The sequence below is a fragment of the Natrinema gelatinilyticum genome (genome assembly GCF_024266705.1).
In the GTDB taxonomy this organism is placed as follows: domain Archaea; phylum Halobacteriota; class Halobacteria; order Halobacteriales; family Natrialbaceae; genus Natrinema; species Natrinema gelatinilyticum.
In genome coordinates this window covers 1268533-1497465 of sequence record NZ_CP100757.1, presented here as the reverse complement: position 1 = coordinate 1497465, position 228933 = coordinate 1268533, and the positions used below count along the sequence as shown (strand labels likewise).

Sequence of the window (228933 nt, the reverse complement as noted above, 5' to 3'; positions counted from 1 at the left end):
GCGTGGTACGACTCCTATACGAAGGCGACCTGCGACAACTTCGAGGCGCTCGCCGAGCGCAAAGACAGCGACCACTACCTGCTGATGGGACCGTGGACTCACGGCTGGAACACCTATCCCCTCCCATCGTGGAACAAGCCCTACTCCGGCGAACTCGAGTTCGGCGAACAGGCGCTGCGCGACTATCAGGAGACACGGCTGCGCTTCTTCGACCACTACCTGAAGGGCGCGGACACCTGGGCGGATCAGCCGACGGTGGAGTACTTCCAGATGGGGACCGGCGACGGCTCCCAAACCCGCGACGAGCGGCTGTTCCACGGCGGCGAGTGGCGCTCCGGCGACGAGTGGCCGCTGCCAGAGACCGAGTTCGAGACCTACTACGCCCACGGCGACGGCCGACTGTCGACGAACGAGCCCACCGTCGAGGACGCCGCGACGAGCTACGAGTTCGATCCGCACGATCCCGTGCCGACCCTCGGCGGTAACTGCTCGTCGTACATCACCTACGAGCCCAGAGACGAGAACCTGATCGAGTACCCCCTCTCCGAGCGCAACCTGCAGGACATCACCGGCCGCGGCGGGTTCGACCAGCGCACCCGACCCGACACCTTCGGTGCCGAGGCGCCCTACGGCCCGCTCGAGGAGCGCAACGACGTCCTCGTCTACCGGACGGAGCCCCTCGAAGAGGATCTCGAGATCGTGGGCCCAATCCGCGTGCGCGTCTACGGCTCGACCGACGCACCCGACACCGACTTCACGGCGAAGGTGATCGACGAGTACCCGCCCAGCGAGGAGCATCCGAACGGCTTCGCGGTAAACCTCGCTGACTCGATCTGTCGCGGGCGATATCGCGGCTACCGCGACGAACCTGACCTGCTCGAACCCGGCGAAGTATACGAGTTCTACATGAAACCGTACCCGACGGCGAACGTTTTCAATGCGGGCCACCGCATCCGGCTCGACATCTCCTCGTCGAATTACCCGCGGTTCGATGTGAACTACAACACCGGTGGCCCGCTCTACGGCGACCGCGAGTACGAGGTCGCGACCAACGCCGTGCACCACGACGCGGAGTACTCGACGCACGTCGAACTGCCCGTCAAGCCGCGGTAACGAATCGAACTGAAGGGGTCCTGTTTTATCGACCGATCGTCAGCGCCCAGAGGAGCCAGACCGCCGCGACGGTCAACCCCATCGCCGCGAACCCCGCAGCGTAGCTCTCCGTTGCGGCCAACAGCCAGCCCACGAGCCACGGGTACGCCAGCGCGCCACCGTTTCCCACGAGCAGCATTCCGGACAGCGTCACCCGGGATCGTCGGCCAGCTCCGAGAACGCGAGACTGAACAGGGGGCCGAACGGAATCCCGGAGCCTTCATGGCTACGGTAGTGTGTACGGACCGGTAATAGCGCTCCCCTCGCGGCAGTCGTTCCCGAATCGTGGGAGATCGGGGAACTACTACGTCGCTTGCCGCCCAACTATCGGCTATGCCCGAACGGATCCTGGTACCCGTCGACGGTTCGAACAGATCGGTGGAAGCACTCGAGTACGCGATCGAAACGTTCCCGGACGCCTCGATCACGGCCATTCACGTCCTCGAGGTCGGACGCGGCGACATCGGGACGCTCTCCGGGATGACCGGCGACATTCCCGACGAGCGGCCCGAACGCGAACGATCCGAGGAGATCCTCGAGTCGGCCCGCGAGCTCGCGGCGGACCGTGGCACCGAGATCGAGACCGAACGCGGCCGAGGGCGACCGGACCGACTGATCGTCAAGCGTGCCGAGGACGACGACTACGACATGATCGTCATCGGCAGCCACGGTCGAGACGGCGTCACTCGCGTCCTCCTCGGGAGCGTCGCGGAAAAAGTCATGCGGCGGTCGTCGATGCCCGTCCTCGTCGTTCGATAGGTCGTCTCGAGAAATCGACGCCGAAATCAACCCACGTTTTCGCGGCGGTCAGACTCGGTCGGCGTCCTCGTGAACCCGGTGAGCCGGAAGCAGACCGGTTTCCTCGAGGGCGTAGTAGCCGACGACGTGAACGACCACAGCGGTGATCATCCCGTTGAGAGCGGCCATTCCCGGAATCAGAGCCGGTGCCGTGACGCCCGGCAGCACCGATCCGGCGGTCAGGATCGCGACGAGACAGCCGGCGGCGTAGGCGAATACGCCAACCCACCGGACGCCTGTGAACTGAACGCCGTCCATGCGGGGAACCGATCCCCGCCAACAGAGTAGGAAGTCGGCGATAATGACCGCACCGAGGGGCGGAATGTACTGCCCGAGGAGTTCGAGCCACGGCAGGAGAAGTTCGTCGGCGCCGGCCAGCGCGAGGAGGATCCCGATCGCACACCCAGCGATGACGAACGGCCGCTTTCGATCGAACTCGAAGGCCTCGGCTCCGGCGACGCTGAACGCGTAGGCCGCATTGTCGTTGGTCGTCCAGATGTTCAAGATCAGCGCAATCAGGCCGACGGACGCGAGCCCCTGTGCGACCAGCACCTCGTAGAGGTCGCCCGAAGGAGTCACGTCGTAGACGGTCCCGCCGACCGCACCGCTGAGAAAGAGGAAGCTGTTGCCTACGAGGAACGCGATCAACCCGGCCCAAAAGGCGATGCGCGAGTTGATCGCGAACCGCGCCCAGTTCGGGGCCTGCGTACCCGCGCTGATGAACGTCCCGACGACGATCGTTACCGCGAGACCGAACGACATCTCGCCGCCGCCGGTCTGCGACATGAGGCCGTCGATCCCGCCGGCGTCGCCGGCTGCGAGAGCGATCGAAAGCAGCCCTACAATCACGAGAAAGGGTACTGCGACGTACGAGAGCTTCTCCATGCCGTCGTATCCGAAGTACGCGGTCGACATGTGTAACAGGCCCCAGATAAGAATTACCGCGCCGACCATCGTCGCGCTCTCGAGGCCCAGATACGTTGCCGTCGGAATAGCAACCATCGGGATCGTTACGCCGAACCAGCCGACCTGCGTGCCGCCCAACAGGAGATCTGCCCACTTGGCACCGATCCGGCCGAACGAGTAGCGAGCGAGCAGGACGGTCGTGAGCCCCGCGTTCGCGGAGATTGCACAGAGGAGGGCGACGTACGCCCCGAGAATGATGTGGCCCACGACCATCGCGGTCAGCATCTCCTGAAAGCCCATCGCCGCGCTGACTTCCGCGCCCGCCCACATCGTCCCCGCGAAGAAGACGAGTCCGAGTAGGACGGCCGAGAGGCTGATCAATCCCTTCCGCTCGTCCTTCGGGACGTGATCGAGTGGGTAGTCGGGATCCGATAGGTCGTCGTCGCCGAACACAATGCGATACCAGTCGAATCTATCGTCAGATGTTGCCATATAGCGTGACATTCTATCCCACAATAATCAATCTTTCTGATAGAAGTGGAATAGATCCGCCAACTTTCGGCTATTCGTCCACCGGTTGTTCGATCTACTGCCTGTTCACAACGGCACCCTCGGTACTATTATTATCGTGGACTGGAATCCATGCATATGACCTCGTGGATCGTCACCGACGCCACCGCCGTCGACGGATCGTCGATCGACATCGCGATCGAAGACGGACGTATTTCGCGCCTCGAGTCGACCGGATCGATCGATCCGACGGCCGTCCCGGAGTCCCGGCGGTACGACGCCGCCGGCCGGTTCGTGACGCCGACGCTGACCGAACCGCACATCCATCTGGACGCGACGCTCACCGCCGGCAACCCGACGTGGAACGAGTCGGGCACGCTCGCCGAGGGAATCCGGATCTGGGGGGATCGGAAGGACGCTCTCGAGGCCGACGACGTGAAATCGCGGGCCGAACGGACGGTCGAGTGGCTCGCGGCCCATGGCGTCACCCGCGTCCGGACCCACGCCGATACGACGGAGATGTCGCTGACCGGCGTCGAGGCCCTGCTCGAGCTCCGGGAAGAAGTCGCGGACCTGGTCGACCTACAGGTCGTCGCGTTTCCGCAGGACGGGATCTTCACCGACCCGACTCACGAGGATCTGCTCCGGGAGGCCCTCGAGATGGGGGCGGACGTCGTGGGCGCGATTCCGCACAACGAACACACTCGCGAGGACGGCGTCGCGTCGGTCGAACTCGCGATGGACCTCGCGGAGGCGTACGATCGACCCGCTGACCTCCACATCGACGAGACGGACGATCCGGGGTCGCGATTCACCGAAGTGCTCGCCAGCGAGGCGAGCAAGCGCGGGATCGGCGACCGCGTGACGGCGAGCCACGCGACGGCGATGCACTCGTATCCCAACAGTTACGCGGCGAAGGTAATTTCGCTGCTCGCCGAGAGCGGCGTCGACGTGATAACCAACCCGCCGGACAACTCGGTGTTGCAGGGGCGACACGACGACTACCCCCGCCGCCGTGGTCACACTAGAATCGACGAACTGCGGGCGGCCGGGGTCACCGTCGGGCTCGGTCACGACTCCGTGATGGACCCGTGGTATCACTACGGCCGCGGCGATCCGCTCGACGCCGCGTTCGTGCTGCTCCACTACGCGCATATGAGCGGTCGCGGTGACGTCGAACCGATCTGGGAGATGCTCACAACGGTGAACGCGAGCGCCTTCGGCGTCGACGAGTACGGGCTCTCCGTCGGGGCGGAGGGATCGCTCGTCGTCTACGACGCTCCGGACCCGTTCAACACGCTCCGGACGCGAGCACCGCGAACGCTGGTCCTCAAGGAGGGACGCGAAATCGCGCGGACGGAGCCCGCGAGCACCCGGGTCGTCCGCGAAGAAGAAGGCGATCGGCCAATCGACTTCCAGCGCTAGCATCGTCTGAACGACTGTCCCGTTAGTACCGGACGGTCGATGCTACGTCGTTTTCGGCCCCAATTTTCCCCTCGGATACGAGGAGAATCGCGGTACATATCTCACGACTTCGAATCCGAAGCAAAAACTGTCGAGTCCGTTACTCGAACGCGACGACGCGGGAGACGCTGGATTCGCCGCCGCGGAACCGCCACGGGAAGGTTCCGATCTGAACGCGCTCGTTGAGCAGTTCCGCGGGGACCTGAGCGTTCTCGACGTGGATGATCCCCTCTGGGAAGAGCTCGGTGTGCATGATCTGATACCCCTCGGGCGGGAAGATCTCGTCGAGGTCGTCGACGCCGAGGTGGTCGGCGGCTTCCTCGGCGAGTTCCGGGCGGACGTCACGGATGACCGTGTTCATCGGGTGGTCCGCGCTGCCGCAGTCGAGGATGAGGTAGTTCAGGTTCATCTCCTTGCACCACTCGGCGAACTCGGCGTTCGGACCGGGGTGTTTGCAGAAGTACCGGTGCGGGTCCGCCTCCTCGGTGTGCCACGCGTGGTCCTGGTATCCCGTGTGGATGAACAGGATGTCGCCCTCCCGGACGTCGCAGACGTCCTCGATCATCTCGCTGGTGTAGACGTCGTAGTCGCCGACCTTGTTGGAGATGTCGGCGACCACCGCGTCGCCGACCAGTTCGTCGAGGCCGACCTCCTCGATGTCCCGCCCGCTCGCGACGAAGTGTTTCTCGCCGTCGAGGTGCGTTCCGGTGTGATTCATGAATTCGATCTTCTGTCCGTTCACCTTCTCCGTGTCCAGGCTCTTCTCGTACCAGACCTTGGGATTGTCGTACGTCGGCCAGGCCGGCGTGTCCTGTGACCACGGCTGCGTCAGGTCGTACATCTCGTAACCGTCGAGCATGGATCTATCCTTTCGTTGCGTCTCACTTAAACGTACGTGAACAGGCCAGTCGGACGCTACGCCGAACGTCCGCTATCTCTTGGTGACCCGTAACAACATTTATTAGTCCGGTCGATCAAATCGTATGATACCGCGTGACAGCCCAATGATCACACATACCAGCCACGAGTATCGGTACGGTTCCGACCGTCGACGGGCAGCCGTTGGCCCGACGCTCGCTCGCCTCGAGGGAGTATGAAGCCGGCACCGTTCACCCATCACCGACCGGGGACGGTCGAGGAAGCGCTCGAGCTCCTCGACGAACTCGAGGAGGCCGAACTCCTCGCGGGGAACCAGTCGCTCGGCATCGTGATGGCGAACCGACTGGCAACTCCCGATCACCTCGTCGACCTCAACGGCGTCGACGAACTCGAGTTCATCGACGTCGACGACGACGCGGTCCGAATCGGTGCGATGGCGCGCCACCGGACGATCGAGCGCTCGGACCGACTCGCCGAGCGCCTCTCCATGCTCCCCGAGGCCGCCGAGCAGATCGCCGGCCCGTCGGTGCGCAATCAGGGGACGATGGGCGGGAGCATCGGCGAAGCCGATCCGGCGGGGAACTACCCCGCGGCGCTGGTCGCGCTCGAGGGAACGCTCCATCTCCGGTCGACCGAGGGGAGTCGGGACGTCCCCGTCGACGACTACTTCATCGCCTACATGTTCACGGACCTCCGCGAGGAGGAACTCATCGAGTCCGTTTCCATACCGACGGGCCCGTTCCCTCCCGAGCGGACCGGCATGGCATTCGTCGAACTGAAGCGGGCGGCTCAGACCTTCCCGACGGTCAGCGCGGCTACCGCGATCCGGGTCGACGATCCGACTGCGGACGACCCCGTCATCGAAGACGCCCGGATCGCACTGGCCAACGCGGCGGACGTCCCGCTTCGCGTCGAGGAGGCCGAGGCCCACGTCGAGGGGACTCCCCTCTCGGTGGAGGGACTGGAGGCAGTCGTCGAGACCGTCTCCGGGGCGGTCACGCCCGAGTCGGAGATGCACGCCGATCGAGACTACAAGGAGGAAGTGGCCGGCGAGTACGCCAAGCGCTCGCTCGAAACGTCGTACGAACGCGCGGTAGCAACGGAGACACAATGTTAGAATTCACCGGCGAAAACGAGATGGGACAGTCGAAAGAAGAACTATGGCCGCACTTCACGGACACCGATATCCTCGCCGAGTGCGCGCCCGGATGCAAGGAGATGAACCTCGTCTCCCCCCACGAAATCGAGGCGGTCATGGCCGTCGGCGTCGGGAGCGTCAAGCCCGAGTTTGACGTCGACGTCGTGGTCACCCGCACTGACCGTCCCGACGTGCTTGAGATGAAGGCGACCGGTCACGCGCCGCGAAACGAGTTCGAGACGGTCGCGGAGATGGAACTCCGGGAAAACGACGGCGGAACGACGGTCGTCTGGTCCGCGTCCGCCGACGTCTCAGGGACGATCGCCAGCCTCGGCGGCCGCGCGCTCAAGAGCGTCACCAACCGTTTGGTCGAGAAGTTCTTCTCACAGATGCAGGAGAAAGCCAACGAGGGCGTCCCGGCCGAATCGGAACTCGAGGCCGCGCCCGAAGAGGACGCCGCGCTCGAGTCGGACAACTGAACTCGAACTCGCATCCTTTTTTGTCCGTCGAAGACGGTTCGCTCGAGCGACGGCGATCCTCGAGGGATTCGGTCGATTCGAACGGAGAACGGACAAATACGGAACGGCGCGTCGTTACTTGTCGCGCTCCCGCAGCTTCTTCCGGAGGTGGTCCGGTGCGACCGGGATCCGGTCGGCGGGTTCGTCGGCCGAGAGCGGCTCGAGAGCCGCGTTGATCGACGTGGCGATGCTCGCGGGGGCGTCGATCATCCCACCCTCGCCGACGCCCTTCGCGCCCGTCTCGGTGAACGGCGACGGCGTCTCGGTGTGTTCCATCTCGATCACCGGCATCTCCTCGATCGACGGCAACAGGTAATCGAACAGTGTGATCGCCTGAGGCTGGCCGTCGTCCTCGTAGCCGAACTCCTCGAGCAGCGCAGCACCTATCCCTTGGGCGATCCCGCCGTGGGCCTGTCCCTCGACGATCATCGGGTTGAGCATCGTCCCGCAGTCGCGGACGGTGTAGAACTTGAGGATCTCGACTTCGCCGGTCTCCGCGTCGACCTCGACGATGGGGGCGTTCGCGCCGAACGCGGCGGTCGGGTAGACCGGATACTTCCGCGTCAGCGCCTCGTCGAACTCCTCGAGGTTCGTCGCGGGGTGGTCGTAGTTGTATCTTACGCGGGTCCGCCGGTCGCCGGCGTCATTCACCGCCGCGTCGAGTTCGGCGAGCTCGGCCAGCGAGAGCGAGTCGTTGGTGCCGAGCCGATCGACTGTGCCGTCCTGATAAGAGACGTCGTCGGTCGAGACGTCCCAGTGATCGGCCGCGAGCGCCTCGAGGTTGGCGACGAGCCGCTCTGTGACGCCGACGGTCGCCCCCGACAGCATCACGGCCATGCGAGAGGCCGCGCTCCCGTACTCGGTTGGCGCGTCGACGCTGTCGAGGTAGTCGACCTCGATGTCGCTGGGCAGGACGCCGAGTTCGTCCGCGAGCAGCTGGGAGACCAGCGTCTGGTGGCCCTGTCCGGAGGAGTCGGTCGCGAGGTACGCGCGAACCGACCCGTCCTCGCGGATTTCGGCGCGAAGGTGTTCGGGCAGTTCGTCGACCTCGTCGCGCGAGCGCTCCTCGAGGTCGTCCTTGTCGGTCCGCTGGCGGTCGGTCCAGTCGGAGCCGCTCGCCCCGGGTTCGATGATGACGCTTGGCTGGACGCCGCGGTACTTCCCCTCCTCGCGCTTCTCGGCGACGACTTCGGGGTCCAGCATGCCGCCGTCGCGCTCGTCGTCGATGATCTCCTCGATTCGGTCGAGCGTCGCAGGGTAGTCGCCCGAGTCGTAGAGGTTGTGTGACGGGAGCCGGTAGGGCATCTGGTTGGGCGTGATCAGGTTTCGACGCCGGAATTCGCTCGGATCCATGTCGAGTTCGCGGGCGGCCTTGTCGACGATCATCTCGAGGGCGTAGATGTGGGGGTCGACGCCGAACCCGCGGTAGGCGGTCTGGGACGTCTTGTTCGTTAGCACGAGGTCGTACTCGTAACTGACGTCGGCGATTTCGTAGGAGTTCGTCAGCACCGACAGCGGCTTGAGCACCTGATTGATCGGGTACCGCGGGTACGCGCCGAAGTCGTCGACGAACCAGACGTCGAGGCCTCGCATTGTGCCGTCGTCGTCGACGGCCATCCGGACCTCGTACGTGCGGTCCGAGGAGTGCATGTCGCCGCCCTGGAGGTTCTCGATTCGGTCCTCCTCGAACTTCACCGGCCGCTCGAGTTGCTGGCTCGCCATCGCGGTCAGACAGCAGTAGCGGTGAATCCCGATTTTCGTCCCATAGCTGCCGCCGACGTCGGCGGGGACGTTCACCCGTACATCGTCGGCCGCGTAGCCGAGCGTCTCGTAGATCATGTCGTCGACGAGGGTGTGCAACTGGATGTTGCAGTCGATGTCGAACGAGTCGGTTTCGTCGTCGTAGCGGGCGACGGCGCCGGCCGTCTCGAGCGGGACCCCAGAAATGCGCCCCCACGTGTACTCCCCTTCGACGACGCGGTCGGCGTCCGCGAAGGCCGCATCGGGATCGCCGAACTCGAGGTGTTCGTTGTCGACGACGTTCGTCCCTACGGACTCGTGGACGACGACGTCGTCGTCGCGGGCATCCATCCCGTCGGCGACCGCGTCCATGGTCTCGTACTCGACGTCGATCAAGTCGGCGACGTCCTCCGCGACGTACCTGTCGGTGGCGACGACGGCGGCGACCGGTTCGCCGACGAACCGGGCCTTCTCGTCGGCCAGCGACCACTCGGGCAGTTCGACGGGATCGCCGCCCTCTCCCGTCGCGACGCGTCCGACCCCCGTCGGCATCGGATTGTACTCGGCTTTGATGTCGTCGGCGGTGAGCACGAGTTCGCAGTCGGGGTGGGCCTCCGCCTCCGCGGTGTCGATGGCGGCGATCTCCGCGTGTGCGTGCATGCTGCGGACCAGTGCCATGTGCAGGCAGTTCTCCGGCGTGATATCGTGGATGTACTCGGCCTCGCCCGTCAGAATGCGATGGTCCTCGACTCGCGGGAGGCCCTGTCCGGTGAACGACTCGCCGCCGGACTCCGGTTCGGCGTCGGTCTCTGCCTCGGTGGGGTGTGACGTCGACATGATCATTCCTCCACGGCGTCAGCGGCCCGTTCGACCGCCTCGTAGATGTTCTGGTAACCTGTGCAGCGACAGATGTTGTCCGCCAGCCCCTCCTCGATCTCCTCGCGCGTCGGATCAGGATTCTCTTTGAGCAGTTCCTTCGTGGCCATGACGAACCCGCTGGTGCAGAAGCCACACTGGAGGGCGTGGCTCTCGTGGAACGCCTCCTGAATGGGGTGTAACGACTCCGTCTCGTCGTCGGCCAGTCCCTCAACGGTCTCGATTTCCGCGCCGTCGGCCTGGACTGCATAGGCGAGACAGCTCTTCGTCGTCCAACCGTCCTGCTGGACGGTACACGCGCCGCAGACGCCGTGTTCACAGCCGACGCGGACACCGCGCAGTCCGCACTCGTTCCGGAGGAAGTCTGAGAGTTTCAGTCGCGGTTCGACCTCCGCCGTCACCGGTTCGCCGTTGACGATCACGGTGATCTCCTCGGTCGGCCGTTTGGTAGTGTCACCGGTGGTATCTGTACTCATGATATTTGGTATACTGTCGACCGCCGCATAAACGTTGTGCTGCGCCACGGTCCCTCGACCATTCGAACAATTACACTCAAGTACGTTGGGGTGAGTGGACATTGTATGGTCGAATCGACCGTAGACCTCCGAGTGACCAACGCGCGAGTCGTCACTCCGGACGGGACGATCAATGGCGGAGTGGCAGCGAACGACGGCGTCATCGTCGGCGTCGGTACCGAATCGAACCTCCCCGAGGCCGACCGAGAGATCGACGCCGCGGGCAACTACCTGATTCCTGGGTTCATCGACCCCCACGTTCACTGGGGGCTCTCCCGGTACGAGTACGAGTACCACGAAGGACTCGAGCACGACTTCGAGACCGAGACGCGGGGCGCGATTCACGGCGGCGTCACGACGGTCGTCAACTTCCTCCTCCAGAAGGAACCGTACCTGCCCGACATGAAGTTCTTCAAACGCACGGGCGAGGAGAACTCCTATATCGACTTCGCCTACCACGCGATCGTCCATCAGGACCACCACGTCCAGGAGATCGAAGAGCTCGCCGAGGAGGGGATCCGCTCGTACAAGATCTTCTTCAACTGGTACAAGAACGCCTCGCCCGAGCTCGGGATCGACCACTCCGACGCTGGTGGCGTCTACAAGGTACTCGACAAGGTGTCGGAGATCCCCAACGGCGTCGTGATGTTCCACGCCGAGAACGAGGACCTCGCGATCGAGCGGCGGAAGGAACTTCAGGAAGAGGGTCGCAACGACCTTAAGGCCTGGAGCGAGTCGGCGCCCAACATCTGCGAATCGATGCAGATCGAACAGATCGGCCAGCTTACCGAGTACACCGATTCCCGGGCCTACATCGTTCACATGAGCACGGCCGAGGGCGTCGACATCTGTAAGCGCTACCAGGAGCAGGGCGTCAACCTCCACGCGGAGACGCTGCCGGCGTTCCTTTCCCACACCTACGAGCAGGACGACCTCGGCGTCTGGGGCAAGATCTCGCCGCCGCTTCGCGGCCAGGAGAGCAAGAAGCGCCTCTGGGAGGGAATCCGAAACGGCGTCGTCGACTACGTCGGTACGGACCACTGCCCACATAAACTCGAGTTCAAGGAGAAAGAGGAGGGCAAACACGGCGACATCTGGGAGGCAATTCCCGGCGACAACAACGGCATCGAGTACTTCCTCCCCGTGATGATGAGCGAGGGCGTCAACAAGAACCGCATCAGCATGGAGCGACTCGTCGAGGTCTGTTCGACGAACAATGCCAAGCGCTGGGGATTGTACCCACGCAAGGGGGCGATCGCCGAGGGCTCCGACGCCGACATGGTCATGGTTGACCTCGAGAAGAGCGCCGTCGTAGACGACGACTTCTATCACACGATGGAACCGCGCTACTCCACCTTCCACGGCGAGGAACTGACCGGTCTCCCGACCCACACGATCGTCGACGGCGAGGTCGTCGTCGAGAACGGCGAACTGCTCGCCGAGCCCGGAGGCCGAAACTACCTGCCACGCGGCCCCGAAGGCGTCTCGCTCGAGTGAGCCATGAGCAGCATCGTGGGCGTCCTGCTGGCCGCCGGTACCGGCTTGCGGTTCGACGACGGAAACAAGCTGCTGGCCCGATTCGAGGGCGAGCCGATTGTCCGCCACGCCGCGTATACGCTCACGAAGTCACCGCTCGACCGCGCGATCGGGATCGTCGGCTACGAGGCCGACCGCGTCCGTCCCGTCGTCGCGGACCTGCTCGACGAAACGATCACTAACGACAAGTACGACAGCGGGCAGAGCTGGTCGGATCGAATCGCCGTCCGTCCGATGCGATAATTGTACGGACACCGACCGGGAGCGACGCCGTCTCGTCGATCGCCGTGACGTGCGTAATCGGGTCCCCGCGCCGATACGCGTCGACGACCGCCCACGTTCGATCGTATCGAATACCCCGGCCGAGACGCTCGATGATCTCGAGGGAGGAGCTTCCCTACGGATATACGTTCCCGTTTTCCATATTCGGATACAGTTCCTCGAGCAGTTAATGTATTATCTAATGATACTACTGTCCAGTGATGTGGGACGGTCCTTCGAAACGAGACCAACGGGTACGGGCGCTTATGTGAGCGGTAGCCTTCAAAAATGTCTCTGCTACGACCGATTCCGAAGGGATAACCTGATGACAGGGTCGAGATCAGACGAACTGTCGTCATACGAGAGCTGCGTCCTACGATACGGAACAACTATGTGGACGGATGGCAATTATTGCGGCATGGCAGAGAATCGCACGGGCGGAATACAAGCGACCACTCGAACGTTCAGAATCGTCGAAGCGGTGAGCGAACTCGAAGAAGTGGGCGTCACAGAGCTGGCCGCACACGTCGAACTACCGAAGAGTACCGTGCACCACCACCTGATGACGTTAGAGCGAGCGGGATACGTAGTCGGCGAGGACGGCGAATATCGTCCGGGATTGAAGTTCCTCCAGATCGGCGAACGCGCGAGGGGACAGCACGCGCTGTACCAGGTCGCTCGCCCCGAAGTCAAGAAACTGGCCGAAAAGACCGACGAGCTCGCCGGACTGATGGTCGAAGAACACGGCGAGGGCGTGTTTATTTTTCGAGACGGCGGATCGGAAGCCGCCCACATCGATACCGGTATCGGTGACCGCGTCCCGCTCCACTGTACGGCGCTCGGCAAGGTCATTCTGGCGTATCTCCCTGATGACCGTCGCGACGAAATCATCGATCAGCACGGGCTGCACGCAATCACCGAGAACACGATCACGGATCGGGAGGTCCTCCGTGACCAGCTCGCAGAGATCTGCGACCGACAGATCGCGTTCGACGACGAGGAACGATTAAACGGGCTCAGGAGCGTGGCAGCGCCGGTATTCGACGGGACGGATCGAGTCATCGGCTCGATCAGCGTGGCCGGACCCATGCACCGCATGCAAGGAACATACTTCCGCGAGGAACTCCCAGAGCAGATTCTCGGCGTCGCCAACGTGATCGAACTCAACATTCAGTATCTGTGATTTGTCCGACGATATAGAACACCATCCGTTGGGCTTCGGACGGTTAACTCTCGATTCAGTTTCGAATTACCCCTCGTTCTGTCGGCCTCGGAATAGTGGTCGTATAATGGGCACGTACCTAATACGTTTACAACCATACGGAAGTAAACGTTGAGAGAAACGCATCTCTTGAAAATTTACAATAATCCGGTAATAAATGGCCAAGAGCGGATCTGCAAACGAGTTGGGATGCGGACCGCCAGTCATACTCTTATCTGTATACATCCATACGATCGTAAATACGTTCCTCTCCGACGAAAGCGAGCTGATCCATCATCGGCGACAGCGGCTAAAGCGCAGGCCCTTTGACGACGGCGAGAGCAGCCTTGAGCCGCCGGCTATCCGACAAGTCGAAAGATCGCTCGAGTTGCTCGTGAACGAGAGCGGTAGCGACACATGCTAACGCAGCCGGCATCCGGACGGACTTTAGCACTGATCGGCGATTTCAAGCGGGACTACGTATGACACAATTGGCTTTCGACTAATCCACGCCGACCGCTCACGCGGCTAGCCCGGCGGTACGGGGGGATCGTGTGAAGCGCAGGCCGCCACGTGAGTCGGGAGTCGAAACCCGACACCGCCATTTCACCAATATTTTATATTATACTATTTTAGATAGTACGGTACCGAACGGCCGAGATCCTGAGCTTAAATCGGATTCGGAACGTCGACTTATAGTTAACAGACGAGGTCGATCGAATCACATTTCGCTTACTCGAACGATGGCTACCAGATTTTGTATATCAGGTATTAGCAGAGGAATCGATGGTGAAAATCGAATCTCCCGGCTACTTTCGAAGAATACCGGACAGAAGGGATCACGCGTTGGTCGTCGAATCAGCGCGGCCGCTCAGCGCTCTACACCGCGAACACGGATTCCGGTCCCGGTAGCAAGCGCACAGGGATCGAGCCGCAGTAAAAAATCTACTTTGGAATATAGTACTGGATTACTATCAGATATAAGACTGTTTAAAAGGATCGATTCGACGATCACCGAGAGACGGACTCAGAGCTACTCGCCACCCAAATCACGAATGCGGAGGCAATAACGAACCGGACGGACCACCGGTTCGAACGGCGATCGGAACCGAACGGGCTGGTTCGGTCCGTGTTCCGAGCGCGTGGCCCCGGTCGTGGACTAGATGAGGAGCTGGACGTCGGACTTGGCCATGTGTCAGAGCGCCGTCGCGGCGTCAGCGCCCGTCTTCACATCGTCGTGTAAGTCGTCCTCGTCGTAGTCCAATAGTTCGATTGTCATCTGACAGGCCTGCAGGTTCACACCGCTTTCCAGCGAGGGGTCTATCAGTTCCTCAATAGTGGCAGTCCCGCCCTCGTCGATCACCGAATTCGCTCGTCCGTCGCGAGGTCGCCTACCTGAAATACGTTCTCTATTTCAGAACATTTCAGTGAGAAAACTCCAGACCGATGCAAGACATACAGGAAAGTTCGTTAAGAGTTACAAACGTATGATTGTAAAAACTCGACCAATATATGATCTGTTACCTGCCATCATACCAGTCACCGCTTATTGACCGACGATTTGTTCAGTTTTAGAGAACGACGGTGCCAGGGTGTCGGACACGACTCGGTGTCGATCAGTACTTCACGTTCAGCTCAATGACGTTCGCGGCGCTACAGACCAGGTCCGGAATCTCGTCTTCGAACCGTTGGGCGTTCATGCGCGTCGTCGGGCCTGACACGCTGATCGCCCCGAGAACGGCCCCTGACTCATCGCGGATGGGAGCGGCGATACATCGAAGCCCCTCGAGCCGTTCCTCGTTGTCCAGGGCGAAGCCGCGCTCGTGCACTACCTCGAGTTCCTCATCGAGTTCCGACCGGGACGTGATGCTGTGGTCCGTCTCGGCAGGCAGTCCGTGGGTGTCGACAATCTCGTCGACTCTGGATGCGGGCAGGTACGCCAGGATGGCCTTCCCTAGCGCCGTATTGTGCAGGTAACAGCGGCGTCCGACGTACGTATCGAGGTCGACAGCGAGGTCGCCTTTGGCGCGGTAGAGGTAGACGCCCTGGCCGAACTCTTCGGTCATGAGATTGGCGAGTTCGCCCGTCTGTTCCGCCAGTGCGTCGGTTTCGGGCTTCGCCACTTGATACAGCTCCATCTGCTTTCGCAGGTAGCCGCCGACGTCGAGGAATCGGAGACTCAGCCGGTACTCGCCGTCGTGTTTTTTGACATAGCCGGCCTCGACGAGCGTGCTGAGGTGGTTGTGAATCGCGCTCTTGCTCATCTCGAACTCCGTCGTCAACTCCGACAGGCGAGCGCTGTCGTTGCTCTTCAGGTAATCGACGATCTCGAACGCCTTCCGGACGGTTTTGACCGGGTGTTTGGCATCCTCTGGCATTGGACGATACCGACGAAGGTATGCTATTTAATATTGTTCCCTATATCAGAATTTCACCGCCGATTCAATCTGGAATTAGCAGTGCACTCACCCGTCGAATTGGAGTCTACACCGTTGTTTGCCGCGTTTTCTATCTGTGAACGGGCGACGAGGGGTGATCGTTCCGGCCGGCAGAGCGTAGCCGCGCGTCAAGGGAGTGTCGTCGGCGACTTGGCCGAGGACACCGAAACTCACACGGTCGTGACCGGGTTCCTGAGCGTGCCGATCGATTCAATCTCGATCGAAACCACGTCACCCTCCTGGAGAGTAAACTCATCCTCGGGAACCAGTGAGGTCCCGGTCAGCAAGACGCCCATACGCGGCGTCGCGTCGTGTCGCGTGTGATAGGAGACGAGTTCGTCGACGGTGCGGACGAGTTTGCTGGTCGACGTCTCCTCGTCATAACAGACCTCCCCGTCGCGTTCGATGGTCATGGCGAGTCTCAGATCGTGCGGGTCCGCGACCGTCCCTGGCGAACTGATACATGGGCCGAGCGCACAACAGCGGTCGTACACCTTCGCCTGCGGCAGGTACAGGGGATTCTTTCCCTCGATATCTCGGCTGCTCATGTCATTCCCGACAGTGTAACCGACGACCTCGTCGTCGTACAGGACGATACCGAGTTCGGGTTCGGGAACGTCCCAGGTCGAGTCGCCGCGGATCCCGACCGCTTCGTTGGGTCCGACGGTCCGACTCGGCGTCGCTTTGAAGAAGAGTTCGGGGCGCTCGTCTTGGTACACCTGCTGGTAGACCTCAGGCAGCGTGCTCTCGGATTCGCGGGCCTCCTCGCTGATCTCGTAGGTGACGCCGGCGGCCCACACACCTTCGGCGACGACTGGCACTGCCGCCCGCTCGCCGAGGTCGTCCGAGTCGATCGGTGTCGCATCCTCGAGATAGCCTGCGGCGACGTCGTCGATCGACCTCATCGAGATCGCCGCGCCTTTCGCGAGATCGTCGAACGATCGGAGGGCTTCGCTGGCCGCGGTCAGATCGTACGCGTCGGAGCCGTCGACGGCGACGAGGTGTGGTTGTGTGGGACCGTGCTCCCTCTCTGACGTGAAGTAGCGGTAATATTTCATCGGTTTGTGGGTGGATTACCGGCGGCTCGAGCGGAGTTGCCCCGCGGGGACGATTCCGGGGCGAGCGACGTCGAGTCTGTCGCCAATCTTCCCGCAGTCTATCGTTCGCGGGTACTCGTACGACGCCGCGTGTTCGTGGAGCACTTTCGGGTCGGTGCCGACGCCGCGCCACATATCCCAGTGGGAGGGAAAGAGGCGCGTCAACTGCAGCGCGTTCGCGGCCTCGATCACCTGGTTCTCGTTCATGTACCACTCCGTCAGGCGCATTTCGTCGTCGTCAGGATCGTAGATGTTCCCCACCGACCCTAGCGCGAGCACGCCGAGGTCGATGTCGAACGAGTCGCCGATCTCGGCGAACGACTCGGCCGGGCGACTGTCCCCGCCATGAAAGAACGTGCCGGCATCGTGTTCGACGACGAACGTCACCGGCTCGATCGCGTCGGGGTCGTTCGCCCCTCGGACGTGGACGGTGAGGTCGCCGACGGTGAACGTCTCGCCGTCGGTTATCGTTCGAGCCGAATCCTTCGGGACATCGACCGGACCGTCGTAATCCGGCTGTTCGTACGCCGCCCGGGGCGCGTATACGTCGGCGCCGAGGTCGGTTACTAGGGGTTCGAACGATGGCGGGTGCATGTGATCGATATGCTCGTGCGTGACCAGGACAGCGTCGCACTCGCGTGCGTCCACGGGATCCATCGGAACTGGAATCATCCGCACGATGTTCGGCGGGTCGCCATCGGCGAAGTACGGGTCGATGTAGACGGTCGTTTCAGCCGTCCGCAGCACGAACCCGTTGCAGCCGAGATACCAGATCGAGAAACCGTCGACCGTCGCGGCCTCCACTTCGTCCTGGACAAACCACGTACCCCAGGTGGAATGAACCATGCGTATTGAATGATTGGCGAACGTGTTATTAATAAATTTGGTTGGCGGGAGTCGGTGGACAAAACCGCCCTCGAGCGCGGCAACGCGTCGCGCTCAGAGGCGTTCAAACGTCTCGACGAGCACCGACCGGAACCGCTCGGTGTCCGCGGCGACGGCGACGTCCGCGTTCGGTTCGTTGCCGGTGACCGCCCACCGATCGCAGACGACTGCGCCGCGAGATGGTCCCATCGTCGTGTCCACGTCGAGGTGGTAGGGTTCGAACTCAAGGACCGAGTCGTCGATAAGGTGGGCGACGACGGCCGCGTCGTGGACCGCCGGCTCCTCACCGCCACCGAATTTCCGAACCTCCTCGGGATACTCAAGCCACGCGCCGACCGTCTTCAAGGGTTGCGTCGCGCGCTTGTATTCGTCGATGCGTGAGAGCGGAACCGTCGCGTCGTGGGTCGCATCGAGACCGACCATCTTCGGTCGCGTCCCCCGGACGACGCGGCGGGCAGCCACGGCGTCGTTCCGGAAGTTGGCCTCGGCCATCGGCGTCACGTTACCGGTCGTCATCGCCGCCCCGCCCATGAGGTAGATGTTGGCGACCATGTCGGGGAGCGACGGCTCGAGAGCGAGCGCCGTCGCGAGGTTGGTCATCGGCCCGACCGCGACGATGGAGAGCTCGTCGCCGTACTCGCGCGCCTGGTCGACGATGAACTCGGCGCCATGGCGATTGATTGGCCCGGTTGAGGGGTCGGGGAGATCGCCCCGGATGCCGTTTGGCCCGTGAACCCACTCCGCCGTCTCGAACGATCCGACCATCGGCTCGCCGCAGCCGCGGGCGACGGGCACGTCGGTCCGATCGAACAACTCGAGAATCCGACACGCGTTGCGAGTCGTGTTCTCTATCGTGGAGTTACCGGCGACCGTACTTATCCCAGTCATCTCGATAGCCGGTAAGGCGAGAGCCAATGCGATCATGACTGCGTCATCACTTCCCGGATCGACGTCGAGGTGTAAGGCCTGCGTCATTTCTCTAGTGTAGAGATAATATGTATAAAACTGTTCGTCCTCGCAGCGGCAGGTGGCCGGAGGTGAGTCGATCGCCGGCCGGCGCGTGCCGGATCAGTAGTTCTTGTAGACGGTTTTGGTGGTGGTAAAGAACTCCAAACCGGCCTCGCCCTGCTCGCGGTAGGTGTTACTCGAGGACTGCTTGACGCCGCCGAAGGGGACGTGGAGTTCGAGTCCGGTCGTCTTCTGGTTGACCTTCGCGACGCCCGCCTCGATCTCGTCGACGAACCGGTTGGCCTCGGCGAGGTCGTCAGTGACGATACTCGCAGACAGCCCGTACTCGACGCCGTTTGCGACCGTCATCGCCTCCTCGAAGCTCTCGACGGAGATGACGCTCACAACAGGTCCGAACACCTCCTCCTGAGCGATCCGCATCTCCGGGTCGACGTCCGTAAACACCGTCGGCTCGACGTAGTGGCCGTTTTCGAACCGCCCGCCCATGAGCTGTTCGCCGCCCGCGGCGAGGGTCGCCCCCTCCTCCTGGGCGACGTCGATGTACTCGAGGGTGCTCTCGAGTTCGTCCTCGCTGACCTGCGGACCCATGTCGTACCCCTCGGCGCCGGGGCCGACCTCCGTCGACTCCGCATAGTCAACGAGACCCTCGACGACCTCGTCCAAGACCGATTCGTGGACAATCGCCCGCGAACAGGCCGTACACGCCTGGCCCGTGACCCCGAACCCGCCGGCGCCGATGATCTCGACCGCCTGGTCGACGTCCGCGCTCTCCGAGACAATCGTTGGGTTCTTGCCGCCCATTTCCGTCTGGGTGCGCTTCTGGTTCTCGGCGGCGGTCTCGTAGACGTGCCGGCCGACGGCAGTGCTGCCGGTGAACGAGACGGCGTCGACGTCCTCGTGAGTGGTGAACGTTTCGCCGACCTCACTGCCCGGACCGGTCACGAGGTTGACAACGCCGTCCGGGAGACTGGCTTCCGAGAGACACTCGACGATGTTCACGGCCATCGCCGGCGCGAGGGAGGCGGGTTTCAAGACGACCGCGTTCCCCGTCGCGAGGGCGGGCGCGAGCTTCCAGGCGGGGATGGCGATCGGGTAGTTCCACGGCGTGATGAGGGCGGCGACGCCGAGCGGCTCTTTTCGCGTCGAGAGGTTCATGTCCGGGCTGCTCGGCTGTTTGACGGTCCCGCCGAAGTCTTTGGCCTTCTGGCCGTAGTAGTAGAAGATGTCGATCGCCCGACCGACCTCCGGTTCGGCCTCGGCGTGAGTCTTCCCCTCCTCTCGGGTGAGCGTTTCAACGAGTTCGTCGCGTCGATCCTCGAGGCGCCTGGCGGCGCCGGTGAGGATCGCGCCGCGCTCCGGGCCCGGTGTGGCCGCCCACTCGTCGCTGGCCGCTGCGGCCGCGTCGACAGCGTCGGCGGCCTCTTTGGCGGACGACTGCGGGTACTCCCCGACGACTTCGTCGGTGTTTGCCGGGTTGTACACCTCGAACGTCTCGCCGGTGGTCGACTCTATCCAGTCGCCGTCGATGAAGTTACTCGCCATACGTCCGGTTATATCGTTCAGCCGCTATTTTCTTTTGGTTCCCGGAGTCCGTCGGCCGGGAGGCACATCGGCTGCGCGAACCCGCCTCGCGCTCACGCTCCCGGTCAACTTCGCGACCGACGGACGGGCGACCGACCGCCTCGCGACGATGGCGATGGGATTCGGGTACATGATCGCGGCGGTCGGTCTGTTCCTCATCGGCGGGCTACGCGACGTCACCGGCGAATACGCGCCCGCGTTCGCCGCGCTGTGTGCGGTCTCCCTGCTGCTGGTCGCGACGGCCACCTCGCTCGCACCGGCGCGTGCCGCGACGATCGAGTGAGGGCCGGCCACGTAACGTGGCATCAGTACAGTTATTACCGCCATCGAACACATGATAGCCATGGACGTCGGTTACTTCGCTGCGCACGAACAGTACAGTCCGACGGAACTGCTGGCGCACGTCGAGCGGGCCGAAGCGTCCGGCTTCGACACCGTCTGGACGAGCGATCACGTCCACCCGTGGTGGGACACGGACGCCCACTGCGGCGCCGCGTGGCCGTGGATGGGGGCGGCGCTGGACCGAACCGAGTCGGTCCGGATTGGCACCGGTGTCACCCCGCCGATCGGCCGTAACCACCCCGGAATGATCGCACAGGCGTTCGCTACGCTCGGCGCGATGTACCCGGGTCGCGTCCACCTCGCGCTCGGCACCGGCGAGGCGATGAACGAGGTCCCGCTCGACTTCGAGTGGCCGCCGTACCCGGAGCGGCGCAAGCGGTTGATTGACGCCTGCGAGATCATCGACCGCCTCTGGGACGGCGGGTTCACCGACTACGACGGCCACTACTGGAGCGTCAACGAGGTGAAACATTACACGCTGCCGGAGGAGCGCGTCCCGCTGTTCATCGCCGGCAACGGCCCCAAGACGACGACGGTCGCCGGTCGGTACGCTGACGGATTCCTCACCCTCCGGGACGCCGACTTCTATCAGCGCGTTCTCGAGCCGGCCCTCGAGGACGGGGCCACAGAGGCCGACCGCGATCCGGACGAGATCACCCTAACCAGACAGCTGTTGATCTCCTATGATCCTGACTACGACCGCGCGCTCGAGAGCACCGGATTCTGGCGGGGCCCACCCGCGATCGGATTCGACGAGGAGATCCACGATCCGCGAGAAATCGAAGCGGCCGGCCGCGAGATATCGATCGAGGAGATGACCGACGAGTTCTTCGTCACCGACGACCCCGCCGACATCCGGGAGAAGCTCGCCACCCTCGAGGAGGCCGGCTTCGACGAGGTCGAACTCCTCTCCTCGAGTCCGGATCAGGAGACGTTCATCGAGACGATGGAAACGGAGGTTCTCGGCCAGTTCTGAGCGCGTCTGTTCGACCGACAGACGGGGCCACTGTCCGGCCTCGAGGCGCCAGTCCTGCACGTCTAGTCGGGGACGTCACTTACGGGACCCTCTCACCCGAGAACGACGTCGACGAACGACATCGACGCGACGTCGACCAGCCCGTTGTTCGTGAGTCGGAGTTCGGGGACGACCTCGAGCGAGAGGTTATCGAGTTCCATGATTCCTCCCTGGAGCGTCGTTCCAATTGTACGGGCCGCCGCCTGCACTTCCTCGAAGCGCTCGGCGACCGTCTCGAGCGGCCGATCCGACAGGAGGCCGGCAATCGGCAACGGGAGCGCGGTGATCCCGTCTGCCGGATCGTAGACCGCGAGCCCACCACCGACGTCTCGGAGATGGTTCGCGGCCATCGCCATCGCTTCATGACATCCTCCCCGGCGTGAACGCCGGGGTTTCCTCGCGCTGGGAGTCTCGGCTACGCCGAGTCCACGGAGGCAACTTGCGGGTTCGTGTGCTCCTCGTTGGGACGGAGAGAGCGTGGTGACTCCAGCCAGTCGTGACTGTCCCACTTAAGGCACACGGGCCGTGCCATCGGCCGTGCTACTGTTTCGTGCCGTCTCAGGAACGTCGCGCTCGCGACCAGATCCGCGTGACCCTCGAAGCCGCACGAGCACGTCAGCGTGTCTTGGTGCCGGGTCGTGTCCTCGGTTGAACCGCAGTTCGGACACGTCTGCGAGGTCCACGCTTCCGTTCGTACTTCGACAGTGATGCCGTACTCCTCGGCGGTATCGGCGAACCGTCCGACGAACCGCCGGAACGCCCAGAAATTGTGCAGCTTGGTGTTTGTCCGAACTGACCAGTGCGTCTCGAGTACGTCCGTGAGGTCGCCGACGTACACCGTTGAAACGCCCTCGTCGTGCAGTCGTTCGATCAAGTCCCGACAGAGCGCGTCCATCGCGTGGTTGCGCCGTCGCGTCCGTCGTCGGTACAGCGAGTCGATTCGCTTCGAGCTGTACCGACCGTCCTCGAGTTTGGACTGGAGTTCGGCGATTCGTTGCGTGGTGTCGCGGAACCGTTCGAACAGGTCGCGGCCTTCGTACAGGTACTGCTCGCCGGTCGTGGTCGTACAGGCGACGATATTGTTTGCGCCGATGTCCAGAGCGGCAGTTTCGTCCGCCAGTGGGTGTGCCAGTCGAGAATTGTCGATTGTGACTGGCTGAAAGGCCCTGAACGTCTCGCTCACATCGTCGTAATGCAGTTCCAACCGGCCCTGTTTGTCGTACTCTTTCCAGTTCGGATCGCCCCGAACTTCGAGACGGAGTCGTTCTTGGTCTCCAAGACCGTACTCCTCTTTCAGGTCTTGACCGACAAGAATCTCGAGGCGTGAGTATTCGCCCCACTCGACCGAGTACGACGTGTTTCGGATGTACGTCCGAAGGTCTCGACCCTCGTCTTGGTTGCCCCAGAATCCGGGTTTACCGTTGGCTTCGCCCTTCTCTCGGAGCGCGAAGAACGAACCCCACGCTTCGCGGTTCTTACGTTCGATCTGCTGAACGGTCGAAGCGCCGAGCGTACCGCCGTACCGGCCGCGGTACTCGTCGATCTCCCAGACGTCGCCGTCCGGGTCGTCGAAGTTGGTTCGACGCTGGTAATTTATTTCGTTCCAGAGTGCGGCTGAAGCGTCCAACAGACGTCGAAGCAACTCCTCGTCCTCGTCGGACTGGGGGATTACTTCGAACTCGTTGGTGCGCTTCATCGCTACTTCTGTATACGAGCGGAACTAACATAGACCTACGGATTCTCGTAGATGGTGTGTCGAACCACGTTAACATCGAAGTTCCTGACGACGAACAGTACGAGCGCATCAAACGTGTGAAGAACGAACACGGCCTGACGTGGCGTGGGATGTTGATCCACGCCGCCGACGACCTTGAGACTCCGACCGGAGAGTAACCGGTGGTTCGCGTCGTCGAGTGACGCGATTGACGCCCGGCGTAAACGGCGGGACTCTCTCGCTGTTTTAGGTAGTCGGTGCCGACGACGACGAGGTTGTGTGCGTCGTGGGCGACCGTGCTCGCCATCGCCCCGCGGTCGATCCCGAATCCGTGGACGAAACCGGTTCCGATGGAGTCGTCCTCGCTGTGGCGTTCGATTACGGCTAGCGGCAGGACGTCCGCCTCGGTCGCCTCGCGTGGAAGCCCGTCGCAGACCGCGAGCCGCTCGATCCGCTCGGTCGTCACCTCGCCGGTGTGGTCGATTACCCGGAGCGTCCGCTCGCCATCAGCGAGGTCGGGGTGGACGAAGTCGACCGCCGACAGCGGCGGACACGACACCGTGTTGTGATCAAGTTCGAACGCCGGCGGCTCGTCGACGGCCACGAGGGGGTCGACGACGCCGTCGACGACGACGCGATCGACGGCCCACGTCTCGAGGTCGTCCAGGAGCACGAGGTCGGCCGGTGCCCCCGGCTGGATCGCACCGACGTCCAGCCCGTAGGTTTCCGCGACGTTGATCGTTGCCAGCTGGACAGCCTCAACTGGGTCCGTGCCGGCGGCGATCACGCGCCGGAGCGCGTCATCGATTCCGGCGTGCTCGACCAGGTCGTCGATGTAGAAGTTGTCCGTACAGAGCATCAGCCGCCGGCTGTCGACGGCGTCGATCAGCGCCATGAGTTCGCCGAGGTTCTTGCTCGAGGAGCCCTCGCGGAGATGGATGCGCATCCCGCACTCGGCTTTCTCCCGCGCCTCGGACAGCACGCGGCTCTCGTGAGCCGTATCGAGGTAACGACAGAGCTCCTGTAACTCGGCACCGAAGCGCCGCGGGAGGTGGCCGTCGACGGTCAGCCCGCGACACCGGGTTGCCGCGATCTTTGCGTGGACCTCCTCGTCGCCGGCGAGCACGCCGTCGACGTCCATCACCTCCGCGAGGCCGACGACGTGCTCTTCGTCGAGCAACGCCGCCGTGTCCGCGGCGTCGATCGTCGCGCCGGCGTCCTGTAAGTCCGAGGCGGGGACGCTCGAGGGAACGGTGAAGCGCGCCCGCAGCGGCGTTCGCTCGGCCTGCGCTAACAGCGCGTGGATGCCAGCGACGCCCAGGACGTTCCCGATCTCGTGTGGGTCCGCGACGATGCCGGTGACGCCATGGGGAAGCACTCCCTCGGCGTACCGGGGTAACGACAGCATCGTCGACTCGACGTGCATGTGGGAGTTGATCAGCCCCGGCGCAACGTACGCGGCCTCGTACTCCGCGTTCGCTGGCCGGTCCCCGAAGCCGACGATTTCACCGTCGTCGACGGCGATCGCTCGCTCTTCGAGATTTCCAGTGAAGACGTTGACCATCGTCCCTCGAACCAGCAGGTCGACGGCAGCGGTCATCCGTCAGGGACGTCCGAGCGCTCATCGGCGTCCGGCTGGGGAGCGGGTCGGCTCAAGTCGCCGAATCTGGTGACGGCCGGTGACGGTGCGTCCATCATAGGTTTTCGAGCGTCTCCGCCAGCGTCGTCCGGAACGCCTCCAGATCGACGTCGACGGCGACGTCGACGGTCTGTTCCTCGCCGGTCGTCCCTCGAGTGTCACAGATCGTCGCGCCGCGGGACGGGCCGTGTCCCGTGTTGACCTCGACGGGATAGGTCTCGTACTCAAAGATGTCCTCGACGATGTCGATGACGACGGCAGCGTCGTGGACCGACGGCGGGTCTTCGATGCCCCGCTCGCGGACCGCGTCGGCGTCCTCGTAGCCGAACCAGGCGGCGATCGTATCGAATGGCGCGTCTCGGTCGGCGTAGTCCTCGATCAGTTCGGCCGCCACCGTACTCCGGTTCGTGACGTCGAGACCACCCATCTTCGGTCGGGCGTGCTGGACGACGTGACTCGCAGCCTCGGGGTCGACGTACACGTTGAACTCGGCTTCAGGCGTGACATTCCCGCCGGTCATCGCCGCCCCGCCCATGAGGTAGATGTTGGCGACCATGTCGGGCAGAGCCGGCTCGAGGAGCATCGCCGTCGCGAGGTTAGTCCAGGGGCCGACCGCGGCGATGGTGAGATCGTCGCCGTACTCGCGCGCCTGGTCGACGATGAACGCGGCGCCGTGGGCGTCGATCGGCTCGGCCGTCGGTTCCGGAAGGTCGCCCCGGATACCGCCCGGTCCGTGGACATCCTCCGCGCTGACGAGTTCGCGGGAGATCGGCCGATCACATCCCCGGGCGACTGGGAAGTTCGTCCGATCCAGGAGCTCCAGGATCGCGTGGGCGTTTCGTGTCGTGTTCTCGAGCGTCGTGTTGCCAGCGACCGTACTCAGCCCGACGACCTCTAGGTCGGGGTGTGCCAGCGCAGCGGCGATCGCGACGGCGTCGTCACAGCCGGGATCGGTGTCAATGAGTAGCTTCGTCGTCATTGTCGTATATTCCGTATCATTGAATGGTAATCGTTATCAGTCTTGGTGGTGGGCGTCCGGCTGGGGACGGTCGCGTCGCGAGAGTTACTGTGAGGACGTCAGATGTGTGCCCACTGGCGCGTCAGTAATCGGAGAGCGCGTCCACGAGTAACTCGACGAACCGCTCTCGATCGATGTCGACGCCGACCTCGGCGTTCGGCGCCTCGTCAAGGACACCGCGCCTGTCACAGATCGTCTGGCCGTCGGCGTGATCGCTCGCCGTTTCGACGGCGACGTGCATGGCCTCGCTCTCGACGATGCCCGGGTTAATAACCTCCGCCACGGCGCACGCGTCGTGGATCGGAACGCCGTCCCAACCGAACTGATCGCGATGGAATTCGAGGAAGAACTCGAGCCACCCTGCGACGACGGTTCCCACCTCCGAGCCGAGATCTCGAAACCGGTCGAACTCATCGACCGCGACGCGCGCCGACCGGGTGACCTCGAGGCCGACCATCGTGACCGGAATCTCCGAACTGAAGACGATGTCGGCGGCCTCCGGATCGACGAAGATGTTGAACTCGGCCGCGGGCGTGATGTTTCCCTCGTAGATCCCGCCACCCATGAGCACGATCCGGTCGATAGACGCTTCGGTCTCCGGATACCGCTTGAGTAACATCCCGATGTTGGTGAGCGGACCGACCGGGACGAGCGTCAGCCCGTCGCTCTCGCTTGCCGTCCGCGCGATGAAGTCGACGGCGTCCTCGTCGACCGGCGAGCTCCCAGGGTCGGGGAGCCCGGGGCCGTCGAGTCCCGACTCGCCGTGGACGTGGTCTGCGATCGTGAGCTCTCTGACCATTGGTTCGGCCATGCCGCTCGCGACCGGTACGTCTTTTCTGTCCGCCAGCGTCAGCGTCCGCAGGACGTTTCGGGTCGTTTTCGGCAACGTGTGATTGCCCGCAACGGTCGTGACACCTCGCACCTCGAGTTCGTCGGATTGGAGCGCCAGCAACAACGCGATTGCATCGTCGTGACCGGGATCGCAGTCGATAATGACCTCTGTTGACATCCTGATATCGAACCTCCGTTGAGAGCGGTGTGTATTAAACCCCCAGTTCGGTGTGGCGTCCGGCCAGCAGGTTGCCGTTATAGAGATGCGAGGAGAATACCCGCGCGTTTAGGCACGGGATGAATCCGATACGACAACTCGGACGGAATTCACGCTTCGATGACCAGTCCGAGATTTCTTTTCCATACATTGAAGTGGGAAGCAACCCTCTGAGAGCGGAGGAATCAGGCAGGGAATAGAGTGATTCCCGCCAGTCCGACGATGGCGGCCTGGCCGCCCCACGCAATCAGACACTAATCGGAACCAGTCGATGACCGCCCACCCCTCACAGGGGTGACGCGGAGTCGACTGCTGGAAGCACCACGGAACGTAACTCCGAGTCTGTCGAAGCCTACCCGACCTTCGCCGGGCACAACCAACCACGAGGGTCGACCACGGTCGAGGATAGGAGTCCAGTACCGGGGGCTTGGCACTCCCAGCAGTCCCACCCGCCACAGTCCGTGACCCCCGCACGGATTCGCACCGTGTCGAGGGTCGGTGGAACTGCACACCTGAAATCTCCACCGCTCAGGATTCCTCCGCGTGAACGCGGAGGAGGATGTCAAACCGACGCTTATTTGCGTTTCTTCGAGTAGTTCGTGTATGACCATACTCGTCACCGGGGCAATGGGCGGGATCGGAAGTTGGACAATCGATAAGCTCGCCGACGCGGGGCACGACGTCATCGGCGTGGACGTGGAACGACCCCCAGGAACGCGGGCAAACGCCCAGTTTTACGCGGCGGAGTTGACCGACCAGGGACAGACCTGGGAAGTCGTCCAGACGGCACAGCCGGACACAGTGGTCCACTGCGCCTCGATTCCGCGTATGGGCGTCAAACCCGGAACCGAGACGTTCCGGAACAACGTGATGTGCACGTACAATACACTGGTGGCGGCCGGAACGGTCGAGGCCGACGTGGTCTGGACCTCGAGCGAAAGCATCTACGGGACGGCGTTCGCTCGGGAGGTGTGGCTCCCCGACTACTTCCCGATCGATGAGTCGCACCCGTACCGGCCCGAAGACGCCTACGGACTGTCGAAGCTCGTCGGCGAGCAGATCGCCCGGATGGCCGTTCGACGGTACGGAATTTCGGTCGTCTCCGTGCGTCCGTCCTGGGTGAACTACCCCGGTCGGTACGACACGACGGCGATCCGCGAGTCGTTCGATCCAACGATGGCAGACCGGTCGGGGAACTTCTGGTCGTACGTCGACATCCGGGACCTCGTTTCGCTCATCCGAACGGCGATCGACGCGAACGTTGACGGCCACGAACCGTATCTCGCGGTCGCCGAGGACAACTACCTCGGCCGACCGACTGCCGAAACCATCGAGACGGTGTTCGGTGACTTGCCGTCGGAGTGTGCAGTCTCCGGCGAGGAATCCGTGTATACGACGGAGAAAGCGCGTGTCGAACTCGGCTGGCAGCCCGAACACACCTGGCGTACGGCCGACGACGACGAAGTTCCAGGACCGAGTTTCTTCTGAGTCGGGGCCTCCTGACCCGTTCGCGGTCCGATTATCGGACAGCTCGAGGAACGTCGCCCTCTGCTGTACCCGTTGTCAGTCCCAAGGCCATACACCGGCCAGTCGCATCCCGTCGGCGTGACCCTCGTCAATTGCGCTCTGTCGAATCGCTTCGGGGGAGCGCCGGTCGACCTCCCTGTCCGTCTCGGCCAGTTTGCAGACCGCTGCCGCGACCGGAACCACGAGTTCCCGGAGGTCGCGTCGATCGACCTTGTCGAGGGTATCGGCGTGGGTGTGTCCCCACCCCCTGAGGGCGTCGGCCTCGTTTTTCGAAAACACCATCGCGCCCGGCATACCGCGGTAGACGAACGGCCACTGATCGCCCCATGGAACCAGACCCTCATCGCACTCGATCGGTACCCCCAGCTCGTCGCTCACCTCCCGGAACGTGGCTTCGATGGCGTCGATGCCGTGAGTCGAGACGACCGGATCGCGCGACGAGCCGATCCCGTCGAGGTTGATCACCGCCGTTACCGTCTCTGGATCGGTGTCCGCGGCCCACGCCTCACTTCCGAGGAGGTGGAGTTCCTCCGCGCCGAACGTGACGAACCGAACCCGCGTCTCGAGGTCTCCCTCCACGGTCGCCAGCAACCGCGCTACCTCGGCGACGACCGCACAGCCGGCGGCGTTGTCGGTCGCTCCTTCGGAGATGTCGTGTGCATCGTGATGGGCCGTCACGAGCACCTCACGCTCTGTATCGGGGCCGAGGGTCGCCGTGACCGACTGCGAGGTCATGCGTTCGTTCTCACAGTCGACGTCGAGGGTAGCGGTCGTCCGCTCACACCCGCAGGCGCGAACGAGTCGAGCGCCAAGTTCGCTGGAGACGCCAACGGCGGGAATCGCGCCGGGACCGTCCCCGGAGCCGACGTTTCCGGTTGCGGGCAGACACCCCGACTGGTCGTTGTAGAAGACGAACCCGACCGCCCCCGCGTCGATCGCACGGTAGTACTTCTCCGTCCGATGGATCCACTGATCGTGGTCTTTCGGGGTCAGACTCGAAACGAGGACGATCGTCTCCTGCAGATCGTTCCCCTCGAAGTCAGCAGGTGTGCCGTCCCCGATATCGACCAGCGGCGCCGTCACCGTCCCGGCCGGCGACCGGGGGAGGGTGAGAACCTCGTGGGCGTTTTCGTACCGCTGGTCGGCCGGCCCGTGGAGCGTGAGTGCGGACCGTCCGCGCGTCCAGCCGGGTATCGAAAACGTTCGCGTAGACGCGTCCGCACAGCCACATCGGTCGAACACGGTCTCGAGGATCTCCGCAGCCCGGGCCTCACCGGCGCTTCCAGCGGATCGGTCTTCCACGGCCGTTAGCTGCTTGAGGACGTTCCAGACGTGCGACCCCGAGTACGCGTTTCCGATCAATTCTGCTGGGAGTGACATTGGCCACTCCATCACGAGAGGAACGCAAAAACCCATCGACCGCGAGGAGCCGAGGGAATTCGCTCTGACCAGCCCGCGTCGTCGGCGGAATCGGACCCTTCCTCAACACTTATACTGCCGCTCCGAAGTGTGTGGGATATGCCGCCATCGATCACGATGATCGAATCGATTGAGTTCTCGTACCCGCTCGAGGATGTGGGGACCGACGCCAACGGGTTCAATCTGATCTACGACCCCGGCTCGACGCTCGAGACAAGCCAGCTCGTGCTCAGGGTCCACACTCGATCGAGTTGATAGAAGAGCTGATCGCCTGAGACGGGGGGTCTCGAGTCGCTACCCGGAGGCTTCGGGCGCCTCTTCGAGCTGTGCGAACAGTTCGTCGACCGTCAGCACCGTCTCCTCGAGCCCGAGTTGCTGTCCGATTCGCGTGACGATTGGCGGCGAGACGTCGGTTCGCTCGAGCACGTCCGGCTGTCCGAACACCGTCCGCGGCGAGCCGTCGAGGAGCACCTCGCCGTTATAAAGCGCGATCAACCGGTCGGCGTACCGGCTGGCGAAGCCGACGTCGTGGGTGATCACGACGACGAGCACTCCGTCCGCGACGAGTGATTCGACGAGATCGCCGAGCAGTTCGTTCCCCGCGGCGTCCTGTCCGCCGGTCGGCTCGTCCAGGACGACGATCGGGGTGTCCATCGCGAGCACCGACGCGACCGCCACGCGCTTGCGCCTGGGCTGGCCCATGTCGTACGGGTTCTTCTCCCGGACGTCCTCGAGTTCCAAGCGCTCGACCGCGTCCTCGACGAGTTCGTCGATGCGGTCGTCGTCGTACTCGAGATTCTCCGGGCCGTACCGGATCTCCTCGTCGACCGTGTCGTGAAAGAGCTGGTCGTTCGGGTTCTGGAAGCTTAGCCCGACCTCTCGTGCGATCCTGGCGACGCGGTGCTCGCGCGTGTCCAGATCGGCGACAGTCACCTGTCCCTCGGTGGGTTCGAGTAGCCCGTTGAGATGCTTCGCGAATGTCGTCTTCCCGGCACCGTTCTGCCCGATGAGACAAACGCACCCCGCCTCCAACTCGAGCGAGATGCCGCTGAGCGCTTCGACCGCCTCGTCGTACCGGAAGACGATGCTGTCCATCTGAATCCCGACGTCGTTGGTCACGGAACGCTCAGCGCTGGCGCCGCCGCCATCCGTTATGCCACCGGCCGATCCGTCAGTCGGTCGTGTTGTCGGGGCGTGGGGCTGAAGTTCCTCGACGATGTCGTCCACCGACACGGGAACCGGGATCGTTTCGTCGACGTAGCCGTGCGAGCGAAGCCGCTGTCCGATCGTTACGGGATCGGGGACGGGGACGGCCTGGTCTTCGATCGTTGGATCCGTGAGAACATCGGCCGGCGCGCCGTCGTGGGTGATCTGCCCGTCGTCGATCACGATTAAGCGATCCAGGTGCGGCGCCAGACGCGTGAGGTCCTGGCTGATTAGCACGATGGTGTACTCCTCGCGGTCGAGGTTCGACACGACGTGGAACACCTCCTCGGAGCCCTGTGGGTCGAGCTGTGAGGTCGGCTCGTCGAGAACGAGGATCTCTGGTTGCATCGCCAGGATCGACGCGAGCGCCACCCGCTGGGACTGCCCGCCCGACAGCCGCTGGGGGTTTCGCATGACGAGCTCTTCGATACCCGTGAGTTCCAGGCTCCACTTCGTCCGGTCGATGATTTCGTCGACGGGAAGGCCCAGGTTCTCGAGTCCGTAACCGACCTCTTCAAGGACGGTCGTACTGGCGCCCGTGAGCTGGTCGAACGGGTTCTCGAACAGCATCCCCGCTTTCATCGACTGCTCGCCGATCGTTGTCTCGCGCATGTCGACACCGTCGACGGTAACGGTTCCGGACAGGTCACCGTCGAAGAAGTTCGGGATGTAGCTGGGTATCAGCCGGCCGAACGTCGACTTTCCGGCGTCGCTGGGACCGGTGACGCCAACGAACGAGCCCTGTTCGATCGAACAGGTGACGTTCTCGAGTGCGCGTTCGTCGTCCGGTTGTGTCCGATACGTGAACGTAACATCGTCGATATCGATCAGACTCATAGTATCACCCGCCACACCGCAACCGCGATCACACAGGCGACCATCGCCCACCGAAGCACTCGATCGAGCGGCGTGTCGGGCACGCCAAATAGGTACGTCCGCTCCCCTTCACGAGCGAACCCACGAGACTCGAGTGCGAGTGCGCGGGTCTCAGTCGAGATCAGCATGCTAATCAACAGCGGCGCGAGAAGGGCGACCAGCGACATCGCGCGACGCCTGAGATTTGCGCTCGTGTCGAGTCCGCGTGCCTGCTGCGCGTCCAGGATCGCGTTCGCTCGCTGGCGCATCTGCGGGATGAACTGTAGTGCGGCGAGGAAAACGTACGCGAGTTTGCTCGGCATCCGTTTTTCCATCAGGGCGATCGTCAGCCGCTTAGGGTGGGTCGTGACGATCGTTCCGAGCAGCGCGAGCATCAACACCAGAATCCGAAAGAGGATCAGCAGTGCGAACAGCAACCCTTCCTCGTAAACGATGATCTGCTCGAAGATCGGTACATCATTGAGTCGGTACCATGGCGTTTGGTTCTCCGGATAGAACAGCCCCTGAATGACGATCAGCGCCACCGCGAGGGGGGTACCGATAACGGCGAGTACCTTTGCGATCGGTCGGTACACTCCTGTGCCGACCACGACCATCGCGAGCAGTACGGTCAGGACGAGACCTGCCCGGAAGTCGGGAATGAGAAAGGCGATTGTGATCAGGCCCAAGCTGATGACGAGTTTCGTGACGGGATTGAGCCGGTGCAGAAACGTATTTCCTGGCTGGTAGTCGATGACGTTACCTGGTTGTTCGGCCTCTTCGAGGACGTCGTTCAGATTGGTACCGTGTATTGTATGTTTTTCACTCATATTGCAGTAACTCCGGAATTAGTAACGAGTTCATCGGATAGTCCGGTGCCCCTATGAGATGGACTTCTGACCGAACGATGGGCGGTACCGCTCGGGTACGGACTTCGCGATGAAGTACGCGATGAACACGCTCGCGGTCTTGTCGACCGGTTCAATGAGGAACTGAGTCGCAAGGACGCTGGTGATAAGCTCCTGGCCGGTCGCCAGGAATACGCCGGTTACGACGCTCGTCGGTCCGCCGGTAACGCCACCGAAGACGAGAACGACGATTGGCGCACTCACGACGACCGCGATCAGTGTGATGACTAACGCAACGCCAACGAGTTTGAGATAGCCTTTCTCCTCCTGAATGCGGAACCAGCCCCGTACTGCGAGAAAGCCGACGGCGAGCGCAACGGCCGCCTGAACGAGTCCGAACGGAAGTAACGTCGGCGACGCTGTGAACGATAGGACGACGTTCGTCAGTAGGCCGCCAACGACGGCGACGTACGGGCCCGCGAGTAAAGCGAGCAGAATCGTTCCGATCATGTCGAGATACAACGGGATGCGTAATACGTTAGTCAATGTCCCACCGATGACGTTAATGCCGACAGCGACCGGTATTAACACCCATGCTACTGTCGTGAAATCAGACTGTGCGCGTTGAACGAACGATGACTGCTTTCGGTCTGCAAATCCTTTATCTTTAGTTGTCATGATCTCTCTTTGGACAGTGTTGATCCCTGTCGTGTGTTATATAGATTCACTGTTGGAATATAACTATCGTATTATTTCTGTCTTCGGCTATATAAATATACGGTCCAGTAGTTTCGCTAGACGCGACGGCTACGACTGTGTTATCTCGGTAGAAAGCGCAGAGATAGATTGGGCTATAGCAGCAGTTAGAAATAGTTGCTCATTTTGGGAATAGAGAGTTGATCAAGAGCGGTATCGATCGCTGTTGTTAGTTCAGAAAGTGAGTCGAAGAATCGGTTGCTAAGAGCTGATTGAAGCTGTCTCCAGCACTCTTCGACTGGATTGAGTTCCGGTGAATACGCTGGTAACGTGACGAAGGTGAGGTCGTCACGGGCCGCCAGGTCCGTGACGGCCGACGCCTAGAAATACGGCGCTCCATCCAACACGACGATCAAGTTATCTTCGAACTCTTTGCATAACGCAAGAATGAAATGTTTCGCATGTTCGGCGGTCACGTACTCTTCGAATCGAGAGAAAAAGCGATCTCCGAGGACGGTGATCGCGCCCAAGAGACACGTCCAGTCGTGTTACTCGAACAATTCGACGGTCGGCCGCGTGCTGCGCGGAAACCACCCGGCACGCGGCTCGATTTGCACGGATTTCTTGGTTTGATCGATACAGACTCCTGTGGCGTCCATCTCCCGCCGCTTTTTTTTGAGTTCTTCGTGGAACGTTTCTTGTTCGTCAGCCTCATCTTCAGCGGCTGTGCGGCGTGATTTTTGATAGCTCAATCCCGCCTCTTTGAGCAACCGCCGGCAACTCGGGATTGAGTAATCAACATCGTAGGTTTCGTCGAGATACTGCTGGACGAGCGCCGGCGTCTAATGATCAAGATAACTTTTGCAAATATGGACTGAGGAATTGATCGATCCAGGACTTGGCAAATCCGAGTCGGTCGGTAAGGGTGTCGAAGAGACGGCGAGCGAGAGTTCGGAACGCGCTCTCGCTCGCCACCACGATTGGCGAGGCAGTGCGTTTGAGGACTTTCCAGACCTGTTCAATCGGGTTGAGGTGCGGTGAGCCGACCGGAAGAAAGACGAGATCAATACCGAGTTGATGTGCGCGCTTGCGCGTGTGTTCACAGATGTGAGACGAGAAGTTATCCAAGACGAGCAGAATCCGCGTTCCCGGATTCTGCTCGCGGACTTGCTCCAATAGCGCACAGATGTTCTCTTTCGATTGATCTTCAGGGAACGTCAGGACACTTTCGCCGTTGAGCGTATAGCATCCGACCGCTGGTTCGTCAAGCTTCACCAGCGGTCGTTCCAGTGTCGGATCATCAACGTACCACAGTCGATGCGAATTGTCGTATGGTTGTGGATGCGAAGCATCACAAAAACCGACGACAGTTCCCCCATCCGTGCAAATATCGTCGTCGAGGACCCATCCTTCGTCCTCATCATCAGGACGCTTGTTATGTGCCGTCTCTGTCTCCTCGTCGAACGCGTCTGCGACGCGTTCTTCGAGGATTTCATCTGCGTTTTCTGGCCGAGAGGGGCGCTTTGGACGTGGTTTAGCGTAGGACAGTCCGAGATTCCGGAGGAATCGACCGAGATAATCCGGATGGTACTCTACACCGAACTCTTCGTCCAAGAGCTGATGAACTTCCTGTGCTTTCCAGGGTTGCCCCTCCCGGAGAAGTTCTAACAGACGCTCTTGTTCCTCGTCACCGAGCTTCGGGGGCGGAAGGCCCCCGAAGTTCGGTGTCAACTGACCAAGTCCGCCATCGTTCCATCGACGCGCCCAGCGACTTCCAGTCGACGCAGATTTGCCAACGTCGTCGGCTGCTTCCTCGTACGTTGCTCCCTTGTAGAGACGTTTGACAAAGGTGAGTCGCTTGATGATCTTTGGATCGTCTGCTTCGTCCAGCAGCCGATCCAACTCCTGCTCACTTAGATGACGAACAAGATCGCCTCGCCGGTCTCCTCCCATTACTCGCCCGTCTCAGTCTATGCCCATAACTTCCGTCACTCATTACACGCCGGCGCGTCAACCCCGACTTCTTCGGGTGAGTCGTGGACAGCCTCTTCGAATTTTTGTTGCTCTTTTTCTGAGAGCTTTCGCTTTCTTCCAGATCGGTGATCATTAGTTACAGCGGCACTGTCTAGATGAGAGTATAAGGAACGAGCAGGTGGTGGCGAGAAGTGCTCATGCAACTCGCCGACCTGCTCAGAGAGAGCTTAGACGTGGATTGTGATGAGGTTTGGGAGAACGAGCGCACCCCGACACCCGCAGGGTGTTCGGGGTGCGTCTCCATTCGATGGGATTGTCGGTTCGGGAAGTCGTCGCAGTGCTCGAATTACTCGGCGTTGACCGGTCTCACGGCGCGATTTGGAACTGGACGCATATACTGTCGGAGGCACAGAGCGAGCCGCCGACGGCGACGCCGTCGCGGGTCGCGGTCGATGAGAAACAGATCGTGGTAGACGGCGAGAAAAAGTGGCTATACGCCGCAATCGACACAGAATCAAAGCTGCTGCTGGAGATCGACGTCTTCAGCCGCCGCGGGACTGACCCCGCGGCGGCGTTTCTCCACCGATTACAGGAGAAACACGAACTTGACGAGACAGAGTTTCTCGTCGATGCTGGCGGCTATCTGACTGCCCTTGCTCGTCGCAAATTGAGCGGTCAGCTCGACTACAGCGAGCGAAACTACATCGAAAAATGGTTTCAGACAGTCTCAATGCGGATTGACCGCTTTCACTCGTTCTGGCGGGGCAGTCCAGCCAGCGCTCGCCGCTGGCTGAGTCGGTTCAGACATCATTATAACCACGATCGGCCGAATCAAGCGCTAAACGGTCGAACGCCCGTTGGTGAGGTGCGGAACTAGACAGTGCCACTGCACTAACAGTGAGTGATTACTTCTGGTCGTCACTGTCTTCAAATCGTGGTCAGGATACTCAAGAAGTATTGAACTTCGGTACGACCAAGAGAACTCGCGAAGATTTTCTACCGTCGGAAGCATGTTAACTATACATCTTAGATATGATTCTTAGCCAAGTGACTTAGATAAGGATTTAATACTGGTCACACAGGTGCAATAGTCACAACTTATGGACAGTCAACGCTTGAGAGCTAAGAGGTAGATCTTAGGTTATTTTTGCTCTGTAGGATCGCTAGACGGCGTCGCCCCAATCCCGTTATCTTCGTAGAAAGCGAAGAGACGGATTACTTTGGTATCCGAATTCCGTCTCCTCACCCGAGAAATCGTCGCGAAAGCTAAAAACGTTGTCGAGAATCCGGACGAACCCGCCACCCCCTGCGGGGTCGGCGGGTTCGCCGAGTGGGCGATGCTCACGTTACAAGCACTGCGGATCGAGCTCGGGAAATCCTACCGCCAGACGATCGATCTGTTGAGCGAAATGCCCGGCATTCTCGACGAAATCGGCCTCACGCGGCTTCCGCATTTTACCGTCCTGCGTGACTGGTTTGAAACCATCTCGGTGGAGACCTATCGTGCGTTTCTCGGCGAATCAGCCGAGAAACGCACTGGCCATGCCGCGATCGACTCGACTGGTTTCGACCGCGACCAGCCCTCGCGGTACTACGCGACGCGAAAACACTACCGCGTCCGCTCGCTCAAAGTCACCGCCCTCGTGGACGTGAAAACGCTGTACGTCTACGACGTTCACTGCACGACCACGAAAAAACACGACGTGAAGATTGGTCCGCAGGTCGCTCGGCGAAACGCCGAGGACCTGCGGTCACTGGCCGCTGACCGTGGTTACGATGGAAAGCCGTTCCGAGACGATCTTCATCTTGATCGCATCCGACCGTTGATCAAACACCGGATCTACTCCTCGCTCGACCGGGCGCACAACGCCCGGATGAGCAGCCGCTGGTACAACCGCCGCTGGATGGTTGAGACTGTCTTTTCGTCGATCAAGCGCACGCTCGGCTCCGCCGTGCGTGCGCGAAGCTGGCACCTCGAATTCCGCGAGATGGTGCTCAAATGTGCCGTCTACAATCTTCGTCGAATGGTTAGATATCAGTAGAATCAACCGCGGTGTATCGGTTTTCGACCAGCGGTGGCGTTAGTGAAAACGCCGAAATCAAGCCTCGTCTAGCGATCCTACGAAGCAAATGGATCAGTACCTCGGAGTCGCGTCGTAACCCGCTGTGGCCACCTCCGCTTGTACCCTGCTGCAACCATCTCCTTTTTTGGGCTAACCTACCAAGTACCAGTATGGACGCAGTGTCTATCGATCACGTGAATATCAGAATCCCCTCGAGCCGAGTCGACGAGGCGATCGAGTTCTATCGGGACGGGTTGGGATTCGAGCCAGAGAACCTCGACGCGTACCGGGACGGCGACCGAACCATCTTCTCGTTTCGTCTCAGCGACCGCTGTCTCGTCCACGTACGTCCCGTCGAATCGTTCACCCCGCCGGACGGCAACGGGTTCGACCACTTCGCGATCGTCGTCGATGAACCGATCGACGAGGTTGAGCAGCGGCTCAGCGACGCTAATATCGAGATCGAACGGGTCGGAAATCCGCTCGGGGCGACTGGCCGGGCCCCTGCCGTATACGTCCGGGATCCGTTCGGATACCTGATCGAAATCAAAACGACCGTCTCGTAACTGTCTCCCGTCTGCCACCGGTGGGCCGTCCTCCGTCGGCGGGCCGTACCCTATGGCGGCTACAGATTAGTTCGAGGAGATCGAGCGTTCGGTCATCATCGATTCGGCCTTTCCAGCCCAGTCACCCCAGAGGAAGCCGGCCAGTACGACGCCTGCCCACCAGACGTACGTGAGAATCATTCCGGCATACACGCCGACGAGTCCGTATCCGAGCACGATGCTGGTGACGTACGAGAACGCGAGCATGAAACAAAACGTGCCAGTCAGTCGCGCGTAAAACGGCGTTTTCGTGTCGCTCGCCCCACGCAGCGCGCCAGCTGCCGGGAAGAAAACCCCAACGAAAAACAGCATGATCCCGTAGACGCGGGTGAAAGCCGCCGCGTGACGAGTTGCCTCTGGATCGTTGGAGAAAATCGAGGTGAGCGGTTCCACGATTCCGAACAATACGATCCCGGCGGTCCCGAGCGTCATAACCCCGAAGGCAGTAATCGCGAGCCCCGAGAACCGCGCTCGGTCGGCGTCACCCTCGCCCAGGGTTTGCCCGACGATAATACTCGCAGCGACGCTATACGACCGATATAGCGGTCCAGTGGTCTGGTGATATATCCGTCGTGCAATGTGGTAGCCGGCGATCACTTCGGTACCGAACACGAGCAACAACGCGTTGAACGGGTAGCTCGCGACGGAGGTCGTCATCCCCTCGGCGACGTTCGGAACGGCGACGGTCACGAGTTGGTACATGACCGTCGGATCGGCCGATCGAACGAACGACAGATCCGAGCGGTCGCTGAGGATGGCGAGCACGAACGCGACCGCCTCACCGGTTCGGCTGATCGCCGTCGCGAGTCCGACACCGAGGATGCCGAGCGTCGGGGCCATCCCGATCCCGAGTCCCAGGACGACCGAGAGGACGATGTTAGCCGCGTTCGAACCGGCGTTAATGTACATCGGAGTCACCGTGTCGCCAGTTCCCTGGAACGCCCGTGAACTGGTGAGTCCCACGATACGCATCGGCGCAGCAGCAAAGATGACCATCAGGTACAGGCCGCCGAGTCGTACTACCTCCGACTCGGCCCCGAGAATGGCCATTGCCGAATCAGCGAGGAAATAGCCGACGACGATGAGCGGAAGTCCGACGAGAAAGCCGATACCGATCGCCTGCGTGATCGCTCGATCTCGCGTTACCTCCGCATCGCGCCCAGTGTCTTGACTCGAGAGCGCGATTGCGCCCGCGCCCAGTCCGGATCCGATCCGCATCGGAATCTGTGCATACAGGTCGGCGATTCCGACGGCCGCGACCGCCGCAGGCGAAAATAAGCCGGTAACAATGATGTCGACAGTCCGCATCAGCGTACTCAGCGTCTCCTGAACTGCAACCGGCCAGGAGAGCGAAAGCGTTTCTCGCCAGACAGCAAACACACGACGACGAAGGCCGGTCATTGACGCGATTTACGTCAAGTCGACGTTTCAGGGTAACGATGTCAGTGTGATCCTGTCAAATCGAATCAGGTCCTCGGCGACGATTTCACTCGGCCCGTAGACGGGACAACGCAAAGGAGAACCGCTTAGGAGAATTTCGATCCGCGATATTCTCGCATCTCCCTTGTTTCGCGGAAATACTATTCTCTCCAACCTACTCGGTGGCGATGGCAGCGTGTCTGACCCGGCCAGGTTTCGCCGACTACGCCAGACGCGGTAAGTTTCAGTACACCACTCTATCGAAATGTTGTAACGTAGTGGATTAATTTGCGGGTTGTCGGCTTCATCAACGGGATCGAGCCTCCGGCCTTCGGCCTGGACCGCCTGAAAGTATTTGCTGCCAGTCAGTATCGCCGACGGCCCGTCACTGCGACGCAAGCAGCCGCTGGTGCTCGGGTTTCATACACCGATCTTGGACAACTCGTACGCCAGCGTCCTCTGCTCGCGCAACCGCATCGTCGTCGTGAATGCCGAGTTGAAGCCAGATGACGTCGACGTCGTCACGGTCGAGTACCTCGTCGACGATCCCGCTCACTTCGTCACTTGGCCGGAATACGTCCACAACATCGATGTCCTCGTCGACGTCGGAGAGCGAATCGAAGGTCGGCCGCCCGAGGACCTCGTCTGCATAGGGGTTGACAGGGAGAATCTCGTAGTCCTGCGACTGGAGATACTTCGGTATCTCGTGGGCGTCTTTGCCTGGTGTCGACGAACAGCCGACGACGGCGACCGTTTTCTGTCGGAGTATCTCTCGTACTTCGGAATCCGTCTCGACGGGCATACGTCGTGTACGAATCGGGACGGCAAAACAGCATCGTCGAGACAACAGCATACGTCCGTTCCGGTCCGGCAATCGATTCGAAGCGACGATCGATCCGTCCGGATCACAGTGGCATTACTGGTGCAACCACAAGGCGGTCGCGGTCACGTCGGAATTGACATCCAGCGGTTCGTATCGGCTGCTCGTACTGTTCGCCCCTCCCCATCAATGAAGTGGCCAATATCTGGGAATTATGAATTGTTCGTTGCCATAGCAGCAGAACAGTCGGCTGTCACGGAAAGTACTGTCTATGCCGTGTAGAATAGGAGAAAACAATCCCTCATTTTATATTTGGTTTGTAATATAAATTATACAAATCGCCAAAACAACTGGAGGGCAGCCGCATTCGGCACGTCCTCGAACGTACGCTAAGCCGAGAATATATTGCTCTCCTTTTATTTGAGGGAAATATTAATGTAAGAGGCAAGAAGTTGGTCTGGGTATGCGTACACGTACCAATCGGCGGGTGTATCTCAAGAGAGCAGCGGTAACAGGGGCGCTAGTCAGTGTCGCAGGTTGTACGAATCCACTCAGTGGAACGTCGTACAAGGCTGCGATCGGGCTCCCAACGCCGCAGTCGGGGCCGCTCGCACCGTCCGGGACGGCTGGATTGCGCGGGGCTGAAGTCGCGATCGAGGAGGTCAACGCGGAACGCGACGACCCTATCGAACTTGTCGACCAGGACGGTCAAGCCTCGCCCGAAGAGGCCCGGAGCGTCGTGCAGACGATGATCGACGACGACATCCCAGTCATCACCGGCACGTTCTCGAGTGACGTCTCGAACGCGGTGAGCGAACTCGCTGAACAGGAGCAGGTTCCGTTTATGACGGCCATCTCGGTAGATCCAGGTATCACGTCGGACCAGGACGACTATACGTTTCGGTTGACCGGGGATACCAATCAGAAGTTAACGGGCGTCGCACAATTCCTCCAGTCACAGGACGTCGGTAGTATCGGGATCATCGGCGCCGATTACTCGATGGGGCGGTCCGCAGTCGAATTCATGAACGGGAACGCGTCGGAGTATGGGTTCAGTGTTGAGCACGAAGCACTCGTGCCGATATCGACGAACAACTTCGTCCCGGAGTTCCGGAACGTCGACACAGAAGCCACCGATGCGATGTTCTTCCCGTTCCCCGGGGGGAACGGACCGACGCTGATCGAGCAGGCGCGAAGTCAGGGGGTTTTCGACCAGGTGGACTTGGTCATCGGCCACGACTCGTACGGGACGGAAATGTACAAGAGTGCACTTGGCGAGGACATCAGCGGTATACACAACTGGGGTGTCGACCTCTCGAACGACCGAGCGACCAGTGCGACCGAGACGATGCAAGAGAAGTTCGACGTGCCGATGGACGCTCTCAGTCTCCCGAACTACGACGCGGTACATATGATCGCTGAAGCCATGGAGAGCGCCGACTCACTCGAACCGCAGGCAATCCGGGACGAACTCGCCGGTATGAGCTATTCCGCCGCGTCGGGGTGGGACGTTTCATTCAGCGAGGCTGGTGACAACAAAGAGTACCGGATGTTAGTAAACGAGTGGGTCCAGCAAGGTGATTCCATCCGGAACGAGGTTCAATTCACGAGCGACGTCATTTCCCCATAAGTAGAGCCATGAATCCACTTCTTCGCTGTAAAGACATTACCAAACGGTTCGGGGGGATCGTCGCACTTGACGGATTCGGGATGACGGTACAGGCCGATGCGATCACCGGACTCATCGGGCCCAATGGTGCTGGCAAGACCACGCTGTTCAACGTAGTGTCGGGTGTACTCTCGCCTGATTCGGGCAGCGTCATCTTCGACGGTGACGACCTCATGGGGCGCGCGACACACGAACTCTGCCACGCCGGCATCGCCCGGACGTTCCAGACGCCACATCCCATCAAGTCGTTGACGGTAGAGGAGAACCTCCGCGTCGCCGAGGCGTTCGGCTCACTGGAGACCGATGGGACGGACTCGCGCCTGGAACGGACGTTAGATGTGCTTGACCTGACGGAGAAGCGGTCGACGGTTGCCGAGAACCTCCAGATGACCGAACGGAAGCACGTTGACCTCGGTCGAGCGTTGTTGACCGATCCCGATCTTGTTCTGCTGGACGAGCTACTGGCCGGCCTGAATCCCACGGACAAGGCAACCCTCATCGAACACATCCAGCAACTCCACCGGGAGTTCGACGTCGATTTTCTAGTCGTCGAACACGACCTGAGCGCTATTCGCGAGATGTGCGACGACGTCGTCGTGATGAACGAGGGTACGTTTATGACCGCTGGATCGCCGTCCGACGTACTGAACGACGAACGAGTGCAGGAGGCGTACATTGGTACCTGATATGCAGGAAACACAACAGCGACCGGTGCTAAACGTCGACGGTCTCGACGCCGGATACGGCGAAGTACAGGTTCTTAGAGATGTATCGTTCGAACTATACGAAGGCGAACTCCTGTCGATCATCGGTCCGAACGGCGCCGGGAAAACGACGCTCATGCGGGCGCTGATGGGCATTATCATACCTGATTCGGGATCGATACGCCTCGGTGAAACGGACCTGACGACGGTCGAACCGAACGAGCGGGTGGCACAGGGCGTGTCACTGATCTCCGAGAAGCGAAACCTCTTTCGCGACATGACTGTCGCAGAGAATCTCAAACTCGGAACATATCTGTCCCGGGACGACGTCGAATCGTCGTTCGAGCGGATCTACGATCTATTTCCACGACTAGATGAGCGACGGGACCAGAAAGCAGGTACGCTGAGCGGTGGCGAAGCACAGATGCTCGCGCTCGGACGAGGCCTGATGAAACGACCACGGGTTCTCCTGTTGGACGAACCCTCGCTGGGGCTGGCGCCGCTTCTCATCCCCGAACTGTTCGACAAGATAACAACGATAAACGAAAACGGCGTCTCGGTCGTACTCGTCGAACAGCGTGCCAGGAAAGCCCTCGAAATCGCGGACAGAGGGTGCCTCTTGGAGAACGGGGAGATTACGTACCGAGACGACGCTGTAGCGATGCTCGACAAACAGTCGGTGGTAGAACAGTACCTCGGGGGTGCCTGATGGCAGTCATCGAGACCGCGGTGTTCATCGTCGTCAACGGCATCATCTTCGGCAGTCTCCTCGCACTGACGGCAGTCGGTCTGTCGCTGATCTTTGGCGTTCTCGGCGTCCCGAACTTCGCACAGGGGGAGTTCGCCGCTGTCGCCGGTTTCACCGTCGTCGGGCTACTGGGCCACGGGTTCGGACTACTGACCGCCGTACTGGCCGGACTCGTGGTGACGTTCGTCCTCGGTGTCGCGAGTGAGCGTCTCGTCATCGCGAAGCTCTACGGCCGCGACAACTTCCTGCTCCTCTCGTTTTTCGCCACCTTCGGATTGACGCTCATCTCGGAGAGCGCACTCCGGATCTTGTTCGGTGGGTTCTCGAGGATCGAGGGACCGAGCCTGGGTTCGATCACCGTCCTCGGGTTCGAGTTGAGTCTCCTCCGGGTTACAGCGGGCGTGACAGCCGTCTGCCTCCTCGTCGCGCTCTATCTCTTCACACGGTACACGTACATGGGATTAGCGATGCGGGCGGTAGCAAACGACCGTCACGGCGCCGAGATGATCGGCATCGACTTCGACCGTATCTCGACGGTGACGTTCGGAACGGGAGCGTTGCTCTCGGGGGTAAGCGGTGTGCTCTACGGCATGCTCTTTACCATTTATCCGACGCTCGGTGTCTCACTGACCGCGTTCGCGTTCACCATCGTCGTCGTCGGTACGACCGGGAGTTTCATCGGTGTAATCGTCGCCAGCCTCATCATCGGCATTGTGGATAGCTTCACCGCTACCGTAGTCGGCAGTGAGTACCGAATCTTCGCCGTGTTTCTCGTTCTCTTCGTCGTCTTGACGCTCAAACCGGGCGGTCTCTGGGGTGATCACAGTGTCAACCATTGATTCCGCTCTGGGTCGCGTCGGGTCGATACTGACGACTCACCGCAAAGGGCTTCTCGTTGTCGTCGGACTCCTGCTTCTCGTGTGGCCCTACATGCTGGAATCGTCACTGCTGTTCGACCTGACGCTGGTATTCCTGTACGCTGTCCTCGCATTTGCGGCGATCGTCCCCATCGGGTACGCCGGCCAACTCATCCTCTCCCAGGGGGCGTTTTTCGGCATCGGGGCCTACTCGTTTATCAAACTGACCACGGCTGGCATTCCCGCCGTCGTTGCTATTCCGCTGTCCGTCGGTATCACTGCCGGCGCAGCGTACGTTCTCGGCTGGCCAGCGACTCGTGCGAGTGGCATCTACCTCGGTATCATAACCCTGGCGTTCAACGAACTGTTCGTCATCGCCCTGAACCTGTTTTCCGAATTCACGGGCGGAAGCACCGGTCTAGAGAGCCCCTCGTTATTCCCGACCGCACTAACCCGGGTCGTTCCCGCGGACCACCTCTATTACTACCTTGTCGTCACTGTATTCGTCCTCTCGTATCTCTCGTTCAGGCACGTTCTGGGCTCGAAATTCGGCTGGGCGTTCCGGTCGATCAAGGAAGACATTACGGTGGCTGAGTCGGTCGGGATCGATTCCCACCGGTATCGCCTGCTCTCGTTTACCGTCGCCGGAGCGACCTGTGGCCTTGCCGGCAGTCTGTATGCTCCGCTCACCGGCTACATCTCCCCGACCATGTTCAATCTACACACGAGTATCAACATCATCCTCGCCGGCATGATTGGTGGACTGAATCTTCCGCTCGGGAGCATCTTCGGCAGTCCCGTTGTCGTGCTCGTTCCCAACGCTCTTCGGTTCAGCTCGGACGGACGGCTAATCATCTACGGAACGCTACTCATCGTCGTCCTCATCTACCTGCCGCAAGGAATTGGCGGGTGGATCACCGATCGGCTACGGTGAACGAGCGGTCGTCTCTACTCCCCCGCTACGACTCGTCTTCGCGCTCCCAGTACGGCGGTACGAAGACGTCCTCGTCGATCATCTTCTCGATCTGTGCCTCCGTGACTTCCTCAGCGTACTCGTCGTGTTTCACGGGCTGTCGATCGAGCCAGAGGTTCTTCGGATAAATCTCCTGGTCGTAAATCGGGCGAATAATCTCGGTCCGCAGATCCTTGATCCAGTTCATCAGCGGCGACTGCGTACGGAACTCGCGTAACCCCTCGACGTCGATCACACCCGCACAGTAGGAGCTCCCGGCGCCATAGTCGTGCTCGGAGATCATCTTCCCCTTGTGATTGACGATCATCGATCCGCCGCCGAACGTGTCGACCGGCGTTTCAGCATCCGGCGTCAGGTAGTACGTCCCGAGGTTCGGCGCGACGACGTAGCAACTGTTGTCCAGCGCTCGCGCTCGATTCTGTATCTTCCAGCCTTCGTTGGCCACCAGCGGTTCCGGACAGGCGATCCGACAGACCACCTCTGCACCGTTCATCGCGAGTCCTCGGAAGTACTCCGGGTAAGCGCCCTCGATCGCCAGTGAGACGCCGATCCGCCCGATATCGGTGTCGACGACGGGATAGATGTCATCCAGATCGTCACCGTAGTTGTCGACCCAGTCGTCCCACACGTCGTGGGGAGAGACGGAGCGCTCGACCGGCAGGAGCGGTGTCAGTTTTCGGTGTTTCAGAACGATCTCGCCGTCGGGGTCGATGACAAACGCCGTATTGTAGAACTTCTCGTCGTAGTCCGGCGCCTTCTCCTTGGCCGACGCGACGATGTAGATGCCGAACTCCTTGGCGTACTCTCCGAGCGTTTCGGTCTCTTTGCCCGGAATATCGATCGCGATCTCCTCGCGATACGTCGCGTGGTCCATATCTGTTACCTCGTCAGTGAACCCCTGTAGGCCGCCTTCGGGGATGACCGCCAGCTTGACCGGCAAGTCGACGCTACTCAGCCACGTTGCGGCCGAGAGGTTCTCGTGAATGTGGTCGAGGTTCTTCTCGATGTCACTGCGCTTTTCCGCGCCCCACACCGTCGGCGACAGTCCGACTGCCATGTACTTATCTATGCGTGCCATGTTAGATTATGACATGACTTGGTACACACAACATCGCCTAATACCTTACCCCGCTGTCGGACGCCAATGGTCCTCGTGCAGGTGTCAGATCATCGGGCGAAAACGATTTCCGTGTCCTTGACCCGACGCGTGTCTCGGAGCTCACCACTAGTCGATAGCGAACGAGGACGAATCAGCGATCTGTTCCGGTCTGCGGTACCGTTTACCGGTGCAATCGTAGGGCGGTTGCGGTTGCACTGGAATTGACATTCAGCAGTTCATATGAAGGACCGACTTCCGGTAGTGCATATAGTACTCTCCCAAGCGTCGACTGCTGGGTCGAATCACACCCCATAGCGGCTTCGACCCAGCAGTGCAAGCCTGTGAATCCACTAGTCGGCGGTGATCGTTGTGGGACCTTCCTCCGGGAAGGCCACGACTCGGCGAACGGTATCCGCGATCCGTTCGATTCCGGGCAGATAGTAGTCCTCGTGCTGGTACAGTGGGAACGGGACGTCGAAACCCGTTACACGCTCAATCGGTGCCTCGAGTTTCAGCAGCGCATCTTCCTGCAGCGTCGAGACGATTTCTGCACCGAGGCCCGCCATCCGCGGGGCTTCGTGAACGACGACTCCCCGCCCCGTCTTCTCGAGGGACCCGACTGCGGTGTCGGTGTCGAGCGGGCTCAGTGTCTGGAAATCGACGACCTCGCACTCGATCCCTTCGGCGGCCAGCGCCTCGGCGGTATCCATCGTCTCGTGGACCATCGCACCCCACGTGAACAGGGAGACGTCGGATCCTTCTCGCCGGACCGTCGCCGAACCGAGCGGGACGGTGTGTTCGCCGGTGGGCACCGGCTCGCTCAGTGATCGGTAAATCCGCGCCGGTTCGAGAAACATCACCGGATCGGGATCGCGGATAGCGCTCGTGAGGAGTCCCTTAGTGTTTGCGGGCGTGCTCGGGACGACGACCTTGATGCCGGGATAGTGGGCGAAGAACGCCTCCGTCGACTCGGAGTGGTGCTCCGGCGCCCTGATCCCGCCACCGTAGGGCGTTCGGATCGTCAGCGGACAGTTGCACTTTCCGAGACTCCGTGAGCGCATCCGTGCAGCGTGGTTGATGATCTGTTCGAACGCTGGGTAGCCAAAGCCGAGGAATTGCAATTCGGGTACCGGCCGCAGGCTGTTCAAGGAGAGACCGATCGCCGTCCCGACGATGCCGCATTCACTCAGCGGGGTGTCGATGACTCGGTCATCGCCGAACTCCTCGTATAGGCCGTCGGTGGCTCGGAATACACCACCGTTTTTCCCGATATCTTCGCCGAGGAGGACGACGTCGTCGTCTCGCTCCATCTCGGATTCGAGTCCAGCGCGTACCGCTTCGACGAGCTTGAGGGTCTCTGTTTCGTCGGTACTTGCCATGGTTAGTCCTCCACGAGAGCGTCGTCGCCGTGTCGTTCCCGGAGCGATTCGAGGACAGCAGCCTGGTCTTGCAGGTGGTCTGGCGTATTCGCGTAGACGTGCTCGAACATTTGCGATGGATCGGCAGCCTCGAACGACTCGGCCGCGTCGATCGCCTCGTCGATTTGAGCATCGACTTCGGTTTCGAGCGCGTCCTGTCGCTCGTCGTCGAGGCGGCCGGTGTCCCGGAGGAATTGCTCGAACCGGACGAGCGGGTCACGCTCTCTCCACTTTTCGACCTCGTCCTCGGGGCGGTACTTGGACGGATCGTCGGCCGTGCTGTGGGCACCGAGTCGATAGAGGACGGCCTCGATAAGCATTGGACGGGACTGGTCTGGATCCGGATCTTTTGCTCGCCGGACAGCCTCGCGAGTGATCCGGTATACTGCGAGCGGGTCCATTCCGTCGACCTGAACTCCGTCGAAGCCGAAGGCGTGTGCCTTCTGTGCGATGGTTTCGGCTGCCGTCTGCCGATCGCGAGGGACCGAGATGGCCCAGCCGTTGTTCTGACAGAAGAACACGTTCGGCGTATCGAACACGCCGGCGAAATTCCAGGCCTCCTGAGCGAATCCCTGACTCGTCGCACCGTCGCCGAAGTAACAGCAGTACACTGAATCGACGTCGTCCCGCAAGACGTCGGCCCAGGCCATGCCCGTCGCGTGCAGGAGTTGCGAACCGACCGAACCGTTGATCGGTAGCGCATTAACGTCGTCCGGAACAGCGTTCCCGGCCTCGTATCCCATGTAGTACAGAAGGATATTTCGCAACGGGAACCCCTGAGCCATCAGTGCCCCGTGGTCGCGGTAACTGGGGATGACCCAGTCTTCGTCGGCGAGCGCGTGGGCGCTTGCGATCTGTGCGGCCTCGTGCCCGTACATCGGCGGGAAAGAGCCGATCCGTCCCTGCCGATTCAGTGAGACGACGCGTCTGTCGAATCGTCGTGCGAGGAGCATGTCGGTGTACATATCGACGATGGCATCGTCGGACAGTGCTAGCTCTTCGGCGTCGTCACGCAACCCGCCGTCATCGTCCAGTATCTGAAGTTGTGCCGGTAGTTCTTGCTTGGTTGTTCCCATACTTGTCTTCGTGAGACAACCATAACTCTCAGTCCGAAATAACTAATTGAGCACGATTATCTGAGAACGGCCTGATTCATACAAAGACCCCCAGAACTGGGGGAATATATGTATTGTTTGTGATTGTGTACCATATGTGTGGGAAGGTGGTGAAAAACGATCATATCAATTATATTTATTATGTAGGGTATCACAGATAGTGGCATGGCGGATCAAAGCCAGCAGCACGAGTTCGAACAGTACGGTGGTCGCTACGTCCCGGAGGAACTTGAGGAGGTCCTCGAACAGTTGTCCGAGGCCTACGAGCAGGTCAAAGAGGACGAGCAGTTCCAGGCAGAACTCGACGAACTACGACGGAACTTCGCTGGGCGTCCGACACCGTTGTTCCACGCGGAGAACCTCTCGGAGGAATACGGCGTAAAGATCTATCTCAAGCGCGAGGACCTTGTCCATGGCGGAGCACACAAGCTGAACAACGCGCTCGGACAGGCACTGATGGCGAAACACGCCGGCAAAGAGCGTCTGATCGCCGAAACAGGCGCCGGTCAGCACGGCACTGCGACCTCGATCGTCGGCGCCCTCACTGGACTCGACACCGTGATCTACCAGGGTAAGAAAGATATCGAGCGCCAGCAGATGAACGTCTTCCGAATGGAGTTGATGGGGGCCGACGTGGAGGCCGTAACCCGCGGTGGTGCCGGTCTCGCGGATGCCGTCGACGCCGCGCTGGAAGACTTCATCGAGAACGTCGACAACACACACTACCTCATCGGGTCTGTTGTCGGTCCGTCGCCGTTCCCCGAGATGGTTCGTAACTTCCAGTCAGTAATCGGTGACGAGGCGCGCGAACAGATCAAGGACCAGGAAGGGCGCCTGCCGGACGCAGCAGTCGCGTGCGTCGGTGGCGGTTCGAACGCGATGGGCCTGTTTCACGCCTTCCGCGACGACGACATCGAATTCTACGGCGCCGAAGGGGGCGGCAAAGGGACCGACTCCGACCGACACTCCGCGACGCTGGCAACCGGTGACGACGCCGTGTTTCATGGGATGCGGACCCAGAAAATCGACGACGACGTCAGCGTACACTCTATCGCCGCCGGACTGGACTATCCCGCAGTCGGTCCCGAACACGCGATGTTCAAAGAGATCGGGCGGTGTACCTACGAGGGTATCGCTGACGACGAGGCCCTCGAAGCGTTCCAGGATCTCTGCCGACTCGAGGGTATCGTCCCCGCTCTGGAGTCGAGCCACGCGGTGGCCATGGCGAAGAAACTCGCCGCCGACCGACACCGCGACGACGTGATAGTCGTCAATCTCAGCGGCCGTGGAGACAAGGACGTTGACAAGATAGCCAACGAGTACTTGAGCGACGCGTGAGCATACGATGAGTTCGACAGGACCTCACACTACAGCGTCGGAGTCGAACGCCAGGAACGAGGCGCCGCGCGTCCTGGTGACCGACCCTATCGACCAGGCCGGCTTACGGCGGCTCGAGACGGCCGGCTGCGACGTCGACGTTCACACCGACCTCTCGAACGACGCCCTCCGCGAGACGGTCTCCGAGTACGACGCTCTCGTCGTTCGATCCGGAACGACCCTCTCCGCGGACGTCATCGAGGCCAGCGACCGCCTGTCGGTTATCGGACGTGCTGGCGTCGGCGTGGACAACATCGATATCGACGCAGTGACCCGGCAGGGCGTACTCGTCACCAACGCACCCACCGGGAACACCACCGCAGTCGCCGAGCACACGCTCGCACTCCTCCTCTCGCTCGCACGCGATATCCCGACGGCGAATGAAGCACTTTCGGCCGGCGACTGGGAGAAGTCGTCGTTCATCGGAACCGAACTGTCGGGACGAACGCTAGGTGTCCTCGGATTCGGTCGTATCGGTCGAGAAGTCGCCAGCCGGGCCGAGGATCTCGGGATGGAGGTGATCACCCACGATCCGTACGTCGGAGAGGAGACGGCGTCGGCGTTCGGTGCGACGCTGGTCGACTTCGACGACCTGCTCGAACGTGCAAACGTTATTTCCGTTCACGTCCCACTGACCGACGAAACCTACCACCTCCTCGGCGCGGACGAGTTCGAGCGGCTGGACTCGGACGCCTATCTCGTTCATCCGGCACGCGGGGGCGTTGTCGACGAAGCTGCACTGGCGACGGCAGTCGAGGAGGGTGAAATCGCCGGTGCGGCTGTCGACGTGTTCGAGAACGAACCGCCAGCACCCGACAATCCGCTTCTCGAATCCGACGACGTGATCGTGACGCCGCATATCGCGGCCAAGACCGACAACGCGATGAGTCGCGTCGCCACGACGATCGCCGACAACGTCCTGACAGCCCTCGACGGCGACGTCCCCGAGAGCGCGCTGAACGCACCGCATACCGACTCGATCGGACAAACACCGGTCGAACTCGCCCGGACGCTCGGACGGTTGACCGGTGAACTCGCCGACGGCGCTGTAACAGCCGTCGACGTCGAGTACCAGGGAGACATCGCCGACAGCGATACCGAACCGCTGACGGCGACCGCTTGCGTTGGGCTACTCGACCCCGTGCTGGAAGAACGAGTCAATCGCGTCTCCATCTCTCGAGTGCTAGAAGACCGTGATATCACAGTGACCGAAAGTACCACGAACCAGTCGTCGAACTTCAGGTCGATGGTGTCACTGACGGTGGAGACGGACGACGGTTCGATGCGTATCGCGGGTACCGTCACGCAGAACGATGAACCGTACATCGTCCGCATCGACGGGTACAAGGTCAAAGTTCGGGCTCCGGACAACGTCATCGTCTTCTACGGACGTGACGAACCGGGAGTCATCGGCGATATCGGGAACCGGCTGGCCAACCACGACATCAACATCGCCGGGATGTACAACTCCCGAAACGTCGTCGGGGGCGAGACGATCATGGTCATCGCCGTCGACTCGCCAATCTCCTCCGAACTCGAGCGCGAACTGCACGCCGTCGAGAACGTTACCGACGTCTCCGCCGCAAACCTCACGTGAAGAGTGATCCATCGATGACCGAGATCTTTCCGCTGGTCGGTGCGTTCGAGAGGTACCGTTATATCAATCGAGTGGAGGTCGTACTGTGACACGCATTCAGTTCGAACTCCCGGACGTCGGCGAGGGCGTCGCCGAGGGTCAACTCCTCGAATGGCACGTCGAGCTCGGCGATTCCGTCACGGAGTCCCAGATCATTGCCGAGGTTGAGACGGACAAAGCCGTCGTCGACGTCCCGGCTCCGGTCGACGGAACAGTCGTCGACCGTCGTGCCGAGGCAGGCGACATCGTCCCCGTCGGCGATGTCCTCGTCGTCTTCGAGGTCGGCAGCGATGGCGAAGAGAAATTAGGCGAACAACCTGAATCGGGCGCCGAGCCCGAAATAGACGATGGCACCGCAAGTCCCGACGCGACGGAGACCGACGACACCACAGGTTCCGTCGATGGCGATATCGATGGCGGTAATTCGGCGAATCGCGTGTTCGCGGCGCCCTCAGTTCGGCGGCTCGCGCGCGAACTCGATGTCGATATCACCGCCGTCGACAGCTCGGGGCCCGGCCGACGCGTGACGGAGCACGACGTTCGTCGTGTCGCGGGAACGACGGAGGCGGAACCGTCGTCGGACGGTGCGACGGCCACTGCTTGGACCAGCGCAGACCATGGCGACGCTTCCGGATCGGAAATCACCGCGGTCGCAGTTGACGGGACGGACGCCCGCGTGCGCGCCGCACAGGAGCAACTCGAGACGACGGCAGTCACTTCGGCTGACCGCGACGAGACATTGGCGCTGCCCGGCACTCGTGCCCTTGCGCACGAACTAGGTGTCGACATCAACGAGGTGCCCACCTCGGAGACGTACGACGGGGAACCGCTCGTCACCGACGCCGACGTCAGGACGTTCGCCGACGCTACGACGGAGCATCCGGCGACGACCGCGGCCAACGGACAGACGGCTGAGGCCGCCACTGAGGAGACGACCGCCGGCGAGCGCGTCCCCTACCGCGGGATACGGCGGACGATCGGCGAACAGATGAAACGCGCCAGGTTCACGGCGCCCCACGCCACTCATCACGAGTCAGTCGACGTCTCAGAACTGGTCGCAGTGCGAGACGAACTCGGCGATGTCGCCGAGGCGAAGGGAATGCGACTCACCTTCACCCCCTTCTTCCTGAAAGCCGTCGTCGCCGGCTTGCGGGAGTACCCGTTGTTGAATAGCCGGCTTGACGAAGAGGCCGAGGAGATCATCTGCTACGACCACTACCATGTCGGCGTCGCCGTCGACACCGAACACGGGCTGATGGTCCCGGTGGTCGAAAACGTTGACGAGAAGTCCATCGCCACCCTCGCCAACGACCTCGCTCGGCTGGTCGAACGTGCACAAGACCGTTCGCTTACGGCCGGGGAGATGCAGGGAAGTACCTTCACCGTTTCCAACGGCGGGAGTCTCGGCGGTGAGTACGCGACGCCGATCATCAACTATCCGGAGGCTGCTGTCCTCGGATTCGGGGCAATCCGTTCCCGGCCGTGGGTCGTCGACGGCGAGGTCGTCGCCAGACCGGTGTTGCCGCTCTCGCTATCGTTTGACCACCGGGTCGTCGACGGGGGGACGGCTGCGCGGTTCGTCGGCGACGTGATGGACTACCTGCGCGATCCACGGCGACTGCTACTGGAGTGACCTCTAGTACCGCCTCGGGCGACCGGTGCGTCATTCCGACGCGTCGATGGCGTTTTCCGCCACAATCCGCTCAGAGCCCTCGAGCGACCGACGCTGACCGAGCTACCGGTCAGCCTCTCCGCAGTCTGGTTCTCGAGCCCGACGACCCAGTTCTCCCTGTTCTTTGCGGAGCCTTCACGGAGCATCCGTAACAGACCGTTCTCAATATCGACCTACGGCGTTCGCGCTCGCTCAACCTCAATTGGGCATAATGTGGCGTCGAGACTCGTCCACAAGAGCGTCGGGATCTTCCAGTTGTTCGCGCGTTCCCAATCCTCGTCCATAAGCTCCGATTTCGGCTTCTCCCAGCGCTGCGCGAGATACGTTTTCGACCGCTCGCACTCCTCACCGGAGACGCTGTCGTAGCTCGGAACACTCCTGTCGTCCTTATGCTTACTGGTGATAATGAGGAAACAGCGCAGACGATTGCGTCTGAACTCGGGATTGATGACGTCTGTGCGGATCTGAAGCCGGAAAAGCAGATGATAGCATATTGAACCAATGAGTCTTGTTTAAATTATTAGTTTCAAGAAGCGTGATGCCTGTGAAGCTAATATCGACTTGCTAGTAGTTCCGGGAAAATATCAAATACACTATGAAGTGAAGCGTGACGAATTGGGTATGCAAATCAAGATCGCCTGTTTCACACAAGCTGTCGCTCGCTTAAAAAGCCGTCGTTGGCGATCCTAAACCGGCCCATCGACCGGGAAAGAACGGCTATGCTGACTGGGTGATTCTCGCCATTCAAGCGCTGAAAGAGTATCTCAGACTTCTCCACCGGAAGCTGCTAGATGTGCTCAAAGAGATGCCGTGAGTAACGAAATCGGTCAGATTGACGGCTGAGGTGTTGATGCACTTCTCTGCGGTTTGTACGAGAAAACAAGACATACCGATGAAATGGTGGCGAGCGATCCTCGATTATTCCGTTGAACTGTATAATCTCAGTGTCGTTCAAGCGATTGATGCAACGGGTGTCGATCGCGTCCAAGCTAGCCAGCATTACGCCAGGTGGACGGATTCCACGTTTGAAGCGGTGAAAACTTCGTTGCTAATCGATTGTGAAACCAGTACAATTCTAGACATATACTGTTCGATGAAACAACCGCACGATACACAGATTGGCTGGCAAATGCTTGTGAGGAATCTCGACGAGTTGAGACATCATTCATAAAGAATGTTCAGCAATTTCTGTCATGGATAGTTTTCGAGAGCGTTGTCTATGAACGGAGAGAACAGATAGTAATAGCGATCTCTACTACTGGACTCGACGAACGGTTCAGCCACGGAAATTTATTCGGGGTATGGTATACAATTCACGAACTCGATCCAAGAATGAATGTAGTAAATGAATACTACTGATGAGCTCCGTGAGTGCCACCAGTAGTTACATTAGTCAAGTGACTACATGGTGCCGTACCACCCTCTCACGGACTCGCGAATCGTGCTCGGCGAATGCGTCGCCAGCGTCCTGAGTCATCTCCTTCGCTTCGATGTGTGAGTAAGACTGCTGGACGACGGCTTCGCTGTTATCGAGGAGTCGAGCCACTGCGATGAAACCGCGCTGTCGAACCATCACCTCGCCGGCACCGCGGCGGCCGCCGTGCGGGACGAGATATTCGTATTTATCGTCGAGTTCGATACCCGCCTCATCACACAAACGGCGCATGATTCGCCGTCTGCCGTCAGTGTTGATCGAGGATGGTGACAGGTCGTACTCTCAGAGTACATCAATGGCCTCGATCGCGCCGGTGAGTTCGTCGACGACGATCGCGAAGGGTCGATACCGTCCGGCGGGGTGAACGACTCGACGGGGCGTACGTGGTCGAGACAGCGGTCTCTGAGACGAAACGAGAAGATGGTTCGGTCGCCGTCCCGGTACGCGTCGAGGTTCTCTGGCTCGAATCCCAACCCGTCCCGATAGAACTCGACCGCCTCGTCGACTCGGCTCGAAGGGATTCTGATATTCAGGTGATTGCAGCAGGGTACGAGCGGAGGTGGCCACGGCGAACTACGACGTGACTCCGAGGTATTGATCCATGACCTCCTGATTTTCGTTTAGCTCGTCAGAGGTTCCTTCGTAGACGATCTCACCCTGATTGATCACATAGTGTGTATCGGCGACCTCGAGGGCGACCTGGACGTTCTGTTCGACGAGCAGAACTGTGATCCCCTCGTCGTTCAGCCGTTTGATCGTGTCCTCGACGGCACGGACGATGAACGGTGCCAGACCTTCCGTTGGCTCATCGAGCATCAGGAGATCGGCACCGCTGATGAGTGCTCGCGCGATTGAGAGCATCTGCTGTTCGCCGCCGCTCATCTCGGAACCGAGACTGTGCTCGTTCTTCTGGAGGTTGTCGAACATGTCGATGACCTCGTCGATGTCTCGCGTGTTTGCGTCGTCGCCGCCGACCTGTGCAACCTCCAGGTTTTCTCGCACGGTCAGGCCCGGGAAAACGCGGCGTTCTTCTGGGACGTACGCAATTCCCTGACTGATCGTTTCGTCGTTCGTGAGGGAGGTAACGTCCGTTCCCTTGTAACTGATCTCACCGCTGACCTCTGGTACGTTCCCGAGGACGCTCTCGATCGTTGTCGTTTTTCCCGCGCCGTTCCGTCCCACCAACGAGACAACTTCGCCACGGTTAATCTCGAGATCGATGTCCCGAAGGACGTTACCGAGCCCGTATCCGGCGACGAGGTTTTGGATCGAGAGTAGCGTCTCACCCGTATCACCGTCGGCAGTACGCTCACTCATCGTTGTACCCTCCGAGATACGCGTCCTGAACGTGCTGATTGTCCTCGATTTCCTCCGGCGGTCCTTCGGCGAGGATCGATCCCTGATGGAGGACCGTAATGTTGTCCGAAAGTTGCATCACGAGTTCGACATCGTGTTCGACGAGGATGACTGTCGCGTCGGCCAGCACGTCGTTAATCAGATCGATCGTTTTCTGTTTCTTGTCGATGCTCATCCCGGCAGTCGGTTCGTCCAGCAACACGAGTTCTGGATCGGTCGCGAGAACGATCCCGATCTCGAGCTTCCGTCGGTCGCCGTACGACAGGTTTTGCGCGAGGAGGTCGGCTTCTTCCTCGAGGTCAATCCGCTGGAGGATGGTTCGTGCCGTCTGCTCGAACGAGTCGTGGGAGTCCGTCGGATAGACGAGCGTTTCGGCCTTCGAAAGATCTCTGTAGCCGCTCGCTTGCACAGCTAGGCGGACATTTTCGTATACTGTGAGTCCGTCTAGCAGGCTAGTGATCTGGAACGACCGTGCGATCCCCTTGTGGACGAGTTCGTCCGACGGGAGATCGGTTATGTCCTCGCCGTTGAAGTATATCGATCCTAATGTCGGCGTCCGGCCGCCGGTGATCAGATCGAGAAGCGTCGTTTTCCCGGCTCCATTGGGGCCGATAACGCTGTGGAAGTCGCCCTCGTTCACGGTGAAGTCAACGTGATCGACGGCGATGAATTCGCCGTATAGCTTCGCGAGGTTTTCGGTCTGGAGTATCGTTGATTTCCCCGTCCCGTCCTCGTTCGATGCAGTCCGTTCATTGCTGGAGTGACTTGTCGTTGCCATTAGTCTTCACCTTCGGTTGTGAGACTGGTACGAGCGGATCCGTCATCAGACCCTTGATGCTCGGACTGGATGTTCTCCCAGTAGGCTTTGAGGGTCGCTGGAAGCGACACGAGGCCACTCGGAACGAAGATGACGAACAGGATGAACAGCGCGCCGATAATCATTCGCCACGCATTGAAGTACGCCGAGAGCCAGTCAGAGAATCCGACGAACACGCCAGCTCCGAGCATCGGTCCGTAGAGGGTACCGGCGCCGCCGAGTACGACCATCAGGATCAATTCACCCGAGACCAGCCAGTGAAACAGTGCCGGAGAAGCGTACCCTTGTACGATCGCGTAAAGCGAACCTGCCAGACCGGCGAGTGCTCCACTGATCGTGAACGCTCGCAGTTTGTAACCACGAACGTTGTATCCCATGAACTCGGTCCGTTTCTCGCTCTCTTTGACGGACCGAAGAACGCTCCCGAACGGAGAGCGCATCAACGTCCGCGCGAGGAGGTACGAGAAGACGACGAGCGCCAGGACAAAGTAGAAGTAGAGATCGTTGCCGGATAGGAGGAGCGGATCAAATCCGACGACGATATCGTTTGGATCAAACCCGATCCCTGCAATACTGAACTCCCTCTGGGAACCGAACAACCCGTTGCTTCCGCCGGTAAAGTCGAACTTGTAGACGCCTTCGTAGAACAGTTCGGCGAACCCGAGCGTGATCAGGATGAAGTACGGTCCAGTCACTCGGATCGAGAGGTGGCCAACGATAGCTGCCACGAGCGTACAGATGGCGATAGCGACGACGAGCCCCACGAATATCGATGGCGTGACGTGGATGAACACCAACATCGTCGTATAGGCCCCGAGCCCGTAGAACATCGCGTGCCCGAGCGAGATGAGTCCAGTGTATCCCATCACGAGGTCGAGACTCAACGCGAGCAGAGCCCAGATCAGGAGCTCCTGCGTTAGCGAGACGTAATACTCCGAATACAAGATTCCCGAACCGAGTGGAACTAATGCGACGATCGCGATGGCCGCGATGCCGAGATACTTCCGCGTCTGTGGGGTAAGTATGCCACCACGCATTCCTGCTAGGAAGTCGGTATCCCCGCTCGGAACCTCCCAGTGTGGGTTCCCGAATAGCCCCTGTGGTCTGACCAGCAAGACGAGAATCATGATCAGGAAAATCTCGACACCAGAAAGGGACGGAACATACGTCGCTGCTGCGCTCTGGAGGATTCCCACGGCTACTCCGCCGATCACAGCGCCCTTGAAGCTGCCGAGACCGCCGATGACGACGATCACGAATGCCGGGATCAGGACGGAGTGACCCATGCCAATGTCCACGCTTTGGTAAGCACCGAGGATGACGCCGCCGACACCGGCTAGGGCCATCCCGAAGCCGAACAACAGCGTGTAGTACCGGTTGATGTCGATACCGAGATCGCCGACCATCTTGCGGTCTTGCGATCCTGCTCGGATAACGAGCCCGAATTTCGTGTAATTCAGCAGTATCCACGTTGCGACGACCAGTACCGTGCCGAAGACAATCACGAAGTAGTTGTAAAGCGAATAGCTGAAGCCCATAATCTCGACTGCTCCAGAGAGAACCGATGGCGGCGAGACGAACTTGCTATCGGTGCCCCAGATGAGCCGCCGAGCGTCGTAGAGGATGAGCAGAACGCCGAATGTAACTAACGCCTGATCGAGATGGCCCCGTCCGTAGAGTGGACGAAGCGTGTATCGCTCTATGGCTACCCCGAGAATGGCGATACCTAACGGAGCGACGATCAGCGCGATCCAGAATCCGAGTCCGGTCCCGAGCGCGACGATGATCGAAAACGCCAGATAGGCGCCGAACGCGAACAATTCCCCGTGGCTGATATTGAGAATGTCCATTACGCCGAAGATGATGGATAGTCCGGCAGCCGCCAAGACGTATATCATCCCAATGACGAGGCCGTTTAATACCAGTTCGAAGAGCAATGCAGTTGATACCATCGTGTTATCCTCCTCCGATCATGTGTGAATTGATATGCTCAGTGAATTCATTGTACTCGGACGATTTTCATGGTCGATGTCGCTCACATCTCACAGTTACCTGAACACTCGGGAGTCGTATTTTCTGGAGCGATTTCACTGAGGGTGTTGAGTTCCGTCATTTTAGCGTCGCCGTCCGGCAGGACGATTTCGGAGGGCCAGACCGGATTCTTCGACTGGTGATCACACTCACGGAAGCTGGTCGTCCCGAGGACCGTTTCGATCTCCAGCCCAGCAAGCGCGTCCTTGACTTTGTCGGGGTTGGTCGTTTCTGCCTCCTGGATGCCGTGGGCGGTCATCCGAACCGCCTCGTATCCGACGCGTGAGAAGGAATCGGGGAGTTCGCCGTGCATGTTCTCGTAGCGTTCGACGAACTCCTGGTTATTGCCCGTCTCGAGCCCCGCGTCGTATAGCGCTGCACTGTAGGTCCCGGCGGCAGCCGGACCGACCGCACCACGGACGACTCGAGCGAAGTTCGCTGTCCCGATGATCTTGATGCCGTCTTTGAGTCCTGCGCTGTCGGCCTGGGTCAGAAAGTCGATCAGGTCACCACCCGTCAGCGGGATTGCCAGTACCTCCGCGTCCGAATCAGAAATCTGGCTGATATACGGACCGAAGTCGTCCGTATCGAGTGCGGGTGTCGTCTGACCGACGATCTCGACGTCTTCACCCTCGAGGCTGCGCTCGATTTCCTCGATCGCCGAGTTTCCGTAGGCGTAGTCCGCCGTGTGTATCCAGACGCGTTCGTACCCTTCCCCGATGATCCACTCCGAGATGCCACTCGCCTGCTGTGCGGTGTTCGTCTCGTTTCGGAACGTGTACTCGTTACAGTCCTTTTCAGTGAGGTCCATCGAGGCACCGCCTGACGTGTAGATGACGCCCTGACTGGCCGCATATTCGGAAATAGCGAGCCCGACGGACGAGTTGACGGCACCGGCGATGAAGTTCGCGCCGTTGTTTTCAACAACGCGCTGGGCCCGCCGTCGCCCGGTTGATGGGTCCGTTTCAGTATCTTCATATACGGCATCAATTTCGAAGTCGAACTCGTCGGACTCGTTAACGTGTTTGACTGCTGTCTCGGCACCCTGGCGTTGGGGGGTGCCCTGTGGGCTGAATGCACCGCTAATGGGCGAGAGGATCCCAAATGTAGCAGTATCGAACCCGTATTCCCCGCTCTCGCCGCTTTCAGAGATACACCCAGCGAACCCAATCGCGCCAGCGCCGCCTGCTACCTGAAGCAGACGGCGTCTGTTTATCGATTCTGAGGACTGATCACATCCCCCGCTCTGTGTGTCACGCAAGGACATATCTCACCCCGATGTATTCCACCCTAATAAAATTCAGGGTCAGTATCGCCGAAGATCGCCGGGTAGATCGCTTCTTCGAGCGCTATCTCGCTCGACTTTCAGAACAGAAAATAACGGACTTAGTCCGTTATTAGTCAATCTAATAACAGAGTATGAAAAGCAGTCATTTTGTATATAGGCCAAATCTAGAATTCGTTTTGGGAAAGCAATAGTCGGTACTGTTCGGACGGTATCAGTCGACGTTCGGCCGTTGAACCGCTGATCTGGCTGGTATTAGTAGCAACTGTAGACTGGATTCCGAAGACGAGGGCGAGGATGGGGCTAACCAAGTCGCAATCCACTCGGGACGATCGCTCTAGACGGGACACGACTGTGACTGGGTTCTGGATACGAACGAAGTACTCTCGAAACAGAGAACTACTCTCGATCGTGATAATCCGGACCAGGATCTGCGTGCTGGCATTGCTCAGAGGGAGACGATGTCGTCCGGCGAAAATGTGAACGGAGAACGGTCGATGCTATTCGGTTTCCACAGCGGGCGGTGAGAGCCGTTGTTCGGCTATCATCTGGCGGAGCTGGCGGAAGCTACCGAGCACCAGGAGACACATGCCGAGGCCGTTCCACAGCAGCTCGGGGTGGACCAGGAGTATCGCCGCCCCGGTCAACATCCCGCGTTCGACCCTTGAGAGGTCGGTATATACGAAGCCCGTGATCGCGGCCGCGAGGGCACTGAACGCAACGACGGCAGTGACGACCGAAACGGCGATCGTTCCAGTCGAGCCGATGAGTAACAGGCCCGGATCGAACACGAACGCGAACGGGAGCAGGAACGCTGCGAGCGATAGTTTCCACGCCCAGAACCCGCTTTTGATCGGATCGCTCTCCGCGATCGTCGATGCGGCGTATGCTGCGATACAGACTGGCGGCGTGACCATCGCCATGAGTCCGAAGTAGAAGATGAACAGATGTGCCGTCAACTGGTTGACCCCGATATTCTCCAGCCCAGGGGCGACGAGGATCGCGAGGAGAATGTAGACGGTAACCGTGTCGACTGCCATCCCGAACAGGATACTCAACACCATCGTGACTATCAGGGCGAGTAACAGATGTGTTCCTGCCAGGTCCATGACCAGCGCCGAAATCGCAAGCGCAACGCCGGTCATGCCGATGACGCCGAGAACGATCCCGATGCACGTCGCTGCGACGACGATTGGTGCCGCTCGTTTGGCCGTCAGTTCGATGCCGTTGACGAATGGGTTCGAGGTCAACTTGTGGCTCTCCCGGCGGGGATCGTACAGTCGCGACTCGCTAAATATCGTCGTTACGACGAGCATGATGGCCGTCGCGTAGATGATGGACCGACGGACGCTCAACCCGTCGTACAGCAAGTAGACCAGGACGCCGACTGGAATCAGGTAGTAGAGCCGTCTGATCACGGTTTCCCTGCCTGGGATGACCTCGTCAGGCAACCCGGTCAGTCCGGATTTGAGGCTCTGAAAGTGCACGACCATGTACACACAGAAGAACAACAACAGACCCGGGATCAACGCCCGGGTGATAATCGTCACGTACTCGATCCCGGTGATATCCATCATGATGAAAATCGCTGCACCCATCACCGGCGGCAGGAGCTGTCCTCCCGTGCTCGCTGCACTTTCCACCCCGGCCGCGAAGTTCCGGTCATACCCCTGGTCTTTCATCGTCGGAATGGTGAATGCGCCAGTCGTGAGGGCATTCGCGACAGCACTTCCCGAAATCATTCCCATCGATCCACTCGCGAAGACGGTGAGTTTCGCCGGTCCCCCCGTCACCTTCCCAAACAGGAGTTTCGCGAGGTCGAGAAACATTTTTCCGCCACCGGAAACCTCCAATAATGCTCCGAAGAGCACGAACAGGAAGACGTAGTCAAACATCACTGACAGGGGAAACGAGAAGAGCCCGCGAGTTGTAACGTACATCTGAATCAGTAACTGCTCGGTTGAGTAGCCCGGATGTGCGAACACGCCTGGGAATATCGGACCAACATAGACGTAGGCCAACGCAGCGACAGTGAACAGGGGGATCGTCCAGCCGATCGTTCGGCGCGTCCCCTCGATTACCACGAACATTGCAATGACACCAAGTGGCATCTCGATCGATTGAATGCTCCCGGCTCGTTCGATGATCTGGCTCGAAAAGATGATCAGGTACCCGTAGGAGACGACCGTCGCCACTATCAACGCCGCATCGAAGCCATTACAGATTCGCCTCCCCCTGGATCCCAACTCCCGATCGATGGATTCTCGCATCGGAAACCGGAGGAACAGGTACACGAGCGTCAACATCAGGAACGTCCCGAGTCGTTGGTACGTATCGAACCGGAGCGTGACCGCGACGTACACCGTGAATCCGGCGATAACTAGCGCCAGGAGTTTTTCCGGCAGGGTAACGTCGTCGTCGATCGGGAGTAGGTCTTCTTGCCCAGCGTCGACTGCCGTATCACTCATGACTGGCTAGAGTACTCCTTCGTCCTCGAAATATTCGACTGCACCATCGTGGTACGGGATGCCGAAGTCGTAGTGTGCGAACTCCAGCCCAAAGTTCTCGGAGTTAACGTTGGCCTCTCTAATCGGCTCCGGGTTTTGTGTGACTGTCCGGCACAGTTCATAGATCACGTCGTTGTCCTTTTCCGGTGCCGTCATCCAGAATCCGTTAGTGCCCATCGCACGGATGGTGTTGTCGTAGTTCTCGAGCATCTCGGGTGTGACCTTCGCTTCCGTGGTCCACGGGAATACCTCCTGGAGTTGGTCGAACTCCTCGTCGCTGAACTCGAGCAGCCGGAGCTTGTCACCGTCGGTCGCGAACGCGTTCATCACGTCCGCGCCGTGGAAAATGAACCACGCGTCGACGTCTCCGTCTCGAAGCGCACGCCCACCTTCACCGTAGGTAAGGTACGTGTTGTCGGTTTCGAGACCGTACGTATCCATCAGCTCTTGGTGCTGGCCAGTTGTCCCACCGCCTTCGGGGCCGGGAGATACCGATTTCCCATCTAGGTCCTGTATCGATTCGATGTCGGAGTCTGCCCGGACCACGTAGTACTGTGCGACGACCTCCCCACGCATGATACACCGCATCTCGACCTCCTCGCCCTCGAACGGCCCGAGACCATTGTACGCGAGGTGAGCCACCTGATCGACGCTCGTCCCGATGTCAGTATCGCCGTTTCCGAGCATCCGCATGTTCGCGACCGACCCGTCCGACGAACTCACTGTCGCCGAGAGCTTCGGATCCTCGGAGTGTTCCTGGAGTAGTTTCACCCACGGGGCGGACATGTTGTAATGTGACGCCCCTTCCGCGGCCGTGTGGACCTGCAGGTTGACCGTGTCTCCACCTCCGAGACATCCGGCAATCGTACCGACCCCGATTACGCTACCACTCGTTATATATCCGCGTCTGGTTATCCGCGACATATTGTCAACCAGTCACTCACCCTATATCTTAAACCCTCCTATTGTCGTCAATCCACTCACATTTGGTAATTTATGTAAACGGCGTTTAGAATAGTATGTAGCACTATTATAGAATTTAAGATATGATCGAAGTCGAGCATGTCGTGCTACGGACTGCTGTACGTCAGTTCTGGTGCAATCGTGACCGCCTTGCGGCTGCACCGATACATCGGTGCAGCAGACCGTATGAGGCTGCCGTGTCCCTCCCCGGCCGATTACGGGCGCCGGTCGATGTACAACATCACTTCGACTCGACGATGGTCACCGGTTGGGAACTGTTGAGCACGACGTTCTGTGTGACGCTTCCGAACACCACTTTCCCGACGGGGCTTCGTTTTCGCCCGCCCATGACGATGTTGTCGACGTCCGCGTCAGCGGCGATCTCTACGATAGTCTGTGCTGGGTCGCCATGCTCCCGACGCACCGAGACGTCGACCCCTCGTTTCTCGAGTAACTCGGCAGTTGCCGTGAGACTCGTCGGCGGGTCGGTACGTTCGAACAGGTCCTCGGATTCGACGCGCCCACCGTCGAGGTCCTGTATTTCCCGTTTGGTGAAGACGCTCAACATGATCACTTCGACGTTGGTATCGGCGTAAGGTAACGATGTGACTGCTTCTGCAGCTGCAATCGCGCGGTCGGTATCCGGGTCGACGGGTATGAGAACTCGGTACATACAATACTAGAATATCATATCTGATGTTGCCTTAATCAACCGGCCGAAAAACGTTATATCCTGCCCATCCGAACTCGTGATCGATGACAGCTAACACCGCTACGACAGACGTCGCTATCGTCGGCGCTGGTATGGCAGGGCTCGTAGCAGGCGTGTATGCCACTGAACTCGGTGCAGACGTGATTGTCCTCGAAAAAGGGTCCCGACCAGGTGGATCGATGTATCTCTCTGCCGGGCTCGTCTGGTCCTACGAAACCCTCGCGGAAGCGAGGGAGAACGTCCCCGGCGGCGATCCGACCCTCCAGCGCGTGATCGTCGACGGACTCGACCCGGCGTACGACTGGCTCGAGTCACTTGGAGTAACCGTCCGCGAACCGCCGGTCGAACTACCGACTGGGGACACCGTTACGGCACCGACACCGGGCGCGAACTGCGGTAAGATCGAGCCCGAGGAGTTCACGCGGTTGGCGCGGGAGCAGATCGAAGAGGGCGGCAACGAGATTTTCGTCGATACGCCGATGACCGAACTCCGGACAGACGACGGGGCCGTCTCAGGTGTCGTCGCCTGGAACGAGACCGGTCGCCTCGAGATCGACGCTGACGCCGTGATCCTCGCAACCGGCGGTTTCCAAGGGAACGAGCGCCTACTCCAGGAGTACGTTACGCTGGCAATTGACGATCTCTGGCTCCGTGCGAACCCTTGGAGTACCGGCGACGGTCTCTTGGTCGCTCGCGATGTCGGTGCGAGGACGACTGGCGGGATGCATACGTTTTATGGCCACAACCTCGCCGCGCCCCCGGCCGAGGTGACGCCGGACGAGTTTTTGGAGTTGACACAGTACTACGGCCCGTTCACCGTGGCGCTCGACGAACACGGCGAGCGGTTCACCGACGAATCCGAATCGGACCTCGAGCACACGTTGGCACAGGATACGGCGCGCGAAGCCGACGGCCGAGCGTACTACGTATTCGACGCCGACCTCTACGACGACGAGGTGTTCAGCATGGGACACATCGGAACGATCGTCGAGCGGTCAGCCGAGGCGGGTGCGAACGTAATTCGTGCGGAATCCCTCACGGAATTTGAGGAGGAGCTATACGAGGCCAGCGTCGACGGAACGACCGCCGTCGAGACGCTAAAACGGTTCAACGAGGCCGTCCGTGACGGGCGTGCCGACCGGCTCGATCCGCCGCGGACCGACCACCAGCGCACTGTTGACACGCCGCCGTTCTACGCTGTCCCTGTCCAGCCCGGCATCACGTTCACGATGGGTGGCATCGCGGTCGACGAGAACGCGCGCGTAATACACGAGCGTCGAAGTCCATCCACGGTGTTCGGATACGACAACCACGACGAACCGCTCGAGCAAGTGGTGATCCCTGGACTGTACGCTGCCGGTGTGGACGTCGGGAACGTGAACAACCGTCACTACATGGGTGGCCTGGCGAACGCACTCGTTCTGGGCCGGGTCGCCGCCGAAAACGCCGTCGCCGAGGCGACGGACTAATACACGTTCAGAGGTTTAGAGGTCGGTTCCGCCTGCTGGCTCGTCGGCACCGCGGATCGATAGGCCGCTGTCGGCCTCGATGATGGTGCCGGTCGAGGCCCGCGAGTTCCGCTCGTCAGCGAGCAGGACGTAGTAGCCCGCGTACTCCTCGGGCATCGAGATGGTGAGTGGGTAGCGCTTGTCGATTTCTTCGGGGACTGCGGAACTTGACTCCTGACCGAGTGCGTCGATGCCAGAGAGGTTCGTCGGGCTGTACCCGACGCCGACGCCGTTGACGCGGATTTTGGGCGCGAGTTCGTACGCCAGTTGGCGGATGATTCCTGCCACGGCGTGCTTCGAGGACGTGTAGAGGAACCCGCCGGTCGCCGGGTAGAAACTGGAGTAGGAGGCGGTAAAGACCATACTGCCCTCCGTCTCCAGCAGTTCGGGCAGGGCGGCTTTCGCGCCGAGCATATACCCGAGGACGTTCACGCGGAACAGTTCGTCGAAGCCGGCCTCTATCTCATCGGGAGTGAGGTCGGACATGTGGATGGCGTCGTCGAAGATTCCGGCGTTGCCGACGAACACATCCAGTTGGCCGAACTCTTCGACCGTCTCCGCGACAGCGCGTTCGTTGTCTGCCCACTCGCTCACGTCGCCCTGAATCGCATGCACGTCCTCGAACTCGTCGTTCAGTTCGTCAACGCGCTCCTCGACGAGTTCGAGAACGCCGACCTGTGCACCTTCCTCGACGTACCGGTCGACTACTGCACGGCCGATACCGGCGCCGCCGCCAGTGACGAGCGCGGTTTTACCTTCGAGCCAGCCCATCTACGACCCCTCTTCGAGGAACTCCTTCGTAGGAACGACGCCGCCCCAGGTGGAAACCGTGTTCGATTCCTTATCGATCTCGCGGACGCCGGTTTCCGCGTCCGGATCGACGGTCGCCATCTCGGCCGTCAGCTCGATCCGGTTACCGCCGGGCGCCCAGAAGTACGCGAAGAGGTTCGACCCGGCGTTGTGGCGGCTCGGTCCGAGTTCGAGTCGGTAGCCCTTGCTTGCCAGCCGATCGCAGAAGGACTTCATGTGATCGAGCGAGTCCATCTGGAACGCGAGGTGATGGAGCGAGTAGACCACGTCGTTCGCGTTCGAGAGACCGACGTCGTGGTGGAACCGACCGTGGCGCAACCACGCCTGAACGGTGAACCCGGTCTCGCCGACGATCTTGTCCGAGACGGCGAAGTCGAGGTGCTCCTCGAGGAACGCCATGTCCTCGTCGACGTTGTGTGACATCAGGTTGATGTGATCGAGATCCCTGGGGGTGGCGGCGGTGCGGTCGGCCGCCGGTTTCACTGGATGGTGATACGCCGAATCCGCGACCGTCACGAGTTCCATATCGGTCCCGCTAGGCAGAGCAAACCTGATGCCATCGCGCTGTCCCGGTTCGTCGCTGCGCCGTTCCGTGTCGACGCCTGCGTCCTCGAGTCGAGTGGCGTACTCTTCGAGTTCCGTCTCCGTAACCCGGAGTGCGAAGTGCTCGACGCCGGTTTCACCCTCGATCAGTCCGAGGTCGTAGTTCTCGTCGAGGCCACAGCCGAGGTACACCACGTCGTCCTGCCGATCGAGTTCGACGAGCCCGACGACATCGGTGTGAAATTCCACAGCTTCTTCGATATCTGTCACTTCCAGCACCGCGTGCTCTATCTTTTTTACTCCTGACATGATTGTTGAGTTTCGTTCGTGTTTCCTTGGGTTCTCACACGATCGCGTTCGAACGGCGATCGCATTGGTTCATCACTGAGCCGGAACGAGGGCCACTCGCAACCGCTATTGACCGGGGCGAACGTGTGCTAGTGATGGTCGTGGTCCTCCGGTCCGAACGGCTGCTCGAGAAATGTCGTAAACGTCTCGTGGTCTTGGACTGTGAGCCACTCCAGTTCGTCGACGTCGAGCGTGATCTCGTGGCCGAGCTTCGGTGCCCGGAGATGGACCGCGTCGTCATCGACGCGTTCGAGTTGGACCTGTCCGTACTCGTTCGCGATCATCAGTTCGTCGACTTCGCTCGGAGCGCGTTCCACCGTCGTCGTTGTTCTCTCGACGGTCGCAGCGCGGTCAGCCATCTCCGAGGACTCCTGCCACGTGACACTCTCGAGCGCGACTGCATCAAGGCGGATCGACTCGTCGGTTGCTGACGCGTCGAACTGGAGCCGTTCGCCGCGCGGGGTGTGCACTTTCTGGATCGTCACCTGGCGGTTGCCGTCGGCTACCACTCGGAGTGGTTTACCGCTTGGCTGTATCTGTGGCATGATTAGAAGAACACCGAGATGTTCTTGATCGGAAGCACGGTGTGATCGAGGTGAATGTCTCGCTCGGCCAACTTCAACGTTCCGTCGACGCGGCGCAACACGTCGTGTCGTTCGGCCGAGAGGATCGTTCCATCCGCCTCCTCACCTTGTGCCTGGTACAACAGCAGGTTGTTCTTCACGGTTAGTTCGTCGCCGTCCACGTCCGTAACCCTGACGTTCGTGACGAAGTGACGGGTCCGAGACGGCGGATCCTCCGACCAGGCGAACTCCGACTGGAACCGGTCGACTCGGGCTTCGAGCGTCGATCGGTCCTCGCGGTAGTTGAATCCATGATCGCTGAACTCCGACCGATCGGTGCTACGATCGCGGGTCACTCTGATCGGCATGTCGTAGCGAACGTCCTCGGTCAACAACTCCAGCCACGCCTCGAGTTTCTTGGCGTCGAGCAGTTCGGCCTCGCGGTTGTAAAACTGTACGCACTCGTAATGTCGCTCGTAATCGGCCTGCTGTGTCACGTTTTCGTTCATGGTTCAGATGTGATCCTCCGGGTACTGCATGCCGATCTCCTCGCCATTCATCGCCTTCTGCCAGTTGCCGTGGAACGTTCGACAGGTCCCCTCCTCGAGGTTGTCGTCCCAGGCGGTGCCGGGGCCGTCCCAGTCTTCGTCGATCTCGGCCTGGCCGATGCCCGGCATTCCCATCTGGTAGTTCATCTGGACATCCTGTTTCTCGGCGAACACCGTTCCGGCAGCCTCCGCGATACCGTCCCAAACGGCGAAGTCGTCCTGTTCGAAGTTGCCCGACGGGCTGAACGTACCGAGGGCGACGTCGTAGGCCCGCTTTTTGTACTCCTCTGACGCTTCGGCAGGGACGAGGACCCAGCTCCAGGCTTCCATCTCGCCGGGGCCGACCGGCTGCCACTGGCGGAGACTGAAGAAGCCGTCGAGAGGCTTGTCCGGATCATTCGTCGCGGCGAGGTGGATGAACGACAGGTTCGGGAAGATCGTGCCGGTCGCGGCTCCACAGGCAGCTGCGAGTTCGTACTGGCGGTCGCTCAACTTCTCGTCGGTGACGTACTCGTCCGGATATCCAAAGAAGATATCCTCGTCAGGTTCAAGCAATCGGAGGCTGGTCGAACCGGAGTCGGCGTGGGTGACGTGGCGCTGGGTCTCCTGGCCGGCGGTGCCTGAGATATCCTCGTCACCGAACCCGACCTCGAACACGGAGCGGTGAGCGACGCCGGTGTGGTAGCTGTCGGCCGAGAAGTTGTCGGCGCCAGACTTCCAGTCGCTGTCTGCTCGCCAACGGTGTGGTTCGCCGATGACCTCCATCCCGCCTTTCGCGATGTCGAGGTGGACGTCCAGATACCACTTGAAATCACCAAGGTATTCCTCGAGCGACCGGCCTTCCGATGCAATCGAGGCGAAGACGAGGCCCTTGTAGTTCTCGACGCGCGGTGCTTCGTGAAGTCCCCACTCGTCGGGATCGAGTCCTTCGAACGCCTGGTTGCGAAGGGGGATGCCTGCGAGATCGCCCGTGTTCTTGAACGTCCAGCCGTGGTACGGACACCGGAAGTGGGAGCTGTTGCCCTGCTCCGCCTTGCAGAGTTGACTGCCGTGATGCGTGCAGGTGTCGAACAGGACGCGGATCTCGTCGTCCTCGCCGCGGACGAAGATGAACGGATCCTTGCCGATGTAGCGTTTGGCGTAGTCGCCCGGTTCCGGGATCTCCGTCTCGTGGCCGACGAACACCCAGGCCCGGCCGAAGATCCGACGCAGTTCCGTCTCGAAGATCTCCTCGTTATTGTACACCGTCATCGGCAGCCTTCCATTCTCGAGCGCCCCTCGGTGGGTTTCGAGCAATTGCTCGACACGAGGTGAATTCGGCTCCTCGCCGGTCGTTACCGGTGACTCGCCCACGTCGCCGTGTGGACAGCCATCTTCTTCAGTTGCCATACGTTCACGTATGTTATTCGACCGTCTTAGTTATTTACCTTCCTACGTATGATATATCGTGACCGCGCCACCGCGACCGCGCCACTGGAAACCGACCGGGCACTCCGGAAGGCGCGATACGGCGTCCAAGTCCTCATGATCGCCGTATTCGACCGGTTACACGGCTGCTCCCAAAGTTTCACTTGCCGCGGGCCGAAGGCACGGGTGTATGACCAGCGATGATCTGACAGCGAATCGAGAACGGATCTCCAACGATCCGCTCTGTCGAACCCTCGGCATCGAATTCGAACGAATTGAACCGAACTACGCAGAAACGACGCTGGACGTGACAGCGGATCTCACGAACTTCAACGGTAAGCTCCACGGGGCAGTTATTTTCGCACTCGCGGACGCGGCCGCCGGTGCCGCAGATCAAGCGAACGGAACGACGACCGTCGGCATCGAAACGAGTACGTCATTTCTCACGGCCGTCGAACCCGGCGAAACGCTGACTGCTACGGCGGAGGTCGTTCATGAGAGTGCCAAATTCAGCACGACGCAAGCGTCCGTCGAGACGACCGATGGGACGGAGGTGGCGACGTTCAACGCCCGTGGCTACCGGATCGACTAGGAAGGATTCTCGTAGCCATCCAGCCGGTTCGAGAGCCAAAGATTCTCGTCTGGAACCGACGAGCGTCTCCGATAATCTCACTGTTGCTCTCGGGTCGTGATCGGTGTCGCGCATTGGAGCAGTCTTCTCATACGGTCTACTGTACCGATGTACCGGTACAACCGCGACCGCCCTGCAGTTGCACTGGAACTGACGTACAGCAGACCACATCAGTCACTCGTCGTCTCTACGTGCTCGAGTTCCCGAAGTTCGTCCTTGATGACGCTCCCGCCGCTCGGGTTACGCGGGATCTCTGGGACGGTTGCGACAGCCCGCGGGCGCTTGTAATCGGCGAGCGAACTCTCGCGACAGTACTCGACGAGGTCATCCTCGTCGATCGATCGCCCGTTAGTAGGGACGACGTATGCCTTCGGTGCCTGTCCCCACTCGTCGTGATCGACACTGACGACGGCGACATCCTCGAGATCGTCGTGCTGGAGGAGGACGTTCTCGATCTCCGTCGGGTAGATGTTTTCACCGCCGCTTATGATCATGTCGTCCTTGCGGCCCTCGACGTAGATATAGCCGTCCTCATCCTTGTATGCGAGATCACCGGTGAAGTACCAGCCGTCGACGATCGATTCGGTGGTCCGCTCGGGACGGTTCAGGTAACCGTTCATCACGGATGCGCCCTTACAGATGATCTCGCCGGTGGTTCCTGGGGGTACCGTCGCGGACGGATCTGGTTCGCCGTCGGGGTCGACGATTTCGATCTGCTGGTAGGAGAACCCCGTTCCACACGACCGGGGCGATACATCGGATTGCTCCGGCGGCAGGACCGAGATCGGGGGCCCGACCTCGGTCGCGCCGTACACCACGGAGTGGCGGTCACAAAGGTGGGTCCGGCACCGGTCGATCAGTTCGTCGGTCATCGGTGCCCCGGAGAACCACCAGAAGCGCAACGAACTGAGGTCGTACTCCTCGATACTGTCGACTTTCGTTATTCGATCATACTGTGCGGGGACACCGCCGAGGACTGTCGCATCCCATTCTTCGACCGCTTCGAGCGTCGCCTCCGGGTCGAACTGCTCGAAGATGACCGTTGGCACGCCGAACTGGATGAACGGGACGAACCCCGTATACAGCGGCCCGCTGTGAAACAGCGGGAGCGGCAGTACGTTCACGTCCGTATGACGAAGGCCAAATTCGGCGATCATGTTCATACAGACCAGCACCCGATCCGAGTGCGTGTGAACCACGCCTTTGGGCTTGCCGGTGCTGCCAGACGTGTAGAAGTAGCCGTCTATCGTCTCCCCGCTGACCGGGAGCCCCGGTTGCTTGGTCGAGCCGTTTACCAGTTCCTCGTAAGAGAGGTAGTTCGAATCGCCGTACGTGTACAGCGGCGACTCATAGGATGCCAGCACCTGCTCGACGGATTCGTGGTCTTCGACGAGATTTGAGTCCGCGATCAGGCAGGTGGGATCGGCGTCCTCGAGGACGTATTCGACGTCAGAAGCGTCCAGACGAACGTTGATGGGCATGACGATCGCGCCGACCTTCTGGGTCGCGAAGAACGTCTCGACGAACTCGATCGAGTTGTGAGCGTAGATCGCGACGACGTCGCCCGTCCCGATACCGATCTCCAGGAGACCGTTGGCGATCTGATTGCTCTCGGCCTCGAGTTCCTCGAACGTCCGAGTCCGGGTTTCATTTACTGACTGACATGCAACGGCGAGTCGGTTGCCGAAACGGTCGGCTGACTCGCTGATCATCCTACCGATATCCATAGTAGACTCGTGAAGGAGCTACGAAATAAATATATCGGTGGTTTAACCGATGTTTCCGAGAACAATCTGCCCAAGTGTACAGTCGCTGATGGTAATTGTTGGCGTGACAAACCTAAAGTCACGGGAGTCGAGTCAGTGGGTATGCGTCTCGACGGCATCACCGTTCTCGATCTCACGCAGCTCCTTCCAGGTGCGTACGCGACACAGCTACTCGCCGACATGGGCGCGGAAGTCGTCAAAGTGGAACCGCCCGATGGCGATTCACTTCGGGAGGTGTCCGTATTGACTCCCGAGAGTGGCGTATTCGAGGGACTCAACCGCGGCAAACGGAGCGTCGTGCTCGATCTGAAACGCGAGGCGGGGCAATGGGCAATTCAGGAACTGGCGGCCGATGCGGACGCCGTGATAACGGGGTACCGATCGGGGGTCATGGAGCGCCTCGGTGCCGACTATGACACGCTCCGGCAGGAAAACGAGACTCTGGTCTACTGCTCTCTGTCAGGCTACGGGGAGAGCAGCCCATACCGCGACCGGCCCGGCCACGACCTTACATTCACGGGGATCGCGGGGCTTCTCGACCTTTCGCGGCAGTCACGGGCAGAGCGGCCGACGCTCCCGCCGTTTAGTGTCGCCGACATGGCGGGCGGGCTGTTCGCCGCCTTCGCCGTCTCGTCGTCACTGCTAGCCCGCGAACGGGACGGGGACGGGACGTACCTCGATATCAGCATACTCGACGTCCTCCTTACGTTCGGGCAGTCTCGAGCGCCAGCTACGCTCGCCGGTGACGACCCGGGGCCCCCAGGCCCGTTTACCGGGCGATTTCCGTGTTACAACATCTATGAGACCGCTGACGGACGGTACGTGACGCTGGCGGCCCTGGAGCCTAAATTCTGGCATCAGTTCTGCGAGGTCGTCGACCGACCGGACCTTCGTGAGCGACACCGGTCCGACGACCCTGCAGTACGCGACGTGCTCCGCGAGGAACTCGTCGATCTCTTCGCGACGAAGACGTGCGAGGAATGGCTCGAGACGTGTGCCGGCGAGGGGACGACGCTCGCTCCGGTCAATACGCTCGCCGAAGCACTCGCCGACCGTCACGTCGCTGACCGATCGATGGTCGTCGACGGGCGACTCGGGCTTCCCGCTCGAGCCGAGCCGCCGGTCGACCCGGCGACCGAGAGACCGCCGGAACTGGGGGAACACACGCGGGCGGTCCTCGAAGCGGCAGGGGTCGCGGCCGACGAAATCGATGAGATTGTCGAGGAGACCTGAGGCCGACTCGACCGCTTACCGGAGCGACTCGTTTTTCGTCTCGACCCCGAATACGAGGACAACAAGCCCACTATAGCGATCATGCTGACGGCGAACGGGGTCAGCGCGACAAAGTACCCCTCGACGAGTATGACGGCGAGGATCGGCCCGCTTATCGACACGATTTTGCCGATGGCGCTTACGACCCTGAATCCAATCCCGCAGACCTCCGTCGGGAACAGCTCTGGGGTATAAACGAACATCGGGCCCCACGCGCCGATCAGGAAAACACTCGCGAGAAAGAGACTCGACAGGGGGCGAACAGCGAATAACACAGCACAGACCACTGGAACCCGAAGACGCGGCCGAAGCGGTCCGCGTACCAGCCCTCGAATCCGCTGCCGAACACGATTCCGACGAGGGCGGCGCTGCCGAGCAGTTCGGCCCCAAGTCCGGACAGTCTCCACGGGTCGATAATTGCGGGAAGGACGAACGAAATCGGGAGTATTTCGATGGCTGTAAAACACAGCACGGAGCCGGTGGCGACCAACAACCGCCAGTGGAACGGACCGACCGCGAGGTCGTCGACGGCGTCACTGGCGGTCGTTTGGTCTGCCATCGGTTGGTCAGAACGCCGGGATCACTTCGTCAACGAACTTTTCCATCTGTTCGAACTGATCTTCTCCGCCAAAGCGGATAATAAACTCGTCACAGCCACTCTCGTGGAATTCCTCGATCCACTGGATGAGGTCGTCGGCGTCGCCGCTTGGCCCCCATTCTGCAGGGTCTTTGCCCTGGTAGAGATGTGGATAGTACGTCTGGATATACTCGTCCATCTTCTCGTCGGCGGCGTCCGCGTCGTCGTCGATCGTCATCGTCACCTGGAATGTCGTGTGGATGTCGTCCGGATCGTACCCGTTCTCTTCGGCGTAATCGACGATGCTGTTCCATTGTCGCTCGTACTCGTCGGGCGCGTCAGAGAGCCCAGCCGCCATCCAGCCGTCACCGAGTTCCACGATCCGCCAGGCTGCGCGGTTGATGACGTCGTCGGTACCGGAATCGTGGTGGGCCGGATTGCTCACGACGAGTACCGGTGGCTCTTCCTGGACCGGTTCGAGGTCGCGCACCTCCGGACCGCGCCGGAAGTCGACGTCATTGAACTCGTAGATGTCGCCATCGTAATTGAGTTCGCCCTCGCGCCAGAACTGCTTGAAGATCTCCAGTTGTTCTTCGAGCATCTTTGCGCGCTTGCGGTAGTCAAGACCGAGAACGTCGTACTGTTCTTTACATCCCGGCGTCGGCGGTCCCATGCACGCGCCCAGTTCCATGCGCCCGTCCGAGATCATTTCGAGACTGTTCCAGGCCTGTAGAAACTGCACTGGATGGCGCATCGGGGTGATCATGCAGCCGGTTCCGAGCGTGACCTCGTCGGTGCGCGCCGCGAGATTGCCGAGTAGACTGATTGGTTCAAGCCGAGGTCTGTCGAGGAGACTGTCGCCGACCCAGACAGAGTCGAATCCGTAGTCCTCTGCAGCTTCGCCGAGATCAAGCATTTTTTCGACCGGATAGCTCTCTACGAGAAGCGGTTCACGATTGTTGATGTTAATACCGAACTCTACCATCGTCATTTCGACGATTCGGACAAGAGTAGATTAATAGTTTTTATTAAATTCTGACATCCTCCGAGTATCGTCGTCCTCGACGAAGGACGATCGATGACGGTTCGGCAGTGGTTCGGCAACGATTGAATGACGAATCGACGGTGGTTCGACGATGATCGATGACGGTTCGCCGACGATTCACTGCGAGGTATTGTCGTTGTCTGCCGCCATCAAGCCCTGAGATGGCTGTAAAGTCTGCCCCGAACGGCCGAGTTCGCGTGGTCGTGCCGGCGTAAGACCGAACAATTTACTTCATCGGACTCCAGCCAACGGACAATGACACTCTACGAAACTGTCCGGCCGGCGTTGTTTGCACTCCCGGCCGAGACGGCACACAACCTTGGCAAGCAAACCATGGGAATCGCGCAGTCTTCGGAGACGATCAGACGGGCGATTCGGTACGGCTACAAGTTTCGTCACCCGATGCTCGAGGTCGAACGCTTCGGGCTCACGTTCCCCACACCGATTGGCGTGGCGGCGGGGTTCGACAAGAACGGGGAGGTCATGCATTGTCTGTCCGATCTTGGATTCGGGTTCGCCGAGGTCGGAACCGTGACGCCGTATCCGCAACCGGGTAACGAGCGGCCGCGGCTGTTCCGACTGCCCGAGGATGAGGCGATGATCAACCGGCTCGCGTTCAACAGTCAGGGGACAGACCGAGTGCGCCAGCGGATGGCGACCAACGGAACGCCGCCGGTGCCGGTCGCGGTCAACGTTGGCAAGATGAATACTTCCAACGAGAGCGAGGCGATCGAGGACTATCGCCGGGTGGTCGATCGACTCTCCGAGTACGCGGACTATTTCGTTCTAAACGTCTCCTGTCCAAACACACCCGAGGAATACGACGAGCAGAGCCCAGAGCACCTCCGGGAGATCTTCACCACGCTCGAGGCGGAGAACGACGAGGGGAAGCCGCTGCTGGTGAAGGTCGGGCCGGACTCACAACGTGGGGACCTCGACGATCTGGTCGATATCGTCGAGGAGTTCGCCGTGGACGGCATCGTCGCGACCAACACCACCACCGACCACGACGACCTGACGGGGAAACACCGCGATGAGTGGGGTGGCGTCAGTGGCACCCCGCTCGAGTCCGCGGCGACGGCGACTGTCGCGACGCTCGCGGAACTGACCGATCTCCCGATTATCGGCGTCGGTGGCGTCGACGATGCCGAGAGTGCCTACCGGAAGATACGGGCCGGTGCGTGTCTCGTTCAGGCATACACTGGCTTCGTCTACAGGGGTCCCTCGCTCGCCCGCGAGATCAACGAAGGCCTCGTCCGGTTGCTCCGCGAGGACGGGTTCGACACGATCGACGATGCAATCGGGGCCGATCTGGACTGATATGGACCGCTGAAAGATGGTTCCGATGCGACCGCGAGCCGTCCTGTGGTCACGTCAGTAAATCGGGACAGCGGACTGTATCACCGACGCGCACGAACGAGGACTTTCAGGTTCGAAAAGGAAACGAGGTTCCCGTCCTCGTGTGTAATCTCAAAGAGCGACTCTGCGCCGTCCGGCGGATCAGCGAACAGTTCGCGTAACCGCTCGCGGGCCTGCTCGGGCGTATCGAGTTGGCTCACCCAGTCTTCGTAATTAATTTCCTTTTTGATCAGTCGGCGGTGCTCGATATCGAACCCGGCGTCGGTGACCCACTCTACCCACTCGGCTTCGGTGGCCGATCGAACGTGGGTCGGATCTCGAAGCCGTTCGACTTCGTTAAGGAACTCGTCCAGTTCGGTGGCTGGGGGCGCGACGTTGTCCTCGAGCGCGAAAACGCCGCCGTCTGCGGTGATGCGGGCGACTTCCTCGACGAGCGCCGAAGGGTTCGGGAAATGGTGGGCCGCGATCCGGCAGGACACGGCGTCGAACACGTCGGCGTCGAACGGCAGGCGTTCGGCGTCGGCAACGACGCCCGCGACGTCGAATTCGGTCGTTGCTGTCTCGATCATCCCGGGAGCGGCGTCAGTCGCAACCACTTCGTCGACGCCATGATCCGCGATTGCACCAGCCGTGTGACCCGCCCCTGTTGCGACGTCGAGTGCGCGGGTGGCCCCATCACACCAGGACGCAAGTCGTTCGAGGTCGTCACCGGCCCGGTGGACGTCGCTGTTAAGATACGCCGATGCGCTCTCGTCGAACGACGACGCGGCTTCGCGCTTCTGTGTGGTATGTTCGTCTACCATTGGCGAGAGCATATTGGCGTGAACGAATAGGTGTTTTCCCTCGATCGCTCCCGACCGTCGCTGTTATTACATCTCGTGACACACTTTGGCACGACGATGGCACAACAGCGTATCTCTGCGAGCCTGTTTCGTGGCGGAACGAGCAAGGGCGTCTACTTCAGACGGAAGGACCTGCCGGCGGACCGGGACCGGTGGGATCAACTCCTGCTGGAGACGTTCGGTAGTCCGGACCCGATGCAAATCGACGGCATCGGAGGATCCTACTCGACGGCGAGCAAGACGATGATCGTCAGCCCCGGCGAGGGCGAGGTCAACGTCGAGTACCTGTTCGGCCAGGTCGGCATCGAAAAACCCGTCGTCGACTGGGGCGGCAACTGCGGAAATCTCTCGTTCGCGATCGGTCCGTTCGCGCTCGAACGTGGGATCGCGACCGCAGGCGTGACCGACGGGCGCGCGTCGCTCGTCCTCGAGAACGAGAACACCGGTACCGTCGTCGAGCAGTCGATCCCCGTCGACGCAGACGGTGAGCCGCGATACCGTGGCGATTTCTCAGTCAACGGTGTCCCTGGGACCGGGGCCCGAATCAGATCTCGATTCCTCAACCCGGGCGGCTCAGTTACCGGCGACGTGTTCCCGACGGGCAATCGGACCGACGTCCTCGAGGTTCCCGGTGTCGGCGAACTCGAAGTGTCGCTGGTCGACGTCTCGAACCCGTGCGTGTTCGCCCGTGCGTCGGACCTTTCGCTCACGGCCGCCGAACGGCCCGAGACGATCGACGGCAACGATGCTGTCCTCAAACGCCTCGAGCGTGTCCGGAGTGTCGCCTGTGAACGGTACGGCTTCGTCGACGATGCCGACGATGCGACCGCGGAGAGTCCGGGCATCCCAAAGATGGCGATCGTCGGCGAGCCCCAGCCCTACGAGACTGTCGGCGAGGACACCGTCGAGCCCGAAGAGTACGACTTGCTCGCACGCATCATGTCGATGCAGAAGGCCCACCACGCATACGCTGTCACCGGCGCGATGTGTACCGCCGCTGCAGCCGCAATTCCGGGGACGATCCCGCACGAGTTCCGCCGCGAGCGGGACGCCGACGGGATTACGATCGCCCATCCAAAGGGAACGATATGGGTCGGTGTCGACGTCGACGGCGAGGAAGTCAGGGCTACCGCCGTCGATCGAACCGCCAGGGAGATCATGCACGGTGATCTATACTACCTCAGATGAGTATCGACCCGACGCGGCTCGAGGGCGAGACGTTCGAAGGCAGGTCGTTCACGCTCGAACCCTGGATGGCATACCTCTGGATGGAGGCGACGGCCGGTACTGACCCCGACGGGGACGAGCTGGGCGTGCCGCCGACGGCCGCCGTCCTCGTTGCGCGCGAGGCGGCGTCGCTCTCGACGATTGAGAATCGGCTCCGTGGCGGTGAGTGGGACGAGCCGTCTGTGTTTCTGGGCGGCCATCGGTTCTCGTTCTCACAGCCACTCAGCGCCGGGACGACCTACCGTGCGAGCGCCGAAATCCCGTCGGTCGAACGTAAGTTCGGGTCGTCGGGCGCGTTCCACGTGGTGACGGTCACGTACGACGTTACCACTGACGACGGGGTCTCGGCCTACGAGATGGAGACCAAACTCGTCGTTCGGGGGCCCGAAGAATGACGAGGGTCCTCGAGGTCGGGGAGACGGTCGTCGAGCGGACGTTCGAGGTCGATCCGGCGGGGATGCAACTGCTGACGGCGATCCTTCGGGACCCCAACCCGATCCACTACGACCGAGAGTACGCGACACAGCGTGGCTACCCCGGTCGCGTAAACCAGGGGCCGATCAACGCCGAGTACGTCGCGCAGGCTGCACTCGAGGTCGCCGAGTCGCCGGCCGGTCTCCGGTCGCTTGACGTCCAGTATGAGGACTTCGTGTTCGAATCGGAGACGGTCACCGCGATCGGGACCGTCGCGGATATGGATCGTTCGGACGCGACGGTCGAACTCGTCCTCGAGTTGCGCGCGGACGACGGGACGGTCGCGGTGACTGGGCAGGCGGTCGTCGACGTGGACCAGGACTGGCTCCCGGTCGCCTCTGGAAATTAAGCCCTGCACTCGTCGACAGTTTGTATGCGCGGACTCGATAGAAGGACAGTACTGGTAACGGGAGCCGGACGCGGGATCAGACGGGCGACCGCGGTTCGGCTGGTCGAGGAAGGGACGACAGTCGCGGTGAACGACCGAACGGCGGAACGAACAGCCGACACCGTCTCCACTAGGCCGAATGACGACGCCAGCAAACATCGCTAGAACGATCGCGTTACTGGCCAGCGAGGACGCGGCGTTTCTCACCGGACAGGCGATTAGCGTCTTGGATGGACCGACGATGAACGACTACTGACAGATCGATCCCAATCCTTTTACACTCAGTTTGAGCATTCATTCGTATGGTCGAACAACGACTCCTGTACGAGGACGTAGAGGGTATCTTCGCGATCATGCCGACGCCCGCGACCGAAGACGCGAGTGATCCGGCGGCGGAATATACACTGGATACGGACGAAGCGGAGCGAGGGGCCCGGAAACTCGCTGACGACGGCGTCGACGCGATCATGATCAACGGGACCTTTGGCGAAGCTGCGACGCTCACCGAAGAGGAGTGGCGCGACTTTACCCGCATCGTCGTCGACGCCGTCGACGGCGACGTGCCCGTGATTGCAGGACCGACGACGCTGAACACCCGGGACACAATCCGCCGAATGAAGTACGCTCGCGACGTCGGTGCCGACGGCGCGTTGCTCGGGCGACCGATGTGGCTCGAACTCTCGCCAGAGGCGACAGTCGAGTTCCACCGGCAGGTCGCGGAGGCGGTTCCCGAACTCGGGATCATCGTCTACCACAATCCGCCCGCGTTCAAGAACCGACTCACGCCCGAGTTGTGGCGCGAACTCGCGGAGATCCCGCAGGTCGTCGGTGCGAAGTACGGCGCCGTCGACGTCGGCTGGCGGGACGCGGTCGAGCAGGTGGGCGACAAGGTGCAGTTGATGCCGATCGAACGCAAGTGGTACCTGGCGAACAGGCTCGCACCTGAACGCGCGAACGCGGCGTGGTCCGGCAGCGCCTCCTGTGATCCACTGCCGGCGCTGCGACTCCGGGATGCGATCTTTTCGGACGACGACGAGCGGGCCAGCGAGTTGAACCACCTGATCGGCGAGACTAACCGCAAGTTCTACCCGCAGGTCGGTCCTGAGGCGGTCTACTCCGAGGCGATGAACGTTCGCCACGACGACCTCTACGGGCTCTACACGATCGCGCTCCAGAAGGGACGAATCGAGGGCGCGGGATACATCGATCCGGGCCCGGTGCGACCGCCGTACCACGTCGCGCCGGAAGAACTCGTCGAGATGGCCCGGTCGTCGGGGCGCGACTGGCGCGACCTCGCGAACGACCTTCGAGTCACCTGACTCCGACCGGGCCGATCTTTCGATTCCCCGTTCTTCGGTACTCGTTTTGTGGCAACCCTTCACTATCGGGTTTCGAACCCGTTTCACTTTCCTAACAACCGATGGGAATATATAGTATGTCGAAATGTCCGTTCACATGGCAAGAGTCAACAGACGAGCCATGATCAAGGCCGGCGCTGGTGCCCTCGCTTCCGTCGCTGCGTCGACGAAAACGCTCGCGTACGAACCGTCCGGCGGCAATCGAAGCGTCGAGGTAACGATCAGGCGTGACGAGTACGGCGTTCCCCACGTCTATTCGCGGGGAGGAGATGGGGCCGAGGCCGTTCTCTACGGGTACGGATACGCGATCGCGGAGGATCGCTTGTTTCAACTCGAGATGTACCGCCGGTTCTACCGCGGAACAGTCTCTGCGGTGCTCGGCTCCGACTGGATCGAATTCGACAGGGAGGCTCGGATCGACCACCACCCGAAGGTCCCGCTCGAAGAACAGATCAAAACGCAACTCGACGACGAACACCGGATGGCCCTCGAAGCGTACGCCGAGGGCATCAACCGCCACATCGATGCGATCGAAGCGGGCGAGGCAGAACTCCATCGGGGGTTCGTAGTGCACGACTTCAAGCCTGAATCTTGGACACGCGAGGATGTCGCTGGAGTCTTCGCTGCTGCGATGATTTTCTTCTCCGGGGCCACCCTGGAGACGCTGAACGCAGCCATCCTCTCGGGATTGCGCGAACGCCACGACGGGGAGACGGCGATGGCGCTGTTCGACGACTTTCAGTGGGGAGACGACCCCGACGCGCCGACGTCGGCCGATCGTCCGAACCCCGGATACGTTCCGCCCTACACACCTGCGGGAGATGGTAGCGGTGGGACGGCTGACGAAATCGACGGAACTCGATCGCGCCAACGAGTCTCATCGGGCGAGATTGGTGGCCGGAGCAACCAACTCACGGGCGGCGACTCGCGACTTCCCGCGTCGCCGGTCCGCTCGTTCGAACGCGAACGAGAGCGGCGACGAACGATCGCTGGAGGGCTCGACGACCTCGGTCTCACGACGAAACTCGGAAGCAAGGCGCTGGTCGTCCACGGCGACATCACCGAGAGCGGCGATGCACTGATGATGGGCGGTCCGCAGATGTCGTTTTCCACGCCGTCGGTTATGTACGAGGTCGGCCTCCACGGCCCCAACTTTGACGTCGCTGGCGTGACGGTTGCTGGCTTCCCGTTCGTCATGTTCGGCCACAACCGCTACGGCGCGATCGGGACTACTGCCGGTATCGACAAGAGCGTCCAGTCGTTCGTTGAGTCCGTCGTCCCGCGTGAGGACGGTCCCGACCAATACGAGTTCCGAGGGGAAACGCACGACATCGAGACGGAAATCCAGACAATCCCAGTCGCAGGCGCCGAGGACGAAAGAGTCGCGATACGCCGGACGCACCACGGCATCGTCACCGAGTACAATCCAGACGCCGGTGAGGCGATTGCCCAAACGCGCGGATTCGACGGCCGGGACATGAACTCGTTTCGCGCCTTCTACGACGCTCAGTTCGCGACCAGTGTCGACGAATTTCACAACGCCGCCCGCCACTGCGACTACGCCGTAAACTTCCTCTGGGCTGGGACTGACGGTAATATCGGGTTCTTCCACCTTGGTCGGTACCCTGACGCCGAGGCGGTTCCGTGGGACACGCGTCTTCCCGCGGACGGAACGACGCACGAACTCTCCGAGGACGACATCCTGCGAGCGGCCGACGGGGACGTTCCGTACGTGATCAATCCTGACGCTGGCTACGCCGCGAACTGGAACAATAAGCCGGCACCCGACTGGGATAACGGCGACAAGAGCTTCGCCTGGAGCGTCGACCACCGAGTTCAGCGTATCATCAATCTCGTCGAACACCGCCTCGCCGAACGCGGTGCCGTCGACTACGAATTCCTCAAACACGTCGTCTACGACACCTCGTTCGTGGACCTACGTGCGATCCGATACAAACAGCCGCTGCTCGATTCGCTAGCGGATGCTGACCTCGACGATATTGAAGCGGATGCGGCCGATGCGTTGCGGGCGTGGGACGACTATCGCCAAGGATCGGGCGAGGATTACCTCGGGCCATACTCACCGGGGCTAGTGGTGTTCGATGCTTTCTTCGATCGGCTGCTCAAGCGAACGTTCGAGCCCGTCTACGGCCCTCTGTTCGACGTCGCCACGATCGTTTTGGACTACCGGTACGGTCGGGGAACGCTAATGCGCGCACTCAATCCAGAAAAGACGGCTCTAAACACGGCCGTCGACTATTTCGATGGAGATCCCGACGGAACGCTACGAGGGGCGTTCCGAGACGTCGTCGCCGAACTCCGAGCAGAGTACGGTGAGAACGTTGCGGAGTGGGAATCCTCGCCGGCCATCGATCCGCTCTCGAACCAGACGCTCTTTGGCGTGCCAGTGGGCATCGGCGACGCGGGCGAGATGCCCCGAATGAATCGTGGGACGGAAAACCACTTTGTGCGCTTAGGCGAAGAGATCGTCGCCGAAAACGTCCTCCCTCCCGGCAACTCGGGTCACGTTGGACCCGACGGTTCACAGTCTACTCACTACGACGACCAGTTAAACATGTTCACCGACTTTCAGTATAAGGATCTGCTGTTCGAACCCGGTGAGGTCGCCGCCCGGAGCGAGGTTAGTTCTATTTTCGTCCTGTCCGGTCGGTCCGACGTCGGGAAGATGAGATCGGGCTCGAACGCGGACGAAACGAGCAGTTCGAAGAACGGTAACGGAGGCAAGTGAACTAGAAAACGATGAAACGCAATTGAGGCGATCGGTGTGTTTGCACCGTCGGCGATAGAAGCTGGCGATTTCGGCGGTTTATACGGCAGGAGGATTAACTCCTCCTCACCGAAGGGGTGCGAGTTCTCGCTCCCCCTCGTACGCTTCCTCGGTGTAGTGTTCGAGCCACGCCTCGCCGGTGAGGAACCGATCCGGGACGTCGGCTTCGGTGGCGTCGGCGGTGATGTTGAGCCAGCCGTTTCCTTCCTCGGTGCGCCAGGCGTGACACGGCTTGCCGAGCGCGATGTATATTTCGCTGGTTTCAGGGGCCTCGCCGTCAAGGTCGAAGATCGCCGCCGAGAGCGACGTTTCGTCGGTGTAGTGGTCTTCTTCGTGACGACAGACCGACTCGAGACCGGGGCCGTTCTCGTGGTCGGTCGAGAGGTCCCGCATCGTCTCGACGGTGACGTCGCCGTCGTTCTCTTCGAGGACCTCCATGACGCGCTCGTACCGGCTGTAACTCGAGGGGATCTCCTCACGGGAACGCGCGAGATGGTCGAGGGCCTGGAACTTGTTGGCACGCCCGATGACGTCATCTTCGACCCACTCACTCGCGAGGTGGGTAAATTCGCCCTCAAGGATAATCGCTTTCTCGGCGTCCGCGATGGGGATGTTCCCCGGCGAGGACATCGGGTCCGAGAACAGCATCGGCGTAATGTGTTTTGCGACTTCCTCGGCGGTGTCACCGTGGAGCAGCCCCTGACGCATGTACTCCCCGCGAGAGGCGGCGGCCCAGTCTTTCGAATCCGTGCCTTCCTCATCGAAGGTGACCGTCCGGGAGATGTTACTACCGATAGCGACGCCCTCGTCGTTCATTCCCATCTTGACGGCCGTGGAACCGGCGGCAGTGACGCCGATGATCTTGTTCTTGTCGGCCGGGTTCTCGATGCTGACGACGTTGATCTGCTGGTGCTGGTGGTAGTTCTCGCCTTCGAACTCGTCGGCACCCTTCTTGTCGCTCTGTTTGAAGAAGATCGTCTCACCGTCTGCTGCGGCGTCGCCGGCGGCGATAGCCGTCGTACAGCCGTCGGTGACGAGCGTCTCTTCGAATAGGTTGAACGCGAGCAGGTCGCGGTACGGGACAGCGGCGGCGTCCGCCATCCCCCGGATACGAGACCGGGTGTCCTCGGTCAGCCGGTCGCGGTGATCGGTCGCTACAGTTCGTACCGTGTTGCGATCGATGTCACGGTCGGCGACGGCGCGCCAGAACCCATCGAGGTTGTGTTCGATGGCCGCCTGCAGTCGCCGCCCAGTCTCCCGACCGCGGTCGTATATGTCCGTGTTCATGCGTAATCGTTGTCGATTTCGTCAACCTCCACCTGCGTGCCATGTCCGGAGTCGCCGACGACGGCACCGTCATCGTAGACGACGTCGCCACGGACGATCGTCTTCGTGACCTTCCCCTGGAAGGTCTCACCCTCGAACGGCGTGACGGTGTTTTTCGAGTGCAGCGAGTTGCGGTCCTCGAGGGTCCACTCCTCGTCGAGGTCGAAGATGGTAAAGTCGGCGTCAGTGCCGACCTGGAGCGACCCCTTCTGGGGGTACATTCCCCAGATCTTCGCGGGCTGGGTCGAGTGCATGTCGATCCATTGCTCGAGGCTCATCTTGCCGTCGTTGACGAACGTCAGCATGGCGGGAACTTCGGTCTCGAGGCCGACGAATCCGGAGATGACCTCCCAAGTGTTCTTGAATGGGTCATCCATGCCTTTCTCCTCGTCGGTATGCGGGGAGTGATCCGTAGCGATGCAGTCGATGCCGTCGCCGTGGACCTCTTCCCAGAGGATGTCCTGTTCTTCCTGGTCGCGAATCGGGGGCTGGATACGCGCGACGTTGCCCTTTTCGCGCATCACGTCCTCGGTGAACCAGAGGTAGTGCGGCATGGTTTCGGCGGTGACGTCGACGCCTTTCTCTTTGCCTTCGGCGACGAGCTGTGCACCCGTTCCACAGGAGAGGTGGAACATATGAATCTTCGCGCCCGTTTCGTCGGCGAACAGGATCGTCCGGTTGATCGCCTCTCGTTCCGTGATCGGTGGGCGCGACCAGGTGTGATAGATCGGATCGTTTTTTTCTTCCTCCTGAAACTTCTCGGCGAGATGTGTGAGGATCTGGTCGTTCTCCTCGTGGAAGCCCAGGCGCTTGTTGGTCTCGGCGACCTGTTCCATCGCCTCGAGGAGTTCGCCGTCGTTCGGCGGGGGGATTGCACCGATAGTGGTCCCGAGGAAAACCTTGTAGCCGACGACGCCTGCTTCGTCGAGGTCATGAACCTGGTCGTAGTTATTAGACGTAATCACCGCATAGAACTGAAAGTCGACGAGCGCGTTCTCCTCGCCGAGCTCGGCCTTCGTCTGAATGTGTTCCGGCTGGTCGATGACTGGATCGGTGTTGGGCATTCCCATGACGGTCGTCACGCCGCCGGCAGCGGCGGCACGCGTCGCCGTCTCCCAGTCTTCCTTGTACTCTAAACCGGGAGTTCGGTTGTGGATGTGACAGTCGATTACACCCGGTGTAAGATACTGTCCGTCGGCGTCGATGACTTCGTCAGCCTCCGGGAGGCTGTCATCCGCTCCGACGGCGACGATTTCACCGTCATCAACCGCGACCCCTGCGTTCGGGCCGATCTGGCCCTCCGGCGTCACGAGTGTACAATTGTTGACCACGAGGTCTACTGACATACAACTCCTCATTTCCGGACCATCGATAATATAGCTTACGTCTGCACCTACAGATCATAATCGTCGTCCCCTGGTTACTGGATCAATCGGCCGCTCGTTAAAACCGATTATCGCATCGCACCCATCTGACACTGATTCGTACCCGTCGATTAACGTACTGAGTATATTATTCACAGTTTTAGATACACAATATAAAATATTGGGACTTTGGTTTGCATGTCTCGGTCCGAATTTTCCGCTAATATTACGATAGTCGTTCACATTCTTGTTACGTGTTCACATTCTCGAGCCCAGTCGGATTTTGCCGGATGATGCGAGCGGGTGATTTGTGAAATACAAATCTGGATAGCTATTTCACTACCTCAATAACGCACTTAGTGCATTATTCGTGAAATCATCTCTGTGATATGAATATACGGGTTCTGTGGGACCAGTCGACACGGGAGAAATACTTCTTCGAACGACAGATGACACAAATCCAGCACCAGGTTTTTGGCAGTTGATACGAAGTAGGGGGTATGACAGAGGCGACGTTAGCCTTCAGTACGACCCCGTTTTACAACACTCGACAGTTCTATTACGCGCTCGAAAATGGCCGGGTAACACTGGAGTACGGGACGATTCGACTAGAGCACAATCACTCGCCACAGAAGGATCAATTACTCCTCTCCGGTGAACTCGATGCCACGACGATGTCGATGGGTAAGTACGTCACTGCGAAACAGGTGAGTCACACGGATGTGGTCCCGACGGACCCATTAGCGGTCGCGGCCGGACTCACCTACCAGCGGGGCAATGGAATGTTTGTCCGTGAAAGTGACGGTATCTCCGATCCACAGGACCTCGAAGGAATGCGGGTCGGCATTCACGACCGGTCGCTGGCGATGACCTATCACAAAGCGATCATCGAGGACCGATTCGACTGTGACCCCGATGCTGTCGACTGGGTCGTCGACACGCACCAGCGATTAGCCGATCGGATGCAGGCCGGCGAACTCGACGCCGTCGAACGGATCAACGACTGGTACTGGGGGCTGCGAGAGAATCCCGAATACCGGCTTCTCTACGATATGGGGGAGGAGTGGACTACTCTCACCGGATATCGGCCGCTCGTCCACCTGATCTGTGTCGACAGTGAGCTGTACGAAACGGATCCCGTTCGCGTACGTGCGTTTGTCGATGCACTCCAGCGGTCGCGAGCGTACCGTTACGAGAACCGAGATCAGGTCCTCGCCGCGTTCCTGGAGGAGGATGACTCTGGGGAGTGGTCGGGCGAACGGTCCGTCGAGGCGCTTCGGCGTGTCACCGACGGTGTCGACTGTCCTTTCGTTCTCGAGACCGACCAGCGGCGGAACGTCCGGGACTGGATGGAGTACGCTAGCCGGTACGGTGTCTTCGAGACGGTTCCAATCGCCGACGAACGCCTGTTCCCGAACTGACGTGACCTCGACACGAACCCGAGCCGCGGGAGCGGTGACGTGATAGACACAACTGCTATATAATAGCAGGAAACACGTCATAGCATGTTCGAACATGAACTAGAGACGTTGTCGAGGAAGCGTGTCTCCCTGCAGATCGAGGACCGAATGTATATCGACGGTGAGTTCGTTTCGAGTGAGGAGACGTTCGAGAACGAGTGTCCCTCGACGGGCGAAATTCTGACAGAGGTACCGATCGCGACCGAATCGCAAGTGGACGAGGCCGTCCAGGCGGCGGAGCGGGCGAGCCAGGAGTGGCGTCAGATCGACGTGTTCGAACGGCGCGAACGGGTCGAGGCGTTCGCTGACCTGCTGCTCGACCACCAGAGGGAGTTGACGAACCTCGACGTCGCGGACAACGGCAGCAGCATCTCCCGGATGAAGTTCGATACGGAGAAAGGAGCTCGAAACCTCCAGTACTATGCCGGGCTCGCGACCGAACTCAAGGGCGAAACGATCCCGACGGGCGCGGAAAACCACAACTTCACGCAGCGGGAGCCCTACGGCGTTGTCGCCGGCATCATCCCGTTCAACCACCCGACGATGTTCGTCGCCGAGAAGATCGCGCCGGCGATCGTCGCCGGTAACGGGATCGTCGTCAAACCGTCCGAATACACCCCACTGTCGGCGCTGTACATCGGCCACCTCGTCCACGAGTGCGGACTGTTCCCGGAGGGGCTGATCAACGTCGTCACCGGGTTCGGCGAGACCGGCGCGAACCTCGTCGAACACCCTGACGTGCGGCTCATCTCGATGGTCGGCAGCCCCGCGACCGGCAAGAAGATCATGAAGGGTGCCGCCGAGAACCTCTCACCCGTTCTGCTCGAACTGGGCGGCAAAAACCCCTTCATCGTCTACCCCGATGCAGACATGAATCGCGTCCTCGACGGGCTCCAAGGGGCGATGGCGCTACCCTGGCAGGGACAGTCCTGTGGCAGCGGGACTCGTCTACTCGTCCACGAGGACGCCTACGACGATGTCGTCCCGCCACTGATCGACCGCCTCGAGGAGGTCACGATCGGGGATCCGTTCGATGAGTCGAACACGATGGGGGCCGTCGTCTCGGAACCACAGTACGAGAAGGTGTGTACGTACTTCGATATCGCGAAAGACGAGGGCGCCGAGGTCCTGTTCGGCGGCGAGGCCGTCGACGAATACGACGGGGGCTACTTCCTCGAGCCGACCGTCTTCGACGTCGAACCGGGGATGACGATCGTCAAGGAGGAGACGTTCGGCCCGGTGCTGTCGGTACTGACCTGGAGCGACTACGACGAGATGATCGAAATCGCGAACGACATCGAGTACGGGCTGACGGCGAGCGTCTGGACGAACGACCTGAACGATGCACACCGAACCGCGAACGACGTCGAGTCCGGATACATCTGGATCAACCAGCATGGCCGTCACTACATCGGTGCGCCGTTTGGTGGTTACAAACAGAGCGGGATTGGGAACAAGGAGGACCTCTCGGAACTGCTGGACCACACGCGAGTGAAAAACATCAACGTCGAGTTCGGCGAGGACGACCCCACGCTCGCAGGCGGTAACTGACGGCACGCTCGCACTCGCGGAGAGCACCGATCGCGTTCGGTGAGGACGATCCGATGTTGTGTCCCGATACGTGGGCCGTCGTTCAAACGGTGAGCCGTGACGGGTTGACAGGATCGTACTCGAGGTCGGTGTCGGCGAGCGTAGCCTCGTTTTCCGGAAGCAACGCGGTGATCAGCAGTGGCGCTTCGTCGGCGAAGTACTCGAGCAGGCTGCTCGCACGATTGGCGTCGAACGCCCCGAGAGTATCGACGAGCAAGACGGGAACTGCGTCGGCGACGTCGTATGCAAGGTAGCCTGCGAGAGCGAGCACCAGTCCGACCATCTCGCGTTCGCTCTCAGATAGGTTTTGGACCGTGTCCTGCCGGGTAACGCCGTCTTCCTCTCGGGCGACGACCAGGTCGTAGTTACCGTCGAGCCACACACGGTCGATCGTCTCGTAGCCGAGTAACTCGATCAGTTCGTCCATCGCTTCGTTGAACCCGTCCCTGAGACGCTGCTCGAGGTTCTCGATACGCTCCGTCAGTTCCCGGATATCTGTCCGGAGCGACTCGATCTCCTCACTCTTCCGTTCGCGTTCCCGACGATCCTCCTCGAGTTCGTCGATCGCGTCCTCGAGTCGATCGATCTCGTTTTGGACTGCGTGAAGATCGACGCGGGTCGACTCGAGTTCCTCGGTCACGTGGCTCGACTCGCTCTCCTGTTGGGACTCCCTGGACGCGATTTCGTCCTCGATTTCGTCGAGATCGATCTCGACGTCCTCGAGTTGCTGACGGTGGGTTTCGAGAGAGTCCCGACGGCTCTCGAGTTGCTGTTCGAGCGATTGCTTCTTGGACTCGAGTTCCGTAATCAGTCGATTCGCCCCATTTGCCGCTTCGATCTGGTCGTCGATCTCCTCGAGGCGAGGCTGGTACTCCGTGCGTCGTTCCTTGTCGGACTCGATGAGCTCGGTGAGTCTGCCGATTGTCTCCTCGAAGTCCTCTTCCGCTGCTTCGTTTCCACACGCCCAGCAGGTAACCCTGTCGCCAGTCAGGCTGTATTGGCGTCCCAGAGCACTGGTATACGACGAGGAGTGCATTTCACGATTTGCGGTCAGCACCGACTGCAGTACATCGATCCGGTCGGTAATTTCGTGGAGTTCCTCCTGAATCGACTCGCGCTCGGCACGGAGCGAGTTGACGTCGTACTCGGTAACCTGCTCACGAGCGGCCTCGAGGTCGGCCTCGAGTTCCGAAATCTCTCCCTCCAGTCGGTCGATCGCGTTCTCGTAGTCGCTGATCTGTTCGCGGTACTCCTGACGTTGCGTCACGAGCCGAGAGCGCTCGGCCTGGAGCCCCTCGAGTTCCTCGTCGTCGGTGAGATCCCGCTGTTCCTCTCGGAGGTCCTCGAGTTCCGACTCCAGCTCCGCAGCCGTCTTGCGTTTTTCGTCGAGTTTGCGCTTGCGCTCTTCGAGTCGGTCCTCGACGTTCTCGAGGGAGTCGACTTCCTTTTTGAGTTCATTCTTCTCGACGATCTTTCGTTCACGTTCGGCCTCGAGGGCATCGATGTTCATCGGTCCCTTCAGGACCTCGGCGAAGTTCTCGTCGTTGCGAACGGCCGCCCGGACGTCGCTGAACTCGAACAGGCATGCGAACTGATCGAACAGTTCCACGTCATCGCTCGAATTGAGCCAGCCCTCGCCCTCGATCCGGATCCCGTGATCCGTCTCGTAGGCCTCACGGACGACCGTTCGATCGTTGAGTGTGAGTTCGACGCGTGCGGTCTCTGCGTCGTTTTTGATCGAGATATCGGACCGGCCGAGACCGAACGCGATGGCCTCGAGCAACGAGGTCTTGTTCGAGGAGTTGGGACCGGTGATGATCCCCAGATCGTCGGTAAACGTACACGTCATGCTGTCGATCCCGCCGACGTTCTCGACGTCGACCGTCAACTCGGTCATTGTTTCACCTCAACGGGTTCGCAGTTACAGACCTCGCCACGGCGAAGTGCCCGGTGGAGCGGGACGCGGGTCTGACACTTTTCACACTCGATCTCGACGTCGACGTGGACGGCGACGTCATCGCTAGCGTCGAGGTCTCCTTTCCGCTCGAGGGATTGGACTGCGGACATGATCTTCTCCTCGGCATGGTCGCGCGCGATGCTGATCGCATCGGTTTCCCAGTCGGTCGCGGTCGGGCGTTCATACTTGGCGCCGAGACAGTCGATGAGATGGGTTCGGACGACACCATAGGAGACGAAATCGGACTGGAGCGACTCGATGTCGATTCCCTCGCGCTCGAGCATCGATGCGACTTCGGTAGCGGTTGCCCCCTCGTCCTGAAGCCGATCATACTTCGATTCGGCCTCGTCCCCCAGCGTTGAGAGGCCGACTTTGTCCATCTCCCGGCGTAATAGGGTGACGTTTAGCCACCGCGCGAGCTGTCTGTACCCCTTGCGCTGACCGTTGCTCCCTCGCCATTCATCCAGTAATCGCTCGTCGTAATGTTCGAGCCCATGATCGGAGAGGACACGACAAACCTTGCATCCGTAATCTTCGTCCATATCAAACTCCTGGGTCTGCTTCAACAAAAACTTGGCCGTTTTACCTGCCAAATAAAGGGGATGACTACCTCCAGAAAAGCTGTTTAGTAAGTTGTTTGGTAAGTTGTGAGGGAGTATGAGCGCTGGGACGACGAATGACAGCTGCCGATCGTCGGACTCCACTGCCGACCGAAACGGCGTCCAAACCGATCATACAGCCGTCGTACGATCGGGTGTCTACTGACAATCAGTAACTATTAGGCAGATAGGAGCGGGACGCTCCGAATCAACGTCCTCAGGATCGCAGAGTGATTCTGATGGCCTGCGAAAATCGCGCCGTGATTTTCCAACGCTCGAACGCCTGTGGTGACTGCGCTTCCTCCAGGAACCACGTCAGCTCCTGTAAAGCGCGTTTGTCGAGGGATCCTCGTCAGGCTGTCAGACTAAGGCTGACAACGTCCTCGAAGCAGGGAGCCCCACCCTCGAGCGCGAGCCAAAAGGCGATCAGTTGGGTGGGGTAGTTCACAAACGCGGACTGGGTAGAAAACGCGACGTGTGCATCGATGACGGAACCGCGATCAGAGCGTGACCGGCCAAATGATAGTGGGAGCGTGATCAGAGTGCGAGGTAGTTGTCGATGGTGGTCGCTCGGTCCGTTTCAATCATATACTCGACATTTTCGACGCCGTCTAAGCTTCGAACCCTGTCGATCAGTTCGTCGACTTCACTGTTCGATTGGGCGGTCGCAACGCCATAGAGGTCGACCGACCCGATACCGCGACAGTTCATCCAGAAGCCCATCATGGAGAGTCGTTCGAACGATTCCTGTTTGGCACCCTCTTCGTCGGTCACCGAAACGAACAGGCGGACGACCTCCCAGCCGTGTTCTTTTGGGGCCGTCAGCAGGAGAATCGACGTCGTCTCGAACAGTTTCGAGACCCGGTATCGGATCCCCTCGCTACTCATCTCGTAACCTTCCTCCTCGAGTTGTTCGGAGATATCCGAGTACGGTGTCCGGGGGTTCTGGGCCAGAATCCTGAGAATAGTGCGATCGATTTCGTCCAGCCCTTCGATTTTTTGATTCATACATGTAAAGTCTCACTGGAGACGCAATAAATCTGCCCGTCTGCATGAACCGCATCGGGCGATGACTACGCCCAGTTCGGCCCAATTGAACCGTGGGAATTTATTACATATGACGCGGCATAATCAGCTAATGGCCAAGCGTATCGGCTTCGACGTCGGTGGTACCTTCACCGACTTCGTACTGGTAGACGAGCAGACCAGCGAACTCGACGTATACAAGTATCCGACAACCGTTGACAACCCCTCTGAGGGCGTGTTGACCGGGCTCAGCGAGTTCTTCGACGAAACCGGTGTGGAAATCGACAACGTCGGTCAGCTGATCCATGCGACGACGCTCGCGACAAACACCGTCCTCGAGCGCGATGGGGCCGACACGGCACTGCTCACGACCGATGGGTTCAGGGACGTCCCGATCCTCGGGCGGCAAAAGCGATACGACCTCTACGACCTGTTCATCGAGAAGCCGGATCCGCTCATCGACCGCGAGGACATCTACGAAGTCGACGAGCGGATCCACCCGAGTGAGGGTGTGGTCACGCCGCTGGACGATGATGCTTTTGCAGAGCAGATCGAGCAACTCCGGGCCGACTACGAGTCGGTCGCGATCAGTTTCCTTCACTCCTACGAGGACGACAGACACGAACGGGCTGCCCAGGAGATCATCGAGGAGACCGCGCCCGAACTCTATACCACGCGGGCGTCGGAGATATCCAAACAGTACCGTGAGTACGAGCGGACGAATACGGCGGCGGTCGACGCCTACGTTAAGCCCCGCGTCCAGCAGTATCTCGGGAAGATCGAGGACGACCTCGATGGGCAGGGGTACGACGGCTCGTTCTTCATGATGAAATCTAGCGGCGGCGTCGCGACTCCGTCGATGATTCAGCAGTCGCCCGTCCAGATCATCGAGTCCGGGCCGGTCGCCGGCGCGCTCAACGCGGCCCACCTCGGCGAACATGTCGGCTTCGAGAACGTCTTCTCGTTCGACATGGGCGGGACGACCGCGAAGATCTGTTTCATCGTCGACGGCCAGCCGAAGCGAACGGACGTCTTCGAGGTCGACGAAGCAGAGATGAAAGAGGGAAGCGGCCTCCCAATCAACCTGACCGTGATCGACATGATCGAGATCAGCGCTGGCGGTGGCAGCATCGCCGGCGCGAGCGATACAGGACGGATCGAGGTCGGGCCCGAAAGCGCTGGTGCAGAGCCCGGACCGATCTGTTACGGGCGGGGCGGCACCCGGCCGACAGTCACCGACGCCGACCTCGCGCTGGGCTATCTCAACCCGGACTACTTCCTCGGCGGTCGGATGGACATCGACGTCGACGACGCACTCGACGGGATCGACCGCGGCATCGCCGAACCGCTCGAGATGGGGACCTACGACGCCGCCTGGGGCATTAAGGAGATCGTCGACAACGCGATGACGCGGGCGAGCCAGATCCACGCCTCGGAACGCGGGATCGACCCGCGAGAATTCGGCATGATCGCGTTCGGCGGTGCGGGCCCATCACACGCGTCGTTCATCGCCCACGAGCTCAACGTTCCCAAAGTGTTCGTACCCCAGGGAGCGGGCGTGGCGAGCGCCGGCGGACTGCTCGTCGCCGACGTGGAGTTCCACCTCGACCAGACATACATCACGGAACTTGACGCCGAGGCCTTAGAGCAGGTACACGAGATCTACGAGGACCTCGAGCAACAGGGTCGCGAACTCGTCCGGGAGGCCGGCGGCGCGGACGCCGAGATCGAGATCGAACGCGAAGCCGACATGAAGTACGTCGGCCAGGCTCACGAACTCGGCGTCGATATGCCGACCGGTCGGCTCGGACCAGAGGACCTCGAGACGATCGAGCAGAACTTCCACGATACCTACGAGCGGACCTACGGTTATAGCGATCCGGACGAAGTCATCGAGGGCATCACCTGGAAGGTGACGGTCCGCAGCCCGACAGAGTCGGCCTCCCTCGAGCGCATCGATGGGGATTCGGGCCGTGCCAGCGACGCCCGGAAGGGCACTCGGGAGGCGTACTTCAAGCGGGCCGGCGGCTTCACCGAGACGGCGATCTACGACCGCAATGAACTCGCTCCCGGCGCGGAATTGACCGGCCCCGCCGTCGTCGAAGAGGTCAACTCGACGACGGTCGTCCCGCCGGGCGATACCCTGAGCGTCGACGAGTATGGAAATCTCGTTATCGAGATCAACGAGGTGAATAACAATGAGTGATACCGACGCAGACGCCGACGTACGCATCGACGCAGAAGAACTGGACCCGATTACGTTCACGGTGCTGTGGGACCGGCTCGTTGCGATGTGCAACGAGATGGGGAAGGTCCTCCAACGGACCGGCAAGAGTGAGGCTGTCTCGCTCGGTCAGGACTTCTCGACCGGGCTGTTCGATCGGGACGGACGAGTGGTCGCGCAGGGTAACTTCAGTCCGGGCCACCTCGGATCGATGCCCTACGCGGTCCAGCACGTCCGCGAGCGTTACGATTACGACGATCTGAAACCCGGCGACGGCATCCTGCTCAACGATTCCTACATGGGGTCGGGGCACCTGCCGGACATGTTCCTGATCACGCCGGTGTTCGTCGACGACCGCATCGAGGGGTTCTCGGTCACGATCGCCCACCACATCGACGTCGGTGGTCGAGCACCCGGCTCACAGGCAGTCGACGCGACCGAGATCTATCAAGAGGGACTCCGACTGTTCCCGACGAAGGTGATCTCGGAAGGAGAACTTGAGCCGTGGTTCGAGGACCTCATCGAAGCCAACGTCCGGCTCCCGGAAAAGGTGATCGGCGACCTGAAAGCCCAGCAAAACGCCAATCACCACGGAACGGAGCTGTTCCGCGAGGTGTTCGACGAGTACGGCCGGGACACGGTCTACACCTGCATCGACGAGATCATCGACCAGTCCGAGCAGCGCGTGCGGGCGGATCTACGCGAAATGCCCGACGGCAAGTACTCCTTCAGCGACGTGATGGACAACGTCGGGGTCGACAGCGGCCCGGTCGAACTTGAGGTGACGATCGAGATCGACGACGATGAACTGATCTTCGACTACTCGGGCACCGATCCCCAGACCCAAAGCGCAATAAACAGTTACATCAACTACACCCGGGCGTACTCGGCGTTCGTCCTCAAGGCGATCACCGAGAAGTATCTCCCACAGAACGAGGGGATCATGCGGCCGATGACCGTTCGGGCGCCCGAGGGATCGTTCCTCAATCCAGAGCCACCGGCGGCTGCGAACGCACGGCCGATCATCAACCAGCGCATCGTCGAACTCAACCTCGGTGCGGTGGCGAAGGCGGTGCCGAAGAAGGTTGTCGCCGCGAGTAGTCACTTCGGTAACCCGAACTTCGGCGGTACCGACCCCGAGACTGGCGAGCGGTTCATCCTCTATGACTTCATGATCGGGGGCGTCGGCGCCTCGGACCGCAAGGACGGCGAGGAAGGGATCTGTTCGTCGTTCAACGTGACGAATATCCCCGTCGAACTCCACGAAACCCGGTATCCGGTTGTGATCGATCGGCTCGAGCTCATCCCCGACTCCGGCGGTGCCGGCCGCCACCGCGGTGGGCTCGGTCTCCGGAAGGACTTCACGTTACTCGCGGAGGACGTCAGCTTCACGAACCTGCTCGAGCGGACCGACTCCCAACCGTGGGGACTGAACGACGGCGAACCGGGCGACCGTGGACGGACGGTCTTGAACCCGGCCGACGAGGGCGACGAACTTCACCCGAAGGGGGAGTACGACCTCTCGTACGGCGACACGGTCAGCTTCCAGCTGTCGGGCGCCGGCGGCTATGGTGATCCACTCGAGCGCAAACCCGAGGCTGTTCTGGAAGACGTCCGCAAGGAATACATCACTCGCGAGCACGCCCGCGTAGTCTACGGCGTCGTGTTCGACGAGGACAGCGGGTCACTGCAGATCGACTACGACGCAACCGAAACGAAACGAGAGGAGTTAGCCGCCTGAGTCGCACGACCTGCTGGAAGTCAGGTCCGGTAAACCACAGGGCGGTCGCGGTTGCACCGGGACATCGTTCAGCAGACCGTATCAGTAGTGTCGTTTCATAGTGTAGCGTCGTCTCACAGAAAGGGAGAATAAATTACTCGAGGCTCAGTCCGGAGTCGACGGGGAGGACGGCACCGGTCGTCGTCGCGGCTCGATCCGAACAGAGGAAGAGACAGGCGTTCGCGATGTCCTGTGGCGTCGTCAATTGCTTGTAGGGTTGCTGGTCGAGGAGGTCCTGTCGTGCATCCGCCGAGAGCGTGTCGGGATCCCGGATGAATCCGGGCGAAACGACGTTCGCCCGGACGCCGTCCGGGCCGAGTTCGCGCGCGGCTTCCTGGACGAGCGCGATCAACCCCTGTTTGCTCGCGTCGTATGCGGCCAGGTTCGGGCTTCGCATGATCCCGTCACACGCCGAGACCGCGACGATCGATCCGTCGCCCTGGGCCGTAAATTCCGGCGCTGCCGCCTTGATAACGTTGAACGCGCCGGTGACGTTTGCATCGAGGTGACGTTGCCACTCCGCGGGTTTGGTGTCCTCGATGGAGCTGCGTGCGATCACGCCGACGGTGAAGACGAGACCGTCGACGTGACCGAGGGTGTCGAACGCCTCCGAGACGACCGACGCGGTCTCGTCGGGGACAGTGACGTCACACTGCCAGGCCTCGTGGTCGTCGCCATCGAGGTCTGCGAGCAGTTCTTCGGCTGCGTCGGTCGCACTGTTATACGTGAACCCGACGGTACCGCCGGCGTCAGCGACAGTGCGGGCGAGTGCGCTGCCTGAATCGGACGTCCCGGACACGATCAACAGCGTCTGATCTGCGCCTGTCATACGAGATGCCATGGCACGGACGCATGTCAAAGTGTGGAAACCGGTGTGATCGGCCTCGACCAGCACACAGCTTCCGATCGCACGTGTTGTGTGTGTGTGTTCTTACCCATCGTTTTACGTATGTGGACTTCCGACATAGGACTATCCATGGAAGCTGTAGCGGTGATCGGTGGAAGTAACGGCGGGTACGCCGCCGCCGCCGACTTCGCCAACCAGGGCTGTTCGGTACAGTGGTACGTACGATCCCCGGACAATCACACGGCTGTTCTCAAGTCGCAGTCGCTCACCCTCGCCGTATCCAATCGGTACGAGGGGCCGCGGCGCACGGCCGGCGAGCGAACGACCGTCTCGCTCGAGGACGTGACGACTGATCTCTCGCAGGCAGTATCAGGGGCAGAGGTGGTCGTCGTCCCGCTCCCGGCGACCGCACAGCGGGGGCTGTTTGAGGACCTCGCACCGATCCTCGAGGACGATCAGATCGTGTTGCTCTGTCCGGGTAATTTCGGTTCGTTTCTCCTCCGTGAGACGATCGATGGCCTCGCGGAGCGGCCGACGGGCGTCACCGTCGCGGAGACGCCGACGCTTCCCTACGTGACGCGCCGGTCCGGGGACGCAGAGGTGACGATCAATCTCGACGCTGTCACGCTCCCGATCGGTGCTTATCCGGGCGCCGAGACCGAGCGTGCTTTCGAGGCGGCCCGGCAGTTCTACGACGCGTCGATCCCTGCAGAGAACGCGTTCGATTGCGCGCTCAACGATAGTAACCCGTGTGTGAACGCCACGCCGACGGTGCTCAACGCAGGCGTCATCGAATGCGACGAGATCGGCCCGTTCAACATCCACCGTCATGGGATCGGCGACGGTGTCTACAACGCACTGATGGCGGTCGACGAGGAACGGGTCCGTATCCGCGAGGAACTCGGGTACGGCGCGCCGCACTTCACTCAGGACGAGTACTACCGTTCCGAGGAAGCTCCGGGCGGACACTTCTACGGCAGGAACGCCCGTGAGGCGCTGATGAGCGCCGACACGTTCAGCGAGGATCCGCCGTCGCTCGACGATCGGTATATCCACGAGGACGTCAGTATCGCCACGGTATTGCTCGCGTCCGTCGGCGACTTCCTCGAAGTGGAGACGCCGACGATCGACAGCATCGTCACCATCGCGGAACAGCTCATGGACGAGCCGTACCGTGAAACGGGACGGTCGCTCGAGCGACTCGGGCTTGCATCGCTCACTCGCGGCGAGTTCGAAGAGGTGCTCGAAGAGGGGGTATCAGCGTGAGCGCCGCGAACGATCCCGATGGCGGGCCGATCGCCGTCGTCGGGCCAGGCCGAATGGGAATCGGCATCGCGCAAGTGTTCGCCACGAACGGACGCCCGGTTCAGCTCCTCGATGTGAAAGAGCGCACGCAGTCGGAGTTCGAAGCCAAGGTTACGGACGTTCGCGAGACGATTCGGTCTAACCTCAAGTTCCTCGCGGCCTGTGACCATTTTCACGGGGAGATCGACGACGTCGTCAATCGAATCAGGGTAACGCGTGAGACGGCCGTCCTCGAGAACACCAAGTGGGTGTTCGAGGCGCTCCCGGAGGACCCCAAGGTCAAACGTGACTTCTTCGAATCCGCGGCCGGCGAACTCGAGGGATCGATCGTCGCGACGACGACGTCGTCAATCAGCATCGACGAACTGGCCGACGTAGTCCCGGCCTCGGATCGGTTGCTCATCACCCACTGGCTCAACCCGGCGTTTATCGTCCCGCTGGTGGAGGTCGCTCGGGCCGACCGCACCGACGACGACGCGGTTGAGGCCACCGTCGAGTTGCTCGAAGCGGTCGGCAAGGAGCCGGTGACGTGTCTGGATAGCCCTGGCTTCCTCGGCTCGCGGATACAGGCCGCCGCGATGAACGAGGCCGTACGGGCCCACGAGGACGGCGTCGCCACGCCCGAGGAGATCGACCGGGCGCTCCGGACTGGCGTCGGCTTTCGTATGGCCGCGATCGGTCTCATCGAGTTCATCGATCTGGGCGGGGTCGACATCCTCTACTACGTCAACGAGTACCTCTCGGAGGAACTCGGCGACCGCTTCGAGAACCCCGAGAGCGTCGTCGAAAAGATGGAGGCGAACGATCTCGGCCCAAAAACCGGTGCAGGCTACTACGACTACGGCGAGGATGTCGACGCCGACGAGTTGAAACGGGAGACCTACAGCCGCATGCTCGCCCTGCAGGAGGTACTCGAGAATGAGTGACCCCGAAGTTCTGATACTCGACATCGATCGCGTGCTCGTGGCGACTGACGACCTCGAGGAGAGCGCGAGCAGCTTCGAAAATCTCCTGGGCCTTTCGTTTGGCGCGACGGTCGACCCGCCAGGGGAGCCGGTCGCGAACAGGACCAGTCAGGTCGGCCTCGAGTTCGTCTCGGGCGAGAACGGCTCAGCCATCGAGTCGTTCCTCGGGACCAACGGCCCCGGCCTGTACGCGCTCTCGCTTGAGGTTGCCGACGCCGATGCGGCGCGTGAAGCCCTGGCCAAGCGAGGCGTCGAACCGATCGACGAGATGGCATTCGAGGGGTTCCGAGAGTTGTTTTACCACCCGTCGTCGTTCGAGGGCGTGCTCCTCGTACTCACGGAGTACGATCGTCCACATCCGGCTGAATCGGCGGCCGAGGCGGCAGGGTGGACCCAGGGCGAAGACGAGTAAGCGGTGTGAGTGCGGGACGAGGACCCGCGAGTAGGGTAGACGGGGGATGAAGACGAGTTGGCGGGTCGGAGATCGACTCCCAGAAACGAAAGACGAGAAGAGCGATCGTCGAACGAAGCGATCGGTGAGAAATCGATTTTCGCGTCCGAACGTGGCTCGCGGGTACCGCGTCGGTTGCGGCGAATCTCACAGAGAGATTCCTGCGTCGACGACCGACACGCCGTCCTCGTAACAGAAGACGGGGTTGAGGTCCAGTTCGGTGATTTCCTGGTTCTCGGCGACCAGCCGGGAGACGGCCACGAGCAGGTTGACGAGTGCGTCGACGTCGACGTCGAGGCGATCCCGGGCCCCTTCGAGCAGTTCCTTTCCGTCGATCTGCTCGATCATGCGACGTGCGTCGCGTTCGGTCAGCGGGACGGCCCCGAATGTGACGTCCTCGAGCACCTCGACGAAGATGCCTCCGAGCCCGAACATCACGACCGGGCCGACCTCCTCGTCCTGGGTCGCCCCGATTATTACTTCGACGCCCTCCTCGAGCATCGGCGAAACCAGGACGCCGTCGATAGTCGCCCCGGGATCGTACGCCTCGGCGTTTGCGAGGAGTTCTTCGTAGGTCGCCCGTACGTCTTCCACGCCGGAAACACCCAACGAGACACCGCCAGCCTCGGTCTTGTGCTGGATCTGTGGCGAGACGATCTTCATCGCCACGTCACCGTCGAACTCGCTCGCGGCCCGGACGGCGTCCTCGGCGGAGGTGACTAGCCGGTAGGAAGCGACGGGAATGTCGTAGTCCTCGAGCACCCCCTTTGCCTCGTCTTCGGTGAGGACCACGCCCTCGCTTGCCTCCTGGATCGCCTCGTGACCGCCGTCGTCCGAGTCGGTGGCGAAGTCGGATCGTTCGTCGGCTGTTTCGAGGAACTCGCTGTAATCTGCGAGTGCCTGGAACGCGAGCGACGCGTCCCTGAACGAGTCGTAGACCGGAACGCCGGCGTCGCGACAGATCGCGAGTGCCTCGGACTCCTCGGGCGTGAACGCGCTATTGACGATGACCGGCTTGTCGTACTCCGCGGGGAGTCGTGCGATGCGACGCGCCGACTCGATCTGTGCCTTCGCGGACGCCTCGTCCGTGGGGAGTTCGATCCCCGTGCCGCCGACGCCGTAGCCGCCGTAGGATCCACAGATCAACAGGCCGTCGATGTTCGGGTCAGAGAGGAGGATCTCGGCCGCGTCGTCGTGTACCGACGCCGTCTCTCCGGACACCATCGTGTCGATTGGGTTCTCGAGGTTCGGGGAGTACGGGAACAGTTCGGCGAGTTTGTCCTGCGTCTCCTCGGTCAGCTCGGGGACGGTCAACCCGTGCTCGACGAGGGAGTCGGCGGAGGTTGTCGCCACCCCGCCTGCTTCGGTCATGACTGCAATGTTGCGCCCGGAGAGGGCCGGCTGGCCCGTCAGCGCCTGTCCGACCGGGACGATGTCGTCGAAACTGTCGACGGTAACGATCCCGGCCTGGGAGTAGACGTCCTCGAGGACGGTCGCGTCTCCGGCCAGCGATGCCGTGTGGGACGCTGCGGATGATTTTCCAGCGCCGGTCCGGCCACCTTTCAGCACGATGAGCGGTTTTTCCTGGGAAAACCGCGCTGCTTCCTTCAGGAACGCTCGTCCCTCGGACATCCCCTCGACGTACAACACGAGCACGTCGGTCTCGTCGTCGGACGCGAAATAGGGCAGCAGTTCGTGGAACTTCAGGTCGGCCTCGTTGCCGATCGAGACGAAGTGGCTGAGGCCGGTGTTTCGTTCCGCGTTCGCCACGACGCCCAGGTACATCCCAAGGTTCCCGCTCTGAGAGACCATCGACAGCCCGCCCGGGGAGTAGCTCGCGTCGATGCCCAGGTAAACGTCCTCCGGGACGTTCACCATGCCCATGACGTTCGGGCCGAAGAACCGGATCCCGTGTTCCTCGGCGATCCGGACGAGTTCGTCTTCGGTCTCCTCGTTACCGACTTCGCTGAAGCCGGCCGAGAAGATCACTGCGCCCGCGGCGTCGGCACCGCCAGCGTCCTCGAGAATCTCGGGTACCGCGCCGGCGGGGGTGACGACGTACACCAGGTCGACCCGGTCGGGGATCGCCGACACCGAGGGGTAGACCTCTTTCCCGAGGATCTCGCCTTCGTAGGACGGGTTCACCGGGTAGACGTCCCCGTCGTAGTCGGATTCCTCCAGACGTTTGGTTGCGATGTATCCTCGCTTAGATTCGTCGGCGGATGCGCCGGCGATGGCGATCGATTGCGGGTCGAGAATACGTCCTATCCGGTCGGACGACTGATCGCGGCTTGCCATACGCCCTCAATTGCACCAATCCGTTAATATAGGTTGTGAATAGAACATCACACGATTCTTACATTACACTGTCCCGGAATCAGTTCGAGGACGGGACCGCTCCTGTTCGTTAGAAACCGGAAATCTTTATCCCCAGGTATCGAAACATACTCGCAATTGGGAACCAGACCCATGGGAGATAGAAGCGAACAGTTCGGATCGATATCGATAGATTGGGAATCGGAGCCAGTTCCCAATCTCGGACAGTACGACAGTTACGAACAAGCACAGGAGGAATTCGAGTGGGAGGTCCCGGAGACGTTCAACATCGCGACGGACGTCGTGACGCGACACGCGGACAAGCGCGGTCGAGTGGCGCTGTTTCAGCGCATCGAAGACGAGACGGAACACACGTACACGTTCTGGGAACTCGAGCGAGAGTCCAACCGGATCGCCAACGCGCTCAAGGAACGGGGGATCGAACGGGGCGACCGGGTTGCGATCATGAGCTCCCGGAGCGACCGAGTCATGCTCTCGCATCTGGCGGCGTGGAAGACAGGTGGGATTAGCGTCCCGCTTTCGGTACTGTACGGCGCCGACGCGCTGGAATTTCGCCTTGGCGACTGCGACCCCCGGGTCGTTTTCATCGACGGCGGGCTGACGGAGACGCTCGCGGAGGCACTCGCGGACGTCGAGAGCGTCGACTGCGTCGTGGGGATGGACGGCGAACCGGCCTCGATCGACGGGGTCGAGACGGTCGCGTTCTCGGATCTCGATGGCGAGCCCGACTACGACGCCGTCGAGACGGCCGCAGACGATCCCGCGTTCATCCTCTATACGAGCGGGACGACGGGGCGACCGAAGGGCGTCCTGCAGGACCACCAGTCACTGCTCGGCTGGTTGCCGAGCTTCCAGATGTGTTTCGAGTTGCCTTGGCACGATACGGATCCGTTTCTGTATGCGACGCCGGACCTGGCGTGGATCGGCGGTATCAATCTCGTTCTTGGATCGTGGCACTACGGGTTCCCCACGTTCTGCCACGACACTGCATCCGGATTCGACCCCGAGACTGTCTTCGAGAACATCGAACGGTACGGTCCGACACGCGCGGTTCTGGTACCTGGGATGCTCAAGCCGATGGCCGAACTCGACGCGTCGCAGTACGATCTCCGTTCGCTGGAGGTCGTTATGTCCGGCTCCGAGCCGGTCTCGAAACGGCTCCACGAATACGTCAATGAGACGCTTGGTGCCAATCTGAACGAAATGTACGGTCAGACCGAAGCGATGCACCTCGTGACGTCGTGTTCACAATGGATGGAGGCCGAGCCTGGCAGTCTCGGTTATCCGGCCCCCGGACACGACGTCCGGATCATCGACGAGGACGGAACGGAGTGTGACGTCGACGAGACCGGTATCGTGGGGCTCAGAAAGCCCGACCCTACCATGTTCGTCGAACTCTGGAACGACGAGGAAGCGACTAACCGGAAGTACATCGCCGATGGCAAGTGGATGAACACCGACGATCTCGGCTATCGCGACGAGAACGGCCAGCTCTGGTTCAAGTCACGCGCAGACGACCTCATCATCACCAATGGCTACCGCGTCGGGCCGGCCGAGGTCGAGGACTCGATCCGCGAACTCGACCTGGTCGCCGAGGTCGGCGTTATTGGCGTCGACGACGATCGCCGCGGCGAGATCGTCAAGGCATACGTCGAACTCACCGATGGTGTCGATGCTGTCGAGGGATTCGCCGACATGATCAGAACCCACGTCAGGGAGAACCTGGCGAAATACGAGTATCCTCGCGAGATCACGTTCGTCGACGAAGTTCCGACGACCGTGACCGGGAAGATCAAGCGATCGGAACTCGAGGAACTCGACGTCGAAGCCTCGTCGTGAGCAGTGGGTCGCCCAAATCGTGAAGTAGTCACGTTACGAACATGGATGACGATGGAAATTACGGCAATAGACACGCACGTACTGCGGAGTGGTGTTGGATCGACATCGATTCCGTCGATCGGCTCGGTCGAGGTTGGATCGGTGCTCGTGGAGATCCATACGGACGAGGGTATCACGGGAATCGGAGAATCATTTCACAGACAACGAGTCGAAGACAATATTGCGCTCACTCATGCTATCGAATCGCTCGAACAGTATCTCGTCGGGGAGGATCCGCTCGCGATTAACGAACACTGGTCCAACCTGTACGTTCACGTGAAGCGGTCGGGTGCATACAAGGCGCTCTCGGCCATCGACGAGGCGCTCTGGGATATATCGGGGAAACACGCTGGCGTTCCTCTCTACCAGTTGCTGGGTGGTGCTCACGGCGACCTGCATGCCTATGCCACCTTTCCGATCCAGAAGGAATCAGAAGCATTACTCGAGGACGCCCACTGGCTCGCCGAGAAAGGGTTCGACTGTCTCAAGATTACTGCGGGACTGGGCGTCGACCAGGACCGCGAACGGATCGAAGCGATTGCGCCGGAGTTGCCCACGGGGTTCGGGTTGGCGATCGACGCGAACACATCCTACGACTTCACCGACGCAGTCCGGCTCGCATCCTCGACCGAGGAGCACGAACTCGTCTGGTTCGAGGAACCGATCGCGCACACCGACATCGATGGCTACGCAGAATTTCGCCGTCGAACATCCGTTCCGGTCGCCGGGTTCCAGACGCACACGCCGCACTACTCGGCCGTCGATCTGCTCCGTGCGGGTTCGCTCGACATTTACCAGCCGTCGCTCGACCACTGTGGCGGTGTCACGAGCGCCCACCGGGTCGCAGTTCTCGCCGAGGCGTTCAACAAACAGATTGTGCCCCACGCCTTCGGGCCGGCGGTCAACTACGCGGCGAGCCTGCACGTGGCTGCCGCGAGCTCTGCCTGCTCGCTGATCGAGTTTTGTGTGCTGGACGACGAACTCGAGGATCCAGGTGAGTTCGTTGCGAGTCCGTACGCGGCCAATCAGGACGAACTTTCCGTCGCCGACGGTGGTCGAATCTCGCCGCCCGATCGACCCGGGATCGGCATCGAACTCGACAGGGACGCACTCGCGGAGTACCGCGTTGAATACTGACGCCGAATACTTGAATGCGTTTTTATCCGTGCGATCGATCCCGCAATACCTGACTGCACGGTCCATGGCATACGTGTATACATTCTGGAAAAAGTTTTATTGCATACTATGCATATATTCGGGACGAGCCATGCGAAATGTTAACAACAACGACTGTTGTGGCCAGGGGAACCGCATCGGACCGATTAGCCGCCGACGCGCACTGGCGGTAGGTGGAAGTACGCTGGTCGCGAGTATGGCCGGCTGCCTGGGTGGGGTCGATTCCGGTGGCGGCGAGTTCCCCAGCGAGACGATCCGGACGGTCATCGCGTTCGGGGAAGGCGGTGGGACCGACATCTACGCCCGGAAAATCTGGGGAAAGGTATCCGAACAGCGCGACGTAACAGTCGAGTTCGATAACGTCCCGGGCGCCGGTGGAATGACGGGTGCGAGCGAATTCGTGACGTCGGAACCGAACGGACACACGATTGCTCCGTTCAACGCTCCGGGAGACATCATTCCCTCGCTGATTCAGGACGTCAATTTCAGCTTCGAAAACTTCCGGGGCATCGCCGGTCACGCTGTGGAACCGTTTGTGATCGTCTCAAATCCCGACGAGGAAGTCGAAGACTTCGAAGACATGGCCTCCCGCTATCGGAACGGCGAGTTCAAGTCGTTCGCCGGCATGCAACCGGGGACGCAGTTCAATGTCGTGGCGACGATTCTCAAGGAAAATACCGAGTTCGATATCCCCTGGGAGAGCTACATTCCCTACGACGGCTCGGGGGGGATCGGCCAGGCCGTCGCCGGCGGCGAAGTTCCCGTCGGGATCATTACGGTTACAACGGCCGAAGAGATGTCCGATAGACTCGACATCGTCGTCGGTCTCGTCGACGAGGAAATCGCGGCATTCCCCGACGTGGACACCGTCGGCGACTTCGGATACCCAAGTCTCGATTACATCGGGAAGATTACCAGAGTGACGTACGCCCCACCGGAGACACCGGACGAACACGTCGAATGGCTTGATTCCGCCGCCGAGGAGGCGATCACGAGCGACGAACTCCAGAGCTGGGCCGACGAAGGCGGACTCCACCTCGAGTACATGGGTGGTCCGGACTACGTCGACCAGCTAACGAAAGATGCAATGGAAAATATCCGTAATGAGATCGACCTAGAACAGTTCCGAGACTGATGAGTACCGACAAATCCACCGACGCCGGAGTTGGTGTGACGTCCGAGCACGTGATGCTCGTCGTCATACTCGTGATCGCCTCGTACATGCTTGTCGAGTCGTTCCAGTTCGCCCAGAGCGCTGCGTTTTTCCCGCAATTCGCCGGTTCAGTCACCATCGTAGGGACAGTCCTGTTGTTGATTCGCGAGTATCTCCCGAGCCCACTGTACGAATACGTCGCCGAGTCGACGGACGTACTCAGTAGTTACAGCGACGAGACAGATTGGCTCGACGAGGACGCCACGGCAGCCGATACGGACAAGACCCGTGGCAGACCGATCACGGCTGCATCGTTTACCGTGGCCGCACTCGTGGCGTACGTGATCGGTGCGTACATCGTCGGGTTGCTCTGGGTAACCCCGATCTTCGTCCTCGGGTACACGTCGTGGTTTCGGCTCGAGTGGATCGCACGGATCGGCCTGTCGATCACTGGTTTCGTGATTACGTACGGATTCATGGTACTCTTGAACGTTGACCTTCACAAGGGGTTCCTGCTCGTCGTCGTCTGAACAATGCTCGATCAACTCGCTCACGCTGGAAGCATCGTTCTCTCGTGGCCGACGATACTGTGGCTCGTGGTCGGACTCCTCTTCGGGATCGTCGTCGGGGCGTTACCCGGGATCGGTCCGAACCTCGGGATGGCAGTCGTTCTGCCATTGACCGTGCCGCTTGATGGCATCACCGCAATTATCCTCCTGATAAGCATCTACAGTGGGGCGATGTATGGTGGGAGTATCGCGGCGATCCTCATCAACACGCCCGGCAACGCCGCGGCAGCGGCGACGACGTTCGACGGCTATCCGATGACCCGTCTCGGGAAAGCACGTAAGGCACTCGCCGTCTCTGCGACTGCCTCAGCGGTCGGTGGAACGCTGTCGATACTCACCGTCATTTTGCTCTCGCCCATACTGATCGAGCTGGTGCTGTTGTTCGGATCACCCGAGTACTTTCTCATCGCGATGTTCGGGCTTGTATTGATCACGGTCGTCACCCGCGGGTCGATGGTCAAAGGGATCACGGCCGGCGCGTTCGGGCTCTTGCTCACGACCGTCGGAATTCCCGTGATGACGTTCGAACAACGGTACACGTTCGGCCTTCTCGAGCTGCAGGACGGAATTTCCTTCGTCGTCGCTCTCATCGGTGTGTTCGCGATCGGGGAGATGATGCGTCTGGCTGCCGAACCGGGTAGCATCGCGGACGATGACGTTGAACTCACTGGCAGCATCGAATCGGGGTTCTGGGAAGTGCTCAAAAACCCCCTGACGACGATTCGATCGTCGTTCATCGGTCTCGGGATCGGAGCCGTCCCAGGATCGGGCGCTTCGGTCTCGAATTTTATCTCCTACGGTGAAGCCGTCAGAAGCGACGACGACGATAGTTACGGGAGCGGCAATCCCAAAGGAGTCATCGCGTCAGAAGCAGCCAACAACGGCACCGTCGCCGGATCGCTCATCCCAACGCTCTCGTTTGGCATTCCCGGTAGCGGATCGACCGCGATCCTGCTCGGCGGCCTTCTGATGCACGGAATCCGGCCGAGTCCCGAACTGTTCGGCGCGGAGCTGTATATCACCTATGCCACGTTTCTCGCGTTGATCGTCGGAAATGTCATCATCTTCGTGCTCGGGATGGTGTTCGTCACCCGAACCGGCCACTGGTTCACTCACATCAATACAGACTACATCATCCCGCTCGTGATCTGTTTCGCAGTTACCGGCTCCTTCGCCATCCGTAGCAACTGGCTCGATCTTGCGTTCGTGGTTGCGTTCGGCGTCCTCGGATACTACATGGTACAGCACAACTACTCAATCATCGCGTTTGTCCTCGGGATCGTCCTCGGACCGATCGTCGAGGAGAACCTCTACCGGACGATGGAACTAGGCGGCACCTCGGTCCTGCTCGACCGACCGCTATCGATTGTTCTCGTCGTCCTCATCGCGGCGGTTCTGTTCGGTCCGCTCGTTAAGAAACAGCTCAACCACAGTCGTACCGAACCTGTATAGGACACATGGAATCCAGAAAGCCACTCGACAACGTTACTGTCATCGATGTCTCAACCTACGTCAGCGCATCGTTCGGCACGTTGATTCTCGCGAACCTCGGTGCCGAGGTCATAAAAGTCGAACGTCCGGGAGACGGCGATCCGGCGCGATCAGCCGGTCCGCCGTTCATCGACGGCGAATCGCCGTACTTCATGACGGTAAACTACGGCAAGCGAAGCATCGAACTCGACTTGAAAAGTGACGAGGGACTGGCGATACTTGAAAATCTCGTTGCGGACGCTGACGTCTTCGTCGAGAACTTCCGTCCCGGGACCGCAGAACGGCTCAGGATCGACTACGAATCGCTCGCCGACATTAACGAGAAATTGCTGTACTGTTCGGTCTCGGCCTTCGGCGAAGACGGACCGTGGACGGACCGGTCGGGATACGACCTGCTTATGCAGGGACTGACTGGCGTCATGTCGGTCACCGGCGAACCCGACCGGCCACCGGTTAAAGCCGGTATCCCAATCTCGGATCTCATTACCGGGAACTGGGTCGCTCACGGCGTCCTCGCCGGACTCTACGAACGCGAGTACTCAGGCGAGGGAGACCGTATCGAACTCGCCATGTACGATGCCATGTTGCCGTATCTCACGAAACACGCCGGCGCAGTGTTCGCCGGGAACACGCCACAACGAATGGGAACGCGGGATCCCGTCATCGCGCCCTACCAGACGTTCGAGGCCGCCGACGGCTACCTCGCCGTCGCCATCGGTAGCCAGAAGCTCTGGGTCGAGTTCTGCGAGGCGATCGATCGTGAAGATCTCGCGACCGACCAGCGGTTCAAGACGAACCCGGATCGGGTCGAGCACATGGGCGAACTCGTCGCCGAACTCGAGGCGACGTTTCGAACCCGTCCCGTCGACGAGTGGGTGACGCTGTTGGCCGACGAACACGGCCTCCCTGTTGGCCCGATCAACGACGTCTCGGAGGCCCTCGTGAACGAGCACACCCGCGCCCGGAACCTGGTGACCGATCACGACCACCCCACTGCGAACGGGGTCCCAGTCGTCGAACACCCGTTACGCTTCGAGCAGGCCGAGAGCGGGTTCGAGAGCCATGCGCCGACGCTCGGCGAAGACACTATCGAATTACTCTGTGACCTCGGGTACGACGCCGAGGAGATCGAATCCTTCGCTGCAGCCGGCGTGATCGGCTTGGTCGAGTCGGCCGATCGAGGGGGTAAAGACCAATGATCGATCACGGCCCCTATCGACATCTGCAGGTTGAGGTCGACGACGGCGTCGCAACGGTGACCATCGATCGACCGGACGTCCTGAACGCCATGAACGTCGCGACTGTCCTCGACCTCGAACGGGCCTTCGCCGAACTGAATCTGCGCTCGGACGTCGAACTCGTCCTCGTCACCGGTGCCGGCGACCGGGCGTTCTCGAGCGGTGCGGACACGTCCGAGTACAGCAGTGACGATCGCCACTTCCACGAAACCCGCGCTCGGCATACCTACGAGATGGCGACGAGTGCCCGCACTATCCGGCCTCCGACGATTGCACAGATCGATGGCTACTGTCTCGGCGGTGGGCTAATACTCGCGATGTACTGTGACCTTCGAATCGCCGCCGAAACTGCCGAGTTCGGCGTTCCGACGACTCAGATTGGCCAGATTCCTGGCGGCGGCGCCACGTACCGGTTAGTCGAACTCGTGGGCGAGGCCGCCGCCAAGGAGCTCGTGCTGTCGGGCGAACGGATTGGCGCCGAGTGCGCGCGTTCGATCGGACTCGTCAACCGCGTCGCCATGCAGGAATCGATAGACGACGCCGTCGCTGATCTCGTTGCCTCGCTCCGGGACGGCGGCGCCAACGCTCTTGCGAAGGCAAAAGAAAGCATCAACGCGGCGGCCGACGAGATCGACCGCTCGACGTCGTTCGCCAACGAAACCGAGCGCTGGTGGGCACAGTACGACTCCGACGAACGCCGTCGACTCAGCGCCGAACGGGACGAGAAGTAATCGGAGCCACCGCCTGTCGGCAGTGGATTCGACGCAACCCAGGTTTAATATTCTCGAGTACTCACTCGTGGTATGACCGATCCGATCGACGTGACGGGACTGGTCGACCTGCACCTCCACTGTGGTCCATCGCCGTTCGACCGGCGGACCGACGGCTACGAGGCCGCTCTGGAAGCGGCACGAGCCGGAATGGACGCGATCGTCCTCAAGGAACACCATCTGCCGACCGTCTATGGCGTCGAATACATCGATCGTCTCCTTGAGCGGGAGGGATACGACATAGAGGTTGTCGGGAGTACCGTCCTCAACTACTGTAACGGCGGGTTCAACCCGTTCGCCGTCGAGGCGGCGATCGAGTACGGCGCGGGCGTGATCTGGGCTCCGACGATCGACGCGGCCCACCACGCGTCCCGGACCGGCGATCTCGGGGCGTTCCTCGGCGTCGACGCTGGGCCGGAGTACGACGACCGCGAAGGCGTGACGGCACTTGAAGACGGCGAGTTGCGCCGGGACGTCCGGCTCTGTCTCGACAAGGTCGTCGCCCACGACGTCGTCTTCTGTGTTGGACATCTCTCCTACGAGGAGACCCTCGCGATCGTCGAGTATCTTGCTGACGACGATCACGAGAGAGTCGTCGTCGATCATCCGAACTACCACGTGACGGACCTCTCGATCGAACAACAGCGGACCCTCGCTGATCTCGGCGCGTACATGAACTTCCCGTTTATGGGGCTGAGCCCGAAGTACCGGTGGATCTCGAGCGAGGAACTCTACGAGAACATCCGTGCACTCGGCATCGATCGGTGCGTGCTCTCGAGTGACGTTGGACAGCAGGTGAACCCGAGTTCTCCCGAGAGTATGCGCATTCTCGGTGAAACGCTCCGGGCCGAGGGGCTCTCGACAGCGGAGTTCCAGACGATGGCTGCGGAGAACCCGAAATCGTTGCTGGTCGACCGGGAGTGATGTCGGTAGAACGATCGGATCGCCTTCGGTCTGGTCGGCTCGAGCGTGCTGTCGGTACAAGGTTTTTTAGTGTGGTACTGTCTCTGTTAGTCCAGGGCAGAAACAATGACGAATGCGGAACCAGTACTGAAGTGATAACATGGAGTTTAATGGAGAATTCACTCTAGAAGGCGTAACGACCGAGGAGGTGTGGTTAGCGCTGTCCGATCCCGTGATGATCGAGAACGCGCTGCCGGGCTGTAAGTTCCTCATGCGCGTCGAGGGCGAGCCCGACTTCGACGAACTCGAGGCCGAGGCGACCGACGAGAATCCACCCACGCTGCCGGACGCGGACCCGGAAGTGGTCGCCGAACGAGCCTTCGTCGAGGGCGGGAAGTACGCGACGCTGATACAGCTGAGCGTCGGCAGTGTGAACCCGCGGTTCGAAACGGTGGTGACAATCGATCGCCGGGATTTCCCAGAGATGGATGCCTCCGCGGAGGGAAGCGCATCGAACAGTTCCTTCGAGATGGAGTCGGGCATGACGCTAGTCGAGACCGACGACGGCGCCACCGTCGAGTGGTGGGCGGAGACGGACGTCTTCGGTCGGGTTGCACAGCTCGGACAGCGTGTGATAAACCCCGTCGCGAAGCGGGTCATCAACCGGTTCTTCAATCGGATTGAGGACCAGCTCTCAGACGTTAGCGACGAGTCTTCCGGCCTGCGCGATCGGATCCGAGGGCTGATATGATCTCTCGGGAACCGATCGGGTTCGGAACACACGCTATCACAAAAGACAGCTACCAATGACGGAACACGACATCACGCTCACGGTCAACGGGACAGAATACGAACTGACGGTCGAGTCCCGAACGTTGCTCGTTCACGCGCTCCGTGACGAGCTCAACTACACGGGTCCGAATGTCGGGTGTGAAAGCAGCATGTGTGGCGCCTGTACGGTCCACCTCAACGGCGAGGCGATAAAGTCATGCACGATGTTCGCCGTACAGGCCGACGGGGCCGAGATCACGACGGTCGAGGCGCTTGCCGACCGGGACTCGTTGCACCCGATCCAGGAGAGCTTCTCGGAGGAGCACGGGCTCCAGTGTGGCTACTGTACACCCGGAATGATCATGACGACACAGGAGCTGCTCGAGCGAAACCCCGACCCGGACGAGGAGGAGATCCGCGAGGCACTTGAAGGGAACCTCTGTCGGTGTACCGGCTACCAGAATATCGTCAAGGCTGTCGAGTCGGCAGCCGAGAAGATGCGCGAGACGACGGCGACCGCCGAGGTGGACGACTGATGTATCCGCCCGAATTCGACTACTACCGGGCCGAAAGCGTCGATCACGCCCTCGAGCTGATCGCGGACAACCCCGAGGCGAAGATTCTCGCGGGCGGACACAGCCTGATCCCGATGATGAAATCGGGACTGTCCGATCCGGGCACGCTCGTCGACATCGGCGAGATCGACGAGCTGACCGGCATCGAGCGCGACGATGGGACGATCTCGATCGGCGCACTGACGAACTATGCGACGATCGCCGACGACGACGAGCTCTGGGACGAACGCACCGTCCTCGTCGAGGCAGCCCACGAGGTCGGTGACATCCAGGTCCGCAACCGCGGGACGATCGGCGGCAACATTGCCCACGGCGACCCGGCCTCGGACCTGCCTGCGGCGGTGCTGGCGGCCGATGCGACGATCGTCGTCCAGGGTCCCGGCGGGGAGCGGACGATCGACGCCGACGACTTCTTTGTTGGAATGTACGCGACGGCGATCGGCGACGACGAACTCCTGACCCGGATCGAGGTCCCACGTCGGCCCGAGGCTCACGGCGCCTACCTCAAGAAGCCGAGCCCATCGTCGGGCTACGCGCTGGTCGGCGTCGCTGTCTCCATGGAGACCGACGGCGACCGGATCGAGTCCGCCCGCGTCGCCGCAAACGGTGTCTTGGATCGTGGAGTCCGCCTCGAGCCGGTCGAGGCCGCCCTGGTCGGCGAAACCATCGAGGAGGACGTCTTCGAGGCGGCGGCCCAACGCGCCGACGAGGACATCGACGAGTTCATGATAATGGACGATATCCAGGCTTCGGCCGAGTTCCGCGCCCAGCTGCTTCGGGTGCACACCGAGCGGGCTCTAAACGAGGCCGCCGACCGAATCGACGCGCCGACGACGACAGTCTGAGACCGCCCGACTGTTCCGTTCTATCGAACGAAGTCAACGAGGTGTCTACGTCGGTTATCCACCGACGAATTGACAAGCGAGTAGCGTCAACGTTTACCAGTGATCACTAACAGTTCGTCGAGCGGTCGTCGGCTCGGGGGTGAGCGACTGTGACCGGAAGCGGGCGGACGGGAACGGAACCGGCGGCGAGTGCATTCGCCGACCTCGACGAGGGACGTCTCCTCGACGCCTTTGAGGAGATGGAGTACGTCGCCGAGAAGGACCTCGTCACGACGGTGTTGCTCTCGCTTCGGCTCGGGAAACCCCTGCTCGTCGAGGGCGAGCCCGGCGCCGGTAAGACCGAACTTGCGAAGGTACTCGCAAGTGGGTTCGACACCGACCTCGTCAGGCTCCAGTGTTACGAGGGCCTCACTGCCGAGAACGCACTCTACGAGTGGAACTACACGAAACAGCTACTTGCGGTCCAGTCCGGCGAGGGCGGCATCGAAGCCGAGGAGTCCGTCTTCAGCAAGGAGTACCTGCTCGAACGGCCGCTGTTGCGCGCACTCGAGGGAGACGGCGAGACGCCACCGGTACTGCTGATCGACGAGGTCGACCGCGCCGACGAGGAGTTCGAGGCACTGTTGCTCGAATTGCTCTCGGACTTCCAGCTCTCGATCCCCGAACTCGGGACCGTGTGGGCAGAGACGCCGCCGGTGGTCGTCATCACCTCGAACCGGACGCGGGGACTGAGCGACGCGCTCAAGCGGCGCTGTCTCTACCTCCACGTCAAGCCGCCGTCGTTCGAGAAGGAACTCGAGATCGTCCGCCGGAAGGTTCCGGAACTCGACGATACCGTCGCCGCCGAGGTGTGTGGCGTCACCCAGGAGCTTCGGGACCACCCGCTGCTCAAACAGCCGGGCGTGGCCGAGACCCTGGACTGGGCCCGCTCACTGGTTGAACTCGGAGCCGGTGACGGGGAAATCACCGCCGACGAGATCCGGGAGACGGCCGGCTGTCTCCTCAAGGAAGTCGAGGACGTCGAACAGATCGAGACGCTCGTCGACGACCTCGAAGCGGCTGCAGCCAGCGCCCGCGAGTCCGCATCCACCGATGACTGACGACGCCGGTGACGCGTTGTTGACGGTCGAACGCGTCCGCTGGCGGCTCGTGGAGTTCACGCGAGCGTTGCGAACGGCGGGCGTCGATGTCTCCGCGACCGCCAGTCTCGACGCCGCACGGGTGCTCGCCGAACTCGGGGCGGTCGACCGGGAACGGACGAGAGCGGGACTCCGTGCGGCACTCGTGACCGATCCAGGCGACGTCGAGACGTTCGACCGGCTGTTCGCGGCGTTCTGGCGCCAGCTCGTCGCCGAACTCGAGGGGAGGTCCAATCCCGAGAACGCCCGCGAGCCCGATCGCAGTCCTGAGATTCTCGATCTGCCCGACGCCGACCCGTCGGCACTGGAGGGCGGGGATGACGCGGAGATCGACGCGGCCGGCCTGATGATGGGGCTAGCCTCCGAAAGCGACGACGAGCGACCACACGAGGACGACGAGACCGTCGCGGGGTACAGCCGGCGTGGCCGGTCGACGGCGATTTCCGCCCGGACTGGCGGTACCGACGACGACCTCGAGGCGGTCACCAAGCGGATCAGCGACGCCCTGGCGAAGCTAGCCGGCAGAGGGTACGCGCCGGCAGACAGCGGGGGTCGACTCGACGTCAGGCGGGCGCTCAGGGAGAGCTACGGGACCGGCGGCATCGTCGTCTCGATGCCGACGCGAGCCCGAAAGCGAACGGCGACGCGGTGTCTATTCCTCGTCGACGTGAGCCGGTCGGTACTCGACGTGATCGACCGGGACTTCCTCGTTCGGTGTCTGGCAAGCTTCCAGGCGGCCAGTCGGTCGGTGCGAACGTTCTTCTTTGACACGTCGCTGCAGGAGGTGACCGACGCCTTCACCGAGCGAACGCCGACCGACGCCTACGACGCTCTCGAGCGGCTTGAGGCAGAGTGGGGCGGGGGCACCCAGATCGGCGAGGCGATAACCAGGATCCGTGAGGAGTACCCCCACGCCGTTGACCGCCGGACCGCGGTGATCGTCATAAGTGACGGCTTCGAGACAGGCGACGTCGACATTCTCGAGGACGGGATGGCTTGGATCACCCGGCGTGCGTCGCTGGTGTTGTGGTGGAACCCGCTCGCGACGTCGTCGACGTACGAGCCGACCTGTCGCGGGATGGCTGCGGCGGTGCCGTTCGTTGACGGCCTGTTCGCGTTCGCGGGGATCGACGACGCCCGTAAGATCGCCCGCCAGCTCGAGCGCTATGACGGGACACAGCCGCTCGGATACGAGCGAGCGACCGGGAGCCGACTGCCGACGGGATAGCCGGGCGGTCGCAGTTCGACCAGTGAAGTTATGCGCCACGACATCATATACTCAAGACATGACTGCAGGCTGGAGTGTCCCGGAACCGCAAGTTCTCGAGTCGATCGGCGAGGTCGCCGACGTAGACCGGCGCGCCGCGCTGGCGACCATCGTCGACGTTGAGGGACGGGCGTACAGGCGACCAGGTGCGAAAATGCTGATCACGGACGAACAGAGCCTCGGAAGCATCACCGCTGGCTGTCTCGAGGACGAGGTCGTCGCGCTAGGCGAGACCGCGCTCGCGGAGGACCGTCCGGTGCTCGAGCGGTTCGACCTGTCCGGCGACGACGAGGTATGGGGGTTGGGCATTGGCTGTAACGGCGTCATCGATGTCTTCGTCGAACCGATTGGGGCGGAGTATGGCCCGATCGTCGAGCGCTACCGCGACGGCGACGACCAGGTGGTGCTAACGGCGCTTTCGGCCGACGGGTCCGATCTCGAGGTCGGCGACCGGGCCGTCCTGACCGGCGAGGAGGTGACTGGCGTCGACGACGCCGACGCCGACGCTTGGCCGGCGTGGCTGCTTGAGGAGCTGGCCGACCCGATCGCGACCCTTCGCGAGGAGGACGCGTCAGCGAGCGTCGAGGTCGAAGACGGCGAGCTGACAGCGACGGTGTTCGTCAATCCCATCACTGCGCCGCCGCGACTGCTCGCCGTCGGGAGCGGTCCCGACGTCGTTCCGGTCGTCGAATTCGCCGCCAAGGCCGGCTTCCAGGTCACGGTCGCCGGGTTCCGCGGTGGTACCGCGACCGAGGAGCGATTCCCCGATGCCGACCGCGTCATCTCGACGTCGCCAGCGCGGCTGACCGAGTCGGTTCCGATCGATTCGGAGACCTACGTCGTCGTGATGACCCATAATTTCGTCGACGACAGGCTCGCGATCGACTCGTTGCTCGAGACGCCCACAGAACACATTGGGTTGATGGGACCGGACGAGCGCTTCGAGGAGATGCTCGAGGCCTTCCAGGCCGAGGACCGGCCGCTTACCGCCGCCGAGATTGACCGGATCTACACGCCGATCGGACTCGACCTGGGCGACGGCTCGCCATACGGCATCGCTACGAGCATCGTCGGTGAGGTCCTTGCGGTCCACAACGACCGCGAGCCCGGTCACCTCCGGGAGCGAAAGTCGCCGATCCACGGCCGAATCGAACTCGAGGCCGACGATTGAACCGAGCAACCTTAATTGTGTGATGACAAGCGGTTAGATCATTCGCATAGTTATTTATCCCGTCCGGCGCAAGGGAGTACATGACAAGAACCCAGTACCAATGAGTGGAGATACGACAAGCGGCCAGATCGGAGCGAGAGTGAATCGTACGGAAGACGCGGAGTTTACCACCGGCAGCGCGGAGTACACCGACGACATCGACGTGGCCGGTGCGTTACACGCCGCCGTTTTGCGAAGCCAGCACGCACACGCGAAGGTAGACGGCATTGACACAACCGAGGCCGAATCTCTCGACGGCGTCGTCGCAGTGTTTACCGCCGAAGACATGGACGAAGCGGAGACGCCGGCCCCGCGGAAGATCCCTTCGATGTCGACCGATTACATCGAGGTCGAACCCCAACTGTTCCGACCGGTCCTCGCGAGGGATCGCGTTCGGTACCAGGGCGAAATACTCGCGATCGCGCTCGCTGAGGATCGGTACACCGCCCACGACGCGGTCGACTGCATCGACGTCGACTACGAACGTCTCGACTCGGTAACCGACCCTGAGGAGGCGATCCAGGAGGACGCCCCTACGCTGTTCGAGGACTACCCCGACAACGTCGCCTACGACTGGGAGTTCGGCGACGAGGAGGAAGTCGACGCGGTGTTCGAAGAGGCTGCCTACACCGCCAGCGCCACCGTCAACGAACAACGTCTCATCCCGGACCCGCTCGAGCCACGGGCGGCGATCGCCGACTACGACTCGGCATCGAACCAGCTTGAGATCCAGATGAGCACCCAGACGCCCCACTCGGACCGCCACGCCATCGCGGGCATTATCCACCATCCCGAGAACAAGATCCACGTGCAGGTTCCCCGTGTCGGCGGCGGTTTCGGGGCAAAGATCCACAACTACGACGTCGAGTCGCTGGTTCCCTGGTGTGCCCGGGAACTCGAGCGGCCGGTCAAGTGGCAGGCCAAACGGAGCGAGATCCATCAGACCTCCTCGCACGGACGAGCCCTGAACCTCGAAGGTGAAGCCGCCCTCGACGAGTCCGGAAACCTGCTGGGCGTCCGAGTCGAGGGTCTCACCGACCTCGGCGGCTACGTCTCCTCGCATATCCACATGCTGACGACGGTGCTCTGTATCGAGGTGATCAACGGTCAGTACGAACTGCCGAACCTCTACACCCGGATTCGGGGTGCGCTGACCAACGCGACGTGTCTCGACTCCTATCGGGGCGTCCACGAGGTGGCCGCTATCACGTTCATCGAACGGTTGATGCACGAGGCAGCAAAGGAGATAGGGATGGACCCGGCCGAGTTGCGCCGGCAAAACCAGATTCCTGAGGACGCGTTCCCCTACGAGACGGTCACCGGCACCGAGTACGATAGCGGTAACTACCAGCAGGCACTCGACGAGGCGCTGGAGGCGCTGGACTACGACGAGTTGCGTGAACGCCAGGAGAAACTCCGAGAGGAAGGACGCTACCTCGGTATCGGACTCTCGGCATACACCCACGTCAGCGGCGTCGGTCCGGCTGACGTTTGTAAGGAGTACGGTATCTTCAAAACCCACTGGGAGAGCGGTCGCATCACCGTCCACCAGTCCGGAACCGTTACCGCCTACTGCGGAACGATGGACTTCGGGATGGGACATCAGACCTCTTATGCCCAGATCGTCGCCGACAAGCTCGGCGTCCCGATCGAGGACGTTGAAATCATCGAGGGTGACACCAGACACCTCAACGACGGCGTCGGCACACACGCAAGTCGCTCACTCGTCGTCGGCGGTTCCGCACTGGCCGAGAGCGCGGACGACGTGATTGACAAGGGTCGCTCGATCGTCTCCCACCAGCTCGAAGCAGCCGAAGAGGACATCGAGTTCGAGAACGGTGAGTTCTGGGTCAAAGGCGCACCCGATCGCTCGATGACGATTCAGGAGGTCGCTTCGGAAGCCCACCGTGCATGGGACGTGCCGGACGAGCCCGGCCTCGAGGCAACGACGTACTACCTCCCCGAACAGATGGCGATCACCTCCGGCGTCCATGCCGCGGTCGTCGAGGTCGACACCGAGACCGGCGACGTTGAGTTCGAACGGTACATCTCCGTCGACGACGCCGGTAACCGCGTCAATCCGAAGATCGTCGAAGGACAGCTCCACGGCGGTATTGCACAGGGGATCAGCCAGGCACTGTACGAGGATGTCGTCTACGACGACAACGGGAACATGGTCACCAGCACTCTCCAAGACTATGCCATGCCCAAGTCGTTCCACGTCCCGAATGTCGAGACCGTCGAGGTCTCGACCCCAGCGCCAGACAACCCGCTCGGGGCCAAAGGCATCGGTGAAACTGGCCCGATCGCCGCGAACGCAGCCGTTCTTAACGCCGTCGCTGACGCGCTCGACCCCCTCGGCTTCGACAGCACCGAGATTGACACGCCGCTGACGCCCGAGAAGATCTGGAAGGCGATCGATAGGAACGACGAGTAAAAACCAGCTCTCGACCCTTCCCAGGAGCTCTCTTCGAGGAACGCCTGCTCCGAAGCCACACCGCCCCAGGAAGAGACCGTGTTCGACTCCACCTCGAGGACCCGAACCCGGTTTCGGTGTCGGGACCGAGCGTCGCCATCTCGGCGCTTAGCTTGATCCGGTTGCCGCCGGGACCCCAGAAGCTCATCAGACCCCAGCGGCGTTCGCGGGACGAGGCGCTCGCATTTATCGACCGGACACAGCTCACTGACCGACAGCGCGAAGTCCTCGAGACAGCTTATCGGATGGGCTATTTCGATCACCCGAAGGATGCGAACGCGAAGAACATCGCCGACGTTTTCGGGATCGCGCCGGCGACGTTCGTGGAGCACCTTGCGGCCGCCCAGAGCAAAGTGCTCGAGGTAGTCCTCGACGAATAAGCTTTTAATCGGCCCCGTGATGGGGAGCGAACCCACAATCGGCACAGATGAGACATCCCTCGCGACGCGTTATCGTTGATTCACAGCGCGGACAGTCGAACACAACTTCGCTCACATTTCCGGACTCGCGTCCCGTAGGCGATTTCATACCTCCACATATATTACGACGTATAATAAATCTATATACGTCGATCGTCGAATTCATGGGATCGATCCGAAGGCGAGAAACGATCTCGGGCGAGCGCTCGACAGAAACGACTAACGGCTTCAAGGGCCATTGGCGAGCATGGTCGAAATCGGGCCGAAATCCCTCCTCGAAACAACTCCATGCCAGGTTGACGTCAACGGCGGGCGATACCTATTACACGAACGGAACGACAGCGAGATCGCGCTGTACAGCGCAATCTGTCCACACCAGCGAGGGCGGGTGAAACCCAGGGACGACGTATTCCTGTGCCCGAATCACCGATGGAAGTTCGATCCCGAAACCGGTGAATGTCTCACGGGCGCCAACGAAACGCTGCCGTCCGTCTCCGTCCAAGTCCGAGAGGACAGGCTCTACGCAGACAAACTCCCCTGACCCGTTTAAATGGTCACTGGATTGTGCCGATCCACATCTACGGGTGACTGAATGATTCAATAGATCCAGCTGATCTCGTCACTACGTAATTCCACCATTTCGACGGCTCGCGCCGCCGCCAAGCCCAGACTCCACCCTCATCGCGAGTTGGGCGTACAGATCGGCGAATCAGATGGCGGCAACTGCTGCGGGCGAGAACGCCACGATAATTATGACGTCCGTCGTCCGCAGCAGCATCTTGAATAGTTACTCGAACGTGATCGGCCACGAGAGTAAGATGATCCGCCACTATGTGGACAAAACCCGACGCCATTTCACGTCTATTATGTTCTTGCTTCTCCTACTGTCGCTTTAACGTAGCGGAGCGCTAAGGCGGCCCGTCGGCAGTCCCGCTAGAACACTGGGACTCCACGAACGCGTAGACGCTTCGATGGTTGTTCTGTTACAGCTCACTGGTGTCCACTGTCGAGCAATTTCGAGGCTGTCAGAAGTGATCGGAGTTCGACGTCCTGCGCCGCGAGATTCGCTGTCGCACCTTCCTCCCTATCGACGACGACGAAAACTTCGTCGACGACCGCCCCGGCCTCCCGGAGTACTTCGACTGCTTCAATTGCGCTCTGGCCGGTTGTAGTGATATCTTCGAGTACGATGACCTTGTCGTCTGGTTCGAGCGCGCCCTCAATTTGGTTCCCGAGTCCGTGTGCTTTCCGTTGTTTCCGTGCGATGACGTAGGGTAGACCGAGTTCGACGCTCGTGGCGGTGGCTAAGGGAACCCCGCCAAGTGCAACCCCAGCGAGCCTCGTGGTTCTCGGTCCCTCCGCCGGTCGGATTCGTTCGGCGAACGCTTCGGCGATGAGTTCGAGACAGTCCGGGTTCGTTTCGAATAGATACTTATCGATGTAGTACTCGGACGTCCCCCCTTGCGAAAGGTCGAACTCGCCGTACTTGATGGCGTCTGCCACCTTGAGCGCATTCCGGAGCTGCTGCCAATCCATACAATTGTTCGCTCGCGGAACAATTAATACTCATCGGATCGCTGTAGAGTCTACCGACGGAGCCATGAGGGGTGTTTGCCCTCCGCCTTCGAGCGACCAGGTGTTCGCTTCGAGAGGCACAAGCGATTCTTCGTTTGACCGGCGTTGAACGCTCTCATCAAGCAATCTGCCACTAGGTACATCGGCTGGTTGACAGTGGGCCAGACCGCCGACGGCGAAGCCATCGTGAGTCGCTACTGATGAAACCACTGTCAAGATCAACGGCGACTGGTCTTTATACGCTGCAATCGACCTCGAGTCACGGCTCATACTCGACGGCGCAGTTTTTGGGTGGCGAGGCACCGATCCAACCGCTACGTTGCTGCATTGACTCACCGAGAAACACGATCTTTTCGTGACGGTATTTCTCGTCGATGGAGACAGTTTCTGACTGCCCTCTCTCAGTTAGAATCTGTACCGTCAGGTCCAGCGACTACCTACGCACGCTCGAGTTCACGGATCTCTTGCTGAGCTTGTAGTTCGAGCTATTCAGCTATTTTGTCCTCTGCAAGTCTGCGTATCATAGCCCCTTCGACGTACTCAGCTATCCGCCGAAAGCCTTTGAGGTAGCGGAGGGGATCAGTGTAGAAATCCACCGGCGTCGAGTATGAGATACGATGGAGGTCGATGTGTTACCCGGCAGTGGTCGAGATATCCAGACTCCGATTCGAACTAATCACATGAAACTGGTCAGCGTTTCATCCTCATGTAAGACTGGCCAATATTTCCTCGAGGTGTTCGCGCTCGATAGTCCGTACGTCGGATCCGGCGTCGAGGTGGTCGAGTTCTTTGAACCCGGTTCCGGTAGCGACGCACACGACTTCCTCGTCGTCGGAGACCTCTCCAACGTCCGCAAGCGTGCGAACGCCGGCGAGTGCGACCGTTGAGGCCGGTTCGACGCACAGACCCGTCTCGGTTGCGAACGCCGCCGTCGCGTCGAGAATTTCATTCTCGGAGACATAGACCACAGCCCCACCGGTTTCACGAACAGCCCGCAACGCACGCGTCCCGCTTGGCGGGTCGTGATTTCCGATGGAGTAGGCGACTGTCTCGGAAGATTCGACCCGGGTCACCTCTTGGGCACTGTCGCGATAAGCGCGGGCGATAGGGTCACAGGCCGCCTGCACCCAGTAGAGTCGCGGGAGCGTGTCGAGAAGACCTGCCGCCCGTAGCTCGCGTAGCCCCTTCCAGATTACACTCGCGTTGCTGCCGCTACTGACCGGGAGCGCGATGGTGTCGGGAACATTGAGGGCGAACAACTCGCAGATTTCGAATGCTACTATCTTCTGGCCCGCTACGTGACGGGGTGAATCCGAATTTGTGAATTCTATGTCGATGGGGCCACCGAGGGCCATCGTATCGTGGTCAACAACCCCGACCCTTGAGGTCGGGGCTTGTCAGTGAACTCTCGCTCGGCCTAGTTTAGACGCTCAAACTTTAGCAGTCATTGGTCTTTAGTTAGGCCTCAGCAGTCGGTTTGATGGCGGTAGCAAGTTGTTCTTGGAGAACCGGCCGTTGTCTGTGAATCTTTTGAGCGTCGGCGATCAGGCGGTCGAGCAGTGGTGGTGGAGAATACCCGAGGTAGCCACTCAACCGGTGGAGAATGAGCTGGGCGTGCGACTGGAAGGTCGCCGCCCAGCATTTCGGCGGAAACACGAGATCGTTGTCTGCGTGCTCAATAACCAGACTGAGCAATTCACGACTCACGATCAAGGATAACAGCGCCGCATACGAGGGTGTCATAGAAGAGTTCTCACACTGTGATCACGGTACTTTCCGGATTGTCTCCACGTTCGTAGTTGGTGATTGCGACGACGAGACGAAGGCACAGCGCGAGGAATACTTGTGCTCGTGCGTGAATGCGGCCTCGGGCGTGCGTTCGCCCGAGGCCGCAGTTCTTGACTGATTCGTTGGTTCGTTCGACGCCACTCCGCCGGTTGTACGTCTCGTTTAGCGTTGATTGCTTCAGCTGGACGTCCTCGCTGTGTTTTTCGATGCGGTCTTCGACCCTTTAGTCGATGTCCTTCGGATCATCAGCGTTCCGTGCGTTGTACGGAGCGACTGGCACGACCACCTGCTGGCCGCAGGGGTAGTGCCAGTCAAGCGGGTCGTAGGCACTGTCACCGACCATCCAGATTGGTTCCTCGACGGCGAGCGCGTCACGTATGATGCGCATCGCCGTCCCTTCCGGTGCTTGTTTGCTCTCGGTGAACTCGGCTGCAATCGGGATCTTTTGTCCGGTCGAGACGATCGTACAGCCGTAGTAGTACTCGTCCTCGGTTGGATCGTAACACTTCGACGCGTCTGGGTCGGCTGGCATCGCCCTCACGTCAGTCGAATCGATGCAGTAGGTCAAGTCGAGCAGGCCGCCTGCCGCGGCCTGATCGATGAGACGGGTGAAGATATTGTCAACGATGTGATCAGGTCGGTGAGGAAGCGATCGACCGCGTCTCTCGACGGCGGTCGATCGAAGCCACAGCTCAACCAGACAACCGTGTTCCGAAGCTCTCGCTCAACGGGACGGATGTCGTAGATGTCTTTGTAGTAGCAGTGGAAAAAGCCATGCATCAGCTCTGGTGGTTCGTGGTCTCATGTTCGCCCCGTCTCCGCCGGGGCGAACACGTCAAACTCTTCGAGAAACTTGAAGGTGAGGTGCTCAAACAACGCTAGCGTCTCGGTTTCCACGACATTGAAGAACGACTCTACCGAAGGATCATCTTGCAGGGTCGCTGAACTCGTTCCACCTCAGCGTTCACCCTGCTCTTTGGTGTGGTAATCGTTCTATGACAGCCTCTGTTGGTCAGTAACGCTGTCGCTGGGAAATCGTAGCGGGCAAGGGTGACGCGTTCACGTCACTCAATATGTTCCCATTTGAAGTACTGAACTCGGAGGCAAGCACTGCGAACCTGCTCCAGCAGGTTCGCTGGCGCGAGGGCCTCTACTGCCCGCGCTGCCGGTCTGAATCAGTGATCAAATACGGCAGCTATAGAGAATATCAGCGGTATCTCTGTAAAGATTGCGACCGCACGTTCAACGACAAGACTGGCACGGTCTTCGCGCTAATGTGTATGAATACTTTTGCAAGTGGAAGTTGATATATAGGTAATGGGATCACGCCGGACGGAGATTAAGCGTCACCTGCCAGAGGAAGAGATTGATGAGTTACTGCGAGAGGCCGAAGACAAGCACCATATCCGACGAATTGGTTTTGTCAAGAATCTCTATCAAGGCGATACGATTCCAGAGGCTGCCGATCGAGAAGGCCGATCTCCAGCCACCGGGACCCGCTGGGCGGAAGATTGGAATGAAGGTGGCTTCGAAGAGCTTATGCCGAGTTTCGGGGGCGGCAGACCCCCGAAACTCGACGAAGACCAACAAGAAGAGCTGGTTGAGATGCTTCGTGAAGATCAGCCCTGGAAATCACAGGAGATTCAGCACCTCCTCCAGAAAGAATTCGGTGTCCAGTACAGTCCAAATTATCTCGGTACCTTTCTTCGGAATCTCGGGCTCTCCTACGCAAAACTACGGCCAAAGCGTCCACACCAGCCGGAGAATCCAGACGAGGACGATCAGCCACACAACAAACGCGAGGGTGAAAATGACGACGGCTGGGTTGTTGACGATGAGGTCTGCACCGATGGCGGCACCGTCCTCAGCTTCTTTGACGCGTCAAAACCACAGCCGTACGATAATTCGCGCCGAGTTTGGTACGTGGATGATCCTCACATCGAACGACCGCTCGTCACGCTCTTATGTAGAGCTGGGGAATGCCCCCATAGCAAGGCAGTCGATGACGCTTACGAGGGATGCGCCAGCGAGATTCAATGAACGGATGATTCCAAATGTGTGAACGGCCTGCTCCAAGCCGTGCTTGGACAGGCCGCGGAACTTCCGTAGCCACGGTTTGATGAGTGAAAAGAGGCACTCAACCTGGTTAATATGGACACCGTCAGGCGAGACGTACGTCTCGTCGTGCACAACGATCTGGTGAGTGTACTCCATCCGCCGATACGCTTGGAGACCATCAGTCCAGACCTCTCCCAGCGGCTGGGAGAGGTCTTCAGCCTCCTGTATTACTGGATCAAGGTCTGTTTCGTAACTGATGCCAAGCTGGCCGTGAACAACCCGTAGCACGTCGCGGCACGCCGCGACGAGCGTTATCTGGTCGCCGTGTCGTCCACGCCAGCGCGAGCGTCCTGATCGAGACGACCCGCCGCGGTGACGGCTGTCCCGCGGCGGGTCTTGGCCTTTGTATCCTGAACAGACGCTGCTGGATTCATCGATTTGTACCGGTCCGTCGATTTCCTGCTGGAACTGGTTCCAGACGACCGGGAAGCCTCGCTGAACCGCGGCTTCGACCTCTCGAATGGCGTAGTAGACGGTCTTGTACGCTCGATCGAGCAGTGTCGCAATTTTCGAGATACTCAACAGCGTGTCGGCATAGAGGATGAATGCGAGAAGCACCTCACCACTGGAGAGGTGCTTCTCGTGAAACGGTGTTCCGTAGGTGCAAACCGGCTTGAACCCGCAGCTTCGGCAGATAACACGATTCGATGACGGCCACGTTTGGATGCTTGGATCACCGCATTCTGGACACGGAGCCTGCTCCCAGAATTTCTTGAGTCGCCGCTCGATTTGATCATCGAGCGGCTTCGTCTGCAGTTCAATCACTCCAAGATCAACGAGCTGTTGCAGCATCTTCCCGAATGCTGGCTGAGACATATTCTCTTGAGATCAGCCATCACAGTGTAACCGTGGGGCATTCCCCAGCTCTACATAAGAGCGCTCGTCAAGACGGAAGACTCGGCTGTCGGGTTCTACGCACTCAACGGTGAGAGCCTCGTCACGTTCAAAGAAACCGGGGAGAAAGAACGGATTTGCGAGGTTTTAGAGAGGATTCGCGAGCAGAATCCCCGCAAGCGGATTCTACTCGTCTTGGACAAGTACGGGTCTTACATCTGTAAACACACGCGCAAGTACGCACATCACCTCGAAATTGATCTGATCTTTCTCCCAACAAGCACCGCACCTCAATCCAATCGAAAAGGTCTGGGACTACCACAAGTGGACGATGTGTCCAATCATCGTTGACGATGAAGGCGAGTTCAGAGACCTCGTTAAGGAAACATTAGAACAAATAACACATCGAATCAGCTTTGCAAAGAAGTGGTGTCAGAAATTCCTTGGCTTTCAAAAGTTATCTTAGTTATTAACGCGAAGATCGGCCTCGACAAACTCTTGTTCGCGTTCTACTCGTTCCTTCGGTTCAACACGAATATCTGCCAGCTAGAGGCTGAACTCGACGTGTCCTACCGAACGCTTCACCGCTGCGTCGAGCGTTCTGGCGAACTGCTCGACGCGCCATCTCTCACTCTCACTGGCCCAGTTGAGATTGACGAGTTCTACGTCTCTGCTGGGCTGAAAGGCCGCGAGCGCGACGGACCGTCGCGCTCGCGTGGTCTCTCGAAGCGTGGACGAGGAACGTACACCGAGGACAAACTGCCAGTATTCACGCTCGTTGATCGTGGGAGCGATTAACGATACGTCGTCCCGGCGAAATTCGCTGATGAATCGACTGTGCGACTCCTCCTCGCTGACCACAAGGAAAAGTCACTCACCGTTATACGGATGGATTTCGTGCCTATGAGCCGCTATAAACTGATGAGAACTTCCAGCTAGAAGCAGTGACTCACGGAGATGGCAAGTACGTTGATGGTGACGCACACGTGAACACCTGCGAAAGCCACTCGTCGCTGGCGCGACGGTGGCTCTCGCCACATCGAAGCGTCTCAAAGGACAAACTGACCACGTATCTCAGATCGTTACAGTTTCGGCGACAAATCCTCCGCAAACCAGGTCGAAAAGCTCTCAAACAAATTGTTCGAGCAGTTCTTTGAATCACCACCAATGTGCTTCACAAGAGCACTCGTAGTTTTCTTACACCGATAGTTCGTCATCCAGATGCCGTCATCAGCAACTGTCTCACGATTTGCCGTTCATCCTCCGTACAACATCATCTTCGAGGTTTGGATAACGCCGGCACTTGTAACGTCCGAAGATCATTTTTCGATTCCTCCTACTCTTATTATCTTTCACACTGACATATGGGTATGACCGTCGCGTGGATTACAACGTCGGGCATCCACGTCGAGGCAATGCGTAATTCGCTTGTCACAGCCTGCGAGCATGAGTTCGTCCCGACCGATCTCACCCTCCATCGAAACACCTGGTGCCTCAGAAAAGGTCGATGCAGCTCTCGAGATAGTAACATCAACTATTGAGGCCGATGGTGGTGACGAGCCCGAAATTTGTGTCGGCACTGTGTATATCGGTGGGTTGACTGACGTGCTGGATACGAACTAGTCGGTCGAGACGAACGCCAAAACCCACAATTTCTGGGCGTTCAAGCAATTCACCGAGCGACTGGTCTGTACTGCCGCAGAGTACGGGATTACGGTCGAAGTCCGGTCAGAAGCGTGGACGAGCCAGGAGCGTCCGCAGTGTGGCTCGACAGGCCGAACGACACGGCATCGGGACACGCTGACCTGTCCATGTGGGGTTCGAGGGCCGCGCCGATCTTATGGCCTCAGAGTCGTTTCTAGAGCGGCAGACAGAACGGGCAGTCCGGCCGATGGAACGGCCCGTGTCCTCGGAAATCACCGATTTCCTGGATGCCGAAAATGCTGCGCGGTTTCGAGCACGGTTCGAGTGGGACGACCACAACTGGTCGGAACCACCACACTCTCACGGAAGTCCGAAAGAACAGCGCATAAGCCCGAGTACCGTCCACCGTGGCGGAAATGTTGCATCCGGCGAGTCGGAGACCGGCTGAGACTCCCACGGAGGAAACCGCGCCCTTGAGTGGTCTGCGTCACTTCTGAATCGTGGCTGCGTCGGTACGCTATTCGAATCCGGTAACTCGAGCGAACGCTTCCAAAACGAGTATTCAAACCGGGCCCCGATCACTCCAGGGCGCGGTGGATGTCATTTCTCGAGCGTTACCGACGTGTGCTACCGTCGATGGCATCGCAAGGATCATCGTAAAGATGTTTCCAATCCTCTGAGCAACCGGTAGATGACCCAATAACGACGTTTAACCAAAGAGTTAAGTATTCTCTCGGTGTTTATTCAACCGGATGGTTGAACGATTGCCGGACGATCTCGATCTCGACGCGGTCTTCCAGGCGCTGGCACACCCCATCCGTCGGGACATCCTCGAACAGGTGGCCGATGGACCAGAGAGCGTCAGCGACCTGGCCGAACCGCACGACGTCTCACTCGCCGCCGTCTCGAAGCACCTCCACGTCCTGGAGGACGCCGGCTTGATCGACATCGAGAAGGACGGTCGCGTTCGCCGCTGCCACCTCAACGCTGCGCCGCTTTCCGCCGCGTTTGGCTGGCTCACCCGGTACCGCGTCTTCTGGGAGGACCGGTTCGACGCGCTGGCCATCCATCTGGAGGAAGAAGATCAATGACAGACAACACCGACACCGAATCACAGCGAAACCTGATCGTCTCCGAGTTCCTGACCCTCGACGGGGTCATGGAGGCGCCAGAACAGTGGTCCTTCCAGTTCTTCAGCGAAGAGCAGCAGGCGTACAAGCACGACGAACTGTTCGCGTCGGGCGCGCTCCTGCTGGGCCGGACGACCTACGAAACGTTCGCGGCAGCCTGGCCCGACCAGGAGGACGAGACAGGCTTCGCCGACCGGATGAACAGTCTCCCGAAGTACATCGTCTCGACGAGCCTCGAAGAGGCAACGTGGAACAACTCCACGATCATCGACGGAGACGTCACCGAGGAAGTCGCCGCGCTGAAGCAGGAGGACGGAAAGGACATCCTCGTCAACGGGAGCGGCGAACTCGTGGACACGCTGGTGGAACACGACCTCGTCGACGAGTACCGCCTCATGGTCCACCCAGTGGTTCAGGGCAGCGGCAAACGCCTCTTCGGGGGCGCGACCGCGCCGACGACGATGCGCCTCGTCGACACGGAGGCGTTCGACTCGGGCGTCGTCGTGCTCACCTACGGGCCGTCCGAGGAGGATCACCTCGGGGAGGAGGCCTGAACGATGCGGAAGATCGTCGCAACCGAATCCGTGTCGCTAGACGGCGTGATGGAATCTCCGGAGGAGTGGGCTCCAGCCTACTCGACCCAGGACCTGGACGAGGCGAACGCGGCGGGGATGGCGTCGTCGGACGCGTTACTGCTGGGACGAGTCACCTACGAGGACCTCGCTGCCTTCTGGCCCACCCAACCCGACGACAATCCGATCGCGAAGTTCATCAACAACGTGCCCAAGTACGTCGTCTCGACGTCACTCGGGGACGTCGAATGGACCAACTCGACGCTCATCGCCGGGAACGTCGAAGAAGAGATAGCCGAGCTGAAGCAACAGGAAGGTGAAGGAATCGGCATCGTCGGCAGCCGCACGCTCGTCCGGTCGCTGCTGGACTACGGCCTCCTCGACGAACTCGTGCTCAACGTCCACCCCCTGGTACTCGGGGACGGGAAACGTCTCTTCGAAGGAGGCGGCGAACGGACCGCTCTGAACCTGGTCGATTCGAAGACGTTCGATTCGGACGTCGTCTCGCTCACCTACGAGCCGGCCGAGGAGGAGGACGACGAATGAGCAACGACAACCAGCTGACCGTCCGACGGACCTTCAACGCGCCTCGTGAGCGCGTGTGGCGGGCGTTCACGGATCCCGACGAACTTGCGCAGTGGTTCGTTCCCGAGGGCATGGAGGCGGAGGTCCACGCGCTCGACCCCGTGCCCGGCGGCGAGATGTCGGTGAGCTGGGCGTCAGAAGAGCACCAGATGGACAACGAGGGCACGTTCGAGGAAGTCGTCGAGAACGAGCGCATCGTCACCGTTGAGGAAACCCCGCAGGGCGTGAATCGCGTCACCTACGAGTTCCACGATGTCGATGAGGGAACTGAGGTCGTCCTCACCCACGAACTCCCCGACGCCCAGATGGTCGATGGGGCCTCGGAGGGCTGGGCTGGCATCCTCAATAACTTAAAGGAGGTGCTCGCCGAGCCATGACCGACACTGAGACGCCCGAGGGACGGAGCATCACCGTGAGCCGCATCATCGAGGCGCCGCCCGAGCGGGTCTACGAGGCCTTCCTCGACCCGGACCAGGTCACCCAGTGGCTCCCGCCGACCGGCTTCTCCGCCGAGGTCCACGAATTTGACGCCACCGAGGGCGGAACCTTCCGCATATCGTTTAACACCGATGTTGAGGAGCTGGAATCGTACGCCAGCACGTTCCACGGAACATACCAAGAATTGGACCGTTCCTATTTTCAGCAGCAAACAGCAGCATCTCGTAGAAAGCGAGAATAACTGTGTGTCGCTGGGCTTGACACAGAACTTTTGCTGCTACCCACATTTTTCGTTCCTGTCGGAGTGACAGCGGGTGCTATAAACGCTGACCTGCCACCAGCAGTCACCCTCGACTGTCCAACATACGCGACAAGCGTAGTGCCGAACGTGGGACGCGAGCCAGCGGAACGGCCAGCTAGCTCGATTTCACAATCTCCCGTATAGGAAGAAGTGAAATTCGAGTCCAGCGTAGCCGAATTGCTGAAGAACACTCGCGCCACGTTCACCGCACCAACGTAGTCACGGTCAGCCTGATACGCACACCGCGAGTTATCACACCGGAGTTGCCCACCATGCCACGCCTCGTGGTAATGGTCAGGCGACTTCGTTGTATGGCCAGTGGAACCGCACCGAGGACACGACCGACTCGTGTTCCCTGCATACACTCGTTCGACATGGACGCCTGCGATATCGGCACGGTACTCGATGTTCTCGATAATCGCTCTCCGTGCCCACGACGACAACTCCCACGACAACTGCCTCTCACCACGTAGCGGCGAGAGCGAGCACAGGTCTGAATTCGCCCAGCTACCACGAGAAAATCGGCTGTGAGTACAACGAAACGCTGCCGGAGGAGTGGTCGAAAGGCCTCGTCGGGTTCAAACCGACCGCCGTCTTCGACATCTCCCAGACCGAGGGCGAACCGCTTCCCGAACTAGAAACAGAGGCAACAGGCGACGCTGAGGACCTCGCACCCGCACTCACAGCGGCAGCGGATGCGCTCGGCGTGACGGTTCGCATCGTCGACGCTGCCGATTGGGAGCATGGCGACGCGAAGGGCGTCTGCACGCAGCGGAGTGTCCACGATCTTACGCCGGTCGTCGAAGCGAAAGCCCGGCCGAACCAGGCCGACCTTGTGGTTACGCTGCTGCACGAGTACGCCCATGCCCTGCTCCATTTCGAGGTCGACGACGAGGCCGAACGGTTGAAACGCGAGGTCGAAGCGGAAGCCGTCGCATACATCGTTGGTCGGTTCTTCGGTCTGGATACGAGCGGGTCAGCGTTCTATCTTGCCGCGTGGGAGAACGACGATCCCGAGGCGATCCAGGAACGACTCTGGCGAATCAGTTCGACCGCCCAGGAGATCACCGATATTGTCGATAAGGAGACAATGTAATTCTATGTCTACTTATACGTCGATGTCTGTAGCCCGCACGAACGCGCTCCTCCCCTTCCTCCTCACTCGCTTCGCTCGTTCCTTAAGAAAGGGGACTCCGCGCTACCGCTTCAGTTGAATAAGACTGATTCACCCCTTCTAGTGGCCCAATCTGAGCGTGTCATAGAATTGGTCACGGGACAATTGGACTCCGTAGTGAACCGTTAGTACAGGTGAAGGACTTACTAGTGAGATATCTTAGTAAAGAGTAACGATACAGCGTCACTCGTGTTACTTCAATAATAATAAGTGGCAGTGGTCTAGAATCTAGAATATGCGTCGTATCTATCTAGCCGTAACTGGAGCGAGCTTCCTTTGGGCCATAGCGGTAGTATTACTCATGCTTGGCCGATATACTCCCCTTCCTACGTTTGACCTTGTACGCTCAATTGTCTCTCTTGGTGGATTATCTGGACTATTATAGGACTAGGAATACTCGTACGAAACGGGTATCAGCGACTCTCAAAGTGAGCTACTCGTGTTCGTTCCTCTCGTTCTGTGCGCGCTCATCAGCCGGACGGTCGTTTGAAGCGTCTGGCGATACCGCTGGCGCGGGAAACTCGACTTAACGGACATTGAGTAGCGACCCAGCCAAGGACAACCCACTAGTCGAAGAGTTGGGTGATCCAGTCTGTCGCCCCTAATGAACAAATTCCCTATCATGTTATTGTGGTTGCGTTGTTGATACAACCATGTTCTGAGAAAAGCCTACATCGTGAATGAGGTACAGAAGATATCTAGTTGACACTGAACATCTCTAAGATAGAGATAGTATATGAGAGTGATGATTCTGCCAAATAAAGCGGGATACTCAACTTCCTTAATTCGCGCAGTGTCGCCTCACGCTCCACAAACTCTAATTGAATGCCGCGGATAGATTCAATGAGGCGGTCAATTCCTGGCCCACTAGCAAATCGCGCCGTCTCACTCTTCATCCGAATCTGAACAGCGCCTGACGGACGGCCGTTCGGGAAGGTAATACAGTCGACCGTGGCCGGCACGTCGAGCAGCCGATTCGGCGGCGAACGCGAGGCGCTCGACGGATCGAAGACTAAATGCTCTCGTACGTATGAGTTACAGTCACATGGTCAGAACGGAGTTTGCGCTTCCCGACGTAGGCGAGGGTGTCGCTGAAGGTGAACTCGTCACCTGGTTCATCGAACTGGGCGAGTACGTCGAGGAGGAGCAACCGATCGCCGAAGTCGAGACGGACAAAGCGCTCGTCGAGATCCCATCCCCGTACGATGGTGTCGTCGAGGAACTGTGTGCCGAGGAGGGGGAGACGATCCTTGTGGACGAGGTGCTCGTCGTCTTCGACGTCGATGTGAATAACAACGACGACGCCTCGAGCGAAGGCGGCTCGACCAAGGTGGGGCCCGACGAGGCCGGCGACAGCACCGCGTCGGGGGGCGAATCCACCGTCGAGGCGTCCGAGGCGGATTCGGACGACGCGGACGCCCCGTCAATTCCAGCCGGCCGCGTGCTCGCGCCTCCAAGCGTCCGGCGCCTCGCTCGCGAGCGTGGCGTCGACCTCGCTGCCCTCCAAGGGAGGAATCCCAACGGTCGCCTTTCCAAGCGGGACGTCCGCGAAGCGGCAGGGGAATCCGTCGCTGGCGCCGACCAGGCGGCCTCCGAATCGGTCGTCGCGACGGACGACGACGAACCAGCTCGAGCTGACGCCGAAGCCACCGCGGAGAGTTCCCCTGGGGTCGATCGAGACGACCCCTGGGCTCTGACCAGTAGCGGTGGCGCAGCATTGCTCGAGGGTATTGAGCCGGCCAGCCGCGAGCGAACGCTGGCGATGCCGGCGACGCGCCAGCTCGCCCGCGAGGAAGGCGTCGACATCGACGACATACCGGCGAGCGAGCAACGGGTCGGCGAGGCGTACGTAACGCCGGCGGACATTCACGCGTACGTCCGAGGCGACCGCACTGGAGCTGCGGGAACAGAACCGGCGGCGGGCGGCATGCCCGAACCCGCGGCCGGCCGATCTGACGCGTCCGACGGGCCAGCCCCGGGCGACCAGATCCCCTACGCGGGCGTCAGGCGGACGATCGGCGAGCGGATGGCGGCGTCGAAGTATACCGCGCCGCACGTGAGCCACCACGACGAGGTCGAGGTGTCGGCGCTTGTCGACACGCGTGCCCGCCTCAAGGAGACTGCCAAGGAGCGGGGAGTTAAGCTCACGTACCTGCCATTCGCGGTCAAGGCCGTCGTTGCGGCGCTGAAGGAGGTGCCGACGATCAACGCCAAACTCGACGAGGAGCGCGAGGAGATCCTCCTCCACGATGAGTACCATGTCGGGACCGCCGTCGCGACCGACGCCGGCCTTATGGTTCCGGTGATCGAGGACGCCGACCGGAAGGGGCTCCTCAAGATCGCCCGGGAGATAGAGAACAAGGCTCGACGCTCCCGGGAGCGGACGATCGGGGTGGAGGAACTGCGCGGGGGTACCTTTACGATCACCAATATCGGCGCCACCGGCGGCGACCACGCGACGCCGATCATCAACCATCCCGAGTCGGGGATCCTAGCGCTCGGCGCACTGAAGGAACGGCCCTGGGCCGAAAACGGTGAGATCGTGGTCCGGCCGACGCTTCCCATCTCGATGTCCGTCGATCACCGCGTGGTCGACGGAGCGGAGGCCGCACGATTCACGAACGAGGTCAAACGGTACTTGACGGAACCCGACCTGCTGCTCCTAGAATAGCGGTCGTCGGAGACGTTCCGACCATGACTGACGCACTGGTCGACGCCACCGCAATCCGTGCTACTTGTTAGTTATTCACACCTTGCGCGCCGGGTACAGATGCGTGAGAATCGGACGATCCTCAGTACATGACCGTTTCGACGATTGCCTCTTCGATCCGCGGAGGCTGCGGGAGGTAGTAGTCTTCCATCGACAGCAGCGGGACGGGGACGTCGAAGCCGGTCACGCGCTCGACGGGCGCCTCGAGGTACATCAGCGCCTCGTCGTTGATGGTGGCGATAATCTCGCCGGCGAAGCCGCCGGTCTTGGCCGCCTCGTGGACGACGACGCAGCGGCCGGTCTTCTTCACCGACTCGACGACCGTTTCGCGGTCGAGCGGCGCGATGGTCCGCAGGTCGATCACCTCGGCGTCGATCCTCCGCTCCTCGAGGTTGTCGATCGCCTTGAGGGTCATGTGCATCATCGATCCCCAGGAGACGACGGTGACATCTTCGCCCTCACGCCTGACGGCGGCCTCGCCGAGCGGTTCGGTGTAGGTCCCTTCGGGAATCTCCTCGCGCAGCGACCGATAGACGCGTTTGGGCTCCATGAACAGGACCGGATCGGGGTCGCGGATGGCACTGATGAGCATCCCCTTGGCGTCGTGGGGCGTCGAGGGGATCGCCACCTTGAGGCCCGGGATGTGTCCGTAGACCGCCTCGAGACTCTCTGAGTGGTGTTCCAGTGCCCGCACACCCGCACCGTAGGGGGTACGGACGACCATCGGCGCAGCGAGTTCCCCGCGGGTTCGCCACCGGATGCGGCTGGCGTTCGTGACCAACTGGTCGAACGCCGGCGGCAAGAAGCCGGAGAACTGGATCTCCGCGATCGGCCTGAACCCGTGGGTTGCCAGCCCCACGGCGCTCCCGATGATCGCGATCTCCGACAGGGGCGTATCGAGCACCCGATCGGAGCCGTACTCCTCGAGGAGCCCGTCGGTCGCCCGGAATACGCCGCCAGACTCGGCGACATCCTGCCCGAACACGAGTGTCCGGTCGTCGTTGTGCATCTCCTCGTACAGCGCGTCGTTGATCGCCTCGATGATTGTCGCGTTCGTGGTCGTAGTCGTAGACATCCGATCACCCCTTCGGCCGCTGTTCGATGTACTCGTACATGTCTGGGCGCCCCTCTAACAGTTCGCGCAATTCCTCGAGTTGCTGCTCCAGTTCGGGGGGCAGTTCTTCGTAGAGGTACGCGAAAATCTCCTCGACGTTGCGTTCCTCGAAGGCGTCGGCGGCCTCGATCGCCTCGTCGAACTCGGCCTCGACCTCCTCGCGGACTACGTCCTCGTCGATCTTGTCCCACCGACCGGTCTCCTTGAGGAACGCTCGGTATCGCTCGAGCGGGTCCCGGTCCGCCCACTCCTCGACCTCGTCGGACGAACGATACCGCGTCGGATCGTCGCTCGTCGTGTGGGCGGCCCGCCGGTAGGTGAGGGCCTCGACCAGGACGGGGGTACCCTTGAGCGCGCGCTCTCGCGCCGTCGTGACGGCGTTGTACACCGCGAGGACGTCGTTGCCGTCGATGCGGATGCCATCGACGCCGTACCCCAGGGCTTTCTGGACCACCGTGTCGGCGTTCGTCTGCTTCTCGAACGGCAGCGAGATCGCGTACTGGTTGTTCTGACAGAAGAACACGGCAGGGGCCCCGAGCACGCCGGCCAGATTGATCCCCTCATGGAACGCGCCGGTTGAGGTCGCCCCGTCCCCGAAGTTGGCGAACGCGATGCGCTCCTCGCCCGCGAGTTTCATCCCCCAGGCTTTACCGGTCGCGAGCGGCACCTGCGATCCGATCGAGATCGCCATGCCGAAGACGTTCGCCCCCTCCATCCGCGACGCATCCTCGATGCCCCGCCAGTACATGAGGAGGTCGCGCATCGAGAGGCCGTGCAGCAACAGCGCGCCCGCTTCGCGACCGTACGGGAAGATCCAGTCGTCCCGCGAGAGCGCGTAGCCGCTCCCGATGATGCTGGCCTCCTGTCCGTGGCCCGGAGCGATCGTTCCGAGCCGCCCCCGCCGCTGGAGTTTCGTCGCTCGCTCGTCGTAGACGCGCTGGAGGAGCATCCACCGGTAGAGGTCACGGAACGCATCGTCCTCAAGGTCCGGCACGCGGGCGGGGTCGAACGTCCCGTCGGGACGCACCACACGGTACGTTTCGATCTCCAGATCCCCCTGCGTGAGTGGGTCAACGCCCACGTTGACGGGAGTAACTGATTGTGGGCTCTCATCCATTGTATGCCTCAACATGTCGTGATCAGCTGTATAAATCTTTGCTCGGGCCGTCACGGTGGTGCAGTATCCATTGGTGAAACGCGCATCCTTCCGTTTCTGATCGCTTCAGGACGCTATACTGCTACCTTTGGGAGACTGTGGTGAAGAGGCGGGCCAATCGGTGACGCCGACCGGCCCATCACATTCTCGTAGGTGAAGTCGCCGTACCCGTGGGCGAAACTCTCCTGAGGACACCCGTTGCGGAACACATACATCGAATCGTGGAGCGTCAGCAGAGCCGTACGCGCGAGCGCCCCCTAACACCGTACGTACGGAATTCGAAGGCCGTACTTCAACCGCCAGTTACAGTTACCGCGGCTGTGTTGAATCACTAGACGGCGGCGGAACAAGTCAGTAAATCAAAGGAGTTGAAGCGGGAGGCTGCGAGTGTTCATGACGCAAATCTCCCGCTTCATTGGGGAAGTTGTGCCGATTGCTCAAAACGTTACTGGCGATGGAGACGAATCCGCCGCCCCGGAAGGTGGCGGCGGATTCGCCGACTATGCCCTCGTTTCACTCCACTGTCTGCGGATTTACCTCGATACGTCCTACCGGATGACGATTGACCTGCTCAAGGAGATGCCACAAATAACCGGAGAGATCGGCCTCAGCGCGGCCGATCTCCCCTGTCCATCCACGTTGTGTAAAGCGTTCGATCGGATCAGTATGAGCGTCTGTCGAGTGCTACTGCGCCAGTCGGCGCAGCTGCACGATCCCTCGAAACACGGCGCTATTGACGCCACATTCTACGAGCGATCAGCCGCGAGCCGTCATTACTGTCAGCGAATAAGCTACCGCGTCCAGAAGCTCAAAGTGACGAAACTCGTCGATACGGAGTCTCAAGCCGTCCTCGACGTACACTGCTCGACAAACCGGGAAGGAAGTGACGCAGACCTCGCCGAGCAGATCGCCCGCCGAAACGCGGGCGATCTGCGGTCTCTGGCCGCCGATAAGGGCTACGACAAGCAATCGCTCCGCGAAGCACTCCGTGAACTCGGCATCAGACCGCTGATCAAGCATCGTATCTTCGCTCCGTACGACCACGCGCACAACGCCAGAATCGACGAACAACGCTACAATCAGCGCTCTATGACGGAAACCGTGAACTCGGCTGTCAAGCGCTCGCTCGGCTTCGCCGTGCGAGCGCGTTCTTGGTTCCGTGAGTTCCGCGAAATCGCCCTGATGTGTGTCGTCTACAACATCAAGCGTGCCGTGAAACAGTGAATTCCGATTCCGTATGGCGATTCAACACGGCCGTTACCGCCCTCGATTGCGTTCGTACTGACCGGGCCACTAAGCGACTTCGTCTCTTCGTCCCACAGCGGCGGATACTCCTCGCGGAGTACCGCAGTTTGGTATGCGAACAGCTCCTCATATATCGCTTGCAGATAGTTCTGTAACTCTTCGATCCTCCCGGCATCTCTGAGGGCTGCGACATGCTCATCCGACCAGACGACCTGTCGCAACTCGTGGATGAGACACGATTCATGGTGTGCGAGTGCGCCGTTGTAGGGAGAGTTACCATCGGCGATCCAGTAGTCAACGTCGTCAAGTGAAGCGGCGAGTGTGGCTGCAAGCAGCCACTCGAAGTCGGTGTTGCGACGCTGGAGGCTGGCGAAACAGTCGAGTGGAGGATAGCTACTGGCGACGCAGAAGCCGTCCGAAACGGCTTCTGCGGCTCTCCACGGGCTCGTCGCCGGGCGTTGTCCTCGCGCAATGCCTTTTCCGCCCCCTTCTTGGCTGGGTAGGTCTCGTCGCCGACACCGACGAGACCAGCCACGTGTTCAGTGTCCAGTTCGTCAGCGTACTTCTCTCGGAACTCTTCGGCGGTCCTCGTTCCGAACAGAAGAGAAAAGAAGTTCAGTAAGAGCGGTTCGTCGGCGACCGTCACGCCGTAGCGCTGGATCGTATCCCGATCGACCTGAAGTCCGTAGTGGGTGTGGAGAATCCGTTCGACGCGGTTGAACAGATTCTCCGCGGCATGGTAGAGACAGAGGTCGACAATCGGTCTGCCGTAGAGGCAGTCCTGGTAGAACAGCTCGGACAGGACTGCGTCGACCGGTTTCTCACATTGCTTGTACCGGTACCGCTGGACGGCGACTGTCACATCCTCAAAGCCGTCCTCAGTGATGAGGACATCAAAGCGCCAGTAACGTGTATCGTGCTTGTAGTAGTCAATCTCCCTGCGGTGGGGACAGGGACGCGGCTTGGCTAGCTGCGCCCCTTCGTAACTCCGTAGGCCGTCGTGAATCACGTGGATCAACGGGAGTAGCACGAGCGCGTTGAGTTCCTTTACTGCCGGCTGTTTCATGCTCTCCTGAAGAGTCCACCGAATATCGCCTTTTCACCATCTCACCAGACAGCACCGGTCGTCACCGTCGTGACCGTCGCGGCGACGACGACGCCCGTGCCGCGAAAACGCCGCGTCGACGTCCACAGCGATCGGTAATTCGTCTCTCGGGACTCGTCGAATCCCTGCGTCCGTCTAACGCGGTACCGGAATCGCTGGCGGTTCGCGCGCAACACACTCATCACAACCTTTTTATTAGCATGTGCGAATATAGAGCACCATGCTAACACGGAACAGGAGGTCATTCCTTAAAGCGAGTGCTGGTGCTGCCACCGTCGGTCTCACAGGCTTGGCCGGGTGTACGGGTGGGAGCGATCCGAACTCGCTCGGATTCAACTTCACCGTCCCGATCGAGAACCTTGGATCGCTGCTCGACATCCCCGATATCCAGGACGAACTCCCCAATGTCGGCGACGAATATGACCTTGAGGTCTCGCAGAACTCGAGCACGCCTGACTCGCTGAACGCCCTGGCGTCCGGCGAATCAGACATGTGCCTCGTGACGACCGTCAGCTATGCGTCAGCGGTGACCCAGGAGGCAGTTCCCGGGAACGTCACGATGATCGCCACGGATTTCTGGGACGCCCACCCGGGCCACTTCGGGTTCACAATCTACTCCCACACGGATTCCGACATCACGGAGCCCAAGGACCTTGAGGGGGCGACCCTCGGCGTCAACGCGACGGGGACCGGGATCCACGCGGTGTACGTGCGTCAACTCCTCGAACTCGGGCTCGACCCCGACGAGGACGTCGAGTTCCAGGAGCAGTCTTTCCCGACGTTCACGGAGGCGCTCAACGACGGCATCTTCGACGTCGCCATCTACCCAGCCCTGTTCGCCGGCCAGGCGAGGGCCGAGGGATTCAACGAGGTGTTCAGGAGTCAGGACGTCTGGGACGAGGAGTACCCGTTCGCCTACATCGTCGCGGCGAACAACTCACTCGAGGAGAAGGAAGAGGCGATCCGATCCTGGATGGAAGACTACGTCGGGGTCATCGATTACATGTTCGAGAACCGCGACGAGGTTGTCTCGCTGGCCAGCGAGCACTTCGACATCCCGGAGCAGGCGGTGGACGGGTTCTTCCTGACGGAGAACGACTACTACCGGGACAATATCGAGATAGACATGGACAAGCTCCAGTTCACGATGGACGAGATGGACGAAATGGGCTTCATCGACGACAAGTTCGACGTCGAAGAGTACGCGACCAACGACTACATCCCGTAATGCACGCCGATGGCCGCGCCCAGCGAATTCGATGAGAGACGACCGACGAACGCGACGCCGACACACGAACACGATGGTTGAAGGACACGTTACGATTTCGGAACTCAAGAAGGTGTACGAGTCGGGAGACGAACGAACGAAAGCGATCGACGACCTCTCGCTCGAGGTCCCGAGCGGGGAGTTTCTCAGCGTGGTTGGCCCGAGCGGCTGTGGGAAGAGCACGCTGCTTTACCTGGTTGCGGGCTTCCTCGAGGCGACCTCAGGAACGATTGCGGTCGACGGCGAACCGATCAACGGTCCGGGGACTGACCGCGGCGTTGTGTTCCAAAACTACGCGCTCTTCCCGTGGCGGACGGTCATGGGCAACGTCACCTACGGGCTCGAGGAGAAGGGCGTCGACAGGGAGGAGCGCCGGACGACCGCCCAGCGGTTCATCGAAATGATGGACCTCGACGGGTTCGAGGACAAGTACCCGAAGGAGCTCTCCGGAGGTATGAAACAGCGCGTCGCCATCGCGCGGACGCTCGCCTACGACCCGAAGATCCTCCTGATGGACGAACCGTTCGGGGCGCTTGACCAGCCGCTGCGCGAGGCGCTCCAGGACCACCTGCTCGGCATCTGGAGCGGCCTCGAGAAGACGGTAATCTTCATCACCCACGACGTGGAGGAGGCGGTCTACCTCTCCGAGCGCGTCATGATCATGACCCGCCACCCTGGGACGAAGAAGACTGCCGTCGAGATCGACATCGATCGGTCGCGCAGCAGGGAGGAGATCATCATGTCTGAGGAGTACACGCAGACGAAGAACCAGGTGTGGCAATCGCTTCGGGAGGAAACGAAACCCGAGGCGCAACTCTGAGAACGATGTCGCACGCCGACTTTAGACTCGACGCGTTGGACGACAACGCGCCGGAACCGGTTCGGCGAGTCGCCTGGTTCGTCTTCGAGTGGATCCCGATCGCGATCGTCGCAGGACTGTGGGAACTCGCGAGCGGCCTCGTCGTCTCGAGTTACATCCTGCCCCCGCCGTCGGATGTCCTAGTGGTGGCATGGGAGTTGCTCGCCTCCGGCGAGATCGTCTCGCATCTGCAGGTGTCGCTCTACCGGATCGCCGTCGGCCTCGGGCTGAGCATCGCCGTTGGGGTGCTGCTCGGCGTGGGCATGGCCCGGTCGAAGCCGGTGGAGTACGTCTTCGAGGTGTTTCTTGCGCTGATCTACCCTGTCCCGAAGGCTGCGCTCGTTCCGCTGGCAATCCTCTGGCTGGGCGTCGGGACGTCGACGGCGGTGCTGATCGTCTTCCTCGCCTGTCTGCTCCCGATCGTCTTGAACAGCTACAACGCGGCTGGCAACGTCGACCGGAACCTAATCTGGTCGGCCCAGATGATGGGGATGCCGTCGTGGAAGATTCCGCTCAAAGTCGTTATTCCGGCGACGTTTCCGAGCATCCTGACCGGGATCAGGCAGGCCATCCCGATTGCCTTCATCGCGTTGGTGAGCGCGGAACTCATCGCGTCGAACGAGGGCATCGGCTTCGAGATCCTGCGGTATGGGCAGATTGGGAACTACACGTCGATGTTCGCCATCCTCGTCCTCATCTCCGCCGCGGCCTTCTTCGTCGTCCGCGGGTACGAGCGGCTAGAACGGAGGGTAATCAAATGGACGTAGCAGACGAGCGCCGGATCGGTTCGGAGGCTATCCTGGAGTTCGCGAAATCGACCGCGTCGCTGGTGGTCGTGCTCCTCCTGTGGGAGTTCGCCAGCCAGAACGGCTTCGTGCACTACTACTTCCTCCCGCCGCTAACGGATGTGCTCGAGACGTTCTACGAGCTGACGGTCTCGGGCCGGCTGCTCGAGGCGACGTTCCTGACGGTTCGGCGCGCGCTTGCCGGACTGGTAATCGCGTGCGTCCTTGGGGTCGTCGTCGGCATGCTGAGCGCGCGCAACCGGATCGCGGCATGGTTCTGGGATCCGATCATCGAGGTCGGCTACCCGGTTCCGGTGATCGCTCTCGTGCCGGTGTTCATCTTCTGGTTCGGGACGGGCGACCTCTCGAAGATCCTCCTCATCGCGGTCGGCTGCTTCTGGCCAGTGGCGATCAACGCCCGCAACGCGACACGGGACGTCGACGAGAACCTCGTTTGGTCGGCCCGGATGATGGGCACCTCAGATCGGAGACTGCTCCGAAAGGTGGTCGTCCCGGCAGCCGCGCCTGGGATCATCTCGGGGATCCAGATCGCCCTCCCAATCTCGCTGATCATCACGTTCGTCTTCGAGATGGTCGCCGGCGGCGGCGGGCTGGGCCACCTCGAGATCCTGGGGGTCCGATCGTTCCGCTCGGAACAGGTGTACGCGACACTTATCGCGATCATGATCGTCGGGTTCGCCCTCGACCGCGGACTGCGACTGCTGCGCGCTCGGGTCCTCCGATGGACCTAAGCTGCCGTCGGCCGTTCGCGAGCGACGGACGATCGTGTTCGTTTAACTGACTCGACGATCCACATCCTCATGTGAATTGTGACCCAGGCACGTAGTACTCATCGGCGGCGCAAGCACCATCGGTGGGACCGTCGCCTACACGCTGGTCTTGAGGGACCCGACGATCGACGTCACCAACGCCGCCTACCACTCGACAGACGCGCCGGTCGGCCCTGAGAGGCCGCGTCGTTCGGCACCGCCTGCGAGGTCGATGTCGACGATCTGGGCGACCTCAACCTGGCGTCCTCGTCTACACCGCTGCAGCGCCCCGACCTGACGACGCCACGGACCGCGACGTGCGTGAAGCAGAACTCGAGGCGAACCGGTCGATCGTTGACGATGTCGCAGAGCGCATGTGACCGTTTGACCCGGTTCTCACGATCGTGGTGACGAACCCGATCGATCAGATCACACACCACCTGTGAGAGCAGCTGGACTGGCCGCGCGACCAGTTCCTCGGCTACTCACTGTCCGAGACAGCGCGGACGGCGTACGCGATCGGATGTTGTGCAAGATCCACCCGTGTAACGTCTCCTGTCCGGTCGCGGGCGAACACGGCAAGGGGGTTGTACCGGTGTTCTCGCGGCTTCGGATCGACGGCGAGACGGCGACGCTGACCGAGGAAGAACGCGCCGGAGATGTTCGGCCTATGAGCCGGAGCGGCTTCGTCAGGGTCAAACGCGCCGACGAGTTCGACGACGGCGACCACGAACTCGTCGACGTGAGCGGCGTCAAGGTTGGCATCGTCAGGGCCGACGGGAAGTTCTATGCGTTCCGCAACCGGTGCCCGCACGACGGCGGCCGGTCTGTACGGGCCCCGTCTTGCGGAAACTCGGGGGCGAGTACGTCGGCTCCAGTGAGCGCGTTGAGCACGGGTTCTCCGACAAGAAGATCATCTCCTGCTCCTGTCACAGCTGGCGTTCGACCTCGAGATGGGAACGAACGTCGCCGACGAGCGGATCGTCCTGCCGTCGTACGAGGTGATCGTTGAAGATGGTATTGTCTACGTCAACGACGGTAAGGGGGATCGGGCGAACTGATCGGCGGTTAGTCGATCCGATACACCGCCAGCTTCACGCCGTACGGCCGACGGATCCCCGACGCGACGAAGACGCTCCGCTCGAGCCATTTCAGGTCTGGGTCGGCCGTTTCGAACTCGGGGACTGATCGGAAGTAGATGTCCTCTGAGTCGACTGGCTTCCCGTCGCGGAGGCGTTCTTTCGTCTCCGGCGAGGCGACGCGAATCCCGCGGTTCTCGACGTAGACGAGAGAGCCCGCATCGGTCTCGACGGCGTACTTTGCAACCAGTTCTGTCGCCCGATTCTCGCGGAACAGCTGGTAGTCGGCGCCGGCGTCGAGGACCTCGCCGTCGATCCGGCCGGATACTGTGCCGCCGGTGATGGGGATGATGCGCCGCCGGCCGTCGCCGATGTCGCCGATATCGATCGGATCGTCAACCTCGACATCCAGTTCGAGCACGCGCTCCGGTTCGATCGCGAGCGGATCAGCCTCGTGTGGATTGGTATCTCCACCCATGGAATCTCCCTTGGAGCGGTTCGGTAAATAGTTGGCGTCGGGGTTGGTCGCTGGGAGCCGACCTCTCTCCGTCCGTCGCCGGTCGGCCGCGAACGCTGGATCGCGCGTCTCTGTCCACCTAAACGCGTAGTAGGGTGGGCGGATATTCGAATTCAAATGGCGATCCTGTGTGTGGTGGACGACGACGAGGTCGCCGAATCGGTGCTGACGACTGCCGACGACCTGGCGGCTGCCTAAAACGACGACCTCGTCGTCCCCCACGTGGTGACCGAGGAACGGTTCGAAGCCTGGGCCGCTGACCGGCCAGAGTACTACGTCGACCGGGCCTCGTGGGGTAGCCGCGGCGCGTTCAGTTAGCGTCCGAGCCGATCTCAACGGTCTCGTACTGGGACCGGAACGCGAAGAAAAGGCCGTGACGGCCGGGGATCCGCGGCAGCTCTCGACCGTCCTCCCTGACGAGCACTTTGGGCTCGAGCCGCCAGCTGTTGCCCTCCGCGTCGACGAGGGTCTCACCGTCGCGCTCGAGCGACGCCGGCGGTGCCTCGTAGACGGCCACGTCGTCTGTCGCATCCCGGACCACGACCGCCTCTCGGCCGTCGACCTCGTCGGTCCAGACGCCCTCTCTCGGCACTTCCTCGACGGGGTAGACGCGGACGGTTTCCCCGTCGTCGCTCGTCACGCCGTAGACGGCAGTCTTCTCGGGCAGGTCCCCCTCGGCCGTCCGCAGGCCCGGCTGGATCGCGCTCTCGTCGTTCCAATAGTAGCGGAAGAACCCGATGTTATCCTCGTAGTGGCGGTAGTCGAAGTCGTACCCTGTGTGGATGTCGAGCGCGAGCGAGTCGGGGTGAGTCTCGCGCCACTCGTCCCACGTCGTCTGCGAGACCGGTTCGACTTCGAGTTGCACGCCCTCCTCGAGGTACTCGCCGGCGATCGGGACGCCCCGGTGCTGACTCCAGAGGCTCTCAGTCTCCTCATCAAACATGATCTTGTTCCCGGCCAGCAACATCCCGGTGCTCCCGAACGTCAGCGTCTGGTCGCCGACGCGACGATTGTAGAGAATGGGCGCGTTACAGAGCGTGCAGTAGGTAAGCGAGAGCGGGACCCCCTTAAGGGTGACGTTCGCCAGCTCGTGGGGGAACAGCACCCACTGCGGGACGGCATAGGCGACGTTATTGACGATGAAGCCGAAGACGACATCCTCGGATTTGAGGTACCGTTCGACGTCGTCGCGCGCGCCGGTGTGGGCGCCGTTCGCGACACCGCTTTCGTCTCCGCCCTCACCTTCGCCATCGAATGCCGTGACGGCGTCGCCCGGGACGAACGCCGGCTCGTTACACGCCGCCAGGAATGACGGGTCGCAGTTCCCCCAGCGGACGTCCTGCAGATCGAACGTCCGGGGCTCGGCGTCAAGCAACCGACCCACCGGCGGCAGGTACGACCGGTAGAGTTGCAGCTTCCACTCGTCGAATCCCTCGAGCGGTTCGATCTCCTCCTGGGAGTACCAGCTCTCCCATTCGACCCAGGCGTACGGTGAGTCGTAATCCGGCTCAGCGATCGTCCCCAGCGCAGCCAGTGCACCGGGCCAACGAGCTTCAGGAAGCTCGAGGTACCGCGGCGGACTGTGGTCGCGCAGGACCTCAGGGAAGCCGAAGCGGTCCCAGTTCGAACCGATCTCGTGGATCATCAGCACCTCGATCAGGTGCGGAACGACGCGTCGGTCGCCGAGGTTCGCGAGCCATTCGATGGCTCGCGCGTGCGCAGCGGCGTCGCGGACGAGGAGATCGTCAACGAGCGATTTCATAGTCTCTTCGGCGCCCGGACTCGAGGCAGATACCATGTGCGTGGATTGGTGGCCCGACCCAAAAAGATAGCAGGCTTCGGAGACGCCGATCGGTCAACCGGATGCAGAACACTCGTCTGTAACCGGTCGACCCGCCGGACTCCAGTATGTGAACGACTGGTTTGACAACCATAAGCAAACTTCGTTCGCTGTCGTGAAACACATCGATCCGCGGCAGATCGCCAAATCGTGTCGGATAAACAACTATAACGCAGAAGCTTTACACTCATACATCTGTATAGCACCGGTGGGTCAACCGCACTGTTCCCACTCCCCGGCGGCCGACAGTGCGTTTCATCAGAGCGAACGTCGCCGTTTTCTTCTCGTTAGGTCGACATGAATCATAGGGAATGGATTATATTCCCGGTCTCCGTAGCGGATGCTTATGGAAGGAGACGAAACGAATGGACGTTCCATCAAATCGAACGAAACGCTGTTCTCTATCGTCGAATCCCTGCGGGAGACGGGCGGCGCCGGCGTGACGGAACTCGCGAACCGGCTCAATCTCGCTAAGAGTACGGTCCACAAGCACCTCGTCAGCCTCGAGCGCCACAAGTACGTCGTCAACGAGGACGGCCGCTACCGACTCGGCCTGCAGTTTTTTAACGTAGGCGTCTCCGTCCGGAACGAACACGAGGTCTACCACGCAGCGAAAGAACGGATCGACCAACTGGCCTTTGACGTAGACGAGACCGTCTGGCTCATCGTTCCTGAGAACGGCATGGGGATGTTCGTCTACGGGGTCCCGCGAAACGAGTCGTTTTCCTTCGATTCGACGATCGGGAACTGGGTCCCACTCCACGCCAACTCGGCGGGCAAGGCGATCCTGGCCCACCTGCCCGAACGCGAGGTGCGGGACTTCGTCGATCGGCACGGGCTCCCGGCGCGAACCGAGAACACGATCACCGACCGGAAGACGCTGTTCGACGAACTCGAGCGGGTTCGAGAGCGGGGGTACGCGGTGAACTTCCAGGAGGATCTGCGCGGGCTGCACGCCCTGGCGACGCCGACCATTCGGGACGGGAGGCCGGTCGCGGCGGTGGCAATCGCCGGCGCCGCGAACCGGGTCACCGAAGAACGGATCGAAAGGGAGCTCTCCGAACCGTTGCTCGAGGCGGTCGACGACATCGAACTCCGCCTCGTTTACGGCTAGCCGGCAGTTCGAACGGAGATTGCGGTCGGATCAGGGGAGCAGGCCGGGGCGGAGCGCGAAAAACAGCGCGGCGGCGAAGAGGTACGTCGAGCCAATGAACAGGGAGACGGCGCGGTCGGTCGCGAGCCCGCCCATGACGCAGGCGACCGCGGCGCCGAGGGGAAAGACGCCCGCGAGTGCGGCTTGAGGCGGGAGGATCCCCAGCGCGCTCGAGAAGATGAGCAGGGCGACGGCGGCGACTACAAACGCCCAGGCGACGGGGCGGGCGGCGTCAGGGCCGACGACAACTGGAATCGTCCGCTTCGGGACGCGCCGGTCGTGGTCGTAGTCGAGTAGGTCGAGCAGGACGTTGATCCCCGCAAGCAGCGGGAGGAAGACGGCGGCGATCGCGATCACCTGCGCCGACAGCGCGCCGGTCTGAGTCGCGTAGCCGCCAGCGATCGCGAGGGAAATCCCGAGCGGATAGTCGAGGACGCCGGTGGCGGGGGCAGCGTCGAGGTGGGGCGCATGGAGGAGGCCGAGGACAACGAGTGGCGCGGTGAGCGCCGCCGGGACGGTGCCGGTAGTCGCCCAGAGAAACGCGACGCAGCTGACGAACGTGGCGCTCGAGACGCCGATAGCAGCCCGGATCTCGGTTGGCGAGAGGGGGTTGTCGAGGTCCTCCTCCCTGACATAGTAGTCGACGTAGCCGTCCTTGAGGTGAGCCACGTAGATGGCGAGTCCGATAGCGAGGCCGTGGACGGCCGCCGTCGAGACCGTTACATCGCCGGCGAGGAGGGCGCCGAAAAACGACATCGCGACGCCCGGTAGGAAGAACACCAGCTGGACGTGCGCGGCGAGCCCACGGGTCGTCCTCCGAAGCCGTGATCGGCGCGATCGTTCGTGCACGCTCGCCCGTATGGAGTCGAGAAGCATAATTGATCCCGTTCGGCGGCGCCTCGGGTCGGATTCGATCCCCGGAATCGCTTAGCAACGACACCCATCAAACGACGGGCCATCATAATAATTAATACCTTCGGTAGCCGGTCACACACATAGGCGACCACACCGATGAAGTACATTGATACGTTCGAGCGAACCGTCCGGTGTTACTCGTCGAAGACGGCGCTCGTGACCGACGATGGGCGATCGATGACGTACGGGGAACTAGACGACCGAACGACCCAACTCACGAACGCGCTGAACGAGCGTGCGCCGGATCGACGCATCGCGACGCTCGCGCTCACCGGATCGATGGCCGTCGAGGCCATGCTCGCGAGCCAAAAGCGGGGGATTGGTAACGTCCAGTTGCCGTTCCGCGACAGCCCCAGCACCCTCGCGGCGATGCTCGAGCCAACGGAGGCGGCGGTACTGCTGTTCGACGACGCGAACGCCGAGAAGGCCCTCGAGGTGCTCGATCGGACGGCGATCGAGACGGGGATCCACGCGGGCGTGGAGGCGATCGACCGGGAGAACGTCGAGGACTACGAGAACGTGATCGCGGGCGCGTCAATGGAGCCGGTCGAACCCGATCCGGCGTCCGAGCACGGTGTCTTCTACACGAGCGGGACCACGAGCACGCCGAAGGGGGTGCTGTTCGACCAGGAACAGATGTGGTACGGCGCCATGCAGGTCGTCATGGAGATGTCCATCGAGGAGACGGACACCGCGCTCGTCACGACGCCCTGGTACCACATGGTGACGACCGACGCGTGGATCCTCCCGCACCTCATGGCCGGCGCCACGATGGTCGTCCAGTCGGACTTCGACCCTGACAAGGCGCTCCGTCTCGTCGAGGAGTACGACGTGACGGGGATGCTCGCGGTCCCGACACAACTGCACGTGCTGGCCGACGCGCAGGCGGAATCGGGCTACAACATCGACACCCTCTCATACATCCGAACAGGCGGTTCGATCGTGACCGAATCACTCGTGGAGAATGCCTCCGAGTATCTGACCGACGGCGTGTACAACACCTACGGGCTGACTGAGGGCGGTCCGAACCTCACTTTCGCCCACCCGTCGGTGCAGGACGAACACACTGGGACGATCGGCAAGGAGTCGTTCACGTGGGAACTTCGCGTCGTCGAGGCCGCCGATCCCGACGAGGATCCCGATCCGACGGCGACAGTCGAACCGGGCGAAATTGGCGAGATCATCGCCAGCAGTCCTGGAATGAGCACCAGCTACCTGGACCATCCCGAGGAGAGCGAGCGGACATACGTCGACAGCTGGCTCCGAACGGGCGACTGCGCCGAGGTCGACGAGGACGGCTACCTCTACATCGTCGGTCGGATCGACAACATGATCGTCAGCGGCGGCGAGAACGTCTACCCCGAAGAGGTCGAGGACATCCTCGAGGGCCACGAGGCGGTCGAGGAGGCCGTTGTGATCGGCCTCGAGGACGAGCAGTGGGGCCACCGCGTGGCGAGCGTGCTCTGCACCGACGGATCGGCGGAGGTTGACGTCGACGAACTCGACCGATTCTGCAAGGAGCACGACAACCTGGCCAACTTCAAGCGACCGCGAGAGTACGCGGTGACGGACGAATCGCTCCCGCGAACCGACACAGGGACCATCGAGCGGGCAACGGTCCACGAGGAATTCTTCGGGACGTAGGCGACCGCACGGCCGCCGGAGACCGGACGCGGGTCGCCACTCGTTATATACCATCTCGCGGCATACGGGTACGCTGATGTACGTCGAACGACTGCCCGAAGTCTACGACGTCACCCTGCAAGACGACGGATCGGCCCGCTACCGCGCATTCCTCTTCGACGCCGACGTCCCGACGCTCGTCGACACGGGGTTACCGAACACGACAGTCGTCCTCTTCGAGGCGCCCGAGCACCTCGGCGTCGACCCCGAGCGCATCGTGATCACCCATGGCGGCAGCGACCACGTCGGAGGGATCGAGGCCGTGGTCAAGCAGTACAACGTCGATACCTTCGTCCCAAGGGAACGGACGTCGACGACGCGCTCGTCGACCAGCGGGTCTCGGACGGCGACGAGGTCGGGGTGTTCGAGGCTGTCCACAGCCTTGGCACACGCCTCAACATCACGCCCTGATCGACGAGACGAACGACCGCGCCGTGCTCGGGGACGCCGTCTTTGGTTCCGACGCGCGCGGCCTGCCAGAGGGCTACTTCGTTCTCCCGACGGCCGTCTACTCCGAGGACCTGACTCGTGCCGATGAGAGCCTCGAACGCCTCCTCAACTACGGGTTCGAGGCGGGGCTGGTCTCCTACGGCTCGTCGGTGCTTTCGGGGGCGCGGGACAAACTCGAGGCATTCGTCGAGTTCGCGGGGAAACCCTGATCAGGGAGCGAGCCGTCAGTTCGGCCCGTTTGCAATCCCCTTCCGAGGAGCGGTCGGAACGCGCCATGGGGCGCCCGAGGGCGAGATCGGTGGGGGAAAACGTTTTGCCCCACTGATTCGACACCGTTCGTATGGCCGTGACGAGCCTATTCGACCCGAGCGGAATCGCCGTGGTGGGGGCCTCGGAGACACCCGGAAAGATTGGTTACGAAGCGATGCGCAACGCCGTCGAGTTCGACGGGCCGGTGTACCCGGTCAACCCGTCGGCGTCGGGGACCGTGTTCGACCGGGAGTTCGTGTCCTCCGTGACCGACATCGACGACGCCGTCGACCTCGCGCTGCTGTGCGTGCCGGCGCCGGTCGTCCCGGACGTCGTCGAGGAGTGCGGTGCGGCGGGGATCGGCGGCGCAGTCATCTTCGCCGGCGGCTTCGCCGAGGCGGGCAAGGAGGGCAAGCGGTTGCAGCGGCGACTGATCGAGGCCGCGACCGAGGGTGGCGTCCACCTGCTGGGGCCGAACACGAGCGGCTTCCTGCTTCCCTCGGAGAAACTCTACGCGACGTTCGCGACCGATGTCGAGGCGATCCCTGCAGGGAACTTGGTGGTCGTCGCCCAGAGCGGTGGCCTCGCCTACTCCCTCGCGTTCCGCGCGGAGAATGAGGGGGTCGGCGTTTCGGCAATGGTCGGCCTGGGCAACCGCGCCAACGTCGGCTTCCAAGAGGCGATCGAACACTTCGACGCGGACGACCGGACCGACGCCATCCTGCTGCACATCGAGGGGACGGACCACGCACGCGGCCTCCTCGAGACCTGCCACGCGACAGAGACGCCGGTGGTCGCCTACAACGTCGGCGAGCAGGACGTGGGCGACTTCGCCGAGTCCCACACGGGCGCGCTAACCGGGCGGTACGAACTGTACGAGGCCGGCTTCGCCCAGTACGGCGTCCCGACGGTTCGCTCGGTCCAGGAACTGCTCGACGCGGGGAAGTCGCTGTCGTCGTGCCCGCGCCCCGACGGGCCGAACGTCGGCGTCGTTACCGCCCAGGCGGGGCCGGGGATCGCCATCACCGACCGCCTGAAAGCCGCCGGGGCGGAGCTTCCGATGCTCACGGACGAGACCCGGGAGACCGTCGAGGAGATCCTCCCCGGAATGACTTACTCGGCAAACCCGGTCGACACCGGGCGGCCGATGCCTGAGTTCGGCGACGTCGTCGCGGCCGTCGCGCGCGACGAGAACGTGGATATCGTCATGGTCTACGAGCTGTACGAGCGTGCGCTCGGGTACCCGACGGGGACCCTTGAGGGCCTTGTCGACGAGGTCGACAAGCCTATTGTCTTCGCCAGCGGCGGCCCCGACGCGGCGCTGCAGAACGAACTCGCGGACCTTGAGGCACTGAGAATTCCGGTCTACCGGACGCCCGAGCGCGGCGCCGACGCCGTCGCGGCCCTCGTGCGGTACGCGCTGCGAAACGCCGAACCGGACGTCGTGGCAGAGAAGGTGAGCCGATGACTAGAATAGACGGTTCGATCGAAGCAGCGCTCGCCGACGGCCGCTCCGCGCTCACCGAGTCCGAGGCGAAGCGACTGGTCGCCGACCGCGGCGTTGCCATCCCTGAGGGTGAAACGATCGACTCGCCGGACGAGGCCGTCGAGGCTGCAGAACGGATCGGCTACCCCGTCGTCGCAAAGGTCGCCTCGTCAGCAGTCCACCACAAGAGCGAGTGGGCCGACGGCGCCGGAGTGGTAGTCGGCCTCGAGGACGCGGGGTCGGTCAGGACGGCCGCCGAGCAGATCTTCGAAGCGGCCGACGAGCGGGACCTCAAGGCAACGGTCCTCATCGAGGAGGGCGTCGACCTCGAGGCTGGACTCGAGGTGATCGTCGGCGGTACGCGCGACCCGTCGTTCGGCCCGACCGTCGTCGTCGGCCTCGGCGGGATTGCCGTCGAGGTACTCCGAGATGTGAGCCACCGGATCGCGCCGATCTCGATCGCCGAGGCCGTCGAGATGACCCGTGAACTTGAAGCGTCGCCGCTATTCGACGACTACCGCGGCGCCCCGGCGGTCGACCGGGCCGCCGTTGCCGAGGCGGTCGTCGCGGTCGGCGATCTGCTGGTCGAGCACGAGGAAATCGGCGAACTCGAGGTCAACCCGCTGCTGGCGCGGTCGGACGACGCGGTGGCACTCGACGCGCTCGTGACGCTCGAGTCGAATGACGTAGCAGACGCGAAGAACTGACGGTGCCGCCGTCACGGCGAACCGGAAACGGAGGTTCGATTTTCCCTCGTGGAACCGAACTCAAACGATCGGATCTCTCTGTCTACGACCTGAAAAACGGATAGCGGTAACTGCAGCGGCGGTGCGACGAGTTCGGTCAGTCGTCCTGCTGGCTCTTCTCGACGTGGATATCTTCGAACGCGAGGTCGCGTTCGGTGACCTCTACCATCATCGAGCCGACATTCTCAATTTCAGCGTCGATCGTGTCCCCACTGGTGATCGCGCTGACGCCCTCGGGTGTTCCAGTCGTGATGATGTCGCCCGCTTCGATCGTCATCCCGATCGAAGCGTACTCGACGATATCGGCGCAGCTGTAGATCATGTCGCCCGTGTTCTCCTGCTGGCGGGTCTCACCATTGAGCTTGAGCTCCATCTCGAGGTTGTGCGGGTCGCCGACCTCATCGGGAGTGACGATGCGCGGGCCGATGATGGTGAACGTGTCGTAGGACTTGCGGTTTGAGCGGTCCTGATCCCCCCGGACGGAGACGTCGAGGAGAATGGTGTAGCCGAGGATCGCGTCCCATACGCTGTCGCTCTGAACATCCTTTACCTCCTCGCCCATCACAAAGGCAAGTTCGATCTCGTGGTCGACGCGGCGGTCATTGAAGGGGAGTTTGATGCCGTCCTCGGGGCCAGCGACGCTCGAAGGCGCCTTGAGGAAGTAGCCCTTGTCCTCGATCGTGAACCACTCCTCGGTGACGATGTCCTTGTCGGCGATGGCTTCCCGAACGTGGTTCTCGTAGTTCAGTGGCGCGGCGATGACCTTTCCGGGCCGGCGGACGGGCGACTCGACGCGTACCTCTTCAAGGTCGTAGTCGGGATCCTCGTCCGCGAACTCGCTGGCGTCGAGGCCCTCCTTCGCGTACTCCTTGAGCGGGTCGTTCGTCTCGAGGCCGAGGCGATCAGTGACGTCGATGACGCCATCGTCGTCGGTGAGCAAGCCCAGTCGGTCGTTATTGAACCTGACGAATTGCATGATAGGCTCACTGTCACACGGGCACATAAATAATTCCTTCTCGATCAGTGACGAATCAGTCGGATTGACCGGCGAACTGTGCGGCGATTGGATGGAATGATCGAGTCCGCTTCGATCGCTCACGGGGCGTTCGATGGCCCCCACACACTTATGGTACCGTTTGACAAATACGCAACTATGGCACAGCAAGAGCCAGAGGAACTTCTAGAATTGAGTTCCGATACGCGGAGTATCCTCGAGCAGAACGACCTCTGCCCACTCTGGGAAGTCGAACAGGACATGGGCAACCTCCTCGACAACCTCGAGCCAAACATCTGGAAGTGGGAGGATATCAAGGCCGCCATCGACGGCATCGAGGAGGATGTCCCGATCGCCGACCTCCCACCAGGGTTCCAGCGGCGGGTTGCCGTCCCGATCAACGCCCAGAACGCGATCTCGAACACGATCTACGTGGGCATCCAGACGGTCTCGCCCGGTGAGACCGCGCCGTCGCACCGTCATGCCGCCAGTGCCCTCCGGTTCACCATCGACGGGCACGAGGAGATGAAGACGGTCGTCGCCGGCGAGGAGTTCCCGATGAAGGACAACGACCTCATCACGACGCCTCAGTGGGAGTGGCACGATCACGTCAACGACTCAGACAAGACGGCCGCGTGGCTTGACGTCCTCGACCTACCGCTGTTCCTCGACACGCTGAACAACACCCACGTCTTCGAGAACCACGAACTCGAGCGCCAGCCGGTCACGAAGACCCAGGGCTACTGGGCCTCCCAGTACGGTCGCGGTCGCCCCGTCAACGAGGAGGACGACGGTTCCATCCCCGGCCCGTTCCAGGGGAACAAGGAGCCGACGCCGCCGTACCGCTTCGACTGGGACGAGATGCTTGAGTCGCTCCGCCAGTACGCCGACAACGACGACCCGGACCCCTACGACGGGTTCAGCCTCACATACGTCAATCCGGCCACGGCCGAGCCGCCGCTGTTCCCGACCATGTCGTTCCGGGCCCAACTCTTGCAGGAGGCGACGGACGCTCACTTCCACAACTCGACGGAGGTCTACTTCGTCATCGGAGGCGAAGGCGTGACCCACGTCGACGACGAGGCCCTCGAGTGGGACAAGTGGGACATCTTCGTGGTACCACCGGACGCGCCACACCACCACGAACCCGACGACGAGGCGATCCTGCTGGGCATGACCGACGAGCCAATTCTCCGGTCGATGAACTTCTACGCCGAGGCCGAGGCCTCCGAGTAACGAGTATCTGACCTTGCTCGATCGAGGGTCGAGGACGCCCATCTCGTCCTGCGGGAGCCGACGACTGGGCAATACTCTTATAGATCGTCGCCATAGGATTCGCGTATGGCCGAGTTCGACAACCCTTACGTCGACGAGGACCCATTTGTCCGAGCGCACTTTGACTGCCTAGACTGCGGCGGAAAGCTCTGGGAGTACGCGATCGCGCGCCAGATGGTCTGCGAGGACTGCCGCACCGCCTTCCCTGCAAAGGAGATCTTCGAAGCCAGCGTCGAATCGACCGCCAACTGAGCCACTAGCCGGGGCGCGATAGCGCCGTGGGACTCGTTCATCCGTCATCCGTTTTCATCCGGGTAGTCATAGGAATCGAGCGGTCCGCTCGAGGTCATAGCCGTCTGCCACGGACTCGAAGGTGCCGGCGATTGCATCGACCGTCCACCCACCTTCGTGGACGCCGGTTCGGACCTGCCTCGGCTCTGAGAGGGTGCCGATCTCGTCACCCGCCGCCGTCACCGTCACGCCCGTGACGCCGGCCGACTCGTCGCCCAGCAGGTACACCGCGGCGGGGTGATGACGGGTACCCGTCTCTTCCGTAACCGCCGGTCGATCGAGTTCGACGCGCATACCCCGATTCGCCGGCACGAATAATTAGGATTCGGGGTCGAGCCGGGGGCCGGGTCGGAGTACTCGAGGTGAAATCGGACGCAAAAAATCGGCGATCGTCGCGAGCGGGCGGGCCGCTTGAGCCCTCAGCCTCAGAACGGATACTCGCGCGGCTCGCGCTGGAGCGAGATCCACTTCGTCTCGGTTATCTCGCGGAGGAACTCCTCGGTGTTGTAGCCGCCCATTCCGGAGGCGCCGGTGCCGCTGAACGGGACGTGCGCCTCGTCGTTGATGGGCTGGTCGCCGACGTGGACCATCCCGGTCTCCATCTGCTCGGCGATCGACAGTCCGGTCTCGAGATCGCCCGAGTGGACCGATCCGGAGAGCCCGAACTCCGTGTCGTTGGCGATCTCGATCGCCTCGTCGACGTCGGAGAACGGAATCACCGGCGCGATGGGGCCGAAGTGCTCGTTACACGCCGCCGCCATATCGTTCGTGCAGTCGGAGAGCACCGTCGGCTCGACGACCAGCGAGTCGTCGACACCCTTGAGGTCGACCGTTCCGCCGCCGGTCTCGAGCGTCGCGCCGGCGTCGATCGTCTCCTGGACGTACTCAAGCATGTCGTCGCGCTGGTGCTCGTCGATCACGGGGCCGATGTGGACCTCGTCGTGGGCGCTCCCGGCGAAGAGCGACTCGGCCCGATCGACTAGGTGGGCGACGTATTCGTCGTAGACGTCCTCGTGGACGAGGTGCCGGTTGATCGAGATGCACACCTGCCCCTGGTGGACGAACGAACCGAACACGGCCCCGTCGACGGCGCGCTCGAGGTCGGTGTCGGCGGTGACGACGTGGGTGTTGTTGCCGCCCAGTTCCATCGCGGGCGTCGCGAGATTCTTGGCAGCCGCGGCGGCGACGCGGCGACCGACTTCCGTCGAGCCGGTGAACGCCACCACGTCGCTCTCGGGGTGGCTCGCCACGCGGTCGCCGATCTCCGAACCGCGCCCGGTGACGACGTTCAGGACGCCGTCGGGGAGATCGGTCTCCTCGAGCAGTTTGGCGAACAGCAGGCCGCCGCTGATCGGGGTGTTCGTCGCCGGCTTGAGCACGACTGCGTTGCCGGCGGCGATGGCGGGCAGCACCGCCCGCCCCGAGAGGTTCAGCGGGAAGTTCCACGGCGAGATAACCGTGACGACGCCCTTCGGTTCGCGCTTCACGACGTGTTCCTTGCCAGGGATGTTGGAGGATGCGTGTTCACCTTTCATCCGTCGCGGCAGCGTCGCGGCCTCAGCCGCTTGATCGGTTGTGAGCTGGTGGGACGTGTGGCCGTATCCGGCGTTCCCGCCGGCCTCGTAGGTGAGCAGTTCGATGATCTCCTCCTCGTACTCCTGCAGCGCCTGGATGAACTGCTGTACGACCTCCTGGCGGGCTGCGGGCGGCTGGTGCTTCCACTCGGCCTGCGCCTCGGCCGCTGCCTCGTAGGCGGCGTCGACATCCGACTCGGTGGCCGCAGGAACCTCCGCGAACACCTCCCGCGTCGAGGGATCCTCAACCGGCAATACGTCACCGTCCGCCTCGACCCACTCCCCATCGATGTATAGCGCGTTCCAGTCCGCCGTCGGCGAGATTGCGTCTAGCATATTCGAACGAACGTTTTACCTCCTCCTACAAAGACATGTGGTAACACGTGGGTCACCACCTGTCGCTTCGACCCAACTCGGCGGTCCACCCCGAACCGATAGTCCGACCGAGGCTAGGCTCCCCGTCAGGCGTCGCTCGCTCCGTCGGTACCGTCTCCACAGACGAAGACAGGGCGATCGACCGAGAGGATCGCGCTTTGGGTGACGCTCCCGAATAGGGCCTTTCCGGCCGGCAGCCGCTTCCGGCCGGCAAGGCAGATGAGATCGCAGTCCTATTCGGCCGCGTGTCGCGGAATCTCTTTCGTCGGGTCGCGGCTGCGTTCGTCCAGCTGATACTCGAGGCCGTGCTCGGCCAGCCGTTCCTCGACGAACTTCGCCGACCCCAGTTCGTAAACCAAGTTACCCGCCAGATTGTCGGTGAATACGTGCAATGCCCGGACAAACATCGAGTCCGCTTCGACCGATATCTCCGCGATCGCTCAAGCTAGGCCTCGCGCTCCGCGCGCTCGAGCGGCGGCAGCCCTATCGTCACCGTTCTCCACCGCGTCGTACATCTTGAGCAGTTCCTCGTGTGCCTCTGGACGGTACAGTTGGATCAACACGGCTCCCCGTGACGTCGACGAACCACGGACACCGGGCCAGACACAGGTCAGTCTCCTCGCACACCGAACTGTCCAACGCGCCGCAGGCCGTCGTCGTCATTCCGTTTCGACGCTATGCCCGCCGGCCCCGAGAACGTGGTCCCGAACGCGTTCGCCTCGACCGCCGTCGACGGACCCGGTCTGCGTCCGCGGATGAGGTGGATTTACATGGTATCGACGACGAGTGGGACCATGGCACTCGAAACGGACCTCGAAGCGATCGCAGCGCAGCGTGAGGTGCTCCCGGACGCGGAGGACGTCTTTGACGTCGACGAATCGATCCCGATCACCGAGGTCTTCAACACGGAGTTCATCCAGGATCACACCGAGTTCGAGTCGTTCGACGAGATGGTCGCGGCCAGCCCGAGCGACGCCGATTCGGCCGCCGACCTCAAGAAGATCACCCACGGCGAGTGGGACGAGTTCGTCACTGAGACGACCGATTTCACCGACGAGGAGGAGTTCGTTTTTGCCGCACGAGATCACTGGGTCGCGAAAAAACTGGACCTGTACTGACGCCCGTTTCGGCCGATCGGTCTAGACCGGTCCCAGCGACTATTCTCGACGCGCGTCTCGCTCACGCCGGGTTTCGAGCGCGGCGCTTGACGTCGACTCTCGAGTGAAACGTCCCCTCCTCGTCCTCGGAATCGAGTCCGTCAAAATGTGAACGCGATCGGGAATTTGGATCGATCGTTCGTCGTCGTTTGGCCTCAGTAGTTGCCAGTCGAGACGATCGGCGGGGTGCCGTGGGGACCGTACGGCGCGTCGTCGAGCCACTCACCCGCGGTCTCGAAGGAGTCGGCTATCTCGGCGGCGACCTCCTTTCGTAGCACGGTCACGGGATCGTCGCCCTGAAGGTACTCGAGGGCTTCGCCCGCGGCGCCAATGTTGTACTCAGCGGCAATCTCACGCCGAGCAGCGAACAGTTCAACCTCGTCGCGGGCGACCGCCTCGGTCTTCGCGTCGATAGCGACCGCGATGGCCGAGGCTGCCTCGTCCGCGTCGGCCACGCCGGAGTTCATTCCTCGGGCGCCAAAGGGGGCCAGCAAGTGAGCCGCCTCGCCGGCGAGCAACACGCGGCGGTGCTCGTCGACGAATGAGTCGGCTTTCACCTGGAGGAACCGGTAGGTCGACACCCACTTCACGTCGTTCTCGTACTCCTCGCCCATGATGTCGCGGACGAACTCCCGCATCCGCTCATCGCTGCTAAGTTCCTCCGGATCGTCGTCCTCGTAACACTGGATGTCGAGGCGCCAGCCGCCGGTGAACGGAACGAGCAGCACGTTCCGGCCTCCGGCCTCCGGCGCGTCGTAGTGGAACATTCGCTCGAGGTCGTGGTGATTGTCATCGATTTCCTCGTCCTCGACGTCGGCGATGATGAAGTGGTTCGCGGACTGGTCGCCCTCGAAGTTGGCGCCGATCTCCTTGCGGACGGTCGAGCCGCCACCGTCGGCGCCGATCAGGTACTCACACGCCCACTCTCGGCCGTCCGCGGTCTCGACGCGCACCCCGTCGGGGGACGAATCGACGCCCTTGACCTCAGACTCCCAGTGGATCTCGATCCCGGCCTCGTCCAGCGCCGCGAGCATGTATTGCTCGGTCACGACCTGGGGAACGCTCGTAAAGTGGGGGATGTCTCCTAAGCCGCCGGGTGAGTCATACGTCCGGTTGAACACCTCCTTGCCCCGGAACAGGGTTCTCCGGGTCGGCCAGATCAGCCCCTCATCGACGAGGTCGGTGCCGAGTCCCGGATGGATCCGCTCGAGTGTCCGGAGCGTCGAGCCATGGATGTAGATGGCGCGGCTTCCTGACCGATCCCGGTCTTTGGGTTCGGCCTCGAGGATCGTCGTGTCGACGCCCCGCGCGTTCAGTGCTAGTGCTGCCGTCATGCCGACCGGTCCGGCACCAGCTATCAGTACTGATGCCCCCGTCGTATCACCGCTCATGCGATGTGACAATGCAGTACGTTCTCATAGTAGTTGTGATCCGCCAGTCGGTGAAGTGTCGTGCGCGCCTTCCGTCGCAGTCACGGAGGCAGCTTTTTATTCCTGTACTGAGAGACTCACGACATACAATGACACTACTCGAAGTAGACTCCATTAACGTTGCGTATGGCAACGTTCAGGTGATCTGGGACGTGAGTTTCGAGGTGGCGGAGGGCGAAACGGTCGCGCTGCTCGGCGCCAACGGCGCGGGGAAGACGACGATCCTCAAGACGATCTGCGGGCCGCTCTCGCCCCGATCGGGAGAGGTTCGCTACCAGGGAGAGTCGATTGGCGACTTCAATCAGGACGAGGTCGTCCCGAAGGGAATCGTCAATGTCCCCGAGGGTCGCGAGATTTTCACGGCGAGCACCGTCGAGGAGAACCTGCGACTGGGCGCGTACACGAACCCCGAGGGGGAGGACGAGCGCTTCCCGTTCGTGTACGACCTCTTCCCCAGACTCGCGGAGCGCAAGGACCAGCGGGCGGGGACCCTCTCGGGCGGCGAGCAACAGATGCTCGCCATCGGTCGGGGGCTGATGAGCGATCCTGATCTCATTTTGCTCGACGAAGCGAGTCTCGGCCTCGCGCCAGTGCTCGTCGACGATGTCTTCGAAGCGATCGAGGAGATCACGAACCGAGGAACGACGGTCCTCATCGTCGAACAGGACGTCAACAACGCGCTTCGGATCGCCGACAGAGGCTACGTCCTCGAGTCGGGCCGGATCTCGATGGCGGGCGACAGCGACGAACTCGCATCGAACGACGAGCTCACGGCAACGTACCTCGGCGGCTGATCGGTCGAAGTCGACGGCGCACCGACCTCCTTTTCGCGTACTTCGTACCGGTCGTTGGATCGGCGCCTTGAGCGACGTATCGGACGGAACAGAGAACGGTCGGAGGGTTCGAAGAGGACGTTCCTCAGTCGGTCGCCGATTCGTCGGGGGCGGGAACGCTCCCGCTCGGGGGTTCACCCTCCGACGTTTCGGCGACGCGATCGGTGATGATGCCGTAGAGCCCCTTCGGCATGTAGATCATGAAGAGGATGATCAGCAGGCCCTCGATCGCCGTCGCGTAGCCGCTGGCCACCTCGCTGAGTATCCAGTCCAGTCCGACGAACAGTCCAGCCCCCAGAATCGGTCCGGTGATCGTCCCCATACCGCCGAGGACGACGACTACGAGTGCTTCGACCATCCAGTGGAGGCCGAGCACGTCCGCGGGATTGAGGTACCCTGTGTACTGGGCGTAGAGTCCGCCAGCCATCCCGGCCATGCCCGATGCGATGCCGAACGCGATCAGCTTGTACTTGAGGGGATCGATCCCAAGACTGCTGGCCGCTGTCTCGTCGTCATGGATCGCTCGCATCGCCAGTCCCCACCGACTCGTGACGACGTAGTAGGAGACGACCACCGTCACGACCGTCACAGCCAGGGTGAGGAGGAATAGCAGCTGGTACTCGTAGTTTGAGTCAACGAAGTAGCCACTCGAACCCCCGGAGATGCTTCGTTCGTTTGATAAGATCAGCTCGATGATCGCGGCGAGCGCGAGCGTCCCGATGGCGAAGTAGTGACCGGTCAGGCGGAAGATGACCGGGCCGATGACGAGCGCGAGGAGGCCCGCGGCGAGCGCGCCGCCGAGGAGGGCGACGACGACTGGCGACTGGATCGACTCGGGGAAGCCGGCTCGCGTCGGCGTCGTCAGCCAGGCAGAGACGTACGCGCCGAAGCCGAAGAACGCCGCGTGGCCGAGGGAGATCTGGCCGGCGTAGCCGCCGATGATGTCCCACGAGACGCCGAGAATCACGAAGATGAGCACGCTGAAGAAGACCTGGGTGAGCCACCGCTCGGTGATGAACGGCATCGCCGCGAACGCTAATACGGCGACAATCGCAATCACCGCCCGGCGGCGGTCGCCGAGTATCGCCCGGACGAAGCTCCCACGTTCGGAGCCAACCATCACTTCTCACCTCCCGAGGTGCCGAACAGTCCCTGGGGTCGTAGCAAGAGGACAATGAGGAAGATGCTGAAGCTGATCAGATCCCGGTAGCCACCACCGATGACGAGCGCCCCGACGTTCTCCGAGACCCCGAGTAGCAACCCGCCGACGAGCGTCCCGATGACGCTCCCCACGCCGCCGAGAACGACCACAGCGAACGCCTTCAGCAGGTACGACCAGCCCGCGTACGGCGTAAATGGGAAGAGGATGGACAGCAGCGCGCCGGCCGCGCCCGCCAGCGCCGTCCCAAGCCCGAGCGTGACGATGTAGATCTTCTTAGTGTCGATACCCATGTACTGAGCCGCGTCAACGTTCTGCGCAGTCGCTCGGATCGCGAGTCCCGTCTTTGTGTACCTGAGGAACGCCCAGATTCCGACGATCAGGGTGACCGAGACGACGAACGTGACGACCCGCGAGAACGACAGTGTGGCGGGACCCACCGGGATGCTCGAGCCGGAGATGCCAATGCTGGCTCGCTGGGGTTCGCTGCCGAGGACGATCCGTCCGACGCTCTCAAGGACGAGGGCGAGTCCGAAGAGGACGATGATCGGCTGTTCCATCCCCTTGTCGACCACGCGCTCCAGCAAGACGCGCTGGAGGAACACCCCGAACGCGAACAGCAGTCCGGCCGCGAGGAGCATGCCCACAAGCGGTGTGATCCCAGTGGCGGCGAACAACAGGATCGCGACGTACGCGCCGACCATGAGCATGTGGCCGTGGGCGAGGTTGACGACGTCCATAATGCCGAACACGAGCGAGAGGCCGAGCGCGGCGACGGCGTAGATCCCTCCGATGAGGAGTCCGTTTAGCAGCGATTCGAACGCGAGTTCTGGTGAAACCATGTGTAGGAGGTGGTGAAAGTGGGTCGGGAACTGAGCGTTATCGCTCGCTCCAGTCCGGAAACGGGTACTCGAGGTCGGAAGCTCGTTCGTTGTCAGTCTCCGGGAAGGCGGTGTACTGGTTGCCGTCCAGCCACTGCCCGGTCGGGGCCGTTAGTTCTCCTTCGGTCGGCAGGCCGTTGTCTTCGAAGCTGAACGTGCCGATGACCGTCTCGAAGGTCTCCGACTGGAGTGCGTTCTGCACCTCCGACGGGTCGGCTGAGCCGGCAGCGTCGATCGCCTGGCCGGTCACTTGCGCGACGTTGTAGCCGCCGCCGACCGCGGTGCGGATGAACTCGCCCTCCTCAAGTCCGTACTCGTCGACGTACGCCTCCCACATCCCCTCGTTCCCGTTGCCCGTCATTCCGGGTACCCAGCCCGGACACATGCACACGTATTCGCCGCTTTCACCGAGCGCGTTCCACCAGTCCTGCGGGTCTGCGGCGCGGACGAACTTGACGAGGTCCGGCGAGAAGCCGCCTTCCTCCATCTGCTCGATCATCGTAATTCCGTCCGGGGGAGTCGGGACCGAGAGGAGGATCTCGACGTCCGCGTTGTCCGACTGGGAGATCATCGTCGAGAAGTCGCTCGCGCCGTACTCGTACTGCTCCCTTAGGACGATGTCGTACCCCGCGTCACCGAGTGTCTCCTCCCAGGAGTCCGACTGTTCTTCGCCCCAGTCGGAGTTCGGCTCCCAGATACCGACGTTGGTCGGTCGCTCGTTCTCGGGGATGGTCTCTAGGAGACCCTGTGTCGACCGCGCAACGTCCCTCGACTTCGGGAACGCTGCGTAGGTCCACTCGTAGTTCTCATTTCGGTGCGGTGCCTCCTGTGCAAAGTAGGCGGCGACGAACGGGATCCCCTCGCTCTCTGCGACGCTGCTTCCCGCGGTTACGAGTTCGCTCGAGAAGCTCCCCCATATCACGTCGGCGTCTCCTGCCATCTGCCGGAGGTTCTCGATGACGACGCTCGGATCGCTTTCGTCGTTCTCGGTCAGGAGTTCCACCTCTTGGTCGAATGTCTCCTCGATGTGGGCGACACCGAGTTCGTACCCCTGTTTCATCTCTTCGGCCATCGACGAGAACGCACCCTCCTCCGGAATCGTCGTCGCGATGGTGATGGCAGCGCTGCTCTCGCTGCTTTCCAGTAACGTGCAGCCGGCCAACGCCGCTGTTCCGGCGATCGCCCCGGTCGATTTTAAATACGAACGCCTAGTCCGCTTGGTGGTAAAGTTCACCATGGCTTGCTTTGTCAGATGAGAGACCGTCCTATTAAATGATATGGTTTATTATTGGCTATCGTATGTGGGGTCCCCCTCTCACAGAGCTCGTCGACCGGGGTCAATCAAACCGAGTTCGCGGTACGATACTTCGTGCTCTCGATTCGCGCTCCGTTGGCAGACGCGCGATGGGGTAGGTTTATGCGGGTGGGTAGTCAACACCGCGCGCAATGGCGCTACTCGAAGGAAAGAACCTGACGAAGAGTTTCGGGGGAGTCCTCGCCGTGGATGACGTCTCGTTTTCGATCGAGCGCGGCGAGACAGTCGGACTCATCGGCCCGAACGGGGCAGGGAAGTCCACCCTGTTTCGCCTCATCACCGGCGTCCATGAACCGACCGAGGGTCACGTCTTCCTTAACGGTGACGAGATCACGGGAATGAGCCCGCACGAGATCTGTCACCGCGGGCTCGTCAAGACCCACCAGATCGTCAAGCCGTTCGAACACATGACCCTCCTCGAGAACGCGACCGTCGGCGCCGAGTTCGGCGGCCGCGAGGTCGACCATCCGCAGGAGAAAGCGTACGAGTCCCTCGAGTTCGTTGACCTCGATCACCTGGCGCACACGAAGCCCGACGAACTGAGTGTCGGTGCGCTCAAACGGCTCGAGATCGCACGCGTCCTCGCGACCGATCCCGACATGATGCTGTTTGACGAGGTCGCAGGGGGGCTAGATACCGACGAGACGGAGGCGATCGTCGACCTCATCGGCGACATCAAAGAGAGCGGTAAGACGATCTTCCTCATCGATCACGTGATGCGGGCGCTGATGTCCGTGAGCGAGCGCGTGTTCGTCCTCGAGAACGGGCAACTCATCGCCCGCGGAACGCCCGAGGAGATCCAGAACGACCAGCGCGTCATCGAGGCCTACCTCGGAAAGAGTGCAGGAGAGGATGCCGGCGTCGCCGCGGGCGACTGAGCTCGAATAGTTCCGCTCGGGTGCCGTCGCCGCCGACGCCGCGGGCGACCGGCACCTCCGCCAGCGTCAGTCACTCGTCGGTGCGCTTGAGGGCCGCCCTGAGGTCGTCGGGGACCGGTATGCCGCCGTCGCCGTCGACGGGGACGCAGACGCGGAACTCCGTCCCCCTGAAGACGACGTCGCCGTCGTGGGTCGCGACGTACTCGAAGCGGACGCTCGAGTCGCCCACCTCTGGGGTCAGTTCGATTTCGACCCGGTCGCCGCCGCGGACCTGCCCGGTAAAGTCGAAGTCCATTGAGACCAGCGGCAATCCGACCCCGTGCTCCTCGGTCAGCTCCCAGTACGGGTAGCCGACGTGCTCCATGAAGGCGTCCGACGCCTCGTGAATCGCGTCGATCATGCGCGGGTAGTGAGCAATGCCGAACGGATCCGTGTCGGAAAAGCGGACGGTCCACGTGTGGGTGTAACTCATCGTTCGTTCCGAAGACCTCTCGCGGATCGGCATAAATGCGCCGGCGAACGGCGGGCACGCTCGAGGCGAACCGAACTGGCTGGTCACCGTTCGCGGACATCCAAACCATTTAGTTGTAATGAGACCGACGTGGGGGGCATGACTGCGGGACCCGACAGGGGACTCGAAGACGCCGGGCGCGACGACGGGGCAGCGGACCGTCGCCGGCAGCCGACCGCGTCCCCGAGTCCGAGACGGGAGCCGAACCCCCGTGGACCGACCGAATGCCAACGAAACGCTTGCGTTCACCGGACTCGAGGCCCACGAAACGGCCGAACACGAGACGTTCTGGACGCTCCAGAAGGCCGGCCTCCTGGTCCTCTTGTCTCGAATCTCCGACAAGAAACACATCTCGTTTATCGAGGACTGCGGGGTACCGCCCGACTGCCTCCCCGAGTTCGTCGAGCGCTTCCAGTCGCTACTCGTCGAGAAGGGCCGGAACGTCGACGCGGACCTTCTACGCCCACGCGGGACTGGACGTCCTGCACGTCCGCCCGCTAGTGAACACGAAAGTCGACGATGACTGCGAGGACATGGTGGCGATCGCCGAGAAGACGGTCGGCATCGCGTACGAGCAGTCCCTCCCCATGTTCCGCCGGGAGACGTTCAAGAATGGTTCGACGTGCGCGGATCTCGGGTTCCCAAAGCGGAAGCCGAACGGAAGGCAGTCCTCTTCGCCGACACCTACACCAACTACAGCCACCCCAAGGTCGGGAAGGCCACGGTGAGCGTCCTCGAGGCCACCGGCGTCCGCCTTGATGTAGCCGAGTGGACCGACAGCGGCCGGCCCTGTCGAAGAGGTTCGTGGACCGGGCTCGAGAGACGATGTCCGTGAATGTGGCCGAACTGGCGCCGTGCGTTTGGGGCGGCTGGGATGTCGTCCTCGTCGAGCCGTCTGACGCCGTCATGTTCCAGTCGGACGGGCTCAACCTGCTCTCCGGAACGTCCGTCAAGGAGGTTGCCGCGAACACCTACGGCGTCTGTGAGTACCTTGGTCAGTTCCGACTCGACGAGGCCTCAACTGGTCGCCGCTGGCCGAATCGGTGGCGTACCACGTCCACTGCCACCAGAATGCGGAGAAGAAGGACCACCACATCGGCGTCCTCCGGCGGGCCGGCTACGGGTCAATCCGATCGATTCGGGCTGTCGCGGGATGGCGGGGACGTTTTGCTAAGAGGCCGAGCACTACTCGCTGAGCAGCGCCATCGGCGACATCCACTTCGAGCAGATCAAGGACAGTGACGCAAGGGTCATCGCAGCTCTCGGGACGCCCTGTTGAACTCAGTTTGCCGACGGATGGATCGAGCCAGTGCCGGCTGACAGTTCGCTCGCCGGCATCCACCTCGACCGCGAGAAGCCGCCGACGCCGGCCGAACTGCTCGCACACGCCCTCCCCGACGAGTCGCGATGACGCCGATCACCCACACCCCGACGATCGCCCCCCTCGCCGAGGGCCGAGTAGGGCTATATTACCGAACGACCCACGGAATTTATGATGTGAGGCTCGCTTTGTCACGCTATGAGCCTATCCGACCTCTTTGAGCCGGACGGAATCGCCATCGTCGGCGCTTCGGCGACGCCCGGAAAGATCGGCAACGACGCGATGTCCAACGTCGAAGTCTACGACGGCGAGATCTACCCCGTGAACCCCTCGAGTTCGGGGACTGTCTACGGCTACGAGTTCGTCGACTCGGTCGCCGAGACCGACGCCGACCTGGCGCTGCTATGCGTCCCCCGCCGCTTGCAGCCGCAGGTCTTAGAGGAGTGCGGCGAGGCGGGCGTCAGCACGGCCGTGATCTTCGCCGGCGGGTTCACCGAGATGGGCGGCGAGGGCAGGGAACTCCAGGACGAGATTGCACGGATCGCCGACAAGTACAACATCACCGTCCTCGGCCCGAACACGGCTGGATACGCGATTCCGCACGCGGACCTCTACGGCTCATTCGTCCCGCGCATACGCGAGGTCGGAATCGGCAACGTCGGGATCGTCGCTCAGAGCGCCGGCGTCGCCATCACCCTCTCGTTCCACATGACGCAGGAGGGGTACGGCGTCTCCTCCATGTTCGGCCTTGGAAACCGGGTGAATACAGAGTTCGCGGATGTGATCCCCGTCCTTGACGAGGACCCCCGAACCGAAGCGATCGTCCTCCACGTCGAGGGCACGGCGGACGTCGATCGGCTCCACAAGATCTGCGAGGAGGTCGACACTCCGATTGTCGCGTACAAGGTGGGCGAGCGGGCCGACCCCGACTTCGTGCGGGCCCACACCGCGGCCCCGTCGCATGTCGACGCCACGTACGAGGAGGCGTTCGACCAACCGGGCCTGGTGACCGTTTCCTCAACGACCGAACTGCTCGACGCCGGTCGCGTGCTCGCCGATGCGCCGACACCCGAGGGCGCGAACGTGGGCGTCGTCACCGCCCAGGCGGGACCGGGAATCATCGTCAACGACTACCTCGAGGACGCCGGCGCGGTCTTCCCGGATCTGACCGCCGAGACTCGGGAGCGTGTTGACGACCTGCTCGAGGGAATTACCTACACGGAGAACCCTGTGGACACAGGTCGGCCGATGCCAGAGTTCGGGCAGGTCGTCGACGCCGTCGCGCGGGACGAGAACGTCGACATCGTGCTGGTCTACGAGATCTACGAGGACTCACTGGGCTACCCGGTCGAGGAACTCGAGGCACTCTCCGAGGAGGTCGACAAGCCAATCATCTTCACGGTCGCCGGACCGCACGAGGCCCTGCGCGAGGAGCGTGAGCAGATGGAGGCCCTGGGAGTTCCGACCCTCGAGACGCCTGAGCGTGGGGCACAGGCCGTCGCGGCGCTGATCGAGTCCATCTCCGGGGAAGAGTGAACTGTCGTGGAACCGACGCCCCCGACAGTTTTATCGCCGCACTGAGATGGACGGGACGATGACTCGTTCGGACGCGGTCGCGGTGCTCCGGTCGCCGCCGCTGGCGTTCTCCTTAGCGGCGGTCGTCGGTCTCGCGACGTGGGCGCTCGGCTCCGGTTCGACTGCGGCGGCGGCGAACGCCCCGGCGGCCGCAACGATCCTTGCGATCACGCTGTTTTGCATCGTCCTCTGGATCCTGACGCCTGTCCCACCCTCGTACACGGGGCTGATCGGTATTGGACTGATCGCCGTCACGACCTCCACCGATCTGGCACTCTCAGGCTTCCAGAAGCCGGCGACGTGGCTCATCGGCTTCGGGTTACTGATGGGGGAGGCGACGCGGCGCAGCGGACTCGCGACGGAGGCGGGTCGGTGGATCGCCGCCAGGAGCGTCTCGGAGGAGGTCCGCTCCAATCCCGTCCGGACGTACCGTCGGCTCCTGCTCGCGCTGTCGCTGGGCGCCCACGCCTTGGCGCTGTTCGTCCCGTCAGCGCTTGTGCGCATCCTAGTGGTGGCGCCCATCCTCCACGAGACGGGATCGCTCTTCGAGTCTCGGCAGGCCAGGGTGGGGATCTACCTCGGCCCGCTGTTCGCGACCTTCTACGGCTCCTCGGGCATCCTGACCGCCGACCTCCCGAACATCATCATCACGGGATTCGGCCAGTCGCTCGCCGATCACGTCGTCTCGTGGTCCGACTGGTGGGTCCACATGTACCCGATCATGGGTATCACACGCGTCCTGCTCGTCGTGGCCGTGGTGTATTTCCTCTTTCGGCCGTCCCCCGATTCGAGCGTTGACCTGCCTGAGGCCGACGGCGCCGGGTTGGGCGCGGTCGAACGGCGCATGCTGGGGTTCCTGCTCGTCGGCGCGGTGATTTGGGCGACCGACTTCGTCCACGGCTTCCATCCCGTGATAGGTGCGGTCGCGGTCGTCGTCCTCGCATTCCTGCCGGGGATCGGCATTGTGGACTTTGAGGCGATCGGGGACGACGTGGACTTCTCCATCCTCTTTTTCATCGCCGCGGTGTTCGCGATCGGCGACGGCCTCACCGAGACCGGGTTCACCGACGAGGCGGCCACTCACCTCCTCGAGCTCATCCCGACCGACGCGCCGCTCGCGGTGATCCTCGCGTGCGTCTTCTTCGTCACGTTCTCGCTGGCGTTCTTAATGGAGGGGCTGGCCGTCGCGAGTGTCCTCACCCCGATCCTGATCCCGTACGCGGAGGCGGCGGGCCTCCCGTTCACGCCTGTCCTGATGGCCGAGGCGATGGCCTTGAGTTCGTACTTTTTCCCCTACCAGTCGGCGGTGCTAATCGTCATCCTGGCGGAGGGCGAGGTCGAGACCCGGGAGGTGATCCGCACGACGGTCGCCTGTTCCGTCGCGACGATCCTCCTATTGCTCCCCCTCCAGTTTGGCCTGTTCGGTCTCCTCTACTGACCCTCAAGGCGGCAGTCCCGCCCTCGAGGGGCTGCGTCTCCTCCTTGAATGGCATCGCACTCGCCCTCGAGCGGGGCCGCGTTCGTTCTCAAAACGCGCGCCACCGTCACTTCTCCAAAGATATATAGTACTCAATCGCACACAGATTCTTGATGGCAAATGACACTGTAGAGAACGTAGCAGTGCTGGGGTCAGGTAGCATGGGCCACGGTATCGCAGAACTCGCCGCCCTCGGCGGGTACGACGTGACGATCCGGGACATCAAGGAGGAGATCGTGACTGAGGGCTACGAGAACATCGAGTGGAGCCTCGAGAAACTCGAGGAGAAGGGCCGGATCGACGAGGCGAGCGACGTCGTCCTGTCACGCATCTCGACGACGACCGACCTCGCCGAGGCCGTCGACGACGCCGACCTCGTGATCGAGGCGGTCCCCGAGCGGATGGATGTCAAGCGGGACACGTTCTCGTCGGTCGACGAACACGCCCCGGAGCACGCCATCCTGGCGTCAAACACCTCGAGTCTCTCCATCTCGGAGATCGCGGCGGCGACGGACCGCCCCGATCAGGTGGTGGGCCTCCACTTCTTCAACCCGCCGGTGAAGATGGACCTCGTGGAGGTCACCTACGGCGACAAGTCGAGCGACGAGACGGCCGAGACCGCCTACGAGTGGGTCGAGTCGATCGACAAGACGCCGATCTACGTCCGCAAAGACGTCCACGGATTCGTCGTCAACACCGTCCTCGTTCCATACATGGAAGAGGCCGCGTGGATGCTGTCGAACGACGAGGCAACGATCCGGGAGGCTGACGCCACGATGGTCTACGAGAGCGGGTTTCCGATGGGACCGTTCGAACTCAACGACTTCGGCGGCATCGACATTGGCTATCACTTCCGTGCGGAGTCCGACCAGCCGGTCCCGCCGGTCGTCGAAGAACTGGTCGACAAGGGGAACCTCGGGCGCAAGAGCGGGAAGGGGTTCTACGACTACGAGGACGGCAACGGCATCGACTACGAGCCGACCGACGCCGGCGGATACGACGCCCTCCGGACCGAGGCCGTAATGATCAACAAGGCCGCGTGGCTCGTCGGCAACAACGTGGCGACGCCCGATGAGGTTGATATTGGCTGCCGCCTCGGCGGGAACTTCCCCGAAGGGATGTGCCAGCGCGGCGACCGCATCGGCCTCGATGTCGTCCTCGAGAAGCTCAAGGAACTCTCCGCCGAGCATGACGCCGAGCGGTACGAGCCCGCCGACTACCTTGTCGAACTCGTCGAGGACGGCTGGACCGGCGAGGACGCCGGGAAGGGGTTCTACGACTACCGGGTCGACCCACCGTACTTCTACATCGACTGGGAGATCGACGACGACAGCGTCCTCGAGGTCACTCTCGACCGCCAAGAACGGCTGAATTCGATGTCCGAGAACATGTTCAGGGAGATCGATCGGCTCCTGGCGGACGTGGACGTAGACGAGGTCTCCTGCGTCGTCTTCGAAGGCGCCGGCGACCGGGCGTTCAGTTCCGGCGCGGACATCACCGGCTTCACAACCGGCGAGCCGACCGACATCATGGACCCCGACGACGTGTTCCAGACCGTCTACGAGTTCGAGCGGCCGACGGTCGCGAAGATCGACGGCTTCTGCCTCGGCGCGGGAATCGAACTCGCACTAGCCTGCGACATCCGCGTCGCCACCGAGGACTCGACGATCGGAACGCCCGAGACGACCCTCGGCGTGATCCCCGGCGGCGGTGCGACCCAGCACCTCGTCCGACTTATCGGCGAAGCCCGGACGAAGGAGATGGTGTTCCGTGGAATGCAGTTCAACGCCGCGCAAGCCGAAGAGTGGGGCATCGTTAACCACGCCGTCCCCCAAGACGAACTCGACGAGATCGTCGCCGACATCGTCGACGACTTGGTCTCGGGGCCGCCGATCGCGCTCAAGGCCGCAAAGGAGGTCATCAACGACGGCCAAGAGGCTAGTCTCGAGACCGCGCTCAAGATGGAGAAGCACGCGTTCGCGCTGCTATCGACGACCGACGACATGCTTGAGGGTGTGACGGCGTTTAGGCAGAACCGCGAGCCACAGTTCGAGGGTGAGTGACCGTGAGAGCAACCCGAAACGTGGCTGTCGTCGGCGGTGGGCACACGGAGTGGGGCGAGCGCGACGCGACTTGGAAGGATCTGGCACAGGAGGGCGGGAAGGCCACGTTCGACGCCATTCCCGACGTCGGTCCCGAGGATATCGAGGGGCTGTTCGTCGGCGCGGTCCAGCCCGAACGGTTCGCCTACCAGTCTCACGTCGCCCCGATGGTGGCGGAACTGCTCGGCATCGAGGTCACCGAGATGACCGCTCGGACGGAGTTGGCCTGTGCGAGCGGGCAGGCCGCACTGCGCTACGCGTGGTTGGCGATCGCCGCGGGTCAACTCGATACGGCGCTCGTGCTCGGCGTCGAGAAGATGAACCTCGGCCGCGATTACGTCCCCGAGATGCAGGGGTCGATGGCGAACGTTCTCGACCGGGAGTTCGATGGCGTCAACGGGCTGGCCGCGCCGCCGTTTTTCGCGTGGTACGCCCAGCGACACATGCACGAGCACGGGACAACCCGCGAGCAACTCTCGCTGGTCGCGGCCAAGAACAAGAGCAACGCCGCCAAGACCGACTTCGCCCAGTTCCGAAAGGAGATCGACCCAGCGGACGTCCTCGAGTCGCCCGAAATCGCGCCGCCGCTCCATCTCTTCGACTGCAGCGGGATCACCGACGGCGCTGCGGGCGTGATCCTGATGAGCGAAGAGAAGGCTCGCGAGGTCACCGACATCGCGGCCTGGATCACGGGCAGCGGCCAGTCCTCGATGGCGGGGAACTCGATTAACAACCTGCCCTCGTTTTCCGGCTGGCCCCAGGCCCGGAAAGCGTCGCAGAACGCCTACGACCAGGCGGGAATCGAGGATCCCCTCAAGGAGATCGATATCGCGGAGATCCATGACTGCTTCTCGATCAGCGAGATCATCGAGTACGAGGAACTGGGCTTCTGCGAGCGCGGCGAGGGCGGCCAATTCATCGAGAACGGTCGCAGCCGTCTCGATGGCGACGTGGCGGTCAACCCCCGCGGCGGCCTGCTTGGCTGTGGCCACCCGCTGGGCGCGACCGGCGTCTCGCAGGCCCTCGAAGTAACGCAGCAGTTCCAGGGTGAGGTATCGAGTGACAGACAGGTAGACGACCCGGAGACCGGCCTGATCCATAACTTGAGCGGCAGCGGGTCGGTCCACAGCGTCATGACCCTCGCGAGGGATCCACAATGACCGATCAAACCGATTCGAACGGAGGAGAGCGAGAGACTGTCTCAGTGCCGAAGGAAATCGAGTTCCCCCGACTGCTCGATTTCTACGAACTCCAGACCGACGACCACACGAAGATCCACGAGTTCTACGACAACCTCCGGGACGGCCGGTTGACCACGACACAGTGTACCGACTGCGACGCGACCCACTACCCGCCCCGCATCGTCTGCCCCGAGTGTACGGGCGACGACCTTGAGTACGTGGATCTCCCCCACGAGGGCGAACTGTTCGCGTTCTCGGAAGTGCGGGGCGGCCTTCCGATGGGGCTGGCCGAACACGACGTGCCGTTCGTCGTCGGGGTCGTCGACCTCGGTCCCGTCAAACTGTCGGCACGGATCGACGACGCCTCCTACGGCGACCTCGAGATCGGCGATCCGGTCACGCTGAAGATCGTCGAGATCGACGGACCAACCGACGAAGAACGCGTCTTCTACCGATTTGAACCGGTGAACAGGAACGGCGGTGATTCCGAATGAAAGACTACCAACTCACACTGCAGGTCCTGATCGAGCGAGCCATCGACCTGTTCGACCACAAGGAGATCGTCTCGGAACTGCCCGACGGAACCACCCACCGCTACACGTACGCCGACGCGTACGAGCGGATGGGTCGGCTGGCGAACGCCCTCGACGACCTCGGGATCGATCCGGAGACGCGACTGTCGGTGATGGCGATTAACCACTATCGCCACTACGAACTGTACTTCGCGCTCCCGTGCAGCGGCAGGAGCATCCATATGACGAACCACATGCTCCCAGACGAGCACCTCGTTGAGATCGTCAACGAGGCCGAGGACGAGGTAGTCTTCGTCGACCCCGAGTTCGTCGAGACTGTCGAGCGCGTCGCCGACAAGCTCGAGACCGTCGAACACTTCGTGATCCTCGACGACGAGGTACCGGAGACCGACCTCGAATCGGTGTACGCCTACGAGGAACTGCTCGAGGGGCAGGATCCCGAGTACGACTGGCCGAAGATCGACGAGGACGACGAGGCGGGCATCTGTTACACCTCAGGTACGACCGGACTGCCGAAGGGGGCGCCGTACACACACCGGAGCCTCTACCTCCACACAGTGACCCACAGCCACGTCGACGTCTTCGCGATTAGCGAGAATGACGTCGTGATGCCCGTCGTCCCGATGTACCACGTCAACGGATGGGGGTTACCCTACACGGCGACGATGTGCGGGTCGAAACTCGTCCTCCCAGGACCGAAGACCGGCACCGAGGAGATTGTCGCACTCATAGACCGGGAGGAGGTAACCGTCACGGCGGCAGTCACGACGGTGTGGCTCGACGTAGCGGCGCTCTACGACGAGCGCGATGACACGGAACTCGGGAGCCTTGACCGGGTGCTCATCGGGGGCACGTCCCCACCCGAGTGGCTCATGGAGAAGTTTGACAAGGAGATCGACGCCCCAATCCACCAGGGCTACGGCATGACCGAGGCGGCCCCGCACCTCGTCAATACGATGACGACAACCGAGGTGGCCCAACTGCCCGAGAGCGAGCGGTACCAGCAGCAGATGAAACCCGGGATTCCCGCGCCAGGCGTCCAGATCCGCCTCCGGGACGCGGACGGGAATCCGGTGCCCCACGACGGCGAGTCAACTGGCGAGATCCAGGCGCGGGCACCGTGGCTCATCGACAAGTACTACGCCCGTCCCGAGGAGACCGAGGCGTCGTTCACCGAGGATGGCTGGTTCAAGTCCGGCGACGTCGGCGTGATCGACGAGTACGGCTACCTCGAGGTCGTCGACCGCCTCGACGACGTCATCAAGAGCGGCGGCGAGTGGATCTCGTCGCTCGAACTCGAGAACGAACTGATGGCCCATGAGGCCGTCGAAGAGGCGGCGGTGGTCAGCGTGGAACACGAACGGTGGGAGGAGCGACCGGTCGCCTACGCGGTGGTCTCGGCCGACGAGGTCACTGAGGACGAACTCCGCGAGCACCTCCTCAAGCGGTTCCCGAAGTGGTGGCTCCCCGACGAGACCTTCTTCTGCGAGTCGATCCCGAAGACGACGACCGGGAAGTTCGACAAGAAGGTCCTCCGCGACGGGTTCGTCGGTGAGTACGGGACGCTGCCGCTCAAGGACTAGGTCGATCACCGGTTCCGTCCGCCGTTTTCGTCCATCCGTTCATCGATTCCTTCGTGCGTTTTCCGGCGTGAGTTCGCGAGCCAATCCGTATCTCGACAGTTCCTCTCACGTATTCGTCCAACATTGTTGGACGTAATTGTTTATCTCCTCTGATTTCAGGTCAAAATGATAGGAAATCGTCGTTTGATCGGCACTAATTTACGTCCATATGACTGTAAGTCGTCGTCCCATTCTGTCAGTCCTCTCTGCCTCCCAAATGCGTTCAACAATATTGGACGGTTTCGACCGGTGGTCTCCAACGCAGGACCGCCGAGAATCGCGCTTCGGTCCAGGTGCGACGCAGACGACCAGTCTTCGTCCAATATAACCGAACGATTTATCACCAAGAGCCCGAACCTACGCGTATGACTGACGGAACGCCCGTGATGTCATCTATCCTCCGAGCGTTTACGGTCCTTGAGTTGTTATGGGAGACGAACAGTGCAGGACCGTCTGAGGTGGCCGCTCGGCTAGACATCCCGAAGAGCACCGCGCACGCGTACTTGCGCACCCTCACGGAGACGGGATACGTAATCAATGACGGTGGCGAGTATCAACTCAGCTACAAGTTCCTTACGACGGGTTCCCGGATCAAACACCGGAACGGCCTCTTTCGGGTGGCCGAGGAATTTCTGAAGGAACTCGCTGACCAGACGGGCGAACTCGTGTCGCTGGTGGTGGAGCAGTCGGGACAGGCGGTGATCCTGCACAAGGCCTTTGGCGACCGCTCGCTCAAACTCGGCATCTATTCGGGGATGATGACGCCCCTGCACACGAACGCGACGGGGAAGGTGATTCTCGCGTACCTCCCCGAGGAGCAGACCAACGAGATAATCGAAACGCGGGGATTGACGCGGGTAACCGACGACACGATCACCAACGAGGAGACGCTGCGCGCGGAGCTGGACGAGATTCAGAAGCGGGGGTACGCCATGGACTGGGACCAGCAGGTGACTGGGATGGGCCTGATCGCGGCGCCGATCCTCATTGAGGATCAGCTGGAAGGGGCCGTCGGCATCGTCGGGCCCACGGGCCGCATCACTGACGAATCCTACCAGCGAACGCTCCTCCAGAAGCTCCAGGAGACGATCGACTCGATCACAATCAAGTATCGGTATGGGACCTGAACGGTGCCCGGCGGCGGCAATCCCCACCGCCACCCTCTCGGCGACTCCCTGAAAGACACGCGACCGTCCGCTCCGAGCACCGAGTTCAGACGATTTACCACGTGAAAATTTATGCCGGGCGTACTTGTATTCTTGGTGTATATCGGAGGAATCGGCACCGAAACCGTCAAACTTGTCACATATATGTTTAGCCTCAGCTGATTTCGTCCCAGTTTCGTAGGTGGCGACATGCAGTGGGCACGGGCACTGATGGAATGAAAGCCTGCTAAGTCCCCATGCATGAATGAAAGAACAGGGTAACAAAGGCTGACAACTATAGTAAAAGTTAGAAATAGTTGCTCATTTTGGGAATAGAGAGTTGATCAAGAGCAGTATCGATCGCTGTTGTTAGCTCAGAAAGTGAGTCGAAGAATTGGTTGCTAAGAGCTGATTGTAGCTGTCTCCAGCACTCTTCGACTGGATTGAGTTCCGGTGAATACGCTGGTAACGTGACGAAGGTGTGGTCGTCACGGGCCGCCAGGTCCGTGACGGCCCACGACTGGAAATACGGCGCTCCATCCAACACAACGATCAAATTATCTTCGAACTTTTTGCATAACGCGAGAATGAAATGTTTCGTATGTTCGGCGGTCACGTACTCTTCGAATCGAGAGAAAAAGCGATCACCGTCCTCGGTGATTGCGCCCAAGAGACACGTCCAGTCGCGTTGCCCGGACAATTCGATGGCCGGCTGCGGGCCGCGCGGAAACCACGCGGCATGCGGCTCAACTGGACGGATTTCTTGGTTTGATCGATACAGACTCCTGTGGCGTCCATCTCCCGCCGCTTTTTTGAGTCCCTCGCGGAACGCCTCTTGCTCGTCAGCATCAGCTTCGGCGGCTGTGCGGCGTGGTTTTTGATAGCTCAATCCCGCTTTTTTGAGTAACCGCCGGCAACTCGGGATCCAATATTCGACGTCGTACGTTTCGTCGAGATACTGCTGGACGAGCGCCGGCGTCCACGCCGGCGCGTCAACCCCAACTTCTTCGGGTGAGTCGTGGACAGTTTCTTCGAATTCTTGTCGCTCTTTTTCTGAGAGTTTTTGTTTTCTCCCAGATCGATAAGCATCAGTAACGGCACGCTCAAGCGACTCGTCGGTGTCGAGTCGCTTGAGCCAGCTTTAGATTGACCGTCGTTGAACGTCGTACCACTCGGCGAGTTCAGTCTGCGTGACGCGTTTTTGGACGCTATTGCCACTAAGAGTCGTTGCGTTGGCTTCTTTCCCTCCACGTTGTCGAGGGCATCTTCCAATTCCTCGACAGAGATCTCGTCGAGATGATCCACTACGCTTAGCAATAATCACTGAGTAGAAAGTTCTAACGGTTACTATAGAGCAATGGGCTTTACGTCACGACGAAACGCGAATACGGACTCGGTGGCGTGGTCGTCTCGAAAGGGAATTTGACGTTGAACTTTGCGCGTAATGGCATCCAGTCGGGCTGTGACCGCTGGCAGCGGATTGACAACGCATTCGAGCAGGCACGTGACGATCTGTATTCGGTCATTTCGGACGACCGGCTGACTGCTGAGAGCCGAGAAGTGATAGTCGAGGCGATAGCATCCGTCGGCTCGCCTGTCGTCGGCGTGTGAATCTGCACCCAGCGTGGCGTAGACGTTCGGTTCGGTGGTGTGCGATGGTTGTCGCCAGCGATTTGGGGATAAACTCGAATTCGTGTTCGCGCTTGGGATGAGTGACGACACTGGCCGCCACCCAACAGTTGAGTCAATGGATCGCTAATTGCACCCGATACCTGTGTCGAACACTGACCCGCAGCACGATCTCGTCGTCTGGGGAGCAACCGGCGTCGCTGGCCGCCTCGTCGCCGAGTACCTCACTGAACAGTACACACCAGACCAGCTCTCGCTCGCACTCGGCGGTCGCAGCGAGAGTCGACTCCACAAATTGGAAACAACACTCAGAGAACGGCGTTCTGCGTGGGATGACATCCCGATCGTCCTCGGCGACGCAACTGAGCCTGAAAGTCTTCACGCCATCGCCGAAGACACGCGTGTCGTTTGTACGACGGTCGGCCCGTACACGAAGTATGGCACACCACTCGTCGAGGCATGCATCGCCGCTGAAACGGACTACTGTGATCTGACGGGCGAGGTGAACTGGGTGCGGGAGATGATCGACCGATACCACGACGACGCGGTCGAGGCAGGCACTCGAATCGTCCACAGCTGTGGATTCGACTCGATCCCCACCGATCTCGGTACGAAACTCGTTCAATCGTTCGCCATTGACAAGTTCGGGACTCCGTGTGAGATGGCACAAATCTACCTGGAGGATAGTCGCGGTGGCGTGAGCGGTGGCACGATGGCCAGTGCAATCGAAGTGTTTCGCGCTGCGTCGACCGATCCGCTGGCCCGGCAGACGCTTCGGAACCCGTACTCGTTGGCACCGAAAGGTGAGCGCGACGGCGTCGATCCGGGCGCACAGTCCGTACCGAAGAAGGACCCACTACGATCGGTGTGGACGGCTCCGTCGCCGATGGCGATGATAAACGAACGGGTCGTTCGACGCAGCAACGCGCTGCTCGGGTATCCGTGGGGTCGTGAGTTCGAGTGCACAGAAGTGCTTCCCATGGGCGACGGCCTCGGCGGCCTGGCACGTGCAAACGCTGTCTGGGCGGGCATCACGGTCGCTACTGCTGGGATGGCGTTCGGACCAACACGAGAAGGGTTGCGTCGATTCGTGTTCCCGGATCCGGGCGAGGGGCCGACGAGAGAGCAGATCGAAAACGGGTATTTCACCGTCCGTGTACTCGGCCGTGGGACCGCCACTGACGGCCCGTTCGTCGTGGAAAGTCAGATTAGCACCGATCGGGATCCGGGGTACGGCGCGACCGCGAGGATGCTCAGCGAAGCTGCGATGTGCCTGGTGCGCGACCAGACCGACTCACCGCTCGCGGGTGGGATTCTTACGCCGGCGTCAGGTATCGGTGACCCACTTGCTGATAGGCTTCGGCGGGCGGGACTGGATGTGGAGGTTGACGTGTGGTTGACACCAAGTAAATCGAGCGTGGCAGTGTCAACTTCGCGGTAGCGCAGAGTCCCCTTCCTCAACACCCGAGCTCTTGACTGTCCATGACGGGCCACAGACAGTCCGAGAGGGCTGGCGCAGCACCGAGGCCACGCTGCGTTCCTCGGCATGGACGGGTTCGCGGTCAACCGACCCCGAAGTCGGGTCCGTCGAAGCGAGCGTGACGCCCTGTACCTCTCCGCTCCCCGGTGTCCGGGGATAGAGTGGAGGACACCGGCAATTAAAATTGCCGCTGGCGTCTGGCCCTGCGCTACAAGCCGACTTCGAGCGGGTGAGTCCCACCCGCCGAGCCGGCGTGTAAGCCCGCCCTCACCGAGCGCATCAGCGCGAGTAGGGCGAGGTAGTTGACCACCGACTTGCCCGTGGTACTTTACCCGTTGATCGTCGAACTCGGCCTAGAACACTTGGAGGGAATGGACGTCACAGAAGTCACAGAACGGTTGGAAGGAGAGTATTTTGTGTAGTTCGATCGGGCTTACCGAGCACAGGTTGAAGCACGAGGCACGACGAAAGAGTGCGCTCAATGTGGTGTGGAGACGGAAAAATCCATCTGGGTTCGGGAACACTCTTGTCCCTCGTGTGGGTTCGAGTGTGACCGGGACGCGAACGCTTCGTTGAACGTGTTGCAGAGAGGTTTTCAGGAGTTAGGGCTGGGATGGCCCGAAGACACGCCTGTCGAGACTGCGCTCCCTACGGACACCACTCAGGTGTCTGCAAAGCGCGTCATTGAAGCAGGAAGCCTCGGAGCGTGACCCCGAGGCGATTCACTCTCGAGTGAGCTCGAAAAAGCCCTGTTCGTGGCGAATCACTCCCTCGTCGTCGAGCGTGGATATCGCTCGGGTAACGGCCGAGTCGGAATAGTCATACTCGTCCGTGAGCGTCTGTCGTAGCGATTTGTGGGTATGACGCTCGGATTCGAGTTCGTCGACGAGACGCTCCTCGAGTCGTTCTGGGTCACTCATCGGATTCAGTTAGGAACCCGATACGGGTAGTCCTTGCTCTAGCTGGTGGTGAAAACAGAAGCCGAGCGACCGTCGAACGGCCGGTGACCGTTCTCAGCTCGTGTGAGTGGCTCGAGAGGAGATACCGACATATAGGCGGTCAACTCGGCAACCGACCGGTTCGATCGAGGAGCGCGAGAACGACGACCGAGACACCGAGGACGATGGCGCCGGTTTGGAACACTGAGTCGTAGGTGTAGTCGGATTCGACGAACAGACCCACTGCGAACGAGCCGAGCGACTGCGTGAGCATCCAGACGGAACTGAACACCGCATATGCGCTGCCCCGCGTCGAATCCGGCAGTGTGTCGAGGAGGAACGTGTCCGTGGCCGGAAACAGCGCATGAATGACGAAGCCGACGGTCCCGGAAATGACGATCAGTTGGACCAGCCCGTCGACGACTGTCAGAACGAACAGCGAGACGGAAAAGAGGCCGACGATACCGAGCATGTACGGAACGCGTGGCAGTCGATCGGCCAGATCACCGCCGAAGTAAAACGCGGGAATGCCGGCAGCGAAGACGAGAGAGAGAAGTAGACCCGACACCTGCCCGGAGACACCTTTCGACTGCATGTATAGTTCGTAGAAGTTGAATACACCTTGCCAGACGAACGACGCTGCACCGACGATTGCAAGTGCAGTCACGATGAGACGCCACTCCGACAGCGCACCGGCGACGAAGGTTTGATCCTCCTCGTTGGCCCTCGGTAACTCGGTCTCTCTCGCGGCGATCCACGTGTATACCGTTACCGCGGCCCCACCGACGGCGATCGCCCATAGCGAGAGCCGCCAATCGACGACGAGCGTCAGCGTCACGAGTGGCGCGGCGACGATCGCGGCAATCTGACTGGCGGCCCCGTGAATTCCCATGACACGACCGACGCGATCCGGAAACAGCTCACTCAGAAACGGATTCGCCGAGACGAAGTACACGCCGGAAGCGATTCCCATTAGAAAGGCCCCGATCATGAGGTGGCGGACCGTCGTCGCGGTCGCAGCGAAGCCGGACGCGACCGTGAGAACCGATCCGGATCCGATCACGACGTGATGTCGCGGTACTTTCGTCAGAAGCCACCCCGTCGGTAATCGAGGAGACGCGCTTCCGACCCACGCGAGCGTCACCAGGAGTCCAGCCGTCCCCTCGCCGATCGAGAAATCCGTAATGATCACATCCAACAGCGGTGCAAAGACGATTCTGGCGAGGTTGAGGAGGAAAACGAGACTACACAGAGAGGCAAAGACTCGAGCGCGGCTCATGTCCACTAGTTTCGTGTCTGTATGACAAACGTTCCGAATCGATCTCCGCTACGCTGTGAACTGTGTTGAGGGCTCACTACACGACGGAGTCGACGGACGCTGCGCTCCGATACGCGTCACCAGAGAGATCGAACGAATGCCGTCGCCTCGCCGGCGCGGTGACCACGTGGCTCGACGGCGGGTCGGTCCGGGCGTGGCCTCGACAGATCGTCCGCTGGCGCGTCGCACCGCGGTGGTACTTCGCGGCCGTCGCCCTTCCGCTGATCGTAGTCGGCCTGGCGAGCGCTGTGATGATAGGTCTTGGGGCCGACATCGACCTCTCTCTGCTCCCAGGACGGCTCTCGCTCGTCCTCACGTCGTACGTGACCGTCGCGCTCGTCGTGGCGGGAACGAGGAACCGGGCTGACGGGGGTTCGCACTACCCCGCCTTCAGGAGCAGTACGCACCAGTCCTGGGGACGCTCATCTTGGGTTTGGTCTGGGCCTTCTGGCACCTGCCTCAGCTACTCGCCGATCCGAACGCCGTCTATGGCTTCGCGTGGCTGGTCGAGAAATCCCCGGGATCGTCCTCCGTATCGTGAATAACGTGGGGTTCGCGTTCCTCCTAACCTGGATATATAACGAGACTGAAAGCGTCTTACTCGCTGTACTGCTCCACGCTGGCATTAATACGGCAAACAGCATACTCGTCCCGATTCCGATCGGAGCAATCACTGGTCAAGGCTTCATGACAGTTCTGATCGCGGTCGACGTCGGCGTCTGGCTCGTCGCGATATTACTCATCGTCGTCACTCGAGGGGGACTTGGATACGACGATCAACTCGTCGCGGCCTTCGGTGAAGAATTCGGCTGGCGCGGACTCCTCTTCCTTAAACGCTCACCGCTCGGATTCTGGCGCGTCTCGCTCCTGACGGGCGTCGTCTGGGGTCTCTGGCACGCACCGCTGATCGTTCAGGGCTACAACTCCCCAGATGCCCGTACCTCGGTATCGTCGTGATGACCGGGTGGACCGTCGCATCGCTATCGTTGATATATCTCACCGGTGCAGGCGCACTGGTCGTCGGTCCCATGGGTGTCGCTGGCATCGGCGCTGGACTGATCGCGACTGCGGCGTGCATCGTGCACGACTGATACATCGCAGCGATGCCGTTGATGACAGGCGGCACGCACCCAGCCTAGTCTGATACGGTCTGCTGTACCGATGTACCGGTGCAACCGCGACTGTCCTGCGGTTGCACCGGCAATGACGTACAGTAACTGCTCGCTCAAGATCAAGACGACGTAGCCGCGTTGTGACTGCGGATATCGACGACGTGACGGCTCGTTACCTTGTCGGTGAACTTGTCGACGGCGACGCCCGCTCACGCTCTACACGCCATCAAATTCCGTCGTATAGCAGTCGTTGTGCAGTCCTGCGAGCAGCATAGCCGCACTGAATACTAGTAAGAGGGGAAAATTGCCGAATTGTATGATTTAAAATCGCATATATACATAGCGTTTGTCGGTAGAGAAAATTACTATGATAATCGGTGTCCCAAGTGAAGTTGCGGAAAACGAGATGCGAGCTGCGCTTACTCCTCCGGTGGCGGAGGATCTCCTCGAGCGTGGGTTCGACGTTCTCGTTTCAGCCGGCACCGGCGCGGATGCGGGCTGGAGTGATGCTGAGTACGAGGACGTCGGATGTGAGGTAGTCGACGATCGCACTGCGGTTTTCGACCGAGCTGATGTGATTTTTCAGGTCCGCGGGCTGGGTGCTACACCGGATGACGAAGCCGATCCGTATACCGAAGATCAGCTCGTAATCGGCCTCCTCGGACCGTACAATCTCGAGGACGAACTGGAGACGCTGGCCGAGCGAAACGTCACGGCGTTCGCACTCGAGCTCATCCCGCGGATCAGTCGGGCCCAGAGTATGGACGCGCTCTCGTCGATGGCCAGCGTCGGCGGATACAAGGCCGCCCTGGTCGCGGCCGAGGAGTTGCCGAAGCTATTCCCGATGCAAATGACTGCGGCGGGAACCGTCCGACCCGCGGACGTATTCGTCGTAGGTGCGGGCGTCGCTGGCCTCCAGGCAATCGCGACGGCGGACCGACTCGGTGCCAACGTGCGCGCCTACGACATCCGACCGGAAGTGAAGGAGGAAGTCGAGAGCCTCGGCGCGGAGTTCGTCGAACTCAACCTGGAAACCGACGACGCGTCCGACGAGGAGGGCCACGCCAGAGAACAGGACGAAGAGTTCTACCGCAAACAACGGGAAATGATGAACCGTGTAATCGCCGACTCCGACGTCGTGATCACGACGGCGGCCGTCCCCGGCAGACCGTCCCCGGAACTCGTGACCAACGAGATGATCGAGGGAATGGAGCGGGGATCGGTCATCGTCGACCTCGCGGCCGAAGGCGGCGGCAACTGCGAACCCACGCGGGCGGACGAGACGGTCACCTACGAGGGCGTCACCGTGTTCGGCCCGATCAATCTTCCGGGTACCGTCTCCCGCACGACGAGCCGACTCTACGCGAACAACGTGACCAATTTCCTCGACAATCTGTTCGAAGACGATGCACTCACGATCGATACCGCAGACGAAATCGTGGACGCGACGATGCTCACTCACGATGGAACGATACGCAACCCACACGAACAGTCAGAGGACAAAGAGTCAACGGACGAGGAATCGGATGATGCTGCACCGGACGCAGACGCGACCGAGGAGGCGACCGATGACGATTGAACACCACACGAGCGACCGCGATGCGGGAGTCGCGGAACGGAGGGACCGATGAGCGAGATTGTCACGTACCTGACGTTCTTCGTGCTGGCCGGGTTCCTCGGCTACTCGGTCATCACGAAAATTCCGGCGACGCTTCACACGCCACTGATGTCCGGCTCCAACGCCATTACGGGCATCACGCTGGTGGGCGCGGTCGTCGTCGCCGGCTCGAGTTCGTCCACCCTGGCGACGGCGCTCGGCTTCCTGGCGGTGGTCATGGCCACTGTCAACGTCGTCGGCGGCTACCTCGTAAGCCACTTCATGCTCTCTGACTTCCACGGGGGAGGTGACTGACGGATGGTCGAACTGTTCTCGGAGACGGTCCTCTCGTTCGTGTATCTGATCGCCGCGATCCTGTTCATTCAGGGGTTACGAGACATGACGCATCCGCGGACTGCGGTCCGCGGGAACCTCACATCCGCGGCGGGAATGTTCGTCGCCGTTGGTGCGACCGTCCTCTGGTTCGACATCCTCCGACCCGAGGTGCTTCTCGGCGGACTCGTCGTCGGCGCGGCCCTCGGCGTGGGACTCTCGACCACGGTCGAAATGACGGAGATGCCCCAGCTGGTCGGACTGTTCAACGGGTTGGGAGGCGGTGCATCGGCGCTCGTCGCCGGCGCGGAAGTCTTCCAGCTCGGAACGGTAAACGGCGGTGTGATTCCAGCCGACGTGGGGACCGCTGCGGCCGCATCCGGAATCGTCGGTGCGGTCACGTTCACGGGGAGCATGGTCGCCGCAGGCAAGTTACACGGCGTGGTCACCGGGTCGGCGATTCGATATACGGGCGAACACGTCGTCAAGGCGGTGTTGTTGCTGATCGCAGTTCTGAGCGGCGCGTACATGATCGTCCAGCCAGGAGTGCTCGCGGGGGTACTCCAGGGGTCGATGGTGCCCGCCTACTGGCTTCTGATAGTCGCCGCGTCGGTGCTCGGCGTGATGCTCGTCATCCCCATCGGCGGCGCGGACATGCCCGTCGTCATCTCGCTGTTGAACGCGTACTCCGGCTTGGCCGCCGCGGGGACCGGATTCGTCCTCGGAAACAGCGCGCTGATCATCGCCGGGACCCTGGTCGGTGCGGCCGGCATGATCCTCACGGTAATCATGTGCGAATCGATGAACCGCTCGCTGGCGAACGTCCTCTTCGGCGGCTTCGGTGAAGCGGCCGCCTCCACCGAAGAGATGGACGAAATCTACGAGGGGAACATCACGGAAACGTCACCCGAAGAGCTCGACATGCTCCTCGACACCGCGGGTCGGGTCGTCATCGTCCCCGGCTACGGGATGGCCGTCGCCCAGGCACAACACGCGGTCGCCGAACTCGCCGAACTACTCGACGAAAACGACGTCGAGGTCGCGTTCGGCATTCACCCCGTCGCGGGCCGAATGCCGGGACACATGAACGTGCTCCTGGCCGAAGCGGACGTTCCATACGACCAGATGAAGGAACTCGAGGAGATCAACCCGACGTTCGCCCAGACCGACGTCGTGATCGTGATCGGCTCGAACGACGTCGTGAACCCGCTCGCGAACACGGACGACTCGAGCCCGATCGCCGGGATGCCTGTCCTTAACGTCGCGGAAGCTGGGACCGTCGTCGTCAACAAGCGAAGCCTCAGTCCCGGGTTTTCCGGCATCCCGAATCCGTTGTTCGCCGAAGACAACTGCCTGATGCTCTTCGGCGACGGACAGGAAACGATGCAAGAGGTCGTGGGCCAGTACAAAGAAAATCAGTAAACTACCCCACCCTACTCCCTCGGTGCTACGCGCCTCGGTCCGTGAGGGTAGGGCTTTGATGTGGACTCCCGGCAATCAGTCCCCGACGATAGGCCGATGACTCTTGCCGTTCAACGTCCCACCATTCACACGCAGGTCTACTTCTGCGTCTCCGCTCCCCGAAGTGGGCGAGGAACGGAGTCTGTGTACCGACAGGGGCCGGCGTTGGGTTCCCCGGTGAGTGGTGTGTCAATTGGGGAGGTCCGAGATCGGGTGACAATATGGCTATTGACTTCACGGTGGCGCGATCTCGGGATCTGGAAGCAGATACTCGAGGTGTGCGAACCGGTGTATCCGACACCTATCTCAGTAGATTCGATCCAAGAGGTGGCAGAGATGAGGAAGACGAACTCCACCGACCGCGACCAGTGGCAAGGCTCGAGAAGGAATAGTAGCCATTCCAGCGGGCGCTGCGGGTGCAATATCTGAAAGAATTCGATCAATTGTGTGACGAGACGCGGCAGTTCGCAGATGCGGTCGGGGTCCAGAACGAGATGATAATTGAACTGTTTCTCATGTCGGTGCTATTGGCGCAAGAGTGTCGGATCCAGTACCTCGAAGGGCATCCGGAAAAGCAGATGAGCAGCGAGGGCGCTCAAAAACAGCTGCGAGCGCACTACCAGAACCCCCCGACTAAGTATGAGAATCATGCTACAGGACGATTCCAACACACTTGGAATCGTGAAGAGATTGATAATGTATACACCGAACATATTCATTGTCGCGTTCCCCGGATACGCGACAACTCCCCACAGGCACCCACCACTGTCGTTCCCTCCTGTCCGGCGGCCATCCCCCTGCGCCCATCCGGGCAGGTTGAGCTTATGAGCGAGACTATCCACTCTCGAGTGTATCGACAATATCTCCGGGCTGGGATACGTGTACAAATCGAGAAGTTTTTTCAGCCGCCTCGCGGCCTTTTGCCGTGGTTTCTGCGATAGGTCTGGGCGCAGTGGGTCCAGTGGGTCCAATTCTCCTTCAATTCCTCCTTTGCTTCCCGACAGCCGTCGATGTCGATAGCGAAAACCGTGAAATCGGATTCAGGCTCCCCATTCACCACCCCTCATTTGTCTGTCGGGTAGGCTTATCATCGGGTTCATCGTACGATAATCGCTATGCCGTACATCCAGTGTCATGGAGCAGACCTCTACTATGAGGATCACGGTGAGGGGACACCGATCGTCTTCCTACACGGCGTCATGGCGAGCCACCGGTTCTTCGAGCCCCAACTGACGGCCCTCTCGACGGAGTATCGACCGATCGCCGTCGATTTCAGGGGACACGGCCGGTCAGAGAAGACAGAACTGGGACACACGATCACGCAGTACGCCCACGACCTTCAGGCCTTGCTGAGTCAGCTCGAACTCGAAAACGTCATCCTGGTCGGGTGGTCGATGGGCGCGCTCGTCTCTTGGGAGTACGTGGAGCAGTACGGGACGGAGACGCTCCGAGGGCTGGTGGACGTCGATATGGAAGCGACCCGATTTCAGTGGGATGACTACGAATATGGACTCACTGATCTGGACGGCCTCAAAACCACGCTCGCATTGGCCCAGCAGGATCGGGTGAGTCTCATCGAACGTCTCACTGAGCAGGTGTTCAAGGACCCACCCTCGGCCGAAACGAGGACTATGGCGTTCGACGAACTGTCCCGTATGCCAGCGCCGATCAAGAGCGCAATCCTCTTCGACGCGCTCACGCGCGATTATCGGGATATCCTACGCGAAATCGACGTGCCAACGGTCGTCTGTGCTGGTGCAGATGAAAAACGAGGATCCGTTGCGTCAACCAGACACGTCGCAGAGATCGTCCCGGAGGGTAGCTTCGAACTCTTCGAAGAGAGTGGACATTGTCTAACCCTCGAGGAACCCGAGCGATTTAATCGGATAGTGAGTCAGTTCATCGAGTCGTTGTGATCGATACACGCCCGTATTCAGCAGCTACATGGACATCGATTCGACAATGTCCGTACAAGACGTTGGTCATATCTTCATTACGGGGGACTTCACCGATCTGGTATCACCGAGGTCATGCCACTCCCTCTTTGGGCGTTATACCAGGACTGGAGGTGTTCGACGGACCAACCGGCGCATTACCCGCGCTTCTGCTTTCCGGAGGTGATTCGAGGCAGTACTCTCGGCGCACCCAAGTTCGTCCGCGACCGCAGTAAGACTCGCTTCACGCGGGACTGTATAGTAGCCTACATTCACCGCAACCGCAATCGCTTCCAACTGTCGGTCGGTCAGGTCAGCAACAATCGTCGGATACCGTCGATCGTAGTCACCGACTTCTTCGACGGTGAGTTCGAACGTCCCGGGAAAGTTTTCGATGAGTGACTGGAGGTCGTCTTTGTCACCGACCACGGTGAGCATCATTCGAGTATCTTCATCATAGACGATAGGGGGAATGACGACGAGATTCCGGTCCACAAATGCCTGTCGCCACATTCTATCTGCTTCGCGAGGCTCGTGAACGACGTAGCTGTAGAACGATGTCTCGTCTATCGGTGTCAGATTGAACGTACGAACCGTTTCTACGTCCCTAATTCTGTCGCGATAGGCGTCGATGGCCCCCTTGATGCGAAAGAAGGCGTACTCCTCGTCCTCGCTCATAACGTTCCACGTGACGAGTTCGACCCGACCCATCTTTTCCGACCGACGGCAGAACTCCTGCATCGGATGGCGTGCCTGTGCTGGCATATCAACTCGCACTTGGAGATACTTCATGCCTCCAAGTACGGACTCGTGTATAAATACGCTAGTCTGTACTACAGAAATCGCTTCTACCCTTCGGGCGTACGTCCAGATATAATGTCAGACGTACCCTCCTCGAACCAGAAGTCCGCGGATAGACCTCTCCCGCCGGGCCCTGACGGACTTCCGATCGTCGGAAGCATGTTCGACCTGATGCGACGACCAATTGATTTCGTAGACGACGTCTCCGAGTACGGGGATGTCGTGACCTATCGGGTCGCCGGCCAGCGCTTTACCGCACTCCTCCACCCCGACTATATCGAACAGGTTCTGGTGAGCGATAACGACCGATTCCGTCGATGGGCCGGCGAGGAATGGGGCGATACGTTTGCCGGGTATGCCACGGAAGGGCTGTTGCTCACAGAGGGCGAGCAGTGGCGTCGCCAGCGGCTACTCATCCAGAACGCCTTCACGCCCGACCGGATCGAATCCTACACGGAGGCGGTGGTCGCAGAAACCGAGCACACGATAGAGGAATGGGAAGACGAGGAGCCGATCGAACTCAAAAATGCTATGTCGAATCTGACGCTTCGCATTCTCGCACGTTCGCTGTTCAATCTCGATATCGACGGACGAGGCGAAATCGTTCGCCGGACCGCCGATGCGCTGAACGCGCGGGCAAACGCACGGAACCTGTCAGCATTCCTTCCGAGTTGGATCCCGACGCCGACCAACCGCCGCCTCCACCGGACGATGGCCGACATGGAATCGCTTCTCGACGAACTCATCGAAGATCGGCGGACCGATGCGGCCACCCGTGACGATTTGCTCTCACTACTCCTGACTGCTGAAACCGACGATGGGTCAACGCTTTCTGACCGCGAAGTTCGCGATCAACTCATCACGTTCCTGTTTGCTGGCCACGAGACAACTGCGCTCGCGTTGACGTACAGTCTTCACGCACTCGGGCATCATCCGAAAAAGCGTCAGAAACTTCAAGAGGAGGTTCAATCCGTGATGGGTAGTGATCCGCCGACGGCTTCGGAGCTGGCGGACCTCTCCTACACTGAGCAGGTCGTGACGGAGACACTCCGACTGTATCCTCCTGCGTATGCGCTATTCCGTGAGGCGACCGAGGTCACGGGAATCGACGGCTACCGCATTCCGGACGGATCCAAGATTACCCTGCCACAGATTCACGTCCATCAAGACGACCGCTTCTACGACGATCCAGAGGCCTTTCGGCCAAAACGGTGGACTGACGAGTTCGAAGCGTCACTTCCGGAGTACGCCTACTTCCCGTTCGGCGGTGGACCACGCCACTGCATCGGGATGCGGTTTGCCACGATGGAACTCAAACACGTCTTACCGATGATAATCTCGGCTGTTAGTATCGATCCGGTGGGGAGCCCCGACTTAGCATTCGATACGGGAATCACGCTTCAGCCAGCAGAACCGATTAGGGCAACCGTGCGAAGGCGTTCAAGCCAACGATGAATCGCAGGAACAGTATAGCCCGTAGGAAACGTAGTCTGTTGGTATCAGTTGTTGCAAATACGATTTCTTTATTCAGTCTTCGGCGTGATTTTTTCGGGCCGGTTCCTCCGTCTCGCATGAGCTATCTCACCCGGTGACCTTCGTCTTTTCCTCTAAGTTCTGACACTGGTCCGACCGGGGTTCGACGGGCTCGACGGGCTTCACTCGCAGCTCACCGAAGCCGTACTTCGAGTGACTGCCGACCCGGAGGATGCTGCTCTTCGCAGTCTCCACCGGACGGTCGCCCTCGTAAGCGACCACCTGCCCGTGGTCCACGGTCTGGAGCTTGTAGACCTCGCGTTGTTCCAGCACCTTCTCCTCGCGTTCACGGAGATCGCGGCGGTCCTCCTTCCACCACCACGGAACGTCTTGGTCGTGAGCGTTCGGGTACTCCGACTCCAGCACGAACGGCGTCACAAGTTCGAGGATGAACGACTCACCGTCTTCGAGACGTGAGTAGTCGAGCGCCTCCAAATCTACGACCTGCGTGTCTTTCAGACCCGTGATGCCGTAGCCGTAGTTGCGCTTCCCGCCGAACTGGAGGCCGTTCAAGGTGCTCTCGTCAAGCGGGATGACGTCGCCCCGGTCGGCGTGGAGGTACGCATTGATGTACCACTTCGTCGTCTGCTGCTGTTTCCGCGCACCGTCGGGCTTCCCCATGATCGTCTCGTGGGAGAGCGCCGGGTGGCCGCTCTGAACTCGGATGTCGTGCGTATTCAGCGTGTCTCGCGGCCGGGAGTCGAGAAGCCACGAGTGCGACGCCTGCCGCATCAGGAACAGGTCGTTGTAGCTCTTGACGTCTGGGAGGCCGCTCCCGAGGTACGGCCGGGTGCCCGACTGACTGTGTTCCTCGGGGAACGTCCCGAACTGACCGGGCACGAAGACGCCGTGACTCGCGTTCAGGTGTCGGTGGAGGTCATGCGGGAGCTGCTGACCGAGCGCGTGCATGATGGCGTTCCCCGAGACGTAGTACGGGTGGCCGATGTAGTCCATCTCCAGCTCCCACTGGACTTGCTGGATGCGCGTCATCGGTCGAATGCCTCCCGGAAGTCCTCGATGTACTGGAGGGCGGTAGACCACGCGCCGATCCGGCGGAGGTTCGCGTCGAGCACCATGTCGTACTTGTCGTGAGCGGCGTCGAGCGGGTGCGCGGTCAGCCGGTTCCACGTGGACGCCCACGACCGCCACGGCCGACTCCCGAGACGGGACGACGGTCGCCCGCCCGCGCTCTCGTCGATTTGGAGTGCGAAGTCCTCGCCTGCGTAGACCGTCCGGTGGGGCACGATCTCCTCGGCGCGGTCCACGACCAGGAGGAGATCGGTGAACTCGTGACCGTCGCGGTAGTTATCGAGCAGGGCCGCCACAAGCAGCGTGTGGTACTTCAGCGAGGTGTACGGGTAGTAGACGCTCTCGTTGAACGCCGAGACGACGTCGCTCTCCAGCCACGCCCGATGCATGGCCGCCGGGTCGTCCTCGGTCAGGAGGTCACGCACGGCGCTCTCGACGCCGTTGCGCGTGAACTCCTTCGGGTCGTACCGACTCTCGCCCTCGATGAGTGACAGCCGGTAGAGCGTCTCGTGGTTCTCCATCGTCTGCTCAGGCTTCCCGTTGGGACGCGAGAGCGCCGACGCATCGCCATCCGCACCGTGGGGAACCGTCTGGTTCACGGAAACCCCGGCGAACGTATCTGGGACGTAGTCATGCGGCTGACCGTTCATCTTGTGGGCGTCGTGGCGGTACGCGGCGGCCATGACGTCCTGGCCGCCGTCGCCCTGGAAGTCGCTGTGGGTGGCGTTCTCGCCCATCTACGGCCCCTCCGCGATGCGTTTCCCCAGCGCGTCCACGAACGCCGGGCGGTACTCTTCGGCCCACTGGTCGTCCTTTTCGTCCATCTTGTTGGTGTTCCCCTTCCCGCGGTCGAAGACGCGCTTCAACTCGCGCTCGTCGTAGAGCGGATTGATGAGGTGGCAATCGACGATTCCCGCGCCGAAGTTCCGCGCGCCGCCGAGTTGGTGCATGAAGTCGGTCTTGTGCGTATCGAGGCAGTCGATCCCCTTGGCCAGCAGCCCGAAGAACTCGGGTTTCGTCTCTCGGAAGGAGAGATGCCAACAGCCGTCCAGATTCGCCACAGCGTCCACCTCGGCGTTCCGGAGCGGTTCCCGGTTGTCGTCGGCGTTTCGGGAGACGATGTTCCGGTTGAGCCGGCGGTAGTGGCCTTCGGCCTGTCCGCGCGTGTAGTTCACGCTGGAGCGGACGGGGTTGAACTTGATCGGGCGACGCATCACCTTCCCGGGGACGCCACCGAAGCCGCCGAAGAGGTCGAAGACTACGCAGCCGTCGTCTTCCTTCCGATTGTCGATGCACGCGCCCTTCTCGTGGTAGCCGTCATTGAGGTCGCGCTCGTAGACGTCGCTCTTCATGAAGTTCGCGGAGGCTTCGCCGGGGTGACAGGCAGTACCGTCGTACTCGTGGACGACCTCTTCCATCCCGTGTCGAAGCCAGCCCGAGAGTGGGAAGGCTGGGATGATGCCGCCGATCTGGTTCTGCGGGTGGTCGTCCTCGTAGTTGCCGTTCGAGGCGTGGTGTCGGTCGGTCATGATACTGTCCCCGACCACCAGCAGGTCGGTCTGAATCCGCACGAACACGTCGCGATCGATGTCTTCAATCATGGATTTGTGGGATTAGCATGCTTCAAGCGCCGCTTCGACCGCCTTAGCCGAGGGGTACGAAACGCCGCCGATGGGATACTCCGTGTAGTTCCCGCCATATTCCGTGTGGACGATGCAGGCCGTCACGCGCGGTCTACTCATCGGTTTCTTCCCTCACTGTGTGTGCCTGTTCGAGCAGATCGACAGCTATCGCCTCGGCCTGCTCGGCAGAGAGATGCACCAGTGTCCCGACGGACTCGTTGTCGTCGGTACTCACCTCGAAGCTGAGCGGGACGCCACCGCGACCGACGCTGTACGTCTCTACGGTACCGCTCGGCTCTTCGCACAGGGCGTCAAGTTCGGCGTTCACCAGGGCCGAGCGGATGTGTGCGAGGTTGCGCGTCATCTCGTAGGCCCACCGACGCGGTCTGCCAGCTCCATTAGCCGGTTCTGTTGGGCGGTGATCTCGGCGTCGGGCACGTCGCCGGCTGCGGCACCGGCGACTGCTGCGGCCGCTTGCAGGAACTCACGGCACTGCATCAGTGTTCACCTCCGTCTTTGAGCTTCCCTTCGGCTGCATCGGCGGCGACCACGAGCCGAGCAGCGAGGTCACGGGCGTCGGCGGGGTCGAGCCCGGTGCCGACCTCGATGGGGCCGGACATCCACCGGAGCCCTACGCCACTCCAGCCATTCTCCTCGTGGATGCCTTCGACTTCGAGCGGGCCATCGTTCATGTCCGCCGTGACGTGGACGTTGTTGAGACCACCGGGGGCGGAACCGCAGTCCGCGACCGAGTACGTCCCGTCATCAGTCACGTTCCGGTTTTCGACGATCTCCCGCGGGGCAGGTGAGTCAGTACTGGCCGTTTGAGGGAGCGTGGCGAGTGCGGTCGCCGCAACGAGGAACTGGCGACGCTGCATCAGAATCCCTCCTGCATGATTTCTCGCGCCTCAATCAGCCGGGCAGACCATGCGCCAGCTTCAGCGCCGCTGATGCCCGGAACTGCGCTCCAGCCGGTGTTCTCGTGCTGGTCGATCAGCTCCGAGATAGCAAGGTCGGCTTCGATGTTCTCGGCGTCCGATTCCGCTTCCGTGCCGGAATCCTGAAGTCCGGTGGATGTCTTCATTGACATGCTTCGTTGGTCTCCAGCGAAGCACGGTCGGGCGTGGTCCTAACACGCCCCGGCCACCTTCTGACCGGCGCCCCGCGCTTCTCAGCCACATCTATGCGATGGTCTTATATTAAAGGTTTGCATATGAGTGAACGTTTTCCTATGGGTGAATCACGAAGGTGGATAGACTCGGTAGATGGAAGTGGATGTGTGCAGATAGGCAAACTAAGATGGCACGGACGCGAGCGCTTCTCACGGAGCGTGACCGAGAACTGCTGGCCGAAGACGACGGTAGCAACCGTCGATACCAGGCTATATCGGAGATTCGGTCACGAATAACAGAGGAAATGGAAACAGATGTTGAGGTGTTAGAAGAGAACCATCCGCAGCTTCTCAAGGAGTTGCGCGAAGTCGTCTGTGAAGACAAATCGGGATGACGAAACGTAGTGATAATCAACAAGTCGATAAGCGTGGAGAGGCACACGTGAACTACCCTGCCCTACCGCGCTCGGGCTTACCCAGCCCTCGCTTGTTAAGGACAGGGCTTCCTGCTTCGGTGTCGGAACGTGCAGGGAACGTCCCCACAGCGGTTCCAGACTCCACAGGCGGCTTCCCTTGACAGGTGGTTCGGAGTGTCCCACTCCTACCGGTTCGACACTCGGCCACAACCGACGATGCACGCTTGTTGTCGCGTGTGAACACCGCCGGAGGCGTGGTGAGCATCTTATTCTCACCTTCGACCGAAGGGATAATAAGGGTGCCGATTCACACGAAACCAAGACGTGCGGGCGTTGTATCCCCTCCCTGCTCGCTTCGCTCGCTGCGGATAGCGCGGGACCGTCGGTCCCGCTGACCATGCGAACGGCGTCGCCGTGAGCAGAAGGGGGCTTAGCGCCCTCAATTACAGCTAAATCCTTGGCTTCGCACGTTAGACGACTCTAAAAGCCATCAGAAACGTAATGACCGATACAAAGGCATATTCAGTAGCGCTCTGAGTCACTCTCTCGACTCACAATCGATAGATGATTGCTTCGTACGGCTGAAACTCCTGTCCCGAGAGGTCCACTGGAGAATCATCGTAGTTGCTCAGTAGCACCGTTTTGACACCGGTATCAATATCCTCGAGGTCGACGGTTGCCGTCTCGTCCGACCAATTGAGGACGACAAGCACCTCCTTGTCGTCGAGGGTACGGGTGTACGTATAGAGTTGCTCGTCGTCAGGGAGCAGAAGCTCGTACTCTCCGTAGACGAGGACGTCCTCGTCGTGTCGCAGGTCGATGAGTCGTCGGTAGTGATGCCAGATGGATTCATCGTCGGCACGGGCCGCCTCGACGTTGATGTTCGGATAATTTTCGTTGAGTGGAAACCACGGGTCGGCGGTGGTGAAGCCCGCCTTCGCTGTATCGGACCACTGCATAGGCGTTCGCGCGTGGTCTCGACTCACATAGTTCACCAAATCACGCAGTTCCTCGTACGAGTCGGCCTGCCCAGTGGCGATGAGTCCCTCGATTGCGCCGATTGACATCGGGTCGTCAAGGGTTTCCAACCGCTGGAAGTTTTCGTTCGTCATCCCGATTTCCTCGCCCTGATAGATGAACGGTGTGCCGCGTGAGGTCAGCAGAAAGGTGGCTAACAGGGTCGCGCTCTCAACTCGGTACGCGTCGTCGTCACCGAACCGGGAGACGATTCGGGGCTGGTCGTGGTTGCCGAGGTACTGCGCGTTCCAGGCGTCCCCTTCGAGTTTCGTCTGCCAACGGCTCATAATCTCCTTGAACTCAGGGAGGCTCCACTCGCCCCAGCCCTGTCGGTCGAACCTCCCCCGCGAGCTGATGTCGATATTCATGTGCTCGAAGTGGAATATCATGTTCATCCCGTCGCCATCCTCGCCGAGGTAATCATCGGCCATCTCCACTGTGGTGTCATTCATTTCGGCGACGGTCATCACGTCGTAGTTCGAGAAGGTGCGCTCGTACAGTTCCCGGAGGTACTCGTGGATACGAGGTCCATGGCTGAACAACTCGGTTCCCTTCGTTTCTCGGTCGGTGGTCCCGTCAGGGAGCCCATTCGGTTTCGAGATGTAGTTAATCGCGTCGATCCGAAAGCCATCGATGCCCTTCTCGAGCCACCACTCCACGAGTGACGCAATCTCGTCGCGTACGTCAGGATTCCGCCAGTTCAGGTCGGGCTGTTTCTCGTCGAAGAGGTGGAGGTACCACTGGTTACGCAGGTCGTCGTAGGTCCACGCTGATCCGCCCATGAACGACTCCCAGTTGTTCGGCGGGATCGGCTCGCCATCTTCGTCCACGCTGCCGTCGCGCCAGTAGTAGTAATTCGAGTAGCCGTCTTCTCGCCGCCTCGACCGCTGAAACCACTCGTGTTCGTCGGAGGTATGGTTGACCACGAGGTCCATAAGCAGTCGCATGTCGCGTGTATGAAGCTCTGACAGGAGATTTTCCCAGTCGGCCATCGTCCCGTACTCGGCTGCGATAGAGCGATAGTCGCTGATGTCGTAGCCGTTGTCGGCATTCGGGGATTCGTATACCGGACAGAGCCAGATAACGTCGACACCCAGATCATCGAGATATTCGACCTTCTCCGTTATTCCCGGAAGATCACCGACACCATCGCCATCACTGTCGTTGAAACTGCGCGGATAAATCTGATACACAATCGCTTCCTTCCACCACTGTCTATCTGGACTCGCATCGCCACTCATGTTTTCACATTACACAACGTGCATGAGAAGGATTTCGCTCCCGATAGATAGAATAGGGCGAGTGCCCCGGGGTCATTCGGAAGGCGAAAGATCTTCCGTGTTGACGAAAGGCCATCGGCCTTCGAACCACTTGACCCCGAGGCGGTTGACGCATCTTCATCGCTTCAGCGTGAGTGAGACGCGGTGTATGCAACGGGGAGATGATATCTTTAGCTGAAAGCGAGGATGCTAAGCCCCCGTCCTCGAGGAGCGACCGAAGCGAGCGAGTAGGGCGGGGTAGTTCACCGTACCTGATGTGGCCCCTACCTCGAACCGAACTCACCGAGTCCCGATTGTTCGTGTTCCAGAGGTTCTATCACGGTGGGCTCATCGTGACTGGGATCGTTGACATGGGTCGAGATCTCGTACGCCATCAGATCATCGTCAGGATACGGCTGACACAGTTCTTTCCGCCTCGATGGCTTGGCCGCCAACCACTCGGCTTCGGCGTCGGTGGGTAGAACGACAGGCATCCGGTCGTGAATTGGTTCGATCACCTCATTGGGTTCTGTCGTCAGAATGGTCACACACGACACCGTCTCGTCATCACCATCCCATCGTTCCCAGAGGCCGGCCATCGCAAACGCTGGGTCATCTTCTCGGTAAATGCGATACGGCTGCTTCGGGCCACCGTTCCGAGACTCCCATTCGTAGAATCCCGTCGAGAGGACGAGACACGGTCGTGACTCCCATGCGTTTTCGAAAACACGTTTCTCGTCGACCGTCTCCGTACGGGCGTTGATGATCCCTTCTTCGGGTTCGTCGGCCCAGAACGGGATCAACCCCCAGTGGTACTGATCGATCTCATCCGTTGCCTCGTTCGTGACGACCTCGAGGTCAGCACCCGGGGCGATGTTGTACCGAGGTGTGTAGCCACCGTCAGCAACGATCTTGGCATCGAACCGATCCTCGAGATCTTCGCGCGCGAGGAAAAGGGAATTTCGCCCACACATACGTATTTGTACGTGGAGGACGGGCTTCAATATGACTGGGTGCGAACGGAGACTTACTGATCCATTTGAAGATTTCGCTGCTCATTGTGGTGATGACGTTCCGACCGATAGCCCGCCCTCGCCACAGTACGAACGCTGCGAATTGCGCTACTACTATGGCTTTTCCGAGAAACCGGATCCCAACGGTAGGGCTGAATTGTTGCGCTGAACGTTTACTCCACATTCAGCTCGAGATTTTTTGGCAGGGATTGGGGAAATTTTGCTCGAAGCACGATCATCTCGTGCCGTCCACGAGACAATGCCTGACGGTAGAAACCGAATTCAGGGAACGTGAAACATAGTTATACTTTTATCACACTCGACAAGTACATGCCCCCATATGGAGCAACGGGAACTCGCGATGCTCGGCGTACTTGGCGTACTCGCCGAAGAAGGGACCGCAACGATCAAAACAGTTCATACCACCCTCCAGCACACCTTTGGTAGCTACTGGGGTGTAAGCACGGGCATCCTCGGCCCCACGATGACGAGACTCGAGGAAGACGGTCACGTCGAACTCACGCTCACCGGAGGCGGTGCGTACCGGATCACCGAGTCGGGGTACGATCGGCTCCAGTCGCTTCTCCGAGAGTCGGTCGACGGTCTCTCGCGCTCACCGCTTCAACCACAGTTGGCGATGAAACTCGGTTTCTTGCATCACATACCGCTTCCCGAACAGCGCGAGGAGATCGACGCGCTCACGGATCGACTACGGACTGCGCAAGCGGAGCTGGCGGACGTGAAATCTCGCCACGAGGCGGAAGTTGACGACGAACTCGACACGGGCTACCGAGGCGACTTGATACGCCTCCGAATCTTCGTTCTCGATGCACTCCTCGAGTGGCTCGAGACGATCGAAATCGATTGCACTTCGGAGCGATGACGGGTGCCTACCGGAAACGGACCGGGATCGAAGGTACCGACTCGATGTGATATTGACAGTTGTCCATCGAATCGAAAAGTGTGCTCCTAAGCGTTCTAGAGGGAAGAAGTGAATTTTCCCTCCGATTTCGGCGTCCGTGACAATCTCTATCCAAACGGGTCTGTTCCAGCATCGGATACGACGGCTGTGGGAGGCTCTTCTCGGCGCTGGTCGCCGACCTGTTCGGTCACGACGTCAATACCGTGATGGCGCTAACTCTTCGATAGTTCGTTCGACGATCCGATCGCCCGCATTGCTCGGGATGGTCACCATCGGACGGGTGAGGCAGTCAATCGCGGTGATCTCCCGGAACTGCTCGCGCGCCTGCTCGGGCGTTCCTGCGACACCGAGCGCGTCGACCATCTCGTCGGTGACGCTTCCGGCGGCGGCCGCTCGGTCGCCCTCGCGCCAGGCATCAGCGACGGCCGCGACGCCGTCGGGGAACCGCTGTGCGACCGCCTGTTCGTACCCTCGTCCGTTGCCGACGTAGTACGCGATGTGGCCGCGAATAGTGTCTCTGGCTTCGTCGGGATCGTCGCTGACGGCGGCGGGGACGTACGGCGCGACGTCGATCGTCGCGTCGCGCCCGGCCTCTTCCATCTGGTCGACGATGTACTCGAACTCGTCGTCGAGGTTGGGGAAAGGGATGTTATGCGGGATCCAGCCGTCACAGAGTCTAGCGACGACGCGCCGGTTCGCCTTCCCGAGCGCAGCGTGGTAGATCGGAACGTCGACGTTCAGTGACGGGAAGTCTTGGACGTCGAAGATTTCTCCCTCGTACTCGACGCGTCCCTCGTTCTCGAGGAACGCCTTGGTGAGTTCGATGGTCTCGTGGGCCCGTCGGATCGGGTTTGGATCGTTCCACGCCATTCCGTGTAGGTCCTCGACGGCTTTTCGGGTCGACGTTCCGACGCCAAGCCGGAAACGACCGTCGGAAACGCGGGCCAGCGACGCGGCGGTCATCGCCAGCACGGCAGGTGTCCGCGAGAAGACGTTGACGATCGCCGTGCCAATGTCGACAGTATCGGTGTGGTTCGCGATGTTGGTCAGTTCGACGACGGAGCTTGACCCCCAGAGTTCCCCAAGCCAGAGGCCGTCATATTCGAGTTCCTCGGCACGAACTGCCAGTTCGGTGTTCGATTCACCCGTCTGCGGCAGCAATAGGTCCGTTGGCATGGCTTGTAGCACACCGTCGAACCTGAAAAATCAGACGGTTGAGCGGACGGTTCCCGGACACTGAGTACGGCGCCAGATAGTACAGACGGTCTCGTTTGCTCGTATCTCAAGTCGGAGTTAACGTTCGCAAATCGATAGTTTTCTTGCTCACCGTAAAGAGGACCGTCAGATCCGTTCACGGTTGCGGACTCGAATCCGTTCGTTCAACTCTTCGACGTCGAACCGGTGGAGCCAGAGGACTGCCGCTCCGAAGTGCAGTTGCCGTTTCTCGACGCACTCGAGGAGAGCACGCACACCGAGATCGCATACGACGGCACCACCTACACGCTCGCGGATCACACCGGCGGCATGTCAGTCATCTCCGCCGTCGGGAAAGCCTGTCCGACGACCAATATGCGCGTCGACTACCTCACACTTGCCCGTGGTGATTTCCGGGCGACCGCGACCGTCGTCCGACGTGGCGGCAGGTCGCGGTGGTCGGTATCGAGTCTGCGGTACGGACGACGCCCGCGCAATGACCGCCCGCGGCATCTACAAGGTCGGCCGCTCGTCGCCTGCTCGTCCCGTCGGGAGATCGATTCACGGTCGACGAGGAAACACTCCGTTCACAACCCACTCGCCTCGACCATAGTCGTTCGGCGATACTGCTTTCGATGCCGAACCGGTGGATGCGTGTCGGCTCCGTTCACGGAGTCGAACTCGAGGCAGTCGCTTCGTCCGCCGAAAATGAACGAAAAGTGGGCGACGAAGTGTATAGCTGGTGTCGAGAGATCGACACCAGGTTAGGCCATAGCCACAGGTGACCGGGTATCCAGAGGGTTTGAGTTGGTGCGTTGATGCTTGTGAATCCTTGACATCACCCAATTCGGACCTCTATACGTGCAATAATAAAGCTTTATATTGCCGCAACTTTAATGGACTTCGCTTGTCAGGCCCGGATTTATACTTCGATATCTCAAATTATCTTACAAACTCAAATATTCGCGTCCCGCTGTCCTCCAGTGATCGATCGTACTCGGTGCAAACTGGAAGTGACCAATCGATAACCCGAGACAGTGGAAATGTCCGGTCGAGTAGCTGGAACTCGAGGGATCCCTCGCGCAACGATTTTCGAGACCAGTAGATCGGGTGGGTGGAGGGAGATACGAAGTCAGCGGATTCGTGCGGAATGCGATAAGATGACAGTAAACGACGAGGTCCGCGCCTTCGCCGGCCCTCGCGTTTCGCTCTCATGTTTCGCTGTCGCGTTGGGCTTCGTCCACGCTTCGGCCGTCTGTTCAGAAGATCAATGGGAGATGTGTGCCGCCGCCAACGGCCGTCACCTGATAGGTGACCACGATTCCAATTCGGTGAGAATCGGAACGAAGTTGATATCGATCGGGCCGAACATGTCTGGTGTCACGCATCCCGCTGTGCGTGACCACCCGATTCGATCATCGCCTCCCCATTATTCGCCCCATTCGGCGATTATCACTCCCGAATCGCCGGACCCTTTTGACAATCGCTCCTACCAGTACGTGAAACGGGATGACCAGTCTCGAGATACCCGACTCGGCCCATGACAGAAGCAGCTGCATATCTAGATCAGTGACACGTTGGGCGATCGGTTTCGTCCTCACGGGTGTGGAATAGTCTCGAACTCGAAATACCACCGAGTCGACCATCTACCCGTGCAGACTCTCCATCACGTTCCCTCGATCAGTGCTACGTTCATAATGATCAAGATAACTTTTGCAAATATGGACTGAGGAATTGATCGATCCAGGACTTGGCAAATCCGAGTCGATCGGTAAGGGTGTCAAAGAGACGGCGAGCGAGAGTTCGGAACGCGCTCTCGCTCGCCACCACGATTGGCGAGGCAGTGCGTTTGAGTACTTTCCAGACCTGTTCAATCGGGTTGAGATGCGGTGAGCCGACCGGAAGAAAGACGAGATCAATACCGAGTTGATGTGCGCGCTTGCGCGTGTGTTCACAGATGTGAGACGAGAAGTTATCCAAGACGAGCAGAATCCGTGTTCCCGGATTCTGCTCGCGGACTTGCTCCAATAGCGCACAGATGTTCTCTTTCGATTGATCTTCAGGGAACGTCAGGACACTTTCGCCGTTGAGCGTATAGCATCCGACCGCTGGTTCGTCAAGTTTCACCAGCGGTCGTTCCAGTGTCGGATCATCAACGTACCACAGTCGATGCGAATTGTCGTATGGTTGTGGATGCGAAGCATCACAAAAACCGACGACAGTTCCCCCATCCGTGCAAATATCGTCGTCGAGGACCCATCCTTCGTCCTCATCATCAGGACGCTTGTTATGTGCCGTCTCTGTCTCCTCGTCGAACGCGTCTGCGACGCGTTCTTCGAGGATTTCATCTGCGTTTTCTGGCCGAGAGGGGCGCTTTGGACGTGGTTTAGCGTAGGACAGTCCGAGATTCCGGAGGAATCGACCGAGATAATCCGGATGGTACTCTACACCGAACTCTTCGTCCAAGAGCTGATGAACTTCCTGTGCTTTCCAGGGTTGCCCCTCCCGGAGAAGTTCTAAAAGACGCTTTTGTTCCTCGTCACCGAGCTTCGGGGGCGGAAGGCCCCCGAAGTTCGGTGTCAACTGACCAAGTCCGCCATCGTTCCATCGACGCGCCCAGCGACTTCCAGTCGACGCAGATTTGCCAACGTCGTCGGCTGCTTCCTCGTACGTTGCTCCCTTGTAGAGACGTTTGACAAAGGTGAGTCGCTTGATGATCTTTGGATCGTCTGCTTCGTCCAGCAGACGATCCAACTCCTGCTCACTTAGATGACGAACAAGATCGCCTCGCCGGTCTCCTCCCATCACTCGCCCGTCTCAGTCTATGCCCATAACTTCCGTCACTCATTACGAACGTAGCAAACCTGCCATCGACGCGGTGACGTTCTACGCCATCGTCGCATCGGGAATCGCTTCGGCCACGTATTCCACTCGTCTTATCGCTCCCCGTCGACCCCGATTTCGCTATCGAACCGGGCAAAAAATTCGTTCATGAAATCCCACCGAGACTCTCCGAGACGTCGTCCCGGTGGCGTGTACAACCGATCCAGACGTTCCCACGCCCACTCTCGAAGAATGGCAATATCCGGACGATCTGACCGCTCCGACCCGGAAACTGACGCGTCGTCGAGGACCGCGTATCGGTCACCCGTTTGGCCCGATCGCTCGCCGACGATGCAGGCCAGCCGAACGATGCCGTGTGCGCCGGCCGCGTCCAGTTTGTCCGCGTCGAACAGTAACTCCGCCTCGAGCGTCCCCGGGTCCGGGGAACCGGCCCGAACACTGTGTGTTCGAATGCAATGTGTGATGGCCTCGATGCGGTCGGCTGTCCCGCCTTCGGTTTCGAGAAGCGCCGCCGCCTCCGCCGTGGCCCACTCGTCGTGATCGTCGATTTCCCCCGATCGCTCGAGCGGGCGACCGATGTCGTGGAACCAGGCCGCCGCGGAGAGAACGGCCGTGTCCACGGGGTCCGTACACTCGTTCGCCATCCGAAGCGCCAGATCACGGACACGCCTGGCGTGGAACCGATCGTGTGCCGGGAGGGCGGCGTCGTAGTACGGCAGCGACAACGTCCGTGCAAGGGGACCCAATTCCTGCTACATAGCGTGGGAAACTCGCCTCCCCCGTCGTGTAGTGATTGTGAAATTTCTGGACCGATATACGAATAGAGGCGTACGATCCGGTCTGTTTTCCCGCTGGATCGAACGGTAGCGGCTCTCTCGGGAGCCGACTGTAACTCGAGAACCGTGAGTAGCGAGGCCTTCGTCGAATGGGATGTGAGCCGGCTTACGTCCGGAGCCCTATGTTATCGTCGTCTCGTTGGCCAGTTGTTCGCTGTCACGTCCGGCGAACCGAGCAGATACCCGCCGAGTCGAATCGACGACCTGTGCGCGGTCACGGCGGCGGATCGACAGCAGCAGCGAGTCGTTACTGATCACCAAATCCAATCCGTCGAACACGCGTCTCGTGCACAACTGTGGTGCCGACTGCGACGACTGCCCTCACAACTGAAGCCGCCGGTCTCACTCGTCCGCTGATACGGTCCGGATCGTCAGGTCGTACGTTTGCGGCGTTCCTTCGAGATCCACTCGAATGACGAGCACCTCGAGATTGGCGCCCGTCTCGGCGGCCAGCCGGGTCATCCGGGTGCGTTGGTGACGTTCGAAACTCGTCGAGCCGTGCTTGACCTCGGCGAGATAGCGTTTGATCACCGGTCCGTCGTACCCGTCCGGATGCGATCCGTTCCGCCGGCGAACGATAAATTCGACGTCGGGCAACCACCGACCGTCGCCGCCGTCGCGCTCCGAACGGCCGACGCTCCCGGGCGACTGGTCGACTTCGATCCGAACTGCGTCTGGCTCGAGTCCGAGATCCGCGGCCACGTACGACACGATCGGCGGAGGGTCCCACGAATATGCGCTGAGCAGCGACTCCGAAAGCGCTCCGACCTGCTGGGCCCGCATATCGAACGTCCAGCCGTCTTCCGGTGGTCCTCGTTCAGCCGGCTCCGGTTCGGAGTCCAGGACCGCGACGAGATACACGTCGGCGGCACCGGGATCGTTCGGTGCGGGTCGCTGAAACCGAAGATCGTCTCGATCACTGCCCTCGAGCAGTTCGGCCACCGCTTCGGTCCGCGACTCGAACGTCACAATTTCTCCCGCGTCTTCGCGAAGCGCTGCAATTTCGGCCGAGATCTTACAGGCCGATGATTTGAGCGCGACCCGGAATTCGGCCGTCGTCTTCTCCGTCGGTTCGGTCTCCGGCTCACGCGGTAGTCCCGGCCACTGATCTCTCCAGCTCATAGTTTGTGTTCAGCTGTCTCGTCGACTCACTGTCTTCGGTCTGTGGGCTACGTATACCGCTTTCCCTTCTCTCACTTCGTGTTGTCGTTCGAGTAATCGGAGTTCCGGACCCTGACTCGAACGTTCGTCTCTCGGATCAGGCAGGCCATTGACGACGAAGATGTCGCCGACGAGGTTGTCGGAATCCTTGTCTTCGGACGCGTCACTCGCGGCGAAGCCGACCGTCAGAGCGACATAGATCTGTTCGTCATTGTCGAGAGTGACCGACGCGGTGCACGAAGTGTCCTCGTTTCGGGTTCGTCGAGACGGATATCGAACCTGCGATCGGTTAACTCTGGACGGAAACGGCGAGCACGCTTACTGATTGCCCGGAAATGCGAGCCACGAAAGTTCGAACGCAGCGAGCAGTGTTTGATACGGAGGCAGAATACAACGAGCGAAGTGTCCGATAACGACCCGACCGACCAGCCATCGTCGCCACTCGATTCCTCACCGATCACCTTGAGAACCGAAAACGAACGCTGCCGTCTCGGTCGCCGGGGGATGTGACTCTCGAGAGTTCGCGGCGCGAAGCCGGCCGGGATAGAAGGTCACGCCGAAAGCCAGGTGCAAAGTCTCGGCGGCCGGTGCGAAGGAATATTTATTTCTTCTGAAAGTAAATTATTGCATAAAATTTGACCGCTCGCTCGAGAAAACGGGCAGTCGTAGACTATATATCGAAATGAAGAACAAATTGGATATCTTTGAATTGTCGAATATTTCAATTCAATTGACTCAGCAGCCCGCGATTCGAACGCCGTAGAAGAGGCCCAGATTCTACAACGTTACGAGCGTACGTATAACCGGACACCCATTTCTCGCACTTTTTGACTCGGGCTAATTCTGATTTTGTGCCATTATTGTCGAATCTGGAGACTGTTCGGCAAAAAGATTGAACCCTCGTTCTTGCATCTCATCGAAATATTGTTCTGCGTCGATACCACTCGTCTCGGTGATAAATATTCCATCCGCATCAATATCGCCGTCGGCCATGAGTTGTAGCGTTACGGACAGCGGGACGCCAACGTAACAGCCGTATTCGCGCATCAGCGTGATATCGTGACCGTCGAAGAACGGGAACGGCTGCCTGAAGTGGAAGACTGCTCGGTCGTCCTGGCCGTCAACCGATCCAGTTACTTCGGCAGAGAGGATCGTCTGGGGCGTCCACTCCGTCTCCGGCGATAGCTTTGCAGGTGGCTTCCACTCTGTTTCGAGTTCTCGTCCTCGGGCTTTTACCTGCTCTTGCATCACGTCGACTGGGTCAACTGCTGTTCCGTCAACCTCGATAGAATCCGTCTCGAAGGCGTTCGCTGCGTGTAGTGTTCGTTCGTAGCGCTTCCACTCATCGTGCCATGCACCGCGCGTGATAATACGGTCGACGTTTTTCTCCTGTGCGACCGGGGACTTCGGGAACGTGATCGGTTCGGGGTGAGAGATGACGTACGTTTCTTCCTCTCCGATCGGGTCCGGGAACTCGAATGTCCGCCGCTCACTGAACGCCGGGAGATCGTTAATGACTTCACCGTCTTCCCACTTCGCCCGCTCGTCGACGTCGGGATCGTGTTCATACGTGACCGTGTCTGTTAACCCGGGCGTCGTCTGCGTGAGGAGCCGCCACATTCCCCAGTAGAAATTGACGTCCTCGACATCGTCAAAACGGTCACAGGCGACCATTCCGAGCGCGATAGTACTCACGAGGCCACCGTTAGCGAACCAGAGAGCGTTCCCCGCGTCGGCGAACTCCTCGGATCGGTCGAGAACGTCGTCGAAGTCGAACGCGTTCAGGTCGACACCCGTGAGGTCGCCTATTCGTTGAATTGCATCGAGGACGTTCTCCTCGAACTGATACGGTAAGCCGTTGACGACGTAATCCGCGTCATCGAGGACTCTCACGATATCGTCCGTGTCGGTCGCATCGACTGACTCGAACCGAAATCGGTCGTCGTCGACGAGTTCGACGAGGCGGCGCGCGTTTGCTTCGTCAGCGTCGGCGACGACGATTTCATCGAAGTCACTCGTCTGATGAAGGTCGTAGACGCACCCCGATGTCATTGCTCCAGAACCGCCTAGTACGACAGTCTTGCTACTCATCTGCCAGCTATAAGACCACTCTGTTCCCCCTTAAAACTACGGATCGCTCGCAGAGCCGGGGACGAATCACCAAACCGTTGTCAGCGAAAAGGCTATTTTTTCTGGCCGAGAGTAACAGGATGCCAATGGAAAAGACAGTCACCTTTGCAGTCGGAGCTATGCTTCTGTACACCGGGTGGGCCTTTCTCGCAAAAGTTGCTACAGGCGGCCTCCCGGCTGAACAAGCCGTCGTCTACACATATACGGCCGGGATCGGCGTCGCCGTAACCTACGTCGCCGTTAGCGGGGAGCGACTAGTTACTGCTCCCGGAAGCATTGGTATCGCGCTTGTCGCCGGACTCTTTCTCGGGGGCGGAACGATCGCGTATTACTTGGCGCTCAGATCCGGCTCTGCGGCCATCGCAACTGGTATCAGTGGCATGTACATCCTCGGGACAGCAATCCTGGCGGTCACTGTTCTCGACGAATCGCTCACTGCGGTCGAGTTGACCGGACTCGGATTCGCAGTCGTCGCCGTCATCCTGCTCTCAAGATAGATGACGGAGACAGCGTCGTTACTCTACCGTGTGAAACGGAGCAGTGACGCCGCGGACGATACCTGTCGCACTGAGACAACGGACACGGATAGCGGACCAACCTGGAAACGAAATTAGATGCTCGAAACGTTTTACGACTACAGCAAGAAGCAGCTGAACGTACACGCCCTCGGAATCGTTGTCTCACTGTCTGGCATCCTCGTTATCGCGCCGATGCTAGAGATAATCGACGACTTCGGCATCACCCCTGCTTCGGCAGGGGCTTCCATTTCGTTCATGTGGGCGTGTAACACTCTCGCGCAGTATCCCGGTGGCCGCTACTCCGAGCGTCTCTCGTCGAATCTCGTCTTGTTCGTAAGTCGGGGGGTGATGGTCACCGGCTTTCTCCTGCTGACGTTCTCGAGTCAGTTCGCGATGTTCATCGTCGGTCTCGGTCACATCGGATTTGGCTACGGGATGTTCGAACCAGCGGGAATCGTACTCATACATAAACTTTTCGACGAGAACCGTGGCCGCGCGTCCGGTATCAGAGACGCCGCTGTCAATCTGGGAAGCGCGCTCTCGGCGGTGCTAGCCGTCTCCGTCATCAGTGTTGCTGCGTGGCGAAACGCCTTCGTGCCGATTATCGTGTTACTTCTGCTCGTCGCTGTCGGTGGCCACCGACTCAACCGCGACTCGTATCGTATCTCGGTGGTTGCCCTCGACATTCCGTCAGCCTTCTCTCGGCTGTTCCGATCCTGGGAGATGTACGCCATCCTGTTCGTGCTGTCCGTTTTCAACTTCATCTGGCAGGGGAGCGCGAGTTTTCTACCGACGTTTCTCCAGTTAGAGAAATCGTTTACGCCGTTCGAGGCCACTGTCGCGTTCGCCAGCGTGTTCGTCACGGAGATGCTCGTCACGCCCGTGGCCGGTATGTCTGTGAGCGGCGACGGCCTATCTACCTCGGGCTCGGGTCGACAGGGCTCAGTATTGTCGGCCTCATCGTAATGCTTTGGGCGGGCTCGGTTATCGGGCTCGGTATCGAACTGTTTATTTTCGCTGTGGGATTGACGACGATTTGGCCAGTCATGTACATCTATTTAGTCGATGTACTGGCCGACGAGACCGTCGGCAGCGACCTCGGTGCGCTCCGAGCCGTGTGCTTCACCATCGACAGTCTCGGCCCGGTGTACGTCGGCACTGCTGCCACGCGACTCGCGTATACTGCCTCGTTCGCGAGCCTGTTATTTTACTTCGGCCTTGCCGTTCCCCCATTGATTTGGCTCGCGGACCGTTGACTCGTATCGATAACAGACGACTGCATCCATGTAACAGGGACGCGCGGAAGCGAGAATTGCGCGAAGGTCTCTTCCGATGACGAACACGGCTCCACCTCGGTGACGCTCTTACTCTGTCGGAATGCCTTTCACGATCGGCTCCGACGACACTATATGGCGATTGTAGCAGCGATCGACGACTCGGACAGAGCGGCCTCCGTTCTCGGAGAAGCACAGACGCTCGCGGCTGACCTCGAAGAAGACTTGCACGCGGTCCACGTCCTCGACCGTTCGGAACTCGTCGAAGTCCTCGAGAAAGACGTCGAGGGACAGGACCTGACCGATAACTATGAGGTCCGGAAGGTAGGGGAGAATATCGTGTCTCGAGCAACGGAAGAGCCGATGCAGCCGGATCTCTCGCTATCGGTACGCGTCGGCGACCCTGCGGCCGAGATCGTCGCGTACGCCGAGAAGCAGGACGCACGCTACATCGTCATCGGCGGACGACAGCGGTCGCCAACTGGAAAGGCGCTTTTCGGTAGCGTGACACAGAACGTGATATTCGACTCGCTGATACCGGTCGTTGCCGTTGCTTTCGGGTGAGCGATCGATAGTGAGAACTCGGCGTAGTGTACTTGTCGGTAACAGGATCCTGCACCAGCAATATCTGGTCGAATCAGATGACATCCGATATTGCCCGGTATAATTACTTCTATTTGATGTTTTGACCAACGGTTCTGTGACCGGTCCTCAGACGTGTATACTGTATACCAACGACGGGTCGGAAATCATCGAGACGGATCAAGAGACGATAATCGAACGGGAATCAGTCGTCGGTACCTCCCATCCAGTTGGGACGACGTTTCGAGAGATAGCCTGCAACCGTCTGTTGGTCAGTATTTTCACGTTCGTCTTTCTCATAGCGCTCGGTCAACAAGACCGGGTGGAGCTGCTCGAATTCGATAACGAGTCCGACGACACAAAGCCCGAGGACGAACGCGATGGGGAAGCCGAGCAGGACGACGAAATCCTTGAGCGCAGCGAGGCCACCGCTGATGAGCAACAGCGAGGAGAGCAGTCCCACGAGCCCACCCCAGGTGACACGGTTGACGGTCGAGGGGTTCTCGCGCCCATCCGTGGTAAACATCGCGAGGCTCAGCGTCGTCGAGTCGACGGTAGTGATCAGGAACGTGAGTACGAGTAGTAGATAGCCGACGGCAAAGACACCGCCGAAGGGAATGAGCGTCTCGAACAGCGGGAAGCCGGCGACTTCGCGTCCCTGCTCGAACACGATCGTGAGGAGATCGAGGGATCCCTTCGTCTGTACCCACAGCGACGACCCGCCCATAACGATGAACCAGGGGAACGAGGCCGCGGTAGTTCCAATGAGCCCCGCGAAGACAACCTGGCGAATGGTTCGTCCCCGGCAGATGCGTGTGATGAAGATACCGATCATGGGCGCGAACGAGAACCACCAGGCCCAGTAGAAGACGGTCCAGCCACCGACCCAATCGACGCCGTTCGCTGCGTTCATGTAGAGACTCATGCCGACGAAGTTGTTGACGTACCCGCCGAGTGCCTCCGTTCCGGTGGTGAGCAGGAACGCTGTCGGACCGAACACGAACGCGACTACGAGAAGTGTGATGAAAAGATACATGTTGAACGTCGAAACGCGACGAATGCCGCGCTTGACACCCAAGGCTGCAGAGGCCGTGAATCCGACTGTAAGACCGACAGTTACCAGTATCGTCCCGAGGTCACCGACCTCGACGCCGTAGTTGTAGGACATCCCCGCGAGGAACTGTGTGACGACGAAGCCGAGCGAGACGGCGACACCTCCCACCGAGATAACCACCATCAGGAGGTCGAGCGGTTTCACCCAGTTCTCGTCGAGGTTCTCGACGCCGATGAAGGGTGCGAACACGGTCGACGGTTTGATTGGCGCGCCCTTGCGATGGACGTAATAGGCGATCGTTACGCCGACAACGAGATACGCCGACCACGGGGAGATTCCCCAGTGGAGCATCGTATACTGGATCGCATCAGGGACGATGGCGGAACTCTTCGCCTCGGAACCGAAAAACGGCAGTCCTGAGGAGTAGTGGTACAGCGCCTCCGCCGGGCCGTAGAAGACCAGGCCAGTCGAGAGCCCCGCGGAGAACAACATCGCGAGGAACGAGAAATACGAGAATTCCGGTTCCTCGTTGGGGTCGCCGAACTTAATGTTGCCCCACGGCCCAATCAAGAGCCAGAGGCAAAATGCGACGGCGAGAAACATCGCCCAGAGGAAGAGCCAGCCGAGCTCGCTCCAGAGGAAGTTGTTAGCGTTCGTGAGCGATTTCGCTGCGGCGTCGGGGCGAGCGGCGATGTAGCCGATCGCGAGGATGGTGACGATCGCACCGCCGAGGAAGACGAACGGATCGATTTCGTCACGGAAGGATTCGATGGCGCTCTCCGAATCGGTACTCATAGGTACACCACAACCGTTCCACGTTCAACTTCCACATCATACGTCTCGACGGGGGGCTCGTCTCCCTCGAGGTCGACGTCACAGCCCTCACAGCCACCATCGGCAGCGGCATTCCCGCCAGTGGACGGCTCAACTCGTGCTTCGAACGTCTTGGCTTTCACCTTGTGGGGGTTGAACACTGATTCCCCCGTTTTGACGTCGAATTCCCAGCCGTGCCATGGACAGCGAACGACCTGCCCCGGCCGGACCCAGTCGTACTCACCCGGACTGTCGGATTCCGTAGTACCACCGAGTTTCCCTTCACAGAGCGGTGCGCGCTGGTGAGGACAGTCGTTTTTCATCGCGTAGTATTCCCCATCGACGTTGAAGATTCCGACCGAGAATCCGTCTAGAGTGACGATACGTCGGTCACCCACGTCGAATTCGTTAGTTGGGCAGATCTCGAATCGTTTTTCAGTCATGGTGATCCCTTCAGGTCACTTCCGTCCGTGGGCAAGTCCCACAGTTCGGCTGCGTTCTCGTATTTGACTGCACGCTCCATTTCGTCATCCATCGGCGGCAGTCCCCACGTCGGATCGTCGCCATCCCAGTGGGGGTAGTCCGATGCATAGATGAGTATCTCGTCCGCGTGCATCATCTCCAGGATCTGGTCGTGGTGCTCCGGTCGCTCGGGTTCTTCCACGGGTTGACTCGCGAACCAGACGTTGTTTCGAATATAGTGACTCGGCTTCTCTTCTAGCCACGGGACCTGTGAACGGAGCCCTTTCCAATTCTTATCGAGCCGCCACATGAAGTGGGGGAGCCATCCATAGCCACCCTCGATAAACGCCCATCGGAGATCGGGATATTCGACCAGAACCCCCTCGGTAACGATCGAGGCGAGTTGTCCCATGTAGTAGGCGCCTAGGAGGGTGTGCCATTCGATGTAATTGTTCGGATGGCCGGCACCGGTCGGCGGGTTGCTCGTGCCGTGTCCCTCCGAGAACGGATGGATCGCCATCGCGAGGTTCTGTTCTTCGGCGGCCTCGTACATCGGCCAGTACTGAGGTCGGCCGTACGGCACTTCGGCTCCACCAGGGAGCAACACCTGTCGAATCTGCGGATGATCGCCGTACTCGTGTATGAGGTCGGCCGCTTTCTCCGGTGCCTTCGGCGCGACGTACAGCGACCCCAGAAACCGGTCATCGACTGGGAGAACGTCGTTGACCAACCACTCGTTGTAGGCTCGCGCGAGTTCGTTTGCGTAATCGCGGTTCGGCAGGGCTGCGAGGTTGAACCACGAGTTCCCGGTCAGTATCGCGTAGTCGATATCGTGTTCGTCCAGATGATCGTCGACGATCTTCTGGAGGTCCGTTCCCGGTTTGTTCCCGTCCTCCGTCTTTTGATCCTGTCGGAGGAACTCACCGGGATTCCGGTAGAGGAGCTCCGGTAGCACCAGACCGTCGTCCTGATATCGCTCGGGAAGGTACTGAGCGACCTCCTCGTCGTCTGCCCACCGCTGATGTATGTCCGCATCGACTAGCGTGAGTCCCGACTCGGAACGATGTTTTGTCGGCGTTGCCTGCGTATCTTGTGGCATAATTCCACATAGACATACAATCACAACCCCACATAAAGGTTACCTAATCGAGGTAACGAAACTGGGTTTAGAACGGTTCAAAGTCGGGTATTCGACGGAATTGCGTCTCAGGAGATATTTAAACAACGGCCATTTCATTCGGTATTGTCGAATGAATCGTCGGTATTGTAAGCAGTGCGCATCGGTAGTGTCGTTAATTACTAGACTCCACTAGTTATTCGACCGCAGTATTCGACAATTCCGAATGTATATGTCGAATGCCGTTGATTGCTATCCTATGGATACCGAAGCAAACCGTCCGATCAAGGCGTTACTGACGATGGACGATCTAGTGACGACACTCGAGAGAGATGGAGCGCTGACCGTTACATCGTTGGCCGAAGAAACTAACAGAACACGGAGCGTCGTCCATGACTACCTGAGTACGCTTCAGCAGTTGGGATACGTGGTACAAGACGACAGCGGCGCGTACGGACTCAGTCTCCGGTACATGGAACTCGGGGGACGCGTCCGTAACGAAGTCTCCCTGTACCGGGTAGCAAAGCCGGAAGTAAATCGCCTCGCCCAAAAGTCGAGTAGTGAGCTCGTCACACTGTCCGTCGAACAAAACGGGATGTGCGTCTCGCTCGACGTCGTACAAGGTGAACAAAGTATCTCGTACGATTTCACCGATGGGACGCACTTTTATATGCACTCTTCGGCCGTCGGAAAGGCGATCCTCGCGCATTCCTCTGACGAGCGCGTATCGGAAATACTCGACAGACACGGGATGCCCGCCCGCACGGAGAACACGATTACCGAGCGTGCGGAACTCGAGAACGAGTTCGAACAAATTCGCGAGACCGGCGTCTCGTTCGATCGCGAAGAGTACCGGATGGGGATGATGTCGATTTCGGCGGCGATCGAGGACACGACTGGAACTGTCTTGGGTGGCCTCAGCGTCACTGGTCCCGTTCATCGATTGGGAGAACCCGATGTCGAAGAGGAACTCCAGCACAAACTCTTATCAACCGTAAATATAATCGAATTGAACTACAGCGCCAAGTGATGCGCCCGCGGATCTCGATGAGAAACGAAGTCTCGATCGTTATCTTCAGAGGGAAAATCTTTTTGTGCGGGAAACGGCGATCGTAATCGTAGATGGCTGCCCAACAGCGCATGAACTACTGTAACGGAAAGTGGATCGAATCGGAATCAACGGAGACGTTTTCGGTAACTAATCCTGCCGACGGTTCGGTCGTCTCTCGATTCCCGAAGTCAACCGAAGTCGATACCGAGCGGGCGATCCGGGCAGCTGCCGACGCACAGGATACGTGGGCAGAGACGCCCGGTCCGGAGCGTGGGGCCGTCCTTCGTCGCGCTGCCGGACATCTAGAAAACCGAGCAGACGACGTCGCCGAGACGCTGACTCGCGAAGAAGGAAAGGCACTCGCAGAAGCGGCCGGAGAGGTCCAGCGCGCCGTCGACATCCTCTACTATTACGCGGAGAAGGCGAGCGACCTCGCAGGCGAAGCGAAAGCACCGAGCGGTCAGAACAGTCGACTACGGACCGTCACGGAACCCGTTGGAGTCGTCGGACTCATCACGCCGTGGAACTATCCGATCGCCATCCCGGCGTGGAAGGCCGCGCCCGCACTGGCAGCCGGGAACGCCGTCGTACTCAAACCGGCATCCCAGGCACCGACCGTCGTCCACGAGCTCACCGAATGTCTCGACGAAGCCGGGCTCCCGGACGGCGTCCTCAATGTCGTCACCGGATCCGGAAGCGAAGTCGGTGCGACGATCACCTCTCACGAGACGATCGACGCAATCTCGTTTACCGGGAGTTCGGCAGTCGGTGAACTAGTCCGGGAATCGGCCACCGAAACTGGTGCGCGAATCCAGTTAGAGATGGGCGGGAAGAACCCGGCCGTCGTGATGCCGAGCGCGGACGTCGACGAGGCAGTCACCATCGTCGGTTCCGGTGCGTTCGGCGTTACTGGTCAGGCCTGTACCGCCACATCTCGGGCCATCGTCCACGAATCGATCTACGACGAATTTGTCGACGGACTCGCCGACTACGCAACTGATCTCGATATCGGTCCCGGCCTCGAAGCCGACATGGGGCCACAGGTCACGGCGTCGGAGCTCGAGGGAACACTCGATTACATTGAGCGTGGGAAAGAAGAAGGTGCAACCCTCGAGGTGGGTGGCGACGTTCCCGATACCGAATACGATGGACACTACGTCGAACCGACCGTATTCAGCAATGTCAAGTCGGAGATGCAGATCGCCCAGGAGGAAATATTCGGTCCGGTCGTCGCGGTGATTCCAGTTTCCGACTTCGAGGAAGCGGTCACCATCGCGAACGATAGCCAGTACGGCCTCTCCGCGAGTATTATCACGAAGAACCTCTCGGAGGCCAATCGCTTCATCGACGAGATCGAAGCCGGCGTCGTGAAAATCAACGAAAAGACCACTGGTCTCGAACTGCACGTTCCGTTCGGGGGCACCAAAAACTCTTCAAGTGAGACGTGGCGCGAGCAAGGCGACGCGGGGCTGGACTTCTTCACCACGACCAAGACGGTGTACCTCAACTACTGACGAGCGACAACTGCCTTTCTTCGAGCCATATCACTACCCCTCTTTCGAGAATAGATCTCTCGAGTGCTCAGGAGCGACCCATGTCTTTCCGGCCAAAGCGGTCGTTCTGCTCTGCAGAACGAAACTGTCCGCTACCGCCGATCAACGTCTTCCCAGAACAGCTACCAGTCCGCAATACCTTGACCCATACTACGGTATGACGTAGTACGAGACGGTATCGACCTCTCGAGCGCTCAGCAGTCTAGTCCGCGTCTTTCCAGTCTACGTCTCCATCTCCAACGACCTCTCTCCGGCGTAGAATGAACCGGACGTCGCCGCCTCTCCAAGAATTACACACATATAGATGTAATCGGTATTATGTAGCACTAATACAACATGATAGAATCCAATGTCGGCCTCTTCATCACGTGAGTCAGGCGAGTCGTTCTGTCCAACAGAACGGTCGATCGAGGCCAACTACAAGTACCGACAGCGAAATCGTGTCTATCATGGACCGCACAAACGCCCCCGTCGAATCGGTCGAAACGCTTCTATCAGTGGTAGAGTTCCTTGAACAGTCCGGAGAGGTGGGTGTAACCGAGATCGCTAATGCCGTTGCCGTCTCGAAAAGCACCGTTCACAATCATCTCACAACACTCCGTGAAAGGGGATACGTGGTCAACGAAGACGGTCGATATCGGCTCGGGCTCCGGTTTCTTCGCATCGGTGAGACGGTCCGGATGCGGACAGACCTTTTCGAGATCGCACGACCCCAGATCGAAACCCTCGTGGAGGGAACTGATCTGGTAGGTAACCTAGCTGTCGAAGAACAGGGGGAAGGGGTGTATCTGTATCGGTCTCGTGGAAGCGACGAGATCCGATTTTCGACGCGTGCGGGCGAGGTACACGACCTGCACTGTACAGCCACTGGAAAATCGATTCTCGCTCACACCTCACCGGATCGGTTCGACTCGCTCCTCGAATCGATCGATCTCGTTAGCTACACCGATACGACGATCACCGAGAGAGACGAACTACTGGACGAACTCGATCGAGTTCGTAATCGTGGTATCGCATTTGACGAGGAAGAGTACGGGCGAGGGCTTCGATGTGTTGGTGTTCCCATATTTGGTCCCAAAAACACAGTGGTTGGCGCAGTGAGTCTCTCGGGCCCCGCAGCCGACATGTCCGGAACCTGGTATCGAGAAACCCTTCCAGAACGATTACAAGCGACGAAAAACCGGATCGAAGTGAATCTTCACGATTATTGATCGTGGTGACTGGCCACCGTCCCTGTATCTTGTACTGTCTCATTAGCACAGTGAGAGAATGACCATCTGATAGAGCGAGTTTGGGCTTGTAGTTCGTGAATTCCCTCCAAGATTTGACTCCGAGGCACTCGCCTCACCCACCAGGGGTCTACTTAGCGAGCGCTTCAGAGCGGGATACGAGGAACAGTGGAGGTGTTGGCAGAGATCGCCTCAGAGAAGTCAACTTCGTTCGAACGATTTAAAACTTATTGAGAGTTTGTTCATGTAATACGACCATGTAGTTTAGACTTTAGTAATTATACTTCTGCTAGATTCTCGAGTAAGTTTGTTGCTGTTCCAACGACCTTGCCAGACACATCTTGGATTGATTATAAAATATTTACGAATATAATTGAATCAACCACATCGTTAATACAAATATAGTGGGATGACGTCATGTCTTTCTCAGACCTACCGAAGGAAAGCGCTCACTTCACTTTTGTTTCTGGCATATTTAGGCTCTATATAGATCAGAACGTGTAATTCTGGTTGACAGCAGCGTACAGCTAACAGTATTCTCCAATGAAGTAATTCACTAGTTAATAGTCTCAATATGATCAGAGATGTGCCCAGTATCAGCCTGTCGAGCAGCTTCGAGAACAGTTCTATGGACTGTCGATAAGGCTCGACTAGCACCGATTATGACTGTATCGCTAGTAGTAACTCAAACCGATAGATCACTTCAAAGAATCCGAGTGCTAAGGGTTATAAACTACGCAGGTGTTGACTTTCACGCTTTGACTGACAAATGGCGTCAGTAATATTGACTTATCTTGAATTGGCTACAGTCAGGTCACCAAACACGATTCGAGGTGGATGACATTGACAAATCAGCAGTTAAATTTCCACTTCTTGCAGATACCGGAGTGAACGTTCACCTCGTCCGACACGTAACGACGAACGATCCCGGCCGCCGGCAGCGTTGTGTCGAGATTTCGGCCAGCAGGCAGGGGGCAGAGAATCGCCTCTCCGCATTTCGACGTGATAGCGCTCACCTACGCCATCGCGAACCCGGATGCTCTGTGACAGTCGGTGTAGGCGAGTGAGCGACAGGATTCGCCTCGAGCCAACCGCGTCCACTACTCGCCGGGGGTTCGGCGCTCGATCATCCCGGTGACCGTGTACGAGAGGACGACTTCGTCGTCCTGGTTCAGCACTTCTATGTGAGTGTCTACGTTTCCTCGGTAGGGGTCGGTCTCGGAGGGGCGTTTGTCCACCACCTCAGTTCGGAGGGATAAAGTGTCGCCTGGCGTGACTGGTCGCTGCCAGCGAAGTTCGTCCACGCCGCGACCGCCCATGCCTGCGTTTTCGTTGAGATAGTTCTCGACGAGCATCCGCATGGATATCGAAGCGGTGTGCCACCCCGACGCGACCAGTTCGCCGAACGCTGACTCGGCAGCGGCGGCCGCGTCTAGATGGAACGGCTGTGGATCGTACTGTTCTGCGAACTCGATGATCTCCTCGCTGGTGACGTGGTAGTCCCCGAGTTCCCGTGTCGTGCCGACCTCGATGTCCTCGAAGTAGCGCACCGGTCGTGTGAACGGAAATCGGAGAGAAAAACGTAGCGGACGACTCGCCCTCGGCGGGTGTCGGTCGGTCCAATCTACGTTCGGCCCGGGTGTAGACCCCCGTTTTCGCGGATGGTGGTCTCAGTATCGATATCGGTGTTCGAAGAGGAGGTGTCTTCAGAACCATCTTCCGAGAAAATCTCCCAAGTGCACCCTGTTTGTGGGACGTGCGGTCTAAACGGTGAAGCCTCGAGGCTTGTCCCCGAGGTACTTTACTCACTACCGCAGCTGGGGGTCATTTGCATCCACACCGGAACGGCACTCAAGGAGAGTACCGAAAACGAGATGAGCGGGATGGATGGACGAGAGACTGCCGCTTACTCGATACCGAATACCTTTGAAAGTATCTTTTGTTCGGCTTTCCGCAAGTGTTCCGAGAACGTCGAATACGACACCCCAAGTTCGGCGGCGAGTTCTTCTCCGGTTTGTTCGCGAGGCCAATCATAGTAGCCGTTCGTATACGCGAGCAGGACGACCTCGTGTTGACGTGGAGTGAGTTCGCGAACGATCGTGTTGTAAAACTCTCTACGCTGAAACAGTGAGGCGGAATACTTCTTTTTCCGACGAGCGAGTATCTCCATGGATGGATAGCGCTCCCGAAAGTGAGAGATCACGTCCGATGCGGAATATATCGGAGGGATTTCGGCAGCGATGTGTGCGACACCGTTTGTACTCCCTAACTGCGTCGGGATAGCCCCTGCGTCGGTCAAGCTGATGATGAAAAATTCTCCATCGCCATGGATCCGAAATTCGACGATCAGGTTCTTCTCACCGGAGCTTACCACTCGTGCTCTAAAACCGTCGTACTTACTAGCAAACTCGAGAATCTGCTCTGAAGATGCGCTACTGATACGATGAAATACCGTGTATGCACCGTCGCTTCGAGGGAGTATCTGAAGGAGTTCCGCGTCACAACCGGTCTCCGCAGAGAGCGCGACCAAGGGATACCGGCGATCCGAAACCTTGAATTCAACCTCGACGATCGAATCGTCGGGTGTGGTCTCTTCGGACGAGGCCATAGTGAGAACAAAGAGAGTGAGGGGCATACACATTGTCGTGGCACTCGTAAGTGAAATAGGCGCTTCGGACTCAACCGTGTTCGCGTGATCGATCCCGGTGCTGTAGTACCACGCGACTTCGTCGTTGGTACCCATCCCGAAGGCTGTCGATACTACCGAGTACTCGATTTGCGATAGCCGAACAAACGTGCCCGTCGAATCGACACCACGTGCTACGAAATTCACGGACGGTCGATCGGTCGTCCGATAGAAACGCGTTGGATATTGTACCGTAATCGCGTAATCGGCGGTCAAATCGGTGGCCAATCGCTTCTCACTCTCTGCAAACGGGCCGAAAAACAAAACCTGCTCTCGTCGGTGTTCTACATGGCCGGCTGGCGACCCGGCCGACAGGGAATACCAGGGGACCGGTCTTTCGCGGACGGTCCCTTCCCGAACGGAACTAAAGTAAACTACCCGCCCTACTCGCTCTCGTCCGCCTTGCGGCGGTCGGTCACTCCTTGAGGACGGGGCGTTACCACAACGACATTGTACCCCGCGAACCCATGCATGGAGCGGCCCGGCTTCGTCTTACCGTCTACGGGTCGGGCAGTGGGCCGGAGTGGTGCTGCGGCCCACTTACCGGACCCGTCCCGTGGATTGTCCCCCCGATTTAATTCCCGGTGTTCTCGCGCTCTATCCCAACTGTGGGAACGGGACGTCAACCCGTTCGCGGTCGTCGTTCCCGAGTACAGACTGCGTTGGAATCGCACCACAGGAGCCAGTTTACTCATGGATTCTACCGACCCCGACTTGTGCAGGGACGGCAGTAATACGAGGTATGGAATGAACGATTTTGAATGTGGGAACACGCTTTCTCCCCTCCCTGCACGCTTCGCTCGGTGAGGAAGGGTGCTCCGCGCTACCACTTGCCGAACTCCACCGGCCGAGTATGCACTGTCAGAGCCAGTACATTGGAAGCACTAGACGGCTCGGTCTCGCTCCTCGAAGACGATTGGAACGACATCGCAGACCAGCTGCAACACCCCGGTCGTGATTCGACGACGCTAGACCGAGTCGGGTTGAACTGGCTATGTCTGGTACCCGACGTCAGAAGCGAGCTCGCAGAAGAGAAGCAACGCCACGTCTTTCGTCGACAACGGGGAGCCGATGAAGTACGGACGACGATGGCGATGTAGAATCAGTTGATCGGGAGTGTCGAGGTGCTATATATTACACACGACGACCCTCTGCTCGGCCGATCGGAAGGCATGAATGGTTAGGATAGTCGCTCCTCGAGGTCGTGCATCGCCTTCGCCCGCTCGGTCGAGAACACGGGGCAGATGTCCCCGATTCCGTCCAACTCTTGGACGATGCTCTGTCGAGACGGATGGGAGCACGTGCTGTGGAACAAATCAATATGGGGGCACTGCGCACACGATTCGGGGACGGACGGCGCCTCCGTGCTCATTGGGACCATCAAACGTTCGAGGGTACAAAATCCTACCGCCTACGCCCATTGTGGGAAGTGTTGCACCCGGATATACCGTTCCGAGGGAGATCCGACGCCATTCGATGTTCGGCGGGAACCTCGTGGCCTGCGCCGCTGCGTTGGCGACGATCGACGAACTGCAGAACGGGATCTTCGACAACGCCCGCGAGCAGGGACAGTGGCTCCCGTCCGAACTCGAGGCGCTCGAGGGGTACGGTGTCGTCGGGCAGACATGTGGGCTCGGACTGATGTGCGGTGTCGAACTCGTAGAACCGGGCACGACGAGACCACAGAACGTCGCACCGGCGCTGAACGGTACGCTTGCGTCCGACGTCAGCGACTACCTTCGGAACGAGTCGAATGTCGTGATGGGCGTCGGCGGTTACTACAAGAACGTCATGCGCTTCCAGCCGCCGCTGACGACTCGCGAGACCAGTTCGAGCGCGCCGTCGACGAACTCCGGGCAGCACTGGACGCGGTCGCCTGAGGGTCGAGTACGACCAGTATCGCGAGCGATTCGCGATACGATCGAAGCGGTGATCGCGGTGGTCGTCGCTCAGAAGCGGCCGAACTATTATGAATTTGGTCCAACAGCTTAGCTAAAGGTAGATTTATTTTGCTAATAAGAGATACTATGCTATATTGTGTTCGAAAAAGTTCTGATCGCGAACCGCGAGGAGATCGCCGTTCGAATTATCCAGTCGTGTAAAGAGCTGGACATCGACACGGTGGCCGTCTACAGCGACGCGGACGAGAACGCCAAACACGTTCGACTGGCCGACGAGGCCCACCACATCGGTAGCTCGAAGGCCAAAGAGAGCTATCTGAATCAGGAAGCGCTCTTCGAGGCTGCACGAGCAGCAGACGTCGACGCGATCCACCCCGGGTACGGGTTCCTCGCGGAGAGCGAGTCGTTCGCGGCCAACGTCGAGGACAGCGAATTCGCGTGGATCGGTCCACCAAGCAACGTGATGGCTAACTTCGGAGAGAAGACCAAAGCGCGCAAGATCATGCAGAAGGCAGGCGTTCCAGTCGTCCCTGGTACGACCGAACCAGTGACATCGGCCGAGGAAGTCGAGACGTTCGCCGAGGAACACGGCTATCCCGTCGCGATCAAGGCCGACGGCGGCGGCGGCGGGCGTGGCCTCAAGATCGTCCACGAATCCGACCAGATCGAATCGAAATTGCGGGAGGCGATCCGAGAGGGGGATGCGTACTTCGACAACCCCGCTGTCTACCTCGAGCAGTTCCTCGAGAACCCGCGCCACGTCGAAGTTCAGATCATCGGCGACGAACACGGCAACGTCCGACATCTCGGCGAACGCGACTGCACCATCCAGCGACGTCAACAGAAACTCATCGAGGAGTCGCCTTCGCCGGCGCTGGACGAGGACACCTGCGCCGAAGTCTGTGAGGCCGCCCGTCGCGGTGTGGCCGCGGCGGACTACGTCAACGCTGGGACCGTCGAATTCCTCTACGAGGACGGCGAGTTCTACTTCATCGAGGTCAACGCACGAATCCAGGTCGAACACACCGTAACGGAGGAACTCACCGATATCGACTTGGTCAAATGGCAGCTACGGGTCGCCGCCGGCGAGGAACTGTCTTTCTCGCAGGAGGAAATCGAACCGCGGGGCGCCGCCATGGAGTTCCGCCTCAATGCGGAGGATCCCGACAACGACTTCACGCCGATTCCGGGCACGCTTTCGACGTACGAACCGCCACGTGGCATCGGCGTCCGTGTCGATGACGGTGTGGACGAGGGTGATTCGATCGCCCCCTTCTATGATTCGATGTTCGGCAAATTGATTGTCACCGGACAGGACAGGGACGAGGTGATTGCCCGCGGAAAGCGTGCACTCGACGAAACGACGATCGAGGGGATTCCGACGACGATCCCCTTCCATCGCCGGCTGCTCGAGGACGACGAATTCGTGGCCGACGAACATACCACGAAGTACGTGGATCGAGAACTCCTCGACGAGTAACGGCCGGAAAACGAGCTTCGGACAGGTCGCGTTTAAGCGATTTCGGACAGCGACACAAGTTCGATCCCGTGTTCGTCGATGCGGTCGTGGATCGCCTCGAGTATCGGGACGGCGTTGGGGTTGTCACCGTGGATGCAGATGCTCTCGGCGGGAATCGAGATCTCCTCGCCGTTGGCCGCCTCGACGACGCCGTCGGTGGCGATCGAAACGAAGCGGTCAGCGACGAGTTCGGGATCGCGGTCCGCGAGTTTCTGTTCGATGATCAGGGAGCGATCGGCCCGATAGTCCAGGTCGACATACCCCTCGAAGACGGCCCGGAGACCGTCGACGTCCTGGGCGACCTCGTAGATGTTCCTGTCGGTCGCGAGGTAGACGAGGTCGCCATCGACCTCGAGCATCCCTTCCATGACCGCACGGGCGTGTTCTGGGCTCTCCGAGAGCATCGAGTACATTGCGCCGTGGGGCTTGACGTGCTGGACGGTAGCTCCGTGTCGGCGCGCGAACGCCGTGAGCGCGCCGAGCTGGTAGACGACGTAGTCCCGTACCTCTTCGGGAGTGGCGTCGATCTTTCGGCGGCCGAAGCCCATTTTGTCCGGGAGCCCTGGATGGATGCCGATCCCGACGTCATGTTCGGCCGCCATCTCGACCGTCTCGCGCATCACGTGCGGATCGGCGGCGTGATAGCCACCGGCGATGTTCGCGGACGTGATGTAGGGCATGACCTCGGCATCGTGACCCATCGTCCAGTTCCCGAAACTCTCACCCATATCACAGTTGATGTCGATCGCAGGCATGCGTGAAATTCGAACACAAATCTGGATATATCTTACGGCAGATTGCTTATATTATGACGAATTCGTTCCGTTCTCACCTTCACTTCCTGACTCCGATGGTTCGGGCCGGTCGATCAAGTCATCTGACTGTGTGATAGTCGTTGGAAGGATATACTGTTGTGAATCAGTCGCCGCTGACGTTTGCGGTCGAACCGACGCGCTCGATCGCAGTGTCGATAGCCTGTTTCGTGTAGACTTCTAAGAGATGTGCCCGGAACTCGCTCGACGCCGTACTATCCTCCATCAGCATGTAGGACTCAACGTCGTCAGTCGCGTGCTCGGCGGCCCGGTCGGAGAGACCGTCGTCGATCGTCTCTCCGGTCAGCGTGTCTTCGACGGATCCGAGCCGCATCGCGTGATCAAACGCACCGTTTGCGGCGATTCTGGCCTCGGTGATCACCTCACCGTCAGTCTCTAACACCGCTGCGACCCCGATCAATGCATAGCCCGACGACGGACTCGGCTTTTTCAGGTACGCTGACGCCATCCCCTCGGAGAGGTGTGGTATTTCGATCTCTACGAGGAGTTCGTCCTCTCCGAGGGCCGTCGTGAACATCGCTTCGAAGAACTCTGACGCCGGAATGGTACGCTCGCCGTCGGGGCTGCGAGCGCGGATCGTCGCGTCCGAAACGAGAACCGCCGCCGGCAGGTCGGCCGCCGGATCGGCGTGCGCGATGTTTCCGCCGACGGTCCCCGCGTTCCGGATCTGCACGTCACCGATCTCGGCAGCGGCCTCCGCAACGATAGTGTTTCGCTCGAGCACATCATCGCGAGCCGCGGTCGCATAGTTGGTCATCGCACCGACGGTACTCGACTGCTCACCGTGCTCGATCCCGTGTAATCGGTCGATGTCAGCGATGTCGATGATAACATCAGGGCTGGATAGCCCCGATTTCATCGTCGGAAGGAGGCTGTGGCCGCCCGCTAGCAGTTCGACGTCACTCCCGTCGTGTTCGACGAGCAGGTCAACGGCCTCTTTGACGTCCGCGACCGCGTAGTACTCGAACGAAGAGGGGTACATTTACGATCCCCCCTCCGTAGTAACCGCGGACCAGATCGTTTCGTTCGTGAGCGGCATATCGAGGTGATCTACGTCGAACGGTTCGAGTGCGTCGACGACGGCGTTGACGACCGCCGGCGTGGCACCAATCGTCGCGGATTCCCCAACGCCTTTCACGCCGAGCGGATTGTGCGGGCTCGGAGTCACCGTACTGTCCGTCTCGTATTCCGGTAGGTCGTTCGCTCGAGGCAGGGCGTAGTCGTTCATCGACCCCGTAACGAGGTTTCCGCCGTCGTCGTACTCGGCCGACTCGAAGAGTGCGGCACCGATGCCCTGAGCGATACCGCCGTGAATCTGTCCTTCGACGATCATCGGATTGATCTGCTCACCGCAGTCGTCGACTGCGACGTACTGCTGGATTTCGACCTCGCCAGTGTCCGGGTCGACTTCGACGACGGCGACGTGAGTACCGAATGGGAAGGTGAAGTTCTCCGGATCGTAGTACGACGTCGCCTCCAGGCCGGGCTCCATCTCGTCGGGAATGTCGTGGCCAAGGTAGGCCTGCATCGCCACGTCCTGGATCCGTATCGAGCGTTGTGGAGCACCTTTCACCTGGAACTCACCATCCTCGAACTCGATGTCCGCTTCGTCTGCCTCGAGCTGATGGGCGGCGATCGTTCGCGCCTTCTCGACGACCTTCTGGGCGCTAGTTGCGACCGCACCTCCGCCGACCGGCGCGCTTCGGCTCCCGTACGTTCCCATTCCCTGCGGGACCTTGTCGGTGTTCCCTTCAATGACTTCGATATCGTCTATCGGCACACCGAGTTCTTCGGCGGCGACCTGTGCAAGGGTCGTCCGGTGACCCTGCCCTTGGTCGGCGGTTCCGCAGTAAACGGCAACCTTCCCCGAGGGGTGGAACCGAACGACTCCCGCCTCCCAGCCGCCGGCCTTTGAACCGAGTTCACCGGCAGCCTTCGACGGAGAGAGCCCCGCGGATTCCACGAAGTTCGCGACGCCAATCCCGAGGTAGCGGTCCTTCTCGCGGAGGTCGGCCTGTCGATCGCGGAGGTTCTCGTACTCTACGATCTCGAGCGCACGATCCATCGCCCGTTCGTACTCGCCGCTGTCGTACACCATCCCGACGCCCGTCTCGTAAGGGAATTGATCGGGATCTATCAGGTTCGCTCGTCTGAGTTCTGTCTGATCCATCCCGAGGTCCTTGGCGGCCACGTTGAGCAGCCGCTCAGTCACGTAAATCCCCTCGGCGCGGCCCGCTCCTCGATACGCGTCAACGGGAGCGGTGTTCGTGAACGCCCCGATGACCCGGCAGTGAATGGCGCCGATATCGTACTCGCTCGAGAGGATGGTCGCGTAGAGATACGACGGCGTCGCCGTCGCGAACTGGAGCAAATGCGCCCCGAGGCCCGCGTGGGTCTCGACGCGCATCCCGCGAATAGTGCCGTCATCGTCTACCGCGAGTTCGGCTTCGGTCACGTGGTCCCGGCCGTGATTTCCGGTGACGTAATCCTCGCTGCGTGTCGCCTGCCACTTGACGTCCCGCTCGAGTTGTTTGGCACACCAGGCCGTGATGGCCTCGTCGGGGTAGTGATAGATCTTCTTCCCGAACCCGCCTCCGACCTCCGGAGCGACGATCTGGAGCTTGTGTTCCGGATGGCCGAGGGTCGCGGTCGACATGAGCATCCGGTGGAGATGCGGATTCTGAGACGTCATCCACACGGTCAACTCGTCGCTTCCCGGGTCATAGCTGGCCGCCGCGGCCCGCGGTTCGACGGGATTTGGAATGATTCGAGGCTGTTCGAGCTCGACGCTGGAGACGTGGTCTGCCGCGGCGAACGCATCGTCGACGGCGTCGCTGTCGCCGATATCGAAGTCAAACGCGACGTTATCTTCCGCCTCCTCGTGGACCGTCGGATCCGCGCCGACAGCCTTAGCCGGTTCGGTGACTGCGTCGAGTCGCTCGTAACTCACGTCGATATCGTCGAGCGCCTCGTGAGCGACGTATCGATCCTTGGCCACCACCGCAGCGATCGCGTCACCGGCGTGCCGGACTTTATCGGTCGCCATGAGACGATACTGCGGCGTTACAAGCCCAGGTAGCATCCACGCCGTCGGAATATTATTCGGAATCCCACTCGCTTCGA

The 228933-nt window shown here is 60.7% G+C and carries 206 protein-coding genes and 25 pseudogenes (2 of these 231 cut by a window edge); 124 read left to right on the top strand and 107 right to left on the bottom strand.

What is annotated here, in order from left to right:
- A protein-coding gene (locus tag NJU76_RS25120; RefSeq protein WP_254533139.1) for a CocE/NonD family hydrolase crosses the window boundary here: on the top strand, positions 1–1113 show its 3' portion. It extends 777 nt beyond the left edge of the window; the window shows 1113 of its 1890 coding nt (coding positions 778–1890); the start codon falls outside the window, past its left edge; it ends in the stop codon at positions 1111–1113.
- Positions 1114–1138: 25 nt separating this feature from the next.
- On the opposite strand, the gene NJU76_RS25115 is transcribed toward NJU76_RS25120, so the two are convergent.
- Positions 1139–1306 carry a hypothetical protein gene (locus NJU76_RS25115; protein WP_254533138.1) on the bottom strand — a complete coding sequence of 56 codons (168 nt, stop codon included), beginning with the start codon at positions 1304–1306 and terminating at the stop codon, positions 1139–1141.
- A gap of 179 nt (positions 1307–1485) precedes the next feature.
- Between NJU76_RS25115 and NJU76_RS25110 the strand changes: the two genes are divergently transcribed.
- Complete coding sequence (locus tag NJU76_RS25110) at positions 1486–1911, top strand: universal stress protein (RefSeq protein ID WP_254533137.1); 426 nt, start codon at positions 1486–1488, stop codon at positions 1909–1911.
- Positions 1912–1959: 48 nt separating this feature from the next.
- On the opposite strand, the gene codB is transcribed toward NJU76_RS25110, so the two are convergent.
- Positions 1960–3348 (bottom strand): cytosine permease, encoded by a 1389-nt coding sequence (gene codB, locus NJU76_RS25105; RefSeq protein ID WP_254533136.1) that lies wholly within the window; start codon positions 3346–3348, stop codon positions 1960–1962.
- A 156-nt stretch (positions 3349–3504) separates the two neighbouring features.
- Between codB and NJU76_RS25100 the strand changes: the two genes are divergently transcribed.
- The gene (locus NJU76_RS25100; RefSeq protein WP_254533135.1) at positions 3505–4791 is read left to right on the top strand and encodes a cytosine deaminase; all 1287 of its coding nucleotides are present in this window, start codon (positions 3505–3507) and stop codon (positions 4789–4791) included.
- 139 nt (positions 4792–4930) lie between these two features.
- Here NJU76_RS25100 and NJU76_RS25095 read toward each other — a convergent pair whose 3' ends face one another.
- Positions 4931–5689: a cyclase family protein gene (locus tag NJU76_RS25095; RefSeq protein ID WP_254533134.1), complete on the bottom strand. Its 759-nt coding sequence runs from the start codon at positions 5687–5689 to the stop codon at positions 4931–4933.
- 234 nt (positions 5690–5923) lie between these two features.
- On the opposite strand from NJU76_RS25095, the gene NJU76_RS25090 reads away from it, so the two are divergent.
- Together NJU76_RS25090 and NJU76_RS25085 are read left to right on the top strand one after the other, a co-directional pair.
- Positions 5924–6826: an FAD binding domain-containing protein gene (locus tag NJU76_RS25090; protein WP_254533133.1), complete on the top strand. Its 903-nt coding sequence runs from the start codon at positions 5924–5926 to the stop codon at positions 6824–6826.
- Complete coding sequence (locus tag NJU76_RS25085; RefSeq protein ID WP_254533132.1) at positions 6820–7326, top strand: SRPBCC family protein; 507 nt, start codon at positions 6820–6822, stop codon at positions 7324–7326. The genes NJU76_RS25090 and NJU76_RS25085 overlap by 7 nt, the downstream gene beginning before the upstream one ends.
- Before the next feature lie 114 nt (positions 7327–7440).
- Here the strand turns inward: NJU76_RS25085 and NJU76_RS25080 are convergent, their stop codons facing one another.
- Both NJU76_RS25080 and NJU76_RS25075 read right to left on the bottom strand, forming a co-directional pair.
- Positions 7441–9942 (bottom strand): xanthine dehydrogenase family protein molybdopterin-binding subunit, encoded by a 2502-nt coding sequence (locus NJU76_RS25080; protein ID WP_254533131.1) that lies wholly within the window; start codon positions 9940–9942, stop codon positions 7441–7443.
- Between the two features lie 2 nt (positions 9943–9944).
- Positions 9945–10457: a (2Fe-2S)-binding protein gene (locus NJU76_RS25075; RefSeq protein ID WP_254533130.1), complete on the bottom strand. Its 513-nt coding sequence runs from the start codon at positions 10455–10457 to the stop codon at positions 9945–9947.
- 105 nt (positions 10458–10562) lie between these two features.
- Here NJU76_RS25075 and NJU76_RS25070 point away from each other — a divergent pair, with 105 nt between their 5' ends.
- From NJU76_RS25070 to NJU76_RS25060, 3 genes are all read left to right on the top strand, one after another.
- Positions 10563–11993 (top strand): dihydroorotase, encoded by a 1431-nt coding sequence (locus NJU76_RS25070; protein ID WP_254533129.1) that lies wholly within the window; start codon positions 10563–10565, stop codon positions 11991–11993.
- Positions 11994–11996: 3 nt separating this feature from the next.
- Positions 11997–12275, top strand: coding sequence for an NTP transferase domain-containing protein (locus tag NJU76_RS25065; RefSeq protein WP_254533128.1), 279 nt, complete (start codon positions 11997–11999; stop codon positions 12273–12275).
- Between the two features lie 436 nt (positions 12276–12711).
- The gene (locus tag NJU76_RS25060; RefSeq protein WP_254533127.1) at positions 12712–13476 is read left to right on the top strand and encodes an IclR family transcriptional regulator; all 765 of its coding nucleotides are present in this window, start codon (positions 12712–12714) and stop codon (positions 13474–13476) included.
- Positions 13477–14689: 1213 nt separating this feature from the next.
- Here NJU76_RS25060 and NJU76_RS25055 read toward each other — a convergent pair.
- From NJU76_RS25055 to xacF (NJU76_RS25030), 6 genes and pseudogenes are all read right to left on the bottom strand, one after another.
- Positions 14690–14854, bottom strand: a pseudogene (locus NJU76_RS25055) (DsrE/DsrF/DrsH-like family protein); the annotation flags it as partial.
- A 256-nt stretch (positions 14855–15110) separates the two neighbouring features.
- The gene (locus tag NJU76_RS25050; protein ID WP_254533126.1) at positions 15111–15872 is read right to left on the bottom strand and encodes an IclR family transcriptional regulator; all 762 of its coding nucleotides are present in this window, start codon (positions 15870–15872) and stop codon (positions 15111–15113) included.
- A 230-nt stretch (positions 15873–16102) separates the two neighbouring features.
- Complete coding sequence (locus tag NJU76_RS25045; RefSeq protein ID WP_254533125.1) at positions 16103–16990, bottom strand: fumarylacetoacetate hydrolase family protein; 888 nt, start codon at positions 16988–16990, stop codon at positions 16103–16105.
- Between the two features lie 15 nt (positions 16991–17005).
- Entirely contained in the window at positions 17006–17875 is an 870-nt protein-coding gene (locus NJU76_RS25040) for an MBL fold metallo-hydrolase (RefSeq protein ID WP_254533124.1), read from the bottom strand.
- Between the two features lie 93 nt (positions 17876–17968).
- A complete protein-coding gene (locus NJU76_RS25035) occupies positions 17969–18889 on the bottom strand; it encodes a nucleoside hydrolase (RefSeq protein ID WP_254533123.1) in 921 nt (306 codons plus the stop codon).
- A 93-nt stretch (positions 18890–18982) separates the two neighbouring features.
- Positions 18983–20425, bottom strand: a complete 1443-nt coding sequence (gene xacF, locus NJU76_RS25030; RefSeq protein ID WP_254533122.1) for a 2,5-dioxovalerate dehydrogenase — start codon at positions 20423–20425, stop codon at positions 18983–18985.
- Between the two features lie 34 nt (positions 20426–20459).
- Between xacF (NJU76_RS25030) and NJU76_RS25025 the strand changes: the two genes are divergently transcribed.
- Positions 20460–20747 carry a hypothetical protein gene (locus NJU76_RS25025; RefSeq protein WP_254533121.1) on the top strand — a complete coding sequence of 96 codons (288 nt, stop codon included), beginning with the start codon at positions 20460–20462 and terminating at the stop codon, positions 20745–20747.
- Positions 20748–20807: 60 nt separating this feature from the next.
- Positions 20808–21782 (top strand): TIGR03557 family F420-dependent LLM class oxidoreductase, encoded by a 975-nt coding sequence (locus tag NJU76_RS25020; protein ID WP_254533120.1) that lies wholly within the window; start codon positions 20808–20810, stop codon positions 21780–21782.
- 92 nt (positions 21783–21874) lie between these two features.
- Here the strand turns inward: NJU76_RS25020 and NJU76_RS25015 are convergent, their stop codons facing one another.
- From NJU76_RS25015 to NJU76_RS24995, 5 genes and pseudogenes are all read right to left on the bottom strand, one after another.
- On the bottom strand, positions 21875–22330 hold the full coding sequence (locus tag NJU76_RS25015; RefSeq protein WP_340681248.1) for an adenine deaminase C-terminal domain-containing protein: 456 nt from the start codon (positions 22328–22330) through the stop codon (positions 21875–21877).
- The gene (locus NJU76_RS25010; RefSeq protein WP_254533118.1) at positions 22237–23517 is read right to left on the bottom strand and encodes an RNA-guided endonuclease InsQ/TnpB family protein; all 1281 of its coding nucleotides are present in this window, start codon (positions 23515–23517) and stop codon (positions 22237–22239) included. The genes NJU76_RS25015 and NJU76_RS25010 overlap by 94 nt, the downstream gene beginning before the upstream one ends.
- 283 nt (positions 23518–23800) lie before the next feature.
- Positions 23801–25099: pseudogene (locus NJU76_RS25005) on the bottom strand (amidohydrolase family protein); the annotation flags it as partial.
- A gap of 130 nt (positions 25100–25229) precedes the next feature.
- Positions 25230–26153 carry a nucleoside hydrolase gene (locus tag NJU76_RS25000; RefSeq protein WP_254533117.1) on the bottom strand — a complete coding sequence of 308 codons (924 nt, stop codon included), beginning with the start codon at positions 26151–26153 and terminating at the stop codon, positions 25230–25232.
- 121 nt (positions 26154–26274) lie between these two features.
- A complete protein-coding gene (locus tag NJU76_RS24995; protein ID WP_254533116.1) occupies positions 26275–27201 on the bottom strand; it encodes a nucleoside hydrolase in 927 nt (308 codons plus the stop codon).
- 642 nt (positions 27202–27843) lie between these two features.
- Between NJU76_RS24995 and NJU76_RS24990 the strand changes: the two genes are divergently transcribed.
- Positions 27844–28728, top strand: a complete 885-nt coding sequence (locus NJU76_RS24990; protein WP_254533115.1) for an NAD-dependent epimerase/dehydratase family protein — start codon at positions 27844–27846, stop codon at positions 28726–28728.
- A 75-nt stretch (positions 28729–28803) separates the two neighbouring features.
- On the opposite strand, the gene NJU76_RS24985 is transcribed toward NJU76_RS24990, so the two are convergent.
- Positions 28804–30147 (bottom strand): M28 family metallopeptidase, encoded by a 1344-nt coding sequence (locus tag NJU76_RS24985; protein ID WP_254533114.1) that lies wholly within the window; start codon positions 30145–30147, stop codon positions 28804–28806.
- A 138-nt stretch (positions 30148–30285) separates the two neighbouring features.
- Between NJU76_RS24985 and NJU76_RS24980 the strand changes: the two genes are divergently transcribed.
- A complete protein-coding gene (locus NJU76_RS24980) occupies positions 30286–30441 on the top strand; it encodes a hypothetical protein (RefSeq protein WP_254533955.1) in 156 nt (51 codons plus the stop codon).
- Between the two features lie 39 nt (positions 30442–30480).
- Here NJU76_RS24980 and NJU76_RS24975 read toward each other — a convergent pair whose 3' ends face one another.
- From NJU76_RS24975 to NJU76_RS24950, 6 genes and pseudogenes are all read right to left on the bottom strand, one after another.
- On the bottom strand, positions 30481–32229 hold the full coding sequence (locus tag NJU76_RS24975) for an ABC transporter ATP-binding protein (RefSeq protein WP_254533113.1): 1749 nt from the start codon (positions 32227–32229) through the stop codon (positions 30481–30483).
- Positions 32226–33077, bottom strand: coding sequence for an energy-coupling factor transporter transmembrane component T family protein (locus tag NJU76_RS24970; protein WP_254533112.1), 852 nt, complete (start codon positions 33075–33077; stop codon positions 32226–32228). The genes NJU76_RS24975 and NJU76_RS24970 overlap by 4 nt, the downstream gene beginning before the upstream one ends.
- 51 nt (positions 33078–33128) lie before the next feature.
- Positions 33129–33773 (bottom strand): hypothetical protein, encoded by a 645-nt coding sequence (locus NJU76_RS24965; RefSeq protein WP_254533111.1) that lies wholly within the window; start codon positions 33771–33773, stop codon positions 33129–33131.
- Between the two features lie 185 nt (positions 33774–33958).
- Positions 33959–34633: pseudogene (locus tag NJU76_RS24960) on the bottom strand (IS630 family transposase); the annotation flags it as partial.
- Between the two features lie 7 nt (positions 34634–34640).
- On the bottom strand, positions 34641–35744 hold the full coding sequence (locus tag NJU76_RS24955; RefSeq protein WP_254533110.1) for an IS630 family transposase: 1104 nt from the start codon (positions 35742–35744) through the stop codon (positions 34641–34643).
- Positions 35745–35791: 47 nt separating this feature from the next.
- A pseudogene (locus NJU76_RS24950) lies at positions 35792–35908 on the bottom strand (IS630 family transposase); the annotation flags it as partial.
- 54 nt (positions 35909–35962) lie between these two features.
- Here NJU76_RS24950 and NJU76_RS24945 point away from each other — a divergent pair.
- The 3 genes and pseudogenes from NJU76_RS24945 to NJU76_RS24935 all read left to right on the top strand — a co-directional run bounded on the left by NJU76_RS24945 (position 35963) and on the right by NJU76_RS24935 (position 38394).
- A pseudogene (locus NJU76_RS24945) lies at positions 35963–36642 on the top strand (IS6 family transposase).
- A gap of 343 nt (positions 36643–36985) precedes the next feature.
- Positions 36986–37807: an IS5 family transposase gene (locus NJU76_RS24940; RefSeq protein ID WP_254533109.1), complete on the top strand. Its 822-nt coding sequence runs from the start codon at positions 36986–36988 to the stop codon at positions 37805–37807.
- 191 nt (positions 37808–37998) lie between these two features.
- The gene (locus NJU76_RS24935; RefSeq protein ID WP_254533108.1) at positions 37999–38394 is read left to right on the top strand and encodes a VOC family protein; all 396 of its coding nucleotides are present in this window, start codon (positions 37999–38001) and stop codon (positions 38392–38394) included.
- Between the two features lie 66 nt (positions 38395–38460).
- On the opposite strand, the gene NJU76_RS24930 is transcribed toward NJU76_RS24935, so the two are convergent.
- Positions 38461–39834: an MATE family efflux transporter gene (locus NJU76_RS24930; protein ID WP_254533107.1), complete on the bottom strand. Its 1374-nt coding sequence runs from the start codon at positions 39832–39834 to the stop codon at positions 38461–38463.
- Between the two features lie 403 nt (positions 39835–40237).
- Positions 40238–40654 carry a CoA-binding protein gene (locus tag NJU76_RS24925; protein ID WP_254533106.1) on the bottom strand — a complete coding sequence of 139 codons (417 nt, stop codon included), beginning with the start codon at positions 40652–40654 and terminating at the stop codon, positions 40238–40240.
- A 481-nt stretch (positions 40655–41135) separates the two neighbouring features.
- On the opposite strand from NJU76_RS24925, the gene NJU76_RS24920 reads away from it, so the two are divergent.
- From NJU76_RS24920 to NJU76_RS24900, 5 genes are read left to right on the top strand one after another with little or no spacing between them, the layout of a single operon-like run.
- Complete coding sequence (locus NJU76_RS24920; protein ID WP_254533105.1) at positions 41136–42302, top strand: ABC transporter substrate-binding protein; 1167 nt, start codon at positions 41136–41138, stop codon at positions 42300–42302.
- Between the two features lie 8 nt (positions 42303–42310).
- Positions 42311–43027 carry an ABC transporter ATP-binding protein gene (locus NJU76_RS24915; RefSeq protein ID WP_254533104.1) on the top strand — a complete coding sequence of 239 codons (717 nt, stop codon included), beginning with the start codon at positions 42311–42313 and terminating at the stop codon, positions 43025–43027.
- A gap of 1 nt (position 43028) precedes the next feature.
- On the top strand, positions 43029–43754 hold the full coding sequence (locus tag NJU76_RS24910) for an ABC transporter ATP-binding protein (RefSeq protein WP_254533103.1): 726 nt from the start codon (positions 43029–43031) through the stop codon (positions 43752–43754).
- Positions 43754–44632, top strand: a complete 879-nt coding sequence (locus NJU76_RS24905) for a branched-chain amino acid ABC transporter permease (protein WP_254533102.1) — start codon at positions 43754–43756, stop codon at positions 44630–44632. Before NJU76_RS24910 ends, NJU76_RS24905 begins: the two co-directional genes overlap by 1 nt.
- On the top strand, positions 44619–45584 hold the full coding sequence (locus NJU76_RS24900; protein ID WP_254533101.1) for a branched-chain amino acid ABC transporter permease: 966 nt from the start codon (positions 44619–44621) through the stop codon (positions 45582–45584). Before NJU76_RS24905 ends, NJU76_RS24900 begins: the two co-directional genes overlap by 14 nt.
- Positions 45585–45609: 25 nt before the next feature.
- Here NJU76_RS24900 and NJU76_RS24895 read toward each other — a convergent pair whose 3' ends face one another.
- The 3 genes from NJU76_RS24895 to pdhA (NJU76_RS24885) form a co-directional block, all read right to left on the bottom strand.
- Positions 45610–46701 carry a nitrilase-related carbon-nitrogen hydrolase gene (locus NJU76_RS24895; protein WP_254533100.1) on the bottom strand — a complete coding sequence of 364 codons (1092 nt, stop codon included), beginning with the start codon at positions 46699–46701 and terminating at the stop codon, positions 45610–45612.
- Between the two features lie 371 nt (positions 46702–47072).
- Positions 47073–48101 (bottom strand): alpha-ketoacid dehydrogenase subunit beta, encoded by a 1029-nt coding sequence (locus tag NJU76_RS24890; protein WP_254533099.1) that lies wholly within the window; start codon positions 48099–48101, stop codon positions 47073–47075.
- 2 nt (positions 48102–48103) lie between these two features.
- Positions 48104–49216, bottom strand: coding sequence for a pyruvate dehydrogenase (acetyl-transferring) E1 component subunit alpha (pdhA, locus tag NJU76_RS24885; protein WP_254533098.1), 1113 nt, complete (start codon positions 49214–49216; stop codon positions 48104–48106).
- A 204-nt stretch (positions 49217–49420) separates the two neighbouring features.
- On the opposite strand from pdhA (NJU76_RS24885), the gene trpB reads away from it, so the two are divergent.
- The 4 genes and pseudogenes from trpB to NJU76_RS27275 form a co-directional block, all read left to right on the top strand.
- Complete coding sequence (trpB, locus tag NJU76_RS24880) at positions 49421–50593, top strand: tryptophan synthase subunit beta (RefSeq protein ID WP_254533097.1); 1173 nt, start codon at positions 49421–49423, stop codon at positions 50591–50593.
- A 7-nt stretch (positions 50594–50600) separates the two neighbouring features.
- Positions 50601–52229 (top strand): phosphoglycerate dehydrogenase, encoded by a 1629-nt coding sequence (serA, locus tag NJU76_RS24875; RefSeq protein WP_254533096.1) that lies wholly within the window; start codon positions 50601–50603, stop codon positions 52227–52229.
- An 85-nt stretch (positions 52230–52314) separates the two neighbouring features.
- A complete protein-coding gene (locus NJU76_RS24870; RefSeq protein ID WP_254533095.1) occupies positions 52315–53901 on the top strand; it encodes a dihydrolipoamide acetyltransferase family protein in 1587 nt (528 codons plus the stop codon).
- A gap of 706 nt (positions 53902–54607) precedes the next feature.
- Positions 54608–55096 (top strand): annotated as a pseudogene (locus NJU76_RS27275) (transposase); the annotation flags it as partial.
- Between the two features lie 237 nt (positions 55097–55333).
- On the opposite strand, the pseudogene NJU76_RS24865 reads toward NJU76_RS27275, so the two are convergent.
- The 8 genes and pseudogenes from NJU76_RS24865 to NJU76_RS24830 all read right to left on the bottom strand — a co-directional run.
- Positions 55334–55702, bottom strand: a pseudogene (locus NJU76_RS24865) (integrase); the annotation flags it as partial.
- A 246-nt stretch (positions 55703–55948) separates the two neighbouring features.
- The gene (locus NJU76_RS24860; RefSeq protein WP_254533094.1) at positions 55949–56692 is read right to left on the bottom strand and encodes an ABC transporter ATP-binding protein; all 744 of its coding nucleotides are present in this window, start codon (positions 56690–56692) and stop codon (positions 55949–55951) included.
- A complete protein-coding gene (locus NJU76_RS24855; RefSeq protein WP_254533093.1) occupies positions 56685–57509 on the bottom strand; it encodes an ABC transporter ATP-binding protein in 825 nt (274 codons plus the stop codon). Before NJU76_RS24855 ends, NJU76_RS24860 begins: the two co-directional genes overlap by 8 nt.
- Positions 57509–59500: an ABC transporter permease gene (locus NJU76_RS24850; protein WP_254533092.1), complete on the bottom strand. Its 1992-nt coding sequence runs from the start codon at positions 59498–59500 to the stop codon at positions 57509–57511. Before NJU76_RS24850 ends, NJU76_RS24855 begins: the two co-directional genes overlap by 1 nt.
- An 83-nt stretch (positions 59501–59583) precedes the next feature.
- Positions 59584–60846 (bottom strand): ABC transporter substrate-binding protein, encoded by a 1263-nt coding sequence (locus tag NJU76_RS24845; RefSeq protein WP_254533091.1) that lies wholly within the window; start codon positions 60844–60846, stop codon positions 59584–59586.
- 518 nt (positions 60847–61364) lie between these two features.
- Entirely contained in the window at positions 61365–63332 is a 1968-nt protein-coding gene (locus tag NJU76_RS24840; RefSeq protein WP_254533090.1) for a TRAP transporter permease, read from the bottom strand.
- A gap of 6 nt (positions 63333–63338) precedes the next feature.
- Positions 63339–64295 (bottom strand): TAXI family TRAP transporter solute-binding subunit, encoded by a 957-nt coding sequence (locus NJU76_RS24835; protein ID WP_256566945.1) that lies wholly within the window; start codon positions 64293–64295, stop codon positions 63339–63341.
- A gap of 280 nt (positions 64296–64575) precedes the next feature.
- A complete protein-coding gene (locus tag NJU76_RS24830; protein ID WP_254533088.1) occupies positions 64576–65007 on the bottom strand; it encodes a universal stress protein in 432 nt (143 codons plus the stop codon).
- Between the two features lie 83 nt (positions 65008–65090).
- On the opposite strand from NJU76_RS24830, the gene NJU76_RS24825 reads away from it, so the two are divergent.
- Positions 65091–66515 (top strand): FAD-dependent oxidoreductase, encoded by a 1425-nt coding sequence (locus NJU76_RS24825; protein WP_254533087.1) that lies wholly within the window; start codon positions 65091–65093, stop codon positions 66513–66515.
- A gap of 15 nt (positions 66516–66530) precedes the next feature.
- Here NJU76_RS24825 and hcaB read toward each other — a convergent pair whose 3' ends face one another.
- The 5 genes from hcaB to NJU76_RS24800 all read right to left on the bottom strand — a co-directional run bounded on the left by hcaB (position 66531) and on the right by NJU76_RS24800 (position 70755).
- Positions 66531–67325, bottom strand: coding sequence for a 3-(cis-5,6-dihydroxycyclohexa-1,3-dien-1-yl)propanoate dehydrogenase (hcaB, locus tag NJU76_RS24820; protein WP_254533086.1), 795 nt, complete (start codon positions 67323–67325; stop codon positions 66531–66533).
- Positions 67326–68216, bottom strand: a complete 891-nt coding sequence (locus NJU76_RS24815; protein ID WP_254533085.1) for a VOC family protein — start codon at positions 68214–68216, stop codon at positions 67326–67328.
- A gap of 128 nt (positions 68217–68344) precedes the next feature.
- On the bottom strand, positions 68345–68800 hold the full coding sequence (locus NJU76_RS24810; protein WP_254533084.1) for a hypothetical protein: 456 nt from the start codon (positions 68798–68800) through the stop codon (positions 68345–68347).
- Between the two features lie 2 nt (positions 68801–68802).
- Positions 68803–69327: an aromatic-ring-hydroxylating dioxygenase subunit beta gene (locus NJU76_RS24805; protein ID WP_254533083.1), complete on the bottom strand. Its 525-nt coding sequence runs from the start codon at positions 69325–69327 to the stop codon at positions 68803–68805.
- 3 nt (positions 69328–69330) lie between these two features.
- On the bottom strand, positions 69331–70755 hold the full coding sequence (locus tag NJU76_RS24800) for an aromatic ring-hydroxylating oxygenase subunit alpha (RefSeq protein WP_254533082.1): 1425 nt from the start codon (positions 70753–70755) through the stop codon (positions 69331–69333).
- A 208-nt stretch (positions 70756–70963) separates the two neighbouring features.
- Between NJU76_RS24800 and NJU76_RS24795 the strand changes: the two genes are divergently transcribed.
- A complete protein-coding gene (locus NJU76_RS24795; RefSeq protein ID WP_254533081.1) occupies positions 70964–71365 on the top strand; it encodes a PaaI family thioesterase in 402 nt (133 codons plus the stop codon).
- A 209-nt stretch (positions 71366–71574) separates the two neighbouring features.
- Here NJU76_RS24795 and NJU76_RS24790 read toward each other — a convergent pair whose 3' ends face one another.
- On the bottom strand, positions 71575–73131 hold the full coding sequence (locus NJU76_RS24790) for a class I adenylate-forming enzyme family protein (protein WP_254533080.1): 1557 nt from the start codon (positions 73129–73131) through the stop codon (positions 71575–71577).
- Positions 73132–73272: 141 nt separating this feature from the next.
- Here NJU76_RS24790 and NJU76_RS24785 point away from each other — a divergent pair, with 141 nt between their 5' ends.
- Positions 73273–74403 (top strand): CaiB/BaiF CoA transferase family protein, encoded by a 1131-nt coding sequence (locus NJU76_RS24785; RefSeq protein ID WP_254533079.1) that lies wholly within the window; start codon positions 73273–73275, stop codon positions 74401–74403.
- A 259-nt stretch (positions 74404–74662) separates the two neighbouring features.
- Here the strand turns inward: NJU76_RS24785 and NJU76_RS24780 are convergent, their stop codons facing one another.
- Entirely contained in the window at positions 74663–75001 is a 339-nt protein-coding gene (locus NJU76_RS24780; protein WP_254533078.1) for an MFS transporter, read from the bottom strand.
- Between the two features lie 7 nt (positions 75002–75008).
- Positions 75009–76010: an LLM class flavin-dependent oxidoreductase gene (locus NJU76_RS24775; protein WP_254533077.1), complete on the bottom strand. Its 1002-nt coding sequence runs from the start codon at positions 76008–76010 to the stop codon at positions 75009–75011.
- Between the two features lie 309 nt (positions 76011–76319).
- Here NJU76_RS24775 and NJU76_RS24770 point away from each other — a divergent pair, with 309 nt between their 5' ends.
- The gene (locus NJU76_RS24770) at positions 76320–77384 is read left to right on the top strand and encodes a quinone-dependent dihydroorotate dehydrogenase (RefSeq protein ID WP_254533076.1); all 1065 of its coding nucleotides are present in this window, start codon (positions 76320–76322) and stop codon (positions 77382–77384) included.
- Positions 77385–77464: 80 nt separating this feature from the next.
- Here NJU76_RS24770 and NJU76_RS24765 read toward each other — a convergent pair whose 3' ends face one another.
- Entirely contained in the window at positions 77465–78226 is a 762-nt protein-coding gene (locus NJU76_RS24765; protein ID WP_254533075.1) for a class I SAM-dependent methyltransferase, read from the bottom strand.
- A gap of 96 nt (positions 78227–78322) precedes the next feature.
- Between NJU76_RS24765 and NJU76_RS24760 the strand changes: the two genes are divergently transcribed.
- The 7 genes and pseudogenes from NJU76_RS24760 to NJU76_RS24735 all read left to right on the top strand — a co-directional run bounded on the left by NJU76_RS24760 (position 78323) and on the right by NJU76_RS24735 (position 84461).
- On the top strand, positions 78323–79453 hold the full coding sequence (locus NJU76_RS24760) for a 2-methylaconitate cis-trans isomerase PrpF family protein (RefSeq protein WP_254533074.1): 1131 nt from the start codon (positions 78323–78325) through the stop codon (positions 79451–79453).
- Positions 79450–79887, top strand: coding sequence for a hypothetical protein (locus tag NJU76_RS24755; protein WP_254533073.1), 438 nt, complete (start codon positions 79450–79452; stop codon positions 79885–79887). The genes NJU76_RS24760 and NJU76_RS24755 overlap by 4 nt, the downstream gene beginning before the upstream one ends.
- Entirely contained in the window at positions 79884–80315 is a 432-nt protein-coding gene (locus NJU76_RS24750) for a MaoC family dehydratase (protein ID WP_254533072.1), read from the top strand. Before NJU76_RS24755 ends, NJU76_RS24750 begins: the two co-directional genes overlap by 4 nt.
- Before the next feature lie 24 nt (positions 80316–80339).
- Positions 80340–80519: an SDR family NAD(P)-dependent oxidoreductase gene (locus NJU76_RS24745; RefSeq protein WP_254533071.1), complete on the top strand. Its 180-nt coding sequence runs from the start codon at positions 80340–80342 to the stop codon at positions 80517–80519.
- A pseudogene (locus NJU76_RS27270) lies at positions 80476–80610 on the top strand (SDR family oxidoreductase); the annotation flags it as partial. The gene NJU76_RS24745 and the pseudogene NJU76_RS27270, both read left to right, overlap by 44 nt.
- 46 nt (positions 80611–80656) lie before the next feature.
- A complete protein-coding gene (locus NJU76_RS24740; RefSeq protein ID WP_254533070.1) occupies positions 80657–81673 on the top strand; it encodes a dihydrodipicolinate synthase family protein in 1017 nt (338 codons plus the stop codon).
- Positions 81674–81809: 136 nt separating this feature from the next.
- Positions 81810–84461, top strand: a complete 2652-nt coding sequence (locus NJU76_RS24735; protein WP_254533069.1) for a penicillin acylase family protein — start codon at positions 81810–81812, stop codon at positions 84459–84461.
- 105 nt (positions 84462–84566) lie between these two features.
- Here the strand turns inward: NJU76_RS24735 and NJU76_RS24730 are convergent, their stop codons facing one another.
- Positions 84567–85787 (bottom strand): C45 family autoproteolytic acyltransferase/hydrolase, encoded by a 1221-nt coding sequence (locus tag NJU76_RS24730; RefSeq protein ID WP_254533068.1) that lies wholly within the window; start codon positions 85785–85787, stop codon positions 84567–84569.
- Positions 85784–87172, bottom strand: a complete 1389-nt coding sequence (gene allB, locus NJU76_RS24725; RefSeq protein ID WP_254533067.1) for an allantoinase AllB — start codon at positions 87170–87172, stop codon at positions 85784–85786. The genes NJU76_RS24730 and allB overlap by 4 nt, the downstream gene beginning before the upstream one ends.
- 518 nt (positions 87173–87690) lie before the next feature.
- On the opposite strand from allB, the gene NJU76_RS24720 reads away from it, so the two are divergent.
- Positions 87691–88611: an ABC transporter substrate-binding protein gene (locus NJU76_RS24720; protein WP_254533066.1), complete on the top strand. Its 921-nt coding sequence runs from the start codon at positions 87691–87693 to the stop codon at positions 88609–88611.
- An 84-nt stretch (positions 88612–88695) separates the two neighbouring features.
- Positions 88696–90201, top strand: a complete 1506-nt coding sequence (locus NJU76_RS24715; protein WP_254533065.1) for an aldehyde dehydrogenase family protein — start codon at positions 88696–88698, stop codon at positions 90199–90201.
- 82 nt (positions 90202–90283) lie between these two features.
- On the opposite strand, the gene NJU76_RS24710 is transcribed toward NJU76_RS24715, so the two are convergent.
- From NJU76_RS24710 to NJU76_RS24700, 3 genes are all read right to left on the bottom strand, one after another.
- A complete protein-coding gene (locus tag NJU76_RS24710) occupies positions 90284–92137 on the bottom strand; it encodes an archaea-specific SMC-related protein (protein WP_254533064.1) in 1854 nt (617 codons plus the stop codon).
- The gene (gene rdfA / locus NJU76_RS24705) at positions 92134–92739 is read right to left on the bottom strand and encodes a rod-determining factor RdfA (protein WP_254533063.1); all 606 of its coding nucleotides are present in this window, start codon (positions 92737–92739) and stop codon (positions 92134–92136) included. Before rdfA ends, NJU76_RS24710 begins: the two co-directional genes overlap by 4 nt.
- A 594-nt stretch (positions 92740–93333) precedes the next feature.
- Positions 93334–93804: an Lrp/AsnC family transcriptional regulator gene (locus NJU76_RS24700; protein ID WP_254533062.1), complete on the bottom strand. Its 471-nt coding sequence runs from the start codon at positions 93802–93804 to the stop codon at positions 93334–93336.
- A 130-nt stretch (positions 93805–93934) separates the two neighbouring features.
- Between NJU76_RS24700 and NJU76_RS24695 the strand changes: the two genes are divergently transcribed.
- Both NJU76_RS24695 and NJU76_RS24690 read left to right on the top strand, forming a co-directional pair.
- Positions 93935–96028: a hydantoinase/oxoprolinase family protein gene (locus NJU76_RS24695; RefSeq protein ID WP_254533061.1), complete on the top strand. Its 2094-nt coding sequence runs from the start codon at positions 93935–93937 to the stop codon at positions 96026–96028.
- Positions 96021–97787 (top strand): hydantoinase B/oxoprolinase family protein, encoded by a 1767-nt coding sequence (locus tag NJU76_RS24690; protein ID WP_254533060.1) that lies wholly within the window; start codon positions 96021–96023, stop codon positions 97785–97787. The genes NJU76_RS24695 and NJU76_RS24690 overlap by 8 nt, the downstream gene beginning before the upstream one ends.
- A 133-nt stretch (positions 97788–97920) precedes the next feature.
- Here the strand turns inward: NJU76_RS24690 and NJU76_RS24685 are convergent, their stop codons facing one another.
- On the bottom strand, positions 97921–98655 hold the full coding sequence (locus NJU76_RS24685) for an SDR family NAD(P)-dependent oxidoreductase (RefSeq protein ID WP_254533059.1): 735 nt from the start codon (positions 98653–98655) through the stop codon (positions 97921–97923).
- Positions 98656–98802: 147 nt separating this feature from the next.
- Here NJU76_RS24685 and NJU76_RS24680 point away from each other — a divergent pair, with 147 nt between their 5' ends.
- The 3 genes from NJU76_RS24680 to NJU76_RS24670 are packed head-to-tail and all read left to right on the top strand — an operon-like array spanning position 98803 to position 101355.
- Positions 98803–99939, top strand: a complete 1137-nt coding sequence (locus NJU76_RS24680; protein ID WP_254533058.1) for an NAD/NADP octopine/nopaline dehydrogenase family protein — start codon at positions 98803–98805, stop codon at positions 99937–99939.
- The gene (locus NJU76_RS24675; RefSeq protein ID WP_254533057.1) at positions 99936–100904 is read left to right on the top strand and encodes a 3-hydroxyacyl-CoA dehydrogenase NAD-binding domain-containing protein; all 969 of its coding nucleotides are present in this window, start codon (positions 99936–99938) and stop codon (positions 100902–100904) included. The genes NJU76_RS24680 and NJU76_RS24675 overlap by 4 nt, the downstream gene beginning before the upstream one ends.
- Entirely contained in the window at positions 100897–101355 is a 459-nt protein-coding gene (locus NJU76_RS24670; RefSeq protein WP_254533056.1) for a VOC family protein, read from the top strand. Before NJU76_RS24675 ends, NJU76_RS24670 begins: the two co-directional genes overlap by 8 nt.
- A gap of 186 nt (positions 101356–101541) precedes the next feature.
- Here the strand turns inward: NJU76_RS24670 and NJU76_RS24665 are convergent, their stop codons facing one another.
- Positions 101542–103692 carry an acetate--CoA ligase family protein gene (locus tag NJU76_RS24665; RefSeq protein WP_254533055.1) on the bottom strand — a complete coding sequence of 717 codons (2151 nt, stop codon included), beginning with the start codon at positions 103690–103692 and terminating at the stop codon, positions 101542–101544.
- Between the two features lie 171 nt (positions 103693–103863).
- Between NJU76_RS24665 and NJU76_RS24660 the strand changes: the two genes are divergently transcribed.
- The 17 genes from NJU76_RS24660 (at position 103864) to NJU76_RS24580 (ending at position 122152) form a co-directional block, all read left to right on the top strand.
- The gene (locus tag NJU76_RS24660) at positions 103864–105570 is read left to right on the top strand and encodes an acetate--CoA ligase (protein ID WP_254533054.1); all 1707 of its coding nucleotides are present in this window, start codon (positions 103864–103866) and stop codon (positions 105568–105570) included.
- 51 nt (positions 105571–105621) lie between these two features.
- Positions 105622–106746 carry a mandelate racemase/muconate lactonizing enzyme family protein gene (locus NJU76_RS24655; protein ID WP_254533053.1) on the top strand — a complete coding sequence of 375 codons (1125 nt, stop codon included), beginning with the start codon at positions 105622–105624 and terminating at the stop codon, positions 106744–106746.
- 130 nt (positions 106747–106876) lie between these two features.
- Positions 106877–107920 carry a Bug family tripartite tricarboxylate transporter substrate binding protein gene (locus NJU76_RS24650; protein WP_254533052.1) on the top strand — a complete coding sequence of 348 codons (1044 nt, stop codon included), beginning with the start codon at positions 106877–106879 and terminating at the stop codon, positions 107918–107920.
- A complete protein-coding gene (locus NJU76_RS24645; protein WP_254533051.1) occupies positions 107920–108468 on the top strand; it encodes a tripartite tricarboxylate transporter TctB family protein in 549 nt (182 codons plus the stop codon). The genes NJU76_RS24650 and NJU76_RS24645 overlap by 1 nt, the downstream gene beginning before the upstream one ends.
- Positions 108469–108471: 3 nt before the next feature.
- Positions 108472–109959: a tripartite tricarboxylate transporter permease gene (locus NJU76_RS24640; protein ID WP_254533050.1), complete on the top strand. Its 1488-nt coding sequence runs from the start codon at positions 108472–108474 to the stop codon at positions 109957–109959.
- Between the two features lie 5 nt (positions 109960–109964).
- Positions 109965–111197 (top strand): CaiB/BaiF CoA transferase family protein, encoded by a 1233-nt coding sequence (locus NJU76_RS24635; protein ID WP_254533049.1) that lies wholly within the window; start codon positions 109965–109967, stop codon positions 111195–111197.
- Complete coding sequence (locus tag NJU76_RS24630; protein ID WP_254533048.1) at positions 111194–111967, top strand: enoyl-CoA hydratase/isomerase family protein; 774 nt, start codon at positions 111194–111196, stop codon at positions 111965–111967. Before NJU76_RS24635 ends, NJU76_RS24630 begins: the two co-directional genes overlap by 4 nt.
- Positions 111968–112039: 72 nt before the next feature.
- Positions 112040–112930 (top strand): DUF6282 family protein, encoded by an 891-nt coding sequence (locus NJU76_RS24625; RefSeq protein ID WP_254533047.1) that lies wholly within the window; start codon positions 112040–112042, stop codon positions 112928–112930.
- A gap of 139 nt (positions 112931–113069) precedes the next feature.
- On the top strand, positions 113070–113660 hold the full coding sequence (locus tag NJU76_RS24620; protein WP_254533046.1) for an SRPBCC family protein: 591 nt from the start codon (positions 113070–113072) through the stop codon (positions 113658–113660).
- A 55-nt stretch (positions 113661–113715) separates the two neighbouring features.
- Positions 113716–114216, top strand: a complete 501-nt coding sequence (locus NJU76_RS24615) for a (2Fe-2S)-binding protein (protein ID WP_254533045.1) — start codon at positions 113716–113718, stop codon at positions 114214–114216.
- Complete coding sequence (locus tag NJU76_RS24610) at positions 114216–115100, top strand: FAD binding domain-containing protein (protein WP_254533044.1); 885 nt, start codon at positions 114216–114218, stop codon at positions 115098–115100. The genes NJU76_RS24615 and NJU76_RS24610 overlap by 1 nt, the downstream gene beginning before the upstream one ends.
- A gap of 239 nt (positions 115101–115339) precedes the next feature.
- On the top strand, positions 115340–116200 hold the full coding sequence (locus NJU76_RS24605) for an AAA family ATPase (protein ID WP_254533943.1): 861 nt from the start codon (positions 115340–115342) through the stop codon (positions 116198–116200).
- On the top strand, positions 116193–117467 hold the full coding sequence (locus NJU76_RS24600; protein WP_254533043.1) for a vWA domain-containing protein: 1275 nt from the start codon (positions 116193–116195) through the stop codon (positions 117465–117467). The genes NJU76_RS24605 and NJU76_RS24600 overlap by 8 nt, the downstream gene beginning before the upstream one ends.
- Positions 117468–117525: 58 nt before the next feature.
- Positions 117526–118677 (top strand): XdhC family protein, encoded by a 1152-nt coding sequence (locus NJU76_RS24595; RefSeq protein ID WP_254533042.1) that lies wholly within the window; start codon positions 117526–117528, stop codon positions 118675–118677.
- 139 nt (positions 118678–118816) lie between these two features.
- Positions 118817–121153 (top strand): xanthine dehydrogenase family protein molybdopterin-binding subunit, encoded by a 2337-nt coding sequence (locus tag NJU76_RS24590; protein ID WP_254533041.1) that lies wholly within the window; start codon positions 118817–118819, stop codon positions 121151–121153.
- 116 nt (positions 121154–121269) lie between these two features.
- Positions 121270–121572, top strand: coding sequence for a helix-turn-helix domain-containing protein (locus NJU76_RS24585; protein WP_254533040.1), 303 nt, complete (start codon positions 121270–121272; stop codon positions 121570–121572).
- A 286-nt stretch (positions 121573–121858) separates the two neighbouring features.
- Positions 121859–122152, top strand: a complete 294-nt coding sequence (locus NJU76_RS24580; protein ID WP_254533039.1) for a Rieske (2Fe-2S) protein — start codon at positions 121859–121861, stop codon at positions 122150–122152.
- Between the two features lie 449 nt (positions 122153–122601).
- Here NJU76_RS24580 and pyrE read toward each other — a convergent pair whose 3' ends face one another.
- On the bottom strand, positions 122602–123147 hold the full coding sequence (gene pyrE / locus NJU76_RS24575; protein ID WP_254533038.1) for an orotate phosphoribosyltransferase: 546 nt from the start codon (positions 123145–123147) through the stop codon (positions 122602–122604).
- A 74-nt stretch (positions 123148–123221) separates the two neighbouring features.
- Here pyrE and NJU76_RS24570 point away from each other — a divergent pair.
- Positions 123222–123514: pseudogene (locus NJU76_RS24570) on the top strand (transposase domain-containing protein); the annotation flags it as partial.
- A gap of 376 nt (positions 123515–123890) precedes the next feature.
- On the opposite strand, the gene NJU76_RS24565 reads toward NJU76_RS24570, so the two are convergent.
- The 3 genes and pseudogenes from NJU76_RS24565 to NJU76_RS24555 form a co-directional block, all read right to left on the bottom strand.
- Positions 123891–124541: a pyridoxal-phosphate dependent enzyme gene (locus tag NJU76_RS24565; RefSeq protein ID WP_254533037.1), complete on the bottom strand. Its 651-nt coding sequence runs from the start codon at positions 124539–124541 to the stop codon at positions 123891–123893.
- A 103-nt stretch (positions 124542–124644) separates the two neighbouring features.
- Positions 124645–124917, bottom strand: a pseudogene (locus NJU76_RS24560) (IS4 family transposase); the annotation flags it as partial.
- Positions 124918–124939: 22 nt separating this feature from the next.
- Positions 124940–125910: pseudogene (locus NJU76_RS24555) on the bottom strand (transposase).
- 137 nt (positions 125911–126047) lie between these two features.
- Here NJU76_RS24555 and NJU76_RS24550 point away from each other — a divergent pair.
- Both NJU76_RS24550 and NJU76_RS24545 read left to right on the top strand, forming a co-directional pair.
- Positions 126048–126245, top strand: a pseudogene (locus NJU76_RS24550) (transposase); the annotation flags it as partial.
- Between the two features lie 46 nt (positions 126246–126291).
- A pseudogene (locus tag NJU76_RS24545) lies at positions 126292–126930 on the top strand (IS630 family transposase); the annotation flags it as partial.
- A gap of 6 nt (positions 126931–126936) precedes the next feature.
- Here the strand turns inward: NJU76_RS24545 and NJU76_RS24540 are convergent.
- The gene (locus NJU76_RS24540; RefSeq protein WP_254533036.1) at positions 126937–127908 is read right to left on the bottom strand and encodes an IS1595 family transposase; all 972 of its coding nucleotides are present in this window, start codon (positions 127906–127908) and stop codon (positions 126937–126939) included.
- A 54-nt stretch (positions 127909–127962) separates the two neighbouring features.
- Between NJU76_RS24540 and NJU76_RS24535 the strand changes: the two are divergent.
- The 8 genes and pseudogenes from NJU76_RS24535 to NJU76_RS24500 all read left to right on the top strand — a co-directional run.
- Positions 127963–128392 (top strand): annotated as a pseudogene (locus NJU76_RS24535) (IS630 family transposase); the annotation flags it as partial.
- A gap of 5 nt (positions 128393–128397) precedes the next feature.
- Positions 128398–129083 (top strand): annotated as a pseudogene (locus tag NJU76_RS24530) (IS1595 family transposase); the annotation flags it as partial.
- A 415-nt stretch (positions 129084–129498) separates the two neighbouring features.
- Positions 129499–130018: pseudogene (locus NJU76_RS24525) on the top strand (zinc ribbon domain-containing protein); the annotation flags it as partial.
- 304 nt (positions 130019–130322) lie between these two features.
- The gene (locus NJU76_RS24520; protein WP_254532924.1) at positions 130323–130661 is read left to right on the top strand and encodes an ArsR/SmtB family transcription factor; all 339 of its coding nucleotides are present in this window, start codon (positions 130323–130325) and stop codon (positions 130659–130661) included.
- Positions 130658–131254: a dihydrofolate reductase family protein gene (locus NJU76_RS24515; protein WP_254533035.1), complete on the top strand. Its 597-nt coding sequence runs from the start codon at positions 130658–130660 to the stop codon at positions 131252–131254. The genes NJU76_RS24520 and NJU76_RS24515 overlap by 4 nt, the downstream gene beginning before the upstream one ends.
- Before the next feature lie 3 nt (positions 131255–131257).
- Positions 131258–131818, top strand: coding sequence for a dihydrofolate reductase family protein (locus NJU76_RS24510; protein ID WP_254533034.1), 561 nt, complete (start codon positions 131258–131260; stop codon positions 131816–131818).
- Positions 131815–132234, top strand: coding sequence for an SRPBCC family protein (locus tag NJU76_RS24505; protein ID WP_254533033.1), 420 nt, complete (start codon positions 131815–131817; stop codon positions 132232–132234). The genes NJU76_RS24510 and NJU76_RS24505 overlap by 4 nt, the downstream gene beginning before the upstream one ends.
- The gene (locus NJU76_RS24500) at positions 132231–132536 is read left to right on the top strand and encodes an SRPBCC domain-containing protein (RefSeq protein WP_254533032.1); all 306 of its coding nucleotides are present in this window, start codon (positions 132231–132233) and stop codon (positions 132534–132536) included. The genes NJU76_RS24505 and NJU76_RS24500 overlap by 4 nt, the downstream gene beginning before the upstream one ends.
- On the opposite strand, the gene NJU76_RS24495 is transcribed toward NJU76_RS24500, so the two are convergent.
- Positions 132497–133039, bottom strand: a complete 543-nt coding sequence (locus tag NJU76_RS24495) for a transposase (protein WP_256567134.1) — start codon at positions 133037–133039, stop codon at positions 132497–132499. The two genes, NJU76_RS24500 and NJU76_RS24495, sit on opposite strands and share 40 nt — an antisense overlap.
- A 53-nt stretch (positions 133040–133092) precedes the next feature.
- On the opposite strand from NJU76_RS24495, the pseudogene NJU76_RS24490 reads away from it, so the two are divergent.
- Positions 133093–133692: pseudogene (locus NJU76_RS24490) on the top strand (DUF955 domain-containing protein); the annotation flags it as partial.
- Between the two features lie 779 nt (positions 133693–134471).
- Here NJU76_RS24490 and NJU76_RS24485 read toward each other — a convergent pair.
- Positions 134472–134666 (bottom strand): annotated as a pseudogene (locus tag NJU76_RS24485) (hypothetical protein); the annotation flags it as partial.
- 134 nt (positions 134667–134800) lie between these two features.
- On the opposite strand from NJU76_RS24485, the gene NJU76_RS24480 reads away from it, so the two are divergent.
- Positions 134801–136441, top strand: a complete 1641-nt coding sequence (locus NJU76_RS24480; protein WP_340681247.1) for a 2-oxo acid dehydrogenase subunit E2 — start codon at positions 134801–134803, stop codon at positions 136439–136441.
- Positions 136442–136562: 121 nt separating this feature from the next.
- On the opposite strand, the gene NJU76_RS24475 is transcribed toward NJU76_RS24480, so the two are convergent.
- Positions 136563–137555, bottom strand: a complete 993-nt coding sequence (locus NJU76_RS24475) for an alpha-ketoacid dehydrogenase subunit beta (RefSeq protein ID WP_254533031.1) — start codon at positions 137553–137555, stop codon at positions 136563–136565.
- Between the two features lie 4 nt (positions 137556–137559).
- Positions 137560–138711: a pyruvate dehydrogenase (acetyl-transferring) E1 component subunit alpha gene (pdhA, locus tag NJU76_RS24470; protein ID WP_254533030.1), complete on the bottom strand. Its 1152-nt coding sequence runs from the start codon at positions 138709–138711 to the stop codon at positions 137560–137562.
- Positions 138712–139143: 432 nt separating this feature from the next.
- Here pdhA (NJU76_RS24470) and NJU76_RS24465 point away from each other — a divergent pair, with 432 nt between their 5' ends.
- Together NJU76_RS24465 and NJU76_RS24460 are read left to right on the top strand one after the other, a co-directional pair.
- The gene (locus NJU76_RS24465; protein ID WP_254532285.1) at positions 139144–139974 is read left to right on the top strand and encodes an IS5 family transposase; all 831 of its coding nucleotides are present in this window, start codon (positions 139144–139146) and stop codon (positions 139972–139974) included.
- Positions 139975–140689: 715 nt separating this feature from the next.
- Positions 140690–140965 carry a hypothetical protein gene (locus NJU76_RS24460; protein ID WP_254533029.1) on the top strand — a complete coding sequence of 92 codons (276 nt, stop codon included), beginning with the start codon at positions 140690–140692 and terminating at the stop codon, positions 140963–140965.
- A 137-nt stretch (positions 140966–141102) separates the two neighbouring features.
- Here NJU76_RS24460 and NJU76_RS24455 read toward each other — a convergent pair whose 3' ends face one another.
- The gene (locus NJU76_RS24455; protein WP_254533028.1) at positions 141103–141282 is read right to left on the bottom strand and encodes a hypothetical protein; all 180 of its coding nucleotides are present in this window, start codon (positions 141280–141282) and stop codon (positions 141103–141105) included.
- Positions 141283–141320: 38 nt separating this feature from the next.
- On the opposite strand from NJU76_RS24455, the gene NJU76_RS24450 reads away from it, so the two are divergent.
- The 4 genes from NJU76_RS24450 to NJU76_RS24435 all read left to right on the top strand — a co-directional run bounded on the left by NJU76_RS24450 (position 141321) and on the right by NJU76_RS24435 (position 144763).
- On the top strand, positions 141321–142328 hold the full coding sequence (locus NJU76_RS24450; protein WP_254533027.1) for an ABC transporter substrate-binding protein: 1008 nt from the start codon (positions 141321–141323) through the stop codon (positions 142326–142328).
- 73 nt (positions 142329–142401) lie between these two features.
- Complete coding sequence (locus tag NJU76_RS24445) at positions 142402–143187, top strand: ABC transporter ATP-binding protein (RefSeq protein WP_254533025.1); 786 nt, start codon at positions 142402–142404, stop codon at positions 143185–143187.
- A 35-nt stretch (positions 143188–143222) separates the two neighbouring features.
- Positions 143223–143993, top strand: coding sequence for an ABC transporter permease (locus NJU76_RS24440; protein ID WP_254533024.1), 771 nt, complete (start codon positions 143223–143225; stop codon positions 143991–143993).
- Positions 143984–144763 (top strand): ABC transporter permease, encoded by a 780-nt coding sequence (locus NJU76_RS24435; protein WP_254533023.1) that lies wholly within the window; start codon positions 143984–143986, stop codon positions 144761–144763. Before NJU76_RS24440 ends, NJU76_RS24435 begins: the two co-directional genes overlap by 10 nt.
- Before the next feature lie 499 nt (positions 144764–145262).
- Here the strand turns inward: NJU76_RS24435 and NJU76_RS24430 are convergent, their stop codons facing one another.
- Positions 145263–145595 carry a hypothetical protein gene (locus NJU76_RS24430; RefSeq protein ID WP_254533954.1) on the bottom strand — a complete coding sequence of 111 codons (333 nt, stop codon included), beginning with the start codon at positions 145593–145595 and terminating at the stop codon, positions 145263–145265.
- Between NJU76_RS24430 and NJU76_RS24425 the strand changes: the two genes are divergently transcribed.
- Positions 145524–145793: a Rieske (2Fe-2S) protein gene (locus NJU76_RS24425; protein WP_254533940.1), complete on the top strand. Its 270-nt coding sequence runs from the start codon at positions 145524–145526 to the stop codon at positions 145791–145793. The genes NJU76_RS24430 and NJU76_RS24425 overlap by 72 nt on opposite strands.
- 56 nt (positions 145794–145849) lie before the next feature.
- On the opposite strand, the gene NJU76_RS24420 is transcribed toward NJU76_RS24425, so the two are convergent.
- Together NJU76_RS24420 and NJU76_RS24415 are read right to left on the bottom strand one after the other, a co-directional pair.
- On the bottom strand, positions 145850–146338 hold the full coding sequence (locus NJU76_RS24420; RefSeq protein WP_254533022.1) for a DUF3237 domain-containing protein: 489 nt from the start codon (positions 146336–146338) through the stop codon (positions 145850–145852).
- Positions 146339–146687: 349 nt separating this feature from the next.
- A complete protein-coding gene (locus tag NJU76_RS24415; protein ID WP_254533021.1) occupies positions 146688–148175 on the bottom strand; it encodes a DUF3179 domain-containing (seleno)protein in 1488 nt (495 codons plus the stop codon).
- A gap of 388 nt (positions 148176–148563) precedes the next feature.
- On the opposite strand from NJU76_RS24415, the gene NJU76_RS24410 reads away from it, so the two are divergent.
- Positions 148564–149331, top strand: a complete 768-nt coding sequence (locus NJU76_RS24410; protein WP_254533020.1) for an IclR family transcriptional regulator — start codon at positions 148564–148566, stop codon at positions 149329–149331.
- Positions 149332–149361: 30 nt separating this feature from the next.
- On the opposite strand, the gene NJU76_RS24405 is transcribed toward NJU76_RS24410, so the two are convergent.
- The gene (locus NJU76_RS24405) at positions 149362–150219 is read right to left on the bottom strand and encodes a UbiA prenyltransferase family protein (RefSeq protein ID WP_254533019.1); all 858 of its coding nucleotides are present in this window, start codon (positions 150217–150219) and stop codon (positions 149362–149364) included.
- 162 nt (positions 150220–150381) lie between these two features.
- Between NJU76_RS24405 and NJU76_RS24400 the strand changes: the two genes are divergently transcribed.
- The 5 genes from NJU76_RS24400 to NJU76_RS24380 all read left to right on the top strand — a co-directional run bounded on the left by NJU76_RS24400 (position 150382) and on the right by NJU76_RS24380 (position 154860).
- Positions 150382–151929 (top strand): class I adenylate-forming enzyme family protein, encoded by a 1548-nt coding sequence (locus NJU76_RS24400; protein ID WP_254533018.1) that lies wholly within the window; start codon positions 150382–150384, stop codon positions 151927–151929.
- A gap of 76 nt (positions 151930–152005) precedes the next feature.
- The gene (locus NJU76_RS24395) at positions 152006–152506 is read left to right on the top strand and encodes an MBL fold metallo-hydrolase (protein WP_254533016.1); all 501 of its coding nucleotides are present in this window, start codon (positions 152006–152008) and stop codon (positions 152504–152506) included.
- On the top strand, positions 152403–152627 hold the full coding sequence (locus tag NJU76_RS24390) for a hypothetical protein (RefSeq protein WP_254533953.1): 225 nt from the start codon (positions 152403–152405) through the stop codon (positions 152625–152627). Before NJU76_RS24395 ends, NJU76_RS24390 begins: the two co-directional genes overlap by 104 nt.
- 131 nt (positions 152628–152758) lie before the next feature.
- Positions 152759–154135, top strand: coding sequence for a CoA-binding protein (locus tag NJU76_RS24385; RefSeq protein WP_254533015.1), 1377 nt, complete (start codon positions 152759–152761; stop codon positions 154133–154135).
- A complete protein-coding gene (locus NJU76_RS24380) occupies positions 154132–154860 on the top strand; it encodes an acetate--CoA ligase family protein (protein WP_254533014.1) in 729 nt (242 codons plus the stop codon). Before NJU76_RS24385 ends, NJU76_RS24380 begins: the two co-directional genes overlap by 4 nt.
- 136 nt (positions 154861–154996) lie before the next feature.
- On the opposite strand, the gene NJU76_RS24375 is transcribed toward NJU76_RS24380, so the two are convergent.
- Entirely contained in the window at positions 154997–155875 is an 879-nt protein-coding gene (locus tag NJU76_RS24375) for a fumarylacetoacetate hydrolase family protein (RefSeq protein WP_254533013.1), read from the bottom strand.
- 177 nt (positions 155876–156052) lie between these two features.
- Here NJU76_RS24375 and NJU76_RS24370 point away from each other — a divergent pair, with 177 nt between their 5' ends.
- A complete protein-coding gene (locus NJU76_RS24370) occupies positions 156053–157129 on the top strand; it encodes a cupin domain-containing protein (protein WP_254533012.1) in 1077 nt (358 codons plus the stop codon).
- 105 nt (positions 157130–157234) lie between these two features.
- Entirely contained in the window at positions 157235–157420 is a 186-nt protein-coding gene (locus NJU76_RS24365; RefSeq protein WP_254533011.1) for a hypothetical protein, read from the top strand.
- Between the two features lie 66 nt (positions 157421–157486).
- Here the strand turns inward: NJU76_RS24365 and NJU76_RS24360 are convergent, their stop codons facing one another.
- From NJU76_RS24360 to NJU76_RS24350, 3 genes are all read right to left on the bottom strand, one after another.
- Entirely contained in the window at positions 157487–157753 is a 267-nt protein-coding gene (locus NJU76_RS24360; RefSeq protein ID WP_254533010.1) for a hypothetical protein, read from the bottom strand.
- Between the two features lie 131 nt (positions 157754–157884).
- A complete protein-coding gene (locus NJU76_RS24355) occupies positions 157885–159369 on the bottom strand; it encodes an aldehyde dehydrogenase family protein (protein ID WP_254533009.1) in 1485 nt (494 codons plus the stop codon).
- Between the two features lie 272 nt (positions 159370–159641).
- Positions 159642–159800 carry a hypothetical protein gene (locus tag NJU76_RS24350; RefSeq protein WP_254533008.1) on the bottom strand — a complete coding sequence of 53 codons (159 nt, stop codon included), beginning with the start codon at positions 159798–159800 and terminating at the stop codon, positions 159642–159644.
- Positions 159801–160202: 402 nt separating this feature from the next.
- Between NJU76_RS24350 and NJU76_RS24345 the strand changes: the two genes are divergently transcribed.
- The gene (locus tag NJU76_RS24345; protein ID WP_254533939.1) at positions 160203–160526 is read left to right on the top strand and encodes a hypothetical protein; all 324 of its coding nucleotides are present in this window, start codon (positions 160203–160205) and stop codon (positions 160524–160526) included.
- Between the two features lie 194 nt (positions 160527–160720).
- Here NJU76_RS24345 and NJU76_RS24340 read toward each other — a convergent pair whose 3' ends face one another.
- Positions 160721–161956, bottom strand: coding sequence for an FAD-dependent monooxygenase (locus NJU76_RS24340; protein ID WP_254533007.1), 1236 nt, complete (start codon positions 161954–161956; stop codon positions 160721–160723).
- 128 nt (positions 161957–162084) lie between these two features.
- On the opposite strand from NJU76_RS24340, the gene NJU76_RS24335 reads away from it, so the two are divergent.
- On the top strand, positions 162085–162789 hold the full coding sequence (locus tag NJU76_RS24335) for an ABC transporter ATP-binding protein (RefSeq protein ID WP_254533006.1): 705 nt from the start codon (positions 162085–162087) through the stop codon (positions 162787–162789).
- A gap of 124 nt (positions 162790–162913) precedes the next feature.
- Here NJU76_RS24335 and NJU76_RS24330 read toward each other — a convergent pair whose 3' ends face one another.
- Genes NJU76_RS24330 through NJU76_RS24320 form a run of 3 tightly spaced genes read right to left on the bottom strand, consistent with a single transcriptional unit; the run spans position 162914 to position 166105 of the window.
- Positions 162914–163948, bottom strand: a complete 1035-nt coding sequence (locus NJU76_RS24330) for a branched-chain amino acid ABC transporter permease (protein WP_254533005.1) — start codon at positions 163946–163948, stop codon at positions 162914–162916.
- On the bottom strand, positions 163948–164829 hold the full coding sequence (locus NJU76_RS24325; RefSeq protein ID WP_254533004.1) for a branched-chain amino acid ABC transporter permease: 882 nt from the start codon (positions 164827–164829) through the stop codon (positions 163948–163950). The genes NJU76_RS24330 and NJU76_RS24325 overlap by 1 nt, the downstream gene beginning before the upstream one ends.
- Positions 164830–164866: 37 nt before the next feature.
- Complete coding sequence (locus NJU76_RS24320) at positions 164867–166105, bottom strand: substrate-binding domain-containing protein (RefSeq protein WP_254533003.1); 1239 nt, start codon at positions 166103–166105, stop codon at positions 164867–164869.
- A 209-nt stretch (positions 166106–166314) separates the two neighbouring features.
- On the opposite strand from NJU76_RS24320, the gene NJU76_RS24315 reads away from it, so the two are divergent.
- Positions 166315–167061: an ABC transporter ATP-binding protein gene (locus NJU76_RS24315; protein WP_254533002.1), complete on the top strand. Its 747-nt coding sequence runs from the start codon at positions 166315–166317 to the stop codon at positions 167059–167061.
- A 70-nt stretch (positions 167062–167131) separates the two neighbouring features.
- Here NJU76_RS24315 and NJU76_RS24310 read toward each other — a convergent pair whose 3' ends face one another.
- On the bottom strand, positions 167132–167533 hold the full coding sequence (locus tag NJU76_RS24310; RefSeq protein ID WP_254533001.1) for an acyl-CoA thioesterase: 402 nt from the start codon (positions 167531–167533) through the stop codon (positions 167132–167134).
- Between the two features lie 334 nt (positions 167534–167867).
- Here NJU76_RS24310 and NJU76_RS24305 point away from each other — a divergent pair.
- From NJU76_RS24305 to NJU76_RS24270, 8 genes and pseudogenes are all read left to right on the top strand, one after another.
- Positions 167868–168983: pseudogene (locus NJU76_RS24305) on the top strand ((Fe-S)-binding protein); the annotation flags it as partial.
- Between the two features lie 108 nt (positions 168984–169091).
- Complete coding sequence (locus tag NJU76_RS24300) at positions 169092–170429, top strand: CoA-binding protein (protein ID WP_254533000.1); 1338 nt, start codon at positions 169092–169094, stop codon at positions 170427–170429.
- Positions 170430–170487: 58 nt separating this feature from the next.
- Positions 170488–171906, top strand: a complete 1419-nt coding sequence (locus NJU76_RS24295; protein WP_254532999.1) for an SLC13 family permease — start codon at positions 170488–170490, stop codon at positions 171904–171906.
- Positions 171907–172058: 152 nt separating this feature from the next.
- Complete coding sequence (locus NJU76_RS24290) at positions 172059–174008, top strand: 3-hydroxyacyl-CoA dehydrogenase/enoyl-CoA hydratase family protein (RefSeq protein ID WP_254532998.1); 1950 nt, start codon at positions 172059–172061, stop codon at positions 174006–174008.
- Positions 174009–174010: 2 nt separating this feature from the next.
- On the top strand, positions 174011–175207 hold the full coding sequence (locus NJU76_RS24285) for a thiolase C-terminal domain-containing protein (RefSeq protein ID WP_254532997.1): 1197 nt from the start codon (positions 174011–174013) through the stop codon (positions 175205–175207).
- Entirely contained in the window at positions 175204–175722 is a 519-nt protein-coding gene (locus NJU76_RS24280) for a Zn-ribbon domain-containing OB-fold protein (RefSeq protein WP_254532996.1), read from the top strand. Before NJU76_RS24285 ends, NJU76_RS24280 begins: the two co-directional genes overlap by 4 nt.
- Positions 175719–177344 carry a long-chain fatty acid--CoA ligase gene (locus tag NJU76_RS24275; RefSeq protein ID WP_254532995.1) on the top strand — a complete coding sequence of 542 codons (1626 nt, stop codon included), beginning with the start codon at positions 175719–175721 and terminating at the stop codon, positions 177342–177344. Before NJU76_RS24280 ends, NJU76_RS24275 begins: the two co-directional genes overlap by 4 nt.
- A 404-nt stretch (positions 177345–177748) precedes the next feature.
- On the top strand, positions 177749–178510 hold the full coding sequence (locus tag NJU76_RS24270; RefSeq protein ID WP_254532994.1) for an IclR family transcriptional regulator: 762 nt from the start codon (positions 177749–177751) through the stop codon (positions 178508–178510).
- A gap of 325 nt (positions 178511–178835) precedes the next feature.
- Here the strand turns inward: NJU76_RS24270 and NJU76_RS24265 are convergent.
- Positions 178836–179833, bottom strand: a pseudogene (locus NJU76_RS24265) (IS630 family transposase).
- A 48-nt stretch (positions 179834–179881) separates the two neighbouring features.
- On the opposite strand from NJU76_RS24265, the pseudogene NJU76_RS24260 reads away from it, so the two are divergent.
- From NJU76_RS24260 to NJU76_RS24250, 4 genes and pseudogenes are all read left to right on the top strand, one after another.
- Positions 179882–180112, top strand: a pseudogene (locus NJU76_RS24260) (ATP-binding protein); the annotation flags it as partial.
- A 190-nt stretch (positions 180113–180302) separates the two neighbouring features.
- Positions 180303–181598: a saccharopine dehydrogenase family protein gene (locus NJU76_RS24255; protein WP_254532993.1), complete on the top strand. Its 1296-nt coding sequence runs from the start codon at positions 180303–180305 to the stop codon at positions 181596–181598.
- 359 nt (positions 181599–181957) lie between these two features.
- Positions 181958–182059: a DUF8160 family protein gene (locus tag NJU76_RS27380; protein ID WP_486642029.1), complete on the top strand. Its 102-nt coding sequence runs from the start codon at positions 181958–181960 to the stop codon at positions 182057–182059.
- A gap of 21 nt (positions 182060–182080) precedes the next feature.
- Positions 182081–182347, top strand: a pseudogene (locus tag NJU76_RS24250) (zinc ribbon domain-containing protein); the annotation flags it as partial.
- 12 nt (positions 182348–182359) lie between these two features.
- On the opposite strand, the gene NJU76_RS24245 reads toward NJU76_RS24250, so the two are convergent.
- The 3 genes from NJU76_RS24245 to NJU76_RS24235 form a co-directional block, all read right to left on the bottom strand.
- Positions 182360–182557, bottom strand: a complete 198-nt coding sequence (locus NJU76_RS24245) for a hypothetical protein (protein WP_254532992.1) — start codon at positions 182555–182557, stop codon at positions 182360–182362.
- A gap of 139 nt (positions 182558–182696) precedes the next feature.
- Entirely contained in the window at positions 182697–183854 is a 1158-nt protein-coding gene (locus tag NJU76_RS24240; protein ID WP_254532991.1) for an MFS transporter, read from the bottom strand.
- Positions 183855–183970: 116 nt separating this feature from the next.
- Complete coding sequence (locus NJU76_RS24235) at positions 183971–184273, bottom strand: hypothetical protein (RefSeq protein ID WP_254532990.1); 303 nt, start codon at positions 184271–184273, stop codon at positions 183971–183973.
- 32 nt (positions 184274–184305) lie between these two features.
- Between NJU76_RS24235 and NJU76_RS27265 the strand changes: the two genes are divergently transcribed.
- The 6 genes from NJU76_RS27265 to NJU76_RS24215 all read left to right on the top strand — a co-directional run bounded on the left by NJU76_RS27265 (position 184306) and on the right by NJU76_RS24215 (position 188357).
- Positions 184306–184434, top strand: a complete 129-nt coding sequence (locus NJU76_RS27265; RefSeq protein ID WP_425604346.1) for a hypothetical protein — start codon at positions 184306–184308, stop codon at positions 184432–184434.
- Positions 184435–184580: 146 nt separating this feature from the next.
- Entirely contained in the window at positions 184581–184850 is a 270-nt protein-coding gene (locus tag NJU76_RS26805) for a CPBP family glutamic-type intramembrane protease (protein WP_340681246.1), read from the top strand.
- Positions 184850–184984, top strand: a complete 135-nt coding sequence (locus NJU76_RS26675) for a hypothetical protein (protein ID WP_256567143.1) — start codon at positions 184850–184852, stop codon at positions 184982–184984. Before NJU76_RS26805 ends, NJU76_RS26675 begins: the two co-directional genes overlap by 1 nt.
- Before the next feature lie 388 nt (positions 184985–185372).
- Positions 185373–186584 (top strand): Re/Si-specific NAD(P)(+) transhydrogenase subunit alpha, encoded by a 1212-nt coding sequence (locus NJU76_RS24225; protein ID WP_254532989.1) that lies wholly within the window; start codon positions 185373–185375, stop codon positions 186582–186584.
- A gap of 48 nt (positions 186585–186632) precedes the next feature.
- A complete protein-coding gene (locus NJU76_RS24220) occupies positions 186633–186917 on the top strand; it encodes an NAD(P) transhydrogenase subunit alpha part 2 (RefSeq protein WP_254532988.1) in 285 nt (94 codons plus the stop codon).
- 3 nt (positions 186918–186920) lie between these two features.
- Entirely contained in the window at positions 186921–188357 is a 1437-nt protein-coding gene (locus NJU76_RS24215; protein ID WP_254532987.1) for an NAD(P)(+) transhydrogenase (Re/Si-specific) subunit beta, read from the top strand.
- Positions 188358–188432: 75 nt separating this feature from the next.
- Here the strand turns inward: NJU76_RS24215 and NJU76_RS24210 are convergent.
- Positions 188433–188543, bottom strand: a pseudogene (locus NJU76_RS24210) (RNA-guided endonuclease InsQ/TnpB family protein); the annotation flags it as partial.
- A gap of 260 nt (positions 188544–188803) precedes the next feature.
- Between NJU76_RS24210 and NJU76_RS27375 the strand changes: the two are divergent.
- Together NJU76_RS27375 and NJU76_RS24205 are read left to right on the top strand one after the other, a co-directional pair.
- Positions 188804–189337 (top strand): annotated as a pseudogene (locus NJU76_RS27375) (DUF8156 family protein); the annotation flags it as partial.
- A gap of 174 nt (positions 189338–189511) precedes the next feature.
- On the top strand, positions 189512–190312 hold the full coding sequence (locus tag NJU76_RS24205; protein ID WP_254532986.1) for an alpha/beta fold hydrolase: 801 nt from the start codon (positions 189512–189514) through the stop codon (positions 190310–190312).
- A 135-nt stretch (positions 190313–190447) separates the two neighbouring features.
- Here NJU76_RS24205 and NJU76_RS24200 read toward each other — a convergent pair whose 3' ends face one another.
- Positions 190448–191095 carry a helix-turn-helix domain-containing protein gene (locus tag NJU76_RS24200; protein ID WP_254532985.1) on the bottom strand — a complete coding sequence of 216 codons (648 nt, stop codon included), beginning with the start codon at positions 191093–191095 and terminating at the stop codon, positions 190448–190450.
- A 111-nt stretch (positions 191096–191206) separates the two neighbouring features.
- On the opposite strand from NJU76_RS24200, the gene NJU76_RS24195 reads away from it, so the two are divergent.
- Positions 191207–192586, top strand: coding sequence for a cytochrome P450 (locus NJU76_RS24195; RefSeq protein ID WP_254532984.1), 1380 nt, complete (start codon positions 191207–191209; stop codon positions 192584–192586).
- Positions 192587–192712: 126 nt separating this feature from the next.
- Here NJU76_RS24195 and NJU76_RS24190 read toward each other — a convergent pair whose 3' ends face one another.
- From NJU76_RS24190 to NJU76_RS24160, 8 genes are read right to left on the bottom strand one after another with little or no spacing between them, the layout of a single operon-like run.
- A complete protein-coding gene (locus tag NJU76_RS24190; RefSeq protein WP_254532983.1) occupies positions 192713–193654 on the bottom strand; it encodes a hypothetical protein in 942 nt (313 codons plus the stop codon).
- Positions 193651–194430: a DUF8168 family protein gene (locus NJU76_RS24185; RefSeq protein ID WP_254532982.1), complete on the bottom strand. Its 780-nt coding sequence runs from the start codon at positions 194428–194430 to the stop codon at positions 193651–193653. The genes NJU76_RS24190 and NJU76_RS24185 overlap by 4 nt, the downstream gene beginning before the upstream one ends.
- Positions 194431–195294, bottom strand: a complete 864-nt coding sequence (locus NJU76_RS24180) for a hypothetical protein (protein WP_254532981.1) — start codon at positions 195292–195294, stop codon at positions 194431–194433.
- A 12-nt stretch (positions 195295–195306) separates the two neighbouring features.
- Complete coding sequence (locus NJU76_RS26670; protein ID WP_256566939.1) at positions 195307–195435, bottom strand: hypothetical protein; 129 nt, start codon at positions 195433–195435, stop codon at positions 195307–195309.
- Positions 195428–195679 carry a hypothetical protein gene (locus tag NJU76_RS24175; protein WP_254532980.1) on the bottom strand — a complete coding sequence of 84 codons (252 nt, stop codon included), beginning with the start codon at positions 195677–195679 and terminating at the stop codon, positions 195428–195430. Before NJU76_RS24175 ends, NJU76_RS26670 begins: the two co-directional genes overlap by 8 nt.
- A complete protein-coding gene (locus NJU76_RS24170) occupies positions 195676–195813 on the bottom strand; it encodes a hypothetical protein (protein ID WP_254532978.1) in 138 nt (45 codons plus the stop codon). The genes NJU76_RS24175 and NJU76_RS24170 overlap by 4 nt, the downstream gene beginning before the upstream one ends.
- Positions 195813–196193: a hypothetical protein gene (locus NJU76_RS24165; protein WP_254532977.1), complete on the bottom strand. Its 381-nt coding sequence runs from the start codon at positions 196191–196193 to the stop codon at positions 195813–195815. The genes NJU76_RS24170 and NJU76_RS24165 overlap by 1 nt, the downstream gene beginning before the upstream one ends.
- Positions 196193–196405 carry a hypothetical protein gene (locus NJU76_RS24160; protein ID WP_254532976.1) on the bottom strand — a complete coding sequence of 71 codons (213 nt, stop codon included), beginning with the start codon at positions 196403–196405 and terminating at the stop codon, positions 196193–196195. Before NJU76_RS24160 ends, NJU76_RS24165 begins: the two co-directional genes overlap by 1 nt.
- Before the next feature lie 209 nt (positions 196406–196614).
- On the opposite strand from NJU76_RS24160, the gene NJU76_RS24155 reads away from it, so the two are divergent.
- Complete coding sequence (locus NJU76_RS24155; RefSeq protein ID WP_254532975.1) at positions 196615–196821, top strand: hypothetical protein; 207 nt, start codon at positions 196615–196617, stop codon at positions 196819–196821.
- Positions 196822–197393: 572 nt separating this feature from the next.
- Here NJU76_RS24155 and NJU76_RS24150 read toward each other — a convergent pair.
- Both NJU76_RS24150 and NJU76_RS24145 read right to left on the bottom strand, forming a co-directional pair.
- Complete coding sequence (locus NJU76_RS24150) at positions 197394–199100, bottom strand: glycoside hydrolase family 13 protein (RefSeq protein ID WP_254532974.1); 1707 nt, start codon at positions 199098–199100, stop codon at positions 197394–197396.
- 302 nt (positions 199101–199402) lie between these two features.
- A complete protein-coding gene (locus NJU76_RS24145) occupies positions 199403–200092 on the bottom strand; it encodes an SOS response-associated peptidase (RefSeq protein ID WP_254532973.1) in 690 nt (229 codons plus the stop codon).
- A gap of 379 nt (positions 200093–200471) precedes the next feature.
- On the opposite strand from NJU76_RS24145, the gene NJU76_RS24140 reads away from it, so the two are divergent.
- The gene (locus tag NJU76_RS24140; RefSeq protein WP_254532972.1) at positions 200472–201014 is read left to right on the top strand and encodes a hypothetical protein; all 543 of its coding nucleotides are present in this window, start codon (positions 200472–200474) and stop codon (positions 201012–201014) included.
- Positions 201015–201248: 234 nt separating this feature from the next.
- Here NJU76_RS24140 and NJU76_RS24135 read toward each other — a convergent pair whose 3' ends face one another.
- Both NJU76_RS24135 and NJU76_RS26665 read right to left on the bottom strand, forming a co-directional pair.
- Positions 201249–202229: an LLM class flavin-dependent oxidoreductase gene (locus tag NJU76_RS24135; RefSeq protein ID WP_254532971.1), complete on the bottom strand. Its 981-nt coding sequence runs from the start codon at positions 202227–202229 to the stop codon at positions 201249–201251.
- Between the two features lie 165 nt (positions 202230–202394).
- Entirely contained in the window at positions 202395–202523 is a 129-nt protein-coding gene (locus NJU76_RS26665) for a hypothetical protein (RefSeq protein WP_256566937.1), read from the bottom strand.
- On the opposite strand from NJU76_RS26665, the gene NJU76_RS27260 reads away from it, so the two are divergent.
- Positions 202482–203015 (top strand): PaaI family thioesterase, encoded by a 534-nt coding sequence (locus tag NJU76_RS27260; protein ID WP_425604345.1) that lies wholly within the window; start codon positions 202482–202484, stop codon positions 203013–203015. The genes NJU76_RS26665 and NJU76_RS27260 overlap by 42 nt on opposite strands.
- Positions 203016–203948: 933 nt before the next feature.
- On the opposite strand, the gene NJU76_RS24130 is transcribed toward NJU76_RS27260, so the two are convergent.
- From NJU76_RS24130 to NJU76_RS24115, 4 genes are all read right to left on the bottom strand, one after another.
- Positions 203949–205052 (bottom strand): IS630 family transposase, encoded by a 1104-nt coding sequence (locus tag NJU76_RS24130; RefSeq protein WP_254532969.1) that lies wholly within the window; start codon positions 205050–205052, stop codon positions 203949–203951.
- Positions 205053–205183: 131 nt separating this feature from the next.
- The gene (locus tag NJU76_RS24125) at positions 205184–205816 is read right to left on the bottom strand and encodes an HD domain-containing protein (RefSeq protein ID WP_425604320.1); all 633 of its coding nucleotides are present in this window, start codon (positions 205814–205816) and stop codon (positions 205184–205186) included.
- Between the two features lie 231 nt (positions 205817–206047).
- Complete coding sequence (locus NJU76_RS24120; RefSeq protein ID WP_254532967.1) at positions 206048–206185, bottom strand: hypothetical protein; 138 nt, start codon at positions 206183–206185, stop codon at positions 206048–206050.
- A gap of 84 nt (positions 206186–206269) precedes the next feature.
- Positions 206270–207049, bottom strand: a complete 780-nt coding sequence (locus NJU76_RS24115) for a DUF8081 domain-containing protein (RefSeq protein ID WP_254532966.1) — start codon at positions 207047–207049, stop codon at positions 206270–206272.
- Between the two features lie 111 nt (positions 207050–207160).
- Here NJU76_RS24115 and NJU76_RS24110 point away from each other — a divergent pair, with 111 nt between their 5' ends.
- Entirely contained in the window at positions 207161–207598 is a 438-nt protein-coding gene (locus NJU76_RS24110; RefSeq protein WP_340681271.1) for a nucleotidyltransferase domain-containing protein, read from the top strand.
- Between the two features lie 327 nt (positions 207599–207925).
- Here the strand turns inward: NJU76_RS24110 and NJU76_RS24105 are convergent, their stop codons facing one another.
- Entirely contained in the window at positions 207926–209179 is a 1254-nt protein-coding gene (locus NJU76_RS24105) for a saccharopine dehydrogenase family protein (RefSeq protein WP_256566936.1), read from the bottom strand.
- 125 nt (positions 209180–209304) lie between these two features.
- On the opposite strand from NJU76_RS24105, the gene NJU76_RS24100 reads away from it, so the two are divergent.
- The 4 genes from NJU76_RS24100 (at position 209305) to NJU76_RS24085 (ending at position 211574) form a co-directional block, all read left to right on the top strand.
- Positions 209305–209715, top strand: coding sequence for an EamA family transporter (locus NJU76_RS24100; protein WP_254532964.1), 411 nt, complete (start codon positions 209305–209307; stop codon positions 209713–209715).
- Between the two features lie 117 nt (positions 209716–209832).
- Positions 209833–210702, top strand: coding sequence for an MFS transporter (locus NJU76_RS24095; protein ID WP_254532963.1), 870 nt, complete (start codon positions 209833–209835; stop codon positions 210700–210702).
- Positions 210703–210782: 80 nt separating this feature from the next.
- Positions 210783–210992 carry a hypothetical protein gene (locus NJU76_RS24090; protein ID WP_254532962.1) on the top strand — a complete coding sequence of 70 codons (210 nt, stop codon included), beginning with the start codon at positions 210783–210785 and terminating at the stop codon, positions 210990–210992.
- Positions 210993–211145: 153 nt separating this feature from the next.
- Entirely contained in the window at positions 211146–211574 is a 429-nt protein-coding gene (locus NJU76_RS24085) for a universal stress protein (protein WP_254532961.1), read from the top strand.
- Between the two features lie 223 nt (positions 211575–211797).
- On the opposite strand, the gene NJU76_RS24080 is transcribed toward NJU76_RS24085, so the two are convergent.
- From NJU76_RS24080 to NJU76_RS24070, 3 genes are read right to left on the bottom strand one after another with little or no spacing between them, the layout of a single operon-like run.
- Entirely contained in the window at positions 211798–213441 is a 1644-nt protein-coding gene (locus tag NJU76_RS24080; RefSeq protein WP_254532960.1) for a BCCT family transporter, read from the bottom strand.
- Entirely contained in the window at positions 213438–213902 is a 465-nt protein-coding gene (locus NJU76_RS24075; RefSeq protein ID WP_254532959.1) for a Rieske (2Fe-2S) protein, read from the bottom strand. The genes NJU76_RS24080 and NJU76_RS24075 overlap by 4 nt, the downstream gene beginning before the upstream one ends.
- Positions 213899–215020, bottom strand: coding sequence for an amidohydrolase family protein (locus tag NJU76_RS24070; protein ID WP_254532958.1), 1122 nt, complete (start codon positions 215018–215020; stop codon positions 213899–213901). The genes NJU76_RS24075 and NJU76_RS24070 overlap by 4 nt, the downstream gene beginning before the upstream one ends.
- 277 nt (positions 215021–215297) lie before the next feature.
- Between NJU76_RS24070 and NJU76_RS24065 the strand changes: the two genes are divergently transcribed.
- From NJU76_RS24065 to NJU76_RS24055, 3 genes are all read left to right on the top strand, one after another.
- Entirely contained in the window at positions 215298–216068 is a 771-nt protein-coding gene (locus tag NJU76_RS24065) for an IclR family transcriptional regulator (RefSeq protein WP_254532957.1), read from the top strand.
- 92 nt (positions 216069–216160) lie between these two features.
- Positions 216161–217603: a 2,5-dioxovalerate dehydrogenase gene (xacF, locus tag NJU76_RS24060; RefSeq protein ID WP_254532956.1), complete on the top strand. Its 1443-nt coding sequence runs from the start codon at positions 216161–216163 to the stop codon at positions 217601–217603.
- A 488-nt stretch (positions 217604–218091) separates the two neighbouring features.
- Entirely contained in the window at positions 218092–218853 is a 762-nt protein-coding gene (locus NJU76_RS24055; RefSeq protein ID WP_254532955.1) for an IclR family transcriptional regulator, read from the top strand.
- Between the two features lie 1118 nt (positions 218854–219971).
- Here the strand turns inward: NJU76_RS24055 and NJU76_RS24050 are convergent.
- From NJU76_RS24050 to NJU76_RS24040, 3 genes are all read right to left on the bottom strand, one after another.
- A complete protein-coding gene (locus NJU76_RS24050; protein ID WP_254532954.1) occupies positions 219972–220421 on the bottom strand; it encodes a MaoC family dehydratase in 450 nt (149 codons plus the stop codon).
- A gap of 356 nt (positions 220422–220777) precedes the next feature.
- The gene (locus NJU76_RS24045) at positions 220778–221479 is read right to left on the bottom strand and encodes a bacterio-opsin activator domain-containing protein (protein ID WP_254532953.1); all 702 of its coding nucleotides are present in this window, start codon (positions 221477–221479) and stop codon (positions 220778–220780) included.
- A gap of 1258 nt (positions 221480–222737) precedes the next feature.
- Complete coding sequence (locus tag NJU76_RS24040) at positions 222738–222929, bottom strand: hypothetical protein (protein WP_254532952.1); 192 nt, start codon at positions 222927–222929, stop codon at positions 222738–222740.
- A gap of 101 nt (positions 222930–223030) precedes the next feature.
- On the opposite strand from NJU76_RS24040, the pseudogene NJU76_RS24035 reads away from it, so the two are divergent.
- Together NJU76_RS24035 and NJU76_RS24030 are read left to right on the top strand one after the other, a co-directional pair.
- Positions 223031–223437 (top strand): annotated as a pseudogene (locus NJU76_RS24035) (aminotransferase class III-fold pyridoxal phosphate-dependent enzyme); the annotation flags it as partial.
- Between the two features lie 157 nt (positions 223438–223594).
- The gene (locus tag NJU76_RS24030; protein WP_254532951.1) at positions 223595–224938 is read left to right on the top strand and encodes an acetyl-CoA carboxylase biotin carboxylase subunit; all 1344 of its coding nucleotides are present in this window, start codon (positions 223595–223597) and stop codon (positions 224936–224938) included.
- A gap of 32 nt (positions 224939–224970) precedes the next feature.
- On the opposite strand, the gene NJU76_RS24025 is transcribed toward NJU76_RS24030, so the two are convergent.
- From NJU76_RS24025 to NJU76_RS24015, 3 genes are all read right to left on the bottom strand, one after another.
- Positions 224971–225732 (bottom strand): LamB/YcsF family protein, encoded by a 762-nt coding sequence (locus NJU76_RS24025; RefSeq protein WP_254532950.1) that lies wholly within the window; start codon positions 225730–225732, stop codon positions 224971–224973.
- A 163-nt stretch (positions 225733–225895) separates the two neighbouring features.
- Entirely contained in the window at positions 225896–226792 is an 897-nt protein-coding gene (locus NJU76_RS24020) for an FAD binding domain-containing protein (protein ID WP_254532949.1), read from the bottom strand.
- Positions 226793–228933: the 3' portion of a xanthine dehydrogenase family protein molybdopterin-binding subunit gene (locus NJU76_RS24015; protein ID WP_254532948.1), read on the bottom strand. It continues 229 nt past the right edge of the window; 2141 of the gene's 2370 nt are visible here — the last part of the coding sequence; its start codon lies off the right edge, out of view; it ends in the stop codon at positions 226793–226795.

Excerpts from the sequence above, each read along its gene's own strand:
- NJU76_RS25110 (WP_254533137.1), top strand. The coding sequence starts at position 1,486 with ATGCCCGAACGGATCCTGGTACCCGTCGACGGTTCGAACAGATCGGTG.
- codB (WP_254533136.1), bottom strand. The coding sequence starts at position 3,348 with ATGGCAACATCTGACGATAGATTCGACTGGTATCGCATTGTGTTCGGC.
- NJU76_RS25100 (WP_254533135.1), top strand. The coding sequence starts at position 3,505 with ATGACCTCGTGGATCGTCACCGACGCCACCGCCGTCGACGGATCGTCG.
- NJU76_RS25095 (WP_254533134.1), bottom strand. The coding sequence starts at position 5,689 with ATGCTCGACGGTTACGAGATGTACGACCTGACGCAGCCGTGGTCACAG.
- NJU76_RS25090 (WP_254533133.1), top strand. The coding sequence starts at position 5,924 with ATGAAGCCGGCACCGTTCACCCATCACCGACCGGGGACGGTCGAGGAA.
- NJU76_RS25085 (WP_254533132.1), top strand. The coding sequence starts at position 6,820 with ATGTTAGAATTCACCGGCGAAAACGAGATGGGACAGTCGAAAGAAGAA.
- NJU76_RS25080 (WP_254533131.1), bottom strand. The coding sequence starts at position 9,942 with ATGTCGACGTCACACCCCACCGAGGCAGAGACCGACGCCGAACCGGAG.
- NJU76_RS25075 (WP_254533130.1), bottom strand. The coding sequence starts at position 10,457 with ATGAGTACAGATACCACCGGTGACACTACCAAACGGCCGACCGAGGAG.
- NJU76_RS25070 (WP_254533129.1), top strand. The coding sequence starts at position 10,563 with ATGGTCGAATCGACCGTAGACCTCCGAGTGACCAACGCGCGAGTCGTC.
- NJU76_RS25065 (WP_254533128.1), top strand. The coding sequence starts at position 11,997 with ATGAGCAGCATCGTGGGCGTCCTGCTGGCCGCCGGTACCGGCTTGCGG.
- NJU76_RS25060 (WP_254533127.1), top strand. The coding sequence starts at position 12,712 with ATGGCAGAGAATCGCACGGGCGGAATACAAGCGACCACTCGAACGTTC.
- NJU76_RS25050 (WP_254533126.1), bottom strand. The coding sequence starts at position 15,872 with ATGCCAGAGGATGCCAAACACCCGGTCAAAACCGTCCGGAAGGCGTTC.
- NJU76_RS25045 (WP_254533125.1), bottom strand. The coding sequence starts at position 16,990 with ATGAAATATTACCGCTACTTCACGTCAGAGAGGGAGCACGGTCCCACA.
- NJU76_RS25040 (WP_254533124.1), bottom strand. The coding sequence starts at position 17,875 with ATGGTTCATTCCACCTGGGGTACGTGGTTTGTCCAGGACGAAGTGGAG.
- NJU76_RS25035 (WP_254533123.1), bottom strand. The coding sequence starts at position 18,889 with ATGACGCAGGCCTTACACCTCGACGTCGATCCGGGAAGTGATGACGCA.
- xacF (WP_254533122.1), bottom strand. The coding sequence starts at position 20,425 with ATGGCGAGTAACTTCATCGACGGCGACTGGATAGAGTCGACCACCGGC.
- NJU76_RS25020 (WP_254533120.1), top strand. The coding sequence starts at position 20,808 with ATGGACGTCGGTTACTTCGCTGCGCACGAACAGTACAGTCCGACGGAA.
- NJU76_RS25010 (WP_254533118.1), bottom strand. The coding sequence starts at position 23,517 with ATGAAGCGCACCAACGAGTTCGAAGTAATCCCCCAGTCCGACGAGGAC.
- NJU76_RS25000 (WP_254533117.1), bottom strand. The coding sequence starts at position 26,153 with ATGACGACGAAGCTACTCATTGACACCGATCCCGGCTGTGACGACGCC.
- NJU76_RS24995 (WP_254533116.1), bottom strand. The coding sequence starts at position 27,201 with ATGTCAACAGAGGTCATTATCGACTGCGATCCCGGTCACGACGATGCA.
- NJU76_RS24990 (WP_254533115.1), top strand. The coding sequence starts at position 27,844 with ATGACCATACTCGTCACCGGGGCAATGGGCGGGATCGGAAGTTGGACA.
- NJU76_RS24985 (WP_254533114.1), bottom strand. The coding sequence starts at position 30,147 with ATGTCACTCCCAGCAGAATTGATCGGAAACGCGTACTCGGGGTCGCAC.
- NJU76_RS24980 (WP_254533955.1), top strand. The coding sequence starts at position 30,286 with ATGCCGCCATCGATCACGATGATCGAATCGATTGAGTTCTCGTACCCG.
- NJU76_RS24975 (WP_254533113.1), bottom strand. The coding sequence starts at position 32,229 with ATGAGTCTGATCGATATCGACGATGTTACGTTCACGTATCGGACACAA.
- NJU76_RS24970 (WP_254533112.1), bottom strand. The coding sequence starts at position 33,077 with ATGAGTGAAAAACATACAATACACGGTACCAATCTGAACGACGTCCTC.
- NJU76_RS24965 (WP_254533111.1), bottom strand. The coding sequence starts at position 33,773 with ATGACAACTAAAGATAAAGGATTTGCAGACCGAAAGCAGTCATCGTTC.
- NJU76_RS24955 (WP_254533110.1), bottom strand. The coding sequence starts at position 35,744 with ATGGGAGGAGACCGGCGAGGCGATCTTGTTCGTCATCTAAGTGAGCAG.
- NJU76_RS24935 (WP_254533108.1), top strand. The coding sequence starts at position 37,999 with ATGGACGCAGTGTCTATCGATCACGTGAATATCAGAATCCCCTCGAGC.
- NJU76_RS24930 (WP_254533107.1), bottom strand. The coding sequence starts at position 39,834 with ATGACCGGCCTTCGTCGTCGTGTGTTTGCTGTCTGGCGAGAAACGCTT.
- NJU76_RS24925 (WP_254533106.1), bottom strand. The coding sequence starts at position 40,654 with ATGCCCGTCGAGACGGATTCCGAAGTACGAGAGATACTCCGACAGAAA.
- NJU76_RS24920 (WP_254533105.1), top strand. The coding sequence starts at position 41,136 with ATGCGTACACGTACCAATCGGCGGGTGTATCTCAAGAGAGCAGCGGTA.
- NJU76_RS24915 (WP_254533104.1), top strand. The coding sequence starts at position 42,311 with ATGAATCCACTTCTTCGCTGTAAAGACATTACCAAACGGTTCGGGGGG.
- NJU76_RS24910 (WP_254533103.1), top strand. The coding sequence starts at position 43,029 with ATGCAGGAAACACAACAGCGACCGGTGCTAAACGTCGACGGTCTCGAC.
- NJU76_RS24905 (WP_254533102.1), top strand. The coding sequence starts at position 43,754 with ATGGCAGTCATCGAGACCGCGGTGTTCATCGTCGTCAACGGCATCATC.
- NJU76_RS24895 (WP_254533100.1), bottom strand. The coding sequence starts at position 46,701 with ATGGCACGCATAGATAAGTACATGGCAGTCGGACTGTCGCCGACGGTG.
- NJU76_RS24890 (WP_254533099.1), bottom strand. The coding sequence starts at position 48,101 with ATGGCAAGTACCGACGAAACAGAGACCCTCAAGCTCGTCGAAGCGGTA.
- pdhA (WP_254533098.1), bottom strand. The coding sequence starts at position 49,216 with ATGGGAACAACCAAGCAAGAACTACCGGCACAACTTCAGATACTGGAC.
- trpB (WP_254533097.1), top strand. The coding sequence starts at position 49,421 with ATGGCGGATCAAAGCCAGCAGCACGAGTTCGAACAGTACGGTGGTCGC.
- serA (WP_254533096.1), top strand. The coding sequence starts at position 50,601 with ATGAGTTCGACAGGACCTCACACTACAGCGTCGGAGTCGAACGCCAGG.
- NJU76_RS24860 (WP_254533094.1), bottom strand. The coding sequence starts at position 56,692 with ATGAGTGAGCGTACTGCCGACGGTGATACGGGTGAGACGCTACTCTCG.
- NJU76_RS24855 (WP_254533093.1), bottom strand. The coding sequence starts at position 57,509 with ATGGCAACGACAAGTCACTCCAGCAATGAACGGACTGCATCGAACGAG.
- NJU76_RS24850 (WP_254533092.1), bottom strand. The coding sequence starts at position 59,500 with ATGGTATCAACTGCATTGCTCTTCGAACTGGTATTAAACGGCCTCGTC.
- NJU76_RS24845 (WP_254533091.1), bottom strand. The coding sequence starts at position 60,846 with ATGTCCTTGCGTGACACACAGAGCGGGGGATGTGATCAGTCCTCAGAA.
- NJU76_RS24840 (WP_254533090.1), bottom strand. The coding sequence starts at position 63,332 with ATGAGTGATACGGCAGTCGACGCTGGGCAAGAAGACCTACTCCCGATC.
- NJU76_RS24835 (WP_256566945.1), bottom strand. The coding sequence starts at position 64,295 with ATGTCGCGGATAACCAGACGCGGATATATAACGAGTGGTAGCGTAATC.
- NJU76_RS24830 (WP_254533088.1), bottom strand. The coding sequence starts at position 65,007 with ATGTACCGAGTTCTCATACCCGTCGACCCGGATACCGACCGCGCGATT.
- NJU76_RS24825 (WP_254533087.1), top strand. The coding sequence starts at position 65,091 with ATGACAGCTAACACCGCTACGACAGACGTCGCTATCGTCGGCGCTGGT.
- hcaB (WP_254533086.1), bottom strand. The coding sequence starts at position 67,325 with ATGGGCTGGCTCGAAGGTAAAACCGCGCTCGTCACTGGCGGCGGCGCC.
- NJU76_RS24815 (WP_254533085.1), bottom strand. The coding sequence starts at position 68,216 with ATGTCAGGAGTAAAAAAGATAGAGCACGCGGTGCTGGAAGTGACAGAT.
- NJU76_RS24810 (WP_254533084.1), bottom strand. The coding sequence starts at position 68,800 with ATGCCACAGATACAGCCAAGCGGTAAACCACTCCGAGTGGTAGCCGAC.
- NJU76_RS24805 (WP_254533083.1), bottom strand. The coding sequence starts at position 69,327 with ATGAACGAAAACGTGACACAGCAGGCCGATTACGAGCGACATTACGAG.
- NJU76_RS24800 (WP_254533082.1), bottom strand. The coding sequence starts at position 70,755 with ATGGCAACTGAAGAAGATGGCTGTCCACACGGCGACGTGGGCGAGTCA.
- NJU76_RS24795 (WP_254533081.1), top strand. The coding sequence starts at position 70,964 with ATGACCAGCGATGATCTGACAGCGAATCGAGAACGGATCTCCAACGAT.
- NJU76_RS24790 (WP_254533080.1), bottom strand. The coding sequence starts at position 73,131 with ATGGATATCGGTAGGATGATCAGCGAGTCAGCCGACCGTTTCGGCAAC.
- NJU76_RS24785 (WP_254533079.1), top strand. The coding sequence starts at position 73,273 with ATGCGTCTCGACGGCATCACCGTTCTCGATCTCACGCAGCTCCTTCCA.
- NJU76_RS24780 (WP_254533078.1), bottom strand. The coding sequence starts at position 75,001 with ATGGCAGACCAAACGACCGCCAGTGACGCCGTCGACGACCTCGCGGTC.
- NJU76_RS24775 (WP_254533077.1), bottom strand. The coding sequence starts at position 76,010 with ATGACGATGGTAGAGTTCGGTATTAACATCAACAATCGTGAACCGCTT.
- NJU76_RS24770 (WP_254533076.1), top strand. The coding sequence starts at position 76,320 with ATGACACTCTACGAAACTGTCCGGCCGGCGTTGTTTGCACTCCCGGCC.
- NJU76_RS24765 (WP_254533075.1), bottom strand. The coding sequence starts at position 78,226 with ATGGTAGACGAACATACCACACAGAAGCGCGAAGCCGCGTCGTCGTTC.
- NJU76_RS24760 (WP_254533074.1), top strand. The coding sequence starts at position 78,323 with ATGGCACAACAGCGTATCTCTGCGAGCCTGTTTCGTGGCGGAACGAGC.
- NJU76_RS24755 (WP_254533073.1), top strand. The coding sequence starts at position 79,450 with ATGAGTATCGACCCGACGCGGCTCGAGGGCGAGACGTTCGAAGGCAGG.
- NJU76_RS24750 (WP_254533072.1), top strand. The coding sequence starts at position 79,884 with ATGACGAGGGTCCTCGAGGTCGGGGAGACGGTCGTCGAGCGGACGTTC.
- NJU76_RS24745 (WP_254533071.1), top strand. The coding sequence starts at position 80,340 with ATGCGCGGACTCGATAGAAGGACAGTACTGGTAACGGGAGCCGGACGC.
- NJU76_RS24740 (WP_254533070.1), top strand. The coding sequence starts at position 80,657 with ATGGTCGAACAACGACTCCTGTACGAGGACGTAGAGGGTATCTTCGCG.
- NJU76_RS24735 (WP_254533069.1), top strand. The coding sequence starts at position 81,810 with ATGGCAAGAGTCAACAGACGAGCCATGATCAAGGCCGGCGCTGGTGCC.
- NJU76_RS24730 (WP_254533068.1), bottom strand. The coding sequence starts at position 85,787 with ATGAACACGGACATATACGACCGCGGTCGGGAGACTGGGCGGCGACTG.
- allB (WP_254533067.1), bottom strand. The coding sequence starts at position 87,172 with ATGTCAGTAGACCTCGTGGTCAACAATTGTACACTCGTGACGCCGGAG.
- NJU76_RS24720 (WP_254533066.1), top strand. The coding sequence starts at position 87,691 with ATGACAGAGGCGACGTTAGCCTTCAGTACGACCCCGTTTTACAACACT.
- NJU76_RS24715 (WP_254533065.1), top strand. The coding sequence starts at position 88,696 with ATGTTCGAACATGAACTAGAGACGTTGTCGAGGAAGCGTGTCTCCCTG.
- NJU76_RS24710 (WP_254533064.1), bottom strand. The coding sequence starts at position 92,137 with ATGACCGAGTTGACGGTCGACGTCGAGAACGTCGGCGGGATCGACAGC.
- rdfA (WP_254533063.1), bottom strand. The coding sequence starts at position 92,739 with ATGGACGAAGATTACGGATGCAAGGTTTGTCGTGTCCTCTCCGATCAT.
- NJU76_RS24700 (WP_254533062.1), bottom strand. The coding sequence starts at position 93,804 with ATGAATCAAAAAATCGAAGGGCTGGACGAAATCGATCGCACTATTCTC.
- NJU76_RS24695 (WP_254533061.1), top strand. The coding sequence starts at position 93,935 with ATGGCCAAGCGTATCGGCTTCGACGTCGGTGGTACCTTCACCGACTTC.
- NJU76_RS24690 (WP_254533060.1), top strand. The coding sequence starts at position 96,021 with ATGAGTGATACCGACGCAGACGCCGACGTACGCATCGACGCAGAAGAA.
- NJU76_RS24685 (WP_254533059.1), bottom strand. The coding sequence starts at position 98,655 with ATGACAGGCGCAGATCAGACGCTGTTGATCGTGTCCGGGACGTCCGAT.
- NJU76_RS24680 (WP_254533058.1), top strand. The coding sequence starts at position 98,803 with ATGGAAGCTGTAGCGGTGATCGGTGGAAGTAACGGCGGGTACGCCGCC.
- NJU76_RS24670 (WP_254533056.1), top strand. The coding sequence starts at position 100,897 with ATGAGTGACCCCGAAGTTCTGATACTCGACATCGATCGCGTGCTCGTG.
- NJU76_RS24665 (WP_254533055.1), bottom strand. The coding sequence starts at position 103,692 with ATGGCAAGCCGCGATCAGTCGTCCGACCGGATAGGACGTATTCTCGAC.
- NJU76_RS24660 (WP_254533054.1), top strand. The coding sequence starts at position 103,864 with ATGGGAGATAGAAGCGAACAGTTCGGATCGATATCGATAGATTGGGAA.
- NJU76_RS24655 (WP_254533053.1), top strand. The coding sequence starts at position 105,622 with ATGGAAATTACGGCAATAGACACGCACGTACTGCGGAGTGGTGTTGGA.
- NJU76_RS24650 (WP_254533052.1), top strand. The coding sequence starts at position 106,877 with ATGCGAAATGTTAACAACAACGACTGTTGTGGCCAGGGGAACCGCATC.
- NJU76_RS24645 (WP_254533051.1), top strand. The coding sequence starts at position 107,920 with ATGAGTACCGACAAATCCACCGACGCCGGAGTTGGTGTGACGTCCGAG.
- NJU76_RS24640 (WP_254533050.1), top strand. The coding sequence starts at position 108,472 with ATGCTCGATCAACTCGCTCACGCTGGAAGCATCGTTCTCTCGTGGCCG.
- NJU76_RS24635 (WP_254533049.1), top strand. The coding sequence starts at position 109,965 with ATGGAATCCAGAAAGCCACTCGACAACGTTACTGTCATCGATGTCTCA.
- NJU76_RS24630 (WP_254533048.1), top strand. The coding sequence starts at position 111,194 with ATGATCGATCACGGCCCCTATCGACATCTGCAGGTTGAGGTCGACGAC.
- NJU76_RS24625 (WP_254533047.1), top strand. The coding sequence starts at position 112,040 with ATGACCGATCCGATCGACGTGACGGGACTGGTCGACCTGCACCTCCAC.
- NJU76_RS24620 (WP_254533046.1), top strand. The coding sequence starts at position 113,070 with ATGGAGTTTAATGGAGAATTCACTCTAGAAGGCGTAACGACCGAGGAG.
- NJU76_RS24615 (WP_254533045.1), top strand. The coding sequence starts at position 113,716 with ATGACGGAACACGACATCACGCTCACGGTCAACGGGACAGAATACGAA.
- NJU76_RS24610 (WP_254533044.1), top strand. The coding sequence starts at position 114,216 with ATGTATCCGCCCGAATTCGACTACTACCGGGCCGAAAGCGTCGATCAC.
- NJU76_RS24605 (WP_254533943.1), top strand. The coding sequence starts at position 115,340 with ATGGAGTACGTCGCCGAGAAGGACCTCGTCACGACGGTGTTGCTCTCG.
- NJU76_RS24600 (WP_254533043.1), top strand. The coding sequence starts at position 116,193 with ATGACTGACGACGCCGGTGACGCGTTGTTGACGGTCGAACGCGTCCGC.
- NJU76_RS24595 (WP_254533042.1), top strand. The coding sequence starts at position 117,526 with ATGACTGCAGGCTGGAGTGTCCCGGAACCGCAAGTTCTCGAGTCGATC.
- NJU76_RS24580 (WP_254533039.1), top strand. The coding sequence starts at position 121,859 with ATGGTCGAAATCGGGCCGAAATCCCTCCTCGAAACAACTCCATGCCAG.
- pyrE (WP_254533038.1), bottom strand. The coding sequence starts at position 123,147 with ATGGATTGGCAGCAGCTCCGGAATGCGCTCAAGGTGGCAGACGCCATC.
- NJU76_RS24565 (WP_254533037.1), bottom strand. The coding sequence starts at position 124,541 with ATGGCCCTCGGTGGCCCCATCGACATAGAATTCACAAATTCGGATTCA.
- NJU76_RS24540 (WP_254533036.1), bottom strand. The coding sequence starts at position 127,908 with ATGTCTCAGCCAGCATTCGGGAAGATGCTGCAACAGCTCGTTGATCTT.
- NJU76_RS24520 (WP_254532924.1), top strand. The coding sequence starts at position 130,323 with ATGGTTGAACGATTGCCGGACGATCTCGATCTCGACGCGGTCTTCCAG.
- NJU76_RS24515 (WP_254533035.1), top strand. The coding sequence starts at position 130,658 with ATGACAGACAACACCGACACCGAATCACAGCGAAACCTGATCGTCTCC.
- NJU76_RS24510 (WP_254533034.1), top strand. The coding sequence starts at position 131,258 with ATGCGGAAGATCGTCGCAACCGAATCCGTGTCGCTAGACGGCGTGATG.
- NJU76_RS24505 (WP_254533033.1), top strand. The coding sequence starts at position 131,815 with ATGAGCAACGACAACCAGCTGACCGTCCGACGGACCTTCAACGCGCCT.
- NJU76_RS24500 (WP_254533032.1), top strand. The coding sequence starts at position 132,231 with ATGACCGACACTGAGACGCCCGAGGGACGGAGCATCACCGTGAGCCGC.
- NJU76_RS24480 (WP_340681247.1), top strand. The coding sequence starts at position 134,801 with ATGAGTTACAGTCACATGGTCAGAACGGAGTTTGCGCTTCCCGACGTA.
- NJU76_RS24475 (WP_254533031.1), bottom strand. The coding sequence starts at position 137,555 with ATGTCTACGACTACGACCACGAACGCGACAATCATCGAGGCGATCAAC.
- pdhA (WP_254533030.1), bottom strand. The coding sequence starts at position 138,711 with ATGGATGAGAGCCCACAATCAGTTACTCCCGTCAACGTGGGCGTTGAC.
- NJU76_RS24465 (WP_254532285.1), top strand. The coding sequence starts at position 139,144 with ATGACGCAAATCTCCCGCTTCATTGGGGAAGTTGTGCCGATTGCTCAA.
- NJU76_RS24455 (WP_254533028.1), bottom strand. The coding sequence starts at position 141,282 with ATGAGTGTGTTGCGCGCGAACCGCCAGCGATTCCGGTACCGCGTTAGA.
- NJU76_RS24450 (WP_254533027.1), top strand. The coding sequence starts at position 141,321 with ATGCTAACACGGAACAGGAGGTCATTCCTTAAAGCGAGTGCTGGTGCT.
- NJU76_RS24445 (WP_254533025.1), top strand. The coding sequence starts at position 142,402 with ATGGTTGAAGGACACGTTACGATTTCGGAACTCAAGAAGGTGTACGAG.
- NJU76_RS24435 (WP_254533023.1), top strand. The coding sequence starts at position 143,984 with ATGGACGTAGCAGACGAGCGCCGGATCGGTTCGGAGGCTATCCTGGAG.
- NJU76_RS24420 (WP_254533022.1), bottom strand. The coding sequence starts at position 146,338 with ATGGGTGGAGATACCAATCCACACGAGGCTGATCCGCTCGCGATCGAA.
- NJU76_RS24415 (WP_254533021.1), bottom strand. The coding sequence starts at position 148,175 with ATGGTATCTGCCTCGAGTCCGGGCGCCGAAGAGACTATGAAATCGCTC.
- NJU76_RS24410 (WP_254533020.1), top strand. The coding sequence starts at position 148,564 with ATGGAAGGAGACGAAACGAATGGACGTTCCATCAAATCGAACGAAACG.
- NJU76_RS24400 (WP_254533018.1), top strand. The coding sequence starts at position 150,382 with ATGAAGTACATTGATACGTTCGAGCGAACCGTCCGGTGTTACTCGTCG.
- NJU76_RS24395 (WP_254533016.1), top strand. The coding sequence starts at position 152,006 with ATGTACGTCGAACGACTGCCCGAAGTCTACGACGTCACCCTGCAAGAC.
- NJU76_RS24385 (WP_254533015.1), top strand. The coding sequence starts at position 152,759 with ATGGCCGTGACGAGCCTATTCGACCCGAGCGGAATCGCCGTGGTGGGG.
- NJU76_RS24380 (WP_254533014.1), top strand. The coding sequence starts at position 154,132 with ATGACTAGAATAGACGGTTCGATCGAAGCAGCGCTCGCCGACGGCCGC.
- NJU76_RS24375 (WP_254533013.1), bottom strand. The coding sequence starts at position 155,875 with ATGCAATTCGTCAGGTTCAATAACGACCGACTGGGCTTGCTCACCGAC.
- NJU76_RS24370 (WP_254533012.1), top strand. The coding sequence starts at position 156,053 with ATGGCACAGCAAGAGCCAGAGGAACTTCTAGAATTGAGTTCCGATACG.
- NJU76_RS24365 (WP_254533011.1), top strand. The coding sequence starts at position 157,235 with ATGGCCGAGTTCGACAACCCTTACGTCGACGAGGACCCATTTGTCCGA.
- NJU76_RS24360 (WP_254533010.1), bottom strand. The coding sequence starts at position 157,753 with ATGCGCGTCGAACTCGATCGACCGGCGGTTACGGAAGAGACGGGTACC.
- NJU76_RS24355 (WP_254533009.1), bottom strand. The coding sequence starts at position 159,369 with ATGCTAGACGCAATCTCGCCGACGGCGGACTGGAACGCGCTATACATC.
- NJU76_RS24345 (WP_254533939.1), top strand. The coding sequence starts at position 160,203 with ATGGCACTCGAAACGGACCTCGAAGCGATCGCAGCGCAGCGTGAGGTG.
- NJU76_RS24340 (WP_254533007.1), bottom strand. The coding sequence starts at position 161,956 with ATGAGCGGTGATACGACGGGGGCATCAGTACTGATAGCTGGTGCCGGA.
- NJU76_RS24335 (WP_254533006.1), top strand. The coding sequence starts at position 162,085 with ATGACACTACTCGAAGTAGACTCCATTAACGTTGCGTATGGCAACGTT.
- NJU76_RS24330 (WP_254533005.1), bottom strand. The coding sequence starts at position 163,948 with ATGGTTGGCTCCGAACGTGGGAGCTTCGTCCGGGCGATACTCGGCGAC.
- NJU76_RS24325 (WP_254533004.1), bottom strand. The coding sequence starts at position 164,829 with ATGGTTTCACCAGAACTCGCGTTCGAATCGCTGCTAAACGGACTCCTC.
- NJU76_RS24320 (WP_254533003.1), bottom strand. The coding sequence starts at position 166,105 with ATGGTGAACTTTACCACCAAGCGGACTAGGCGTTCGTATTTAAAATCG.
- NJU76_RS24315 (WP_254533002.1), top strand. The coding sequence starts at position 166,315 with ATGGCGCTACTCGAAGGAAAGAACCTGACGAAGAGTTTCGGGGGAGTC.
- NJU76_RS24310 (WP_254533001.1), bottom strand. The coding sequence starts at position 167,533 with ATGAGTTACACCCACACGTGGACCGTCCGCTTTTCCGACACGGATCCG.
- NJU76_RS24300 (WP_254533000.1), top strand. The coding sequence starts at position 169,092 with ATGAGCCTATCCGACCTCTTTGAGCCGGACGGAATCGCCATCGTCGGC.
- NJU76_RS24295 (WP_254532999.1), top strand. The coding sequence starts at position 170,488 with ATGACTCGTTCGGACGCGGTCGCGGTGCTCCGGTCGCCGCCGCTGGCG.
- NJU76_RS24290 (WP_254532998.1), top strand. The coding sequence starts at position 172,059 with ATGGCAAATGACACTGTAGAGAACGTAGCAGTGCTGGGGTCAGGTAGC.
- NJU76_RS24280 (WP_254532996.1), top strand. The coding sequence starts at position 175,204 with ATGACCGATCAAACCGATTCGAACGGAGGAGAGCGAGAGACTGTCTCA.
- NJU76_RS24275 (WP_254532995.1), top strand. The coding sequence starts at position 175,719 with ATGAAAGACTACCAACTCACACTGCAGGTCCTGATCGAGCGAGCCATC.
- NJU76_RS24270 (WP_254532994.1), top strand. The coding sequence starts at position 177,749 with ATGACTGACGGAACGCCCGTGATGTCATCTATCCTCCGAGCGTTTACG.
- NJU76_RS24245 (WP_254532992.1), bottom strand. The coding sequence starts at position 182,557 with ATGAGTGACCCAGAACGACTCGAGGAGCGTCTCGTCGACGAACTCGAA.
- NJU76_RS24240 (WP_254532991.1), bottom strand. The coding sequence starts at position 183,854 with ATGAGCCGCGCTCGAGTCTTTGCCTCTCTGTGTAGTCTCGTTTTCCTC.
- NJU76_RS26805 (WP_340681246.1), top strand. The coding sequence starts at position 184,581 with ATGACAGTTCTGATCGCGGTCGACGTCGGCGTCTGGCTCGTCGCGATA.
- NJU76_RS26675 (WP_256567143.1), top strand. The coding sequence starts at position 184,850 with ATGACCGGGTGGACCGTCGCATCGCTATCGTTGATATATCTCACCGGT.
- NJU76_RS24225 (WP_254532989.1), top strand. The coding sequence starts at position 185,373 with ATGATAATCGGTGTCCCAAGTGAAGTTGCGGAAAACGAGATGCGAGCT.
- NJU76_RS24220 (WP_254532988.1), top strand. The coding sequence starts at position 186,633 with ATGAGCGAGATTGTCACGTACCTGACGTTCTTCGTGCTGGCCGGGTTC.
- NJU76_RS24215 (WP_254532987.1), top strand. The coding sequence starts at position 186,921 with ATGGTCGAACTGTTCTCGGAGACGGTCCTCTCGTTCGTGTATCTGATC.
- NJU76_RS24205 (WP_254532986.1), top strand. The coding sequence starts at position 189,512 with ATGCCGTACATCCAGTGTCATGGAGCAGACCTCTACTATGAGGATCAC.
- NJU76_RS24200 (WP_254532985.1), bottom strand. The coding sequence starts at position 191,095 with ATGCCAGCACAGGCACGCCATCCGATGCAGGAGTTCTGCCGTCGGTCG.
- NJU76_RS24195 (WP_254532984.1), top strand. The coding sequence starts at position 191,207 with ATGTCAGACGTACCCTCCTCGAACCAGAAGTCCGCGGATAGACCTCTC.
- NJU76_RS24190 (WP_254532983.1), bottom strand. The coding sequence starts at position 193,654 with ATGACGCGCATCCAGCAAGTCCAGTGGGAGCTGGAGATGGACTACATC.
- NJU76_RS24185 (WP_254532982.1), bottom strand. The coding sequence starts at position 194,430 with ATGGGCGAGAACGCCACCCACAGCGACTTCCAGGGCGACGGCGGCCAG.
- NJU76_RS24180 (WP_254532981.1), bottom strand. The coding sequence starts at position 195,294 with ATGATTGAAGACATCGATCGCGACGTGTTCGTGCGGATTCAGACCGAC.
- NJU76_RS26670 (WP_256566939.1), bottom strand. The coding sequence starts at position 195,435 with ATGAGTAGACCGCGCGTGACGGCCTGCATCGTCCACACGGAATATGGC.
- NJU76_RS24175 (WP_254532980.1), bottom strand. The coding sequence starts at position 195,679 with ATGACGCGCAACCTCGCACACATCCGCTCGGCCCTGGTGAACGCCGAA.
- NJU76_RS24170 (WP_254532978.1), bottom strand. The coding sequence starts at position 195,813 with ATGCAGTGCCGTGAGTTCCTGCAAGCGGCCGCAGCAGTCGCCGGTGCC.
- NJU76_RS24165 (WP_254532977.1), bottom strand. The coding sequence starts at position 196,193 with ATGCAGCGTCGCCAGTTCCTCGTTGCGGCGACCGCACTCGCCACGCTC.
- NJU76_RS24160 (WP_254532976.1), bottom strand. The coding sequence starts at position 196,405 with ATGTCAATGAAGACATCCACCGGACTTCAGGATTCCGGCACGGAAGCG.
- NJU76_RS24155 (WP_254532975.1), top strand. The coding sequence starts at position 196,615 with ATGGCACGGACGCGAGCGCTTCTCACGGAGCGTGACCGAGAACTGCTG.
- NJU76_RS24150 (WP_254532974.1), bottom strand. The coding sequence starts at position 199,100 with ATGAGTGGCGATGCGAGTCCAGATAGACAGTGGTGGAAGGAAGCGATT.
- NJU76_RS24145 (WP_254532973.1), bottom strand. The coding sequence starts at position 200,092 with ATGTGTGGGCGAAATTCCCTTTTCCTCGCGCGCGAAGATCTCGAGGAT.
- NJU76_RS24140 (WP_254532972.1), top strand. The coding sequence starts at position 200,472 with ATGGAGCAACGGGAACTCGCGATGCTCGGCGTACTTGGCGTACTCGCC.
- NJU76_RS24135 (WP_254532971.1), bottom strand. The coding sequence starts at position 202,229 with ATGCCAACGGACCTATTGCTGCCGCAGACGGGTGAATCGAACACCGAA.
- NJU76_RS24130 (WP_254532969.1), bottom strand. The coding sequence starts at position 205,052 with ATGGGAGGAGACCGGCGAGGCGATCTTGTTCGTCATCTAAGTGAGCAG.
- NJU76_RS24115 (WP_254532966.1), bottom strand. The coding sequence starts at position 207,049 with ATGAGCTGGAGAGATCAGTGGCCGGGACTACCGCGTGAGCCGGAGACC.
- NJU76_RS24105 (WP_256566936.1), bottom strand. The coding sequence starts at position 209,179 with ATGAGTAGCAAGACTGTCGTACTAGGCGGTTCTGGAGCAATGACATCG.
- NJU76_RS24100 (WP_254532964.1), top strand. The coding sequence starts at position 209,305 with ATGGAAAAGACAGTCACCTTTGCAGTCGGAGCTATGCTTCTGTACACC.
- NJU76_RS24095 (WP_254532963.1), top strand. The coding sequence starts at position 209,833 with ATGCTCGAAACGTTTTACGACTACAGCAAGAAGCAGCTGAACGTACAC.
- NJU76_RS24090 (WP_254532962.1), top strand. The coding sequence starts at position 210,783 with ATGTACATCTATTTAGTCGATGTACTGGCCGACGAGACCGTCGGCAGC.
- NJU76_RS24085 (WP_254532961.1), top strand. The coding sequence starts at position 211,146 with ATGGCGATTGTAGCAGCGATCGACGACTCGGACAGAGCGGCCTCCGTT.
- NJU76_RS24080 (WP_254532960.1), bottom strand. The coding sequence starts at position 213,441 with ATGAGTACCGATTCGGAGAGCGCCATCGAATCCTTCCGTGACGAAATC.
- NJU76_RS24075 (WP_254532959.1), bottom strand. The coding sequence starts at position 213,902 with ATGACTGAAAAACGATTCGAGATCTGCCCAACTAACGAATTCGACGTG.
- NJU76_RS24070 (WP_254532958.1), bottom strand. The coding sequence starts at position 215,020 with ATGCCACAAGATACGCAGGCAACGCCGACAAAACATCGTTCCGAGTCG.
- NJU76_RS24065 (WP_254532957.1), top strand. The coding sequence starts at position 215,298 with ATGGATACCGAAGCAAACCGTCCGATCAAGGCGTTACTGACGATGGAC.
- xacF (WP_254532956.1), top strand. The coding sequence starts at position 216,161 with ATGGCTGCCCAACAGCGCATGAACTACTGTAACGGAAAGTGGATCGAA.
- NJU76_RS24055 (WP_254532955.1), top strand. The coding sequence starts at position 218,092 with ATGGACCGCACAAACGCCCCCGTCGAATCGGTCGAAACGCTTCTATCA.
- NJU76_RS24045 (WP_254532953.1), bottom strand. The coding sequence starts at position 221,479 with ATGGCCTCGTCCGAAGAGACCACACCCGACGATTCGATCGTCGAGGTT.
- NJU76_RS24040 (WP_254532952.1), bottom strand. The coding sequence starts at position 222,929 with ATGAGCACGGAGGCGCCGTCCGTCCCCGAATCGTGTGCGCAGTGCCCC.
- NJU76_RS24025 (WP_254532950.1), bottom strand. The coding sequence starts at position 225,732 with ATGCCTGCGATCGACATCAACTGTGATATGGGTGAGAGTTTCGGGAAC.
- NJU76_RS24020 (WP_254532949.1), bottom strand. The coding sequence starts at position 226,792 with ATGTACCCCTCTTCGTTCGAGTACTACGCGGTCGCGGACGTCAAAGAG.